210 protein-coding genes, 1 tRNA gene and 1 riboswitch (2 of these 212 running past the window's edge) are annotated in these 224,039 nt (G+C 70.4%); of the genes, 96 read left to right on the top strand and 115 right to left on the bottom strand.

Annotation, left to right across the window (positions count from 1 at the left end):
• Window positions 1–23, top strand: the 3' portion of a protein-coding gene (locus tag RSP_RS18250) for an ABC transporter ATP-binding protein (RefSeq protein ID WP_011339380.1). 1,600 nt of this gene lie to the left of the window's left edge; 23 of the gene's 1,623 nt are visible here — the last part of the coding sequence; the start codon falls outside the window, past its left edge; it ends in the stop codon at window positions 21–23.
• Window positions 24–316: 293 nt separating this feature from the next.
• On the opposite strand, the gene RSP_RS18245 is transcribed toward RSP_RS18250, so the two are convergent.
• From RSP_RS18245 to RSP_RS18225, 5 genes are read right to left on the bottom strand one after another with little or no spacing between them, the layout of a single operon-like run.
• The gene (locus RSP_RS18245) at window positions 317–1,330 is read right to left on the bottom strand and encodes a proline racemase family protein (RefSeq protein WP_011339379.1); all 1,014 of its coding nucleotides are present in this window, start codon (window positions 1,328–1,330) and stop codon (window positions 317–319) included.
• Between the two features lie 43 nt (window positions 1,331–1,373).
• The gene (locus RSP_RS18240; protein WP_002724379.1) at window positions 1,374–2,159 is read right to left on the bottom strand and encodes an ABC transporter permease; all 786 of its coding nucleotides are present in this window, start codon (window positions 2,157–2,159) and stop codon (window positions 1,374–1,376) included.
• A gap of 1 nt (window position 2,160) precedes the next feature.
• A complete protein-coding gene (locus RSP_RS18235; RefSeq protein ID WP_011339378.1) occupies window positions 2,161–3,009 on the bottom strand; it encodes an ABC transporter permease in 849 nt (282 codons plus the stop codon).
• A 4-nt stretch (window positions 3,010–3,013) separates the two neighbouring features.
• Window positions 3,014–4,003, bottom strand: a complete 990-nt coding sequence (locus RSP_RS18230) for an ABC transporter ATP-binding protein (protein WP_011339377.1) — start codon at window positions 4,001–4,003, stop codon at window positions 3,014–3,016.
• Window positions 4,004–4,009: 6 nt separating this feature from the next.
• Window positions 4,010–5,047 carry an ABC transporter substrate-binding protein gene (locus RSP_RS18225; protein ID WP_011339376.1) on the bottom strand — a complete coding sequence of 346 codons (1,038 nt, stop codon included), beginning with the start codon at window positions 5,045–5,047 and terminating at the stop codon, window positions 4,010–4,012.
• 134 nt (window positions 5,048–5,181) lie between these two features.
• Between RSP_RS18225 and RSP_RS18220 the strand changes: the two genes are divergently transcribed.
• Window positions 5,182–6,186, top strand: a complete 1,005-nt coding sequence (locus RSP_RS18220; protein WP_011339375.1) for a GlxA family transcriptional regulator — start codon at window positions 5,182–5,184, stop codon at window positions 6,184–6,186.
• A gap of 93 nt (window positions 6,187–6,279) precedes the next feature.
• Here RSP_RS18220 and RSP_RS18215 read toward each other — a convergent pair whose 3' ends face one another.
• From RSP_RS18215 to RSP_RS18200, 4 genes are all read right to left on the bottom strand, one after another.
• Window positions 6,280–7,260 carry a sensor domain-containing diguanylate cyclase gene (locus tag RSP_RS18215; RefSeq protein ID WP_011339374.1) on the bottom strand — a complete coding sequence of 327 codons (981 nt, stop codon included), beginning with the start codon at window positions 7,258–7,260 and terminating at the stop codon, window positions 6,280–6,282.
• 574 nt (window positions 7,261–7,834) lie between these two features.
• Entirely contained in the window at window positions 7,835–9,178 is a 1,344-nt protein-coding gene (locus RSP_RS18210; RefSeq protein WP_011339373.1) for a sensor histidine kinase, read from the bottom strand.
• Window positions 9,175–9,837 carry a response regulator gene (locus tag RSP_RS18205; protein ID WP_011339372.1) on the bottom strand — a complete coding sequence of 221 codons (663 nt, stop codon included), beginning with the start codon at window positions 9,835–9,837 and terminating at the stop codon, window positions 9,175–9,177. The genes RSP_RS18210 and RSP_RS18205 overlap by 4 nt, the downstream gene beginning before the upstream one ends.
• Window positions 9,837–10,190, bottom strand: coding sequence for a PepSY domain-containing protein (locus tag RSP_RS18200; protein ID WP_011339371.1), 354 nt, complete (start codon window positions 10,188–10,190; stop codon window positions 9,837–9,839). The genes RSP_RS18205 and RSP_RS18200 overlap by 1 nt, the downstream gene beginning before the upstream one ends.
• 133 nt (window positions 10,191–10,323) lie before the next feature.
• Between RSP_RS18200 and RSP_RS18195 the strand changes: the two genes are divergently transcribed.
• Window positions 10,324–10,932 carry a calcium-binding protein gene (locus RSP_RS18195; protein ID WP_002724361.1) on the top strand — a complete coding sequence of 203 codons (609 nt, stop codon included), beginning with the start codon at window positions 10,324–10,326 and terminating at the stop codon, window positions 10,930–10,932.
• A gap of 208 nt (window positions 10,933–11,140) precedes the next feature.
• Here RSP_RS18195 and RSP_RS18190 read toward each other — a convergent pair whose 3' ends face one another.
• The 4 genes from RSP_RS18190 to RSP_RS18175 form a co-directional block, all read right to left on the bottom strand.
• The gene (locus RSP_RS18190) at window positions 11,141–12,463 is read right to left on the bottom strand and encodes an acetamidase/formamidase family protein (RefSeq protein WP_002724359.1); all 1,323 of its coding nucleotides are present in this window, start codon (window positions 12,461–12,463) and stop codon (window positions 11,141–11,143) included.
• Window positions 12,464–12,885: 422 nt separating this feature from the next.
• Window positions 12,886–13,194, bottom strand: coding sequence for an antibiotic biosynthesis monooxygenase (locus tag RSP_RS18185; RefSeq protein ID WP_002724357.1), 309 nt, complete (start codon window positions 13,192–13,194; stop codon window positions 12,886–12,888).
• Between the two features lie 29 nt (window positions 13,195–13,223).
• On the bottom strand, window positions 13,224–14,753 hold the full coding sequence (gene lsrK, locus RSP_RS18180; protein ID WP_011339370.1) for an autoinducer-2 kinase: 1,530 nt from the start codon (window positions 14,751–14,753) through the stop codon (window positions 13,224–13,226).
• Window positions 14,754–14,756: 3 nt separating this feature from the next.
• On the bottom strand, window positions 14,757–15,695 hold the full coding sequence (locus RSP_RS18175) for a sugar-binding transcriptional regulator (RefSeq protein ID WP_011339369.1): 939 nt from the start codon (window positions 15,693–15,695) through the stop codon (window positions 14,757–14,759).
• 216 nt (window positions 15,696–15,911) lie between these two features.
• On the opposite strand from RSP_RS18175, the gene lsrA reads away from it, so the two are divergent.
• The 5 genes from lsrA (at window position 15,912) to RSP_RS18150 (ending at window position 21,726) form a co-directional block, all read left to right on the top strand.
• Window positions 15,912–17,387, top strand: a complete 1,476-nt coding sequence (gene lsrA / locus RSP_RS18170) for an autoinducer 2 ABC transporter ATP-binding protein LsrA (protein WP_011339368.1) — start codon at window positions 15,912–15,914, stop codon at window positions 17,385–17,387.
• Window positions 17,380–18,390 carry an autoinducer 2 ABC transporter permease LsrC gene (locus tag RSP_RS18165; protein ID WP_011339367.1) on the top strand — a complete coding sequence of 337 codons (1,011 nt, stop codon included), beginning with the start codon at window positions 17,380–17,382 and terminating at the stop codon, window positions 18,388–18,390. The genes lsrA and RSP_RS18165 overlap by 8 nt, the downstream gene beginning before the upstream one ends.
• A complete protein-coding gene (locus tag RSP_RS18160; protein ID WP_011339366.1) occupies window positions 18,387–19,370 on the top strand; it encodes an ABC transporter permease subunit in 984 nt (327 codons plus the stop codon). The genes RSP_RS18165 and RSP_RS18160 overlap by 4 nt, the downstream gene beginning before the upstream one ends.
• A 34-nt stretch (window positions 19,371–19,404) precedes the next feature.
• Window positions 19,405–20,421 (top strand): autoinducer 2 ABC transporter substrate-binding protein LsrB, encoded by a 1,017-nt coding sequence (lsrB, locus tag RSP_RS18155; RefSeq protein WP_009564137.1) that lies wholly within the window; start codon window positions 19,405–19,407, stop codon window positions 20,419–20,421.
• A gap of 63 nt (window positions 20,422–20,484) precedes the next feature.
• Window positions 20,485–21,726, top strand: coding sequence for a class II aldolase/adducin family protein (locus RSP_RS18150; protein ID WP_011339365.1), 1,242 nt, complete (start codon window positions 20,485–20,487; stop codon window positions 21,724–21,726).
• 21 nt (window positions 21,727–21,747) lie between these two features.
• Here the strand turns inward: RSP_RS18150 and RSP_RS18145 are convergent, their stop codons facing one another.
• The 4 genes from RSP_RS18145 to RSP_RS18130 are packed head-to-tail and all read right to left on the bottom strand — an operon-like array spanning window position 21,748 to window position 27,612.
• Window positions 21,748–23,916, bottom strand: coding sequence for an antifreeze protein, type I (locus RSP_RS18145; protein WP_011339364.1), 2,169 nt, complete (start codon window positions 23,914–23,916; stop codon window positions 21,748–21,750).
• A 1-nt stretch (window position 23,917) separates the two neighbouring features.
• Window positions 23,918–24,376 (bottom strand): hypothetical protein, encoded by a 459-nt coding sequence (locus tag RSP_RS18140; protein ID WP_011339363.1) that lies wholly within the window; start codon window positions 24,374–24,376, stop codon window positions 23,918–23,920.
• A complete protein-coding gene (locus RSP_RS18135; RefSeq protein ID WP_011339362.1) occupies window positions 24,373–27,288 on the bottom strand; it encodes a caspase family protein in 2,916 nt (971 codons plus the stop codon). Before RSP_RS18135 ends, RSP_RS18140 begins: the two co-directional genes overlap by 4 nt.
• Window positions 27,289–27,297: 9 nt before the next feature.
• A complete protein-coding gene (locus tag RSP_RS18130) occupies window positions 27,298–27,612 on the bottom strand; it encodes a hypothetical protein (RefSeq protein ID WP_017140388.1) in 315 nt (104 codons plus the stop codon).
• A gap of 234 nt (window positions 27,613–27,846) precedes the next feature.
• On the opposite strand from RSP_RS18130, the gene RSP_RS18125 reads away from it, so the two are divergent.
• Genes RSP_RS18125 through RSP_RS18115 form a run of 3 tightly spaced genes read left to right on the top strand, consistent with a single transcriptional unit; the run spans window position 27,847 to window position 30,253 of the window.
• Window positions 27,847–28,920 (top strand): glycosyltransferase, encoded by a 1,074-nt coding sequence (locus tag RSP_RS18125; protein ID WP_017140387.1) that lies wholly within the window; start codon window positions 27,847–27,849, stop codon window positions 28,918–28,920.
• Window positions 28,920–29,330 (top strand): hypothetical protein, encoded by a 411-nt coding sequence (locus tag RSP_RS18120; RefSeq protein WP_011339360.1) that lies wholly within the window; start codon window positions 28,920–28,922, stop codon window positions 29,328–29,330. The genes RSP_RS18125 and RSP_RS18120 overlap by 1 nt, the downstream gene beginning before the upstream one ends.
• Window positions 29,327–30,253, top strand: coding sequence for a hypothetical protein (locus RSP_RS18115; protein WP_011339359.1), 927 nt, complete (start codon window positions 29,327–29,329; stop codon window positions 30,251–30,253). Before RSP_RS18120 ends, RSP_RS18115 begins: the two co-directional genes overlap by 4 nt.
• On the opposite strand, the gene RSP_RS18110 is transcribed toward RSP_RS18115, so the two are convergent.
• Window positions 30,250–31,014, bottom strand: a complete 765-nt coding sequence (locus RSP_RS18110) for an OmpA family protein (protein ID WP_011339358.1) — start codon at window positions 31,012–31,014, stop codon at window positions 30,250–30,252. The two genes, RSP_RS18115 and RSP_RS18110, sit on opposite strands and share 4 nt — an antisense overlap.
• A 142-nt stretch (window positions 31,015–31,156) precedes the next feature.
• Between RSP_RS18110 and RSP_RS18105 the strand changes: the two genes are divergently transcribed.
• The 4 genes from RSP_RS18105 to tssI are packed head-to-tail and all read left to right on the top strand — an operon-like array spanning window position 31,157 to window position 37,483.
• Window positions 31,157–31,903, top strand: a complete 747-nt coding sequence (locus tag RSP_RS18105; protein ID WP_011339357.1) for a PP2C family protein-serine/threonine phosphatase — start codon at window positions 31,157–31,159, stop codon at window positions 31,901–31,903.
• 3 nt (window positions 31,904–31,906) lie between these two features.
• The gene (locus tag RSP_RS18100) at window positions 31,907–32,755 is read left to right on the top strand and encodes a M15 family metallopeptidase (protein ID WP_011339356.1); all 849 of its coding nucleotides are present in this window, start codon (window positions 31,907–31,909) and stop codon (window positions 32,753–32,755) included.
• Window positions 32,755–35,163, top strand: a complete 2,409-nt coding sequence (locus tag RSP_RS18095) for an ImcF-related family protein (protein WP_011339355.1) — start codon at window positions 32,755–32,757, stop codon at window positions 35,161–35,163. The genes RSP_RS18100 and RSP_RS18095 overlap by 1 nt, the downstream gene beginning before the upstream one ends.
• A gap of 16 nt (window positions 35,164–35,179) precedes the next feature.
• Window positions 35,180–37,483: a type VI secretion system Vgr family protein gene (gene tssI / locus RSP_RS18090; RefSeq protein ID WP_011339354.1), complete on the top strand. Its 2,304-nt coding sequence runs from the start codon at window positions 35,180–35,182 to the stop codon at window positions 37,481–37,483.
• A 9-nt stretch (window positions 37,484–37,492) separates the two neighbouring features.
• Here tssI and RSP_RS18085 read toward each other — a convergent pair whose 3' ends face one another.
• The 14 genes from RSP_RS18085 to RSP_RS18020 form a co-directional block, all read right to left on the bottom strand.
• On the bottom strand, window positions 37,493–37,966 hold the full coding sequence (locus RSP_RS18085; protein ID WP_023004209.1) for a TagF domain-containing protein: 474 nt from the start codon (window positions 37,964–37,966) through the stop codon (window positions 37,493–37,495).
• A 7-nt stretch (window positions 37,967–37,973) separates the two neighbouring features.
• Window positions 37,974–41,495: a type VI secretion system membrane subunit TssM gene (gene tssM, locus RSP_RS18080; protein WP_011339352.1), complete on the bottom strand. Its 3,522-nt coding sequence runs from the start codon at window positions 41,493–41,495 to the stop codon at window positions 37,974–37,976.
• On the bottom strand, window positions 41,495–42,856 hold the full coding sequence (gene tssL / locus RSP_RS18075; RefSeq protein WP_017140386.1) for a type VI secretion system protein TssL, long form: 1,362 nt from the start codon (window positions 42,854–42,856) through the stop codon (window positions 41,495–41,497). The genes tssM and tssL overlap by 1 nt, the downstream gene beginning before the upstream one ends.
• Window positions 42,857–42,920: 64 nt before the next feature.
• Window positions 42,921–44,249, bottom strand: a complete 1,329-nt coding sequence (gene tssK / locus RSP_RS18070) for a type VI secretion system baseplate subunit TssK (RefSeq protein WP_011339350.1) — start codon at window positions 44,247–44,249, stop codon at window positions 42,921–42,923.
• Window positions 44,250–44,257: 8 nt separating this feature from the next.
• Entirely contained in the window at window positions 44,258–44,710 is a 453-nt protein-coding gene (gene tssJ, locus RSP_RS18065; protein WP_011339349.1) for a type VI secretion system lipoprotein TssJ, read from the bottom strand.
• Entirely contained in the window at window positions 44,703–45,932 is a 1,230-nt protein-coding gene (gene tagH / locus RSP_RS18060) for a type VI secretion system-associated FHA domain protein TagH (protein ID WP_017140385.1), read from the bottom strand. Before tagH ends, tssJ begins: the two co-directional genes overlap by 8 nt.
• Complete coding sequence (gene tssG / locus RSP_RS18055) at window positions 45,926–46,924, bottom strand: type VI secretion system baseplate subunit TssG (RefSeq protein WP_011339347.1); 999 nt, start codon at window positions 46,922–46,924, stop codon at window positions 45,926–45,928. Before tssG ends, tagH begins: the two co-directional genes overlap by 7 nt.
• On the bottom strand, window positions 46,888–48,753 hold the full coding sequence (gene tssF, locus RSP_RS18050) for a type VI secretion system baseplate subunit TssF (protein ID WP_011339346.1): 1,866 nt from the start codon (window positions 48,751–48,753) through the stop codon (window positions 46,888–46,890). Before tssF ends, tssG begins: the two co-directional genes overlap by 37 nt.
• Window positions 48,753–49,460 carry a type VI secretion system baseplate subunit TssE gene (tssE, locus tag RSP_RS18045; protein WP_011339345.1) on the bottom strand — a complete coding sequence of 236 codons (708 nt, stop codon included), beginning with the start codon at window positions 49,458–49,460 and terminating at the stop codon, window positions 48,753–48,755. The genes tssF and tssE overlap by 1 nt, the downstream gene beginning before the upstream one ends.
• Window positions 49,461–49,492: 32 nt before the next feature.
• Window positions 49,493–49,984, bottom strand: a complete 492-nt coding sequence (locus tag RSP_RS18040; RefSeq protein ID WP_002724313.1) for an Hcp family type VI secretion system effector — start codon at window positions 49,982–49,984, stop codon at window positions 49,493–49,495.
• A gap of 51 nt (window positions 49,985–50,035) precedes the next feature.
• Entirely contained in the window at window positions 50,036–51,547 is a 1,512-nt protein-coding gene (gene tssC / locus RSP_RS18035; RefSeq protein WP_017208403.1) for a type VI secretion system contractile sheath large subunit, read from the bottom strand.
• A gap of 2 nt (window positions 51,548–51,549) precedes the next feature.
• Window positions 51,550–52,080: a type VI secretion system contractile sheath small subunit gene (tssB, locus tag RSP_RS18030; protein WP_002724310.1), complete on the bottom strand. Its 531-nt coding sequence runs from the start codon at window positions 52,078–52,080 to the stop codon at window positions 51,550–51,552.
• A gap of 18 nt (window positions 52,081–52,098) precedes the next feature.
• Complete coding sequence (locus tag RSP_RS18025) at window positions 52,099–53,172, bottom strand: type VI secretion system protein TssA (protein WP_011339343.1); 1,074 nt, start codon at window positions 53,170–53,172, stop codon at window positions 52,099–52,101.
• A gap of 97 nt (window positions 53,173–53,269) precedes the next feature.
• Entirely contained in the window at window positions 53,270–55,276 is a 2,007-nt protein-coding gene (locus RSP_RS18020; protein WP_011339342.1) for a serine/threonine-protein kinase, read from the bottom strand.
• A gap of 113 nt (window positions 55,277–55,389) precedes the next feature.
• Here RSP_RS18020 and tssH point away from each other — a divergent pair, with 113 nt between their 5' ends.
• Together tssH and RSP_RS18010 are read left to right on the top strand one after the other, a co-directional pair.
• Window positions 55,390–58,059, top strand: a complete 2,670-nt coding sequence (tssH, locus tag RSP_RS18015) for a type VI secretion system ATPase TssH (protein WP_011339341.1) — start codon at window positions 55,390–55,392, stop codon at window positions 58,057–58,059.
• Window positions 58,052–58,450 (top strand): hypothetical protein, encoded by a 399-nt coding sequence (locus RSP_RS18010; RefSeq protein WP_011339340.1) that lies wholly within the window; start codon window positions 58,052–58,054, stop codon window positions 58,448–58,450. The genes tssH and RSP_RS18010 overlap by 8 nt, the downstream gene beginning before the upstream one ends.
• Here the strand turns inward: RSP_RS18010 and RSP_RS18005 are convergent.
• The 18 genes from RSP_RS18005 to RSP_RS17920 form a co-directional block, all read right to left on the bottom strand.
• A complete protein-coding gene (locus tag RSP_RS18005) occupies window positions 58,447–59,133 on the bottom strand; it encodes a hypothetical protein (RefSeq protein WP_011339339.1) in 687 nt (228 codons plus the stop codon). The genes RSP_RS18010 and RSP_RS18005 overlap by 4 nt on opposite strands.
• Window positions 59,134–59,155: 22 nt before the next feature.
• Entirely contained in the window at window positions 59,156–59,935 is a 780-nt protein-coding gene (locus tag RSP_RS18000) for a hypothetical protein (protein WP_011339338.1), read from the bottom strand.
• Window positions 59,932–60,933, bottom strand: coding sequence for a DUF4150 domain-containing protein (locus RSP_RS17995; protein WP_009562778.1), 1,002 nt, complete (start codon window positions 60,931–60,933; stop codon window positions 59,932–59,934). Before RSP_RS17995 ends, RSP_RS18000 begins: the two co-directional genes overlap by 4 nt.
• A complete protein-coding gene (locus RSP_RS17990; RefSeq protein WP_011339337.1) occupies window positions 60,930–62,021 on the bottom strand; it encodes a 3-oxoacyl-ACP synthase in 1,092 nt (363 codons plus the stop codon). The genes RSP_RS17995 and RSP_RS17990 overlap by 4 nt, the downstream gene beginning before the upstream one ends.
• On the bottom strand, window positions 62,014–63,036 hold the full coding sequence (locus RSP_RS17985; protein WP_011339336.1) for a DUF2169 family type VI secretion system accessory protein: 1,023 nt from the start codon (window positions 63,034–63,036) through the stop codon (window positions 62,014–62,016). Before RSP_RS17985 ends, RSP_RS17990 begins: the two co-directional genes overlap by 8 nt.
• Before the next feature lies 1 nt (window position 63,037).
• Entirely contained in the window at window positions 63,038–64,327 is a 1,290-nt protein-coding gene (locus RSP_RS17980) for a hypothetical protein (protein WP_011339335.1), read from the bottom strand.
• A 357-nt stretch (window positions 64,328–64,684) separates the two neighbouring features.
• Window positions 64,685–65,293, bottom strand: coding sequence for a flavin reductase family protein (locus RSP_RS17975; protein ID WP_011339334.1), 609 nt, complete (start codon window positions 65,291–65,293; stop codon window positions 64,685–64,687).
• Window positions 65,290–66,219, bottom strand: coding sequence for a LysR family transcriptional regulator (locus tag RSP_RS17970; protein WP_002724288.1), 930 nt, complete (start codon window positions 66,217–66,219; stop codon window positions 65,290–65,292). The genes RSP_RS17975 and RSP_RS17970 overlap by 4 nt, the downstream gene beginning before the upstream one ends.
• Entirely contained in the window at window positions 66,216–66,857 is a 642-nt protein-coding gene (locus RSP_RS17965; RefSeq protein ID WP_011339333.1) for an aspartate/glutamate racemase family protein, read from the bottom strand. Before RSP_RS17965 ends, RSP_RS17970 begins: the two co-directional genes overlap by 4 nt.
• Entirely contained in the window at window positions 66,854–68,311 is a 1,458-nt protein-coding gene (gene hydA, locus RSP_RS17960) for a dihydropyrimidinase (RefSeq protein WP_011339332.1), read from the bottom strand. Before hydA ends, RSP_RS17965 begins: the two co-directional genes overlap by 4 nt.
• 12 nt (window positions 68,312–68,323) lie before the next feature.
• Window positions 68,324–69,250 carry an N-carbamoyl-D-amino-acid hydrolase gene (locus tag RSP_RS17955; protein ID WP_002724282.1) on the bottom strand — a complete coding sequence of 309 codons (927 nt, stop codon included), beginning with the start codon at window positions 69,248–69,250 and terminating at the stop codon, window positions 68,324–68,326.
• Between the two features lie 37 nt (window positions 69,251–69,287).
• Entirely contained in the window at window positions 69,288–69,953 is a 666-nt protein-coding gene (locus RSP_RS17950; RefSeq protein WP_011339331.1) for an amino acid ABC transporter permease, read from the bottom strand.
• A 3-nt stretch (window positions 69,954–69,956) separates the two neighbouring features.
• Window positions 69,957–70,637, bottom strand: a complete 681-nt coding sequence (locus RSP_RS17945) for an amino acid ABC transporter permease (protein WP_011339330.1) — start codon at window positions 70,635–70,637, stop codon at window positions 69,957–69,959.
• 4 nt (window positions 70,638–70,641) lie between these two features.
• Window positions 70,642–71,382, bottom strand: coding sequence for an amino acid ABC transporter ATP-binding protein (locus tag RSP_RS17940; protein ID WP_011339329.1), 741 nt, complete (start codon window positions 71,380–71,382; stop codon window positions 70,642–70,644).
• A 69-nt stretch (window positions 71,383–71,451) separates the two neighbouring features.
• Window positions 71,452–72,315 carry a transporter substrate-binding domain-containing protein gene (locus RSP_RS17935; protein ID WP_011339328.1) on the bottom strand — a complete coding sequence of 288 codons (864 nt, stop codon included), beginning with the start codon at window positions 72,313–72,315 and terminating at the stop codon, window positions 71,452–71,454.
• Window positions 72,316–72,823: 508 nt separating this feature from the next.
• Window positions 72,824–73,750 (bottom strand): dihydrodipicolinate synthase family protein, encoded by a 927-nt coding sequence (locus RSP_RS17930; RefSeq protein WP_011339327.1) that lies wholly within the window; start codon window positions 73,748–73,750, stop codon window positions 72,824–72,826.
• A gap of 11 nt (window positions 73,751–73,761) precedes the next feature.
• Window positions 73,762–74,619 (bottom strand): D-amino-acid transaminase, encoded by an 858-nt coding sequence (locus tag RSP_RS17925; protein WP_011339326.1) that lies wholly within the window; start codon window positions 74,617–74,619, stop codon window positions 73,762–73,764.
• An 11-nt stretch (window positions 74,620–74,630) separates the two neighbouring features.
• On the bottom strand, window positions 74,631–75,401 hold the full coding sequence (locus RSP_RS17920; RefSeq protein ID WP_011339325.1) for a LamB/YcsF family protein: 771 nt from the start codon (window positions 75,399–75,401) through the stop codon (window positions 74,631–74,633).
• 174 nt (window positions 75,402–75,575) lie between these two features.
• Here RSP_RS17920 and RSP_RS17915 point away from each other — a divergent pair, with 174 nt between their 5' ends.
• The 11 genes from RSP_RS17915 (at window position 75,576) to RSP_RS17865 (ending at window position 86,079) form a co-directional block, all read left to right on the top strand.
• The gene (locus RSP_RS17915; RefSeq protein ID WP_002724273.1) at window positions 75,576–76,559 is read left to right on the top strand and encodes a TRAP transporter substrate-binding protein; all 984 of its coding nucleotides are present in this window, start codon (window positions 75,576–75,578) and stop codon (window positions 76,557–76,559) included.
• Window positions 76,560–76,698: 139 nt separating this feature from the next.
• On the top strand, window positions 76,699–77,190 hold the full coding sequence (locus RSP_RS17910) for a TRAP transporter small permease subunit (RefSeq protein WP_043764337.1): 492 nt from the start codon (window positions 76,699–76,701) through the stop codon (window positions 77,188–77,190).
• A gap of 9 nt (window positions 77,191–77,199) precedes the next feature.
• Window positions 77,200–78,501 carry a TRAP transporter large permease gene (locus RSP_RS17905; RefSeq protein ID WP_011339323.1) on the top strand — a complete coding sequence of 434 codons (1,302 nt, stop codon included), beginning with the start codon at window positions 77,200–77,202 and terminating at the stop codon, window positions 78,499–78,501.
• 59 nt (window positions 78,502–78,560) lie between these two features.
• Window positions 78,561–79,292, top strand: coding sequence for a 5-oxoprolinase subunit PxpB (gene pxpB, locus RSP_RS17900; RefSeq protein ID WP_017140384.1), 732 nt, complete (start codon window positions 78,561–78,563; stop codon window positions 79,290–79,292).
• On the top strand, window positions 79,289–80,353 hold the full coding sequence (locus tag RSP_RS17895) for a 5-oxoprolinase subunit C family protein (protein ID WP_011339321.1): 1,065 nt from the start codon (window positions 79,289–79,291) through the stop codon (window positions 80,351–80,353). The genes pxpB and RSP_RS17895 overlap by 4 nt, the downstream gene beginning before the upstream one ends.
• Window positions 80,350–81,012 carry a GntR family transcriptional regulator gene (locus RSP_RS17890; protein WP_002724267.1) on the top strand — a complete coding sequence of 221 codons (663 nt, stop codon included), beginning with the start codon at window positions 80,350–80,352 and terminating at the stop codon, window positions 81,010–81,012. The genes RSP_RS17895 and RSP_RS17890 overlap by 4 nt, the downstream gene beginning before the upstream one ends.
• The gene (locus RSP_RS17885) at window positions 81,009–82,004 is read left to right on the top strand and encodes an NAD(P)-dependent oxidoreductase (RefSeq protein ID WP_011339319.1); all 996 of its coding nucleotides are present in this window, start codon (window positions 81,009–81,011) and stop codon (window positions 82,002–82,004) included. The genes RSP_RS17890 and RSP_RS17885 overlap by 4 nt, the downstream gene beginning before the upstream one ends.
• A complete protein-coding gene (locus tag RSP_RS17880) occupies window positions 82,001–83,281 on the top strand; it encodes a Zn-dependent hydrolase (protein WP_011339318.1) in 1,281 nt (426 codons plus the stop codon). The genes RSP_RS17885 and RSP_RS17880 overlap by 4 nt, the downstream gene beginning before the upstream one ends.
• Window positions 83,278–83,913: a GntR family transcriptional regulator gene (locus RSP_RS17875; RefSeq protein WP_002724261.1), complete on the top strand. Its 636-nt coding sequence runs from the start codon at window positions 83,278–83,280 to the stop codon at window positions 83,911–83,913. The genes RSP_RS17880 and RSP_RS17875 overlap by 4 nt, the downstream gene beginning before the upstream one ends.
• 4 nt (window positions 83,914–83,917) lie before the next feature.
• On the top strand, window positions 83,918–85,102 hold the full coding sequence (locus RSP_RS17870) for a M24 family metallopeptidase (RefSeq protein ID WP_011339317.1): 1,185 nt from the start codon (window positions 83,918–83,920) through the stop codon (window positions 85,100–85,102).
• A gap of 11 nt (window positions 85,103–85,113) precedes the next feature.
• Window positions 85,114–86,079 (top strand): acetamidase/formamidase family protein, encoded by a 966-nt coding sequence (locus RSP_RS17865; protein WP_011339316.1) that lies wholly within the window; start codon window positions 85,114–85,116, stop codon window positions 86,077–86,079.
• 227 nt (window positions 86,080–86,306) lie between these two features.
• Here the strand turns inward: RSP_RS17865 and RSP_RS17860 are convergent, their stop codons facing one another.
• The 6 genes from RSP_RS17860 to RSP_RS17835 all read right to left on the bottom strand — a co-directional run bounded on the left by RSP_RS17860 (window position 86,307) and on the right by RSP_RS17835 (window position 91,832).
• Complete coding sequence (locus RSP_RS17860; RefSeq protein WP_011339315.1) at window positions 86,307–87,248, bottom strand: 2-hydroxyacid dehydrogenase; 942 nt, start codon at window positions 87,246–87,248, stop codon at window positions 86,307–86,309.
• A gap of 94 nt (window positions 87,249–87,342) precedes the next feature.
• Window positions 87,343–88,065 (bottom strand): ribonuclease activity regulator RraA, encoded by a 723-nt coding sequence (locus RSP_RS17855; protein ID WP_011339314.1) that lies wholly within the window; start codon window positions 88,063–88,065, stop codon window positions 87,343–87,345.
• 16 nt (window positions 88,066–88,081) lie between these two features.
• Window positions 88,082–88,867, bottom strand: coding sequence for an SDR family oxidoreductase (locus RSP_RS17850; RefSeq protein ID WP_011339313.1), 786 nt, complete (start codon window positions 88,865–88,867; stop codon window positions 88,082–88,084).
• Between the two features lie 65 nt (window positions 88,868–88,932).
• The gene (locus tag RSP_RS17845) at window positions 88,933–90,141 is read right to left on the bottom strand and encodes a pyridoxal phosphate-dependent aminotransferase (protein WP_009562744.1); all 1,209 of its coding nucleotides are present in this window, start codon (window positions 90,139–90,141) and stop codon (window positions 88,933–88,935) included.
• 48 nt (window positions 90,142–90,189) lie between these two features.
• Window positions 90,190–90,615, bottom strand: a complete 426-nt coding sequence (locus RSP_RS17840) for a RidA family protein (protein WP_011339312.1) — start codon at window positions 90,613–90,615, stop codon at window positions 90,190–90,192.
• Window positions 90,612–91,832, bottom strand: coding sequence for a pyridoxal phosphate-dependent aminotransferase (locus RSP_RS17835; RefSeq protein WP_011339311.1), 1,221 nt, complete (start codon window positions 91,830–91,832; stop codon window positions 90,612–90,614). The genes RSP_RS17840 and RSP_RS17835 overlap by 4 nt, the downstream gene beginning before the upstream one ends.
• Window positions 91,833–91,951: 119 nt before the next feature.
• Here RSP_RS17835 and RSP_RS17830 point away from each other — a divergent pair, with 119 nt between their 5' ends.
• A complete protein-coding gene (locus tag RSP_RS17830) occupies window positions 91,952–92,833 on the top strand; it encodes a LysR family transcriptional regulator (RefSeq protein WP_009562743.1) in 882 nt (293 codons plus the stop codon).
• Between the two features lie 86 nt (window positions 92,834–92,919).
• Here RSP_RS17830 and RSP_RS17825 read toward each other — a convergent pair whose 3' ends face one another.
• Window positions 92,920–93,252: a DUF3140 domain-containing protein gene (locus tag RSP_RS17825; RefSeq protein WP_011339310.1), complete on the bottom strand. Its 333-nt coding sequence runs from the start codon at window positions 93,250–93,252 to the stop codon at window positions 92,920–92,922.
• Window positions 93,253–93,520: 268 nt separating this feature from the next.
• Here RSP_RS17825 and RSP_RS17820 point away from each other — a divergent pair, with 268 nt between their 5' ends.
• Window positions 93,521–93,721 (top strand): hypothetical protein, encoded by a 201-nt coding sequence (locus tag RSP_RS17820; RefSeq protein ID WP_009562741.1) that lies wholly within the window; start codon window positions 93,521–93,523, stop codon window positions 93,719–93,721.
• A gap of 291 nt (window positions 93,722–94,012) precedes the next feature.
• Here the strand turns inward: RSP_RS17820 and nikR are convergent, their stop codons facing one another.
• From nikR to RSP_RS17785, 7 genes are all read right to left on the bottom strand, one after another.
• Entirely contained in the window at window positions 94,013–94,486 is a 474-nt protein-coding gene (gene nikR / locus RSP_RS17815; RefSeq protein WP_011339308.1) for a nickel-responsive transcriptional regulator NikR, read from the bottom strand.
• Between the two features lie 64 nt (window positions 94,487–94,550).
• On the bottom strand, window positions 94,551–96,110 hold the full coding sequence (locus RSP_RS17810) for a methyl-accepting chemotaxis protein (RefSeq protein ID WP_011339307.1): 1,560 nt from the start codon (window positions 96,108–96,110) through the stop codon (window positions 94,551–94,553).
• A 177-nt stretch (window positions 96,111–96,287) separates the two neighbouring features.
• Window positions 96,288–97,640 (bottom strand): sensor histidine kinase, encoded by a 1,353-nt coding sequence (locus RSP_RS17805; RefSeq protein ID WP_011339306.1) that lies wholly within the window; start codon window positions 97,638–97,640, stop codon window positions 96,288–96,290.
• Window positions 97,637–98,299, bottom strand: coding sequence for a response regulator (locus tag RSP_RS17800; RefSeq protein WP_017140383.1), 663 nt, complete (start codon window positions 98,297–98,299; stop codon window positions 97,637–97,639). The genes RSP_RS17805 and RSP_RS17800 overlap by 4 nt, the downstream gene beginning before the upstream one ends.
• An 87-nt stretch (window positions 98,300–98,386) precedes the next feature.
• On the bottom strand, window positions 98,387–100,252 hold the full coding sequence (locus tag RSP_RS17795) for a caspase family protein (RefSeq protein WP_017140382.1): 1,866 nt from the start codon (window positions 100,250–100,252) through the stop codon (window positions 98,387–98,389).
• Complete coding sequence (locus RSP_RS17790) at window positions 100,188–102,146, bottom strand: C1 family peptidase (RefSeq protein ID WP_011339303.1); 1,959 nt, start codon at window positions 102,144–102,146, stop codon at window positions 100,188–100,190. Before RSP_RS17790 ends, RSP_RS17795 begins: the two co-directional genes overlap by 65 nt.
• A 50-nt stretch (window positions 102,147–102,196) precedes the next feature.
• Window positions 102,197–103,921: a peroxidase family protein gene (locus tag RSP_RS17785; protein WP_011339302.1), complete on the bottom strand. Its 1,725-nt coding sequence runs from the start codon at window positions 103,919–103,921 to the stop codon at window positions 102,197–102,199.
• A 453-nt stretch (window positions 103,922–104,374) separates the two neighbouring features.
• On the opposite strand from RSP_RS17785, the gene RSP_RS17780 reads away from it, so the two are divergent.
• Window positions 104,375–105,577: a glutathionylspermidine synthase family protein gene (locus RSP_RS17780; RefSeq protein ID WP_011339301.1), complete on the top strand. Its 1,203-nt coding sequence runs from the start codon at window positions 104,375–104,377 to the stop codon at window positions 105,575–105,577.
• A complete protein-coding gene (locus RSP_RS17775) occupies window positions 105,574–106,152 on the top strand; it encodes a DUF1190 domain-containing protein (RefSeq protein ID WP_011339300.1) in 579 nt (192 codons plus the stop codon). The genes RSP_RS17780 and RSP_RS17775 overlap by 4 nt, the downstream gene beginning before the upstream one ends.
• 319 nt (window positions 106,153–106,471) lie before the next feature.
• Here RSP_RS17775 and RSP_RS17770 read toward each other — a convergent pair whose 3' ends face one another.
• Window positions 106,472–107,125, bottom strand: coding sequence for an SDR family oxidoreductase (locus tag RSP_RS17770; protein ID WP_017140381.1), 654 nt, complete (start codon window positions 107,123–107,125; stop codon window positions 106,472–106,474).
• A gap of 182 nt (window positions 107,126–107,307) precedes the next feature.
• Between RSP_RS17770 and xth the strand changes: the two genes are divergently transcribed.
• On the top strand, window positions 107,308–108,075 hold the full coding sequence (gene xth, locus RSP_RS17765) for an exodeoxyribonuclease III (RefSeq protein ID WP_011339298.1): 768 nt from the start codon (window positions 107,308–107,310) through the stop codon (window positions 108,073–108,075).
• A gap of 190 nt (window positions 108,076–108,265) precedes the next feature.
• Here xth and RSP_RS17760 read toward each other — a convergent pair whose 3' ends face one another.
• The 4 genes from RSP_RS17760 to RSP_RS17745 form a co-directional block, all read right to left on the bottom strand.
• Complete coding sequence (locus RSP_RS17760) at window positions 108,266–108,559, bottom strand: hypothetical protein (protein ID WP_017140380.1); 294 nt, start codon at window positions 108,557–108,559, stop codon at window positions 108,266–108,268.
• A 284-nt stretch (window positions 108,560–108,843) separates the two neighbouring features.
• Window positions 108,844–109,419 carry a hypothetical protein gene (locus tag RSP_RS22465; RefSeq protein WP_011339296.1) on the bottom strand — a complete coding sequence of 192 codons (576 nt, stop codon included), beginning with the start codon at window positions 109,417–109,419 and terminating at the stop codon, window positions 108,844–108,846.
• A complete protein-coding gene (locus RSP_RS17750) occupies window positions 109,416–110,990 on the bottom strand; it encodes a methyl-accepting chemotaxis protein (protein ID WP_011339295.1) in 1,575 nt (524 codons plus the stop codon). The genes RSP_RS22465 and RSP_RS17750 overlap by 4 nt, the downstream gene beginning before the upstream one ends.
• Window positions 110,991–111,210: 220 nt before the next feature.
• The gene (locus RSP_RS17745; protein WP_011339294.1) at window positions 111,211–111,789 is read right to left on the bottom strand and encodes a peroxidase-related enzyme; all 579 of its coding nucleotides are present in this window, start codon (window positions 111,787–111,789) and stop codon (window positions 111,211–111,213) included.
• A 1,433-nt stretch (window positions 111,790–113,222) separates the two neighbouring features.
• Here RSP_RS17745 and RSP_RS22685 point away from each other — a divergent pair.
• Window positions 113,223–113,507 (top strand): helix-turn-helix domain-containing protein, encoded by a 285-nt coding sequence (locus RSP_RS22685; protein ID WP_235896928.1) that lies wholly within the window; start codon window positions 113,223–113,225, stop codon window positions 113,505–113,507.
• A gap of 111 nt (window positions 113,508–113,618) precedes the next feature.
• Here RSP_RS22685 and RSP_RS17735 read toward each other — a convergent pair whose 3' ends face one another.
• Window positions 113,619–115,766 (bottom strand): TonB-dependent siderophore receptor, encoded by a 2,148-nt coding sequence (locus RSP_RS17735; RefSeq protein WP_011339292.1) that lies wholly within the window; start codon window positions 115,764–115,766, stop codon window positions 113,619–113,621.
• Window positions 115,767–116,093: 327 nt separating this feature from the next.
• Here RSP_RS17735 and RSP_RS17730 point away from each other — a divergent pair, with 327 nt between their 5' ends.
• Genes RSP_RS17730 through RSP_RS17715 form a run of 4 tightly spaced genes read left to right on the top strand, consistent with a single transcriptional unit; the run spans window position 116,094 to window position 120,077 of the window.
• Complete coding sequence (locus RSP_RS17730; protein ID WP_011339291.1) at window positions 116,094–117,071, top strand: iron-siderophore ABC transporter substrate-binding protein; 978 nt, start codon at window positions 116,094–116,096, stop codon at window positions 117,069–117,071.
• A complete protein-coding gene (locus RSP_RS17725; RefSeq protein WP_017140378.1) occupies window positions 117,068–118,243 on the top strand; it encodes a FecCD family ABC transporter permease in 1,176 nt (391 codons plus the stop codon). The genes RSP_RS17730 and RSP_RS17725 overlap by 4 nt, the downstream gene beginning before the upstream one ends.
• Window positions 118,240–119,280, top strand: a complete 1,041-nt coding sequence (locus RSP_RS17720) for a FecCD family ABC transporter permease (RefSeq protein ID WP_011339289.1) — start codon at window positions 118,240–118,242, stop codon at window positions 119,278–119,280. Before RSP_RS17725 ends, RSP_RS17720 begins: the two co-directional genes overlap by 4 nt.
• On the top strand, window positions 119,277–120,077 hold the full coding sequence (locus RSP_RS17715) for an ABC transporter ATP-binding protein (RefSeq protein WP_011339288.1): 801 nt from the start codon (window positions 119,277–119,279) through the stop codon (window positions 120,075–120,077). Before RSP_RS17720 ends, RSP_RS17715 begins: the two co-directional genes overlap by 4 nt.
• 47 nt (window positions 120,078–120,124) lie before the next feature.
• On the opposite strand, the gene RSP_RS17710 is transcribed toward RSP_RS17715, so the two are convergent.
• Complete coding sequence (locus RSP_RS17710; RefSeq protein WP_017140377.1) at window positions 120,125–121,246, bottom strand: iron-containing alcohol dehydrogenase; 1,122 nt, start codon at window positions 121,244–121,246, stop codon at window positions 120,125–120,127.
• Window positions 121,247–121,530: 284 nt separating this feature from the next.
• Here RSP_RS17710 and RSP_RS17705 point away from each other — a divergent pair, with 284 nt between their 5' ends.
• From RSP_RS17705 to pdxA, 6 genes are read left to right on the top strand one after another with little or no spacing between them, the layout of a single operon-like run.
• Window positions 121,531–121,971, top strand: a complete 441-nt coding sequence (locus RSP_RS17705; protein ID WP_011339286.1) for a tripartite tricarboxylate transporter TctB family protein — start codon at window positions 121,531–121,533, stop codon at window positions 121,969–121,971.
• A 35-nt stretch (window positions 121,972–122,006) separates the two neighbouring features.
• Window positions 122,007–122,960 (top strand): Bug family tripartite tricarboxylate transporter substrate binding protein, encoded by a 954-nt coding sequence (locus RSP_RS17700; protein WP_011339285.1) that lies wholly within the window; start codon window positions 122,007–122,009, stop codon window positions 122,958–122,960.
• A 60-nt stretch (window positions 122,961–123,020) separates the two neighbouring features.
• Window positions 123,021–124,517: a tripartite tricarboxylate transporter permease gene (locus tag RSP_RS17695; RefSeq protein WP_002724194.1), complete on the top strand. Its 1,497-nt coding sequence runs from the start codon at window positions 123,021–123,023 to the stop codon at window positions 124,515–124,517.
• A gap of 3 nt (window positions 124,518–124,520) precedes the next feature.
• On the top strand, window positions 124,521–125,405 hold the full coding sequence (locus RSP_RS17690; RefSeq protein WP_011339284.1) for a dihydrodipicolinate synthase family protein: 885 nt from the start codon (window positions 124,521–124,523) through the stop codon (window positions 125,403–125,405).
• Window positions 125,402–126,352, top strand: a complete 951-nt coding sequence (locus tag RSP_RS17685; protein WP_011339283.1) for a phosphoglycerate dehydrogenase — start codon at window positions 125,402–125,404, stop codon at window positions 126,350–126,352. Before RSP_RS17690 ends, RSP_RS17685 begins: the two co-directional genes overlap by 4 nt.
• A gap of 25 nt (window positions 126,353–126,377) precedes the next feature.
• The gene (gene pdxA, locus RSP_RS17680; RefSeq protein WP_011339282.1) at window positions 126,378–127,364 is read left to right on the top strand and encodes a 4-hydroxythreonine-4-phosphate dehydrogenase PdxA; all 987 of its coding nucleotides are present in this window, start codon (window positions 126,378–126,380) and stop codon (window positions 127,362–127,364) included.
• A gap of 46 nt (window positions 127,365–127,410) precedes the next feature.
• Here the strand turns inward: pdxA and RSP_RS17675 are convergent, their stop codons facing one another.
• Together RSP_RS17675 and RSP_RS17670 are read right to left on the bottom strand one after the other, a co-directional pair.
• A complete protein-coding gene (locus tag RSP_RS17675; RefSeq protein WP_009562709.1) occupies window positions 127,411–128,130 on the bottom strand; it encodes a FadR/GntR family transcriptional regulator in 720 nt (239 codons plus the stop codon).
• Between the two features lie 32 nt (window positions 128,131–128,162).
• On the bottom strand, window positions 128,163–129,260 hold the full coding sequence (locus tag RSP_RS17670; protein WP_011339281.1) for a four-carbon acid sugar kinase family protein: 1,098 nt from the start codon (window positions 129,258–129,260) through the stop codon (window positions 128,163–128,165).
• A gap of 289 nt (window positions 129,261–129,549) precedes the next feature.
• Between RSP_RS17670 and RSP_RS17665 the strand changes: the two genes are divergently transcribed.
• Entirely contained in the window at window positions 129,550–130,353 is an 804-nt protein-coding gene (locus RSP_RS17665) for a YdcF family protein (RefSeq protein ID WP_002724181.1), read from the top strand.
• 6 nt (window positions 130,354–130,359) lie between these two features.
• Here the strand turns inward: RSP_RS17665 and RSP_RS17660 are convergent, their stop codons facing one another.
• Together RSP_RS17660 and RSP_RS17655 are read right to left on the bottom strand one after the other, a co-directional pair.
• Window positions 130,360–132,996, bottom strand: a complete 2,637-nt coding sequence (locus tag RSP_RS17660) for a sensor domain-containing phosphodiesterase (protein ID WP_017140375.1) — start codon at window positions 132,994–132,996, stop codon at window positions 130,360–130,362.
• Window positions 132,997–133,011: 15 nt separating this feature from the next.
• Window positions 133,012–134,682 (bottom strand): histidine kinase N-terminal 7TM domain-containing diguanylate cyclase, encoded by a 1,671-nt coding sequence (locus RSP_RS17655; protein WP_227590668.1) that lies wholly within the window; start codon window positions 134,680–134,682, stop codon window positions 133,012–133,014.
• Between the two features lie 241 nt (window positions 134,683–134,923).
• On the opposite strand from RSP_RS17655, the gene RSP_RS17650 reads away from it, so the two are divergent.
• The 10 genes from RSP_RS17650 (at window position 134,924) to RSP_RS17605 (ending at window position 144,568) form a co-directional block, all read left to right on the top strand.
• A complete protein-coding gene (locus tag RSP_RS17650) occupies window positions 134,924–135,814 on the top strand; it encodes a LysR family transcriptional regulator (RefSeq protein ID WP_011339276.1) in 891 nt (296 codons plus the stop codon).
• 89 nt (window positions 135,815–135,903) lie between these two features.
• Complete coding sequence (locus RSP_RS17645; protein WP_011339275.1) at window positions 135,904–136,707, top strand: carbon-nitrogen hydrolase family protein; 804 nt, start codon at window positions 135,904–135,906, stop codon at window positions 136,705–136,707.
• A gap of 9 nt (window positions 136,708–136,716) precedes the next feature.
• A complete protein-coding gene (locus RSP_RS17640; protein ID WP_009562698.1) occupies window positions 136,717–137,370 on the top strand; it encodes an RraA family protein in 654 nt (217 codons plus the stop codon).
• A 73-nt stretch (window positions 137,371–137,443) separates the two neighbouring features.
• Window positions 137,444–138,487, top strand: a complete 1,044-nt coding sequence (locus RSP_RS17635; RefSeq protein ID WP_011339274.1) for an ABC transporter substrate-binding protein — start codon at window positions 137,444–137,446, stop codon at window positions 138,485–138,487.
• A 1-nt stretch (window position 138,488) separates the two neighbouring features.
• Window positions 138,489–139,607 carry an ABC transporter ATP-binding protein gene (locus RSP_RS17630; protein WP_011339273.1) on the top strand — a complete coding sequence of 373 codons (1,119 nt, stop codon included), beginning with the start codon at window positions 138,489–138,491 and terminating at the stop codon, window positions 139,605–139,607.
• Window positions 139,604–140,476, top strand: coding sequence for an ABC transporter permease (locus RSP_RS17625; protein ID WP_011339272.1), 873 nt, complete (start codon window positions 139,604–139,606; stop codon window positions 140,474–140,476). Before RSP_RS17630 ends, RSP_RS17625 begins: the two co-directional genes overlap by 4 nt.
• 10 nt (window positions 140,477–140,486) lie before the next feature.
• Window positions 140,487–141,281 (top strand): ABC transporter permease, encoded by a 795-nt coding sequence (locus RSP_RS17620; RefSeq protein ID WP_002724163.1) that lies wholly within the window; start codon window positions 140,487–140,489, stop codon window positions 141,279–141,281.
• Window positions 141,282–141,381: 100 nt separating this feature from the next.
• A riboswitch (cobalamin riboswitch) is annotated at window positions 141,382–141,581 on the top strand.
• A 172-nt stretch (window positions 141,582–141,753) separates the two neighbouring features.
• Entirely contained in the window at window positions 141,754–142,758 is a 1,005-nt protein-coding gene (locus tag RSP_RS17615; protein ID WP_011339271.1) for an ABC transporter substrate-binding protein, read from the top strand.
• On the top strand, window positions 142,755–143,789 hold the full coding sequence (locus RSP_RS17610) for a FecCD family ABC transporter permease (RefSeq protein WP_011339270.1): 1,035 nt from the start codon (window positions 142,755–142,757) through the stop codon (window positions 143,787–143,789). The genes RSP_RS17615 and RSP_RS17610 overlap by 4 nt, the downstream gene beginning before the upstream one ends.
• Window positions 143,786–144,568 (top strand): ABC transporter ATP-binding protein, encoded by a 783-nt coding sequence (locus RSP_RS17605; RefSeq protein ID WP_011339269.1) that lies wholly within the window; start codon window positions 143,786–143,788, stop codon window positions 144,566–144,568. Before RSP_RS17610 ends, RSP_RS17605 begins: the two co-directional genes overlap by 4 nt.
• A gap of 173 nt (window positions 144,569–144,741) precedes the next feature.
• On the opposite strand, the gene RSP_RS17600 is transcribed toward RSP_RS17605, so the two are convergent.
• Genes RSP_RS17600 through RSP_RS17585 form a run of 4 tightly spaced genes read right to left on the bottom strand, consistent with a single transcriptional unit; the run spans window position 144,742 to window position 149,865 of the window.
• On the bottom strand, window positions 144,742–145,815 hold the full coding sequence (locus tag RSP_RS17600; protein WP_011339268.1) for a tartrate dehydrogenase: 1,074 nt from the start codon (window positions 145,813–145,815) through the stop codon (window positions 144,742–144,744).
• A gap of 10 nt (window positions 145,816–145,825) precedes the next feature.
• Window positions 145,826–146,908, bottom strand: coding sequence for a tartrate dehydrogenase (locus RSP_RS17595; RefSeq protein ID WP_011339267.1), 1,083 nt, complete (start codon window positions 146,906–146,908; stop codon window positions 145,826–145,828).
• 14 nt (window positions 146,909–146,922) lie between these two features.
• Entirely contained in the window at window positions 146,923–148,899 is a 1,977-nt protein-coding gene (locus tag RSP_RS17590) for a tripartite tricarboxylate transporter permease (RefSeq protein ID WP_011339266.1), read from the bottom strand.
• A 9-nt stretch (window positions 148,900–148,908) separates the two neighbouring features.
• A complete protein-coding gene (locus RSP_RS17585) occupies window positions 148,909–149,865 on the bottom strand; it encodes a tripartite tricarboxylate transporter substrate binding protein (RefSeq protein WP_011339265.1) in 957 nt (318 codons plus the stop codon).
• Between the two features lie 260 nt (window positions 149,866–150,125).
• Between RSP_RS17585 and RSP_RS17580 the strand changes: the two genes are divergently transcribed.
• The 5 genes from RSP_RS17580 to RSP_RS17560 all read left to right on the top strand — a co-directional run bounded on the left by RSP_RS17580 (window position 150,126) and on the right by RSP_RS17560 (window position 154,728).
• Complete coding sequence (locus tag RSP_RS17580) at window positions 150,126–151,073, top strand: LysR substrate-binding domain-containing protein (RefSeq protein ID WP_009562685.1); 948 nt, start codon at window positions 150,126–150,128, stop codon at window positions 151,071–151,073.
• A gap of 80 nt (window positions 151,074–151,153) precedes the next feature.
• On the top strand, window positions 151,154–152,317 hold the full coding sequence (locus tag RSP_RS17575) for a mandelate racemase/muconate lactonizing enzyme family protein (RefSeq protein WP_011339264.1): 1,164 nt from the start codon (window positions 151,154–151,156) through the stop codon (window positions 152,315–152,317).
• A gap of 170 nt (window positions 152,318–152,487) precedes the next feature.
• Entirely contained in the window at window positions 152,488–153,306 is an 819-nt protein-coding gene (locus RSP_RS17570) for a cyclase family protein (protein WP_011339263.1), read from the top strand.
• Window positions 153,307–153,349: 43 nt separating this feature from the next.
• Window positions 153,350–153,757, top strand: a complete 408-nt coding sequence (locus tag RSP_RS17565; protein ID WP_011339262.1) for a carboxymuconolactone decarboxylase family protein — start codon at window positions 153,350–153,352, stop codon at window positions 153,755–153,757.
• Complete coding sequence (locus RSP_RS17560; protein WP_011339261.1) at window positions 153,754–154,728, top strand: quinone oxidoreductase family protein; 975 nt, start codon at window positions 153,754–153,756, stop codon at window positions 154,726–154,728. The genes RSP_RS17565 and RSP_RS17560 overlap by 4 nt, the downstream gene beginning before the upstream one ends.
• An 83-nt stretch (window positions 154,729–154,811) precedes the next feature.
• On the opposite strand, the gene RSP_RS17555 is transcribed toward RSP_RS17560, so the two are convergent.
• The 4 genes from RSP_RS17555 to RSP_RS17540 form a co-directional block, all read right to left on the bottom strand.
• Entirely contained in the window at window positions 154,812–155,477 is a 666-nt protein-coding gene (locus RSP_RS17555; protein ID WP_011339260.1) for a DUF1236 domain-containing protein, read from the bottom strand.
• 235 nt (window positions 155,478–155,712) lie between these two features.
• A complete protein-coding gene (locus tag RSP_RS17550; protein ID WP_011339259.1) occupies window positions 155,713–156,363 on the bottom strand; it encodes an RES family NAD+ phosphorylase in 651 nt (216 codons plus the stop codon).
• On the bottom strand, window positions 156,363–156,974 hold the full coding sequence (locus RSP_RS17545) for a hypothetical protein (protein WP_011339258.1): 612 nt from the start codon (window positions 156,972–156,974) through the stop codon (window positions 156,363–156,365). The genes RSP_RS17550 and RSP_RS17545 overlap by 1 nt, the downstream gene beginning before the upstream one ends.
• A gap of 63 nt (window positions 156,975–157,037) precedes the next feature.
• Complete coding sequence (locus RSP_RS17540; protein WP_011339257.1) at window positions 157,038–157,922, bottom strand: glutathione S-transferase family protein; 885 nt, start codon at window positions 157,920–157,922, stop codon at window positions 157,038–157,040.
• A gap of 179 nt (window positions 157,923–158,101) precedes the next feature.
• On the opposite strand from RSP_RS17540, the gene aroQ reads away from it, so the two are divergent.
• The 10 genes from aroQ to RSP_RS17495 all read left to right on the top strand — a co-directional run bounded on the left by aroQ (window position 158,102) and on the right by RSP_RS17495 (window position 168,286).
• Window positions 158,102–158,545 carry a type II 3-dehydroquinate dehydratase gene (gene aroQ / locus RSP_RS17535; RefSeq protein WP_011339256.1) on the top strand — a complete coding sequence of 148 codons (444 nt, stop codon included), beginning with the start codon at window positions 158,102–158,104 and terminating at the stop codon, window positions 158,543–158,545.
• Between the two features lie 87 nt (window positions 158,546–158,632).
• The gene (locus RSP_RS17530) at window positions 158,633–159,889 is read left to right on the top strand and encodes an efflux RND transporter periplasmic adaptor subunit (RefSeq protein ID WP_017140372.1); all 1,257 of its coding nucleotides are present in this window, start codon (window positions 158,633–158,635) and stop codon (window positions 159,887–159,889) included.
• The gene (locus RSP_RS17525) at window positions 159,886–160,587 is read left to right on the top strand and encodes an ABC transporter ATP-binding protein (RefSeq protein WP_017140371.1); all 702 of its coding nucleotides are present in this window, start codon (window positions 159,886–159,888) and stop codon (window positions 160,585–160,587) included. The genes RSP_RS17530 and RSP_RS17525 overlap by 4 nt, the downstream gene beginning before the upstream one ends.
• Window position 160,588: 1 nt before the next feature.
• Window positions 160,589–161,794: an ABC transporter permease gene (locus RSP_RS17520; protein WP_011339253.1), complete on the top strand. Its 1,206-nt coding sequence runs from the start codon at window positions 160,589–160,591 to the stop codon at window positions 161,792–161,794.
• A gap of 177 nt (window positions 161,795–161,971) precedes the next feature.
• Window positions 161,972–163,111 (top strand): TRAP transporter substrate-binding protein, encoded by a 1,140-nt coding sequence (locus RSP_RS17515; RefSeq protein WP_011339252.1) that lies wholly within the window; start codon window positions 161,972–161,974, stop codon window positions 163,109–163,111.
• Window positions 163,112–163,162: 51 nt separating this feature from the next.
• Window positions 163,163–163,735, top strand: a complete 573-nt coding sequence (locus RSP_RS17510; protein ID WP_011339251.1) for a TRAP transporter small permease subunit — start codon at window positions 163,163–163,165, stop codon at window positions 163,733–163,735.
• Between the two features lie 181 nt (window positions 163,736–163,916).
• Window positions 163,917–165,338, top strand: coding sequence for a TRAP transporter large permease (locus tag RSP_RS17505; RefSeq protein ID WP_011339250.1), 1,422 nt, complete (start codon window positions 163,917–163,919; stop codon window positions 165,336–165,338).
• Complete coding sequence (locus RSP_RS17500) at window positions 165,325–166,683, top strand: amidase (RefSeq protein WP_011339249.1); 1,359 nt, start codon at window positions 165,325–165,327, stop codon at window positions 166,681–166,683. Before RSP_RS17505 ends, RSP_RS17500 begins: the two co-directional genes overlap by 14 nt.
• Window positions 166,680–166,835 carry a hypothetical protein gene (locus RSP_RS22285; RefSeq protein WP_002724127.1) on the top strand — a complete coding sequence of 52 codons (156 nt, stop codon included), beginning with the start codon at window positions 166,680–166,682 and terminating at the stop codon, window positions 166,833–166,835. Before RSP_RS17500 ends, RSP_RS22285 begins: the two co-directional genes overlap by 4 nt.
• A gap of 131 nt (window positions 166,836–166,966) precedes the next feature.
• Window positions 166,967–168,286: a GGDEF domain-containing protein gene (locus RSP_RS17495; RefSeq protein WP_011339248.1), complete on the top strand. Its 1,320-nt coding sequence runs from the start codon at window positions 166,967–166,969 to the stop codon at window positions 168,284–168,286.
• 166 nt (window positions 168,287–168,452) lie between these two features.
• On the opposite strand, the gene RSP_RS17490 is transcribed toward RSP_RS17495, so the two are convergent.
• The 6 genes from RSP_RS17490 to RSP_RS17465 form a co-directional block, all read right to left on the bottom strand.
• Window positions 168,453–168,528 (bottom strand) — tRNA-Ala (locus tag RSP_RS17490).
• 58 nt (window positions 168,529–168,586) lie between these two features.
• Window positions 168,587–169,252 carry a sulfotransferase family 2 domain-containing protein gene (locus tag RSP_RS17485; RefSeq protein ID WP_011339247.1) on the bottom strand — a complete coding sequence of 222 codons (666 nt, stop codon included), beginning with the start codon at window positions 169,250–169,252 and terminating at the stop codon, window positions 168,587–168,589.
• 208 nt (window positions 169,253–169,460) lie between these two features.
• Complete coding sequence (locus RSP_RS17480; RefSeq protein WP_011339246.1) at window positions 169,461–170,408, bottom strand: 2-hydroxyacid dehydrogenase; 948 nt, start codon at window positions 170,406–170,408, stop codon at window positions 169,461–169,463.
• Window positions 170,405–170,737 (bottom strand): tRNA-binding protein, encoded by a 333-nt coding sequence (locus RSP_RS17475; protein WP_002724123.1) that lies wholly within the window; start codon window positions 170,735–170,737, stop codon window positions 170,405–170,407. Before RSP_RS17475 ends, RSP_RS17480 begins: the two co-directional genes overlap by 4 nt.
• Entirely contained in the window at window positions 170,734–171,555 is an 822-nt protein-coding gene (proC, locus tag RSP_RS17470) for a pyrroline-5-carboxylate reductase (protein WP_017140370.1), read from the bottom strand. The genes RSP_RS17475 and proC overlap by 4 nt, the downstream gene beginning before the upstream one ends.
• Window positions 171,556–171,582: 27 nt before the next feature.
• Window positions 171,583–172,086, bottom strand: coding sequence for a type III secretion system chaperone family protein (locus RSP_RS17465; RefSeq protein ID WP_017140369.1), 504 nt, complete (start codon window positions 172,084–172,086; stop codon window positions 171,583–171,585).
• Between the two features lie 432 nt (window positions 172,087–172,518).
• On the opposite strand from RSP_RS17465, the gene RSP_RS17460 reads away from it, so the two are divergent.
• Window positions 172,519–173,514 carry a DUF2971 domain-containing protein gene (locus tag RSP_RS17460; protein WP_160384142.1) on the top strand — a complete coding sequence of 332 codons (996 nt, stop codon included), beginning with the start codon at window positions 172,519–172,521 and terminating at the stop codon, window positions 173,512–173,514.
• Window positions 173,515–173,681: 167 nt separating this feature from the next.
• Here the strand turns inward: RSP_RS17460 and RSP_RS17455 are convergent, their stop codons facing one another.
• From RSP_RS17455 to RSP_RS17390, 14 genes are all read right to left on the bottom strand, one after another.
• A complete protein-coding gene (locus RSP_RS17455) occupies window positions 173,682–174,740 on the bottom strand; it encodes a type I restriction endonuclease (RefSeq protein WP_017140367.1) in 1,059 nt (352 codons plus the stop codon).
• A gap of 337 nt (window positions 174,741–175,077) precedes the next feature.
• Complete coding sequence (locus RSP_RS17450) at window positions 175,078–175,905, bottom strand: DNA adenine methylase (RefSeq protein WP_017140366.1); 828 nt, start codon at window positions 175,903–175,905, stop codon at window positions 175,078–175,080.
• Window positions 175,906–176,048: 143 nt separating this feature from the next.
• Window positions 176,049–177,023, bottom strand: coding sequence for a phage late control D family protein (locus tag RSP_RS17445; RefSeq protein ID WP_011339240.1), 975 nt, complete (start codon window positions 177,021–177,023; stop codon window positions 176,049–176,051).
• Window positions 177,020–177,232, bottom strand: coding sequence for a tail protein X (locus tag RSP_RS17440; RefSeq protein ID WP_011339239.1), 213 nt, complete (start codon window positions 177,230–177,232; stop codon window positions 177,020–177,022). Before RSP_RS17440 ends, RSP_RS17445 begins: the two co-directional genes overlap by 4 nt.
• On the bottom strand, window positions 177,229–177,639 hold the full coding sequence (locus tag RSP_RS17435) for a phage tail protein (protein ID WP_017140365.1): 411 nt from the start codon (window positions 177,637–177,639) through the stop codon (window positions 177,229–177,231). Before RSP_RS17435 ends, RSP_RS17440 begins: the two co-directional genes overlap by 4 nt.
• Window positions 177,632–179,959 carry a tape measure protein gene (locus RSP_RS17430; protein WP_011339237.1) on the bottom strand — a complete coding sequence of 776 codons (2,328 nt, stop codon included), beginning with the start codon at window positions 179,957–179,959 and terminating at the stop codon, window positions 177,632–177,634. Before RSP_RS17430 ends, RSP_RS17435 begins: the two co-directional genes overlap by 8 nt.
• Before the next feature lie 9 nt (window positions 179,960–179,968).
• On the bottom strand, window positions 179,969–180,097 hold the full coding sequence (locus tag RSP_RS17425) for a GpE family phage tail protein (RefSeq protein ID WP_017140364.1): 129 nt from the start codon (window positions 180,095–180,097) through the stop codon (window positions 179,969–179,971).
• A gap of 26 nt (window positions 180,098–180,123) precedes the next feature.
• Window positions 180,124–180,420: a phage tail assembly protein gene (locus RSP_RS17420; RefSeq protein ID WP_011339236.1), complete on the bottom strand. Its 297-nt coding sequence runs from the start codon at window positions 180,418–180,420 to the stop codon at window positions 180,124–180,126.
• Between the two features lie 14 nt (window positions 180,421–180,434).
• Window positions 180,435–180,932 carry a phage major tail tube protein gene (locus tag RSP_RS17415; protein WP_011339235.1) on the bottom strand — a complete coding sequence of 166 codons (498 nt, stop codon included), beginning with the start codon at window positions 180,930–180,932 and terminating at the stop codon, window positions 180,435–180,437.
• Between the two features lie 11 nt (window positions 180,933–180,943).
• Entirely contained in the window at window positions 180,944–181,075 is a 132-nt protein-coding gene (locus RSP_RS22680) for a hypothetical protein (protein ID WP_011339234.1), read from the bottom strand.
• Between the two features lie 137 nt (window positions 181,076–181,212).
• A complete protein-coding gene (locus RSP_RS17405; protein ID WP_011339233.1) occupies window positions 181,213–181,407 on the bottom strand; it encodes a hypothetical protein in 195 nt (64 codons plus the stop codon).
• 419 nt (window positions 181,408–181,826) lie between these two features.
• On the bottom strand, window positions 181,827–182,060 hold the full coding sequence (locus tag RSP_RS17400) for a hypothetical protein (protein ID WP_002724021.1): 234 nt from the start codon (window positions 182,058–182,060) through the stop codon (window positions 181,827–181,829).
• Window positions 182,061–182,412: 352 nt separating this feature from the next.
• On the bottom strand, window positions 182,413–183,456 hold the full coding sequence (locus RSP_RS17395; protein WP_017140362.1) for a lipocalin: 1,044 nt from the start codon (window positions 183,454–183,456) through the stop codon (window positions 182,413–182,415).
• Complete coding sequence (locus tag RSP_RS17390) at window positions 183,453–184,331, bottom strand: hypothetical protein (RefSeq protein ID WP_011339231.1); 879 nt, start codon at window positions 184,329–184,331, stop codon at window positions 183,453–183,455. The genes RSP_RS17395 and RSP_RS17390 overlap by 4 nt, the downstream gene beginning before the upstream one ends.
• A gap of 329 nt (window positions 184,332–184,660) precedes the next feature.
• Here RSP_RS17390 and RSP_RS17385 point away from each other — a divergent pair, with 329 nt between their 5' ends.
• Both RSP_RS17385 and metH read left to right on the top strand, forming a co-directional pair.
• On the top strand, window positions 184,661–185,686 hold the full coding sequence (locus RSP_RS17385; RefSeq protein ID WP_160384144.1) for a homocysteine S-methyltransferase family protein: 1,026 nt from the start codon (window positions 184,661–184,663) through the stop codon (window positions 185,684–185,686).
• Window positions 185,683–188,409 (top strand): methionine synthase, encoded by a 2,727-nt coding sequence (metH, locus tag RSP_RS17380; protein WP_011339229.1) that lies wholly within the window; start codon window positions 185,683–185,685, stop codon window positions 188,407–188,409. Before RSP_RS17385 ends, metH begins: the two co-directional genes overlap by 4 nt.
• A 9-nt stretch (window positions 188,410–188,418) precedes the next feature.
• Here the strand turns inward: metH and RSP_RS17375 are convergent, their stop codons facing one another.
• Entirely contained in the window at window positions 188,419–189,582 is a 1,164-nt protein-coding gene (locus RSP_RS17375) for an AI-2E family transporter (protein WP_023004202.1), read from the bottom strand.
• 397 nt (window positions 189,583–189,979) lie between these two features.
• On the opposite strand from RSP_RS17375, the gene RSP_RS17370 reads away from it, so the two are divergent.
• The gene (locus RSP_RS17370) at window positions 189,980–191,452 is read left to right on the top strand and encodes a GGDEF domain-containing protein (protein ID WP_011339227.1); all 1,473 of its coding nucleotides are present in this window, start codon (window positions 189,980–189,982) and stop codon (window positions 191,450–191,452) included.
• Between the two features lie 6 nt (window positions 191,453–191,458).
• Here the strand turns inward: RSP_RS17370 and RSP_RS17365 are convergent, their stop codons facing one another.
• Window positions 191,459–192,565 (bottom strand): glycosyltransferase family 4 protein, encoded by a 1,107-nt coding sequence (locus tag RSP_RS17365; protein WP_011339226.1) that lies wholly within the window; start codon window positions 192,563–192,565, stop codon window positions 191,459–191,461.
• Window positions 192,566–193,244: 679 nt separating this feature from the next.
• On the bottom strand, window positions 193,245–193,742 hold the full coding sequence (gene bfr / locus RSP_RS17360) for a bacterioferritin (protein WP_009561543.1): 498 nt from the start codon (window positions 193,740–193,742) through the stop codon (window positions 193,245–193,247).
• Between the two features lie 494 nt (window positions 193,743–194,236).
• On the opposite strand from bfr, the gene rarD reads away from it, so the two are divergent.
• Entirely contained in the window at window positions 194,237–195,136 is a 900-nt protein-coding gene (gene rarD, locus RSP_RS17355; RefSeq protein ID WP_011339225.1) for an EamA family transporter RarD, read from the top strand.
• Here rarD and RSP_RS17350 read toward each other — a convergent pair.
• On the bottom strand, window positions 195,133–195,570 hold the full coding sequence (locus RSP_RS17350) for an RrF2 family transcriptional regulator (protein WP_011339224.1): 438 nt from the start codon (window positions 195,568–195,570) through the stop codon (window positions 195,133–195,135). The genes rarD and RSP_RS17350 overlap by 4 nt on opposite strands.
• Window positions 195,571–195,717: 147 nt before the next feature.
• Window positions 195,718–196,431, bottom strand: a complete 714-nt coding sequence (locus tag RSP_RS17345; RefSeq protein WP_011339223.1) for a GntR family transcriptional regulator — start codon at window positions 196,429–196,431, stop codon at window positions 195,718–195,720.
• A 211-nt stretch (window positions 196,432–196,642) separates the two neighbouring features.
• Here RSP_RS17345 and RSP_RS17340 point away from each other — a divergent pair, with 211 nt between their 5' ends.
• The 8 genes from RSP_RS17340 (at window position 196,643) to RSP_RS17305 (ending at window position 203,196) form a co-directional block, all read left to right on the top strand.
• Window positions 196,643–197,620: an ABC transporter ATP-binding protein gene (locus RSP_RS17340; RefSeq protein WP_011339222.1), complete on the top strand. Its 978-nt coding sequence runs from the start codon at window positions 196,643–196,645 to the stop codon at window positions 197,618–197,620.
• Between the two features lie 25 nt (window positions 197,621–197,645).
• Window positions 197,646–198,911 (top strand): ABC transporter substrate-binding protein, encoded by a 1,266-nt coding sequence (locus RSP_RS17335; protein WP_011339221.1) that lies wholly within the window; start codon window positions 197,646–197,648, stop codon window positions 198,909–198,911.
• A 232-nt stretch (window positions 198,912–199,143) separates the two neighbouring features.
• Complete coding sequence (locus RSP_RS17330) at window positions 199,144–200,007, top strand: ABC transporter permease (protein ID WP_009561538.1); 864 nt, start codon at window positions 199,144–199,146, stop codon at window positions 200,005–200,007.
• A gap of 1 nt (window position 200,008) precedes the next feature.
• A complete protein-coding gene (locus RSP_RS17325) occupies window positions 200,009–200,845 on the top strand; it encodes an ABC transporter permease (RefSeq protein WP_011339220.1) in 837 nt (278 codons plus the stop codon).
• Window positions 200,846–201,502, top strand: coding sequence for an aspartate/glutamate racemase family protein (locus RSP_RS17320; RefSeq protein ID WP_017140360.1), 657 nt, complete (start codon window positions 200,846–200,848; stop codon window positions 201,500–201,502). It begins immediately after the preceding gene.
• A 108-nt stretch (window positions 201,503–201,610) separates the two neighbouring features.
• The gene (locus tag RSP_RS17315) at window positions 201,611–201,964 is read left to right on the top strand and encodes a CidA/LrgA family protein (protein WP_011339218.1); all 354 of its coding nucleotides are present in this window, start codon (window positions 201,611–201,613) and stop codon (window positions 201,962–201,964) included.
• Window positions 201,957–202,673 (top strand): LrgB family protein, encoded by a 717-nt coding sequence (locus RSP_RS17310; RefSeq protein ID WP_011339217.1) that lies wholly within the window; start codon window positions 201,957–201,959, stop codon window positions 202,671–202,673. Before RSP_RS17315 ends, RSP_RS17310 begins: the two co-directional genes overlap by 8 nt.
• A gap of 58 nt (window positions 202,674–202,731) precedes the next feature.
• Complete coding sequence (locus RSP_RS17305) at window positions 202,732–203,196, top strand: cupin domain-containing protein (protein ID WP_011339216.1); 465 nt, start codon at window positions 202,732–202,734, stop codon at window positions 203,194–203,196.
• A gap of 133 nt (window positions 203,197–203,329) precedes the next feature.
• Here RSP_RS17305 and RSP_RS17300 read toward each other — a convergent pair whose 3' ends face one another.
• Window positions 203,330–205,108: an SLC13 family permease gene (locus RSP_RS17300; protein ID WP_011339215.1), complete on the bottom strand. Its 1,779-nt coding sequence runs from the start codon at window positions 205,106–205,108 to the stop codon at window positions 203,330–203,332.
• A 507-nt stretch (window positions 205,109–205,615) separates the two neighbouring features.
• Window positions 205,616–206,344, bottom strand: coding sequence for a DUF2306 domain-containing protein (locus RSP_RS17295; protein WP_011339214.1), 729 nt, complete (start codon window positions 206,342–206,344; stop codon window positions 205,616–205,618).
• Between the two features lie 485 nt (window positions 206,345–206,829).
• Here RSP_RS17295 and RSP_RS17290 point away from each other — a divergent pair, with 485 nt between their 5' ends.
• The 4 genes from RSP_RS17290 (at window position 206,830) to RSP_RS17275 (ending at window position 209,579) form a co-directional block, all read left to right on the top strand.
• Window positions 206,830–207,003, top strand: coding sequence for a YdcH family protein (locus RSP_RS17290; protein ID WP_002723983.1), 174 nt, complete (start codon window positions 206,830–206,832; stop codon window positions 207,001–207,003).
• Window positions 207,004–207,243: 240 nt separating this feature from the next.
• The gene (locus RSP_RS17285; protein WP_011339213.1) at window positions 207,244–208,155 is read left to right on the top strand and encodes a porin; all 912 of its coding nucleotides are present in this window, start codon (window positions 207,244–207,246) and stop codon (window positions 208,153–208,155) included.
• Window positions 208,156–208,302: 147 nt separating this feature from the next.
• Window positions 208,303–208,962, top strand: a complete 660-nt coding sequence (locus tag RSP_RS17280) for a rhomboid family intramembrane serine protease (protein ID WP_011339212.1) — start codon at window positions 208,303–208,305, stop codon at window positions 208,960–208,962.
• 143 nt (window positions 208,963–209,105) lie between these two features.
• Window positions 209,106–209,579, top strand: coding sequence for a low molecular weight protein-tyrosine-phosphatase (locus RSP_RS17275; protein WP_011339211.1), 474 nt, complete (start codon window positions 209,106–209,108; stop codon window positions 209,577–209,579).
• A gap of 13 nt (window positions 209,580–209,592) precedes the next feature.
• Here the strand turns inward: RSP_RS17275 and RSP_RS17270 are convergent, their stop codons facing one another.
• The 3 genes from RSP_RS17270 to RSP_RS17260 form a co-directional block, all read right to left on the bottom strand.
• The gene (locus RSP_RS17270) at window positions 209,593–211,098 is read right to left on the bottom strand and encodes a lipopolysaccharide biosynthesis protein (RefSeq protein ID WP_011339210.1); all 1,506 of its coding nucleotides are present in this window, start codon (window positions 211,096–211,098) and stop codon (window positions 209,593–209,595) included.
• A gap of 182 nt (window positions 211,099–211,280) precedes the next feature.
• On the bottom strand, window positions 211,281–212,108 hold the full coding sequence (locus tag RSP_RS17265; protein WP_002723978.1) for a helix-turn-helix transcriptional regulator: 828 nt from the start codon (window positions 212,106–212,108) through the stop codon (window positions 211,281–211,283).
• A 524-nt stretch (window positions 212,109–212,632) separates the two neighbouring features.
• Window positions 212,633–214,435: an NAD(P)/FAD-dependent oxidoreductase gene (locus RSP_RS17260; RefSeq protein WP_011339208.1), complete on the bottom strand. Its 1,803-nt coding sequence runs from the start codon at window positions 214,433–214,435 to the stop codon at window positions 212,633–212,635.
• A gap of 235 nt (window positions 214,436–214,670) precedes the next feature.
• Here RSP_RS17260 and RSP_RS17255 point away from each other — a divergent pair, with 235 nt between their 5' ends.
• The 4 genes from RSP_RS17255 to RSP_RS17240 all read left to right on the top strand — a co-directional run bounded on the left by RSP_RS17255 (window position 214,671) and on the right by RSP_RS17240 (window position 221,571).
• Window positions 214,671–216,506, top strand: a complete 1,836-nt coding sequence (locus tag RSP_RS17255; protein WP_011339207.1) for a sigma-54-dependent Fis family transcriptional regulator — start codon at window positions 214,671–214,673, stop codon at window positions 216,504–216,506.
• A gap of 96 nt (window positions 216,507–216,602) precedes the next feature.
• Window positions 216,603–217,766 carry an efflux RND transporter periplasmic adaptor subunit gene (locus RSP_RS17250; protein ID WP_011339206.1) on the top strand — a complete coding sequence of 388 codons (1,164 nt, stop codon included), beginning with the start codon at window positions 216,603–216,605 and terminating at the stop codon, window positions 217,764–217,766.
• Between the two features lie 16 nt (window positions 217,767–217,782).
• Complete coding sequence (locus RSP_RS17245) at window positions 217,783–220,902, top strand: efflux RND transporter permease subunit (RefSeq protein WP_011339205.1); 3,120 nt, start codon at window positions 217,783–217,785, stop codon at window positions 220,900–220,902.
• Window positions 220,903–220,926: 24 nt separating this feature from the next.
• Window positions 220,927–221,571, top strand: coding sequence for a TetR/AcrR family transcriptional regulator (locus RSP_RS17240; RefSeq protein WP_002723970.1), 645 nt, complete (start codon window positions 220,927–220,929; stop codon window positions 221,569–221,571).
• A 321-nt stretch (window positions 221,572–221,892) separates the two neighbouring features.
• Here the strand turns inward: RSP_RS17240 and RSP_RS17235 are convergent, their stop codons facing one another.
• Together RSP_RS17235 and RSP_RS17230 are read right to left on the bottom strand one after the other, a co-directional pair.
• A complete protein-coding gene (locus RSP_RS17235) occupies window positions 221,893–222,399 on the bottom strand; it encodes an MT-A70 family methyltransferase (protein WP_011339204.1) in 507 nt (168 codons plus the stop codon).
• A complete protein-coding gene (locus RSP_RS17230) occupies window positions 222,396–222,833 on the bottom strand; it encodes a hypothetical protein (protein ID WP_017140357.1) in 438 nt (145 codons plus the stop codon). The genes RSP_RS17235 and RSP_RS17230 overlap by 4 nt, the downstream gene beginning before the upstream one ends.
• 94 nt (window positions 222,834–222,927) lie before the next feature.
• On the opposite strand from RSP_RS17230, the gene RSP_RS17225 reads away from it, so the two are divergent.
• The 5 genes from RSP_RS17225 to RSP_RS17205 all read left to right on the top strand — a co-directional run.
• Window positions 222,928–223,155: a hypothetical protein gene (locus RSP_RS17225; RefSeq protein ID WP_017140356.1), complete on the top strand. Its 228-nt coding sequence runs from the start codon at window positions 222,928–222,930 to the stop codon at window positions 223,153–223,155.
• Window positions 223,152–223,421, top strand: coding sequence for a hypothetical protein (locus RSP_RS17220; protein ID WP_017140355.1), 270 nt, complete (start codon window positions 223,152–223,154; stop codon window positions 223,419–223,421). Before RSP_RS17225 ends, RSP_RS17220 begins: the two co-directional genes overlap by 4 nt.
• 165 nt (window positions 223,422–223,586) lie before the next feature.
• Window positions 223,587–223,787 (top strand): DUF4031 domain-containing protein, encoded by a 201-nt coding sequence (locus tag RSP_RS17215; protein WP_227590667.1) that lies wholly within the window; start codon window positions 223,587–223,589, stop codon window positions 223,785–223,787.
• Window positions 223,784–223,999: a hypothetical protein gene (locus RSP_RS17210; RefSeq protein ID WP_017140353.1), complete on the top strand. Its 216-nt coding sequence runs from the start codon at window positions 223,784–223,786 to the stop codon at window positions 223,997–223,999. Before RSP_RS17215 ends, RSP_RS17210 begins: the two co-directional genes overlap by 4 nt.
• Window positions 223,996–224,039, top strand: partial view of a hypothetical protein gene (locus RSP_RS17205; protein WP_011339203.1) — the start only. The gene runs 658 nt beyond the window's last position; only the first 44 of its 702 coding nucleotides appear in the window; the start codon lies at window positions 223,996–223,998; its stop codon lies off the right edge, out of view. Before RSP_RS17210 ends, RSP_RS17205 begins: the two co-directional genes overlap by 4 nt.

The following is a 224,039-nucleotide window of genomic DNA, read 5'->3' as shown; positions in this document are numbered from 1 at the left end:
TCATCGCGGCGCGCGTCGCCTGAGCGGGCGTCCGCGCCCGGCAAGGCTCGGGCCAAGCTGCCCGTGAGCCGGGCGAGGCCGCCTTGCCCGACAGGCCAGACCACCCTTGCCCGACATGGCCGGGCGCCTGGGTAAGCTCTGCGCCTTCATCCGCCACGTCGCATGTTTCATCGACGAGAACCTGTGCAGGCGGAGCAGGCCACCCGTCCCGGCCTCCGCCGACCTGAATCTGTCCCGCCCCGAGGGAAGAATGCCGGGCCTGCCGCGTCGGCAGCCCGGCGGGGAGCGGCCGGCCCATCGGGCCGACCGAAGCGGGTCAGAGGACGAGGAAGCCCGCGTCCACCGGATCCTCGCGGTTGATCGTCCAGCTGGCCGTTCCGAGCATCCCGGCCGTGCCCTTCACCGTGGGGCGCACCGCGCGCACCGTGCCGAGCGTCGTCTCGCCGATCAGGCAGCCCTCGAAGGTGCCCGAGCCCAGAAGCCCCTCCGAGGTGATCGGCTGGTTCAGCCCGATCACGCCCCGGGCCTCGAAATAGGCCATCATGGCCGAGGTCCCGGTGCCGCCCGGCGAGCGGTCGAGCTGGCCTGCCGAGAAGACATGGACGTTCTTGTAGAGGCAGCCCTCGATGGTGGGCTCGTGCCAGAAGGTCACGAAGTTCAGATTGTTGATATGCGCCTCGGTCGGGTGCTGGACTTTCACCTTCTTGCGGATCTCCTCGCGGGCGATCAGACCCATGCGCGAAAGCTCGGAGCCGTTCTCGGGCGCGATCCGGAGGCTCGTGCCGCGCAGGTCGATGATGCCGAAATAGTTGCCGCCCCAGACGAGATCCGCCTTCAGCGGCCCGTAGCCCGGCAGTTCGAAGGCGATGTCCTGCGCCGCCACATAGGCCGGCACGTTCTCGAACCGGGTCCAGAGCACGCGGTCGCCCTCGTGCGCCACCTCGGCCACGACGAGGCCCGCCGTCGTCTCGAAGCGGATGCGGGTCAGCCCCGAGGGATCGCGGGCCACAAGCCCGTTGGCCACCATCGCCATCGCCACGGCGATCGTGCCATGGCCGCACATGTGGGAATATTCCTTGCCGTCGATGTAGATCAGGCCCGCATCGTAGTCGCGCGACGAGGGCGGGGTCAGGAAGACGCCGAACATGTCGGCATGGCCCCGCGGCTCGCGCATCAGCGCCTTGCGCAGCCAGTCGTAGTTCTCTTCGAGGAAGGCGCGCTTCTCGAGGATGGTCGAGCCCGCGGGGTAGGGGACACCGCTGTAGATGATGCAGAGCGGCTCGCCCTCCGTATGGGTATAGATCACGTTATACACGTCCTGAACGCGCATGTCTGTCTCCTGTGGGATGATGGCTGGGGCGGAGGGGCCGGGATCACTTGTCGGGCAAGAGATCCAGACCGATGAGAAGGTCGATCAGCACGATGCCCACGGCGGCGGCGAGGATCGTGAGCGCCGAGACCGCGGCGATCGAGGGATCGACGGAATACTGGACGTAGTTGAAGAGCTGCACCGGGATCGTGTTCAGCGCCGCCGTCGTGTTGAAGATCGACAGCTCGACATTGATGAACGAGGTGATGAAGGCGAAGATCGCGCCCGACACGAGCCCCGGCCGGATCAGCGGCAGGGTGACGAGGCGGAAGGTGGTCCATCCCGAAGCGCCCAGATCGCGCGAGGCCTCTTCGAGCGCGCGCTGGCCCGGCGAGAAATGCGGCAAGAGCGTGCGCAGCACGAAGGGCGTCACGATCACCACATGCCCCACGAGGAGCGCCGGGAAATTCCGCACGAGGCCGATGGCCGAACCGTATTGCAGCAGCGCCGCGCCGATCACGATATGGGGCAGCACGAGCGGCGACAGCAGGAGGGCGCTCAGGAGCCCCTTGCCGCGGAAGCTGTGCCGGGCGATGGCGATGGCCGCGGGCAGCCCGATCACCAGCGCGAAGAGCGTGGCGGCGAGCGCCAGCACCGCGCTCGTGAGGAAGGAGCGCACATAGGTCGGATCGTGCAGCACCACCCGATACCAGTCGAGCGTCAGGCCCTGCGGCGGGAAGCTCAGGAACTTGGTCTCGGTCAGCGAGCCGCCGATCACCACGACGAGCGGCAGCGCCAGATAGGCGAGGGTAAGGAGGGCAAGCGCCCGGACGGCGAGACGCGCGGCCATGTCAGTGTCCTCCCGCGCCGGGCGTCCTGCCGCGCGTCATCCGCGAGGCCAGTCCGATCAGCGCCAGCGTCAGCACGAGGAGCGTGATCGAGAGCGCCCCGCCATAGTGGAAATCGAAGACCGTCGAATATTGCTGGAAGGCCAGCATCGCGAGCACCGTGACCTTGCCCCCCGAGAGCAGCGCGGGCGTCACATAGGCGCTGATCGCCATCGAGAAGACGATGATCGCGCCGGCCATCACCCCGTGCAGGGTCAGGGGAAAGGTCACGGTCCAGAAGGCGCGGGCGGGCGTGGCGCCCAGATCGCGCGCGGCCTGCTCGAGCCCGCGGTCGACGCGGGCCAGCGCCGTGCCGATGGTCAGCACCGTGAAGGGCAGCAGGATATAGACCATGCCGATCAGGATGCCGGTCTCGGTGCCCAGAAAGCGCACCGGCCGGTCGATCAGGCCCAGCGACAGAAGCGCGTCGTTCACGAGCCCGCTGCGGCCCAGAAGCACCATCCAGCCGAAGGAGCGGACGATGTTCGAGGTGAAGAGCGGCAGGACGAGGAGGATGACGCAGGCGCGCCGCCAGCTCCGCACCTGCACGATCCGCACCAGATACCAGGCCAGCGGATAGCCGAGGGCCACGCAGATCAGCGTCGAGAAGATCGCGATGCGGAAGGTCGTGGCGATCACCTGCCAGTGGTAGGCGTCGAGCAGGATCCGCGCATAATGGGCAAGGGTGAGCCCGGCCTCGGGATCGGTGAAGGACGAGACGAGCACCACGCCGAGCGGGATCAGGAAGAAGCCGGTGAAGACCAGCACCGGCAGCGCCAGCAGCCAGAAGAGGGTGAGGCGGGCGGACGCCATGGGTTCAGGCTCCCAGCGGATGCAGGTTGGCCGGATCGAAGCCCGCCTGCACCGTCCGTCCGGCCGAGATCCCCGCGGGCGGCAGACCGTAGCTGCGCGCCAGAAGCTCGCGCGGACCGTCGGCCAGATAGATGTTGCTGGTGCCGCCCACATAGGTCACGCCCGTGACCCGCGCGGGCAGGCCGCGCCAGCCCGGCGGCAGCGCCTCGCCCTCGGCAAGGACCCTGAGGTCCTCGGGGCGCAGCACGCCCTCCGGTCCCGTGCCGTCGAGCGGCAGGAAGTTGGCCTCGCCGATGAACTCGGCCACGAAGCGCGTCCGAGGACGGCGATAGATCGCCTCGGGCGCGTCGCATTGCTCGAGCCGGCCGGCCGACATGACCGCGATGCGGTCGGACATGGCCATGGCCTCGTCCTGATCGTGGGTCACGAAGATGAAGGTGATGCCGAGCTGCACCTGAAGCTGCTTCAGCTCGATCTGCATGCGCTTGCGCAGCTGAAGATCGAGCGCCGACAGCGGCTCGTCGAGCAGGAGGAGCTTCGGCCGGTTCACGATGGCGCGCGCCAGCGCCACGCGCTGCTGCTGGCCGCCCGACATGGCGGCGGGATTGCGGCGGGACATGGCGGCCAGACCCACCATCTCGAGCGCCTCCTCGGCCCGCCGGTCCGCTTCGGCGCGCGAAAGACCCGCCCGCCGCGGCCCGTAAGCCACGTTCTCCAGAACCGTCATGTGCGGGAACAGCGCATAGTTCTGGAAGACCGTGTTGAGCGGCCGCCGCTCGGGCGGCAGCCGCGAGACATCCTCGCCATCGATCAGGATCCGGCCCTTGTCCGCGGTCATGAAGCCCGCGACCGTGCGCAGGAGAGTGGTCTTGCCGCAGCCCGAAGGCCCGAGCAGCGAGATGAACTCACCCTGCCGGATGTCGAGCGTGACATGATCGAGCGCCTTGTGGCCCGCGAAGCTCTTGGTGATGTCGGAGATGGCGAGGAGGGTCATCGGATCTCAGTTCGCGATCTCGCGGTTCCAGCGTTCGACGATGGCGGCGCGGCGCGCGTTCACCTCGGTCCAGTCCGACAGATGCAGCTTCTCGACCGATCCGCCCTCGCCCCAGGGCAGCTTGCGCTCGACATCGGGCGCGAGCGTGACGCCGGTGACGGGCGGGCCGAGATAGAGCCGTTCGGCCAGGCAGGCCGCCGCCTCGGGCGAGGCCGCCATGTCGAGATACTGCGCCGCGCCCTCGGGGTTCTTCGTGCCCTTCACCACATGCATCCGCGCATCGGTGGCCCAGACGCCCTCCTTCGGCACGCTGAAGCCGATGGGCAGGCCGCCGTCGGTCAGATCCCAGGCGCCGACGTTGAAATGGGCGCCGATGATGACCTCGCTGCTCTGGAAGGCGTTCGAGGCTGCGCCCGAGCTGTCGAAGAGAAGCCCCGTGTCCAGCTCCTTCAGCTTGGCGAAGGTCGGATCGAGGGATTCCGAGGTGTCGCCCAGCACCGAGCGGGCGAGGAACAGGACGAAGGGCACGCCCGAGGAGTTGCTGGGCGAGGGCAGGGCCACGGCGCCCGCATAGCTCTCGTCCCAGAGCGAAAGCCAGGTGTCCGGCGTCTCGGTCACTTCCGACGTGTTGTAGATGAGGCCGAGCGAGTAATAGCCCGCGCTGACCGCGAAGACCTCGTCGCCCGCCTTGTAGACGGCCTGCGGCAGGTAGCTGGCCGCGTTCGGGATCGCGGCGAGATCGATGGGGGCCAGCACGCCCGCCTCTTGGGCGAGCTCGCTGATCCCGCCGTCCATATAGGCCACGTCGATCACCGCATCGCCCGACTGCTGCTGCAGCTTGGCGAGCGTGGTGGTCGAGTTGCCGATCTCGGCCACCACCCGGATGCCCGTCTTCTCGGTGAAGGGCTGCGCCACGCAGGCGTCGAAGGCCTCGCCCCAGTTGCCGCCGTAGTAGGCGACGGTCAGCGTCGAGCCGTCCGCGTAGGCGGCGCCGGAACCCGCGAGCAGCGCCGCGAGCGACAGCCTGCAAACCCGATCCATCATGTTTTGAACTCCCTGTCTGTGGATGCGCAGTCTTCTTGATTGGGAGGAAGCCTAGCAGCGATGTGACATATCCCATTGAATGCATCGGCCACATGATTGAACATTATCGACATGCCCGACCGGAGCCTCTCGCGATGAAACCCGCTGCCGCACGGCGTCATGAGCTTTCCATCGCCCTGATATTGCAGGATAAGTTCACGATTGCCGCTTTCTCCGGCTTCATCGATGCGCTGCGGCTGGCAGCCGACGATGCTGCAAAAAGCCGACAGATCCGCGTCGCCTGGAAGGTCTTCGCCCAGCACCGCAGCCCGGTCATGGCCAGCTGCGGGCTGCGCGTGGCCACCGAGGACGGGCTGCCCGTTCCCGAGGACTATGACTATATCGCCATCTGCGGCGGCAATTCCTTCGCCGACGCCGCGCCCGCGCCGCAGCTGGCCCAGCTCATCCAGCGCGCCCACCGCGCGCGGGTGGGGCTCCTCGGCATCTGCACCGGCAGTTTCGCCATCGCCCGTGCGGGGCTGATCGGCGACCGGCGCTTCTGCATCCACTGGAACGTGGCCGAGCCCTTCAAGGCGCTCTTCCCGCGCGCCCAGATCTCGGTGGACCGGATCTTCATCGACGAGGGCGACGTCATCACCTGCGCGGGCTCGACCGCGGCCATCGACCTCGCGCTCTATCTCGTCATGCGCCACTGCGGACAGGACCGGGCGCAGCAGGTGATGCGGCACATGATGCTCTCGCAGATGCGCCCCGCCACCATGCCGCAGGCCCATTTCTATCAGCTCCCTCCGGGCGACAGCCACCCGCGCCTGCGCCGCGCGCTGCATTTCATGGAGCAGCAGCTCGACCATCCGCCCTCGGTCGGCGCCATCGCGCGCTATTGCGGCGTCTCGGTCCGCCAGCTCGAGCGGATCTTCCTTCAGGCGCTGGGGCAGACGCCGAACGCGGCCTTCCGCCAGATGCGGCTGAATTACGGGCGCTACCTGCTCTCGGCCGGCACGCTGCCCGTCACCGAGATCGCCCATATCGCAGGCTTCTCCGATGCGGCCCATTTCTCGCGCGAGTTCCGCCGTGCCTTTCACGAGACGCCGAGCGCCCACCGCCGCGCGCGCAGCCACGGTCCCGACGCGGGCTCATGACTGTCCTCACGCTCGCGAGGGCCGCGGGCAACCGGTCCGAGGGGCCTTTGCCACCCCTTCGCCGTGGTCCGCAGAAGGCGCGGCCGCGGCCGGTCAGCCGCCGTGGCAGCGGTTGCGGCCGGCCGCCTTCGCCTCGTAGAGCCGCCGGTCCGCGGCAGCCAGCCAGCTTCCGGCGTTGCCCGTGTCGCCATCGAGGCCCTGCACCCCGAAGCTGGCGGTGACCCGGAGCGCCTGGCCCGCCACCTCGATCGGCGCGTCGGAGAAGCTGCGGCGCAGGCGCTCTGCCAGTTCCATCGCCTCGGGCAGGCCCGCGTCCGGCACCAGCACCGCGAACTCCTCTCCCCCGATCCGTCCCAGTGCATCGGCCGGGCCCAGATGCAGCAGGCAGCGCCGCGTCAGGGCCTGCAGCACGGCATCGCCCACCGCATGTCCATGGGTGTCGTTGATCGCCTTGAAGTGATCGACGTCGAAGAGGACGATGGCCGCCTGCGTCCCCTGACGCGCGCCGCGCGCCATCTCCTTCTCGACCGCGGCAAGCCAGCCGCGGCGCGTCATGGCGCCGGTCAGCGCGTCGCTGAGCGCGATCTGCCGGAGTTCCAGCTCGTCGAGAACCAGCGAGGCGAAGCTCTTCATGATCTCGATCTGGGAGGTGCTGAAGGTCCGGGGGGCGGTATCGACGGCGCAGAGCGCCCCGAGATTGTAGCCGTCCGGTGTTTCGAGCGGAACGCCGAGGTAGCTGCGGATGCCGGCCGCCCCCGTGACCAGCGGACTGTCCCGGAACCTCGGATCGAGCGTGGCGTCGGGGACGATCATCGGGTCGCGCGTCTTGATCGTGTGGGTGCAGAAGGACTCGTGGCGCGGGCCCTCGGACCCGCTCAGACCGACAAGAGACTTGAACCACTGGCGGTCCGCGTCGATGAGGGTCACCGCCGCATACGGCACCTCGAGCACGTTGCAGACCAGCCGAGTGAGCTTGTCGAACGGCTCTTCCGGCGCCGTATCGAGCACGGCATAGCGCCGGACGGCGGCCAGCCGTCCGGGCTCGTCGAGAAGTTTCTCGCAGTCCTGCATCATGGCCTCGACGCACGGAGGGCGGCGGGCGCCCCGCCGGGGCGGACAATCGCCCCGCGCCGATTTTGTTCGGCCATCGGGATCGCCGAAGGGACCGGGCCCCGAGCCGCATTCCCCTGCCCGATCCCGCTACGGGCCTTCGGATCCGTCAGCGGCGCACGGGCCACCTGCACGACCTCCTGCGGAGAGCGGCTGCTCACGGATGTCATCTCCTGCGGCCTCCTTCGGCATTGTGGGGGAGCACGGCTGCCGCATCCGCCTCCTCCGTTGGGGGGTCGACGGGCTCCGGCCCACGGACCGGGCGCTCCAGCGCTTCCGGTTTGACAGGATTTTCGCGCGGCACGCAACCCGGAGCTGTGAAAGCCGCGCGTCCGGCACATCCGGGGCGGGGACTGCCCCGACCTGCGCAGCTTGCCCGGCTGACGCGGGTGACGAAGCGGCGAGACGACAGTGTGGGCCGGGGAGGTCGGGGTCCTGCGAGGTCGCTCCTCGTCCTGCAGGATGCGGCAGGCGATCTCCCGGCCTCCGGCCTCCGCCGGATCGTTGCCCTCCCTGCCGAAGCGCGCCGACCGGCGGGTCAGGCGGCGGCCGGCAGGATCAGGGTCGCCTCGAACCCCGGCGAAAGGTTGCGCAGGCGAAGCTCGCCGCCCGCCGTCTCGACGATGTCGCCCGCAATGGCGAGCCCGAGGCCGTGGCCGCCGCTGCGGGTGTCGAAGCGCACGCCGCGCCCGCGGATCGCCTCGATGTCCGGCGTTCCGGGGCCGTCGTCGGAGACATGGATCGCGACCGACGTGCCCGCGGCGGCGATCCGCACGCGCACCGCCTCTGCGGCATGGGTGGCGGCATTCTCCATCAGCGGCCCCAGCGCCTCGGTCAGATCCGCGCTCTCGAGCCGGACGAGGAGCCGTTCCTCGGCCTCGAGCTGCCAGGTGAGGGCCGACCCCCGCTCCGTCCGGCGCAGGACGCGGATCAGCCTCTGGGCGGCTTCCGCCGGATCGGACGCGGTTCCGGCGCGGTCGCGCATGATCCGCGCGCGCATGAGCTCGCGGTCGACATGGCGCTGGATGCCGGAGGCCACCTCCTCGATGCCGCGCGCCGCCGCCTCTTCGCCCCGCGCGCGCAGCCGCATCGCCTCGCCGAGAAGCGCCTGAAGCGGCGTCTTCAGCCCATGCGCGAGGTCTCCCGCGCGGCTCCGCGCCCGTTCCAGCTCCTGCTCGCGGGCCTCGAGGAGGGTGTCGATCTCGCGCGCGAGCGGCAGGACCTCCGTCGGCAGGTCGGTCCCGATCCGCCGCTCCCGGCCCGCGGCGAGCGCGCCGACCCGCTGGCCGATGGCCGCGAGCGGCCGGAGCCCCAGCGTCACCTGCACCGCCCCGGCCGCGACCAGCGCCAGCGCCAGCATCGCAAGGAACGGGGCCAGTTCGCGCAGGAAGGACTGCTGCGCGCGGGAAAGTTCGGCGCGATCCTGCGCCACGGAGATCCGCACCCGGGCCGCGTCCGCGCCCGGTCCGATCTGCACCGTCCGGTCAAGGACCAGCAACGCCTCGCCCTGCGGCCCCGGCAGGGTGAGCGGTCGCCCCGTGCGCGCGGGCGAGGGCGCGTCCTCGGGCAGGGGAAGGACGTAATCCCACAGCGACCGCGAGCGCAGCAGCCTGCCGTCGAACGAGACCTGCCAGTAATGACCCGAGAGCGGCTGCTGGTAGGCCGGGTCGCCCGAAGGCGCGAGAAACCGCAGGGTGCCGCCGGGATCGCGCTCGAGCGCGCTTGTCAGGGCATCGGCGCGGGCCGCAAGGGCCGACAGGGCCACGCGCTCGGCGTGGCGGTCGAACAGCAGGGCCAGCCCCCAGGCGGCCGCCGCAAGTGCAAGGGCAAGCGCCAGAGCATTGACGACGACGAGCCGGAGCCGGATCGACCGGAGCTTCACGGGCCCGCTTCGAGCTGGTAGCCGAAGCCGCGCCGCGTGCCTATGACGCCGCGCCCGACCTTGCGGCGCAGTCGCGCCACCACCGCTTCGAGGGCATTCGCCTCGCGGGCATCGTTGTCGCCGTAAAGATGTTCGAGAAGCTCGGTCGGCGGCACGACCCTGTCTCGGTGCAGCATCAGATAGGCCAGCAGGCGGAACTCCAGCGGTGCGAGGCCGAGCGGCAGGCCGTCGAGGGTCGCGGTCATGCGGTTCATGTCGAGCGCGAGCCGCCCCACGCTCTGCAGGGGCGCGGCCCGGCCGGTCGAGCGGCGCACGAGCGCCCGGGCGCGGGCGACCAGTTCCTCGATCCGGAAGGGCTTGGGCAGATAGTCGTCGGCCCCCGCATCGATGCCTTCCACGCGCTCGGTCCAGGTGCCCCGCGCCGTCAGCACCAGCACCGGGATCTCCACGCCTTCCGCCCGCCATCGCTTCAGCACGGCGAGGCCATCGAGCTTCGGCAGGCCGAGGTCGAGCACGATCAGATCGTAGCCCTCTGTCCCGCCCAGAAACCACGCGGTCTCGCCGTCTGCGGCCGTCTCGACCCTGAAGCCGGCCGAGCCGAGCGCGACGCTCAGATCCTGCGCGATCCGCGCATCATCCTCGACCACCAGCGCGCGCATCACTCCATCCCGTCGTCATCATCGTCATCGTCATCATCGTCGTCATCCTCCTCGTCTTCCACTTCGACGACAAGACCCGTGACGACATCGACATCCACCTCGATCAGCCGGCCGTCCGAGCGCAGGATCTCGAACTCGTAGACCATCCGGCCGTCGTCCGCCTCTTCCAGCTCCACTTCGAGCACGCGGCCGAACTCGCGTTCGATGCGTGGCATCAGGCTGCCGAGCGGCACCATCTCGCCCCGCTCCACGCCGCGGCGCGCGGCCTCGTGGTCGGGAAGCGGCGCGAGAGCCCTGTCCTGGCTGCCGGCGGCGGAGGGAAGAAGGAGAAAGGGGAGGAGAAGCAGGCGCATGTCCGCCGGTCTAGCGGAGCGAACCTGACATCGCGCTGACGGCAGGGATCAGAGTGCCGTCAGCCACGTTGTGCGACGACGGGGTCGAGGTCCTCGACCGGACCCTTCAGGCAACAGCAAGAGGAGACGCCGCATGGCGCGCATCAAGGGAACCGCCCGGAACGACATTCTGCAGGGCACGGATGCCTGGGACATCATCTATGGCGGCAGCGGAAATGACCGGATCTACGGCGGGGCCGGCAATGACGAGCTGAAGGGCGGCTTCGGCAACGACCGTCTGTGGGGCGGGACCGGACGGGACGATCTCGAAGGCGGCAGCGGGGACGACATCCTGTCGGGCGGCGCCGGCGACGATGAGCTGGAGGGCGATGCCGGCAACGACCGGCTCTGGGGCGGCGCGGGCAACGACGAGCTTGAGGGCGGCTCCGGCGCGGACCGGCTCCATGGCGGCTCGGGTAACGACCGGCTCGACGGAGGGACGGGCAACGACGTGCTGACGGGCGGGGCGGGCCGCGATGTGTTCGAATTCGAGCGCGGCGATGGCCGGGACCGCATCACCGACTTCACCAATGGCCAGGACCGGCTGGAGCTCGACGATTTCACCCGGATGCAGGTTCAGGCCGTGATCGACGACGCGCGTCAGGTCGGCGGCAACGTGGTCCTCACCCTGTCGGCGGACACGCAGGTCGTGCTCGAGAACATGAAGCTCGCGCAGCTGGACATGTCCGACTTCCTGTTCTGACGGTGGCAGGGAGGCGCGCGGAAGGCACACGCCTGTGTGCCGCCCGTGCGCTTTCTCTGGCCGCAGCCCGGGGCGGTTGCCGGTGCAGCCGTCATCGGATCTCGCTTCCCGGTATCCGGCAGGCCGTCTCCCCGGCCTGCCGGATCCGTGCAGGATCTCTGCAGAGGCGCCGCGAGAGGCCAGCCCCACACGGCCTGACGCACGGCCCCTAGAGCCCGTATTGCTCCCGCGCATAGTCGCCGAGCCCCACCGCATCGAGCCGCGACATCGGCGCGAGCAGGGTCACCGTGATCACGCCCGGTGCGCGGCCGATCTCGATCGCGCCGGTGATGGTGGCGCGGTTGCGCACCTCGGGAACCGTCATGCCGAGGAGCGTCGCCGCCCGGCTCAGCCCGTTCTCGATGGCGGCGTTCATCGTGGCCGCAGTGCCGATGACCGAGACCGGCGCCGACGGCTCGAGCTCGCTCACGCCCCAGTGCGCCGCCAGCCGCTCGGCCTTGGCACGCTCGGCCGCCGAGAAGGGCCGCGCGAGCGGCGGCAGGTCTTCGGCCAGCGGAAAGAGCACCGGCCCATCGATGGGCCAGTCCTTCAGCACCTCGACCTGAAGCGTCACGCTGCCCGCCACGTCCATCGTATGCCCGGCGATCTCGCCATCGCCCTGAGCCGCGTGCATGTCGCCCATGTAGACGCCCGCGCCGCGCACCTTGACCGGTGCCACAAGGATCGCCCCCGGTCGCACCGCGTCGATGTCCATGTGGCCGTCGGTCTTGTGCTCGGCCAGTTCCTCGGCGGTGATCGCATAGGCGTGCGGCGCGCCGACGAGGAAGGCCCCGAAGTCGCCGGCATTGTGGCTGTCGGGCATGGCCTTCGAGGGGCAGGTGCCGAGCTGGCCGAGGAAGGGCCGCATCCGCACCATCACGCCGGCCATGTCCGAGGGGGCAAAGGTCAGGATCGAATGCTGCGCCGATTGGTCCGGCAGGGCGGCATAATGCGAGGCATCGCGGGCGATGGTCTCGGCTGCGGCCGGGGGCAGGGTCACGCCCACCGCCCGCGTCTCGTCGAAGACGACCGTGTAGCCGTGGACGATCTGGAACGGCGTCACTGCATGGCCGCAGACGTCGCATTTCACCGCCTCCGGGCCGATCCCCTCGACATGGGTCTCCGGCCAGACCGTGTCGCAGACCGGACAGCGCGCGGCGACGTAGGGGTCGCCGAGGCAGAAGCCCTCGGGCGAGCTGTCGTGGCCGCTCGCGGTCGCCACCGAGGTCACGGTGATGTCGCGGATGCGGATGACCACCGCATCGCCGGGCTCCGCGCCCTCGACATGGACCGGCTGCGTGACCTCGTGCCCGCCGCGCAGCCGCGGGGTGATCATCGGGCCCCAGCAGCCGGGCGCAGTGTTGGCGATGATGGTGCCGCCGTTCTCCAGCGGCCCGAGCATCGGGGCCGCCGGGTCGAGGACGCTGTTGGTGAAGCCCTGCACCACGAGGCTGCGGCGGGCGGTGGCGGTGTCGATCTTGCCTTCCGGCATGTGAGCGCTCCTTGTTCTTTCTCACGGCGAGCCTAACGCAGCCCGACCCCGGGGCATAGCGCAGAGCGCTCGCGCTCGGCCGATCCTTCCGGCGCGCGACGCCTCCGGCCCTTCTTGCATCTCGGGCGCAGATCCGCCTGCCTGCTGGTATCCGCGAAGAGGCGCGTCCGTCGCGGGTTCACGCCGTCAGAGCTCTTGCGTCACCGGTCGGGCCCGGGCCCTTGGCGCTCCGCCGGCAAGTCCCCCGACCGTCAGCGCTTTTTCATCCGGGTCGTCCCGACCGATCCGCCGGGAAGGTCTTGCCTCGCCATCCCCTCGGCCACGGGAGGATGCCGGGTGCAAGAAGACCGGCTGCGGAGGATCCTCCGCAGCCGGGACCGGTCGGGCAGCGCGCAGACGGCGGAGCGGCCGCCTGCCCGGCGTCAGGCCGACGCCCGCTCCTGGACCAGGACGGGAGTGAAATAGGTCTTGCTGCGCCCGCCCAGCGTGATCGGATCGATCATCTTCACGCAGGTTTGGTAATGGTCGGTCTGCCGGTGCGCATCGAGGGCCGCCTCGCTCTCGAAGATCTCGTAGACGAAGAAATTGTTCTCGTCCGCCGGGTCGTGCAGCAGATCGAAGCGGATGTTGCCCGGCTCCTTCCGGGTGCCGTCGCAGTTCAGCCGGAAGGCTTCGAGGAAGGTCTCGCGGGTGCCGTCCTGCACCTTGATGTTCACGAGTTGGATCAGCATGGCCTAGTCCTTTCTGGAAGGGAGAATCGTCAGGTGCCGGGGGCGCGCCACATGGCGGTGGCGGTGCCGTCCTGCACGAGGCCGCGCTGCGCGGCATAGGCGCGGGCCCAGCGGTCGCCGGCCTCGTCGTAGAGCGGGCGGAGCGCGGGATCCGGCGTGAAGGTGCGGTCGATCCGCATCCAGGCACCGCCCGCCTCGGCGAGCGAGGCGAAATGGCCCGCACCGGTGGCCGCGGCCGAGGCGCAGCCCTGCGCGGTGGCCTCCTTGACCTCCGGCGTGACGACGGTGAGCCCGGTGACGTCGGCCAGGATCTGCGACCAGTGCGCCGATTTTGCGGCGCCGCCCGCGAAGACCAGCCGCTCGGGCCGGTGGCCGGTGAGGGCGAAGACGCTCTCGAGGTTGCGCCGCGCGACGATGGCCGCATTCTCCTGCAGGGCGCGGAAGATCGCGGCAGGCCCCGAGGCCGCCGGATCGAGCGAGAGGTTCAGCAGCGACGGCGCGGCGTGGAACCAGTCGCCGTAGCGCATCACGTCGGAGAAGATCGGAATGATCCCGTGCGCCCCCGGAGGGACCTGCATCGAATCCGCCTCGAGGGCGGTATAGTCGCGGCCCTGTCCGAAGCTGTCGCGGAACCAGCGCATCACGGCGCCCACGAAGAAGCTGATGGCCTCGGCCTGATTCAGGCCCGCCACCATGTGCGGGTTGATCCGCAGGTTCATGGTCGGATCGGTGAGCGTCAGCGGAACATTGACCACCTGCTGCCAGAAGGTGCCGCCGAGCACGGCGCAGTCGCCCTCGCGCACGATGCCCAAGCCAAGCGCGCCCGTCTGGCAATCGCCGCCGCCCGCCACGACCAGCGTGCCGGGGGCGAGGCCGGTCTCGGCGGCGGCCGCCGTCTGCACCTCGCCCACCACCTCGCCGGTGGTGACGCCACGCGGGAAGAGGTCTGTGGGCAGCCCCACGGTGGCCAGCGCGTCGGTCAGGGGCGCGCGGGTGCGCAGATCGAGAAGGCCGGTGGTGCCGCCGTTCGACGGCTCCAGCGTCAGCTCGCCCGAGAGCCGGTAGAGGATCCAGTCGGACAGCATGGTGAGGCTGCGCGCCCGCGCCAGCGTCTCGGGTGCGTGGCGGCGGAGCCAGGCCAGCCGCGGCAGCGCGCCGAGCGCGTAGGTCTGGCCCGAGCGCGCATAGATCTGAGCCTCAAGCCCCGGATGGTCTTCCTTCAGCTCGCGCACCTCGGCGCCCGCGCGGGCATCGACATTGGCGCAGGCCCAGATCTCGCGGCCTGTCGCGTCATGCAGCACGAAGGCCTCGCGCATGGCGGTCGCGCTGACCGCGCGGATCTCTGCGGGATCGACGCCGCTCCGCGCGATCACCTCGCGACAGCAGCGGGCGAGAATGGCCCAGTTGCCTTCGGTGTCGAAATCCATAGAGCCGGGGTAGCGCGGGTCGGCCACATGCCACCATTCCTGACCCGAGGCCGCGATCTCGGCGCCGGTCTCGTCGAAGAGGACGGCGCGGCCGCTGCCGGTTCCGGCGTCGATGGCGAGGAAATAGGGCATGGGTCAGGCCTCCGCCGCGTCGAGAAGGGCGAGCGCCGTGGGCTCGTCGGTGATGAGAATGTCGAGGATCTCGCCGCGCAGGGCCGAGAGGATGGGGCCGGTCTTGGCCGGCCCGCCCGCGGCGCCGATCACGCGCTCGGAGCGGCGGAGCTGGTCGAGATCGACCCCCACCACACGCTCGTGCAGCGGCACGCCGATGTCCTGCCCGCGGCGGTCGTAGAAGCGGCAGAGGATGTCGCCGCGCGCCCCGCCGCGTCGCAGCGGGTCGATCTCGCCCGCCGAGATATAGCCCTGCGTGACCACGGTGGCGCTTTCGCCGAGGCCGCCGATCCCCACCAGCTTGTAGTCGGCCTCGAGCGCGCGGGCCATGAGCGCCGCGATCGCGGGCTCCTGCATCAGCGCGCGGGCAAGCTCGGGGGTCGAGACCACGAGCGGGGCGGGGATGATGTTCACATTGCGATGCCAGTTGGCCTCGCGCATCCCTTCGACATAGGTCTGCACGCCGCCGGTGAGGGAATAGAGCCCGATGCTGCGCTCCTGCGCGGTGTGGCCCAGCATCCGGATCGAGTGGGTCACCGTCTCGCCCCAGCCGACCGAGATCGTCTCGCCGAAGGCGAGCTTCTGCATGAGATACTGCGCGGCCGCCTGACCCACGCGCAGGTTCACATCCTCCACCGGGCTCTCGGGAATCACCCGGCAGTCGGTTAGCCCGAATTCCCGCTTCATCCGGGTCTCGAGCTCGAGACAGCCCTGCTGACGCGAGTTGATCCGCACCTGGATCAGGCCCGAGCTGCGCCCCTGATCGAGCAGCCGCGAGACCTTGATGCGCGAGATGTTGAGGATCTCGCCCACCTCGTTCTGGGTCAGCCCGTCGTTGTAATAGAGCCAGGCCACGCGTGCCATGAGCGCTTCGTCGAAGTCGCTCCGGGTCTGTTCCGCCATGGATGCCGTCCCTTTCCGCCGCGCTTGGGCTACGATCATATTAGTTGTCAAATAAACATATGAACAAGTCAATCACCGAGTTTATCTGCGGTGCAGCATGAAAATCTGGCAAAATGAGATTGACAGATCGTGATGGTCTTGCACAAAATGTAACGGCAAAGGACAAATGAACGGGCAACCGTCTGTCCTGCCGGGGCCACGACGTGAGGAGGCGTTATGGACAAGCTGCTCGCCGAACTGCGGTCCGTCTCGAAGAGCTACGCGGCCGTCCGCGTGCTCAAGGGCGTCCATTTCTCGGTCCGCGCGGGCGAGATCCATGCGCTGCTGGGCGGCAATGGCGCGGGCAAGTCGACCCTGATGAAGATCCTCGCGGGGCTGGTCGCACCGTCGGGCGGCGAGGTGCGGCTGGGCGGTGCGCCGCTGGTGCCCGCCACGCCCGCACAGGCGCAGGCCATGGGCCTCTATCTCGTGCCGCAGGAAGCGCACATCTTTCCGAACCAGACCGTGCTGCAGAACATCGCCGTGGGGATGCCGAAGCCCGCAGGCGCCTACCGCGCGCGGGTCGAGGCGCTGATCGCGCAGCTCGGCGTGTCGCTCTCGCCCGACGCCAAGGCCGCCACGCTCGAGATCGCCGACCGGCAGATCGTCGAGATCCTGCGCGGGCTCCTGCGCGAGGCGAAGGTGCTGATCCTCGACGAGCCCACCTCGGCGCTGACGCCGCACGAGGTCAGGACCCTCTTCGGCCACATGCGCGCGCTGCGCGCCGAGGGCCACGGCCTCGTCTTCATCTCGCACAAGCTGCACGAACTGCGCGCCGTGGCCGACCGGATCACGGTGCTCCGCGACGGCCATGTGGTCTTCGCCGAGGCGATGGAGACGAGCCCCGATGCCGAGATCCTCGCGGCCATGAGCCCGGGCGTCACCGCGCTCGATGCGCGCGAGCGGATGCGCGAGATTGCGGGGGCGCCGGTGCTGACGCTCGACCGGCTGAGCGGCGAGGGCTTCGTCGAGATCTCGCTCTCGCTCCGGCCGGGCGAGATCCTCGGGCTGACCGGCGTCGTGGGCGCCGGTCGGACCGAGCTTGCCGAGACGCTGGTGGGCCTGCGCGCGCCCGCGGGCGGGAGCGTCACGCTGGGCGGCCGTGATTTCCGCGCGCGCGGACCGGCCGATGCCATGCGGGCGGGGCTCGTGCATCTCTCCGAGGATCGCCAGCAATACGGCCTCTTTCTCGAGGCGCCGCTCTACTGGAACGTCTCGTCGCTGGTGCATGGCACGCTGCCCTTCTTCCTGCGCCCCGGGCGCGAGAGGCGCCGGTTCGAGCAGTATCGCGCGCAGCTCGGCATCCGCTGCGAGGAGGCCGATCAGCCGGTGGGCCGCCTCTCGGGCGGCAACCAGCAGAAGGTGCTCCTGGCCAAGTGCCTCGCCGCCGCGCCCAAGGTGCTGATCCTCGACGAGCCCACGCGCGGCGTCGATGTGGGCGCGCGCAACGACATCTACCGCATCATCGAGGATCTGGCCGAGCAGGGCACCGCGGTCCTGCTCATCTCGTCCGACTTCGACGAGGTGCGGCGGCTGGCCGACCGGATCGCCGTCATGGCCGGCGGGCATCTGGCGGGAGAGCTCCCGGCGGGCGCCTCGACCGACGAGATCGCCCAACTCGCCTTCGAGGCCGGGGAGGCCGCCCATGCTTGACCGCATCGCCCGCGACCGGGTCGCGACGCTCTTCATCGTGACCGTCCTCGTCCTTCTGGCCGTGGGCGCGGCCGCACCGGGGTTCCTCTCGGTCCGCACCGCCGGCATCATCTGGTCGAACGGCCTCGTCCTCATGCTGGTGGCGCTGGGGATCTTCCCCGTCATCCTCACGCGCAACATCGACGTCTCGGGGGGATCGGTGCTGGGCCTCTCGGCCGTCACGCTGGGCCTCACGCTGAACCAGGGCCTGCCGCTGCCGCTGGCCTCCGCCGCGGCGGTGGGGACGGGCATCCTTGCCGGGGCGCTGAGCGGGCTTCTCGTCGCCGTGCTGCGCGTGCCCTCGATCGTGGCGACGCTCGGCACGCTCGGTCTCTTCCGCGGCGTGATGCTGATCGCCACGGGCGGCGAATGGATCGAGGATCTGCCCGAGGATCTGAAGGCGCTCGGCGCCAAGTCCTTCGCGGGCCTCTCGGTGATGGGCATGGTGACGGCCGCGGCCATTGTCGCCGTCTGGCTGTTCCTCCGCTCGCGCCGGGGCGGCTGGGTCTTCGTCACCGGCGACAACCGCGCGGCCGCGCACCATCTGGGCCTGCCGGTGAAGTGGATCGAGTTTCTGGTCTTCGTCTGGGGTGGCGCGATGTATGCGCTGGCGGGCATCGCCTTCGCGGCACAGATCGGCTTCGTGCCGAACCAGGCCGGCAGCGGGATCGAGCTGCGCGCCATCGCGGCGCTGGTGCTGGGCGGGGTCAGCCTTCTGGGCGGCGTGGGCACCGTGGCGGGCGTGGTGATCGGCGTGATCTTCTTCACCTCGATCGACACCTCGCTCGTCTTCCTGCGCATCCCCGCCTACTGGAACGACCTGATCGGCGGCGCCATGCTGCTTGCCGTTCTCCTGATCGACGGGCGGCTGCGCATCGCGCTCGAGGCCCGAGACCGCGCAGCGCGCTACCGCCGCTCGAGCCACAGGATCTCGCCCGCCCGCGATCTGGAGGATGCCGCATGAACCGCCATCTGATGCGCTGGGAGGTGCTGCTCCTCCTGATCCTGCTGGCCGAGCTTGCCATCTTCGGCATGATCAACCCGCGCTTCCTCAGACCCTCGTCGCTTCTCTTCGGCACCTCGGATTTCGTGCAGGTGGGGATCGTGGCGGTGCCGCTGACGCTCGTCATCATCGCAGGCGGCATCGACGTGAGCTTCGCCTCGACCGTGGGCCTCGCGGCCATCGCCTTCGGCATCGCCAACTTCTTCGGCCTTCCGCTGCCCCTGTCGCTGGCCGTGGGTCTGGCCACCGGCGCCGCGGCGGGGCTGCTCAATGCGACGATCATCCGGCTCACCCGGCTGCAGCCGCTCGTGGTGACGCTGGGCTCGCTCTACATGTTCTCGGGCGCGGCGACGGTCCTGTCGGGCGTCGTGGGCGCCAGCGGCTACGAGGGGATCGGCGGCTTTCCCGAGACCTTCACCGCGCTCGGCTATGCCCAAGTGCTGGGCCTGCCGATGCCGCTCGTCGTCTTCCTCGTCTTCGCGGCGGTACTTCTCGTGCTCCTGCACCTGACCCGGTTCGGTCGGCTCGTGTTCCAGATCGGCCAGAACGCCGAGGCCGCGCGCCATTCCGGGATGCCCGTCTTCCGCGTGCAGCTCGTGACCTATGTCCTGACCGGCCTTGCCGCCGCCCTCGCGGGGCTGATGCTCTCGGCCTATTTCGGCTCGGCCCGCGTCGATCTCGGCAGCGCCACGCTGCTGCCCGCGATCACCGCGGCCGTCCTTGGCGGTGCCTCGATCTACGGCGGGCAGGGCTCCGTCCTCGGCACGATCATCGCCACCTTCATCATCGGCTACCTCCAGCAGGGCCTGCAGATGAGCGGCGTGCCGAGCCAGATTTCCAGCGCGCTGTCCGGGGCGCTGCTGGTCCTCGTCGTCGCCCTGCGCCACGGCGCCGAGCTGCTGCGGGACTTCATACCGGTGCGGCTGCGGCGGGCCGACTGACCGCGGCCAGACGATCAACGGAGGAGGAGAACAGATGCGTAAGACGGTGAGGCTGCTCGGCACGGTTGCCGCAGGACTGATGGCGGCCAATGTGGCGGCCGCGCAGGAGATCGCCTTCATCCCGAAGCTGGTCGGGGTGGGCTTCTTCACCTCGGGCGGCAACGGCGCGATGAAGATGGGCGAGGAGCTGGGCGTCAAGGTGACCTACGACGGCCCGACCGAGCCCAGCGTCTCGGGGCAGGTCCAGTTCGTGAACAACTTCGTCAATCAGGGCTACGGGGCCATCGTGCTCTCGTCGGTCTCGCCGGACGGGCTCTGCCCCGCGCTGAAGCAGGCCATGGCCCGCGACGTGCTGGTGATGACCTGGGACAGCGACGTGAACCCCGACTGCCGCTCCTACTACATCAACCAGGGCACGCCCGAGCAGCTCGGCGGCCTTTTGGTCGACATGGCCAATGACGGGCTCGAGGGCAAGGAAAAGGCCAAGGTGGCCTTCTTCTATTCCTCGCCGACCGTCACCGACCAGAACGCCTGGGCCGAGGCCGCCAAGGCCAGGATCGCGGCCGACCATCCGGGCTGGGAGATCGTGACCACCCAGTATGGCTACAACGACGCGCAGAAGTCGCTGCAGACGGCCGAGAGCATCCTGAGCGCCTATCCCGATCTCGATGCGATCATCGCGCCCGACGCGAACGCGCTGCCGGCCTCGGCGCAGGCGGCCGAGAACCTCGGCCGGGCGGGCGAGGTGACGATCGTGGGCTTCTCGACGCCGAACGTGATGCGCCCCTATGTCAAGCGCGGCACCGTCGAGCGGTTCGGCCTCTGGGACGTGACGCAGCAGGGGGCCATCTCGGTCGCTGTGGCCGCGCATGTGCTGAAGGACGGCCCGCTCAATGTGGGCGATAGCCTCGAAGTGCCGGGCATCGGCTCGGTCGAGGTTTCGCCCAACTCGGTGCAGGGCTACGACTACGAGGCCGAGGGCAACGGCATCATCCTGCTGCCCGAGCGCACTGTCTTCACCGCCGAGAACATCGACAATTTCGACTTCTGAGGCCCAGGGCCTCGGATCGCGGGGGCGCCTCAGGCGCCCCCGCCCCATGACAGGGAGAATGCCATGCAGAGCCGCTGGAACGACACCGAGGCGGAGACCTTCGCCGCCGAAGCCCGGGCGCGGGGCGAGCCTGCGGAACTGGGCCTCCGGGTCTACAGCTCGCGCCTGATCGGGCAGGATCCCGATCTCGTCCTCCACGGTGGCGGCAACACTTCGGTCAAGATCCCCTCGCCCGAGGGGATGCTCATCCATGTGAAGGGCTCGGGCTGGGATCTGGGCGACATCGAGGCGCCGGGCCTGCCCGCCATGCATCTCGCGCCGCTCCTCGAGACCCGCGACGTGCCGCAGATGTCCGACGAGGAGATGGTGGCCCTCCTGCGCGCCCATCTGCTCGATCCCGCGGCGCCCACCCCGTCGGTCGAGGCGCTGCTTCATGCCTACATGCCGCAGGCCTTCGTCGACCATACCCATGCGACCGCGATCCTCGCGCTAGCCGATCAGGCCGACATGGAACCGGTGGTGGCCGAGCTCTTCGGCGGGCGCGTGGGCTGGGTGCCCTATGTGATGCCTGGCTATGCGCTCAGCCACGCCTGCCGGGAGGCCTTCGCGCGCGACCCCTCGGTGGAGGGGCTCTGGCTGGAACAGCACGGGCTCTTCACCTTCGCCGAGACGGCCCGCGAAAGCTACGAGCGCATGATCGGCTTCGTGACGATGGCCGAGGAGCATCTTGCCGCCCGAGGCGTGCCGCTGCCCGGGCCCGAGGCCAACGACGGGACCGCGCCCGAGCGGCTGGCCGCGGACCTGCGCGCGGCGCTGGCGGCGCGCGGTGCGCTCGGGGCCGATCCGTCGCTCGACTTCCGCTCCTCGCCCTCGATCCGCAGCTATCTCGGTCGCGCGGACCTGCCCGAGCTTGCCCGGCGCGGCACGGCCACGCCCGACCATGTGATCCGGCTGAAGCCCTTTCCCATGCTGCTCGAACCCACGGCCGGACCGGCCGAGATCGAGGCGGCGCTCGATGCGTTCGAGGCCGAGTACCGCGCCTATTTCGACCGCAATGCGCCGAACGCCTCCGAGGCGAAGATCATGCTCGATCCGCTGCCGCGCGTGGTCCTCGTGCCGGGGCTCGGCGGCTGGGGCGTGGGCGCCAATGGCAAGGCCGCGCGCATCGCGGGCGATCTCCTCGAACAGACGAGCCGCGTGGTGAATGCGGCCGAAACCTACCGCCGCTTCACGCCGATCTCCGAGGGCGACCTCTTCGACATGGAATACTGGTCGCTCGAGCAGGCGAAGCTGCGCAAGGCCTGATCTTCGCCCGCCGGCCCGCGCCTAGCGCCCGCGCGCGATGGCAGTGCCGCAGAGGGCGGCGATCGCCTCCGCGGCCTCGACCGCCCCGTTGCGGGCCGCGAGCGCCTCGGCCGTGGACGCGCCCGCGGCGCGCAACGCCGCACGTTCGGCCGGATCGAGGATCCGGTCGAGCGCCGTGCCAAGCCGCATCTCCTCGCCCAGACGCAGCGTGAGGCCCAGTCCCTGCCGCTCGGCCCAGCGGGCCCTGACGATCTGCCGATCCTGCTCGGCATGTTCGTTCGGCGTCCAGAGGGTCGGAAGCGCGCGCTCCAGATGTTCGACGAAGCTGTTGTAGCCCGCCGCCGCCAGAGCGAAATCGAAGGCGGCCAGATGGCGGGCGAAGGGAAAGCCGGTCAGCGCCACCACTCCGGCCGGCAGCTCCGGGGCCTCGTGCGAGATCATCCAGCGGGCCACCGCGATGCCGATCCCGCGCCGCCCGGCGAGGGCCGCGACAGCCCGCGCGGCAAGCCCGCCGGTCGCGAAATTGTTGCCCGAGCCCGGCGCGATCAGCACGTTCACCGCCGCGCGGTCGAGCCCGAGCGCCGCGCAGGCCTCGGCGCGGCCCGGGATCTCGGCGCCATCGAGCAGCCGGACGGGCGCCACCCCGCGCGTCTCGCCCCTGCGCACAGCGGTCGGTCCCTCGTCGAGCGCCGCGGCCGGCTCGCCCGGTTCGAGGATGAGGTCGAAGGCCGCGCCGCGCTCCAGCGCCTCGGGATCGCGCCCCGCGCCCCAGAGGCCGCGGCGGATCCAGATCCGCGCGAGGTCGGGCGCCTCCTCCAGCGCGGCCATCAGCCCGGCGAAGGGCACGTTGCCGTCGAAGACCAGCCCGGCCGGTTGCCAGAAGGCGATGGCCGCGCCGAGCGTCTCCGCAAGGCCCGCGTTCCAGTGCGCTCGCGCCTCGCCCGAGGCCGCGTGATAGGGCAGATGCTCGGCCGGAAAGCCGAAGCTGCGGGCCACGTCGACGGCCTGCGAATGGCTGAGAAACACGGGCTCGAGCCGGCCCGGCAGGCGCCGCGCCACCGCGAGCTGCCGGGTGAGATGCCCCATGCCGACGCCGTTCGTCGACAGGAACAGCACCCGCGCCGGCGGGCGCGCCAGTACGGCGGGCGCGAAGGGCGCGGGCCGCGGCGGGCCAAGAAGGGGCGCGAGCCGGGCAAGGAAGGCCTCGGGCGAGAACCGCCCCGCCAGCGCCTCCGCCCCGGCCGCGCGCAGGTTACGCGCCAGCCCCTCCTCTGCCTGCAGGTCGAGCGCGCGTCGCGCCACGTCCCCGGGTGCGCCGTAGAGGGCGGCCGCACCGAAGGTACTCCGGCAGCCGTCGGGCAGATAGGGCACGGTCCCGGCGCGCAGCGCGAGCAGCGCCTCCACCGGGCAGGGATCGTCGGCGGCCTCGTCGGCATTGGCGAGCAGATCGACGAGCGGCAGGAAGTCCGCCAGCGAAATCCGGTCGTCGGGCCAGATCTCGACCGGCGCGGCGGGCGGCCAGGACGGGCGCTCGCCGTCCGGCGACAGGCGAAGGCGCCAGAGGGGCAGGGGGACAGCGCCCCGCGGCAGCGCCGCCCCGGGCCGGACCCGCGCGATCCGCGCCGCGCCGATGGCCGGTCGTCCGCGATGCGTGGCCCGCGGCCCTGCCTCTGCCAGCGGCGGCGCCACGGGCAGCCAGTCCTCGGGCGTAAGCGGCCAGTCGGGCACGGCGAAGGTCAGGGCCTCGCGGGCGACGGCGGTAGTGGGCGCCCAGACCGGCGGGCCGCCGAGCGCGAGGCGCGCGGCCTCGGCCAGCCGCTCGAGATCGGCATAGGGCAGGGATGCCAGCGCGGCCGCGCGCTCGACGGTCACGAGCCGCCGCGCCGCGCCGATCCGCAGGCCGGGCAGGGGGCCCGCCGCGAACAGGCGGGCGTCGAAGGCCAACACCAGCGTGCAGTCGACCGCATCGCCGGGTGCCAGCCGGCAGGCCCGGCCGCTGGCGAAGAGCCGGGAGAAGCCCTCGTCCAGTCGGAAGGGATCGGCCGCGATGGAGCCGGGCGCCACCGGCAGAACCCCCACCCGGTAGCCCGCAGCCGCGACCGCTTCCGCCGCCGCCGCATGGCAGGGCGCCGCGACATCTCCTGCCCGGATGTCGGCCAGAAGGCAGAGATCGAGGCGGACGCCCTCCACCTCAGGTCGGACGGCAGGTCATTCCCGAGCGGAAGCTGCCGCTCTCGCCCGGCCCGAAGGCGATGGATTCGGTGGTGGTGCGGCCCCGGAGGCGGGTGGCGATGGTGACGACATAGAGGCCGTCGCGTTCGCGGGCCGAGAGCATCCCGTCCGGCCCCGGCGTCAGCATCAGATAGGCGTCGAGCTCCAGCCGCTGCCGCGCGCCGTCGCCGCGGACCCTTTGTGCCGGCGGGGTGTGGAAGGTCGCGCCCGTGCCCGAGCGGCAGGCGACCGCCGCCGTCACCGGCCCCGCATAGCGCAGGACCTGCGTCCCCTCCGCGGTGGTGCCCTGCGCCCTGAAGCCCAGGGCCGAGAGCCGGGCGACCTCGGCGCCGATCGGCACCGGGGCAGGCCCGGTGGTCTCGGCGCAGGCCGCGAGCACGAGGAAGGCGGCAAGAAGCGCAGGCGTGCGGCGGGTCATGGCAGTCTCTCCTCATCCATCGCCGAAAGCTCGGCCAGCAGGTCGAAGTCGATGCGGGTGCCGGGCGCGGCCCGCCCCTGCGCGGCAAAGACGCGGGCGAGCGCGTCCCGCGTCGCGGGGCCGATCCGGCCGTCGGGCGCGCCCACCTCGGCGCCGAGGCGACCAAGCAGCAGCTGCGCTGCCCGGATCGTCTCCTCGGCCGAATAGCCGGCGGCGGCGCGGCGGGCGGCGTCGGCCGCCCTGGCATCGCCTCCGGGACGCGCGGCCGCGGCATAGAGGACCAGCGCCTCGGTCCGGTCCTGCGGCACACCGCGGCCGGTCTCGTAGAGCCGCCCGAGATCGAGAGCCGCCCACGGAACCCCGCCCTCGGCCGCGGCCCGATACCAGCGGGCCGCCTGCGCCGGATCGGCGGGCGCGCCCTCATCCGAGGCGAAGGCGCGCCCGGCGTCGCGCGCGGCCCAGGGGTTCGCGCCCGCCTCCTGCACATAGAGCGCGCGGGCGCGGGCCAGATCCTTCGTCACGCCGCGCCCCGTCTCGTAGAGACGCCCGAGCTCGCGCGCGGCGCCCGGCACCTGCGCCGCGAGCGCCTTCTCCAGCAGCGGCAGGGCGCGCTCGGGCCGGTCGAACAGCGGCGCGTCCGAGGCTTCGAGCCGGCCCAGCCGCAGCCAGGCCTCGGCGTCGCCCTCGGCAGCCGCCCGGCCGTAAAGACGCGCCGCTGCCTCGAGATCCCGGTCCACCCCCTGACCCTGCTCATACATGAGGCCGAGACGGGTCAGCGCATTCGGCACGCCCCGGCCCGCGGCGGTCTCGAACCAGAAGCGGGCCTGCGCCTCATCCACCGCAATGCCGTCGCCGGTCTGATACATCCGCGCGAGCCGCGTCTGGGCGGTCAGCTCGCCGCTCTTGGCCGCGGCCGTATACCAGCGCACCGCTTCGGCCGGATCCCGGGCGACGCTCAGGCCCTTCTGGTAGAACTCGCCGATGTTGGTCATCGCCCAGTCGTTGCCGCGCGCCGCCCCCTGCCGGTAGAAGTCGAGCGCCCGGGCCGGATCCTCCGGCACACCCACCCCCGCCCGGTGGATCCAGGCCAGCGCCGTCAGCGCCGCCGTCTCGCCGCGGGCATCGGCCGCCTCGAACAGCTCCCGCGCACGGTCGAAGTCCTGCGGCACGGCCTGGCCGTCGAGGAACATCTGCCCGAGATAGACCATCGCCGAGGCATAGCCCGCGTCGACCGCCTTCTGCTGCCAGTGGAGCGCCTCCTCGTAGCGGCCCGCGGCGCGGTAGCTGCGCGCGAGTTCGGCCCAGAACCGGACCACCTCCGGATGGCGCGCGACGGCGATCTCGCAGACCGCGATGGCGGCGTCGTGGTTGCGGTCGAGGATGAACTGGCGCGTGCCGGCAGTGACGCGCTGGCTGTCGTAGGGGTTGCCCGCGAGCATGTCGCAGGCGTCGACATAGGTTTCGACCGCAGCCTCAAGGGGTTCGGTCGTGCCGCCCTCGCGCAGGGCTTCGGCCCGGAGACTGTCGAGCCCGCCGTTCGAGCCGATGCCGGGGAGGTAGTCGAGCGGCTGGTCCGCCTCCATCCAGCGCACCGAGCCCGCCTCGAGGCGGGTGCCGCCGGCCGAGACCGCGCCGAGACGCGGGGCTGCGGCCACATGAACCCAGCCCGCCCTGCCGGCTGCGGCGCCGATGCGGGCCGCCCCCGTTCCGATGGGCACCGATGCGGGCGCCCGGTCGAGCGTCGCCGCGAGATCGGCCTGCGCCGCAGGATCGGCCAACACGAAGCCGCGCGGCCGCTCCGGCAGCGACAGGTCCGAGACCGGGATCGCCTCGGGATCGCCGCCGAGGCTGCGGATCTTCTCCTTCGCCTCGGCGACGAAGGCGCCGTCCGGCATGGTGCGGACATAGGCGGTGAAGGCGTCGAGCCGGTCCGTGTCGCGGATTGCGCGCCAGAAGGTGCGGTCCACCACCCGCCGTGGCGGCAGCGCGCCGAGCGTGTCCGACCCGGTGCTCATGCCGGTGGTGGCAGAGCGCAGATCGTCGGCTGGCGGCTTGAAATAGAAGCGGCTCTCGAGCGTGCTCGCCGTCCAGGCGATCTGCTGCCCGCCGGTCGCCTCGCGCACCGCGCCCCGCACCCGGCGGAAGAGGTCGACGAGTTCGAGCCCCGGCTCGTCGATGCTGCCGGCGAGCGCGCTGGTATAGGGGCTGTGCCGTCCGCGCCCGTCGAAGGCGACCTGTCCGGGCGCGGTGGCAAAGCTGATGAGCGCCTCGCCGCGACCGGCCGACATCTCGGCCAGACCGCCCCGGCTGGCCGCCGCCAGATCGCGGAGCCCCCGCTCCACCGCCGCACGCGAGGCGCCGATCGAGAGGGCGCGGGTGGCGATGGCCTCGGCGCCGTCGGAGGGAATGTCGAGGAACGGATTGTTGCGGCAGGCGTCGAGCAGCACGAGCGTCAGCCGCGCGCCCGACTGCGCCATCACATCGAGAAAGAGCTGCGCATCGATGGCCTGCGCCTTCAGGTCCTCGACCGAGGAAGGGGCGACCGAGACCGGCAGCAGGTAGTTCCGCCCGCCGATCTGCACCCCGTGGCCCGCGTAGAAGAAGAGCGCCTCGCTGCCCTCGCGCAGGCGGCTGCGGAAGGTCGCGAGATCGGCGAGCATGGTCTCGCGGTCGGCGTCCACCGTCTCGATGACCTCGAAGCCCGATTCCCACAGCTTCTCCGCCACGAGTTCCGCGTCGCCCGCGGGATTGGGCAGGGCCGGCACGTTCTGATAGGCGGAATTGCCGACCACCATCGCTACCCGCGGCGGCGGGCCGGAGGGTGTCTCCTGCCCCCGCGCCAGCCCGGCCGCAGCGATCAGCACGAGCAGGAGAGCCGCCCGCGCCGGCCATCGCTGCTCTGCCCCGGGCATGACCGCCTCCTAATACATCGCGTTGGAGCTGTCGCGCCCGCCGCCCGTCCGCGCGGGGCTCTGCGGCGCGGCCGGGGCACGGGCGAAGCCCGCGATGATCTCCGCGCGGCTGAGGCCCGGATGGGCGCGCATGAGGCGGAACTCCACCAGCGCGAGGAAGGCGGCCTTGGCCATCGGTCCGGCCGGGTTCTGTCGCAGGTAGGCGCGCGCGGCGGCCTCGGTGGCGAAGGCCCGGCTGTCGGGTGTCTGGGCGGCCGCCCCGCCGATCGTGACGCCGAGCAACCCGACCAGCGTCAGGGCCCGGCCCAGCATCCACTTGGGCATAATGACTCACCTCAAATCGCGCGGACAGAGGCTCGCGCCCTGAAAAGTAGACGTCAGATGCGCATTTCCGTCAAGCGCCGCGCGCGTCGCCTGGGCAGCACGGCGCCCGATGTCCGAGGGACGGAGCGGCCGCCTGCGGGTCGGAGCCGCAGCCGCTGGCCGAGGGCTTCGGCTGGCGGCGTATGGGCGGAGAAATCTCTCGCCTGCGGGCGCGGGACGTGGGACGCTCGATCCATGTTCGAGCCGCCGCCCGCCCGTCCCGTGCCGCTCTGCTGGTTCCCGGACTACCGGGACACCAATCCCTATCAGACGCTGCTCTACGAGGGGCTGGGCCCGACGCTCGCGCCCGAGCCCGCGCCCCTTGCCGAGGCGCTCGACCGGCAGGCGAAGGTGGCGGGCGGGCGGATGATCTTCCATCTGCACTGGGAACATGCGGTGGTGGCCGCAGGCCCGGTCGAGCGGTTCCTCGACGATCTCGAGCGGTTCCGGGGCCGCGGCGGACGGGTGGTCTGGACGCTCCACAATCTCGAACCGCGCGATCCCCGGATGGCCGGGGCCGTCGCGGACCTGCGCCGCGGGCTTCTGCGGCTGGCAGACGTGATCCACCTGCATTCGCTGCCGGCGGTGGCGGCCGCGCGCGCGGCCCTGCCGCTGCCGCCCGAGCGGCTGCGGATCGTTCCACATGCGGGCTATGAGGGCGCCTATCCGGTGTTGCACAGGTCCGCGGCGCGGGCGGCGCTGGGGCTCGCCGGGGCGCGCATGGTCCTGCTGCTGCCCGGCCGTCTCGCGGCCTACAAGCGCCCCGCGGCACTGGTGGAGGCCTTCTGCCGTGTTGCTGCCCCCGAGGACCGGCTGATCCTTGCGGGGCAGGCGCTGCCCGGCGTCCTGCCGCCGGGGGCGCCCGATCCGCGGCTCCTCCTCCTGCCCGACTTCGCCACGCCCGAGCGGCTGGCCGAGTGCCATGCCGCCGCCGATCTCGTGGTGCTGCCCTATGTGCAATCGCTTACCTCCGGCTCGGCGGTGCTGGCGCAGACGCTGGGAAGGGGCGTCCTCGGGCCCGACCTTCCGGGCCTCCGCGACGTGGTCGAGACCGGGCGGACCGGCTGGCTCCACGATCCCGCCCGCCCGCTCGATGAGGTGCTGGCCACGGCGCTGGCGGAGGGCCCGCAGGTCTGGGCCGAGCGGGGCGCCGCTGCGGGCGCGCTCGCCGCGGCGCGCGACCGCCGCCTCGTCGGCGCCATTTGGCGCGACCTCTTCACGGCGCTCCTCGCCCAAGCGCCGCCCGGCCGCGTGGGGCCGCTCGTCTGATGCCGGCGCCTCCGGCAGAGCCGCCGCTCGATCCGGACGCGGCCGCCTGGCCCTTCACCGCGGACAGCCCGGTGATCGCCGGGGTCGCCCGGCAGGACCGACCCCTCGCCATCATGCTCGTCGATCTGACTGGCCTCGACTGGCCCGAGATCGAGCCTCTCCTGCCGGTCGCGCGCGAGGTGGCGCGTGAACAGGAGATGGTGCCGGTGCTGGTCGTGGATCTCGTGGATTTCCGCGGCCTGCGGGGGGCGGGCCTTGCCTATGACACGCTGCCCAACGCTGCCGCCAACGCGCCGCTCGGGTCGGGCGACTGGCCCGCCTATCTCGCGCGCCGCCGCGCCGTGCTCCTGTCGAAATGGCAGCCGGCGGCGATCGTCCATCTCGGCACCCGTGCGGAGTGGGAGAGATGATCGATCTGGCCGCCTGCGACGTGGTGTTCCTGAGCTTCGACGAGCCGAACGCCGAGGCGCATTTCGCCCATCTCGCCGCCGCGGTGCCGCGGACGCGCCGGGTCCATGGCGTGCGCGGCTTCGATGCCGCCCACCGGCGGGCGGGAGAGATCGCAACCTCGGCCCATGTCTTCACCGTGGATGCGGACAATCTGGTGACGGATCCCGGCTTCTTCGCGGGGCGCCTCGACCTGTCTCCGCGCGATCTGGGCTCGGTCCTGTCCTTCAGCGCCCGGAACGCGATCAACGGGCTCGAATATGGCAATGGCGGCGTCAAGCTCTGGCCCCGCGCCACGCTCCTCGGGCTGCGCACGCACGAACATGCCGGACGGCCCGAGGCGGCGGTCGACTTCTGCTGGACGGTGCCCTACTTCCAGATCAACCGGGTGCTCTCCGAGGTGCATGTCACCGGGACGCCGGCGCAGGCCTTCCGCGCCGGGTTCCGCGAAGGGGTGAAGCTGAACCTCGGCGGCGGGCGGCTCGCCTATGACGTCCATCCGGACCTGCCGCGGGGCGAGGCGCTCCTGCGCCATGTCGGGGCCGCGAACCACGAGCGGTTGCGCATCTGGTGCTCGGTCGGCATCGATGTCGCGCATGGCGACTGGGCCCTTCTCGGTGCCCGTCTCGGCTGCGCGATGGTGGCGCTCGACGGGTTCGATCCGGCGCGCGTCGCCGATTACGGCTGGTTCGCCCGCTTCTGGCAGGAGGAGATCCTGCCTGCCCATGACACCGAGGCCGGCCGGAGGGCGGCCATCGCCCGCCTCGGCCGCAGGCTGCGCGCGGAGCTGGGGCTTGCCCTTGCCGATCTCGATGCGGAGGCCTCTGCCTTCGTCCGCTCGATCTACCGCGGCCGCCGCGCGAGCGGGCCGATGCCGGTGGTCTAGCTCAGCGCCTGAAACTCGACCCGCCGGTTCTCGCCGCTGCGGGGGTCCTTCTTGTCGGCCAGGAACCGCTCGCCCATCCCCACGGCGCGCAGCCGTTCCGGCGCGATGCCGCAGGGGCCGGTCAGGTAGCGGCGCACCTCCTCGGCCCGCAGGAGCGAGAGCTGCTGGTTGTAGGCCTCGCTGCCCGCCGCATCGGTGTGGCCCACGATCTGAAACAGGCGGATGTCGCTCGCCTTCATCACCGTGCAGAGCTGCGCGAGAAGCGGCGTCTGATCCGCGGCCAGCACCGCCGAGTCGAAGGCGAAATGGATGCGCACATTGACCTGCAGCGCCGGATCGAGAAGGCCGAAGCTCTCAGGAGAGACTTCCGCCGTCTCACGCCCCTCGGGCGGCGGATCCGCGGCGGCCAGCCGGTCGGCCCCCTGCGGCAGGCCGAGGACCGGCCGCCCGGTCTCGCCCGGCGCGCTGTCGGTCGAGGCCGTCGGCCGAAGGCCGGGATCCTCCCCCGCGGGCGCCCCGAGGCTGTCCGGCACATCGGCCATGGCGGGCGCCGGCCCGATCCGGTCCACCGTCACGAGCTTCAGCCCGCGCGCCTGACCATTGCCGCTCCGGGCCGCCGCGAAGGCGTCGCGCTGCCGGTGGAAAAGCCCGAGAAGCTCCGCATCGGTCAGGCCCTCTGCGCCGGCCCCGGTCGGGGCAGCGGCGAGGCTCGCCAGAAGAAGCGCGCAGATCCGGCGCGTCAGGGTCGCTCGGCGGGCCATCGCGGTCCTCCCGCAAAAAGGACAAGCTGAAATCACTGAGTCAGGCTATCATGAACGCGCATTGGTTTCACCCATTTGGACCAGCCGCCATGACCCTGCCGGAAGTGCGACGGCCGCGCGTCCCGCCCCGAGGGCCCGCGCGATGAAGGCGCCGACGACGGTCGTGCCCCGTGCCGGGCTGCGGGTCGAGGGCTGGGGCATCACCCACCGCGGCCACCGGCGCGCGCGGAACGAGGATGCGATCCTGACCGACCCCGCGGGCCAGCTCTGGGCCGTGGCGGACGGGATGGGCGGCCACGGGCAGGGCGATGTGGCGGCCGATATCGTGATCGACCATCTCGAGACGATCCCCGAGGGCGGCGAGCCCCGGCGGATGCTGGTGGCGGGGCTCGAGGCTGCCAATGCCGCCATCCGCGCGCACGCGCGGAAGGCAGAGGTCGGGCAGATGGGGGCTACGGTCGTGGCCCTGCTCATCGCCCGCACCACGGCCCATGTCGCCTGGGTGGGCGACAGCCGGGCCTATCTGTTGCGCGCGGGCCGCCTGAGCGCGCTCACCCGCGATCACAGCGTCGTGCAGGCGCTTGTGGACGCAGGCCACCTCGATCCGGCCGCTGCCGCCCTCCATCCCGAGGCGAACCTCGTCACCCGAGCGGTGGGGGCCTCCGATACGGTCGAGGTCGAGACGGTCGCGCTGGAGATCGCAGCCGGCGACCGGCTTCTGCTCTGCTCGGACGGGCTCACCCATTGCGTGGCCGATCCCGTCCTTGAGGGGCATTTGGCGTCGGCGGTGGGGCCTTACGAGTCCTGCCTCGCGCTCGTCCGCGCGGCGCTCGATGCGGGCGGGCCCGACAATGTCTCGGTGGTGGTGGTTGACGTGGCGGAGGGCTGAGCCATGCAGCGCGGCAGCCTCGCCGGGCCCCTGATCGTCGCCATCGGCCTCGTGGTGGCGGCGATGGCCTTCGCGGTGGTGACGAGCCTTCTGCGCACGGCCGATGGCGCGACCGAACTGCGCCTGAAGCGGCTCGAGGCGGCCCTGACGGAGGCGGATGCGGCGCGGGGGGCGCTCGACGGGCGGATCGCCGCCCTGACCGCCGAGGTGGCGCAGCTGCGCGACAGCCTGAGCCTCGTCGCGAACCGGAGCGAGCCCGTCGTGGCCGCCGATCCCTTCGCCGGCGAGGCCTTCGATGAGCCGCCCTCCGAGGCGCTGACGGAAGAGGTCAAGCTGGCCCGCGCGCGCTTCAACAAGGGCGTCACCCAGCCGAAGAACCGCGTGATGCTCGAACTGCTCGGCCCCCCGCGCGAGAGCTATAGCACCGCCTGCCAGCCGGTCACCGCGCCGCGTCTGAAGGCGCTTCTCGAGACACGCACCGTCGGGCCGATCACGGTCAGCATGATCCGCCCCGCGCTCGACAGTCTGGCCCGGGTGCTCGAGCGGCTCAGGCAGTCCGATCCCGACATCCATGCCAAGGTCGGCACCGCCGGCGCCCTCTGTGCGCGGTTCGTCCGGGGATCCACGAGCTCGATCTCGAACCATTCCTGGGGCACGGCCATCGACCTGACGCTCGAAGGCGTGCTCGATCCGTTCGCCGATGGCGGCACGCAGGCGGGGCTTCTCTACCTCGCCGAATATTTCAACGATGAGGGCTGGTATTGGGGCGCGGCCTATAACCGCGAGGACTCGATGCATTTCGAGGTCGGCGAAGAGACGCTGCGCCGCTGGCGTGCGGAGGGGCGGATCTGATGCCGCAGGATCTCGCCCGAGGCCCCGCCTCCGATCCGTTCGCCCGCGCCGCGGCCCCCGCGCTGGCCTTCGCCGAGGAGCTGGGCCGGAGGCGTGATCCTCCCGCAGCGCTGGCGGCCGAGGCCCGGGCGCATCTCGACCGGTTCGGGCGCGCGCTTGCAGGTGAGGTTCCCGCGGCCGCGGTGCCGCCCGCGCGCTATGCGCTGGCGCTGGTGATCGACCGGCAGGCGCGCGCGAACCCGAGCCTCGACCTGCGTCTGTGGGAAGCGGCCGCGCGGGCGCAGCTCTTCGACGGTCGCGCTCTGGGCGAGCCGGACCTGCGCCGCTTCCTCCGCAGCGCCGCCGAGGCCGGGCCCGCCTTCGCGCCGGTGCAGCCGTTCCTGCAGGCCTGCCTTGACCGGCTGGAGGCCCGGCGGACACGCCTCCAGCCGACCGCCGTGGAAAGCTGGCGCGGGATCGCGGCGGTTCTGGCCGCCTCCTTCGGGTTCGCGGTGGCGGGCTGGGCGCTGCATGTCGAATGGAGCTTCCATCACAGGCTGGCCGAGGCCTTCGAGGCCCGTGCTGCGGAGGCGGCGGCCCTGCCGCTCCGCGCGCGGCTCGACACGCTCGCGGATGCGGCGTCCGGTGTCGCGACCGAGGTGCAGCAGGCGCCGGTCGCGCTGGCCGCGGGGCCTCTCGGCTTCGACGCGGCGGCCGGTGCCGAGGCAGCCTACCGCGCGGAAGTGCAAGCCGCGCTGCCGGCGGTTCTGGTGCAGGCCGTCGAGGAGGCCATCGCCTCGGAGGCCGATCCGGCGGCGAGCTATGACACGGTGCGGGCCTGGGCGATCCTGAGCGGCGCGGCTGACTGGTCGCCTGCCTGGCTGGCAGGCTGGCTCGACCGTCGCGCGGCTCCGGCGGAGATGCGGGGCCTCGCGCGGCATGTGCGGCAGCTGGCGCCGCCCGAGGGACCCCTGCCGCAGCCGGATGCCGATCTTCTGGCGCAGGCCCGCGCCTTTGCCGCCGAAGCGTCCGAGGCCGACCGCGCCTGGCTCGAACTCCTGCGCTCGGAAGGCGCGGCGGCGCTTCCGCCGTGGCAAGCGGAGGCGGCGGTGCCGGGGCTCGCAGCCGTGGTGATCCGTCGGTCGGGGGCCGCGCTCGACGCGCCGGTCCCCGGCCTCTTCACGGCGGCGGGCTGGACCTACGCCCGCGACCGCGGCGCCGGGCTGGCGGTGCAGGCGGCGCGGCGCGAGGCGCGGCTGCTCGACCGGCCGACCGCCGAGAGCAACGCCAGCGCCGACCGCGTACTGGAGCTTCTGCAGGCCGAGACGCTCGCCCGGTGGCAGGCCCTGCTCGCCGATCTGCGCGTGGTGCCCTTCCGGACCGCCGACACGGCCGTGCGGGTCTCGGGCGCGCTGGCGCGACCCGAGTCGCCGCTCACGCAGCTTCTGCGCGAGGTCTGGCATCAGGTGGGCGGCGAGGATCCGCTGAGGCCCCATGCGCTGCAGCTGAAGATCGCGGCCGTCTTCGGGCCGACGCGTCAGTTCGTGGATCAGGGCGGCATGACACGGATCGCCGCGCTCTTTGCGGCGCTGAATGCGGCTCTGGGGGGCCTCGACCGCGACAGTCCGACGGGTCTCCAGCGGCTGATGCAGGCCGAGGACCGGGCGCGCAGCATCGCCACGCTGCGGCAGGCGCCCGCGCTGGTGGTCGAGATCATCGAGGATCTGCTGGCGCAGGCGGGCTCGGCGCAGGCCGCGGGTCTCACGAACCCGCTGACGGCGGCGTGGCAGGCCGAAGTGCTGCCGCTCTGTCGCGCGACGCTCGACGGGCGCTATCCGTTCGCCGAGGGGGCCGACGCCGACCCCGCCGGGGTGGAGCGGCTTCTGGGCCGGAACGGGGCGCTCGCGGCCTTCGTGGCGGCGCGCGCCGCGCCCTATCTCGACCGGAGCGCCAGCCCCTGGCGCTGGAAGCCCGAGGCGCGCTTCGCCGGGCTTTCGCCCGACAGCGCGGCCTTCCTCGAACGGGCGAGCGCCGCAGGTCCCGGCCTGACCGGGCCGAGGACGCTCACGCTCACCGCTCTGGCCGAGCGGGGCACGGCCGCGGTGATGCTGGGCGGGCAGGGTGGCCCCGTCACCACCACGAGCGACAGCCTGCGGCTCGACTGGCCCGGCCTGCAGCCCGACCGCGGCGCCGAGATCGCTTTCCGCACGCCCGAGGGCGCGGCGCGGCTGGCGGCGCCGGGGCCCTGGGGCCTCCTCCGGCTCCTCGAGCCCTTCCGGTTGCGGCCCCGCGAGGGCGGGTTGCGGTTCCTCATCGACCTGCGCTCCGGCGGTGCGCGGCTCTTTCTCGAAGCCGCCTTCGACGCGGCGCCGAACCCGCTCTCGGTGCGACGACTCGTGCGCGGGCTCGCCTGTCCGCAGGTCCTGTGAAACGAAGGGAAAGCCCATGTCCGAGGCCCGCGAAATCACCCTGTCCCTTCCCGCCGCGACCGAGGATCTGTGGTTCTCGGCGCTCGAGGGCGAGGACGGGCTGGGGCGCCCGTTCCGCTACGAGCTGCTCCTCGCCAGCAAGTCGCTCGATCTCGGCGCGGCCGACATCCTCGGCACGCCGGTGCTGGTGACGGTGCGGGGCGAGGTGCCGCGCCATTTCCACGGCATTGCCACCGCCTTCGGGCTGGACGAGATCCGCGACGACCATGCCCATTACCGGCTGACGATGGAGCCCTCCATGGCGCTCCTCGGCCTGCGGCGCGACAACCGGATCTTCCAGGACCGCTCGGTGCCCGAGATCCTCGAGGCCGTCCTGGGGGAGATCCCCGGCCTCGACTGGGATTTCAGGCTGCAGGCCAGCTATCCGCCGCGCGACTACTGCGTGCAGTATGGCGAAACCGATCTCGATTTCGTGCAGCGGCTGATGGAGCATGAGGGGATCGGCTATTTCTTCGAGCATGAGGCAGAGGGCCACAGGCTCGTCCTCTTCGACACGAATGCCCGGCTCGCGCCCGCGCCGGGGGCCGAGATCCTGCCCTACGAGCCCGACAGCCGGGTGAGCTTCCGCGACGGCGACTTCATCACCGCCTGGCTGCCCCGGGCGCATATCCGGCCGGGAAAGGTCTCGCAGGGCGACTACGATTTCGAGAAGCCCTCGTCGGACCTGACGAGCCGCGCCGAAAATCCGCTCGGCCATGCGGCCGACGGTGCCGAGCACTATCGCTGGCCCGGGGATTACCGCACCCTCCCCGCGGGCGACCGGCTGTCCCGGCTCCGGCTGGAGGAGGCGCAGGCGCCGCAGGTGCGCATCGAGGCCCGCGGCACCGCGCGGCCGCTCTGGCCGGGCCGGATCTTCCGGCTCGATCTCTTCCCGCGCGAGGCGGAGAACGACGACTATCTCGTCACCGCCTGCCGCTACCGGCTCTGGGACGATCAGTTCCGCTCGGGTCAGTCGCGCGCCGAGGTGGGCTACGAGGTGGATCTGTCGCTCGTCCCCGCCCGCGTCCCCTACCGGCCCGAGCGGCGCACCCCGCGCCCGGTGATGAAGGGGCCGCAGACCGCCCTCGTGGTCGGGCCCGCGGGCGCGGAGATCTTCACCGACAGATATGCGCGGGTGAAGGTGCATTTCTTCTGGGACCGGCTCGACGCCCGCAACGAGGCCTCCTCCTGCTTCGTCCGCGTGAGCCAGACCTGGGCCGGGGCCGGCTGGGGGTTTATCCAGATCCCCCGGATCGGGCAGGAGGTCATCGTCGATTTCATCGAGGGCGATCCCGACCGCCCCATCGTCACGGGCCGGGTCTACAATGCCGAGCAGATGCCGCCCTACGGCCTGCCGGGCCAGGCCACCCAGTCGGGCTGGAAGTCGCACTCCTCGCCCGGAGGCGGCGGCTGGAACGAGCTGCGCTTCGAGGACAAGGCGGGTGCGGAGGAGGTCTATTTCCAGGCGCAGAAGGACCATACCGAGCTCATCAAGAACGACGAGAGCCGCACCATCGGCCATGATTTCGCCGAGGATGTGGGCCATGACGCCGTGCAGTCCGTGGCGCACGACCGCAGGGAGAGCGTGGGCAACGACAAGGACACGAGCGTGGGCCGGAACCGCACCGTCTCGATCGGCGTCGACGACAGCGAGAGCGTGGGCGCGAACCGCGCGCTGCGGGTCGGCGCGGACGAGACGATCGCGGTGGCGCGGAATGCGACCGAGACCATCGGCATGAACCACACCCAGACGGTCGGCATCGCCCAGACGGTGACGGTCGGGGCGGCGCGCACCGACAGTGTCGGCGGGGCCGAGACACGCTCGGTCGGCGCGGTCCAGACCAACACCATCGCCGCAAGCCGCAGCGTCTCGGTAGGCGCGGGTCAGACCCATTCGGTGGGCGCCGACGACGGCTGGACCGTGGGCGGGTCGCAGACCGTCTCGGTCGGCGCGGACCAGTCGGTGACGGTGGGGGCGAAACAGACGGTCAGCACCGGCTCGGATCAGGTGACCACCGTCGGCGGCTCCCGCGCCACGCAGGTGGCCAAGGACGACCTGCAGAAGGCCGACGGCGCCATGGGCATCGGCGTGGGCAAGAGCTACACGCTCGACGTCAAGGACGAGATCACCCTGAAATGCGGCTCGGCCGAGATCACGCTGAAGAAGGACGGCACCATCGTCCTCAAGGGCAAGGACATCACGCTGGACGCCTCGGGCAAGATCAACCTCAAGGCCGGCGGCGAGATCACCGGCAAGGGCTCGAAGATCAACCTGAACTGACGGTGCCGGTCAGCCGGTTCCGAGGAGCCTCCCGAGGGCCTCCGCCGGGTCGCGGGGATCGCAGGCGGCGCTGGCCTTACCCGTCCAGAGAAGGAGCGGCGCGGCCGCTGCGGCGTCGCCTTCCGGGACAGGAATATCGCTCAGCGCCTGCCAGAGCGCGTCCGGCTCCGGGTGGACGGCGGCCGCCGCCCGGGCCGCCTCGCACCACGGATCGAGGCCGTCCGGTCCGGGCAGCCCGTCCGCCACCAGAAGGAGCGAGAGCGGGAAGCTCCGGCCGATCCGGTCGCGGCCGGGCAGCACCACGCCCCCCGCGACCCGCCCGCCGGAGCGGAGCCGCACCCGCAGCCCGCCCTCGGGACCCGCGCCGAGCCGGCCCGCGACATGGCGCGTGATCCAGCCGTCCCAGGCCGCGCGGAAGGCGGGCGAGAGGCCGCGCGTCACGAAATCGCCGGTGGACGGCAGCTTGCCGAAGAACCCGGCCATGGCGCGCTCAGAAGCCATCCGGGCAGCGGAACCCGCCGAAGAGCCTGAGGTCGAGCGGGTTCTCCACCGAATTCGCCCGGAGATCGAAGCGCGCGGCATAGGCTCCGGCGGCAAGGCGCAGCCGGAACAGGTCGGGCTGCGCGGTGGGCGCGAGGCTGCCCTTGCCGATCAGCCGGAGCCAGGCCCAGGCGCCGGATTCCGAGGTCACCGCCTCGGCCGACCCGTCGAGCGGCGTGAAGGAGAGCACGATGAGGTTCGTTCCGTTCTGGCCGGGCCAGGTCATGCCCACGGGGGGCGTGGCCGCATTCATGTAGACAAGCTGCTGGCCGTCGAGGCTCAGCGTCACCCGGGCGGCATTGGGCGACAGGTCCGTCGCCTGAAGCAGGAAGCCCATCACCGGGCCGATGCCTCCGGCGAAGAGACCGTCGCGCATCCGCCGGGCGGCCTCGAAGGGCGCGAGGCTCCGGGCATCGAGCCCCAGATCGGCGCGCCAGGCCCAAGGGTGCCGCGTCGTATCGATCCAGGGCCCGAGCGCGTCGCCCGTGAAGCCGTCGAAGAGGCCGCCGGGCCCGAAGAGGCGCTGGAAATCGGCTGTGTTCACATCGATGGCCGAGCCCGGCTCGAACGGATAACGGCCCGCGGTGGCGGCGCGGCAGAAGGGCAGGATGTCGGCCCGGTAGCGCGCGTTCAGCCGAGCGATCGCCGCCTCGCGCGTCACGCTGGCCGTGTCCGTGGCCAGCCCCTCGAGCCAGGCGCCGATGGGGGGCGGCAGGCGGGCGGCGACCTCGGTCAGCCCGCCGGTCAGCGTGGCAAGCCCCCCCTGCGCGGTCAGCGCCGCCTGCGGATCGGGATTGGCCGCCGCGGTCTGAAGCGCATTGGCCAGCGCGCCGAGCGCGAGTTCGGCATCCCCGATCCGCGGCGGCACCCCCTCCACCTCGGCGATCATCCCCTTCAGCGGCTCGAAATGGCGCGCCACCGCCTGCCCCGGCGGCTCCGTGGGCGGAGCGGAGCCCGCCGACAGCGCCGCGGCCCCCTTCACGAGCTTGCCCACCTTCCCGAGCTTCTTGCCGGCGGCCTTGAGGAGACCCTCGGGCGGCGCCGCATCTGGGGCGGGAACGCGCGTGAGGTCGGTCTCGGCCACGACCGCAGCGAGCAGCCGCTTCAGCGCACTGTCGGGGCTCGCCAGATCCTTCATCGCCGCAGTGGCGGTGGCGAAGTCCGTCAGCGGCGCCAGCCGGATGTCGCGCAGAAGCCCATCCCAGCGCGCGATGAAATCGTCGGAATAGAGCTTCAGGATGTCCGCCTCGAGCGTGGCGGCCGAGGCCCCGGCGCTGCCGCCGCAGCCGCCCGCAAAGAGGGTCCGGTCGAGCGTGGCCTGCGCGGCCACCTCGGGCACGAGCGGCAGGATCGTCTCGTGAAAGCCCGCAAAGGTGAAGGCGCCGGGCAGCCCCACCCGCAGCGTCTTGCCAGAGAGGCGGGTGAAGATCCTCGCGCCGTTCGGCCCGGCGCGGTCGCCCGGGATCCAGTCGGGCAGGCCCGTGACCGCGGGATCCTGCATCAGCGCGCCATAGGCGCGGGCCGCGAGGGGGATGGTGCAGATGCTGGCCAGCGCCGCCGCCACCAGCTCCTCGTCGGGCGGGATGGGGTCGCCCTGCGTGCCGAAAAGGGAAAGCGCGGCCAGCTGGTGCCAGCGGGCCGCCTCGGTCGGGAACGGGTCGAGCACCGCCTGCTGCGGCAGCTGCTCCTGCCGCCAGCCGGTCAGGAAGTCGCGGTCGTAGGGCGCGAGGCCGGTGAGCATGAAATAGGCCTTGAGCGCGCCCAGCATGTCGTCGGGATCGCGCACCTGCCGCCACATCGAGGCCTCGAGCAGCGCCACCATCCGCGGCGCAAGCACATTGGCCAGCGTGCGCTCGTAGGCGATGGTGCCCGCCCGCTCGATCTCGGCCGCAGCCGAGGGGCCGATGAGGGCGAAGGGGCCCGAGGGCGGCTCCGTGCGCGCGGCGTCCGCGGCAGTCGCGGCTTCCAGCGCGAGGGGAAGGTCCAGCGGCTCGGTCGGCGCCTGCCGCGCGGCCACATTGGCCAGCCGGGCGGAGAGATCCGCGGTCAGCCGCGCCTGATCCTCGATGGCGCCCGACCAGCCGAGGAACGAGAGAAGGAACCCCAGCCCCGCCACCGCCGTGGCGAGCGCCGCGCCCGCCACCGAGCCGCGCCAGAGCCAGCGGCGCCGCTCCTCCGCCGCCCGGTCGAGGCGACCGAGCCCGGCTTCCGGGAAGATCACCTTCGCCAGAAGATCGTGCAGGAAATAGGAGCGTGTCTCGCCCCGCGCCCGGCGGGGAGGCGCGGGCGCGCTGAGGCCGAAGGCGCCCGCCAGATCCCCGAGCATCCGGTCGATGGGCGAGCCCTCCTGCGTGGCCGAGGTGAAGTAGAAGCCGCGGAGCCAGGGGCTGTCCTCGTAGCGGCTCTCGCCGAAGAGGGTGGCGATCAGCACCCGCAGCGGCGCCTCGACTTCGGCCATCCGCGCGGGGAAGCGGAAGATCTCGGCCCGGTCGGCCAGCGTGGCCTCCTCGGCCAGCCGCGGCCCGACGCGGGCCTCGAGTTCCTGCCAGAGCGCCCGGGCCTCGCGGTCGACCGCCCCGCCCTCGGGACGTTCGTCGGGCGCGAGCGTCGCCCCCCAGACCTGCTCGCGCCCGCGCGCGGGCAGGGGCGCGAAGAAGGTCTCGAAGCCCGGCACGAGGTCGGCCTTCGTCACCATCAGATAGACCGGCAGGCGGATCTGGAGCCTCTGGCCGAGCTCGCTCAGCCGCTTGCGGATCTCGCGGCCATGAGCGCGCAGCGCAGGCTCGGGCCCAAGGAGCTCGGTCATCGACAGGGCCACGATCACGCCGTTCAGCGCCCGCCGCCCGCGGTGGCGCTTCAGAAGGTCCAGAAAACCCGACCATTCCGCCGCATCGGCCTCGGGATCGCTCTGCTGCTGGACGTAGCGCCCGGCGGTGTCCACCAGCACGGCCTGTTCGGTGAAGAACCAGTCGCAGTTCCGCGTGCCGCCCACGCCTTGCAGGTCGTCGCCGGGATCGATCGGGAAATGCAGCCCCGACTGGCGCAGGGCCGTGGTCTTGCCGGTGCCGGGCGGGCCGATCAGCAGATACCACGGCATGTCGCGCAGAAAGCGCCGCCCGCCCACGCGCGAGCGTTTCATCTCGGCCATCACCTGCCGGAACCGCGCCCCGACCTCGGCCACGGCCGCCGCGCCGGGATCGGGGGCGGCGGGCGCGGGCGCCGCAAGCTCGGTCACGAAGAGCTGGTTCCTGCGCGCCGCCCGCAGCTGGGCTGCCAGCAGCGACAGAAGCCAGCCCACCGCGATGCAGCCCACGACCAGCCCGCGCGCGAGGTCGGAGGCGAGCGGCACCGTCTCGCCCACCGAGACCAGCGCGCCGAACTGCCAGACCAGCCCGCAGAGGAGCGCGAGCCCGAGGAAGGTCCAGAGCGTCCGCGAGGTCAGGGCGGCGAGGAGGAGGCGGAGCGCGCGCATTAGAGCCTCTTCTCGATGCGGATCTCGACGCGGCGGTTCTGCGCCCGGCCCGCGCGCGTGGCATTGTCGGCGACGGGCTCGCTGTCGGCATGGCCCTCGGCGGTGACGATCCCCGCGGGCACGCCGCCCTCGACGAGGAGGGCCGCGAGGGTGGCGGCGCGGGCCTCGGACAGGCCCTGGTTCGAGGCGAAGGGATTGCTGCGCTGGACCGGCACATTGTCCGTGTGGCCGATCACACGGACCGCCCCCACCAGCTCGCGGTTCTCCGCGAGGACGGCCGCGACCGAGGCCACCAGCGGCGCATAATCCGCGTTCACCTCGGCGCGGGCCGAGCGGAACAGCTCGGGGTCGGTGCCCTGAAGCGTCAGGATGGTGAGCTGCGCATCCTCGCGGCCCTGAAGGGCGGCCGCGGTGGCGGCGGGGGCGCAGGCGCGGAAGGCGGGCAGGAGCTCGATCACCACCGGCTCTACCCGGATTTCGGGGGGCGGCGCGACCGTTTCGCGCGGGGGGCGGAACAGGGCCGCGCGCTCGGCCGGCGGCACGAGGGCCGCCAGATCGAAGAGCTTCTCGGCCCGCGCCGACAGTTGCAGCGAGAGGCCCGTGTAAAGGGCGGCCATCAGCGCAAGCGCCGCAAGGCCCACCGTCCAGACCGGCACCGCGAAGCGGCGCGGCGCGTCGGGAGCGGCGACCCCCTCCCAGTGCGGCGAGAGCGGCGCGGCCGCAGCCTCCGGATTGCGCAGAAGGCGCGCTACGCCGGTGCGGAGCGCGAAGAGCGCGCTCTCGCCGCCCTCCCGCCCCGTCCGGTGCTTGCCGCGAAAGCCGAGCGACAGGCAGAGCCAGGCCAGCTCCAGCAGCTGCGGGTCGAGCGTCGGATGGCGCGCGAGCTCTTCGAGCCGGTCGAAGAAGCGGGTGCCCGCATCGACCTCGCCCGACAGCTCGGTCACGAGCGGCTGGCGCGGCCATCCGCTGGCCGCACCCCAGGGCGTGTTCAGGGCCAGATCGTCGAGGAGCGCCGCCACGAACCAGGCGGCGCGGTCGGCGCGCGCCAGCGGCACGCCCTGCGCCACGCTCCGGTCGCGGGCTTCGGTCAGGCCGTCGCGGAGCCGCGCACGCAGCATCCCCGGCTCCTGCGGCGGGGCGGTGCCTTCCAGCGCGGGCGCGAGTTCGAGGAGGAGAGCGAAGCTCGCGACAAGCGGATTGGCATGGGTCCTTCCGTGGGCCGGGCGGACCGGGGCCACAGCGCCCACCTCGGCCGGAGCAGGCCCGGCCGCGGCCCGGCGCGCCCGTTCGGCGGGAGAAGGCCTGATCCGGGTGCGGGCGGCATCGGTCGCCAGACCGAACGGATCGTCCTCCCGCGTCATGGTCCCGTCCCCCGGCGCCCCGCGCCCAACGGCGGACATGCCCAGCCGGAGGCGCCTGCGCGGGTCATCGGCTCACCGCATAGCAATCGATCTGCGGCTCGCGCTCGAGCACGCCCGAAACCCCCACCACGAAGCCCGGCGCCTCGAGGAGTTGCGACCAGTGCTCGGATTTCTGGTCGAGCTCGAGGCAGAGCCGCTCGCCGTCGTAGGGGATCTCGCGCGGCTGGGAATGGAGCGGCTTCAGCGGGATGCCCGGCAGGCGCGAGGTCCAGAGCCGCTCGAAGGCATCGGCCGCGCCCACCGTCGCCTGATCGGCGAAGAGCCGGCGCAGGCTCTCGTCCGACATCTCCGAGCCCACGCGCAGCACGATGCGCGAGGAGCGCAGGATCTCGGGATTGTCGATGCGGACCTTCCAGATGTTCTGCGCGTGGCGCGCCACCGGCAGCGCCCGCGACTTCGGCTCGACATGGCGCAGCGACAGAAGAAGCGAACGCAGCGTGTCGGCCAGCGCCGCGAAGGCCGGCTGTGGCTCGAGATGGTCGTAGGGCGCAAGCGCGCTCAGCCGGCGCGAGGAGGAGCCGTAGGTCGCCATCCGCCCGGCGAGCGCGGCCAGCTCGGCATAGAGCGCCGATGGATGTTCCTGCGCCTGCTGGAGCAGGTGGGCAAGGCGCGGGCGCGCGGTGTTGGCCAGTTCGAGGATCAGCAGGTTCTCGATCGAGCGCCCGGCGCCGCCCAGCACGAGCCCGCCATGGGCATCGGCCACCCGGTCGAGCCCCGTCACCAGCTCCTGAAGCAGCGCGCCATACCAGGGCACGGCGCCGATGGTGAGGGCAGGGGGCAGCCATCCCTCCTGCAGGGCCACGGATCCGTCCGCGCGCAGCCCCTCGACGCGCGCCACGGGCAGCGTCACGCAGCCGTCCGCGGGCTCTCCCGGCGCGATCAGCCGCGGGGCGAGCCGCGCGAGCTCCACCTCCTCGGGCTCGGCGCCGCCGCGGATCGCATCGCGCAGCACCTCGATCCGGCCCCGGTAGCGCGCACCCGAGGGTGCGGCATGGGCGGGATCGACACTCGCCGCCCCCTCCTGCTCGAGCGGCAGCGCCAGCTGGACGAGGCCCGGCGGCCCGTCGCGGCGGAGCGCCGCGGCCGGCGGCGGCTCGGCCTCGGTCAGGCGGAAGGCCGTGCCGTCCGGCATCAGCGCCTCCGCCTCGGCGAGCGCCACGCGGCCTGCGTCGAGCGCCGCCGCATCGAGCGCGAGCCGGGTGAAGCCGAAGGGCTGCCAGGGCGCGGCAAGGAGCGCCGCGCGCAGCAGCGCCTCCGCGTGCCGGTCCTGCTGCTGGAAGTGCTGGGTCCTGAGGAAGAGCCCTTCCGACCAGACCACCCTGTTGCCGCTCATGGCGCGCCTCAGCCCTGCACCACGACGAGGCCCCCCTGGCCCACGTCGATCTTCAGCGCCACCTCGGCGGTGGGCGCGACGCTGAAGCTGTAGCGGTAGCTGCGTCCGCCCGCGCTGCGGAAGCCCGCGACCACGCCGATGGCCGCCACCGACGGGTCGAGCGGGATCGCCCGCACGACCGGCGCGCCCGGCATCAGCGTCACGAGATCCGCCTTGAGCAGGTCCGCGCCGAGGCTTGCCGCCGGCGACTGGAGCGCGAAGGCGTCGGCCGCGTCGAAGGCCGCGGTGCCGCGCAGCTGCAGGATCTGGACCGTCAGCGGCCGGTCGCTCCCGTCGGGGCCGGGGTTCATGCCCGCCGTGCCCGTGGCGCTGACGGTGAGCGTGCCGGCCTTGGGCCCCCCGCAGCCCGCCACGAGCAAAAGCGCCCCCGCGCCCGCAAGGAACATGCGTCTGTCAGCCATTCTCTCTCCTCTCCGGGCCCTCGTAGGCCTCCCTGAAATCGGCCCCGACCTCGCCGAGGAACCGGTCCTCGGCCGCGCGGGCGAGCTCTTCGTAACGGTCGAGATACAGCTGCCAGAGCCGCGCGCTGCGGCCTCCGGCGAGGAGCTGCGCCATCCGGCCCTCGCGCTCGCTCTCGGCCTCGAAGCGCGCGGGATCGAACCGGTCGATCATCCGGCGCAGCGCGGCCTGCACCGCGATCCAGTTGCGCAGCTGATGGTCGGTGAGGTCGCGGAAGGCGCCCTCGATGGAAGCCTCGGGGCCGAGATATCCCGGCCCCCGCGGCGTCACCAGCGCGGCCACTGCCTCGTCGAGCGTGACGAGGAATTTCAGCGGGTTCACCTCCGAAGCCCCGATCACGCTCTGCGGAACGCGGGCGGCGCCCTTCTCGCGGGAGCGGGCGCGCAGCAGCAGGACGAGCCCCTCGGCCAGCAGCCGGAAGCGGCGGCCCATCGCCTCCATCGCCGCCGTGTCGAGGGCTTCGGACGGAAGGCCCAGGCCGTGGAAGAAGGCCTCGGACAGGGCGTCCTCCGACAAGGCGAGCTCCCTTGGCGCGGACCTCGCCTGAGGTGGGGCCGGGGATGCTTCCAGGGAAGGGTTCTCCGTCGCGGTGCCCGGCCTGAAGAACGGGTCCTGTCCCTCCGTTTTGCGCGCCTCGGCGGGGGGCGGGCGAACTTGCGCGGGCAGGGCCCAGCCGAAGCCGAAGTCATCCTGCGGCGGCGGGGCGGGCGCCCGCTCCACCGCCTCGAACGGTCCCGGCAGATCCTTCGGCCGCGGCGGAGGCTCGGGCGTCACCGCGCGGGGCGCCGCGAAGAAATCGTCGACCGCCAGCGCCGCCTCGCGCGGCGCGAGCGGCGCGCGCAGGGGCTCGCGCCCCTCGATCTCGGCGCGCAGCACGACATCGCCCAGCCGGAGCCGGGTGCCCTGCGCCAGCACCGCGGAATTTCCCGCGCCGAGCGGGCTCTCGGACCCGTCGAGGAACAGCCCGCCCCGGCTTGCGTCGATCACCAGCCAGCCGCCCTCGCCGCCAGAGACGATGCAGTGCCTGCGCGAGACGAACATGTCCGGGTCGTCGATCTGCCAGTCGCAGTCGGCACCGCGCCCGATCGAGAGTTCGCCCGCTTCGAGCCGCATCTCGCCCACGCGCTGCGGGCAGGGCGCATGTTCGATGACGAGCCTCAGCATCCGGCCTCTCCCTCTGCGGGAAGAAGGCTTGGCCGCCGCCAGTCCTCGGCGTCGCGGTGGCGGCCGCCCGCCAGCCAGAGCGTCCGGCCGAGCCGCACCGAGCCGAGGCGCGGGGCGGGGATCGCCGCGCGCCGCAGGAGGGGCCGCAGCCCCACCGTCACCTCGCGCGGGGCGGCCACGCCCACCAGATGGCGCAGGTCGGCGGCGAGCGCCGGATCCTCGATCAGGCGCAGGTAGAGCGGCAGATCCACCGGCCCCACGCGCAGCTCGGCCCGGGTCTGGCGCTGGAAGCTGCGCGCCCCGGCCACCGCGCCGCGGCCGAGGCGGGCGTGCTGGTGGCCGAGCCGGCTCTGCAGCGGCAGCGGGATCGGCATCCAGTGCGGCAGAAATTCACGAAGCGTGCTTGGCGCGCCGAGATGGCAGGCCACCAGATCCGTCAGCCGCGCGGGGCTCTGGATCCCGGAGGCGAGCGAGGTCGCGTGCCGCCGCTTCACGCCGTCGAGCCGGGCAGGCCGCGGCCCGGGCAGGCCCAGACCGGCGAGGGCGTCGATCATGGCCCCGAGCCGCCCCGTGCCGAAGGCTGCCTGCACCTCGGGCCTCTGGTCGGCCCAGGCGCGCCAGTAGAGCGCGAGCAGCCGATGCTGGATCATGTTGAGGAAATCGAGCGCCGTCGTATCGGCGGTGCCGCCGTCGGTGCCCTCGAACCAGCGGTCGGACAGGCGCTGCATCAGCCAGCGCGTGAGATGCAGGGGCATCGGCCCCTCGGGGCCGAGAAGGCCCAGCACCTCGACCTCGACGAAGGGCGGCGCGCCGGGGCGCAGCGCCGCCACGTCGCGCGCCGCCATCGACAGCCGCACGCGCTGGCCGAGCCGCGCGGGCTCGGGGCCGGTGCGGCCGAAGCGGAGTTCCGGCGCCTCCAGCCGGCGCAGCAGCTCGAAGAAGCCCGTGGCGGGGCTCAGATCGGGGGGCGGATGCCGGGGATCGTCGGCCATGTCACCTCCTCCTGTGCCTGAACCAGCCGCGTGCGCAGCCGGACGACCGCGTTGATCGCCGCCTGCCGCGCGAAGAGCTGCGCGAGCAGCGCGGACAGAAGAAGCGTGCTCGCCCCGCTCAGCACCGTCTCGTCGACTTCGAGCGTCACCTCCTGTCCGCGGCCGAAGCAGAGCGGGCCGGGCAGATCCAGCCGCTCGGTCACGGCGCGCGCCCGCACCCGGGCGATGGACCGCGCATGGCGGGCCACGGCCGGGTCGCCGCGGTCGGCATAGAGCGCGAGCAGCGCGCGCAGCGGTTCGGCGTCGTCGGTCGTCTCGGCGAGCGACAGATGATCGAGCGAGAGCTGCGCGGCGAGGCGCCAGATGACCTCGTCCTGCTGCGCCTCCGCTTCGCGGGTCATGCGCGGCAGCCCGGCGGCCAGCGCGGGACGGGGGCGGCGGAGCGCCGACAGAAGCTCGACCCGCGCCACCGGATCGCCGCTTTCGAGCGTGAGGCGCGGGCTGTCGTCGAGGATCGGCAGGTCGCGGTTGGTGCAGAGCGCGCGGATGTCGAGCCGCCGGACGGCAGGCGCCGTCGCGCCCGGACGCCGCACGAGCGAGATGTAAAGATCGTCGCCCGCGTGGCTCGTCCGGGTCTGCCCCCGGCGCAGCTCGTCCTCGCCGGGGCGGCGGGGGCGGCGCTCGGTGGTATAGAAAAGACCCAAGCCCCCCTGGGCCGCGGGCGCATGCAGGGGCTCGATCACCGCCTCGGGGCCGGAGCTGTCGGCATCCTCGACCCGCAGCAGGCGCAGGATCTCGAAGTCGCGCGGCCTTGTGCGGTCCGGGTGCACGACATGCGCGGCCGAGCGGGGATCGACCTCGACCGCATTGCATTCCTTCTCGAAGAGATTGACCACGGGCGTCACGAACAGCCGGAAGTCCGACGCCGCGACGTCCGCCAGCGCCGGCCGCGGACGGTCGAGGAGCAACAGGATCTCGACCCGTCCCGTCGCCGCGCGGATGGCTGTCTGCAGCCCGTCGAGGCGCAGGTAGTGGAACCGATCCGGCATCAGGAAATATTCGCGGATCAGCCGGTAGCCCTCGAAGGAGGGGCGCAGGCGCGGCAGCAGTCCCTCCGCCCCGTCGATGCCGACGAGGGCGGGGGCCGGCACCCGCTCGAAATCCGCCGCGCCGCGGGCCGCCGCCCGCCGACAGGTGCCGTGGATCGCGTCGAACAGCGCGGGCGCGCGCGGACTGCCCGCGAAACAGAGGTCGAGCCGGTCGAGCGACAGCTCGGAGAGCGTGCCCGGCCCTGCGCGCGCGAGGGCGAGGCGGATGGCCGCCTCGGCGCCCCCCGCCATCGCCTCGGAGAGCCCCGCGGCCTTCAAGGCGCCGCGGTCGGGCAGGTATCCCGCCGCCTCGAGGGTCACCGGCCAGAGGGTCACGTCCTGCGCGGTCGTGTAGGTGGCGCGCGTGGCCAGCCCCTCGCGGAAGGCCGCGACGAGGCGGGTGCCGCGCCTCACCGTGTGGCCGTCCGCCATCCCCAGCACCTGCGGCCCCGGGTGAAGGGTGGCGAGCGCCATGGCCGGCGCAGGCCCGGCGAGATCGGGCCAGAGCCAGTCGAGCAGGTTGCGCACGCTGCGCTGCGCCTCGGCGTCGAGCTTGAGCCGGGTCCTTGCCGCGAGCCAGGCCACCCCTTCGAGCAGCCGTTCCACATAGGGGTCCGGGCAGGGCACCGTATCGAGCGAGAGGTTGCGCCCCACCGTCGGATGCAGGGTGCCGAACGCGGCCGCCGCCTCGCGCAGCTCGGCGAGCTCTGCCTCGTAATAGGCGAGGAAGGCGCGGTCCATCACGCCTCCTCGAGCGCGGTCGAGGCGCTGCCGGTATCGAGGTCGAGCATGGTTGACAGCCGCAACCGCTCGGGTACGGGGGCGAGCATCAGCACCCCCTCGATGGAGATGCGCAGGCCGCTGCGGTCGTGGGTGTCCACGCGGATCCTGAGCGTGTCGCGCCGCAGCCGCGGCTCGAACAAAGCCACCACCTCGCGCAGATCGCGCGCCAGCCGCTCGGGATCGAAGTCGCGCGCGCGCCGGCCCGAAAAGGCGGGAACGCCGAAGTTCAGCACGCTGCGCCGGACATGGGGGAAGTCTTCGAGAGTATCGGCGGGGTCTTCCGCCGCCCCGCGCTCGGCTGCGCCGAGCAGAAGATGGGCCTGCAGCCGCTCGGTGTTGAAGAGCGCCTCGACATCGCGCCGGACGGCCTCGCGCAGCGCCTCGGGGGTCACGAGAAGACCGTGCTCCTCGAGAAACGCGCGCCGGTCGAGCAGCGCCATCAGCCGCAGGACGGCGCGCCGCTGCCCTTCGTCGAGACCGGTCAGCCCAGCCCGCCCCCGGGCGAGCAGCTCGTCCAGCCGCTCCTCGCCCAGTTCGCGCGCGAGGGCCGCCCGGGCCCGCCCGCTTTCGGCGATGAGGCCGGGCAGATCCTCGCGCAGCCGGTCCCAGAGGCTCGGCTGCACCGCCTCGCGGCGGGCATGAGGGGGTATCACCGTCTCGGGCATCGGGTCCCTCCGCGCCAGCGGGGCCGCCGCGCTCAGCGGGCGGCGACGACGTTATATTCGACCTCGTGCTCGTCGCCGGCCGAATGGTCGTCGGCCTGAACGACATATTTGTAGGTGATGGTCTCGAACGAGATCGCCACATCCTCGGCGATCATGTCATGGCCCGACTCCTCGGGCGCATCCTGCGCGAGCGCATAGCTCGAGACGATGCAGTTCTTCAGCGTCACCTGCAGATAATCGAGATGCGCCTCGCCGGAGTCCTTGCGGGCCATGAAGATCATCTCGGGGAAGGACTTGCCCTGCATGCAGGCCAGCGCGAGATAGGGTGAAGAGGCGTCCATCCATTTGCGCAGCCGGAAGTCGCCCACCCTGGCGCGGCCGCGCGTCCGGCCGCTGCCGGTCGAGGCCGAGCTCGTCTGCTCGACGAGCCAGCTCACGCCGAAGGCGTCGATCTCGTCCTCGTGGTCGGCGCGCCGCGACTCGCCCTTGATGTCGTCGATCTTGAGGTAGCCTGTGAATGCCATGTCCTGAACCTCCGATGGCCATGCAGACGTCCTGAAAGCGGGGAGAAGCGATCAGCCTCCCTTGACGGAGGGCAGCTCCGAGACGAGCCGCAGGCTCGCGTTGATGCCCTCGAGCTGGTAGTGCGGCCGCAGGTAGAAGCGCGCGGCATAGTAGCCGGGGCGGCCCTCGACGCTGTCGACCTGCACCTCGGCGGCGGCGAGCGGGCGGCGCGCCTTCTGCTTGTCGTCGGCCATGGCGGTGTTGGCGAGGACATAGCGGTTGATCCACTCGGACAGCCAGACCTGCATGTCGGCCCGTTCCTTGAAGCTGCCGATCTTGTCGCGCGCGATGGCCTTGAGGTAATGGGCGAAGCGGCAGACGGGGAAGAGGTAGGGCAGGTTCGCGCTCAGCCGCTCGTTCGACTGCGCGTCGGGATCGACCAGCCGCCCGGCGCGGGCCTCGTCGTCCTGCAGGCTGTGAGCGCCGATGAAGGCCGCGATGTCGGTGTTCTTGCGGTGCAGGATCGGCATCATCCCGAGTCTGGCGAGTTCCGCCTCGCGCCGGTCGTCGATGGCGATCTCGGTGGGGCATTTCATCGCCACCGAACCGTCGTCGGTCGGGAAGGTGTGGACGGGCAGGTTGATGACCGAGCCGCCGGTCTCGACGCCGCGGATCTGAGTGCCCCAGCTGTAGAGCTTGTGGCTGCGGTTGATGTTGACGCCCATCGGGAAGGCCGCGTTCATCCAGACGTAATGGTCGTGCTTGCCGTCGATCTCCTCCTCGAAGGCGAAGCCCTTTACCGGGATCGTGGCCGCGCCATAGGGCAGGCGGGCCAGCACCCGCGGAAGCGTGAGGCCGATGTAGCGGCTGTCCTCGCTCTCGCGCAGCGACTGCCAGCTGGCGTAATCGGGCGAGGAGACGATCTGCTGAAGATCCTGCGGATTGGGCAGTTCCTGCCAGCTCTCCATGCGGAAGAGCTGCGGGGCGGCCGCGGCGATGAACGGCGCATGGGCCGAGGCGCAGATGCCCGAGATGTTGCGCAGGAGGCTTACGTCGCGCGGATGGTGGCTGAATTCATAGGCCCCGATGACCGCCCCGAAGGGCGCGCCGCCGAACATCGAATATTCCTCGGTGTAGAGCTTCTTGAAGGTGGGCGACTGGTCCCACATCTGGCCCTCGAAATCCTCGAGCTGGTCGGCCAGTTCGTCCTTGGTGATGTTCATCACCCGGATCTTCAGCTTCTGGTCGGTCTCGGTGTTGTTCACGAGATAATGGAGCCCGCGCCATGTCCCCTCGATCTGGCGCACCTCGGGCGCGTGGAGGATCTCGTTCATCTGCGCCGAAAGAAGCGCGTCGATGCCCGCGATCAGCGACTTGATCGACTTGACGGCATTGCCCGAGATGGTGGCGGTGCCCGACCGCTCGGTGGCTGCGAGGGCGAGGTTGCGCACCAGATCCTTCAGCTTGTCGCTGTCGTCCTCGCGGACGCGGAAGTCCTTTTCCAGAAGCGCACTGAACTCGCCCAGATCCAGCGCCTCCGTCTCGGCGGTGGCGGGGCCAGTGTCCTGCTTGGCTTCGGCCATGGTCATTCCTCCGGCTGACGCGACTTCACGGCCTCGCCCGCGACCTGCGCGAGCAGCGGCTCGTTCGTCAGAAGCTGGGCGATGCGCTTCTCGGCACTGACCTTGCCGTCCATGTAGCCGAGAAGCTCTTCGAGCTGGCGCCGCATCCGCAGGAGCTCGGCCAGCGCCGGCACCTGCTCGGCCATGCGGTCGGGGGCGAAATCGCCCATGCTGCGGAAGCTGAGATCGACGAACATCTCCTCCTCGCCGCCCTCCGCCCCGCCGGGCAGCCGGTTCGGGACCCGTGCCTTCACCCGCGGGCTCAGCGCCTCCATGAACTTGCCGAACCGGCCGGCATCCACCTCGACGAAGGCCCGCTCGGCCGCGGGTTTCTGCGCCTCGCGCGTCTCGGACTTGCCGGCGAGGTCGGCCATGACCCCCATCACGAAGGGCAGCTCGATGGTCGTCGGGCTGCCGTAATGCTCCACGTCATAGGCGATCTGCACCCGCGGAGCGCGGTTGCGTTCGATCACCTTCGCCTTGCTCTCGCTCATGGTCGCGGCCTCTCCCTGTCATTTCGTCCGTTCGTCCGCGACGCCGGCCACGGCGCGGAATTCCTTCATGCCCGAGGGGGCGACCTCCTCCATGAGCTGGAGGAAGTTCATCGGCACCATCCGCCGCATCCGCCGCGCCAGATGCGGGATCGGCGACGAGGGTTCGGTGCGCTCGTAGAACTCGATGATGAGGTCGAGGCAGCGCTCGACATCGCGGCGCGAGGCGATCCCCAGGGCCGGGGCCTCGGGGAGGGCGGCGGGGGCCTCTGCGGCGAGAGGTGCGGGCTCTGCCGTGGCGGTGCCGAGGGTCGCGGCCATGCGCTGAAGCTGGGTCGAGAGGGCCGTGAAGCGTAGCCCCGCGCCGTTGGTGCCGAGCTCTTTCGCCAGCGCCGCCTCGAGCCGGCCGAGGGCCGCCTGTGCATGGGCGAGCCCTGCGGCGAGGCCCTCGAACTCCGCCGGCCGCTCCGCCTTCAGTCCGCGGCAGGCGGCAGCCACACGGGCGGCCCGCGCCTCGTGCGCGGCGGCGATCTCCGAGGTCTCGCGCGCGCCGAGCCCGCGCGGGGCCTCGGCCAGCACCTGCGCCGCGCGCAAGCCGCCCGCCGCAAGGTCGCCGCCCGTGACGGCGCCCAGAGCCCGCATCTCGAACATCGGCTGGAACTCGAGATCGCCGAGAAGGCCCGCATCCGCATTCTCGATCTGGCGCAGCGCATTGACCCGGCGCATGGCCGCCTCCTGCGGCGGCCCCTCGCGCAGCGCGGGGTGGAGCGTGTCCCAGTAGCTCTCCACCGTCCGGGCCAGCAGGTCGAGCCCCGAGGCGAGCCCCGCCAGCCCCTCCTCGGCGGTGAGCGCGCGCAGGAGGATCACCAGAAGCCGGAGGTCGCGCCCCGAGGCCGCAAGCGCGCGCGCTTCGGCCACGATGGCGCTCCAGTCGAGCTGCACTTGAGAGCCCGTCTCGGCGGCCGCCTGCCGGGCCGCGCGTCGGGCCGGTTCGATGAGACGCTCGATGGCGTGAAAGCGCGGATCGTTCCGCAGGTCCGCACCCGACGGAGCGTCGCCTTCGATCGGATCGAGAAATTCCCGTAGCTCCGACATGGCCGTGCGGCCTTTCGACAAAGGGCTTTTGAACGCGGGGCCGAAAATGCGGCCCAGGAAAATGGTGCCCGAATCGCGCCCCTTTTTCAACCGGGGATTATCTGGAGGGGCGGGACTCGAGCAGCCGCCGGGTCACCGCCACCAGCCGGTCGGGGTCGTCCCGGCGCAGGGCGCTCAGGGCTTCGGTGAAGGAGGCGACGGATTCGTCCTTGGGCCTGCGCAGCGCGAAGAGGTCGCCGCGCGACACCACCGCCACCAGCTCGCTCCTGCCGAAGTCGCGCGCCTCCACCTGCAGCGCGAAGAGCTGCGTGCCGCCCGCGACCTGAAACTCGAGCGGCATCACCCGGATGGTGCGGACGCCGTTCGCCACCGTGCCCAGCCGGTCGATCCGGCTTTCGTCGGAATAGACGTTGGGCAGCAGGTTCAGCACGCTGCCCGTCACATCGACCAGACCGACCCAGAGCGCGAGCCCGCTCATCCCGGCCGGAAGCCTGATCTCGACCAGCGGATAGTCGCCCGGCCCGTAGATTCCGGCGAGGTTCGGCGCCCCTGTCGCGGCCTCGCCGAGCCAGATCGACAGGCCCTGCGCCGGCCGGTCGGGAAGCGCCTGCCGCACCGCGCAGATCGCCGGATTGAGCACGGTGATCGCCAGATGCAGCGGCCGGTCGCCCCGCAGATCGGCGAGCGCGCGCTCGAGGGCGGCGGCCGTCTCTGCCGTGGCGACGGCACCTGTTATGACCCCTTCGGTCCCGCCCTCGGAGAGCGGACCGCAGTCGGCATGCCGCTGAAGCAGCGCCGAGACCGCCTGAGGATCGAGCGGCGGCGGCACGACCTCGATCTGCAACCGGGGCTCGAAACCCCGGCGCGAGGCCCAGTCGCGGAAACGGGTTTCCACCATCGCCGCGCTCCGGGCATCGGGTGCGCGTCCCGAGAGCGCGGCCTCCGCGCCGTTCAGCGCGAGCCGCCAGTCGTCGAGCGTCGCGGCCAGCGCCAGCACCTCGGCGGCCGCATCCGCCCAGCCCTCCGGCGCGCCGCGGGCGATCCGCAGCCCGTGGGACTCGTGCCCCGCCGCGCGGGCATAGGCCGCAGCGATCCGAGCCGCCGCCGCCCGATCCGGCGCCTCGCCTGCCAGATCCGCGGCGCTCGCCGTCAGCCGGTAGGGCTCGGCCAGCGGCGGCCGCAGCGCGATCCATCCTCCGACCGCGAGAACCGCCAGGAGGAGGAGGGCCGCGAGGGCCGGCCAGACCCGTCGCCGCCGGTCCGGCTCCGCCTGCGGCCGGAGCAGCCGGTCGAGCTCCTCCACCACCGCCGCGGCACTGGCGGGCCGGCGCTCTGCCTCGGGCGCGGCGAGGCGATCGATCAGGCCGCGCAGGGGCTCGGGCACCCCCTCCGTGTCGAGCGGACGCCCCTTGCGCCGGACGATCTCGCCCGGCGTCGCTCCGGCGAACGGCGCCTCGCCCCGAAAGGCCGCGAGCAGCGTGGCGCCGAGCGCATAGAGATCCGAGCGCGGCTCGGCACGCCCGTCGATCTGCTCGGGCGCCGCATATTCGTATTTCCCGGCGAAGTCGTTGCCGACGATGGTCTGCGCCCCGGCCGAGAGATCCTTGGCGATGCCGAAGTCGATGATCGTCGCCCGCTCGGGGGCTCCGCCGCGCAGGATGATATTGTCGGGCGACAGGTCGCGGTGGACGATCCCGTGCCGGTGCGCGGCCCGCAGGCCCTCGGCCACCCGGTGCGCCACGATCAGAAGGTCGCGCGCCTCGATCCGCCCGGCCTCCATCGCCTGCGCGAGCGACGGGCCCTCGATATGGTCCATCACGAGGAAGACATGCCCGCCGTCGCTGCGCGAACATTCGGTGTAGCGCACGACGGCATCGTCGATCACGTCGCGTAGCTGCTCCTCGCGGCGCATGAGGCCGATGTAATCGTCGTTGCCCGAAAAGCGCCGGTTCAGCGCCTTGACCGCGACGATCCGCCCCGAGATCAGGTTGCGCGCGCGGTAGATCTCGCCGGTGCCGCCGCGGCCCAGCACGCCCTCGATCTCGTAGGTGTGGTTCAGGATCTCGCCCCGGCGGAAGATGTCGCCGGGCTGTTCCCCGATCATGCCCGGCCTCCGCCCCGATGCAAAGGTGTCGCCAAGGTGCCTGATTCCAGCATAGGCTAAGCCAAGACCTTTGCGCCCGACTATTTTCAGGACGACATCGTGAGGGGCCGGCCATGCCGCGGGGCTCGCAGGAAACCGTCAAGCGGAAGGAACTGGTGGCGAAGCTGAACCCGACCTGTCTCGCGGCCTTCTCGGCGGCGGCTCAGGCGGCGAAGGCACGCGGCAACCCCTATGTCGAGCTGGTCCATCTGATCGAGGCGCTGCTCGCCGCGGATCGGTCCGACATGGCGCTGCTGATGCGCGCGGCAGGCTGCGATGCCGGCCGGCTCTCGGCCGATGTGGCCCGCGCGGTGGATGCGCTGCCGCGCGGGGCGAGCGCGGTGGAAGAATTTTCCGACCATCTCTTCCACGCCATCCGCGAGGGCTGGACCTTCGGCAGCCTGCGGTTCGGCGACGACCGCGTGCGCTCGGGATACCTCCTGCTCGGCGCGCTGCGGGTGCCCGTGCTCGAGGCGCTGCTCATGCGGATCAGCGGCGCCTTCGGGCAGGTGGATGCGGAGTCTCTTTCCGAGACGTTCCGCGATCTGACGCAGGGCTCGGCCGAGGGCGATGCCGCGCCGCCCCCCGCGCGGCCGGGCGCGGCCGACGGCTCCGCGCTCGCCCGCTATGCGACCGATCTGACGGCGCGGGCGCGGGAGGGGCGGCTCGATCCGGTCGTGGGGCGCGATCCCGAGATCCGGCAGATCATCGACATCCTGATGCGGCGGAGGCAGAACAATCCGATCCTCACCGGCGAGGCCGGGGTGGGCAAGACCGCCGTCGTCGAGGGCCTTGCGCTGCGGCTTGCCCGAGGGGACGTGCCGCCGCCGCTGCGCCCGGTGACCCTGTGGATGCTCGATCTCGGGCTGATGCAGGCGGGTGCCAGCATGAAGGGCGAGTTCGAGAAGCGGCTGAAGAGCGTGATCGACGAGGTTCACGCCTCGGACGCCCCGGTGATCCTCTTCATCGACGAGGCCCATACGCTGATCGGCGCGGGCGGCGCGGCGGGGACGGGGGACGCGGCCAATCTTCTCAAACCGGCACTGGCACGGGGAGAGCTGCGCACCATCGCCGCCACCACCTGGGCCGAATACAAGCAGCATATCGAGCCCGACCCGGCGCTGACCCGCCGCTTTCAGGTTGTGCGGATCGAGGAGCCCTCGGAAGAGGCCGCGATCCGCATGTGCCGCGGCGTGGCCGCCGTGCTGGAGCGCCATCACCGGGTCGAGATCCTCGACGAGGCGGTGGGGGCGGCGGTGCGGTTGTCGCAGCGCTACCTGCCGGCCAGGCAATTGCCGGACAAGGCGATTTCCCTGCTCGACACCGCCTGCGCGCGCGTCGCCGTCTCTCAGCATGCGACGCCGGCGGAGGTCGAGGACATCGACCGCCGCGCGCAGGCGCTCGCGCTCGAGGCGGGCATCCTCGAGCGCGAGGAGGCCGTGGGCATGGATGTGACGGCGCGCCGCGGCGAGGTCGAGGCGGCGCGGACCGCCGTCGCGGCCGACCGTGCCGCGGCGGAGGCGCGGTGGGAGGCCGAGAAGGCGCTGGTGGCCGAAATTCTTGAACTGCGCGCCCGGCTGCGGGCAGAGGGCGATGCGCTGGACGGCACCGCGGCGCAGGCCGCCGAGGAGGCCGAGCCGCCCAAGGACGACCGTGCGGCGCTTCTCGACCGGCTGCGGCGTTGCAGCCGGGATCTCGCCGAGGCGCAGGGGGAGCGGCCGCTGATCCTGCCGACGGTCGACCGACAGGCGGTCGCCTCGGTGGTGCAGGACTGGACCGGCATCCCGATGGGGCGGATGCTGGCCAGCCGCAACGAACGCGCGCTCGGCCTTGCGGACCTGCTGGCCCGGCGCGTCGTGGGACAGGATCATGCGATGGAGGCCATCGCGAGCCGGATCCAGACCGCGCAGGCGGGGCTCGGCCCGCCGGAGAAGCCGCTCGGCGTGTTTCTGCTCTGCGGGCCCTCGGGCGTGGGCAAGACCGAGACGGCGCTGGCCTTGGCCGAACAGCTGCACGGTGGCGAGCAGGCTCTCATCACGATCAACATGAGCGAATTTCAGGAGGCGCATACGGTCTCGACGCTGAAGGGATCGCCCCCGGGCTATGTGGGCTATGGCAAGGGCGGCATCCTGACCGAGGCGGTGCGGCGAAAACCCTATTCGGTGATCCTGCTCGACGAGGTCGAGAAGGCGCATCCCGATGTCCATGAAATATTCTTTCAGGTGTTCGACAAGGGAAGGATGGACGACAGCGAAGGGCGGCAGATCGATTTCCGCAATACGGTGATCCTGCTGACCTCGAACGTCGGCACCGACGAGATCGTGGAGGCGGCGGGGCAGGATCTGGCCCGGGTCTCGGCCACGCTCCGCGCGCCGCTTCTGCAGGTCTTTCCGGCCGCGCTGCTGGGGCGGATGATCGTGCTGCCGTTCCTGCCGCTCTCGGACCGGATGATCGCGGCCATCGCGGGGCAGAAGCTCGAGGCCATTGCCCGGCGGCTGAAGGCGGGGCACGGCGCCGAGCTGGTTCTGGGCGAGGGCGTGCTCGAGACGATCCGCGCCCGCTGCACCGAGGTCGAGTCGGGGGGGCGGATGATCGACGCGATCCTGAGCGGCACCCTGCTGCCGGAGCTGAGCCGCAAGCTTCTCGAGCGCCAGCTCGCGGGGGCGGCCTTCAGCCGGGTGACCCTCACCGGCGGCCCCGCAGGCTTTTCCTATGCGTTCGAGACGGAGGCGGATCATGCATGACGGTGGCTTTGCCGCGGCGGGCTCGCGCCTGCTGCGGGGCCGGATCCTCGGGATCGATCCCTGCGGGCTCCTGCGGGTGGAGATCGGCGGGGCGGAAGCGCTGGCCGAAACCGTCGTGGCGGTCTCCGCCGCCGATATGGGAGCGGAGGCGGTGGTGGCCGAGGTCGGAGCCTCTCCGGTGGTGCTGGGCCTGATCCGCCGGGCGGTGCCGGAGGCCGAACTCGACGGAACGCGCCTCGTTCTGGAGGGGCGGCGCGAGGTGGTGCTGCGCTGCGGGCGCGCCTCGATCACGCTGGCGCCGGACGGGCGGGTCACGATCCGCGGCACCGAGATCCTGAGTCGGGCCAGCGGTGCGAACAGGCTCCAGGGGGCGAGCGTGCAACTGAACTAGGCGGTATCGGGGGGCAAGAGCCAGGGGTTGCCGGCGAGGGTCGCGAGATGGCGGGCGAGGCAGGCCGCGGCGCTCTCGGGGGTGCCGGGATCGCGCGGCAGGAAGGTGCAGGGCCCGACCGGCGGGCCGCGGTCGAAGCTCTCGGCGAAGAGGCCGCTCCGGTGCTCGGGCACCGGCCAGTGGCGCGCGAGGCGCGAGGTGGCGACGGCGACCCAGGCTTCGAACTCGGGTCGAAGGCGCGGCGGCAGGACGTGGCGCGCGAGCTGCAGGATCCAGACGCAGCGGGCGGGGAAGTCGCCATCGTCGCGCGCCTCGTGGAGCGTGTCGTTGACGACGAGCATGGCGGCCCGGAGGGCGCCACGCACCGGCCCCGGCCAGTCCTCGGCGGGCAGGAGGGCGTAGTCGCAGGCGCCCTCGCGCAGCATCGTGGCCCAGGCGGCATCGAGATAGGACCGCGCCTCCTCCGTGCCGCGGTGCGCATGGAACCGTGCGGTGATGGCCTCGGCCACGGCGATGACGAGGCCACGGCAGGCCAGATCGGAGAGGTTCTCGAAGGGGGCGGCCGAGGTATCCTCCTCGAAAAGGAAGTAGTCGGTGTAACGCCACTGGTCCCAGGCGAAGGACAGATCGCGCGAGTCTTCGTCGGCTGTCCGGCTGCGGACATGGTCGTAGACGGCGCTCACGAGACCCGCTCCTGCCTTCTGCTCATGGCACCTCGCCGTCCTGCCGCGGGCGTAGCGTGCCGGGGGGGTGGCGGAGGAAGGGGTTGCGGTTCCAGTCGAGCCGGGCCAGCAGGTCGCGCCACTCTTCGGGCCAGCGGGACGGGTCCGGATCGCGCGAGAGGTCGAGGACCGACGGCGGCAGCGGCCGGCCCATCACTTTCGCCGCCCAGGCGCGCCGCTCGGGCGTGTCGCCCACCTCGAGCTCGGGCGTCTCGCCATGCTCGGGAAATTCCGCGACAAGATCCATCCGCGCGATCACGGCCTCGACCCAGGCATCGAAGGCAGGAACCGCGTCCGCAGGCAGGTTGAACCGCGTCAGCACCAGCATGTCCGCCGTGACCGAGAAGATCGGTTCGGAGGGCCAGTGCCCGGAGGTGTAGATGTGGTCCTGATGGATCAGGTCGAGCATCATCAGGACGCTGCCCTGCGGCCTCGGCGCCTCGTCGATCGTGTCGATGTCGGCGATTGCGGGCGTCCGGCCGAACCAGTGCCAGTCCTGCTGCCAGGCATAGAGGGCCTCGGCCATGTCGAGGAGCGGCGAGACGTCCGTCTGCTCGCGGAGCCGTTCGGCCTGCCAGACCATCGCGGCCGAGACGAGGGAATAGAGAGCGGCGTTGGTCTTGAAGAGTAGCGCCTCCTTCAGCGGCGTCATCCGCTCGGGGCTGATATGCGCCGAGGCGCTGCGCCACTTGCCGGTGAAGGCGCCCCGGCCGAGGTCCGCCGGGATCGGCAGCATCCGCGCGATTTCTTCCGCTGGTCTCATCCGCCGCCCTTTCCGAAGCCCTGTTCCTTGCACCAGTCTACCGGCCCGTCATCCATGCACAGGAAGATCTTCACGCCGCATTCGCAGGCCTTCTTCAGCAGACGGCGGCAGCTCTGGCAGGGGCGATCCCTGGCCTTCTGATCCACGATCTTGCGGGTGCGGCCCAGCTTGTCCTTCTTGAAGGTGATGGCCGGATAGTCGATGGCGAAGGTGATCTTGGAGGGGCCGGGTTCCCAACTCATCGTGTCGACCGACTGCGCCTCGCAATGCTTGGCGCTGCCGCCGCTCGGATGGTGATGCTTGCGCCCGCCGCAGACCTTCGAGGGGCGGCCCTTGCCATCGACATGGCGGGCGGGCTTGGGATCGATGTAGCCGTTCGGATTGCCCGACAGCTTGTCGCGCATGAGCTGGCCGCTCGCCGAGAACTGCCGGCCGCCGTTCGAGGGTTTGGCGATGGCGATGGTGCCCTTCGTCGCCCGCTTGTCGGCCGTGGCCCCCGACAGCGTCTCGCGTTCCTTGGCAAGGTCGGCGCGCATCTGCTTGCATTCGGCCTCGCTCGGCGGCTTGGGCGGACGCGGACGCGCCACGCTGGTGCTGGCGCCGCCGCCCGGGTTCATATGGTTCGTCGTGGTGAGGTCCATGAACCGTTCGGCGCCTTCGCCCTCGAACAGCACGTCGAAGGAATAGGCCGCGAATTTCAGCGTGCCGGTGATCGTGTGCGAAACGACGCTGCCGCCGAAGCTGCGGGTGGCGGGCTCGTCGCCCTTGATCGAAGAATATTTTGAGGCGTTCTTCTTGCCCGCTTCCTTGCCCTTCACAAAGACGCTGGTGCAGCCGTCCGACGTGTCCGAGGCGGTGCCGAAGTTCGGATAGGGGATCGGCACCGGCCCCGCGGGCGGCGGGGGCGGCGAGAGGCAGACATCGGGCAGCGCGCTGATCGTCTTGTTGGGCGTGGCCTTGCCCGAGACTTCGCGGCCGTTGGCATAGACATCGGTCACCGGACAGGTCCTCCTGCCGCAGCGGCGACGATCGCCACCCGTGCGCCATCGTCCTCGCCGGCGAAGGCCAGCGCCCGGCCCTGCGGCAGCCGGCCGCTCCGCGACGCCTCGAAGGCCCAGCCGAGCTGCGCGGGCATCAGCGCCGCGCCGATCTCTCCCAGCCCCTCGATCGCGTTCCAATGTTCCGGATGACCCCGCGGCCGCCGGGAGACATTCTCGGGCGGCAGACGGTCGAGGCGCATCGTGGCGATCATCGCCTCCTTGAACTTGAAATGCTCGCCGTTCAGGTCGCCGAGAAAGATCGGAATGTCGAAGAGCGGGATCTCGGCCGCCGCCAGCGCCGCGCGGATCGCATCGGTGAGGCCCTCGCCCGTCACCGGCGCATCGCGGCTGCCGCCTGCACCCGAAGGCTCGCGGCCCGCGCCGAGGCCCTTCAGCGCCAGACCGGGCGCCATGCCCCGGGGCGCCACGATCAGCGCGGCCGCGGCCTCGCCCGGCACGAAGCCCGAGCTGTTCTCCTCGGACAAAAGCCGGTGACGGTCGGCATAGTGATCGACGATCTCCTGCAGAAGGAAGCTCTCGACCCCGATCAGGATCTGCACCGGGTGACGGCCCGCCTGTCGGGCGGCCCGCGCGATCAGATGCGGCAGACCCACCCGTCCGGCGCCCACGACCGCGCTGCCTTCGGGCAGCGGCCCCAGCCGGGCCTCGAGCTCCGCCAGCAGCCGCGCCTCGAGATCGTCCGGGCGTGCGGGACGCCCGCACGGGGCCACGGCGATCAGCACCGGCACCTCCGAGGCCGGTCGCCGGAGCGGCGCGGGCAGTGCGGCCAGCTGCTCGGCGCATTCCCCGAGGACGGGCAGAAGCATCTCGGACAGGAAGCTCGGCCCCGCCCACCAATGCTGGGCCGCGAGCCGGAAGCAGGGGAGGGCCGCGCCGGTCAGGGGCTCGCGCAGGTCGCCCGACTGCGAGACGATCAGCCGGGCGTCGAGGCCCGCGACCGTCGTGGGGCCGTCCGGCCCGAGCGCCGTCCACATGCCGTAGCCCACCACCGACAGGCCGGGGGCGAGGCCCCGCAGCTCAGCCATCGGTCGCCTCCTGCCGGGCCGAGACGAGAACCCGCGCGAATTCGAAGATGTCGCGCTCGGCCGTGATCCTCGTGCGGAAGGTCAGGGTGACCACCTCCTCCTCCGGCAGGAACAGCACCGTGTCGAGATTGGCGATCCGCTGGGTCAGCCGGCCGGAGCGCCGCTCGAAGGTGGCGAGGATCTGCAGGCGCGGCAGCCAGGTGGCGATGCGGCCCCGCGGCGAGAGGTTCACGAGCTCGACGGGCTCTCCGCCCTTGGGATAAGGGATCTGCTGATCCTCGGCGGCGGCCTGAAAATAGCGGGGGTCGAAATCGAGCGGCAGGAAGGGCGTCCGGCTCTCGAAATAGGCGGCGTCGTAGGTGCCCGCGTGCCGCCTGCGGGGCAGCCAAGTGCGCCCGACCGGCCCGAGGGCCATCGGTCGGAGCCCGCCGCGGGGATCGGTCGCATCCGCGCCGGCTTCGGCCGTATGGGGCAGGGGCGCACTCTCCCTGTCCGGCCGGAGCGGGTAGAAGCCGAGGCCCGCGGGGTTCTCCTCGAAGACGGCCGCGCGGCCGCCGCCCCCCGGATCGGGGTCGGTGCCGCCGTAGGCATGGTCATAGCCGATGGGCTGGCTCGTGAAGGGTCGTGGGTCGGAGACCCGCCAGCCCGCCGCGGCCCTCAACCAGATGCGGGCGCCGCGGACCGTGAGCCGCTTGGACCAGCCCCCGAGCCGCAGACCCACCGGCAGTTCGGTGACGGGCCGGCCCTCGGGCGCGTGGGCGCGGCCATGGAGGAGCACGTCGCAGAAGGGCTTGTGCGGGGCGAAGTCATATTCCTGCACCGGCGCATCGGCCGCGGGATCGGCCCCGAACAGGTCGCTCTCGATCAGCGGCAGCGGCTCGGTCGGCTGGCAGGGACCGGTGCCCCGGGGCAGGGCGAAGCTCGCCTTCGTGACCAGCACCACCTGCTCGTGCCCGGCCGCGTCGAAGGCCATGGTGAAGGTCGCGGGCCAGGGGGTGGCATTGTCGATCCGCATCCTAGCCCCTCCCGAACCCGTCGGGGCCGAGCCGCACCGGCGCGCGCCAGTCGGGCAGCGGGGCCGAGGGGGAGCGGCAGGCGATCTCGAGCGACAGGGCCCGCAGCTGGAGCTGCGTGCGATGTCCCGGTTCGGGCGGCGCGGCATGGGTCCAGGCCGCGGCCCCGAGGAGGTGCCGCTCGCCCGCGCCAAGGCCCGCCCTGCGCTTCGCGAGCCAGGCCCCGCACTTCTCCGGATCGGGCCAGTAGGCGTGGCTCTCGATGCTGCGTTCGAGGCGGCAGGCATCGGCCACCGGATCCTCGGGGTCCTCGGGAAAAGTCGCGCGTTCGAGATTGTCGGGCCCGAGCCGGGCCCCGGTGATCTGCCCGAAGGCGAGCCCGGCCGAGCGCGCCAGAAGCGGGTCCTCCATCTGTGCGATCAGCCAGTCGAGCGTCTCGGGCAGACCGAGCGCCCCGGCGGCCACCACCGCCCAGCGGCGCGTGGCGGGATGGCCGAGAAGGCGGGCGATCTCGGCACTTGCCGCGGCGGGCGGGACCGCGAGCGGCAGCAGCTCCGCGGCCTCGCGCCAGCGTCCGGGGGGCGCGCCGGGATCCCGGGGCAGGAGATGCGGCGGAGCGTGGTGGCGCTCGCCCAGCAGCACCGCCGCGCGGGGTGCCTCGGGACAGGAGCCGAGCCGGTCGAGGATCGGTGCGCCGAGGTCCGCGCGGCCGAGCTCTCCGGCCAGCCGCACGGCCCGCGCCGCCACCGGGGCGGCACCGTGGCGCAGGAGCGGTGCGAGACGCGGTCCCGGGTCCGCGCGAAGCCGGCCGCAGGCCCCGAGCGCGGCGAGGACGGACAGAGGATCGTCCCCGTCCAGCCAGGCCCTGAGCCGCGGGCCGATCCGCGGCGGATCGAGCAGCGCCAGCGCCGCGCCGATCGCGGGGGCGGCTGCGGGCACGAGGAGCCGGCCCGGCAGGTGAACGCAGAGATCGTCCTCCGGACGGTGACCCAGCGACAGCGTCGCCGCCACAAGGATTTCGCCCGGTCCGGGCTCTGCGTCGAGGGCCATCAGGGCGGCCTCGAGGCCCGCCGCACCCGCCCGTCGCAGCGCCGCCAGATGGCCTCCGAGCCGGGCTTCGAGGTCGAAGAGATCGAGGGCGCGCTCGTTCGGGCCGTCGCGGGCCATGGCAATCCGGTCGGCGAGGAAGGCCGCGTTCTCGGCATGCAGGCGCAGGATGCGCGGCTCGAGGAGCGGCCGGTTCCAGATCGCGGGCTGCCGCGCGGCAGCAAAGGCCCCGCCCGCAGCCGGCAAGGTCAGGGATCCCCGCAGTTCGCGTCCCGGCGTGCCGAGCCCGCATCCGCCTTCCGAAGTCCGATGAACCGCAGTTCCATCCTTCCTCCCGGTGGCTCGCCCCGATGGGTGGAAGGTTAACCGGAATCGGCGGCTTTTCCAAATTCGTTCGTGTCAGGCCGCGCGCCCTCCCGGCCGCAGGGGTGTGCCCCGGCCCCGGAGGAACGTCCCCCACAGGGGAGGCGCTGGTCTCCGACGGGACGGTCGCGAGCCGCGGGCCACCGGATGCGCCTATGCCCGAAAGGGACAAGGCGACACGATCCCCGGATTCTCCCGCCGGATCAACTGCCTTGCGCCTATGCAGGGCCGAGGGAGGAGCTAGATCGCGGGAGGGATCGCATGGCGGTCGATCTCGACCAGACGGGCGTAGCGGTCGGCGAAGAGGCGGGCCACCGGGTAGTCGCCCTGCCAGTCCACATACCATTTCTCGGGGTCGATCAGGCCCTCGCGGGCGGCCAGTCCCGTGGCCTCGCCCACGAGGATCTCGCGCTCGGCGCTGAAGGAGAGCCCGACCGTGCGGCGGCACTCGATGGCGGCGGGGGCGGCGGCCAGCCGCGGCGGGGCCACGGTCAGCGACGGGGCGAGCGCGAGCCCCAGCGCCTCGGGCTCGCTCGTGCCGGGGCCCACCGGGGCGGCGCTTGCCACCATGGGGGCCACCAGATCCTCGGTCACGATGTTCACCACGAACTCGCCCGTCTCGCGGATGTTGCGCGTCGTGTCCTTCATCGAGCCGTCCGCGCGATGTTCGAGCCCCAGCACGACGAGGGCCGGGTTCTGGCCGAAGAGGTTGAAGAAGGAGAAGGGCGCCGCATTGACCACGCCCTCGGGGCTCTGCGTCGTGACCCAGGCCACCGGGCGCGGCAGGACGATGGCGGTCAGCAGCTTGTAGCGGGTGGCGGGCGGCAGCGACCCCAGGTCGAGCATCATGCGTGAATTCTCCGGAGCGGTTCGGCGAAAATCGGTTTCAGCGTCGCGGCGAAGGCATGGGCGAGCTGGCTGCGCGGCACGCCGCGGCGGGTGAGCAGCACGACGCGGGTCATGCAGGCCGGCACGAAGGGCCGGATCGCGATGCCGGGCCGGGCATGATAATGGGCGGTGAAGGGATCGACCACCGCATTGCCGAGCCCGTGGTTCACAAGCTCGGCCGCGGTCGAGACATAGCGGACCTCGATCTGGGGCAGGTAGCCCAGTCCGCTCTGCAGGAAGGCCGAGCGGACGAGGCCGCCGAGCTTCGAGTCGCCCTCGATCCCCACGAAGGGATGCGCGGCAAGGTCTTCGGCCGTGACCTGTGTCTGCGCGGCAAGCGGCCCCGCCGCATCCACGAGCGCCACCATATGCGTCTCGTGCAGCACCTCGGAATTGAGCGCCGTATAGCGGTCCATGCTGAGGGCGAGGCCCAGATCGGCACTGCCGCTCTGCACCGCGTCGATCACATGTTCGAGGCGGCGCACGTCGAAGGCCACCGAGACGCCGGGACGCTCGCGCAGGAACTCGACCAGCGCACGGGGGGCGAGGGTGTGGCCGATGGGCGGGGTGCTGATGATCCGCAGCCGCCCGCTCAACCCCTCGCGGATGTCGCGGGCGGTCTGGGTGAAGCTGCGCAGCATCGAGAACATGGGCCGGATCTCGGCGAACAGCTCGCGCGCCTCGGCCGTGGGCATCATGCGGCGCGAGGCGCGCTCGAAGAGCACGATGCCGAGCTGGGTCTCGAGCTGCTTGAGGCCGGCCGAGACGGCGGGCTGCGACACGCCCAGCATCTCGGCCGCCTCGACCGTGGTGCCCGCGCGCATCATGGCCGCGAAGATCTCGAGGAGCCGCAGCGAGATCTCGGGCGCCGTCCGCCCGCCGATCACGCCAGCACCGCGCCCATGGCCATGCCTGCGGCGGCCAGCACCGGATCGACGACCGCGATGCCGAGATCGCGCTCGAGCTGGGCGCGGCGGGGCGCAAAGCCCGCGCAGCCGGGCACAAGCGCGCCCGCTCCCATCCGCACGAGCTCCTGCCCCACGGCCAGCGTGCAGGCATAGACCGCATCCGAGCGGCCCGCATCCTCGGCGCTGACCCCGCCCAGATCGAGCTCGCCCGCGAGCCGGCCCAGAACGCCCATGGCGCGCATCCGGCGCATGTGGCGCGCGACGGACGCCGGCCCCAGCGCCACGATGGCGAAGCGGTCGGCGCGGGCCATCGCGGTGAGGATCCCCGCCTCCTGACAGCCGAAGACGGGTTTCGCGGTGATCGAGCGGGCGAGATCGAGCCCCGGATCCGAGAAGCAGGCGATGATATAGCCATCTGCCCCGGGGTTCTGGCGGATGCGCTCGGCGACGCCCAGGCCTGCGCGCGCCACATCCTCTTCGGTGAAGATCGTGGCCGGGCTCTCGGCGATCTCGATGCAGTCGAAACGGACGGACCCCTCGAAGGGGGCGAGCGCCTCGCGCAGCCCTTCGGTGACGGCGGTCGAGGAGTTGGGGTTGATGACGAGGATGCGCTTCACGGCCGGATCTCCGCGCCGAAGTTAAGCGCGGGGGTGAGCTCGGGCTCGACCGGCGCGTTGGGATCGGGGCGGTAGGGGGCACGCGCGACGAAGCGGCCGCGCCCGCGGGCGGCCTTCAGCTCGCCCGCCTCGACCACCGTCTCGCCGCGGCTCAGCACATGCTCGGGCCAACCGGTGAGGCGCATCCCCTCGAAGGGTGTGTAGTCCATGGCATCGTGCTGATCGGCGAGCGAGACCTCGCGCGTTTCCTCGGGGTTCCAGATCGCGATGTCGGCGTCATAGCCCGGCAGCAGCGCGCCCTTGCGCTCCATCCCGAAGAGGCGGGCGGCGTTCGAGGAAGAGAGGGCCGCGAACTGCTGGAGGCTGATCCGCCCGGCCGCGACTCCTTCGGAGAAGAGATAGGGCAGGCGCATGGCGATGCCCGGAAGGCCGTTCGCGATGGCGGGATAGGCGGGCTCTGCGCCGTTCGCGAACTTGCCGCTCGCGTCGAACCGGTAGGGGGCATGGTCCGAGGACACGCTCTCGAAGGTGCCGCGCCGGGCATGGTTCCAGAGCGCGGCCTGCGTCGCCGCATCGCGCAGGGGGGGCGAGCAGATGTATTTGGCCCCCTCCATCCCCGGCCGGTCGAGGTCGTCGCGGGTGAAGGCCAGATACTGCGGGCAGGTCTCCGCATGGATCGGCAGACCCGAGGCCTGCGCGCGGGCCACGAGATCCGCCCCCTCGGGCGTCGAGACATGGACGATGAAGAGCCCCGCCCCCACGAGCCGCGCGAGCGAGATCGCGCGGTTGATCGCCTCGGCCTCGGCCAGCGCCGGGCGCGAGATCGCGTGATATTTCGGCGCCGTGAGCCCTGCCGCGGCAAGGCGCGCGTTCATCCATTTCACCATGTCGTTGTTCTCGGCATGGACCATGGTGAGGGCGCCGTGACGGCGGGCGACGGTCAGGATGTCGAGCATCCCGCGGTCGCCGAGGTTCATCAGGTCGTAGGTCATGAAGACCTTGAACGAGGTGATGCCGCGGGCGAAGGCGCGCGGCAGCTCTTCGGTCAGGACGGTCTCGGTCGGGTCCGAGATGATGAGATGGTAGGAATAGTCGAGCACCGAGTTCGGCGCCGCCCGGCTGTCGTAGGTCTCGATCACCGCATCCACCGACTGCCCGCGGTGCTGGGCCGCGAAGGGGATGAAGCTCGAGTTGCCGCCGAAGGCCGCCGAGACCGAGCCCGTGTAATAGTCGTCCGCGCTCATCAGCCCCGAGGAGCTTTCCTGCGCGATATGGGCGTGCGCCTCGATGCCGCCGGGCAGGACGAGCCGCCCGGTGGCGTCGATCCGGCGCGCGCCGCCGGGCAGCCGCTCGGCCAGACCCGCGATCCGGCCCCCCACGAGGCCCAGATCGCCCTGCCAGCTTTCGGTCGGCGTGACGATGGTGCCGCCGTGGATGACCGTATCGAACTCCATGCTGCCCTCTCCTCAGACCGGGACGATCACGCCGGTCTGCCGGCCGATGCGCTGATAATGCTCGATCCGCCGGTGGCGGGCGAAGTCGAAGACGGTGGCCTTGCCGAAGGTGCAGCGGTCGAAGTCGCATTCGGCGAAGATCAGCTCGTCGCCCTCGGTCTCGGCGCGGGCGATCACCTCGCCGTCGGGATCGACGATGATCGAGCCGCCCATCAGGTGATGGCCGTCCTCGGTGCCGGCCTTGGCCACGCCCACGACGTAGGTCGAGTTCTGGTAGGCCCCGGCCTGCATCGACAGATCCGAGTGGAACAGCCGCTGGCGCAGCCCCTCGGCGCCCTTCTGGCTGTTCACGGACGGGGTGTTGTAGCCGATGGTGACGAGTTCCACGCCCTGCAACCCCAGCTCGCGGTAGGTTTCCGGCCAGCGGCGATCGTTGCAGATCGCCATGCCCATGACCACGCCTTCGTTGCGCCAGACGTTGAAGCCGAGATCGCCCGGCTCGAAATAGCGTTTCTCGAGATGCTGGTGGGTGCGCTCGGGGTCGAACTCCACATGGCCGGGCAGGTGGACCTTGCGGTAGGTGCCCACGATGTTGGCCTGCGCATCCGTCAGGATCGAGGTGTTGAAATGGTGCCCATCGGGCGTCAACTCGGCAAAGCCGAAGGTGAAGGCCATGCCCATCTCGCGCGCCAGATCGAACAGAGGCTGCGTGGCCCCGTTCGGCATCTCGCTCTCGAACCAGCGGTCCATCTCGGCGCGGTCCTCGGCATACCAGCGTGGGAAGAAGGTGGTGAGGGCGAGCTCGGGGTAGACGAGCATCTTCACGCCCTCGGCATGGGCCTTGCGCATCAGCTCCATCATCCGGGCCACCACCGTCTCGCGGCTGTCGGCCTGCTGGATCGGCCCCATCTGGGCCCCGCCAACGATCATCTTGCGCATCTGTCTCTTCCCTGAAGGTAAGTGGTGAAAGGGGTGCTCAGGCCGCGAGGCGGCGCTGGTAGCGGCTGACGAGCCGCACCAGCGGCCAGAGCAGCACGAGATAGACCAGCGCCGCGAGCACGAGCGGCGAGGCATTGTAGGTGAGCGACCGGGCCATGTTGGCCGAGTAGAGAAGTTCGGCCAGCGACACGACCGAGGCGAGCGAGGTGAGCTTGACCACCTCGACCGTGTTCGACAGCAGATCCGGCAGCACGTTGCGCACCGCCTGCGGCAGCACCACATGGGCGAGCGTCTGGCCGGTGGTCAGCCCGCAGGCGCGCGCGGCCTCGGTCTGGCCTGCGGGCACCGACTGGATGCCGGCGCGGTAGATCTCGGCGTAATAGGCCGAGTTGTTGAGGAAGAAGGCCACCGCCACCGCCGCGAAGGGCGAGATGGCGAGCCCCGCGAAGGGCAGGCCCGAATAGATGAAGATCAGGAGCACCAAGGGCGGCAGCGCGCGCAGGAAATCGATCACCGCGAAGGCGGGCCAGCGCAGCCAGCGCCGGTGCGAGAGGGCGCCGAGCGCGAGGAAGAGCCCGCCCACAAGGCCGAGGGCGATGACGGCGGCACAGAGCCTGACCGTCATCCAGAGCCCCTGCATCAGCAGCGGCAGCGTCTGGGCCATGACCTCGAGATTGAAGAACAGGCGGATGAAGTCCTGCATGGCTCAGACCTTCCAGGCGAAGCGCCGCTCGAGGAGGCGCGTCAGCACCACGAGCGGGAGGAACACGATCACATAGGCGATGGCGCCCATGGTCAGCGGCGCGGCCGAGCCGGTGAAGCTCTGGGCGGTCGAGGCGACGGACAGGATCTCGGAGACGCCGATCACCGAGCCGAGCGCGGTCATCTTCGAGATGGCGAGCACGCGGTTGACCAGCGGCGGCAGAGCGAGCCGCGCGGCCTGCGGCAGGGCGATCTGGACCAGCGTCTGGGTGAAGCCGAGGCCCGTGGCGCGCCCTGCCTCCCACTGGCCCTTGGGCACCGAGGTCAGGCCCGCCCAGAAGATCTCTTCGGCGAAGGCCGCAAGCACCGTGCCCAGAACGAGGATTAGCACGAGCGGCCCCGGCATCCGCAGCCCGAGGCCCGGCAGCCCGAAATACATGATGAGGATCAGCACGAGCGGCGGCAGCGCCCGGCCCATGTCGGCAAAGCAGATGATGAAGAAGTTCGCGATGCGCCAGCCGTAGGCGCGCAGGCAGGCCAGCGCGAGGCCGAGGCTCAGCCCGAGAGCGATCACCGCGCCGGCGAGCCAGATCGTCGTCCAGACGCCCGCCAGCATGTCGGGCAGGTAGCGGGCGAAGATGCGCGCGTTGAAGAAGGTGGCAAGGAACCGGTCGAGCCCGTCCATGGCGTCAGGCCCGCACGCGCGAGAGGAAGGCCTGCGTCCGCTCGGCCTTCGGATTGGCGAAGATTTCCTCGGGCGGGCCTTCCTCGACCACGAGGCCGCCGTCCATGAACACGACCCGGTCGGCCGCCTCGCGGGCGAAGCCCATCTCGTGGCTCACGACCAGCATGGTCATGCCGCTGTCCTTGAGATCCTTCATCACGGCAAGCACCGAGCCCACGAGCTCGGGGTCGAGCGCCGAGGTGGGCTCGTCGAACAGCATGACCTTGGGATCGAGCGCGAGGGCACGGGCGATGGCCACGCGCTGCTGCTGGCCGCCCGAGAGCTGGGTGGGCATGGTCTCGGCCCGGTGACGCAGTCCCACGCGGTCGAGCATGGCCAGTGCGCGCTCGCGCGCCTCGTCCTTCGACCGTTTCAGCGCCTTGATCTGGGCGAGCATCACATTCGCCACCACCGTCATGTGCGGATAGAGGTGGAAGCCCTGAAACACCATGCCCACCTCGAGCCGCATCCGGTTCAGCGCCGAGGAAGAGCAGCCGACGATGTCCTTGCCGTCGATCAGGATCGCGCCCGAGGTGGGCTCCTCCAGCCGGTTGCAGCAGCGCAGCATGGTGGACTTGCCCGATCCCGAAGGGCCGATGACGAAGACCATCTCGCCGGTGGCGACCCGCAGGTTGATGTCGCGCAGGACCTTGAGCTCTCCGAAGGTTTTCTCGAGCGCGACGATTTCGAGCATGGGTCGGGACATGCGGGCTCCGATGGGATGGGGTGGGGCGCCGCCCCGTCCGCCGGGGACGGGGCGGCGGGCAGGCAGCGATCAGGAGAAGTCGCAGGAGGGTTGGTGGGCATCTTCCTGATAGCCCGGGAAGCCCGGCACGCCGAAGCCCGGCGTCGGCGTCACGATGGTACTGCCGGCCGCGGGCGTCACGCCGAACCATTTCTCGGAAAGGGCCGCGAGCGAGCCGTCGGTCTTCAGGCATTCGAGCACGAGATCGACGCGGTTGCGCGTCGCCGCATCGTCCAGCCGGAAGGCCAGCCCCCAGACGAGCCCGGTCTGGATCTCGTAGGACAGATCGACCGCCGGGTTCTGGAGCGCGGCCCAGGCCGCCACGGTCGCGCCGGAGAGGTTCGCGTCCGCGCGTCCGGTGGCCACCGCCTCGACCGCATCGGTGTTGGTGCCGAAGGGCACGACGGTCCAGCCGTATTCGGCGGCATGGTCGTCGAGATAGGTGTGGTAGGCCGAACCCCGGTTGACCGAGATCGTCATCCCCTTGAAGGCCTCGATCCCGTCCCGCTTCTCCGAGCCCGCCGGCACGACGAAGGCGAAGTTCGTGTCCATGAAGCCTTCGGTGAAGAGCAGGTTCTCGGACCGCTCCTGATTCACCGTGACCGGGGCCACGAGAAAGTCGTAGGTGCCCGCCTGCAGCGCCGGGATGAGGCCGGAGAATTGCGCCGCATCGACCGTCATCTCGGACCCCAGACGCTCGCCGATGAGCTGGGCCAGATCGACGTTGAACCCTTCGACACCGCCCGAGAGTTTCGGCATGGCATGGGGAGCGAAGGTGCCGTCGAGCGCCACGCGATAGCTGTCGCGGATCTCGGCCACCTGGGACTGGGCGGGCAGCGTGGTCGCGGCCATGAAGGCAAGCGCCACAAGCCCCCCGAAGCGGGGGTTGGTCATGGGATCTCCTGTTGATGGGGCGGAATGTTCGTCGGTTCTGTCGCCGCAGATCATCCTGACCACAGGCACCCCCGGCGCATCAATATAAATGAGGGCTCTTTTGATTGTTGTAATATAACCTGTGTTTATAGTGCCGGATTTTTCGGCAGTCTCCGCGTCGGCATGTGGCCGATGCCGCACGGACCGGCAGCTTCTGCCTCGGGATGGGGCGTAGGTTCCATTCGGATCCCCCGCGGATGCGCAGGCATGGCGCGGCCTTACTCCGTCCGCACCGCGCTTCATGGCGCGTCCTGCTCCGGCACGTCGCGCGAGCCCGCGGAAGCCGGCTTCCCGTGCGGGGGCGGCCTCGGACGAAGCCCGGCTCCTCCGGCGTCCCGCCCGGACGAGGTCCTTCGGCGCGGGCCCCCGAAACGAAATCACCCCCGGCGCGTCCGCCGAGGGTGACCGTGCACGAGGCGGGGAGCGCGCCCCGTGAAACCGCGGTGGGAGGAGCCGCGGCTTTCCGAGATCAGCCTTTCAGCCGCGCCTCGAGACGGGCCATCAGACGGTCGGTCTCGGCGGCGTCGACGGCCGACATCTTCGGTCCCGGCGCGCGGGTGGCGGCCGAGGCGATCGCGCCGCGCTTCATCAGCACATATTTGCGCACCGCAAGGCCGAAGCCCGGCTGTTGTTCATGACGCAGGATCGGGATGTAGCGGTCGAAGAGATCCTCGGCCTCGTCCACGCGGCCCGCGTGATGCAGCGCGACCGTCTGGACCAGCGCCTCGGGATAGGCGAAGCCGGTCATGGCGCCGTCGGCGCCTCGCTGCAGCTCCTGCGGCAGGTAGAGCCCGCCGTTGCCGCAGAGGATCGAGAGCCGGGCGACGCCGGCCGCCTCCTCCTGCTTGCGCAGCTGGGTGATCTTGGTGAGCCCCGGCCAGTCCTCGTGCTTGAGCATGACGATCTGGTCGCGCTCCTGCGAGAGGCGACGGATGAGGGCGGGCGAGACCGGCAGGCCCGTGGCCAGCGGGAAGTCCTGGAAGCAGACCGGCACCTCAGGCCCGAGCGCCTCGCAGACGGCATGGAAATAGCCCTCGATCCGGTCCTCGCGGGCCGGGCCGGCCGAAGGGGCCACCATGACCCCGGCCGCGCCCTTGTCCATCGCGTAGGAGGCCAGATCGGTGAGGTTGGCGAGGCCCGCGTCCGAGACGCCCACCACCACCGGCAGGTCGCCCGAGCGCGAAAGGACCGTGTCGATCACCGCGCGGCGTTCGTCGCCGGTCATCTTGTTCGCCTCGCCCATCATGCCGAGGATGGTGAGGCCCGTCACGCCGTGGCCGATGTAGAAATCGACGAGGCTGAGGAGGCTGTCGTGGTCGATCTCGCCCCGATCCGTGAAGGGGGTCGCGGCGATGATATAGACGCCGCGCGTGTCGCGGTTGATCCGTTCGGCCATGGTCTCTCTCCTCAGATTGCCGACGCGCGGCGGGTCTCGATGTAGAAGCGCCGCAGGTCGCGGGTCAGCGCGCCGGGCTTGCCGTCGCCCACGGTCGCGCCGTCGATGGCCACCACGGGAACCACGAAGTTGGTGGCCGAGGTGATGAAGGCCTCGCGCGCGGCGCGCGCCTCGTCCGGGGTGAAGGCGCGTTCCTCGACCCGCACGCCATGCGCCGCGGCCAGCTCCAGCACCGAGGCGCGGGTGATGCCGGGCAGGAGCGCATGCGAGAGGTCTCGGGTGACGAGCACGCCCTCGGCGGTCACGATATGCGAGGTGGCGGCGCTGCCCTCGGTCACGAAACCGTCTTCGACGAGCCAGGCATCGTCGGCGCCGCGGGCCTTGGCCTCCATCTTCGCCATGCAGGGATAGAGGAGCTGCACCGTCTTGATGTCGCGCCGTCCCCAGCGCAGGTCGGGCAGCAGCGCGACCCGGATGCCTGCCTCGGCCGCGGCATTCTCGAGCACGTTCTTGGCCTGTGTGAACATCACGAGCGTCGGCGGCGTGCCGGCGGGCGGATAGACGAAGTCGCGCTCGGCCACGCCGCGGGTGAGCTGGAGGTAGATCAGCCCCTGATCGAGCGCGTTGCGGGCCACGATCTCGCGATGGACCTCGAGCAGTTCCGCTTCGGTGAGCGGCAGGGCCATGCCCAGCTCCTGCGCCGACCGCTGCAGCCGCGCGGCATGGCCCGCATAATCGACGAGCTTGCCGTCGAGCACGCAGGTCACCTCGTAGATGCCGTCCGCCATGAGGAAGCCGCGGTCGAAGACCGAAACCTTGGCCTCCGATTCGGGCAACCAGGCGCCGTTGAGATAGAGGGTGCGGGTCATGGTCGGATCCTTCAGGCTTGGGCGAACGGCGCGATGGCGATGCCGTTCTCTTCGAGGGCGCTGCGCAGGCGGCGGGCAATGGCGACCGCGCCCGCGGTATCGCCGTGGATGCAGAGCGTGTCGGGGCTGACCGGCAGCCGCTTGCCGCCCGTCGTGGGAATGTGGCCGTTCACCACCATCTCGAGCACCTGCGCGAGGCTCTGCTCGGGGTCGTGGATCACCGCGCCGGGCTGGCTGCGCGGGGTAAGCTCGCCCGCATCCGTATAGCTGCGGTCGGCATAGATCTCGCAGGCGACCCGGAGGCCCGCGGCCTCGGCGGCGCGGAAGGTCTCGGAATAGGGCAGCGTCACGAAGACGAGGCCCGGATCGACCGCCCGGATCGCCCGGACGCAGAGCGCGGCGAGGTCGGGATCGACCGCCGCCATGTTGCCGAGCGCGCCATGGGTCTTCACATGGGTCATCGGATGGCCCTCGAGCGCGGCCATGCCCTGCATCGCGACGATCTGGAAGATGAGCTGCGTCTCGAGATCCTCGGGCCGCTCGCCCGAGATCCGCCGCCGGCCGAACCCGTAGAGATCGGCGAAGGAGGGATGCGCCCCCACCGACACGCCCTTTTCCCTGGCCATGCGGATCGTCCGACGCATCACCACCGGGTCGCCTGCATGGAATCCGCAGGCGATATTGGCCGAGGTCACCAGCTCCAGCATGCCTGCGTCGTCGCCCATCACATAGGCGCCGAAGCTCTCGCCCATGTCGCAGTTGAGATCGATCCTTTTCACCATTCCCAGCCCTGTCCTGCGAAGTTTTTCAGCATTTTCCGAGATTTCGGATGTTTCTTTCGGCGGTCCGGCCCGGAGGATTGACAGATCGCGCCGGGCCGCTTCATAAATGGGATACAGTTGGTATACTGAAATCTCAAGAACAATCCAGCCAACCAAATCCTGGGAAGGGAAAACATGAAACAGGGAAGTATCGCTGCCACTGCCGCTTTTGCCGTCTCGGTCGCCGCCACGTCGGCCTGGGCCGAAACCAAATGGGACATGTCGATCGTCTGGCCGGAAGGCAACTTCCACACCCAGAACGCCATGGCGTTCGCGGATGCGGTGAAGGAAGCGACTGACGGCGAAGTGGTCATCACGGTCCATTCCGGCGGCGCGCTCGGGATCAAGGGCCCGGAAGGTATGGCCGCGGTGCGCGACGGGCTGGTGCCGATCGCAGAGATCCTGCTCAACCAGCAGGTGGGCGAGGCTCCGGTACTCGGGATCGAGACGCTGCCCTTCCTCGCGCCGACGATGGCCGACCTCGCGCTCCTGCACAAGTTCTACCGTCCGAAGCTCGACGAGGTCGCGGCCGGCATGAACCAGAAGATCCTCTACATGGTGCCGTGGCCGGGGCAGGCCGTCTTCGCGCCGAACCCGATCAACACGGTCGAGGACCTCAAGGGCCTCACGATCCGCGTGGTCGATTCGAACGGCAACGACTTCTTCGGCGCGCTCGGCGCCACGCCGATCCAGATGCCCTGGGGCGAGGTGGTGCCCTCGCTCGCGGCTGGCACCATCAAGGGCGTGACGACCTCCTCCTCGTCGGGCGTGGACGGCGCCTTCTGGGAATTCACCAAATACATGAGCACCTTCAATTGGCAGGCTTCGTCGAACATCATGTCGGTGAACCTCGATGCCTGGAACGAGCTGCCGCTCGAGACCCGGCAGAAGATCGAGGAAACCGCCGCCGGCCTCGAAGGTCAGTTCTGGCTGAACAGCCGCGCCGAGGATGCCAAGAAGATCGCCACCCTGAAGGAGAACGGTGTCGAGGTCTCGGCTCCGTCGCCCGAACTGTCGGCCGCGCTGCTCGAGAAGGCGCTGCCGCTCTGGGATGCCTACAAGACCCGGGTGCCGGAGGCGGCGCCGATCATCGACGCCTATCTGACCCTGCGCAACTGACGGGACAGGGATGCGGCGGGGCGAAGGCCCCGCCCGCATTCCCCCTCTCCGGCTCCGCGACGCGGCGCCTCCTTCCCCTCGTCGACCGTTGAGCTCCATGACCTCACTTGCCCCAACCCGCTTCCGCAGGACGCTCGCCGTGATCGACGGCGTAACCGATCTGGGCGGCTATCTCGCGGCCCTGTGCCTCCTCGGTATCCTCGTCCTCGTGGCGGCCGAGATCTTCTCGCGCAACCTTCTCGCCTATTCGATCCACTTCTCCTGGGATCTGGCGGGCTACTTCATGGGAACCTGCTTCCTTCTGGCCAGCGGCAGCGCACTCAAGGGCGGCAGCCATGTCCGCGTCACGGCCCTGCTCGAATCGATGCCCCGCGCGGTGGGCCGCACGCTCGAGTTCGCGGCCTGCCTCGTGGGCCTCGCGATCTGCGCCTATCTGAGCTGGGCCCTGATCGAGATGGCCTGGCTCTCGGCGCAGCGCGGCTCGACCGCCGCCACCTCGTTCCGCGTCCCGCTCGTCTACCCGCAGGCGGCGCTTGCGACGGGCGCCACGATCCTCACCCTGCAGTGCCTCGCCCAGATCCTGCGCCTCTTGCGCGGCGAGGAACTCTCCGTCGGCCCCGGTCTGGAATAGGAGCCGTCCATGGGAAAGATCATTGCCACCCTGCTCGGCCTTCTCACGCTGCTTCTGGGCAGCGGCCTCTGGATCGGCCTCGGGCTCATCGGCACCGGCGTGGGGCTGCTTACGCTCTTCCGGCCGAACATGCCGGGGCTCAAGCTTCTCGCGCAGCAGACCTACAACGTCGTCGTCTCGCCCGAGCTGCTCGCGCTGCCGCTCTTCATCCTGATGGCCGAGATCCTCTTCCGCACGAAGATCTCCGAGGCGCTGTTCACCGGCCTCTCGCCCTGGCTGCGCCGGGTGCCGGGGCGGCTGTCGCACCTGACCGTGCTCGGCTGCACCATGTTCGCCTCGGTCTGCGGCTCGTCGGCGGCGACCACGGCCACCGTGGGGCGCATCACCGCCAAGGAACTGATCGACCGCGGCTACAACCGCGACCTCGTGACGGGCAGCCTTGCCGGGGCGGGGACGCTCGGCTTCCTGATCCCGCCCTCGACCATCATGATCATCTACGGGGTGATGGCCGAGGAATCGATCCTGCGGCTCTTCATCGCCGGCATCGTGCCGGGGCTGATGCTCGCGGCCTCCTACATGGGGTATCTCGCGATCCGCTCGTGGCTCAACCCCGCGCTCGTGGGCGCGACTCCCCCGCGCACCAGCTTCCGCGAGAAGATGGTGGCGTTGAAGGATCTGGGGCCGCTTCTTCTCCTCATCGCGGGCGTCATCGGCTCGATGTACGGCGGGATCGCCTCGCCGACCGAGGCCGCCACCGTGGGCGTGGTCGTCTCGATGATCATCGGCTTCGCGCAGCGCACGCTGACGCTGGGGGGCCTTCTGAGCGCCGCGCGTCAGGCGGCCGAAAGCTGCGCCATGATCGGCCTCATCATGATCGGGGCGATGTTCCTGTCGACGATGATCGGCTATCTCGGCGTGCCGCGCTACATCGCGACCGAGATCCAGAGCTGGGGCATGTCGCCCCTGATGCTCGTGGTGGTGCTGCTGATCTTCTACGTCCTGCTCGGCACGGTGATGGAGGGGCTCGGCATCATCGTGATGACGCTGCCGATCACGCTGCCGCTGGCGGTGGCCGCGGGCTACGACAAGGTCTGGTTCGGCATCTTCCTCGTGATCGTGGTCGAGATGGCCCAGATCACGCCGCCGGTGGGCTTCAACCTCACGGTGATCCAGCGGCTGACGGGGGACAGCATGGGGCGCATCACGCGCGCCACCATGCCCTTCTTCCTCATCATGGCGGCCTTCGTGCTGCTCATCGCGGTCTTCCCGGGCATCATCGGCTTCCTGCCGGACCTGATACGCGGCAACTGACAGAGGTCCGCAGCCCTGACGGCTGCGGATCATCCCGAAATGAGTATGATCCCGTGACGATGACCCCCAGCCTTCTTCCCTGCGGCGACAGCGCCCTCACCGTCCAGATCGGCGAAAGCATCGATGCCGAGGCCAATGCCCGCATCATCGCGCTTGCGGAGGCTGTCGAGGAGGCCGCGCGGTCCGGCGACCTCGCGGGCGTCCTCGACATCGTGCCGACCTACCGCTCGCTTCTCGTGCGCTACGACCCCGAACGCATCCGCGCGAAGGACCTCGGCCCCCGGCTTCTCGAGATCGCGGCCCGGCCGCTCGCGGCGGCGGCGGGCCGGCTCTGGCGGATCCCCTGCCTCTACGGCGGCGAGGTGGGGCAGGATCTTCAGGAGATGGCCCGCATGAAGGGCCTCTCGCCCGAAGAGCTGATCGCACTCCATTCCGGGACCGACTACCGCGTCTTCATGATCGGCTTCGCGCCGGGCTTCGCCTATCTCGGCGGCCAGCCCGAGATCCTGCACACGCCCCGCCTGCCGAAGCCGCGCCAGAACATCCCGCGCGGCGCGGTCGGCATCGGCGGCCAGCAGGGCAACATCAATTCCGTCGCCGGGCCCTCGGGCTGGCGCTTCCTCGGCTGGACGCCGGTGCGCAGCTTCGATCCCGCCCGCGCCGAGCCCTTCCTGTTCCGCGCAGGCGACCATATCCGCTTCCATCCTGTCGGACCCGAGGAGGCGCGCGCGCTCGAGGCGCGCAGTGCCGCAGGCGAGATGATCGTGACCCCCGAAGAGATCCGCGCATGAGCCTCGAGATCCTGACCGCAGGTCCCATGCTGACCGTGCAGGACGCGGGCCGCTTCGGCCTGCGCCACATGGGCGTCTCGCCCGCGGGCCCCATCGACCGGGCCGCCATGGCGCTCGCCAATGCGCTCGTGGGCAATGCGCCCGGCGCCGCGGCGCTGGAATTCGCAGGCCCTGCGGGCAGCTTCCGCTGCGACCGGCCGGTGCGCTTTGCGGTGGCCGGGGCCGACTGCCCGATCCGCATCGACAAGCGCGTGGTGCTGGCGGGCGAGAGCCACCGGCTGAACCCCGGTGAAACCCTCACCGTGGGCGTGCCCGAAGGCACGGTCTGGGCCTATCTGGCCTTCTCCGGCGCCATCGCCACGCCCGAGGTGCTGGGCTCGCGCGCGACGCATCTCCGCTCGGGCCTCGGCGGCCCCGAGGGGCGGGCGCTGGCGGCGGGCGACCGGCTGCCGCTCGGCCCCGACGAGGCCGACGCGCCCTGCCTGCGCCCCGACAGCCGTCTGGACGGCGCGGCGCCCTTCCGCGAGACGGGACCGATCCGGCTGATCCTCGGCCCGCAGGACGGCCATTTCGCCCCCGAGATCGTGGCGCGCCTCACCGGGTGCGACTTCACCGTGACCCCGCAGCGCGACCGGATGGCCATGGTGCTGGGCGGCACCGACCTGCCCGCCGCGCGCGGGCACGACATCGTCTCCGACGGCACGGTGCCGGGCTCGGTGCAGGTGCCGGGCTCGGGGATGCCGCTCGTGCTTCTGGCCGAGAGCCAGACCACCGGCGGCTATCCCAAGATCGGGACCGTGGCCTCGGTCGATCTCGCGCGGCTCGCGCAGATGCCGGTGGGCGCGCAGGTCCGCTTCGCGCCGATCTCGGCCGAGGAGGGCGAGGATCTCTGGATCGCGCGGCAGGTGCGGCTAAGGCGGCTTCTCGAGGCGCTGGTGGCCAAGCCCGAGGGCGTCCTGCGGTCGGATTACCTCTTGTCCTGCGATCTCGTCGGCGGCTTCTACGAGCCGGGCGAGATTGTGCGTCCCGTCACGATTCGGGGCCCGGAGGAATGTTCATGAGTGCCCCCAGACCGCTCGCCCACGAGGCCTATCAGCGCATCATCTCGATGATCTTCGAAGGCGCGCTGAAATCGGGCGACCTGTTGCAGGAGGCCGCCCTGGGCGAGGTCTTCGGCATGTCGCGCACCCCCGTGCGCGAGGCGATCAAGCGGCTGGAGAGCGAGGGCCTCGCCGTCGTCGAGGGCCGCTTCACCTGCGTGCGCAGCGTGACGGCCGCCGATGTCGAGGAGGTCTTCTTCCTCCGGCTGGAGCTCGAGCCGCTCGCGGCACGCTCGGCGGTGCGGCTGCCGCCGGCTCAGGTCGATGCGATGGAGGAGCGCGTGCGCCTCCTGATGGCGTCGGACCCTGCGGTCAACGATCTCCAGCGCCAGACCGACTACGAGTTCCACCACCTGCTCGGGCGCGAGTTCGGCAATCAGGCCGTGGCCCAGACGGTGGCCACGCTGCATCGGCGCACCTGCATCTTCGACCACACTCAGGTGCCCGAACGGTTCCTGCGCGGCTGCGAGGAACATCTGGAGATCCTCGAAGCCGTGCGCAGCGGCAATGCCGACGCGGTCGAGGCTGGGCTGCGGGCCCATCTCGAACATGCGCGCGACGCCGTGCTCCTCCGTCTGCGCCGCGCTGCCGCGGCGACCGCTTCCGCGAGTGCCTCATGAACTGTCTGATCGTCCAACCCATCCACGAAGCGGGTCTCGCCGCCCTGCGCGCGGCCGGGATCGCGCCCATCCTCTGCCCGGCGCCCGACATGGCGACGGTGGCGCGCCACATGGCCGGCATCGACGCCGTCATCACCCGCGACGCGGGCCTCGATGCCGCGGCCTTCGCCGCGGGCGACCGGCTCCGGGCGGTGGTGGTCCATGGCGCGGGCCACGATCCGGTGGACAAGGAGGCCGCGGCGCGCAGGGGCGTGGTCGTGGCCAACACCCCGGGCGCCAACGCGCGCTCGGTGGCCGAACTGGCCGTGGGCCTCGCGCTTGCGGTGGCCCGCCGCATCCCCGCCGCCGACCGCGCCCTGCGGGAGGGGAAGACGGGCTTTCGCGAATCCGCCCGCTTCTCGGAACTGCGGGGGCGCACCGCGCTGGTCGTGGGCTGGGGGGCCAGCGGCCGCGAGACCGGGCGGATGCTGGCGCAGGCCTTCGACATGCGCCTCCTCGTCCATTCGCCGCGCGTGCCGCGGATCGAGGGGGGCGAGCGGGTGGCGAGCCTTGCCGAAGGGCTGGCCGCGGCCGACCTCGTGTCGCTCCACACGCCGCTCCGCCCCGAGACCCACCACATGATGGATGCGCGCGCCTTTGCCGCCATGCGGCCGGGCGCCATCCTTATCAACATGGCCCGCGCGGGCCTCGTGGACGAGGCGGCGCTGCTCGAAGCGGTGGCCTCTGGCCATCTCGGCGGCGCGGGGCTCGACGTCTGCTCGCCCGGCGCGCCCTCGGGCCCGCTGGCCGCGCACGGCAACGTGGTCTTCACGCCCCATCTCGGTGGCACGACCGAGGAGGCGCTCCGCCGCGTGGCCCTCGAGGCCGTGCGCCATGTCATCACCGCGCTCGAGGGCCGTCTGCCCGAGACCGCGATCAACCCCGACGTCTGGCGCGTGGAATCCCGCAGCCCCGCGTCCGCCGCAACCGAGGTCGGAGGGACCCAAGCATGACCGATCTGCCCCTGGCTGAGGACGCCCCCGCCCGCGCCATCCGCAGCACCATCGACCGGGTGCTGGCCGAGGTGAACGCGCTTTCCGAGGGCGGCCCCGGCTGGACCCGCCCCTCCTATTCCGATCTGGAAAGCCATGCCCATGCGCTGATCGAGGCCGAGGCCCGCGCGCTCGGCATGAGCGTCAGCCGCGATCATGCCGGCAACCTCTTCGCCCGGATGGAGGGGCGCGACCCGAGCCTTCCGGCGCTCCATTGCGGCTCGCACCTCGACACGGTGGCCGAGGGCGGCGCCTTCGACGGGCAGGCGGGCGTGGCCGCGGCGCTGGCCCTCGTCGCGGCCATGCGCGAGGCGGGCGTCACGCCCGAGGCCGATTTCGTCCTGACCGTGACGCGGGCCGAGGAGAGCGTCTGGTTCCCCGTCTCCTATATCGGCTCGCGCGCGGCGCTCGGCCGGCTCCTGCCCGAAGAGCTCGAGGCGCTCCGCGTCGACACCGGCCGGACGCTGGCCGAGCACATGCGCGAGCAGGGCTTCGACCCCGACGCGCTGATGCGGGCCGAACCGCCGAAGCCCGCGCGCTTCCTCGAGTTCCATATCGAGCAGGGCCCCGTCCTCGACCGGGCGGGCGAGCCCTACGGCATCGTCTCGGCCATCCGCGGCGGGCTGCGTTACCGCGCCGCCGAGGTGCATGGCACCTGGGCCCATTCCGGCGGTGCGCCGCGTGAGGGCCGCGCCGACGCGGTGGTGGCCTTCGCCGATCTGGTCATGGCGATGGACCGCGCCTGGGAGACGTTCCTTTCGCGCGGCGCGGACCTCACCGTGACCTTCGGCAAGGTCGATGCGGCCTCGCCCGCCCATGCCATGGCCAAGGTGCCGGGCGAGCTCGCCTTCTGCCTCGACCTGCGCTCCGAGGATGTGACGGTGCTGGAGGCGGCCGACCGGGTGCTGCGCGAGGAGATCCGCCGCATCGAGACCGAGCGGCCCGGCATCCGCTTCGATCTGGGCACCCAGAGCCGCAGCCAGCCTGCGCGCCTGTCGCCTGCGATGATCGACTGGGTGGCGGGCGGCGCCGCGCGCCGGGGCGATCAGCCGCGCCGGATGCTCTCGGGCGGTGGCCACGATGCGGCGGCCTTCGCCAGCGCCGGCTGGGACAGCGTCATGGTCTTCATCCGCAACTGGAACGGCAGCCACTGCCCCGACGAGGGGATGGATCCGGCCGACCTCGCCCGCGCGGTAGAAGCCGTCTTCGCCGCGCTGTCGGGGAACGGCTCCCCATGAGTTCCGAGACGCTCTCGCACAGCGCCTACCGCCGCCTCCGCGAGGATATTCTCGAGGGGCGGATCGCGCCCAACACCATCCTGACCGAGCGCGAGCTGGCCGAGCGGCTGGGCATCTCGCGCACGCCGCTGCGCTCGGCTTTGTCGGTGCTCGAGCGCGAGCAGGTGATCGAGCGGATGGTGAACGGCACGCTGCTGGTGCGTCTCGTCTCGGTCGAGCAGCTGCTCGACATCATCCAGCTCCGGCTGATCCTCGAACGCGCCGCTGCGCGCAGGGCTGCGGGCTTCGGCCTCACGCCCGAGCTCGAGGCCGCGCGCGAGGCGCAGCTGCGCTATCTCGGCGCGGGGGCGATGGATTTCGAGAGCTTCTGGCAGGATGACGGCATCTTCCACCGGGCGGTGGCGCTGGCGGCGGGGCTCACGCTCCTGCCGGGGCTTCTCGCCGAGCAGCGCGCCATCGTGCGGCGCAGCACCATCATCCGCACCCACACCAACTTTGCCGATCAGGCGCGGGAACATATCGCGGTGATCGACGCGATCGCCGGCCGCGACGCCGAGGCCGCCGCGGCCGCCATGGCGCTTCATTTCGACCGCATGCGCGCCCGCACGCTGGGCTGGCTCAACAAGGACTAATCCGATGTCGACACTCCCGGCAGACACCGCGGCCGACCCGCTCCGCGGCCGTGATGCGGTTTTCCCGGCCGCCGAATTCGAAGGCCGCATCGCGCGGCTGCAGGCGGCCACGGCGGATCTCGGCGCCGATGCGCTGGTGCTGCTCGGACCGGAGAACATCTTCTGGGCCACGGGGCGGCAGACGGCGGGCTATTTCGCCTTTCAGGCCCTCGTGGTGCCGGTCGAGGGGGCACCCGTGCTCCTCGTGCGCCAGCTCGAGACGACGGGCGCGCGGGCCTCGACCTGGCTCGCCGACATCCGCGCCTGGCAGGACGGCGAGGACCCGGCCGCGGCGCTCGGCAGCCTTGTGCGGGATCTGGGCCTCGGGCGCATCGCCATGGAGCGCGGCGCCTGGTTCATCGGTCAGGACCTGTCCGAGCGCATCGCCCAGGCCCTTGCCGGCGTGGCGCTGATCGACGGGTCGGGTGTGGCGGAGCGGCTGCGCGCGGTGAAATCGCCGGCCGAGCAGTCCGCGATCCGCAAGGCCGCGGGCTATGCCGAGGCCGCCATTGCCGCTTCGATCGAGGCCTGCCGCGCGGGCGTCAGCGAGAACGAGGTGGCCGCCGCCATGATGGGGGCCGCGATCCGCGCGGGCTCCGAAGCCATGGCGATGGAGCCGCTCGTCTCCTCGGGGCCGCGCTCGGGCGTGCCCCATGCGACCTGGCGGCGGCGGCTGCTCGAACCCGGCGACGGGGTCTTCCTCGAACTCGCCGCGAGTCACGACCGCTATCACGCGGCGCTCATGCGCAGCGTCTGGATCGGCCCGCCGCCCGCCGAGGCCGCGCGCATGATGGACACGGCCGAGCGCGCGCTCGATGCGGCGCTGGCGGCCCTGCGCCCCGGCGCGCCCTGCGCGGCGCCGCACGAGGCCGCGCAGGCGGTGATCGATGCCGCGGGCTATACGGCCGCCTTCCGCAAACGCATCGGCTATTCGATGGGCGCGGCCTTCGCGCCCGACTGGGGCGAGGGGGCGATCCTGTCGCTCTTCACCGGCGTGGATCGCCTGCTGGAGCCAGGCATGGTTTTCCACCTGCCCGCGACGCTGCGCAGCTACGGCGACTATACGGTCGGCGCTTCCGAGACGGTGATCCTCACCGAAACCGGCATCGAGGTCTTGTCGACCCTGCCCAGACAGATGAGGGTGCGCTGACCCTTCCGCCGATGGAGCGCCCTCTGGACCACCACCTTCCCGCCTCGCCCGCGACCGTCTCGTGGGGCCATCTCGATCCCGCCGCCGCCCCCGTGCTGCAGCTCGCGCCGGGCGAGCGGGCGGTGATCGAGACCCTCTCGGGCGGCCCGCGCAATCTGCCGCCCGAGGGCCACCCCTGCCGGGTGCTGGCCAGCCACCGCGCGGTGATGGAGGCGCAGGTGCCCCATCTCGGGCCCCACATGCTGACGGGGCCGGTCCATATCGCGGGGGCCGAGCCCGGCGACCGGCTGGTGGTCGAGATCGAGGAGATTACGCTCGCGCAGGACTGGGGCTGGAGCGCCATCGAGCCCGGCTTCGGGATCTTCCCCGACCTCGCGCCCGCCTACGAGAGCCTCGTCGTCCCCATCGACCGGGCGCGCCGCAGCGCGCGCCTGCCCTGGGGCCCCGAGGTGGCGCTGGCGCCCTTCTTCGGCATCCTCGCCGTGGCGCCGCCGCCCGAGGGCGGCCGGGTCAGCTCGGTTCCGCCCGGACCCTTCGGCGGCAATGTGGACAACCGCTTCTTCCGGCAGGGCGCGCGGATCTCCTTCCCGGTCTTCTGCGCGGGCGCGCTGTTCTTTGCGGGCGACGGTCATGCGCTGCAGGGCGACGGCGAGGTCTGCGACACCGCGCTCGAAACGGCACTGACCGGCCGCTTCCGCTTCACGCTCGAAAAGGGCACGGCGCCCGCCGCCCCCGAGATCGAGCTGGGCGATCTGATCGTGACCATGGGCTTTCACGAGACGCTCGACGGGGCCGCACGCGATGCGACCGCCCGGATGCTCGACTGGATCTGCGCGCAGACGGGCCTCACCCGCACCGAGGCCTGGCGGCACGCGAGCCTCTGCGCCGACCTGCGGATCACGCAGGCGGTGAACGGGCAGAAGGGCGTCCATTGCGTGCTCGATCGCCGCAGCCTGATCGGCGCCCGCCCCGCCTGAGCGGGAAGGGCGTGAGGCAGAGCGGGTGGATTGCCGGACGGGCGTCTTGGAACGCAAGCCACCCCCGGAAACCGCTCCGGGTCCGGCGCGATTCGGCGGCTTGTCCCGGTGGAAAGCCGGGGCCTCATCCCGGGGGGCGCCTTTGCCGGAAAGCTCTCGAAACACCCGCCTGCTGCTGAACCGGAGCCTGCGCCCCGGGCTCGCCGGGGCGGGGCGCGGGCCGCCTTTCAGTAGCCGCGGGTGAGATCGACCGAGGGCGGGATACGGCCGGTCGCGCGGTAGTCGGCCACATGCGCGCCCACGATGGCCGAGGCGGTCTCGGGGTCGGTGGCGGCTGAGATATGCGGCAGCACGGTCACCTTCGGATGGCCCCAGAAGGGCGAGGCCTCGGGCAGGGGCTCGACCTCGAACACGTCGAGCACCGCATGGCCGATCCGGCCGCTGTCGAGTGCTTCGATCAGCGCCGCGCTGTCGAGGATCGGGCCGCGGGCGAAGTTGACGATCTGCGCTCCCTCGGGCAGGCACGCCAGCCGGCGCGCATCGAGAAGCCCCCGCGTTTCGCCCGTGAGCGGCAGGAGGCAGACGAGGATCTCGACCTGCCCCAGCATCCGCTCGAGCGTTTCTTCGCCGGCATGGCAGGTCACACCCGCGATCTCCTTGGGCGACCGGCTCCAGCCATGGACGTCGAAGCCCGCGTCGCGGAGCCGGAGGGCCGCCGCCGCCCCGAGTTCGCCCAAGCCCAGCACGCCCACTGTCGTGCGCTCGGGGCGTTTGTAGGGCAGCCCCTTCCAGACGCGGGCGCGCTGCTGGGCGGCATAGGCCGGCATGTCGCGGAAGAGATAATAGGTCCAGGCCAAAGCCGCCTCGGCCATGGTGCGGGCGAGCTCGGGGTCGACGAGCCGCACGATGGGGCGCGCGAGATGGCCCAGTTCGGCCACCAGCCGCTCGACCCCGGCCCAGAGGCTGTGGATCCAGACGAGGTTCGGAAGCTCGGCCAGATCGGCCGGGTCGGGATTGGCCACGATGGCGATGTCCACCTCGGCCCGCTCGGCGGGGCTCAGCTCGCGGAAGCCGTCGATCCGCTCGCCGGGCAGGGCGCGGGCGAGATGGCCCGCCCAATGGGCCTCGGCCTCGGGCGACAGACGGGTGACAAGCGCGATCCGCGACATGGGGAGAGCCTTTCACAAAAGGCCCCGGGCAGGGACGAGCCCTTGCCCGGGGAGTGGGGAGACGGAAGGCGGGCCCTCGCGGCCCCGCCGAAGATCACTGGCCCGACTGCGCCTTCCAGGCCTCGTACCTGGCCTTGTTCTCGGCATTGGCGGGATAGAGGCCCGGCAGCGGCACGCCCGCCTCGACCTGAGTCATGATCCAGCCCTCGAGACGCTCCTGCTCGACCGATTCCTCGGTCACGGCCTCGACCAGATCGGCCGGGATCAGCACGGCGCCATCGTCGTCGATCACCACCATGTCGCCCGGGAAGACGGCCACGCCGCCGCAGCCCACCGGCTGCTCCCAGGCCACGAAGGTCAGGCCCGCGACCGAGGGCGGAGCGGCCACGCCCGCGCACCAGACCGGCAGGCCCGTGCCGCGCACGCCCGCCACGTCGCGCACGACCCCGTCGGTCACGAGGGCCGCCACGCCGCGCTTCTTCATCCGCGCGCAGAGGATGTCGCCGAAGATCCCCGCATCGGTGATGCCCATCGCATCGACGACGCAGATGCAGCCTTCGGGCATCGCCTCGATGGCGGCGCGGGTCGAGATCGGCGAGGACCAGCTGGCCGGGGTGGCGAGGTCTTCGCGGGCGGGCACGAAGCGCAGGGTGAAGGCGCGGCCCACGATGCGCGGCTGGCCGGGCTCGAGCGGCATGGCGCCGCGCATCCAGACGTTGCGCAGGCCCTTCTTCAGAAGGACGGTGGTGAGCGTCGCGGTGGTCACGCCGCGCAGCGCCTCGATCAGGGCCTGTTCCTTGGCGGTGTCGGTGGTCATTCTGTTTCCTTTGGGGTCAGACGCTGGCGATCAGGCCGCCGTCGATGCGGATGGTGCTGCCGGTGATGTAGGAGGCGCGGGCCGAGGCGAGGAAGGCCACGGCATCGCCATATTCCTCGGGCTGACCATAGCGGCCGAGCGGGATCGAGGCCACGCTCTCGGCGGCCACTTCGGCCACGGCCCGGCCTTCGCGCGCGGCCTTCTGCTCGTCGAGGAAGGTGATGCGCTTGGTGGCGACGCGGCCGGGCAGCACGACGTTGGCCGTGATGCCGTCGCGGCCCACCTCGCGCGCGAGCGTCTTCGACCAGCCCACGAGCGAGATGCGCAGCGCGTTCGACAGGCCGAGGTTCGGGATCGGCGCCACCACGCCCGACGAGGTCGAGGTGATGATGCGGCCCCATTTGCGGGCCTTCATGCCCGGCAGCACGCGGTCGGTGATGGAGATGACCGAGAGCACCATGGACTCGAAGCTCGCGCGCCAGAGCGCGGCCTCCTGCCCGGCGATCGGCGAGGGCTTCGGCCCGCCCGTGTTGTTCACGAGGATGTCGACCGGGCCCAGCTCGGCCTCGATCAGGCTCACGTTCGTCTCGATGGCGCCGAGGTCGGCCAGATCCCAGGCGAGCGGCAGCGCCGTGCCGCCCTCGGCCCGGATCGCCTCGGCGGTGGCTTCGGCCGCGGCGAGGTCGATGTCGCCGAGCGCCACCCGCGCGCCCTCGCGGGCGAGCGAGCGGGCGATGGCGCCGCCGAGGCCCCCGCCCGCGCCCAGAACCAGCGCCGTCTTGCCTCTGATGCCCAGATCCATGTCGGTCTCCGTCTTGTCGTGGTTGGGGCCCGCCGCTGCCGGCAGGGCCGCTGTGGGGCCCGGCCTCAGGTCAGCCGGGCCGAGGCCGCGCGGATCCGCTCGCAGGCGGTGCGCAGCCGCTCGGTGTCGGTGGCAAAGGAGATGCGGAAGTAGGGCGCGAGGCCGAAGGCGCTGCCCGGCACCGCGGCCACGCCCGCCTCCTCGACGAGATACATCACGAAATCCGTGTCGGTCTCGATCTTGCGCCCGTCGGGACGGGTGCGGCCGATCATGCCCGCGCAGGAGGGGAAGAGGTAGAAGGCGCCGTTCGGGCGCACGCAGCTCAGCCCCTCGATCTGGTTCAGCGCCGAGAGGCACAGGTCGCGCCGCTGGCGGAAGATCTCGTTGCGCTCGGCCAGGAACTCCATCGGCCCCGTCAGGGCCGCGAGCGCCGCGGCCTGGCTCACCGAGGAGGGGTTCGAGGTCGATTGCGACTGGAGCGTGGCCATCGCCTTGATGATGTCGGCCGGACCCCCGGCATAGCCGATGCGCCAGCCGGTCATCGAGAAGGCCTTCGACACGCCGTTGCAGGTCAGCACCCGGTCCATGAGCTTCGGCTCGACCTGCGCGATGGTGGCGAATTCCCAGCCGTCGTAGCGCAGATGCTCGTACATGTCGTCGGTCATCACCAGCACATGCGGGAACTCGAGCAGCACGTCGGCCAGCGCGCGCAGATGGGCGGCCGAATAGCCCATGCCGGTCGGGTTCGAGGGTGAGTTCAGGATCACCCATTTGGTGCGCGGCGTGATCGCGGCCCGCAGCGCGGGCGCGGTCAGCAGGAAATCGTCCTCCTCGGGGCAGGAAACGGTGACCGGCACCCCGCCCGCGAGCCGCACCATGTCGGGGTAGGAGACCCAGTAGGGCGCGGGCACGATCACCTCGTCGCCCTCGTCGAGCGTGGCCAGCAGCGCGTTGTAGAGCACCTGCTTGCCGCCGGTGCCGACGCTGATCTGGTTCGTCTCGTAGGAGAGCCCGTTCTCGCGGCGGAATTTCTCGACGATGGCGGCCTTCAGCTCGGGCGTGCCGTCCACGTCGGTGTAGCGGGTCTGGCCTGCCTCGATGGCGGCGGCCGCGGCCTGCCGGATATGGACGGGCGTGTCGAAATCGGGCTCGCCCTGCGACAGGCCGATGATGTCCTTGCCCTCGCGGCGGAGCTGGGCTGCAAGGCGCGTCATGGCGATGGTGGGCGAGGGCTGCACGGCCTGAAGGCGGGAGGAGAGGCGGGAGCTGGTCATCTGGGGAGCGTTCCGAGGGGCTGGAGGGCCGGACCGGCCCGGGTTCTGTCAGACGGAGGCGATGAGCTGGATCTCGACGGGGGCATTGCCGGGGAGGGTCGCCACGCCGACCGCGGCGCGGGCGCCGATGCCCGCGGGCCCCAGCTCCTCGCGCAGCCGCGCCGAGGCGAAATCGGCGAGCTTCGAATGCGCCTCGAAGCCGGGCTCGGCCGCGACATAGACGGTGAGCGAGAGGATCAGCGAAAGGCTCTCGCCCTCGGCCAGAAGGCCGCGCGCGGCCGCCAGCGCATTCTCGCAGGCAAGCCGGACGGCCTCGCGCTGCTCTTCGAGCGGCTGGTCGCGGCGCACGGGGCCGGTGAACTGGAGCACCCCCTCGCGGCGGGGCGTCATGCCCGAGGTGAAGATCAGCGCCCCTGCCCGGCGGGCCGGAATGTAGTCGCCCTGCGGGATCGGCTGGGACAGGGCGGCCGTCATGCGCGATACCGCTCGACCAGCGTCACGATCCGCCGGGCGGCGGCGACGGCGGCCTCGTGATCCTGGCTGAAGTTCAGCCGCACGCTGTCGGCCGTGTGCGGGCTGAACTCGGTGCCCGGCGTCACCACCACGCCTGCCTGCAGCCGCAGGATCTTGACGAACTCGGCCGGCGCCACGGCGAGCTTCGGCAGCCGCGGGAAGAGGTAGCTGCCGGCCTGAGGCGTGCGGGCGAAGACGCCCTCGCAGCCGCGCAGCACGTGCAGAAGCTCGTCGCGGATCGCCTGATGCCGGGCGATGCGGTCCTCCATCCAGCCCGGCGCCTCGTCGAACCAGCCGCGCAGCACCGCCTGGCTGTAGCCCGCGGCGCGCAGGCTCACGATGGCCTGCAGCTTCTCCATCCGCGCGATGATGGCGCGGGAGCCGAAGGCCACGCCCAGCCGGTAGCCCGAGAGCGATTCTGTCTTCGACGGGCCCATGATGGTGACGACATTTTCGGCATCCACCGCAGCTTCGGCGCGCAGGTGGGTGTAGCTCGCCCCCGCATAGCGCAGCCGGGAATAGAGCTGGTCGGCAATCACGGTCGCGCCGTAGCGCGCGGCCAGCGCCGCGATCTGGCCGATCTCCTCGGCCGAATAGACCACACCCGCGGGGTTGTTCGGGTTCGAGAAGAGGAAGACCCGGGCGCCGGCCTTGAAGGCTTCCTCGAGCCCCGTCAGATCGAGGCCCGCCCGCGTCTCGTCGGCCGAGACGTAATCGAGCTGCACCGGCACCATCTCGCCTTCGAAGAATTCGACGAGCTTGCGGTTGGCGAAATAGTCGGGCTGGACGATGGCCACCTTGTCGCCGCGCGCGACCGTGGCCGCCACCGCGAGGAAGAGCGCCCCCTGTGTGCCGGGCGTGATGATGAGCCCGTCGCGGGCATCGACGGGCGCGCCCGTGAAGGCCGCGAGCCGCGGGGCCAACAGGTCGCGGATGCCCAGATCGCCGCGATATTCCGTATAGGCCTGCACGCCCCCCGACTGCACGCCCGCCGAGAAGAGGTCGAAGGCGCCCGGCGTCGGCTCGTGCGCATCCACGTCGCCATGCGAGAAATCGACCGGCCGGCCCTCGATCGGGGCCCCGCGTATCAGCGCCTCGAGACCTGCCGCCGACTGGCGCACCTCCTGCCCGGGGGCGTTGTCGGTGCCGAGTTTCTTGAATTTCGCCTCGATCGACATGTCTGGCTCCTCTCGCGCAGGCCCTCGCTTCGGGCATGGTCTACGCCGGGTGAGGCGAAAGAAAAAATGGCTTTTTGTTATTTGAGAAGATAGGAAAGCCGTGGGTCACGGAGGGCGCCATGGACATCCGCTTTCTCGAGAGCTTCGTGGCGGTCGCCGATTGCGGCTCCATCGCCGAGGCCGCGCGGCGGCTGAACCTGACGCCTGCGGCCCTGTCGCAGCGGCTGCGCACGCTCGAGCAGGATCTGGGCCATTCCCTCGTGATGCGCGCGGGGCGGCGGGTGCGGCCCACGGCCTCGGGGCTGGCCGTGCTCGACCATGCCCGCGCGCTGATCGAGGGCGCGCGCGATCTCCGCGCCATCGCGGCGCAGGACGAGCCCGCGGGTCAGCTGCGCCTCGGCGCCATCGCCACCTCGCTGACCGGGCTTCTGCCCGGCATCGTCGCCCGGCTGCGCGCGCGCCATCCGCGGATCGAATATCACATCCGGCCGGATTCCTCGGTGAACCTCTATCACGGGGTGATTGCGGGCGATCTCGATGCGGCGGTGATCGTGCGCCCGCAGTTTCCGGTGCCGAAATCGACCGGCTGGCTCACGCTGCGCGAGGAACCGCTGGTGCTTCTGGTGCCCGAGGAGGCGCCGGGCACCGATCCGCTCGCCATCCTCCAGAGCCATCCGTTCATCCGCTACGACCGCAACCAGTGGGGCGGGCAGATCGTCGACCGCTACCTGCGCCAGAACACGCTGAAGGTCCGCGAGTGGCTGGAGCTCGATGCGCTCGATGCCATCGCGGGCCTCGTGAGCCGGGGCCTCGGCGTGGCCATCGTGCCGGATTGGGCGCCGCCCTGGCCCGAGGGGCTGAGGCTGCGCAAGATCGCCCTGCCGGATGCGGGCGGGCGGCAGACGGGGGTGCTGTGGAACCTCTCGGGCGCGCGCATCGCGGCCATGCAGGCCTTCGTCGAGGCCTGCCGCGCGCGCGGCGCGCCGGCGCCGGGGCCTTAAGGCCGGGCAGGGCCGGCGAACTGGCAGCCCGTTCTCCGGCAGTGAAGACGGCTTCCGCCGCCTCGCGATGCCCCCCGGAGACGGTGTCACTTCAGCGGATCGTGGCCCCAGTTCATCAGCGAATAGCGCCAGCGCGAATGTTCCTTGTCCGAGGACGGCCCGCCCTGCGCCAGATGGCGGCGGATGTAGCCCACCACGCGGCCCATGTGGTCCCAGTCTTGCTCGGCCAGATCCGCCTTCCGTTTGCGCCGGATCTCCACGATCCGCCGCCCCGACCGGTGCCCGGTGCTCTCGCCGCCGTCCGAGCTGTCGCCGACGCTCCGGCTCTCCTCGGTCTCGAGCCAGCGGTCGAGATCGGCGGGCGCCATGTTCACGAGCGACTGCCAGTCGTCCCAGATCTCGTCGTGCGATTTGGTCATGTGGATCTCCTTCGTCGGGGCAGAACCGGTTCGGACGGAGCCCGGTTCCGTGGAGGGCGGCCCTGCGCGCGGGCACGGGTCCGCCTGCGGGAAGGGGGAGATGCCGCAGCGTCAGGCGCAGGACACCGGCGCCCGCCGAGGCAGCCGACGGCGACCCTGCGCCGCAGGGGGGCACGGTTGCTCCTGCCGCCCGGGCGGCCGAGAAAGGCACAGGCCCGCGGGCGGGCGCAGGGCATCCGGGCCCGCGAGACACAGGAAGGAGGGGACGATGCTGATCCTGCTGGAAACGATGATGGCGCTGGCGACCGCCGCCGTGCTGTTCCTCGGGCTGATGGCGGCCACGGCGGCGCCGCCGGTGATCCTCGCGCTTCTCGCAGGCCTTGGGGCTGCGCTCTACCTCGCGCGCCGGTCCGAGGAGAGGGCCATCGCCCGCACCGCCGCATCCCGCACCGCTCAGCCCGCCGAATAGGGCGGCGCGAAGACGCGCCCCGCCTCGGAGCGGGAAGGCCCCGCACCGGCTCGGGCGACGGGACGTCCCGGCTTACGCCCTGCCGGAAGCCTCGGGGAAGATCGGGTCGACCTCGGCATCGGTGTCTGAGCAGGGCCGGATCCCCAGCGCTGGCGGGGCCGGGGAGAGCGCACCTCGGCCATTACCGGTCCTTCCGGGCGGTGAGGTCGCCCCTTCCGAAGGGCAGGGTGCAGGTCACCCGGGCGAGGCGACCCGTAAACCTGCCGACGGACGGGCGGGACCCGCCGGGGATCAGAAGTTCTGCTGCACCCGCAGGTGGCTGTGGCTGTGCGGCTCCTCGTCGTCATGCGCGTGGATCTGGACCTCCTCCTCGATCGGGATCAGCCCGACCGTGGCATGGCGCACCCCGCGCTCGAGCGAGAGCCGGGCCGCAAGATCCTCGATCCGCGAGACGCTGGCCTGCAGGACGATGAGGTCGATCGTCTCGCGGTGATTGAGGGGCACGCTGGTGACGAAGCGGATCTCGTCGTGCCGGGCCAGACGCGCCTCCCGCACCCGGCGCGAAAGCTCGGGCAGGGTCTGCTCCATCGCGCAGGAGATCACGCCGATGCAGAGCGTGTCGGCAGGTTTCGCGGGCCCGGCCGCCAGCCCGCGGCGCACCAGATCGCGGATCGCCTCCGAGCGGTTCGGCACCGCCGAGCGCGCCACATGGGCGTCGATCTCGGCGGCGAGTTCCTCGTCGAGGGTGATGGTCGTGCGGATCATGCGGCGCTCTCCTGAGACTTGCCGCAAGCCTAGCCGCGCCCGCCCCCCACGACAACGGCGCGGGTCAGGCCACGGCGCGCCAGTCCTCGGGGGCCGCGGCCTCTTCTGCCTCACCGCCTTCGGTCGCGGGTCCGGTGCGGAAGTAGGTCGCGCTGGTCAGAAGCCGCCGGGCCCGCGCCGCCAGATCCTCCGCATCCTCGTCGAGCAGCTTCGAGGCCGCATCGGTCTGCTGCGTCACCCGGTCGAGCGCATCGATGGCGAGCGAGACCTGCCGCGCGCCCTCGGACAGCTCGCGCGAGGCGACCGAGATGTCGGTGACGAGCTCCGACGTGCGCTCGATCTCGGGCACCAGCCGGTCGATCATCTCGCCGGCCCCGGCCGCGGCCCGCGCCGTCCCGGCGGAGAGGGTCGAGATCTCGGCCGCGGCCTCGGCGCTGCGTTCGGCGAGCCGCCGCACCTCGGCCGCGACGACGGCAAAGCCGCGTCCCTGCTCACCCGCCCGCGCGGCCTCGACGGCCGCATTCAGCGCCAGAAGGTCGGTCTGCCGGGCGATCTCGCGGACCACGCCGATCCGCTCGGCGATCTCCTGCATCGACCGCACGGCCTCGGCCACCGCCACGCCGCAGCGCCGCGCATCGTCCGCCGAGGAGCCCGCGATCTGCGCGGTGACGCCGGCATTGCTCTCGGACTGGGTGATGTTGCCCACCATCTGCTCGACCGCGGCCGAGGCCTCGACTGTGGCCGAGGCCTGCTCTTCCGTGCCGGACTTGAGCTGCCCGGCGGCCGTGGCCATCCGGCCGCTCGCCGCCGCCACATCGCGGGCGGTGCCCGACACTTCGTCCATCACCTCGCGCAGCTTCTCGAGCATCCGGTTGCTGGCACCGAGCAGATCGGCGATCTCGTCGCGTCCCTTGACCTCTTCGCCCTCCGTGAGGTCGCCGGCCGCGACCCGCCGCGTGAGTGCGAGGGCCCGGCGAAGCCCGCGGCCGATCGAGAGCGTGATCCAGATCGCCGCTGCCGAGCCCACGACTGCGGACAGGGCCCCGATCAGCATCACGAGCGCCAGCACGGAGCGCCCTTCGGCATTCGCCTCGGCCTTCTCACGCTCGAGAAGCTCGAGCTTGTGGGTTACCAGATCTTCGGACAGGCCCTCGAGCGACCGTTCGAGGCCGGCCGCGCCCGCCTCGCGGAGGAAGGCGGCCGCGCCCTGCGGGTTGCCCCCGAGCGACAGGATCATGGCGCGGTTGTTCACCCGCTGGATCTGCTTCCTGAGATCGTTGTAGCGGATCAGGAGATCGGCTGTCGCCGCATCCTGCGGTCTGTCGCGCAGGGCACGCAGGGCGCGGCGCTGGATCATCCGGCCCTCCTGCACGCTCGTCTCGATCTGGATCGCGGAGTCCGAGTCCCGGTCGAGCAGATGCGCGCGGATGCTGGCCATCACGCGATACTGCCCGATGCTGAGCCGCTGGGCGAGCACCACCTCCTGCACATGCTCGTCGATGACCTCGGTCATGCGCTGGTCGACACGCCCCAGTTGGACCAGGGCGAGCGCCACCGCCAACCCCGCCATGACGAAAACCACGGTGAATGCCGCGGCCAGTTTGGTTCTGATCGTCACCCTCATACATCCATCCCTTTCGCGCATGGTTGCTGCGCCGGAAGCCACTGCGGAACCCATAGACCTTGGCGCCGGTGGCGGGCATCATCCATCGGACGGATTTACAGGATCTTTCGGATGGAGGGCCTGTCCGGCCGACCGGGAAACGGCCGAAGCGGTGCGGCAGCAGGGCGCACTCTCGGCTCAGGCGAGATCGGAAGCGGGAAAGAGCAGGGTCGCCACCTCGCCGCGCGGGCTCTGCGGGCGGAGCGCGAACTGCGCCCCGAGCCGCCGGGCCGCCGCCTCGACGATGGCCAGTCCGAGGCCGCTGCCCTCGCCGCCGGTGGGGCCGCGGTAGAAGCGTTCGGTGATCCGTCCCCGGATGTCCTGAGGAATGCCGGGGCCCTCGTCGCGGATCTCGGCCCGCCAGCCCGCCCCGTCGGGCCGGAAGGCCAGCTCCACCCGCCCGCCCTCGGCGCTGGCATGGACCGCATTCTCGACGAGGTTGCGCAGGGCCACCACCAGAAGGGCAGGATCGCGCTGCGGCCGGTCGGCGAGGGCCGGCGCGCAGTCGAGCGTCAGCCGCACGTCGCGCGCCCGGGCGGCGGGCAGGGTCAGCTCCAGCACCTCGGCGCCGATCCGGCCGAGCGGGCGGGGCGGGCTCTCGGCCGCGCCCTGATCCACCGCCGCCATGTCGAGGAGCTGGTGCACCAGCCGGTCCGACCGGTCGACCGCGCGCCGGATCTGGGCCAGCGCATGGTCGCGCGTTGCGGCATCCGGCGCCCGCCTCGCCACCTCGGCCTGCATCTTCAGGCCCGCGAGCGGGGTCTTCAACTCGTGCGCGGCATAGGCCGTGAAATCCTGCTCATGCTGGCGCGCCGCCTGCACCCGGCGGAAGAGCCCGTTCAGCGCCTCGACCACCGGCGCCACCTCGCCCGGCGCGGGCGCATGGAGGGGCGAAAGATCGTCGGCCCCGCGATGCGCGAGTTCGCGGGTGATGCGCCGGAGCGGCGCAAGGCCGCTGCGCAGGCTGAGCCAGATCGCGCCGGCGAGAAGCGGCAGCACCACGAGCGCAGGCCACATGAGCCCCAGCACCATGTCGTGCAGCAGCCGCTCGCGCATGCGCAGGCTGTCGCCCACCATCACGCGGATGCCGCGCGCTTCGTCCAAATGGGTGTAGACTCGCCAGACGATGCCCTCGGCCGCGTGCTCGCTGAAGCCCTGCGGGACGGTCGAGAGCGCCTCGGCCGGGGCCTGCGACGAGGCGGCGATCCGCGTGCCGTCCAGTCCCCAGACCTGACAGGAGAGCTGGTGGGCGTAGCCGTGGGCCGTGTCGCCGGGCAGGGCGGGGGCCGCCATCTGCATCGCCGTGTCGAGCGGCAGCCCGTCGCCGTCGACGAGGCTGCCCACCATGCGCGCGGCCTCGGCCAGCCGGTTGTCCAGCATCCGGTTCAGCTCGGTCCGCGTCGAGGAATGGACCCAGAGCGCGGCCGAGAGCCAGATCGCTCCGGTGGCGGCGAGAAGGACGAGAAACAGGCGGCGCTGGATCGAACTCACGAGGCCTCCGCCAGCCGATAGCCCACGCCGCGCACCGTCTCGATGAAGCCGTGCCCGAGCTTGGCACGCAGCTTGTGGACATGGACCTCGATCGCGTTGCTCTCGATCTCCTCCTGCCAGCCGTAGAGCTGCTCCTCGATCTGGGCCTTGCTCAGGATCGCGCGGGGGTGGGCCATGAGGGCGCGGAGGACCGCGAACTCCCGCGGCGAGAGCGCCACGGGCCGGCCATCGCGCGAGGCCTCCATCGCCGCGAGGTCGAGGGCCACGCCGTTCCATTCGGGCCGGGTGGTGGCCAGCGCCGCGGGGCGGCGGCCGAGGGCGCGCAGGCGGGCCGCCAGCTCCTCTAGCTCGAAGGGCTTGCCAAGATAGTCGTCCGCGCCGAGATCCAGCCCCCGCACCCGGTCGTCGAGCCGGTCGCGCGCCGTCAGCACCAGCACCGGCACCGCCTCGCGCGCGGCCCGAAGCTCGGCGAGAAGCTCGAGCCCCGAGCCGTCGGGCAGCATCAGGTCGAGCACCATCGCCTCGAACCGGCCGGCATCCAGCGCCGCGCGCGCATCCTCCAGCGTGCCCACCGCTTCGGGCACGAAGCCCGCCAGCCGGAGGCCCACCTGCAGCCCGTCCGCCAGCACCGGATCATCCTCGACGATCAGAATCCGCATCACCGCCCCTTCCGTTGCCCCGGAGCTAGCACGCGCCGCGCGCGGGGCGAATGGCGATCTGCGCCGCGGGGGGACGGAGGGGCGGCTTCAGACGGAGAAGACGGTCTGCGCCTCGAAGACCGGATCGGGCCGCCCCACGCGCCAGAACTTCGGCGTCTGCTCGGGCGGCATCCGCGCCGCAATCCGGTCGGTGAAGCCGCTGTAGCCCAGCCGGCCGCTGCCCTCGGCCAGAGTGGCCATCAGCCGCTCGGTGAAGAGCCCGTTGCCGAAGGCCTCCTCGGCGGTCTGGTTCGACTGGCAGGCCGAGATCTGGAGGATGGAGGCGCTGACGGGATAGGTGAGCTCCTTGGTCAGGACCGCGCTGTCGGAGGGCAGGATCGAGGAGGGCAACCCGTCGTAGAAGGCGCGGTTCGCGCGGTAGATCTGGACGCTCGCCCCAAGCGAGATGGTGCGCACGCGGCCCGTGCGGCCGGCACGGTCGGTGCGGCGATTGGCGCTCGCCCGGAGGATGCTGCCCGAATGGCAGGAATCGAAGACCGCCACCACCCGCACGCCTTCGCGGAAGGCGGCCCACAGCTGGTAGAGCTCGTCATCGACGAGCATGGCGTCGTGCAGGCAGAGCGTCTCGTCCAGCCGGTCCCGGTCCGGGCCGTCGCCCTCGTCGCCGTTGAAGTCGCCGATCTGGGCACCGTGCCCGGCATAGCTCATCAGGAAGATCCCGCCCGGTTCCAGTTGCTGCGCCGCATCGGTCATCGCCCCGCGCAGCGCCTCGCGCGTGGCCTGAGCGTCCGTCAGCAAGCGGGTCTCGTAGCCGCGCTGGACCGCCAGATCCCGCATCGCCTCGGCATCGTTCACGCAGAATTCGAGATCCTGCACGAAGTTGCGGTAATGCGCCTGATCGACCCTGTTCACCCCCACATGAAGCGAGAGGGCCATCGGGCGCGGCTGGACGAGGGCGGGCGCGGCCTCCGGCGCCGGGCCGCCTGCCGCCGCGCCGCGCGGGACCCCGCGCGGGCGGCGCGTCAGAGCGTCGATCCGTTCGGCAAAGACGGCGGCGACCGCGGCATAGCCGCTGTCGTCGGGATGGAGCTCGTCGTTCCAGTGATCGCGCTCCACGCGGCCGCGCAGGTCGAGGTGATGCACCCGCGGATGCCGGCGGGCGAGGCGGGCCAGCTCGGCATTCAGCCGGTCGACCATGACCACGGCGATGGAGGCCTGCAGGGCCGGATCCGCAATGCCGCGCGCCTGCATGGGCTGGCCCAGCCACTTTCCGCGGATGCGGGGCAGGGTGTAGTCGTAACCGTGGCAGATCACATCGACCTTCGGAAAGCGGCGCGCCACATCGGCGAAGATGCGGTCGTAGAGCGCCATCGACCGGGCGATCAGCTGGTCGAAGCTGCCGAGCAGATAGTCGGCGGGGCGGAGGTTCGGATCGAAGGGGCGCAGATGGTCGGCCAGCTGCCCGTCGGCCACAAGGTCGTTGCCGCCCCCTGACAGGAGCAGGATGCTGGCCTGCGTCTCTTCCAGCGCCTTCCGATACTGCGCCCCTGTCGCCATGTTTTCCAGCGTGTCGCCGCCGGCGCTCAGCGAGAAGATGGCATAGCGGTCCATCAGCACGTCGATCACGTCGCGCAGCAGGAGCGGATACTGGAACCAGCTGTCGCCCTCCTCGACGATGATCGGGCCGGTGTAGTTGCCTTCCGACAGGCGGCGGTGAAAGCGCGTCTGCCGCTTCATCCGCTCGATCCAGTTGGCGCTGTTGAGCACGAGCGCCGAGCGGCTGGCCGCCTCGGCCGTGTCGGGCACCATGACCCGCGTCTCGTCGATCTCGATCTGCGGATCGAACGGCGAGGCCGCATCTCGCGTGCGGAAATAGGGGGCGAGATCCTCAGGACGCGTTCCGGGATCGGCCGCCATCTCCTGCAGCTGCTCGAGCGTGATTTTCTCCGTCATCCGTTCCTCCCTGTCGCTGGGCCTCAATGGCCCGGATCCTGTCGAGTGTCCGCCGGTGGCAGTCGGCACTCAGGCTGACGTCGGCCTGCGTGAAGCGGGGCCGGGACGCGTCGGGCTGCGCGATCCGGCAGACGGCCAGCTTGGCAAGCCGCGGCGTCAGCCGGCCGGGCAGCCCCGTCACATGCTGCGGCATGCCCACGAAGCTCCGCGTGGGCGCGTCCGTGCCATCCTCCTCGCCGCGTTCGAACCCGTGGCAGATCAGATGCAGGATCGAGCGCGCGTACGCGCCGACATGCAGCTTCGCATCGAGGCCCCGCGACGGCACCCAGAGCGTCGCGCGGCCCTCGGGCAGATGGTCGATAAGCGGCCCGAAGGCCTCGTCGAAGGCCGCGAGCGTGAGGGGCGGCGTGACGAGGGTGAGCGAGGCCGTGGCGGCGAAGAACCTCTCGCGCAGCCTCTGCCTGCGGGCGGCCTCATCGGGCGGAAGAGCGCCCTCTTCCAGCGAGCGCAGATACCGGCCGAGGAGGATCGCCCCGGCGCCGTCGGTCAGGAGATGCAGCGGCGCGCCCGTCGCGGCCAGCCGGTCGAAGAGATGGGCGGCATCGCCCTCGCGGCCGTCGCGGCGGTGGCTGCCCGCGCGCCATGCCGCGGCCTTGACGTCCCGCCAGAAGGCGCGGCCGATCGGGGCGGTATCGCGCTCGATCGTGTCATCGAGGGTCGGGTCGAAGGGGCCGACCTTCTGGACCGCCTTCTCGAAGAGGTGATCGAGCACGAGGCTCGTGCTGTCGAAGGCGTCGTTGCACCAGAAGACTGTGTAGGGATAGAGACCGACGGCCTCGACGGTCGGGCGGCGCCGGATCTCGTGCGCGATGCCGGCCTGAAGGCCGAAGAGCGAGCCTGCCACCGACAGGAGCACGGGGCGCGGCCGCGCCTCGAGGCAGCGGGCCGTCTCCTCCACCGAGGCGCGGGACGAGGCGTAGCTGCCGCTGTCGACATGCCGGCCGTCGTCGAGATGGGCGAAATGGCCCAGCAGCCGGTGGCAGGCGGCCTGCGACGCGCCGAGGGGGCCTGTGTCGAAGCCGAGGCCATGGAGCCCGCGCGCCTGCGCGAAGGCGGCAGGCGCGGGCACCCCCAGCCTCAGCACCCAGGCGTCCATGACCGTCTCGGCCCAGTCCTCGTAGGGCCAGAGCGCGATCCCGGGCCGCCCGTCGTAACCGCCCCAGGCAGCTCCCCAGGAGTTCAGGACCAGAAAGCCCGCCTCGGTATAGCCCACCACAAGGAAGGCGTGGCCGGTGCCGCCGCTGCGCACGGGCACTATGAGGCCCTGCCGGTCGCGGGGCTTTTGCGGATCGAAGGGGCAGTCCCAGCCCTCGTGGATCTCGGCCGAAACCAGGAGCGCGCCGACATCGGTCAGCGCCGCATGCCAGTCGTTCAGGCCGGGCAGCACGCGATAGTAGGCGCCGAGCGTCACGCCGCGCGCGGCCTTCGCCCGTTCGGCGGTCAGCGCATCCGAACCGCTCCCGTCGGGCCAGAGGCTCTCGGGGCAGACGCCGTAATGGTAGAAGCCCTTCAGCACGGAGCGGAGCGAGGCCACCCCGCCGCCCGCGCTTCCGTCCTGCACCAGCGCCATCCGGTAGAGCATCCGCGCGGACACGCGCGCCGTGGCCGCGCCCGCGCTCTGGTGCTGCAGATCGATCAGCGCCGCGAGGGCCTGACCGGCGCAGCTCTCGGCCTCCTGCTGATCGCGGGGCAGGAGGGTGCCGCCTGAAAGGCAGGACGGCAGCTCCGTCCGGGGCGCGAGCGGCCTCAGCGAGGGCAGATAGACCTGATCGCGCAGGTCGGAGGGGTCGCGCCGGATCGGAGCGGCGCCGGGGGACGCTGGGACGGGGGCCATGGCGGTGCGGCGGCAGGGGCCGTGGCGCCTTCCGGCGCCACGGCCGGGCCTCAGAACGTGGCGGCCGGCTGGGGCGCCGCCGGCGCCGCAGGCACGGGCGCGAGCAGGCCGCAGGCCACGAGCATGGCGGCAAAGCTCGTGATCGGCTCGCCCTTCGGCTGCGCCGCCTCGTCCGGTGTCCAGCTGCCGAAGGCTCCCTGCTGGAGGTAGCTCGACGGATCGGTCACGAGGAGGCCGATCAGCGTCTCGGCCACCAGACGGCTGCCGAGCGGGCCGAGATGGTTGCCCTCGGCCCTCACCTCCGCCTCTTTCAGGACGTAGAACCACAGAGGCGTCGAGCTGTCGAAGCCGCCGTCGCGGATCGCGGCACCGGTCGCGCCCGAGGCGATCTCATCCGCCGTGAGCGGTTCGATCCGCGTGCCCTGATAGGCCAGTTCGGAAAGGATGGCCTGCGCGTCGGGAAGATTGAACACATAGCCCCGGCGCAGGTTGCGCGCCGCCAGATGGCGCATGATCCCGCTGACGCCCGGGGCGGGGTTGCGCATCTCCTTCAAGGGCAGCGCGAGCCGGCTGTCGATCTTGCGGGCCGTCCGTCCGGGCGGGCCATCGGCGCGGATGAACCGATCCCACTCGATGATCCAGTTGTCGGGCAGCGAGGTCAGCCCGAAGCCCGACATGTTGCCCCCGCCGGTGAAGGCGAAGAGCTGCTCGAAGCTGGCGCGGGTCTGCGGCGTGCCGTCGGCCGCCACGCCGAAGCTGCGGTTGTAGTCGTAGTCGCCCCGCACCATCGAATGGCCGTAGCGGAAGGCCGCCACGCTGAACTCGAGCGGCATCGGCAGGGCTCCCTCGGGCACCGAGGCCTTGTGCGCCTCGAAGAAGCCCCGGTAGAGCGGGGCGCGCTTCTCGAGCACATCCTCCACGACGGAGGGGTCGCAGACCGCCTTCAGGAAGAGGTTCACCACCATCCACTGGTAGATCCAGGTCGTGTGCTGCCGCGCCAGAGCGAAGAGCGCGTCGTCGCCCGCGGCCGCGCCGTCGGCCCGGAGCTTGTCCACCAGCGCATTGTGCAGCCGCAGGAAGCTGTGGTGCAGCTGGGCCACGATCAGGTTCTCGTCGTTGCGCCCGTCGCCGATCAGCGCGGAGAGGCGCAGCTTGGCGTCGTCGGCCTCGCCGATCAGTTCGCGGGCCTCCTCCAGTGTCAGGCTGCCGTCGTCGATGGCGGCGCCGATCCGGGGGATGTCGGCCAGGTTGTCCGTGGGCAGATCCGGCCGGATGAAGCCCGGCGATCCGTTGCTGACCGGCTGCACCGGCCCGAGGCGCATCTTGGCGGGATCGGCGGGGTCGCGCATCGCCGCTTCCATCTTCGCCGCCGCGGGCGACTGGCCGGGGCCGTCCCCGTAGAGGCTGTCGAGGTTCAGCCGGCCGTTGCGCAGGTTCAGCTTCTCCTTTTCCACCAGATCGCGCGGCTGCGGGTCGATGCCGGCCCGGTCGATGTCGAAGCCGGGCTCGTCGCGGTCGGTATTGGCCGTGATGTCGTGGTCGATGAACTGGCCGAAGTAGGTGAAGACCGCCGGAATGCTGGACTCTCCTTCGGGATCGGCCTGGGTCAGGCTCGCCTCGGCCATGGCGTCGGCCAGCGCGAGGATCCTGCCCTCGATCTCGGGATCGGCCGCCACCTCGGGGGCATTGCGGAAGTAGAAGCGGAATACCTCGCGCGGCTCGAGCCCAGGAGAGGGTTGCGGGTCGGGGTTGGGAAGCGGATAGGCGGGCCTCATGCCGTGCGGGTCCGCCTCGTCCGAGGCTTCCGCGCAGACCGTGTCGATGGGGACGCTGTCGGTGGCGGTGTCACCCGCCCCCCCGGAGGCTTCTGCTGCGCGGATAGATACGAATGTTCTGGCCGTGGCCCAGCTTGAACAGCATCGGCAATACTCCAAATGAAAATGACCATGCGATGGGGCGGCAGGGGCCGCCCATTGGCTTCGTGTCAGCGTAGCGTTCGCAAGAGGGGTCTTTGGCCGGATGAATAAGGCGGCCATCTGCTCGAATGAGGCGATGGTAACACAACTTGAAAGCGTGCAAACCGATTCCCTCTACCGCGCCTCGGGCGATGCGCGCCATGCCGCCGGCCTCCCTCCACGCGGGGCGGCCGATCCGGCACCTCTCGTCGCGGCCGGGAATGCCACCGCAGCCACTGGCGCCGGGGCGCGCGAACGCATAGGTGAGGGGTCATGGAGAGGATCGACCTGCCCGAGCGCCCCGGCTGGCGCGACCGCGCCGAGGAACTCGGCTTCACCTTCGCCGACATGCACGGCGAGCCCTATTGGGATGAGACGTCGGCCTACGGCTTCGGCCTGGCCGAGGTCGAGGAGATGATCGAGGATCCCGCGACGGCGCTCCACGCGATGTGCCGCGAGGCGGCGGGCCACATCATCGGCAGCGAGGAGCTGCTCGACCGGCTGGCCATTCCGGCGGAGCATCGCGACCTGATCGCGGAAAGCTGGCAGCGCGGCGATCCCGAGATCTATGGCCGGTTCGATCTGGCCCATGACGGGCAGGGGCCGTCGAAGCTCCTCGAATACAACGCCGACACGCCGACCTCGCTCTATGAAAGCGCCTCGTTCCAGTGGAGCTGGCTGCAGGACCAGATCGAGGCGGGCGTGCTCCCCGCGCGATCGGACCAGTTCAACGGCATCCACGAAGCCCTGGTCGAGCGCTTCCGCAGCCTCTTCCCGCCCGACACCGATCTGCATTTCACCGCCGTGGGCGGCAATCCCGAGGATTATGCCACGGTCGAATGCATGGGCTGGGCCGCCCGCGCCGCCGGCCTCGGCGCGCATTATTCCGATCTCGAGAAAATCGGGCTCAGTCGGGAGGGCCAGTTCCTCGATGCCGACAACCGGGTGATCGGGACGCTGTTCAAGCTCTACCCCTGGGAAGACCTGCTGCGCGACGATTATGCGCGCCACATCCGCAGCTCGAACTGCCTGATGCTGGAGCCCGCCTGGAAGGCGGTCCTGTCGAACAAGGGCCTGCTGCCGGTGCTCTGGCAGATGTTCGAAGGCCATCCGAACCTGCTGCCGGCCTTCTTCGAGGCCGAGGTCGCGGCGGGCGGACCGGCGGTCGACCGCGCGGCAGAGACGCTGCGGCGGGGCCATGTCCTCAAGCCGCTCTTCTCGCGCGAGGGCGCCTCGATTTCGATCCTCGAGGAGGGGCAGGTCACCGAGGCCTCGCCCCGCGACGATTATGCCGGGCATCCGCGGATCGTTCAGGCCTATCATCCCCTGCCGGTCTTCGGCGGCTTCCGCCCCGTCGTCGGCGCCTGGATCGTGGGCGAGACCTGCGTGGGCATGGGGCTGCGCGAGGATCGCTCGCGCATCACGCAGGATCTGTCGCGGTTCAAGCCGCATTTCGTCCGGGAGGAGAAAGCATGAGACGCCGCTCGCGCACCGTTGCCCTCGTCATCCTCGGCGCCGCCTCCTTCGCGCTGGCCGGCTGCCGCGAGGAGGAGGTCGAGGCCCAGGCCTTCCCCGATGTCGAGAGCTGCCGCGCCGCGGCGAGCAACGGCGGGCTCTTCAGCGTCGAGGAATGCGACAAATCCTTTGCCGAGGCGCAGCAGCTCCATGTCGAATCCGCGCCCCGCTACGACAGCGTCGCCGCCTGCGAGGCGGAACATGGCGCGGGCGGCTGCGGCAGCGAGAGCGAGGTGACGGGCGGCAGCGGGATGGGCGGCATCTTCATGCCGCTGCTCACCGGCTATCTGATCGGCAGCATGCTCAGCGGCCGGGGCGTGGCTTCCGCGCAGCCCCTCTACCGCACCGCGGACGGCAAGTTCACAAATGCCGCCCGCACGAGCACCTATTCCAGCAACACGGGCTCGGCGCGCCTCGGCACCAGCACCTTTGCCCGGCCGCCCTCCACCATCGGCAAGCCGCCGATGTCTGTCGCGAGCCCCGCCTCGCGCGGCGGCTTCGGCAGCACCGGCGCCTCGCGCGGCTTTGGCGGCTAGGGCCGGGTCGAAGAGACCGCCCGGCTGCCCGAGCGCAGGGACAGGGGGCGGGCAGGCTCAGGTCCTGTCGGCCTCCGCCGGACGGGATGCGCAGCCCGTGGGGTCACGGATAACTGCTTGAACAGCGGTTGCCGGGTCCCGGCCGCCCGCGGAGACGGTGAGGCGCCCCGCGCGGGCCCGTCGACAGGAAGCCGCCGGAGCAGTGGCGGACCGGGAAGGTCGGCACGGGCGAGCGGCAGGCAGACGGCTCATCAATCCGGCGCTCACATCGGGCGCTGCCCCGCAAGAGCCGCGGCCCTTCTGGAACCTGAACAGACGGCTACCATGGGATCCGTGCTCCGGTGGCGTCAAAGAAGCCGCCAGACTCCTCCGGCCCGAGCGCGTCGAGCGTCGAGAGCAGGTTGAGCGCCGCGCGCTGGGGCGTCACGACAGGATGGGTCGCGCTGTAGCGCGCCGTCAGGCCGGTTTCGACCGTGCCCGGATGAAGCGCCACCACCACCGCCTGCGGATGGCTGCGCGCGATCTCGATCGCGGCGGTATGGACGATCTGGTTCAGCGCCGCCTTGGCCGCGCGATAGGCGAACCAGCCGCCCAGCCGGTTGTCGCCGATGGAGCCCACCCGCGCCGAGAGTGCCGCGAACCGCACAGGCCGATCGCGCGGCAGCAGGCGCAGGGCGTGCTTCAGCACCAGCGCCGGGCCGATCGCATTGAGGGCGAAGTGCCGCGCAAGATTTGCCGGGTCGAGCGCGCGCAGGGTCTTTTCAGGAGCCACGCCGCCGATCTCCAGCGCACCCGTGGCCACGATCACCCGGTCAAAGGGCGAATCGAGGGCGGCGAGCAGCCGTTCGACCGCGGCTTCGTCCGCCACATCGAGGCCGTGGTCCCGCCGCGACAGGCCCACCGCCCCCTCGCCGCAGGCGGCAAGCAGCGCGGCTCCGATCCCGCCGGAGGCCCCGACGATGAGGCTGCGCATTCCACCCTCCCTGCCTGCCGCGGCCCGCACTTCGCCGACCGACGCCCATCCTGACCCATCCGCCCCGGCAGGATCAACCGGCCGCGCACAGCCCGCCCCGCCACATCCTGCCGCGATGCGGATGCCCGGACTGGAGCGCATTTTCCTGCGGACTCCCGTCCGGCGGAAGCTACATCCGGAACATGAGGATCGCGACCTTCAACGTGAACGGGGTGAACGGCCGGCTTCCGGTGCTGCTGCGCTGGCTCGAGGAGGCGCGCCCCGACGTCGTCTGCCTGCAGGAGTTGAAGGCGGCCTCCGCGCGCTTTCCGGCCGCCGCGCTGGAAGCTGCGGGTTACGGAGCGGTGTGGCACGGGCAGAAGAGCTGGAACGGCGTGGCGATCCTCGCGCGCGGCGCCGAGCCGGTGCAGACGCGGCAGGATCTGCCGGGCGTGCAGGACGGTGAAAGCCGCTATATCGAGGCGGCGGTGGAGGGCGTTCTCGTGGGCTGCCTCTATCTGCCGAACGGCAATCCGGCCCCGGGCCCGAAGTTTGCCGCCAAGCTCGCGTGGTTCGACCATCTTCTCAATCATGCCGAGGAGGTTCTGCGCCACGACGTGCCGGTCGTTCTCGCCGGAGACTTCAACGTGATGCCGACCGATCTCGACGTCCATCGTCCCGAGCGCTGGCGCGAGGACGCGCTGTGCCGCCCTGAGGTGCGGGCAGCCTTTGCCCGGCTTCTCGCGCAGGGTTGGACAGATAGCATCCGGCATCTGTATCCCGAGGATCGGATCTATACGTTCTGGGACTATCTCCGAAATGCGTGGGAGCGGGACGCCGGTCTGCGGCTCGACCATCTGCTGCTGAGCCCGTCCCTTCTGACCCGTCTGAAGGGGGCGGGGGTCGACCGGCATGTCCGCGGCTGGGAGAAGGCGAGCGATCACGCTCCGGTCTGGATCGCGATTGACTGACGGCCCTCTCTCGCGGGCGCTGGCTCTGTCCCGGTCGCTTGGAGCGGCAGGCGGGAGCGGCAAGCGCTGCGCTGATGCGCAGGACCTTGATCCCCGGACGGCAAGGCTTTCCGCTGACGGCACGATTGCCCTGACGTCTGCCTGGCGCTTTTCGCACATGATGATGTCAAGCCTGCCCCCTTGGCACGCGTCATGGGGCGACATCGGGCCGCTCGCAGGCCTTGCGCGCGAAGACGATCCAGTCCCCGACATCCATGATCTGACCGATGAGGCCGAGATCGCGCGTGAGCTGAGGCCCGTCGGCATCCGCAAGATCTCGCAGGCTCCGGACGCCGGCCCTGTTCAGCATCCAGACAAGACCGACGCCCGCGCCCGGAAGCGCGAAGAGATCGCTGTCCGCCGCGGTCGGGCCGGCTCCGGCGGTGCATGCGGCCTTGAGGGGCGATGGGGAGCCGGTGGCCGCAGATTTCGGGGAGGAGGTCACGGTGTCCTCTTGAACGTCAGGCCCTCCCGGGAGAGGGGCGTGCCCCGCACCCGCCCGAGCATGCCGAGCCCCGGACGTTCCCGCCTCTTCGGGAGGAAGATCGGGCAGGGGGCCGTTCTGGGGTGCGGACGAGCCGGCTGCTTCGCCTGAACCGCCTGTGGAGGCGGCCTCCGTGCGCCGCGCAAGCCTCTTGCGCCTGATTTCTGCCAGCTGCGCGCGGGCATTCGCCCGGACGCTGCTGCTGCGGTGCCTGAAGTGGTTCGGCTCGTCCATGGAAGTCCTCTTCAAGATGGAGCGTGCGGCCGGCAGGCGGGACAGGCCTGCCAATCGTCGAGAGCCTCCCCGGCCAGACCGAGGAAGATCCGCCGTCGGTCGCGGAAGCGCGCAAGTTCGATGATCGCCTCCGCCAGATCCGACGCGCAGGCCTTCGGGCCGGGTGGATGGCCGGCGGGCGCGGTCGAGAGCGTCCGGCAATAGGCCTCGATCACGGACATGGCTTCCTCGAGGTCTCCTGCGCCCGTTGCCGTCTTTCCCGTCCCGCATCCGCCGAGCAGGCTGTGGGCGATCACGAAGCCGCCCCTCTTGCGCAGCCAGAGGTCGATGAAAAGATCGGGCTGTCCGGGAACGGGAGCGCTGCGCCTGCTGACCGGTCGGCACGAGGCGCGGAGCGGCGCCGCACCCTCGCGCGGGAAGGACTGCTGGCCGAACTCCAGGGGCCCGGACCGGCAGGCAGAGGCGGCGGTCGCGCCTGGGGCCTCGGCAGTGGTGTGTGCTGACGCTGGATCCATTCCCTTGCCATCGTTTCCGTGTTCGCTGCTGCGGATAGGCCTCCGGACGCCGGGGCGCCGGACGGTCTTCATGCTGCCGCGGCCTGCAGCCCCTCCTCGGGCTCGTCCGAAGGCCCGCTCCTGTCCGATGCGTCGAAGTAGCGGATCGCGTTTGCGAGGATCTCCGCCTGGCCTGAGAGCTCGGCAGAGCCGTTCCAGAGTTCGTCCGATACGGAGGAATTCTGCTTGCTGAGCGTGTCGAGCGTGTCGATCGAACCGGTCACCGAGCGGATCTCGCCGCTCAGATCCCGTGCCACGGATGCAATCTCGGTCGCGAGCGTGGAGGTGAGTTCGATATCCGGGATGAGGCGCCCGATGATATCGCCCGCCGCCACGGCCGCCTGCGACGTCGAGTGGGAGAGGGTCGAGACTTCCTTGGCCGCGTCCTGGCTGCGCTCGGCGAGCTTTCTGACCTCGCTGGCCACGACTGCAAAGCCCAGGCCCCGCTCGCCCGCGCGGGCGGCCTCCACCGCCGCATTCAGGGCGAGAAGATCGGTCTGCCGCGCGATTTCCTGCATGACGAGAATATGTTCCGCGATCTTCTTCATGGAGCGGAGCGCCTCTCCAACGACCTTCTCCGAGGCGCGCGCATCCTGCGCGGCGCGCGCCGCCACGCTTTCGCAGGCGGCGGCGCGCTCGACCGACTGCTCGAGGCTGCTCTGGATGCCCGTGACCGCGGAAGCGGCCTCGCCCGTGGCCGAGATCTGCTCCATGGCATTCACCGACATCTGCTCGGACGTGGCCGCAACCCGGGCGCTCAGGCCCGTGAGGGCGCCAGACGAGGCGGTCACGGCCTCGACGACGGTGCGCAGCTGAAGCACCACCTCGTTGTTCGACTGCAGGAGGTGGGCCATTCCGTCCCGTCCGGTGATGGGGACGGTGGCGCTGAGATCGCCCTCGGCCAGACGGCTCGACAGCGCCAGCGCGCTGGACAAGCCCCGCCCGATCGAGAGCACGATCCAGACCGCGAGTGTGCCGGCGGTGGCGCAGGCGCTGACGACGACGGTCAGCATGATCCATCCTCGGCGCGTGGCCAGATCCACTGTCCGGGCGGCGGTTCGGCCCACGGTGTCCCACTGCCTGCGGGTGATGTCGGCAAGCGCCTGCTCCCCCGCGGCGCGGGCCATGAGGAGGGACGGGTCGGCCAGCGCCGCCTGAGCCCCCGCCGGATCGCCGGCCGTCGCTCGGCGGAGGCTCTTCGTCGACGCGGCTTCCACCAGCGAGCCGTAGCTCTGAAGGACCGCGATACTTGCGACGTCTTCCTGCAACGTCACATGCGCCTGCAGGTCTGCCACGGCCTGCCGCTGGCTGTGGAGCGCTTTCGCCAGATCCTCTTCCAGCCGTCGCAAGTGACGGTCGACACCGGAGAGCTCGCCACCCCGGGAGAGCGCCAGCCCGTATCTGGCCACCAGCGTCTCGGCGCGGCTTTGCGACAGGGCGAACTCATGCGCAGCCTCGAGCGCCAGAAGCTCCAGCCGGGTCAACCGCGTGAGATTTCCCGCCACCTGGTTGAGACTGCCGATGGCAAGCGCCACGGTGATTGCAACCCCCGTCAATACGAGGCCGAAAGTGAGGGCCGTCTTGGCCTTGAGGGAGAGCATCATGGTCCGAACCAAACGAGTGAACTGAGCAGCAGACGTGCGCGGGCAGAAACGGACCCCTGCACCTCCGGCGGCCGGCAGCGTCAGGGTCCGGCCGCAATCTTGCGTGCGGAACTTGAACGAACGGTAAACGGATCTCTGTCTGACAGAACGGCAACCGCCGCCGCACCTCCAGGCGCTCAGCGTGCGGCGGGCCGCCTCGGCTCGTGGTCCAAGGCCCTCCTCAGCGCCCCATCGCGTAGAATTCGGCGTTCGGACGCATGCTGGTGACATTGGCCAGCCGGTTCGACATGCCGAAAAAGGCCGAGATCGCGGCGATGTCCCAGATATCCTCCTCCTCGAATCCCTGCTGCTTCAGGGCATCGAAATCGGTCTCTCCCACCTCGTGCGCCCGGGTCGAGACCTTCATGGCGAAATCGAGCATGGCCTTCTGGCGCGGGGTGATGTCGGCCTTGCGGTAGTTGATCGCCACCTGATCGGCCACGAGCGGGTTCTTGGCCCGGATGCGCAGGATCGCCCCGTGGGCGATCACGCAGTACTGGCACTGGTTCGCGGTCGACGTGGCCACGACGATCATCTCGCGTTCGGCCTTGCTCAGGCCGCCGGGCCTGTCCATCAGCGCATCGTGGTAGGCGAAGAAGGCGCGGAACTCGTCGGGGCGGTGGGCGAGCGTGAGGAAGACGTTGGGAACGAAGCCCGACTTCTCCTGGACGGCCTCGATGCGGCTGCGGATGTCGTCGGGCAGATCCGAAAGGCGCGGAACGGGAAAGCGGCTGACGGGCAGCTCGGCCGTGTCGGTCATGGGGTCTCCTCCGGGTGGGGCCGGACACGGGCCGGCGGTATCTGACGGGTTCCAGGCGCGGGATCGCGGCCCGCGCCGGGAGGCAGAGCCATCTGCCGTTGCCCCAACCAGAGACGCCTCCGCCGCCGGGCGCAAGCCTTTCCCGCACCTCGGACCGTCGCAAGGGCAGTCATGGCGCATCGGAAGCTCCGCGGGCTTTCGGCGTGCCGAGAGGGCACGGACGCTTCCCAAGCGGGGTGAGCGTCGGGCAGGCACGGCCTCCCAGTGGCTGCTGGATGCGCGCTGTCGATTCGCTCCAACATGCGGCGCTGACAGGGCTGCGGCGGCTCCGGGTGCTGCCGCAACCCCGGGGTGAAGGTCTTTTTCAACCAGGAGGACGGATGCGGGCGCCTTGAGGGAAAGGGACGCGCGGCCACCATCGGACCTCTGCAAGGCCGATTGCATGATGATCTTTTTATGGAGACGGGAATGTGGTTTAGCTTTCCGAAGGGAGGATCTGCGGCTTCGGTGATTTGCGGCCGGAGCGGCAGCTCCGGGGTCTCCGTATGGCCGCGGGGACCCCGCCCCTTGCGGGCGGCCCCCGAAGCGGAAGGCACCCCATCGGGCGGCTTCAGGCGGGCGCGCCGCCCTCGGATGGCCTTCGGGCAGCTTGACCTCACCTCTCCTCTTGCGGCAGGTGTTTCCTGCGGGGCGGCCTTGGCCCGGCCCGCAGGGGCCTCGCGCCCGCGCAGCCATCCGGACACTCTCGTCCTGCCAGCCAGCATCCTCATGTCACCTCGACCGGGAGCCCGGAGCTGGATGAGCTTTCACAGCGACTTCATCGGACAGACGGACGGGATCGATCGCACCGCGCCGGTGCGGTGGCGCCGGATGGAGGGCGCGACCAGCGTCTTCTGGCAGGCCCGCGGCGTCCGGGGCGGACGGGGCTACTATCTCTCGCAGCATCCGCGGATCATGGTCTTTCTCGACGAGGTCTCCTCGATCCGGCTGTCGAACGACTCCGGCGGCCGGGCGCATCTGGGCCGGGCGCTGCCGCGCGTGCTCTATGTGCCTGCCGGGCTGCCGATGTGGACCCATTTCACCTGCGACCACAGCTTTGCCCATCTCGACCTGCATCTGCACCGCGACCGGCTGTTGAAGATGCTGACCCCGGCCCTCGGCCGGTCCGCCGCGCTCGATGTCCTCGCCCGTCCGGTCGAGAGCGAGGCGACGCGGTCCCTTCTGACACTGGCGGAGCTTCTGGTGGAGGAAACGGTCGCGCCTGCGCATCATCGGATCCATGCCGAGACGCTGGCCGCGGGCCTTGTCACCGGGCTTCTGGATCTCGCGTCGGGAGAGGAGGCCATGAGCCGCACGCGGCTGACGCAGGGCCAGATCCGCAAGCTCGAGCGCGCCTTCCGGGCGGGGGCGGGCGCGGCCAGTCGGTGGCCGAGATGGCGCAGGTGGTGGGCCTGTCCGAGAGCTGGTTCACCCGGCTCTTCCGGGACACGACCGGGGTCACGCCGCTGCAATGGCAGCTACGCCAGAGGGTCGAGCTGGCGCAGACCCTTCTCGAGGAGAACCTCAGCGTGGCCGAGATCGCCGACCGCTTGGGCTTCAGCGATCAGGCGCATCTGACGCGCGTCTTCCGTCAGGTGACAGGCCAGCCGCCGGGCGCCTGGCGCCGCGCCCGGCTCTGCGCGGCGCCGCCCGAAAGCGGGGCGGCGCGCCGGGCCTGAGGCGGGAGCGCCGCCCCGGGTCCGAGGCCGTCCGCGCAGCAGCCACCAAGGCGGCGGCCCGGTCTGATGCGGGACCGTCGCCACAGGTCCGAGGAGGGCCCGCGCGGCGGCTCACCAGGTGCGGCGCAGCGTGGCCGTAACGGTGCGGCCCGGGTTGTAATAGTCGGCCGTGCCGCGACCCACGACATGCTGCTCGTCGAAGAGGTTGCTCACATTGACGGACAGGCCGGTGTTCTCGGCGATGTCGTAGCTGAAGGCCGCGTCGAAGAGCGTCGTGGCGTCGCTCTCGCCGGTCGCGTTCGTTTCCGCGAACTGATAGCTGCCGATGTAGCGGGCGCCGAGGCCGAAGGTCATATCGCCGCCGCGCGCCCGTCCCGGCAGGGTGTAGTTCACCCAGAGCGAGGCCATGGTCTTCGGCACGTTGGCGAACTGGTTGCCCGACACGTCGGTGCCGCGCACCACCGCCCGCGTGAGCTCGGCATCCTGATAGGAATAGGCCGCGATCACGTCCCAGTTCTCGGCGATCTCGGCCTTGCCCTCGATCTCGAAGCCGCGCACGCGCGTCTCGCCCACCACCTCGCGCACGATGGTGCCGTCGCCGAGAACGACCGGGATCGTCATGTCCTGCCGGGTCAGGTCGAAGATCGCCGCCGACAGGAGCGCCCGGCTGCCTGCGGGCTGGTATTTCACGCCGATCTCATATTGCTCGCCGCGCTCGGGCTCGACCCCGATGGAGGGCGGCGCCACCGATTCCACATAGCTCGCATAGGCCGAGACCTCGTCGGTGACCTTGTAGGTCAGCGCACCGCGGACTGAGGTCTCCGAGAAATCGTCGCTGTCGTCGAAGGCCGTGCCCGAAGCTGTGCCGCGGGACCTAAGGTCGAGCCAGTCGTGCCGCAGGCCCACGGTCGCCACCAGCCGGTCGGCGAAGGACAGGTTCTGCTGCAGGAACACCGACTTCGTCGTGTAGTCGCTCTTGCGTGTCTCGTAGGGCGCGAGGTTCGAGGGCACGCCGGTCGCGATCCCCGTCGCGATGTCGATGGTGCCCGCCCCACCGTAGAACGACGCCGAGGAGAGCGCCGCGTCGCGATACTCGATCCCGACCAGCGTGCTGCTGTCGGTGCTGCCGAAGCTCGTGTCATATTGCAGGATGGCGTTGCCGATCAGCTCTTCGGCCGTGCTGTCGGTGCCGAAATAGAAGCGCGAGAGCTCGGTGCCCACGCGAGAGGCCGAATCCGACAGGTAGATATAGCCGAAATCGTCGGCGAGGTCGCTGTAGCGCAGGTTCGCGGTCAGGCTCAGCCCGCCGCCGAAATCGTGGCGCAGCATGGCCGTCAGCGTGTCGCGCGCGACATCATGATCGTTGAAGTCGGCCTCGCCGAAGAAGTCGCCGCGATCGTATTCGCGGTCGAGCGGATAGCCGCCGCTGTTCGGCGTGCCGTCGCGCTTCAGATGGTCGTAGACCAGCGTCAACGTGGTGGCCTCGGTCGGCGCCCAGGTGAGACCGCCCATCAGGAAAGCGTCGTCGTCGCGCGACGTGTCATAGTCGAGCGCGCTGTCCTTCACCTTGCCGGTGAAGCGGTAGGCGAGCGTCCCCTGCTCGTTCAGCACGTCGCCCAGATCGAAGCCCAGTTCCCTGTGGTCGTTGGTGCCGATCTGGCCGTAGACCTCGCCGAAGCGGGTGAACTGCGGCACCTTGGTCACGAAATTCACCGAGCCGCCCGGATCGGAGACGCCGAACAGGGTCGAGTTCGCGCCCTTCAGCACCTCGATCCGCTCGTAGGCATAGGGCTCCTCGCGCACGCCGCGCATCGAGCCCAGCGTCAGCCCGTCGCGGTAGGTCGAGGCCTGAAAGCCGCGGACGAGGAAATAGTCGTTGCGGTCGTCGCTGCCGTAATAGTCGGTGACGATGCCCGCGGAGTATTGCAGCACCTCCTCGGTGGTGGTGGCGGCGCGCGCCCGGATCTCGGCCTGGGTCACGACCGACACCGAGGCGGGCGTGTCGAGCAGGCTGGTCGCGACCTTGCCGCCGACCCAGAGCTCCTGCGCCACGACCGAACGGGCATCGTCGTCGGCCGCGGCGGCCGCATCCACGATGATGGGCGAGAGGCGGAAGGCGCCCGCGGCCGCGTCGTCCGCCGCATCCTGGGCGCGGAGGACCGTGGGCAAGGCCACCAGTGCCGACCCTCCGAGCAGGAGCGCCCTGAGGCAGGGATGACGGAGGAGGAGGCGCGATCTGTCCGCGTGTCGGGGGGTCATGGGCGTTCCACTGGTTGAGGGTCTCTGCGCGCTGGCCCGACGGGCTGCCCCATCCGCTGGCTGATCTCCCGGCACCGCCGGGGGCCGCCGCGCCCGGCACGGGCGCGAGGGACCGCTCCGGCCTCACGAGGCCGGTGCGATCGGCGGCAGCCCTAGCGGAGCGGAGAGGCCGCTGTATTGTAGATTCCGACTGTTCTTGTCGGATTCTCTGGAAACTTCGCCCTCATGGCGATTTCGTGCCTGAAAACAGGCCCTCTGCGCCTTGACGGAGGCGGGTCGGGATGGAAAGGCCGGCCCAACGCAGCTCCGTCCCGAGGGAGGTCCGACATGTCATCCATCCTCTTGCGCCCGCTCATCCTGGCGCTTCTGGCCCTCGCGCCCGCCGCAGCGGCACAGGACTTTCCGCTGGCCATCGACCATGCCTTCGGCCGCACCGTGATCCCCGAGCGCCCCGTCCGGGTGGCCACGGTCGCCTGGGCCAACCACGAGGTGCCGCTCGCCCTCGGCGTGGTGCCGGTGGGCTTCGCCCGCGCCAACTTCGGCGACGACGACGGGGACGGGCTGCTGCCCTGGGTCGCCGAGCGGCTGGAGGAGCTGGCCGCCGAGGCGCCGCCGCTCTTCGACGAGGGCGACGGGATCGACTTCGAGGCGGTGGCGGCGAGCGCCCCCGACGTGATCCTCGCCGCCTATTCCGGCCTCAGCCGCGCCGATTACGAGACGCTGAGCGAGATCGCGCCGGTGGTGCCCTATCGCGAGGCGCCCTGGGCCACCGACTGGCGCGAGATGATCCGGCTGAACGGCGCGGCGATGGGGATGGCCGCCGAGGGCGAGGCGCTCATCGGGCGCATCGAGGGCGAGATCGCCGAGACGGTCGCGCGCCATCCCGAGATCCGCGGCAGGACGGCGATGTTCGCCACCCATCTCGACATCCGCGATCTGAGCGTGATCCGCTTCTATTCCGCGACCGACACGCGGGTGAAGTTCTTCGAGGATCTGGGCCTGGTGACGCCCGAGAGTGTGCGCGAAGCCTCGTCCGGCGGAACCTATGCCGCCGAGGCCAGCGCCGAGCGGATCGACCGGTTCGACGATGTCGACATTCTCGTGACCTACGGCGGAGAGCCGCTGCGCGAGCGCGTGTCTGAGAACCCGCTCACCTCGCGGATGAAGGCGGTGTCGCAAGGGGCGCTCGTGCTGCTCGGCAACGATCCGGTGGGCACGGCCGCCAATCCGACGCCGCTCTCGATCTCCTGGGTGCTCGAGGATTATGTCGGGCGGCTGGCCGAAGCCGCGCGCCGGGTGCCATGAACCGGCCCTTCCCCAGCCCTGACGCTCCAGCGGGCGGAGCTTCGGCCCGTGCCCCGCGCGCAGCCCTGGCACATGCGGCCGGGGATCCGCCTTCCGGCCCGGGCCGGGTCGGTGCGGACGCACCGCTGTCTCGCGCATCGACATGGGGCAGGGCGGGTGCGCCGCCCGTGCTCCGGCGGCCGGCGCGTCTCCGCTGGGCGGGGCTCGCCCTGCTCCTCGGGGCTCTGGCGGTGGCGGCGGCGCTTTCGGTGGGCGTGGGGACGCGCGAAGTCGGCTGGGCGGACATCGCGGGCGGGCTCGCCGGGCGCACGGCCACCATCGGCGAGGCGGTGGTGGCGGTGCGGGTGCCGCGCACGATCCTCGCCGCGCTGGCGGGCGCGGCGCTGGGGCTTTCCGGCGCCGTCATGCAGGGCGTGACGCGGAGCCCGCTCGCCGATCCGGGCATCCTCGGCGTCAATGCAGGTGCTGCCATGGCAGTGGTCGTGGGCATGGCCTGGTTCGGGATCGAGACCCTTTCGGCCTATCTCGGCACGGCGATCCTCGGCGCGAGCGGCGCGGCGGCGCTCGTCTACACGATGGGGTCGCTCGGGCGCGGCGGGGCCACGCCGCTCAAGCTCGCGCTGGCCGGGGCTGCCACCTCGATCGCGGTTTCCTCGCTGACTATGGCGATCCTGCTGCCGCGCAACGACATCGCGGGCAGCGTGCAGGCCTGGCAGGTGGGGGGCGTGGGCGGGGCCACGCCCGACGCGATCCTCGCTCTCCTGCCCGTCCTCCTCGCGGGGCTGGCGCTGAGCCTCCTCTCCGCGCGCACCCTGAACATCCTCGCCCTCGGCGACGATGCAGCGGCGGGCCTCGGCCTCTCCGTCGCGCGGAGCCGCCTCGTCGCGGCGGCGGGGGCGGTTCTCCTCTGCGGCGCCGTCACGGCGATCTGCGGCCCCATCGGCTTCGTGGGCCTCGCCGTGCCGCATCTCTGCCGCCTCCTCTGCGGCGTCGATCACCGCTGGCTCTTGCCCTTCGCGGCGCTGGGAGGCGCGCTTCTGCTGATGCTCGCCGACGTGCTGGGCCGGATCCTCGCCCGTCCGGGAGAGCTCGACGTGGGCATCGTCACGGCCTTCGTGGGTGCACCGGTCTTCATCTGGATCGTGCGGCAACGAAGGATCCGCGAGCTGTGACCCCCGCACCTTCCCTTGCCGCCGAGGTCGCGGCCCACCGTCGCCGTCGCCTGCGCCGGGGCGCAGCCCTCGTGCTCGGCCTCGTCCTCCTGATCCTCGCATCCGTGGCGGTGACGCTCTCGGTCGGCTCGACGCCCGTGGCGCCGTTCGACGTGCTCCGCGTGCTGGCCGGGCAGGAGGTGCCGGGGGCCTCCTTCACCGTCGAGCGGCTGCGGCTGCCGCGCGCGGTGCTGTCCCTTCTGGCCGGCCTCTGCTTCGGCTTGGGCGGCGCCGCCTGCCAGACCCTGCTCCGCAGCCCGCTGGCCAGCCCCGACATCATCGGCATCTCGGCAGGCAGCGGGGCCGCCGCCGTCTTCGCTATTGTGGTCCTGGGCTGGAGCGGGCCTGCCGTCTCGGGCGCAGCCATCCTCTGCGGGCTCGCCACCGCGCTTGCGATCTATCTCCTGGCCTGGCGGGACGGGGTGGCGGGCGCGCGGCTGATCCTCGTGGGGATCGGGATCTCGGCCATGCTGCAGAGCGTGACCGCCTATCTCCTCCTGCGCGCCCCGGACTGGAGCCTGCAGGAGGCGCTGCGCTGGATGACAGGCAGCGTGAACGGCGCCCGGCTGTCGGACGCACCGCCCCTCCTGCTGGCGCTCGCCCTGTTCGGAACCCTCCTCCTGTGCCGGAGCCGCGAGCTCGAGGCCCTGCGGCTCGGCGACGACAAGGCGGCGGCGCTCGGCGTGCGGATCGCGCGGACGCGGCTTCTGATCCTCGTGGGCGTGGTCGGGCTGATCGCGGTGGCGACCGCCGTCGCGGGCCCCATCGCCTTCGTGGCCTTCCTCGCAGGCCCCATCGCCGCGCGTCTGGGCATGCCGGGTCGGCCGATCCTGCTGCCGGCCGCGCTGATCGGCGCGCTTCTCGTTCTTCTGGCCGATTTCGCAGGGCAGGTGCTTCTGCCCGGCCGCTATCCGGTCGGAATCGTCACTGGCGCCCTCGGCGCGCCTTACCTCATCTATCTCATCGTCCGGGTGAACCGGGCCGGAGGCACCATATGACCGACAATGCGCTGGTGGTCAGCGAGCTTGCCGCTGGCTACGGCGACCGGCAAGTGCTGCGCGGGCTCGATCTCGCGGTGGCGCCCGGCCGGATCACCGCCATCGTCGGCGCGAATGCCTGCGGCAAGTCCACACTACTGCGGACGCTGTCGCGGCTCCTTTCGCCCGCCGAGGGGCAGGTGCTGCTCGACGGCCGCTCGGTCCATCGCATCCCCCCGCGCGAGCTTGCCCGCCGGATGGGGCTCCTGCCGCAGTCGCCGCTGGCGCCCGACGGCATCACCGTGCTCGATCTGGTGAGCCGCGGCCGCCACCCGCATCAGGGGCTCTTCTCGCGCTGGAGCGCCGCCGACGATGCGGCGGTGGCCGCCGCGCTCGAGGCGACGGGCACCATGGATCTGGCCGAGCGCGCGGTGGACGAGTTGTCGGGCGGGCAGCGCCAGCGGGTCTGGATCGCCGTCGCGCTGGCGCAGGAGACGGGGATCCTGCTCCTCGACGAGCCCACCACCTTTCTCGACATCGCCCATCAGGTCGAGGTGCTGGACCTGCTCACCGATCTGAACCGCGCGCAGGGGACCACCATCGTCATGGTGCTGCACGACCTGAACCTCGCCGCCCGCTATGCCGACGCGCTGGTGGCGATGGCCGGGGGCCGCATCCATGCCAGCGGTCCGCCCGAGACGGTCCTGACCGAAGAGATGGTGCAGGCGGTCTTCGGGCTGCCCTGCCGGACGCTCCCCGATCCGGTGAGCGGCCGGCCCATGATGCTGCCGATCGGCCGCCACCGCGCCGGCGGCTGAGCGGAGCGGCGCATCCGCCCGTCGCAGGGCACCGGAGGGGTCTCCGATCAGTAGGCGCGGCGGTAGATCGCCTCGATCTCGGCCACGCTCAGATCGCGCGGGTTCCAGTCGAGCAGGCGGCGGATGCCATGCGCCTCCGTTGCCATGACCGGCAGATCCTCGGACGGCACGCCATGTGCCCGCAGCCGCATGTCGAGCCCGAGCCCGGCGCAGAAGGCGAGCGCACCGGCCCGCACCGTCTCCTCGGCGCCCGCGGCAAAGCCCAGAGCCTCGCAGATCCGGGCCGTCTTCTCCGGCGCGGCCGAGGCGTTGGCCGCCAGCACATGCGGGAAGATCAGCGCATTCGCGATCCCGTGCGGCAGCTTGTGGCGCGTGCCGAGCGGATAGGAGAGCGCATGGCCCGCCGTCGTGTTCACGGGGCCGAGGCAGATGCCGCCGTAGAAGGCCGCGAGCGACAGGCCTGCCCGGGCTTCGACATCCTGCCCGTCCTCGACCGCGCGACGCAGGAAGCGGCCGACGAGCGCGATCCCCTCCAGCGCATAGGCATCGACCAGCGGATGCGCCCGTTTCGAGGTCAGGGCCTCGGCGCAATGGGCCATGGCGTCGACCCCGGTTGCGGCCGTGACCGCGGGCGGCACGCTGAGCGTGAGCGCAGGGTCCACGATCGCCATGTCGGCAAGCATCTCGGCGCTTTCGGTCGCGATCTTGGCAAGGCTCGCGGGATCCGTCACGAGGGCGCGCGTGCCCACTTCCGAGCCGGTCCCGGCGGTGGTCGGCACCTGCACGAGGCCCACGCGCCGGGCCGGCGCCCGGCCGGGACCGGAGATGTCCGAAAGCGCGAGGCCGGTTCCCACGAGCACCGCCACGAGCTTGGCCAGGTCCATGGCCGAGCCGCCGCCGAATCCCACGATCAGGTCGGCCCCTTCGGCCGCGGCGACGGCGGCCTGCAGATTGGCGGTGTCGGGCTCGGGCACGACGGTCCCGAAGCAGCCGACCGATCCGAGCCCCAGCCGGTCCAGCCGCTGCGCATTCACCGCATCGGCGATGACGAAGGGCGCGCGGAAGCCGCGCGCGGCCACCCACTCTGGCAGGCGGGCAAGGCTGCCTTCGCCGAAATGCACGGCGGCAGGCCGAAGAAGGGTAATCGGTCGGGTGAGGTCGTCCGCCATCGCAGCACTCCGCGTCTGTTCGTTTCGGTCGGGGAGCAGGCCCCGGATCGGGGGCATTCAAGGGAGGGATCGTCAACTTGTCAACCTGTATAGTTCCGGCCTGTGGGCAGGGCGGTCTGGCGCTGCAGAGTGATTATCATTCCAAAACAATGCGAAAACAGATTATCCGGGGCCTCGCTCAGCAAGTGAAACCGATTGGTATATAACAAGTTTACAAAATGCTTGACTCCCCGTGGCTCCCGGGCGAGGGTTCGGCGGGGATGGAGACTTCGAGGGAGGCGTCCATGGGTGCGAGCAGAAGTGACATCTGGGCCGGTATCGGATTGCTGGCCTTCTGCGGCTTCGTTGCCTGGCGCACCCTTCTGGTGCGCACCGTGGCCTCGGGCACCATCGCCGGGCCCGTCTTCGTGCCGTGGCTGATGATCGGCGGCCTGTCGCTTCTGGCGATTGCCCTGATCCTGCGCTCGATCCTGCGCGGCTCATCCGCGGTGGAGCTGCCGACGCGGCGGACGCTGGTGCGGATGGGGCTGATGGCACTTCTGCTCGTGGCCTATGCCGCGGCCTTCGAGCCGCTGGGATACCTCGTCTCGACGCTCGTGACATTCGTTCTGGGCCTGCTGCTCTTCAACGAGCGCCGGCCGCTGGTGCTGATCCTCGTTCCGCTGGCCCTGACGGGCGGCGTCTACCTCGGCTTCACGCGCCTCTTGCAGGTCTGGCTTCCCTGACCGCCTGCGCACGACCTGACCATACGGAGGAGACTATGCAGAAAACCATGATCCTGGGCGCGCTCGCGGCCCTCGCGGCGACCCCTGCGCTGGCGGATTATCCGCAGCGCCCGATCCAGATCGTCGTGCCCTATTCGGCGGGCGGCAGCACCGACCTGTCGGCGCGGCTGATGGCCGAGAGCCTTGCCCGCCATCTCGAGGGCGCGACGGTCGTCGTGCGTAACCAGCCCGGCGGCGGCGGCACGATCGGCACCTCCTCGGTCGCCAATGCGCGTCCCGACGGCTACACGCTCGGCATCGGCGCGCAGGGGCCGCTCTCGATCGCGCCGCACATGGGCGGGGCCGACTATGCGCTGACGGATGTCGAGTTCGTGGGTCTCTTCGGGCGCTCGCTGCAGGTCTTCGTGGCCTGTGCCGGCGCACCTTTCGCCGATTACGACGCCTTCGCGGCCTATGCGAGGGACAAGCCCGTCCAGGTGGGCAATTCCGGTGCGGGCGGGGCCAACCACATCTCGGCCGAGGCCTTCGGCAAGGCTGCGGGCCTCAAGATCGAGAGCGTGCCCTATCCGGGCTCGTCGGACGCGCGGACCGCCTGCGTGGGCGGCCATATCCAGGCCATGGTCGCCTCGCCGGCCGAGGCGCTCGCCGCCTCCGAGGCCGGGCAGATGACGCCGCTCTTCGTGATGGAGGACGAGCGCATCGATCTCTTCCCCGACACGCCCACGGCGAAGGAAAAGGGGGTCGATTTCACCTGGTCCTCATGGAAGGGCGTGATCGCGCCGAAGGGCATCCCCGAAGAGGTGATGGCGCCGCTCAAGGCCGCGGTGAAGGCCGCGTCCGAGGATCCGGACTTCCGCGAGAAGATGACCGCAATGGGCGAGTTCGTCACCTACGAGGACGGCGCGGCCTTCACCGCACGGGCCGAGAAGGACGCCGAGGTCGCGCTCAAGACGCTCGACGAGCTCGGCATGACCGGCATGAACAACTGACAGGCCAACGCCGGGCTCCGGTGACAGGACCGGAGCCCGGCCTCGGATCGGGACGCGCCCATGGAAACCCTCAGCTATCTTCTGCCGCTCTTCGAGCCCGCGACCCTCGGCGCCATCGCGCTCGGCACGCTGGGCGGGCTGATCATCGGCGCTCTCCCCGGGCTGACCGCGACGATGGGGGTGGCGCTGCTCATCCCGCTCACCTTCGGCATGAGCCCCGTCATGGGCCTCAACATGCTGATCGGCATCTATATCGGCGGCATCTACGGCGGCTGCGTCAGCGCGATCCTGCTGCGCACGCCCGGCACGCCCTCGTCGGCGGCGACGGTTCTCGACGGCTATCCGATGGCCCTGCGCGGCGAGGCGGGCAAGGCGCTCGGCCTCGCCACCATCGCCTCGACGCTGGGCGGGCTCTTTGCGGCCGTGGTGCTGGCCACCCTGGCCCCGCAGCTCGCGGGCATCGCTCTGAAGTTCGGCGCCGCGGAATATTTCGCTCTGGCCTTCTTCGGCCTCACCATCATCGCCTCGCTCTCGGGCGACATCCTGAAGGGCGTGATCGCGGGGATGCTCGGCATCCTGATCTCCTGTGTGGGGGCCGATCCGATCACCGGGATGCTGCGCTACACTTTCGGCGTCTCGGGCTTCGCCTCGGGCTTCGCCTTCACCCCGGCCCTCATCGGCCTCTTCGCCCTCTCGGAGGTCTTCACCCAGCTCGAGCGCCTCGGCGCGGGCGACGGGGCGCAGGTGCAGAAGGTGGGCGGGCGTTGGCCGGCCTGGGCCGACCTGCGCGAGAGCCGCGGCGCGCTGGTGCGCGGCTCGATCATCGGGACGCTGATCGGGATCGTTCCCGGCACCGGATCGGGCACGGCCTCGTGGATCGCCTATAACGAGGCGCGCCGCGCCTCGAAGACGCCCGAGAAATTCGGCACCGGCCATGCGCCTGGCATCTGCGCCACCGAGAGCGCCAACAATGCGGTCTGTGCCGCGGCGCTCATCCCGCTTCTGGCCCTCGGCGTGCCGGGCGACGTGGTGACGGCGGTGCTCATGGGCGGGCTGATGATCCAGGGTCTCGCGCCCGGGCCCATGCTCTTCCAGACCAACCCCGACGTCGTGGTCGGCATCTTCGGCGGCACCTTCCTCGCCACGATCTTCATGTTCCTCTTCGGCATGGCGCTGATCCCGGTCTTCTCGCGGATCCTGATGATCCCGCGCCACATCCTCGCCGTCGCCATCATCGTCTTCTGCTTCATCGGCGCCTATGCGATCAACCTGAACCCCGTCGATCTCTACACGATGGTGGGCTTCGGCGTGCTCGGCTGGGGGATGCACAAGTTCGGCTTCAGCCAGGCCGCGCTCTGCATCGCGCTGATCCTCGGGCCGATGCTGGAATCGAACCTGCGCCGCGGCCTGCTGCAGGCGGGCGACGATCTCGTGACCTTCCTGTCGGGGCCGATCACCCTGCTTTTCCTCGGGCTGTCGCTCCTGTCGCTTCTCTGGCCGTGGATCGCCGCGCGCCGTGCGGCGGGCAAGCCCTCCTCCCCCCACCAGAACGGATAGAAGATGACGCGCAACGCCCATGTCGCCCTCGTGACCTGCTTTCACGAGGACGAGACCGTCAACTATGCAGCCACCCGCGCCCAGGTGCGCCGCCAGCTGGCCGCCGGCAACGATCTCATGGTCTGCGGCACGAACGGCGATTTCTCGGCTCTGACCCATGACGAGAAGATCCGTCTGGTGGGAGAGGTGATGGAGGAAGTGGCGGGCCGCGCGAAGGTCATCGCCAACGTCGGCTGCCCCGCCACCTTCGAGACGCTCCAGCTCGCCCGCGCGGTGGATGGGATGGGCCTGCACGGCATCGCGGTCATTGCGCCCTACTTCATCTCCTGCACGCAGGACGGGCTGATCCGGCACTTCTCGACCGTCGCCGATGCCGTGACGACGCCGGTCTATCTCTACGACATCCCGGCCCGCACCCAGAACCATATCGAGCCTGCCACGGTGGGCACGCTCGCCCGTCATGGCAACATCGCGGGGATCAAGGATTCCGGCGGCTCGACCGACACGGTGCGCGCCTATCTCGACGTGGCGCGCGATGTGGAGGGGTTCGAAGTCTACTGCGCGCCCGACCATCTGGTGCTCTGGGGCCTCGAGGAAGGCTGCGCGGGCGTCGTCTCGGGGCTCGGCAACGTGGCTCCGGGCCTGCTGGCGCAGATCATCGCGGGCTTCAACGCGGGCGACATGGAGGCCGCGCGCGCGGCGCAGGAAAACTTTGCGGGCCTGCGGAAGGACCTCTATGCCCTGGGCTTCCCGCCGGCGCTCGTCAAGCGCGCGCTCTATCTGAACGATCCTTCGGTCGGCCTCTCCCGGCAGCCCGCGCTGCTGCCAGACGCCGCGCAGGACGCGCAGATCCTCGCCATCCTCACCGCGCGGGGCCTGAAGGAATGACCGTCGTCCTGACCACCTCGCCGGGCTTCGGCCGCCACGGACGGGTGCCCGCCCGGATCGAGGCCGAGGGCTGGACCTTCCTGCGTGCCGCCGACGCGGCCGAGATGGAGGCGCATCTGCCCGAGGCGGATTACCTCGTGGTGGGCCTCGTGCCGGTGACGGCCGAGGTGCTGGCGAAGGGGCCGCGTCTGAAGGGCGTGCTGAAGCACGGCGTGGGCGTCGACAATATCGACATTCCGGCCTGCACCGCTGCGGGCCTGCCGGTCACGAACACGCCCGCCGCCAATGCCGATGCCGTGGCGGAACTCGCCATGGGCCTGATGTTCGCCATGGCGCGCTTCATCCCGCAGGGCCATGCCTCCGTGACCTCGGGCGGCTGGGACCGCCGGATCGGCACCCAGCTCGGCGGCAAGGTGCTGGGGATCGTGGGCCTCGGCAACATCGGCAAGCGCCTCGCCCGCCTCGCGCGCGGCCTCGGCATGGAGGTGCTGGCCACCGACCGGGTCGAGGATCCGGCCTTCGCGCGCGACTGCGGCGTGACCTACCTGCCGCTCGAGGAGCTTCTGGCCCGCGCCGACTATGTCTCGCTCCATGTCTTCGGCGGGGCGGGGAATGCAGCGCTGATCGACGACCGGGCGCTGGCGCGGCTGAAGCCCGGCGCGCGGCTCGTCAATCTGGCGCGCGGCGAGGTCGTCGACCTCGACGCGGTGGCCCGGGCGCTCGAGAGCGGGCAGCTCGGCGGCGTGGCCATCGACGCCTATGTCACCGAGCCGCCGGACGTGTCGCATCCCGTCTTCGCCCATCCCAACGCCGTCTTCACGCCGCATTCCGGCGCCGACACGCTCGAGGCGCTCGAGAATGTCGGGCTGATGGTGATCGAGGACATCCGCACCCTCATCGCCGGCGGACGCCCGGCGCGCTGCCTGAACGCGGCGGAGCTGGGCTGAGCCCGGCCGAACAGGAGAAAGACCCATGTCCAGTTCCCCCCAACCCATCGTCATCACGATGGGCGATCCGTCCGGGGTCGGCGCCGAAGTGACGGTGAAGGCGCTCGCCGACCTCACCCCCGCAAGGCGCCGCGCCTATGCGGTGATCGGCGACCGTGAGACGCTTCTGCGCGCGCGCGCCGCCTGTGGCCTCGATCTGGCGCTGCACGAGTTCGGCGACGGGGCCCCCGAGGGCTCGGTCGCCGTGATCCACGAGGAGGTGGCCGGCCTGCCGGGCCGCTTCGGGGTGCTCTCGCCCGCCTGCGGCGAGGCCTCGTTCCGCTACATCGACCGCGCCGTCACCATGACGCGCGGCGGCGAGGCCGCCTGCATCGTCACGGCACCGATCAACAAGGAGGCGCTGAACGCGGCCGGCCACCATTACGACGGCCACACCGGGATGCTCGCCCACCTCACGGGCTGCGCCGCCTCGTGGATGCTGCTCGCCTCGCCCACGCTGAACGTGATCCATGTCTCGACCCACATCTCGCTGAAGGAGGCCATCGGCCGGGCCACGCCCGAGCGGGTGCTCGAAACCATCCGCACCGGGCACCGGCACCTGCAGCGCATGGGGATCGCGCAGCCGCGGATCGCGGTGGCGGGGATCAACCCGCACTGCGGCGAGAACGGGCTCTTCGGACGCGAGGACGATCTGCAGGTGCAGCCGGCGGTCGAGGCCGCGCGGGCCGAGGGCATCGACGTGGTGGGTCCGATCCCGGCCGATACGGTCTATTACCGCGCCCATTCCGGTGCCTTCGACCTCGTGGTGGCGCAGTATCACGATCAGGGCCACATCCCGATCAAGCTCATCGCTTTCGACACGGCGGTCAACTGCTCGCTGGGGTTGCCCATCGACCGCTGCTCGGTCGATCACGGCACCGCCTTCGACATCGCAGGCACCGGGCGGGCCAATCACGTCAACATGCTGGCGGCGCTGGCCTACGCGGACAAGCTGGTCGCGGGCCGCGGCTGACGGGGGGGCGGCTCCGGGGGACGCGCCCCCCGGAGCGCTGCCGCGCTCAGCGCATCCGGAGATCGAGGAGGCTCCCGCCGAACAGGCGGTCGCGGGAATGTTCGAGATGGGCGCGCATCTGGTCGCGCGCCTCGTCGGCCCGGCCGTCCCGCACGGCCTCGAAGATGCCCGCATGTTCGCGCAGCACCCCTTCGAGACCCTTCTGGCCGTCGGTCATCAGCGCGTCGCCGTGCAGCTTCATCCCCACATTGATGTGGTTGCGCAGCGCGCGCAGCGTGGCCTCGTAATACTGGTTGTTCGCCCCTCGTGCGATGCCCACATGGAAGGCGAAATCGGCATCCTCGCGGTGCTGCATCGACCCGGTCGCCGCCCGCAGCTGTTCGAGCGCGGCCTCGATCTCGGCGAGGATGGCCGGGTTGCGGCGCTGCGCTGCGAGCCATGTGGCGTCGGTCTCGATGGTGATGCGGAACTCGTAGCAGCGCTGGATGTCGGCCAAGGTCTCGACCCGCGCAAAGCCCAGCGGCGCGATCTGGATCGGGCGGACGTAGTTGCCCGCGCCCTGCCGGGAATGGACGATCCCCTCGTCGCGCAGCCGTTCCAGCGCCGCCCGCAGCACCGGGCGCGAGACGCCCAGCTCCTCGGCCAGCTGCATCTCGGGCGGCAGTTTCTGGTTCGGTGGATAGTCCCCGTTCGAGATGCGGGTGTAGAGCGTGTGATAGACCTTGTCGGCCAGCGGCATTCGGGTCGACTGTTTGAGATGGGCCATGGCTCGCTTCGTCCGGGGTCGCCCCTCAAGGCTTAGACCCTCTCCAGGAATTTTACAAGTTTTACAACCGTGTCCGGCGGTCCGAAGCCGCCCGACTTGGTGACGATCCTGAGCCTGCGCCCCGCGTGGTGCGCCTCCGAGACGGGGATGCCGGGGAGAAGCTCGCCCAGAAGGTCGAGCTGCCCGATCCCGAGCTCGGCCAGGATCGCATTCGCGCTCTCGCCGCCGCAGGCGAAGAGCGTGGCCACCGGCCGCGCGGTCATGGAAGCCGCGATCCCGCGCGCGAAGGTGTCTCCCGCGACGGCAGCCGGGCAGGCGGGCTCGGCCGGCGTCATCCGCACGAGGAGCGCATCTGCCGCGGGAAGGGCCGGAACCGCGCCGTTCGGCGCTTCGTGGATCGGCAGCGCGTGCGGTGCCGCGATCTGCGCGAGGGTCACCGGATCGCGCGAGCCGATGGCGAAGAGGGCAGGGGTCGACAAAAGATGCGTCCGGGTCGACGGCGCATCGGGCCAGAGCCTGCGGGCCAACGCCGCGGCAAGGCCTGCCGCGCCCACGAAGACCTGCGTGGCGAGGTCGTCGGGCAGCGCCGCCTCGATCTCCGCATCGGTGCGCGCGTCGATCACCCGGGCCGGGCGCCCGAGGGCGGGGGCCACCGCGATGGGCCGGTCCAAGCCGGCCCCCGTCACCGCGCCCGCTTCGCAGAACCGGCCGAGGGCGGGAATCGCCGGCGTGGCGAGGATCGGGCGCGGATCGCCCTCCAGAAGCGCCGCCAGTTCGGCCGCAATCGGACCCTTCAGGCGGCTGTCGATCTTCTTGAAGAGGAGCGGCTGCGCGCCCAGAAGCGCCCGCACCTCGGCCAGCCGTGCCTGCGCCTCGGCAACCCCGAGGTCGCGCGTGCCGGTCGAGAGCGCGATGACCTCGGCGCCACTCGCCAGCGCCTCCGGCAGATCGGCGAGGCTCCGCGCCACGCGCACCCGTGCGCCCCGCATCGCAAAGCCCGCGCCGGCGTCGAGGGCGCCGGTCAGGTCGTCCGCAACGATGACAAGCCGCGTCACGGGCACCCCCGTCCCTGAGGCGCGCCGACCGCCTGCGGACCGGAACCCAGCGTCAGGGGCCTTCTCTGCCGACATGACGCCTTGGCCATCCGTTGCTGCATGTCGTCTCCAAGACGTAAAGTGGTCTGGATACGTCGGTCACCCGAGGGGGTGAAAGCCAATATCCTCGAAAATTGCCTAGCACATTCAAGGCATATTGAGAAGCGATTGCTTCGCCGTGAATTTTACAAATCCGACGCGAAAACCGAGAGGTGCCCTGAACCGTTCGTCCTCCCCGTCCGGGAGACGCCCGGCGGCGGTTGTCATTCCGCGCTGCAGCGGCAGAATGGCCCGGAACCGCTTTCCTCCGACGCAGGCCCCGCCCATGGACACGATCTTCTTCATCGCCTCCAAGCTCGTCTGGATGCTGGTCAGGCCCGAGACGCTGCTCGTCCTTGCCGTGGCGGCGGGTCTCGCAGCCCTCGTCCTGCGCCGTCTCCGTCTGGCGGCGGCGCTGCTTCTGTCGAGCTGTCTGGCCTTCCTCGCGGTGGGTGCGCTTCCGCTGTCGTATCTGGCCCTCTCCTCGCTCGAGCGGGTCTGGCCCGCCGATCCGCCGGTGGGCGAGGTGGCGGGCATCATCCTCCTCGGCGGCAGCGAGGATGCGGCCGCGGCGCGGAAGTGGCGGCGGCCCGCCGTGACCGAGGCGGGCGATCGCTACCTCGCGACCATCGCCCTCGCGCGGCGCTTTCCGGAGGCGCGCGTGCTCTTCACCGGGGGCAGCGGGCGGCTGTTCGGGGCCGAGATCCCCGAGGCCCGCATCGCACGCGAGATCCTCGTCTCGGCCGGTGTCGATCCGGCCCGGCTGATCCTCGAGGGACAATCGCGCAACACGGCCGAGAATGCGCGCTTCGCCAAGGCCCTCGTGGCGAACCAGGGGCAGGGAAGCTGGCTCCTCGTCACCTCGGCCTTCCACATGCCGCGCGCGGTCGAGACCTTTTGCGCGGCGGGCTGGCAGGATCTGGTGCCCTGGCCCACCGACTACCGCACGGCCAGCTTGCGCGACGGGATCGGCTGGGATCTGGCGCGCAATCTCGATCTGCTGAACGTGGCCGTGCGGGAATGGATCGGGATCCTGGCCTACCGGGTCACGGGCCGGGCTGTGACCGCCCGTTGCACGCGGGGCGGCTGACCCGCCTCAGCCCGGAACCGCGGCTGGCGTCACGAAGGCCGCCTCGAAGGCCTCGACGGGCAGGGGGCGACCCAGCAGATAGCCCTGCAGCCGGTCGCAGCCCTCCGCCGAGAGCCAGCTGCGCTGCCGCTCGGTCTCGACGCCTTCGGCGGTCACGGCAAGGCCCAGGGCATGGGCAAGGCTGAGGATCGCCTGGATCAGCGGCTTGCTGTCGCGCCGCTCCGCCGTCTCGAGGCCCGCCACGAAGCCGCGGTCGATCTTGATCTCGGTCGCCTCGATCCGATGCAGATAGGAGAGCGAGGCGTAGCCCGTGCCGAAATCGTCGATGGCGATGCCCACACCGGCGCGCCGCAGGGTGGCGATATTGTGGTCCGCGACCGAGGAGAGCGTGGCGAGGGACGTGTCGGTCAGTTCGACCACGAGCTGCTGCGGGCAGACATCCTCCTCCGCGAGGTGCTGCAGCAGCTCCTCGGCAAAGCCCGCGCGGGCGAAGGTCTGGGCCGAGGCATTGACCGCGAGCCGGTGGCGCCAGCCACGCCGCGCCCAGAGGCCGAGCTGCCGCGCGGCCAGAACCGCCACATGCGCGTCGATGCGCTGGATGAGGCCCGCTTCCTCGGCGATGGGAATGAACTCCGCGGGGCCGATCTCGCCCAGCCGGGGATCAGTCCAGCGCAGGAGCGCCTCGGCCCCGTCGAAGGCGCCGCAGGCCCTGAACTGCGGTTGAAACACGAGGCGCAGGTCGGCCTCGACGTCGGCCGCCAGCGCCTGGGTGATGGCGCTGCGCCGGGCTTCGGCGGCGAATTGCGCCTGCGAGAGCAGGACGCTGCGGTTGCGCCCCGCGCGTTTGGCGGCATGCAGCGCGATGTCCGCGCCTGTCATCAGAAGCGCCATCGAGGTCCCGTGTTCGGGATGGAGCGCGATGCCGGCGGAGGCTGCCAGATGCACCGGCTGGCGGCCGACCTCGATCGGGGCCGAGATGGCGGCCCGCAGCGCCTCGGCCAGACGCGGGGCACTGGCGGCGTCGGTGCCGGGCGCCAGCACCATGAATTCGTCGCCGCCCATCCGCGCCACGAGACAGTCGGCCCCCGCCACGGCCCGCAGCCGGTCGGCCGCGATGCGCAGCACCGCATCCCCGGTGTCGTGGCGCTGCAGGTCGTTCACCGCCTTGAAATTGTCGAGGTCGAGCATCACCAGCGCGAAGGGAGCGGCCTCCGTCAGCCGGGTCTCGACGGCATCGGCGAGCGCGCGCCGGTTCGCGAGCCCGGTCAGCGGGTCCTCCGCCGCCTGCCGCCGCAGCCGCTCGGCCGAGGCCTCGGCATGGGTGATGTCGGTGACGGAGATCACGATCCGCGCGTCGTCGGCGGCCTGTGGCAGGGGGGCTGCATTGATGGACAGGATGCCGAACTGGCCATCGGGGCGGCGGATCGCATAGCGCAGGTCGTGCAGCGGCGCGCCGGTGGCGCGCACGAGGGCCGAGGGCATGTCGGCCTCGGGCAGCGGACGGCCGTCCAGCGTCTCTAGGACCGCCTCCATCCGGAGACCGCCGCGATGGGGCTGCAGCACGAGGAGCCGCCGGGCCTCGTCGTTGGCATAGACGATGCCGCCCTCTGCATTCAGGGCCACGATGGCCGAGACGCTGGTCTGAAGAACGGCGGTCAGAAAGGCGTTGCGGGTGGCCAGCTCGCGCTCGAGCACCTTGCGGTCGGTGATGACCGTCTCGACCGACGCATGACCGGCGTAGCGCCCGTCCGCGTCGGACAGCGGATGGGCGTTGAAGCGGATCCAGTAGGGCTGGCCCGCGGCCGTGTAGTTGATCGTCTCGCCCTCGCAGCTCGAACAGGTGCGGATCGCCTCGGCGACGGCGGCGCAGACGCCGGGATCCGTTCCGGGGCCGCGCACCACCTCGGCAAAGTTCCGGCCCCGGATCGCCTCGAGGCTGTGACCCGTCTGGCGTTCGAAGGCCCGGTTCACCCAGACGATCTGCTGCTCGACGTCGGTCACGATGACGAGGTTCGTCATCAGCTCGGTCACGCGCGCCAGCCGTTCGAGGTTGCGCGCCACATCGCGGGCGGCACTGCGGGCCGCCACGGCGCGGCGCTCGGCATCCCGCCGTGCGAGGGCGGCACCCATCGCCTCGGCGATGGAGTGCAGGAGGGCCATCTCTGCCGGATCGACGGGGCGACGGGCCCTGAAGAGGCTGAGGCCCACCACGCCGGTCAGCGCCGTGCCAGCGGTCAGGGGCATCAGGACAAGCGCCCGGATCCCGTGCCGGGCCATCTGCTGCTTCGCCGGATCGTCCTCGGGCAGGCCGTGCAGATCGGGCACATCGACCGGTTCGCCGCGGCGCAGGATCGGCATCCAGCGATCGAGCGTGCCGAGCGGAATGCGCTGCATCTCCGGCCGGATCTCCGAGATCCCCGACCTGCACCATTCGTGCGTGCAGTCCAGCACCTGCCCGGCCTCGATCCGGTAGACCCGCGTCCGGTCGGCGCCACAGTGCGCGCCGAGTTCCGCGATGGTGCGGGCGATGGCCGCGTCCACCTGGGTGCCGGTCGCCCGCATCAGCGCCCGCATCAGCGGCGTGGCGAGGCGCTGGCCTTCCGACAGGCGATGGGCGAGGACTGCGGGCGGATGCGGGATCATCGGAGCCACCTCGTCTCAGGCCGAGGCCGGCCGCGGCGGCCCGGACAGGACCGCCGCCGCATCGGCCGCGTCGCGCCGCGCTGCGTCCAGATGCAGGATCTGATTGCGGCCCCGACGCTTCGCCTCGTAGAGCCGCGCGTCGGCCCGGGCGGTCAGCTGGCCGAGGCTCCTGCCGTCGCCGGGCCGCATGGCCACGCCGGCCGAGAAGGTCAGGCGCGGCAGGTCTCCGTCGCGCAGCGGCGGGTCCGCCTCCAGCCGGCGTGCGAGCTTTTCGAGAAGGTCCACCACCGCCCCCGTGTCCTGTCCCGGGCAGAGGGTCAGGAATTCTTCGCCGCCGATGCGGAAGGCGCGCGCCCCCTCGGGCAGGACGGCCGACAGCTCGACCGCGAACCGTTGCAGCACCCGGTCGCCCATCGCATGGCCCAGCCGGTCGTTGATCTGCTTGAAATGGTCGATGTCGATCAGGGCGAGGGCGATGGCCCCCTCGCGCTCGGTGGCGGCCTCGAACTGACGGTCGAGGGCGCGCCTGTTGCCGAGCCCGGTCAGCGGATCCGAGCGGGCCGAAGCCTCGGCCGCCTCACGCAGCCGGGTGATCTCGGCCAGCCGGTCGCGGGACTGGGCGAGGGCCGCCTCGAGCCGCGCGGCATTCCGGCGAAGCTCGGTCGTGTCCGTCATCAGGGCCACGGCGCCGAGGAGCGTGCGGCCGGTGCCGAGCGGTCGCCAGATCGGCAGGAACCGGAGGTCGAGCGTCCGGCCGCCGAGCTCGACAGGCTCGCGCGCCGGGCTCGGGCGCTCGCCCTTCTCCATCAGCTCGAGCAGCGAGGCAAAGGGCCCCGCAGGGTCGAGCGCGGTCCCGGGCGCGAGGTCCGGCATCAGGAGACCGGCGGCGGGATTGAGGCCCGCGATCTGGCCGCGGGCGGTCACCACCAGCACCGGATCGGCCACGTTGAAATAGATGAGGTCGCGCGCGACCGTCGTCAGGTCGAAGGTCCGGTTGCCGTAGATGGCCCAGGTGAGGACGAGCAGCACGAAGGCGAAGGCGAAGGGTGTGGGGTCGAAGCCGAAGACGGTGGCCTTGAACAGGACATAGGCGAGGTTCGCCACGATGGGGGCGAGCGTCCCGAAGAGCATCATCAGCAGCATCGGGCGCTGTGCCCGCGCGGCCCGGAAGGCGCCGAAGGCGGCGATGCCCACCGAGGAGAGCAGGAAGACATAGAGAAGCGCCGTCGCGCCATAGAACAGCGGCCCGTGGAGAAAGACCTCCGAAAGCCGCCCGTCGATCACCGCGAGGTGGGTGCCCGGCAGGTAGAAGAGCCCGTGCCAGGGATTGGTCGCGACGATCGCCGTGACCGAGAGGACGATGCCCCCGAGGATCCCTGCCTCGAGACGCCGCCCGCCGATGCGGCCGCCCTGGCAATAGTGGCGCAGGAACAGGAACCAGCTGACCGGCACCAGAGCGATGGCGGGCCAGGCCAGCGAGCCGAAGGCCATCTTGCAGCCGAGGCCGGGGGTCGCCATTTCCAGCCCCGCAAAGGCGAGCCACCAGAGGACGCCGCAGACGGCGCTCAGGAAATATTCTCGTCCGAAGAAATATTCCTGCCGGAGAAGCCAGGCCGTGAGCAGGCTGAATCCCAGAAAGGTCGATGCTGCGACGAAAACAGCGGCATCGATATTCAGGCTGCTCAAGCAATGGGTAGGGTCCATTGACGGTCCGGCCGCAGGGGGTGGAAGCCTCCTTACCACCTTCGGCTGAAGCAGGGAACAAGGCGCCGCAAGAATTATCAGAGTGTTCCGCAAGCCTTCCGCCGCCGCCCGCCGCGGGCCCGCGCCGTCGCAAGATCCTCATCTTGAGCCCGGGGCCTGCGCGTGGGACTTCTGGGCGACATGCGGGGCAGGAGAGCGACATGCAGGGCAGGAGATGGGCACCATGAATCTTCGCTTCATCGAAACCTTCCTCTGGGTGGCGCGTCTGGGCAGCTTCCGCGCCGCGGCCGAGCGGCTGAACACAACGCAGGCCGCCGTCTCGAACCGCATCGCCACGCTCGAGGCGGCGCTGGGGCAGGACCTCTTCGAGCGGATGCCGGGCGGCGTGCGGCTCTCGCCCATCGGGCAGCGCGCCATCGCACCGGCCGAGGATCTGATGCGCAGCGCCATGGAATTCCGCATCTCTGTCGGCCGCCCCGAACAGCTCCGCTCGACGGTGCGGATCGGCACCATCGACAGCATCGTGCAGGCCTGGCTCCCCCGCTTCATCGAGCGGGTGCGCGAGCTCTATCCCGGCCTCACCCTCGATCTGAACGTCGATACATCGCGCGGGATCGCGCGCGAGATCGTCGAGCGCAAGATCGACCTCGCGCTCCTGATGGGGCCGGTGCTCGAGGCGGGCCTGCGCAACGTGGATCTGGGCAGCATGGACTGCGCCTGGGTCGCGGCGCCGGGCTTCGGGCTCGGCGGGCGCAGGATCGGCCTCGCCGATCTCGTCGACCTGCCGATCCTCACCTTCTCGCGCAACAGCGACCCGCATGTCTGGCTGATGCGCCAGTTCGAGGAGCTGCGCCTGCCGCAGCCCGCGATCTCGAACTCGAATTCGCTCTCGGCCATGCTGCGGCTGGCGCTCGAAGGGGTAGGGGTGGCGCTGATGACACGGCCGGTCGTCGAGGCGGCGCTGGCCTCCGGGGCGCTCGACCTTCTCGACGTGGATCCGCCCTTTCCGCCGCTCGCGCTCCATGCGGTCTTCGCCGACCACGGCGACAACCTGCTGCCCGTGGCCCTCTCGGAGGTCGCGGCGCAGGTCGCGCTGGAGGAGCGGGGGCGATAAGTTTTTCTGTTCGGACCCCACAAAAAAGAGTCGTTTGCCACGGAGCGGCCCGACAGGGAGCCTTGAACGGAGAAAAGCAGGAGGCTCGCATGAGAGTTAGCTTGATCCAGATGAATTCCGCCGAGAACAAGGAGCGGAATCTGGACGTGGCGGAGGAGATGATCCGCAAGGCGGTCGGGGTCGAGAAACCCGACCTGGTGGTGCTGCCGGAATATTTCGCCTTCCTCGGCGAGGGGCGGGAGGCGGTCCACGGCAATGGCGAGGCCTTCCCGGAGGGGCCGACCTACCGGCGCTTCTCGGCGCTGGCGTCCGAACTGGGCGTGACGCTGCATCTGGGCTCGATGGTCGAGAAGGCCGGGAACGGCCATTACAACACCACGCTCGTCTTCGGCCCCGACGGCGCCGAGATCGCCCGCTACCGCAAGATGCACCTCTTCGACATCGACGTGCCGGGCGGCATGTCCTACCGCGAGTCCGACACGATCAGCCGCGGCGAGGAGGTCGTGACCTACCGGGTGGGCGAGACCACGGTCGGCTGCGCCATCTGCTACGACATCCGCTTCCCGGAACTCTTCCGCGCGCTGCGCGACAAGGGGGCGGAGGTGATCGTGCTGCCCGCGGCCTTCACGCTGATGACGGGCAAGGATCACTGGGAGGTGCTGGCGCGGGCGCGCGCCATCGAGACCCAGACCTATTTCCTCGCCGTGGGCCAGACCGGCTCGCATGCCGAAGGGCGCAAATGGTGCTGGGGCCATACGATGGCGATCGACCCCTGGGGCCATGTCGTGGCCCAATGTTCCGACGGCGAGGGTCTGACGACCGCCGTCGTCGATCCCGCCCGTATCGAGGCCGTCCGCCGTGACGTGCCCGTGGCCCAGCACCACGTTCTCTGAGGACTGCGCATGTTCACTGTCAACCAGATGCCCCCGCAGATCGCGCCGGCCCTCGTCGCGCGGATGGAGAAGGTGGAGGTGGCCACCGTGGGTCACTTCCTCCATTCCGGTTTCCCCGACCGCGATCTGCGCGCGGTCCTGCCCGAGAAGCGCGTGGCGGGCACCGCCGTCACCGTGCGGCTGCCGCATGCGGATTCGACGATCCTCCACTATCTGACAAAGCTCGTCCGGCCCGGCGATTTCATCATCGTGGACCGCTGCGGCGACACGAAACACGCCTGCTGGGGCGGGGTCGTGACCCATGCGATGAAGCTCGGCGGCATCGTGGGCGCGGCCATCGACGGCCCGGCCACCGACTTCTCCGAGATCCGCCGGGTCGAACTGCCGATGTGGTGCCGGGGGCCCGCGCCGATCACGACGAAGATCCTCGGGCTCGAGGGCGCGATCAACGTGCCGGTGAGCCTCGGCGGGCACACCGTCCATCCGGGCGATGCGGTCATTGCCGACGAGAGCGGCCTCGTGATCCTGCCGCCCGAGCGGGCGGAATGGGCCACCGAAAAGGCGCTCGGGATGCAGGAGGCCGAGCTCGTGCTGCTCGACCGGCTGCGCAAGGGCGAATGGCTGCCCGACATTTCGGGGGCCACGAAGCTCGTCGAGGCCTGAGGGGCCCCCGGCTCCGGCCGTGCCCCGCGCGGCCGGGACCCATTCACGAGAAGCAACAGGGAAAGGCAACGTCATGACGAACAGAAGCCTTGCGGCGAGCGCGGCGGTTCTGGCGCTCACGGCCGGAGCGGCGCAGGCCGAGACGGTGGTGCTGTCGGCCTATTCGGGCATCTTCGAGGAGAATTACCGCGCGGCGGTGGTCGAGCCCTTCATGGAGGCGCATCCCGACATCGACGTGGAATTCTACGGCATGCCCAACTCCGCCCAGATGCTCGGCACCCTGCGGGCGCAGAAGTCCGCGCCCCAGATCGACGTGATGATCCTTGACGTCTCGGTCGCCAAGGCCGCCACCGACGAAGGGCTGTTCGCTCCCCTCGACGAGAGCGTGACCGCCCATGTGGCCGATCTCTATCCGCAGGCCCGCGTCGAGGGCGTGAATGCGGTGGGCGTCACCTTCGACAACCTCGTGATGCTCTACAACACCGACAAGGTGACCGAGGCCCCGACCTCGTGGGAGGCGCTCTGGGATCCGCAGTGGAAGGGGCAGGTCTCGATCCCCGCGGTGCCCGACATCCAGGGCACCACCCTCACCATCATCGCGAACCGCCTCGCGGGCGGCGAGGGCTACATGGACGGAATGGAGCCGGGGATCGGCAAGCTCATGGAGCTCGCGCCGAACGTCCAGACCTGGGAGCCGCGCCCCGACGTCTATCAGCCGATCTCGAGCGGGACCGCCTCGATCGGCATCGGCTGGAACGCGCGGGCGCAGGTCTATGCCGACAAGTCCGACGGCAAGCTCGGCGTCGTGCTGCCCGAAGAGGGAAGCGGCTTCCAGATCAACGTGATCGGCCTCGTGCAGGATGCCCCCGCGGGCGATGCGGCCAGGACCTTCCTCGACTATGCCCTGAGCCCCGAGGTGCAGGCGCGCTTCACCGAGACCATGTTCTACGCGCCCACCAACCAGAAGGCCGCGGCGCTCGTCTCCGAAGCGGCGCTCGAGCGGACGGCGGCGGGCTCCATGGACGAGATGATCCCGATCAACTGGCTCGAGGTTGCCACGATCCGCGATGCCGTCACCGAACAGTGGCGCCGCCGCATCATCCCGCTGAGCCGCTGACATGATGGTCGAGCGCGCGATGACCCCGGAGGCCGCCCTCGGGACCCCGGAGGGTCCCGATCACCTGGTCCTGAGCGAGGTCGGCATGACCTTCGGGACGCTCGACGTCATCCCCTCGCTGTCGCTTTCGGTCAGGCGGGGCGAGATGGTGGCTTTCCTCGGCCCCTCGGGCTGCGGCAAGACCACGACGCTGCGCATGATCGCGGGCTTGCTCGATCCCACGCGCGGCCGGATCTCGGTGGGCGGGCGGGAGATCACCCACCTGCCGGTCCACGACCGCGACATGGGCATGGTGTTCCAGAGCTATGCGCTCTTTCCCCACATGACCGTGTCGCAGAACGTGGCCTTCGGGCTCGAGATGCGGCGCATGGCCAAGGCCGAGATCCGGTCGCGGGTCGAGCGGGCGCTGGCCATGGTGCAGCTCGGCCATCTGGCCGGGCGCAAGCCCAAGGCGCTGTCCGGCGGGCAGCAGCAGCGGGTGGCGCTGGCCCGCGCACTGGTGGTCGAGCCCTCGATCCTGCTGCTCGACGAGCCGCTTTCCAACCTCGATGCGAAGCTGCGCGACGAGATGCGGGTGCAGATCCGCAGCCTCCAGCAGCAGAGCGGGATCACCGCGGTCTTCGTGACCCACGATCAGGTCGAGGCGCTCAGCATGTGCGACCGGATCGTGGTGATGCGCGGCGGCCATGTCGAGCAGTTCGGCACGCCGAACGAGATCTACGAGCGGCCGGCGACGCCCTTCGTGGCCTCCTTCGTGGGCCGCACCAACCGGCTTTCGGGCCGGGTCGATCCGTCGGGGCGGCTGCTGATCGAGGGCCGGCCGGTCGCCGCTGAAGGGCGGCTGCCCGAGGGCGCGGTCGAGGTGCTGGTGCGCCCGCACCGGATGAGCCTGCGCGCCGCCGCGGAGGATCAGCCTGTCGGTCTCAACAGCCTGCCCGGCGTGTTGACCGGGGCCACCTTCGTGGGCGACCTCATTCAGGCCACGGTGCGGATCGGCGGCGACGAGATCACCGTCGAGCAGCTCACGCGCCGCCGCTCGGGCCTGCCCGAGCCGGGCTCGGCCGTGACCGTCGCCTGGGAGGCCGGCGACACGATGGTCTATCCCGAGGGCAGGGCATGACGGCCGTTCCCGCGGTCGCGGCCGGCCGGCGGCCGATGGGCGGGCAGCAGGTGGCGGTGGCGCTCCTCCTGCCCATCGCCCTCATCAATGTGGTGGGCTTCATGCTGCCCATCTTCAACCTCGCCCGCTATTCCTTCAACCGGGCGACGGTGGGCGGGGGGATCGAGAACGTCCTGACGCTCCAGAACTGGACCGGGCTTCTCAGCGACCCGTTCTATCTGCAGCTGATCCTGAACTCGGTCTTCGTCTCGCTCGGGGTCACGCTCTGTGCACTCGTCCTGTCCTATCCGATCGCGCTCTATCTCCACCGCGCCTCGGGCAGCTGGCGGACCTTCCTCACCGTGCTCGTGATCTCGCCGCTCCTGACCTCGGCGGTGGTGCGCACCTACGGCTGGATCGCGATCCTCGCCGAGGAGGGGCCGGTCGTCTCGGCGATCCGGGGCCTGGGCCTCACGCCGCCGCCGCTCATGTTCAACATCAACGGCGTCTTCATCGGCCTGACCGAGATCCTGATGCCCTATATGATCCTCGCCCTTCTCGCGGGGTTCGGGCGGCTCGATCCGCGCGTCGAGGAGGCCGCGCGCACGCTCGGCGCCACCCCCTGGCAGAGCTTCCGGCGCGTGATCCTGCCGCTGACCGCGCCCGGCATCGCGCTGGGGTGCCTCCTGTGCTTCGTGCTGGCGGTCTCGTCCTTCATCACGCCGAAGCTCATGGGGGGCGGGCGCGTCTTCCTGCTCGCGACCGAGATCTACGATCAGGCCATCGTGACCCTGAACTGGCCGCTGGCCTCGACGCTCTCGATCCTCGTCCTCGTGATCTTCGGGGCGGCGCTCGTGGCCTATTCCGCCGTGCTGAAACGTCTGGACTGAGGAGGGCGCCATGCAGATCCACAAGACCTCGAAGCCGATGGGGATCCTCGTCGCGGTGCTCTTCCTCTATCTGCTCGCGCCGGTGATCCTCGTCTTCCCGATCTCCCTCTCGGGCGACAGCGTGCTGCGCTTTCCGCCGACCTCCTGGTCCCTCCGCTGGTACGAGGCCCTGTTCGAGAACCGAGCCATGCTCGGCGCCTTCTGGACGAGCCTGTCGCTCGCGGCCATCGTCACCGTGCTCTCGCTGGTGATCGCGGTGCCGGCGGCCTGGGTGATGGTGCGGATGGAGTTCCGCGGGCGGGATCTCCTGTTCAACCTCTTCACCGCGCCCCTCCTGCTGCCCACCATCGTGCTGGGGCTCGCCATCCTCATCGTCTTCGCCTCCTTCGGGCTTCTGGCGACGATGCAGGGGCTGATCCTCGCCCATCTCGTCATCACGCTGCCCTATGCGCTGCGCATTCTGGCCGTTTCGCTCGCCACGCAGAACATGGCCTGCGAGGAGGCCGCAAAGACCCTCGGCGCGAAGCCCCTCACCGTCTTCTTCCGGGTGACGCTGCCGATGCTCACCCCGGGGATCGTGGCGGCGGCGGCGCTCTGCTTCCTCGTCTCCTTCGACGAGGTGGTGATCACGCTCTTCCTCACCGGGCCGCGCATCAGCACGCTGCCGGTCGAGCTCTACAACTACGTCTACAACACCGCCGATCCGCTGGTGGCCGCGGCCTCCGTGCTGCTGATCCTGCTGACGCTGGGCGTGATCCTCGTGGTCGAGCGCGCGATGGGCCTCGGGCGGGCCTTCGTGAAGTAAACCGCACCCGCGCGACCTTCGGGGCCGGTTGTTCCGGGGGAACGGCCGGCCCCGTTCTCATCGGCGCGCGCCCTCTCCCCTTGTCAACCGCGGCGCGACCGGCTACTCAATCCTCGTCGGTTTCCGTAAGGAATTGAAAGGGAATCCGCCGCCGGACCTGTCCGGCGAACCGGAACTGCCCCCGCAACTGTAGGCGGCGAGGAGCTCGCGATCAAAGCCACTGTGGCCTCAAGCCATGGGAAGGCCGCGCCAGCCCTGTGACCCGCCAGTCAGGAGACCTGCCGGCGTTCGATCTCAACGCGGCCCGGGCGGGGTGTCCGGGGGAGGTATCCATGACGTCTGCCCGAGGGTGCCCAGCGGCTCCCGCTCCAGCCAGCACGCGCGCCTGCCCCGACGGGGCAGCCTGCGGGTCCGCCACGGGCCTCGCCTCTCCCGTCCTGTCTTCGGCTGCCCCCCCAATCGGAGACATCGCATGTTCCCCCGCTTCCTGACCGCTGCGGCCCTTCTCGTGCTGGCCCAGTCCGCCGCGGCCGAAACCGGCTATCCGCTGACGCTCGACAACTGCGGGCGCACCCTCACCTTCGACCGGGCGCCCGACAGCGCGGTCACGGTGGGGCAGGCCGCCACCGAGGTCCTCTATGCCCTCGGGCTCGCCCCGAAGGTCACCGGCACCTCGGTCTGGTTCACGAGCGTCCTGCCTGCCTATGCCGAGGCCAATGCGGCGATCCCGCGGCTGGCCGACAACGACCCGAGCTTCGAATCCGTCGTGGCGCGGAAGCCGGGCCTCGTGGCCGTGCAATATGAATGGCACATCGGCCCGCAGGGCCTCGTCGGCACCCGCGAGCAGTTCGCCGATCTGGGCATCCCCACCTACATCCTGCCCGCCGACTGCTGGCAGAAGGACAACAGCCGGGGCTCGGACGGCACCCGAACGGCCATGTTCGAGATGGAGAGCGTCCTTGCCGGCATCCGCGAGCTGGGCGCGATCTTCGACGTGGGCCCGCGCGCCGAGGAACTCGTGGCCGGGCTTCGGGCGCGCGAGGCGGCCGCCGTCGGGAAGGCGCGGGCGCTCGGCCTGAAGGATGCCTCGGCGGTCTTCTGGTTCTCCTCGTCCGAGATGAACGCCGATCCGTTCGTCGCGGGCCGCAAGGGCCCGCCCGGCTACATGATGGCCGCCCTCGGCCTGCGCAACGTGGTCGAGAGCGACGAGGAATGGCCGACCGTGAGCTGGGAGAGCATCGCGCGCGCCAACCCTTCCGTGATCGTGCTGGCCCGGATGGAGCGGCGGCGCTTTCCGGCGGACGATGTCGAGAAGAAGCTCGACTTCCTCAAGTCCGACCCGGTGACGCGCGAGATGGAGGCCGTCAGGGCCGGTCGCATCGTCGTGCTGGACGCCCATGCCATGGATCCCTCGATCCGCAATGTGGATGCGCTCGAGACGCTGGCCGACGCGCTGCCCGCGCTGGGGCTCGAATGACGGTCGCGGCAACCTTCGGTCCCCGGCCCGCCCTCTGGCTGGGGCTTCTGGGGGCTGCCGCGCTCGGGCTTGCGATCCTGGCCGGCGTGGTGATCGGCGAGACGCCGCTGCCCCTGCCCACGGTGGCCGCGACCTTCGCCAACCGGATCTGGGGCGCGGGGCTCGCCGTCGATCCGATCGAGGCGGGCATCGTCTGGAACTACCGGCTGCCGCGGACGCTGGTCGCGGCGGCCTGCGGGGCGGGACTCGCGCTCTCGGGAGTGGTGCTGCAGTCGCTGGTGCGGAATGCGCTGGCCGATCCCTATCTGCTCGGCGTCTCGGCCGGCGCCTCGACGGGGGCGGTCGCGGTCGCGATCCTCGGCGTCGGGGGCGGGCTCGTCGGGCTTTCGGCCGGCGCCTTCGGCGGAGCCCTCCTCGCCTTCGCGCTGGTGGCGCTTCTGGCGCGCGCGGCGGGCGGGGGATCGGCCACGCTCGTGCTGGCGGGGATCGCGGGCTCGCAGCTCTTCAACGCGCTCACCTCGTTCTTCATCGCCCGCTCGGCCAGTGCCGAACAGGCGCGCGGCATCATGTTCTGGCTGCTGGGAAATCTCTCGGGCGTGCGCTGGCCCGACGTGACGCTCGCCCTGCCGGCCGCGCTGGCGGGGCTTCTCCTCTGCCTCTGGCATATCCGCGCGATGGATGCCTTCTCCTTCGGCACCCAGTCGGCGAAGGCCCTGGGCGTGCCCGTGCGCCGGGTGCAGGCGGTGCTGATCGGCATCACCACGCTGATGACGGCGGTGATGGTGAGCCTCGTCGGCTCCATCGGCTTCGTGGGCCTCGTCGTGCCCCATGCCGTGCGGCTCGTGGCCGGGCCGCGCCACGGCGCGCTCGTGCCTTGGGCGGCGCTGGCGGGCGCCATCTTCCTCATCGCGGCCGATGTGGTCTCGCGGGTGCTGATCGCGGGGCAGGTGGTGCCCATCGGCGTCGTCACGGCCCTCGTGGGCGCCCCGGGCTTCGCCCTCATCCTCATCCGCAACCGGCGGCGGCCATGAGGATCTCGGTCTTTGAGGCAGGCTGGCGGGCCGGCGGGCGCGCCATCGTCGCGGATGTGACGCTCGAGGTGGCGGAGGGCGAGACCTTCGGGCTGATCGGGCCGAACGGCTCGGGCAAGTCCACGCTCCTGCGGCTGATGGCGGGCCTTCTGCCGCGGGCCGAGGGCGAGGTGCGGCTCGACGGCGCGCCGCTGACGAGCCTCGGGCGGCGCGAGACCGCGCGCCGGGTGGCGCTGGTCGAGCAGCAGGCCGAGACGGGCGAGGCGCTCACCGCCCGCGACGCGGTCGAGCTCGGCCGCACGCCCTGGCTGTCGGCGCTTGCCCCTTTCGGTCCGGCCGACCGCGCCATCGTCGACGAGGCGCTGGCGGCGGTGGGCATGGCCCGGATGGCCGGGGCGCGCTGGTCGACGCTCTCGGGCGGCGAGCGCCAGCGGCTCCACATCGCCCGTGCGCTTGCGCAGCGGCCGCGGATCCTGCTGCTCGACGAGCCCACGAACCATCTCGACATCCACCACCAGCTCTCGCTCCTCCGGCTGGTGAGCCGGCTGCCGGTGACGGTGGTGATGGCGCTGCACGATCTCAATCAGGCGATGGCCTGCGACCGGATCGGGGTGATGGCCGGGGGGCGGCTCGCGGCGCTGGGTCCGCCGCACGAGGTTCTCACGCCCGAGCGGCTGGCGCAGATCTTCCGCGTCGGCGCCACGCGCCTGCGGGATCCGGCCGACGCGGCGACGTTCCTGCGCTTCCACTGTCTCGAGGACCTGCCGCACAGCGGCTGACGCCTTTCGCGCGCCTCAGGCCTCCCCGAGGGGCGCCGATGGCACCCCCCGGCCAGCCCCAGCCGCCGGACAGATGCCCGGCGAAAAAAGACTTTCACTTCAGAACCGGCAGGGCGTGACCCGTCCGCGAGCGCGGATCGATCCCGTCCCGAAGACCTGCCGCCCGCACCGCCTCAACCCAGCGCCTCGACGATGGCCTTGCCGCAGGTGACGGTGTCGGCCGCGCCGGCGAGGTCCCGCGTCCGCAACCGCGGATCGGCGAGGACGCGCTCGATGGCCGCCATGATCTCGGCCGCGGCCTCGCCATGGCCGAGGTGGTCAAGCATCATCGCCCCGGCCCAGATCTGCCCCACCGGATTGGCGATGCCCTGTCCCGCGATGTCGGGCGCCGAGCCGTGGACCGGCTCGAACAGCGAGGGAAAGGCGCGCTCGGGGTTGATGTTGCCCGAGGGCGCGATGCCGATGGTGCCGGTGCAGGCGGGCCCGAGGTCGGACAGGATGTCGCCGAAGAGGTTCGAGGCCACGACCACGTCGAACCGGTCCGGGTTCAGCACGAAATGCGCGGCCAGAATGTCGATGTGATACTTGTCCCAGGCGACATCCGGGTAGTCCTGCGCCATCGCCTCCACCCGCTCGTCCCAGTAGGGCATGGTGATCGAGATTCCGTTCGACTTGGTGGCCGAGGTCAGCCTGCGCCGCTCGCGCCGGTTCGCCAGCTCGAAGGCATAGCGCAGCACACGGTCGATGCCGTGACGGCTCATCACCGTCTCCTGCAGCACGATCTCGCGCTCGGTGCCGGGATACATCCTGCCGCCGATCGCGGAATATTCGCCCTCCGTATTCTCGCGCACGATCCACATGTCGATGTCGCCCGGCCCGCGCCCGGCCAGCGGCGAGGGCACGCCCGGCATCAGCCGGGCCGGGCGCAGGTTCACATACTGGTCGAACTGCCGGCGGAACTGGATCAGCGAGCCCCAGAGCGAGACGTGATCGGGCACCGTCGCAGGCCAGCCCACCGCGCCGAAGAACAGGGCGTCGTGCCCTCCGATACGCTCCTGCCAGTCCTCGGGCATCATCTGGCCGTGCCGCGCGTAGTAGTCGCAGGAGGCGAAGTCGAACTCCTCGAAGCGCAGGTCGATCCGGTGGCGCCCGGCCACCGCTTCGAGCACCCGCAGCCCTTCCGGCACCACTTCCTTGCCGATGCCGTCGCCGGCGATGACCGCGATCTTCAGGTGATTGTCTGCCATGTCGTGCTCCTCAGGCGTTGCGGCCGCGCAGGGCCGCGATCAGGGCATCCGTCACCTGCCGCGTGGTGGCCCGACCGCCGAGGTCGGGCGTATGGAGATCCTCGTCCGCCGTCACCCGGCCCACGGCGGTCATCAGCCGCCCCGCGGCCTCGGCCTCCCCCAGATGCTCGAGCATCATGGCGGCGGTCCAGAAGGTGGCCACCGGGTTCGCGATGCCCCGCCCGGTGATGTCGAAGGCCGAGCCGTGGATCGGCTCGAACATCGAGGGCGTGTCGCGCTCGGGGTTGAGGTTGGCGGTGGGCGCCACGCCGATGGAGCCCGCCAGTGCCGCGGCGAGATCCGACAGGATGTCCGCATGAAGGTTCGTGGCGACGATCGTGTCGAGCGATGCGGGCTTCTGCACCATGCGCACCGTCATGGCATCGACCAGCATCTTGTCCCAGCGCACGTCCGGGAACTCGCGCGCGACCTCGCCCGCGATCTGGTCCCAGAGCACCATGCCGTGCCGCTGCGCGTTGGATTTGGTCACCACGGTCAGGAGCTTGCGCGGCCGCGACTGCGCAAGGCGGAAGGCGAAGCGCATGATTCGCTCGACCCCGGCGCGGGTGAAGATCGACACATCCGTGGCCACCTCCAGCGGCAGGCCGGGGTGCGAGCGCCCGCCTTGCCCGGCATATTCGCCCTCGGAATTCTCGCGCACGATCACCCAGTCGAGCTCGCTCTCCCCGACATGGCGGAGCGGGCTGCGGATGCCGGGCAGCATCCGGGTCGGCCGCACATTGGCATATTGGTCGAGCGGCTGGCAGATGGCGAGGCGCAGCCCCCAGAGCGTCAGATGGTCGGCCACGTCGGGCGCGCCCACCGCGCCGAACAGGATCGCGTCGAAGCCGCGCAGCCGGTCGGCCCCGTCCTCGGGCATGAAGGCGCCGGTGCGCCGGTAGCGGTCGGTTCCCCAGTCGAAGCTCTCCACGTCGAAGCGGAAGCCGCCGTCGCGGTCGGCCAGCGCCTCGAGCACCTCGAGCCCCGCCGCGACCACCTCGATCCCGATCCCGTCGCCGGGAATGGCGGCGATCCTGTGGGTGCGTATGTCCATATCAAGTCTCCGGTTCAGAACAGGATGCCGGAAGGCATCCGCAGCAGCAGGACGTGGGCCATGAGCCACCAGAAGCCGAGCACGATGGCCACGCCCGAGAGGATCCAGACCGCCCAGGTCCGGGGGCCGGGCCGGTCGTAGTCGGCCACGATCATGATGGCGAGGAAGGCCGCGAGGCTCGTGACGATGAAGCCCAGGACCGGCAGGAGGCCCACCCACAGCGCCATGACGAGGGCGAGGGCCAGACGGCGGCGGTTGCCGGCGCTCTCCGCCTCGCGGGGCGGCGCCGATGCGGTGCGGCCCCTCAGCCCCAGCCCGATCAGAAGGAGCGAGAAGAGGATCAGGCCCACGGCGATGGTCGTGGGGAAGATCGAGCCCACCGCCGACATGCCGCGCGCGCCGAGAAAGATCAGGATGCCGAGCAGCACGAACCCTGCGGCAAGCCCCATTCCCGCCGTGTCGCGTCCTCTCGCAGCGTCGGGTGCCGCGGCGGCCGCGGCCGGGGTCTTCTTCCGCGTCCGGCGTTCGGCCACGAAGGGATAGAGGAGCGTCAGCAGCGCGGCGAGAATGATGCCGATGCTGATCGGCCGCCCGAAGAACATCTCGAGCGTCCGGTCCGAGGCATTGCCGATCAGATAGGTCTGCACGAAACCCTGTTCGGCGATCTGGCCCAGCACGAGGCCCAGCACGATGGGCGAGGGCGCGAACCCGTAGCGGGCGAGCACCCAGGCGATGAGGCCGAGGCCCACCATCAGCTGCGCATCCTGCACGTTGGAATGGATGGCGAAGGAGCCGATCACCGTGAGAAGCGCCACGGTGGGCGCCAGCATGGCCTTGGGGATCGCCACCACGGTACGGTAGGCATAGCGCCCGATCAGAAGGCCCGCGGGCAGCATGAGGACGGTGGCGATCAGCAGCCCCCAGATGAAGGTATAGACCACGCCCGCCTCGGCGCTGAAGAGCGTGGGGCCGATCTTGATCCCCTGCACGAGCAGGGCGCCGAGGATGATGGCGTCGGGCGGGGTGCCGGGGATGCCCAGCACCAGCGTCGGGATGAAGCCGCCGCCCACGGTGGCATTGTTGGCGGCCTCGGTCGCGATCACCCCATCGGGCTCGCCCTTGCCGAAGGCCTCGGGGGTGCGCGAGGAGCGGCGTGCCTCGGCATAGGAGACGAGGCCCGCGATGGAGCCGCCCGCGCCCGGCAGGATGCCCACCACGGTGCCGATCACCGACGAGCGGATCACGTTCACCTTGCGCGCCCAGGCGATGCGCAGCCCCTCGCCGAGCCGCAGCCCGTGGGTCTCGGCCGGGCGCAGATGCGCGTCCCTTGTGGCCACGAGGTCGAGGATCACCGGGATGCAGTAAAGGCCGATGATGGCCGAGGTGATGTCGATCCCGCCGAGGAACCGCTGCATCCCGAGCGTGTAGCGGACATCGCCGCCCACCACCGCGACTCCCACCATGGACAGAAAGAGGCCGAGGCAGGCACCGATCAGCCCCTTCAGCGTGTTGCCCACCGAAAGGGCCGCGATCAGCGTCATGCCGAAGATGGCGAGCCAGAAATATTCCGTGGGCCCGAAGGCCAGCGCCACCCGCGCGAGCGGCGGGGCAAGGATCAGGAGGGCGATGGCGCCGACGATGCCGCCCGCCACCGACGAGAGCGTGGCGAGCGTGATCGCCAGCCCCCCGTCGCCCCGCCGCGCCATCGGATAGCCGTCGAAGGTGGTGGCGATGGACGAGGGGGTGCCCGGCGTGTTGACGAGGATCGCCGCGAAGGCTCCGCCGTAGATCGCGCCGGTATAGATCGCGCCGAGGGCGATGAGGCCCGCGGCGGGATCCATGGTGAAGGTGAAGGGGACGAGCACGGCCACCGCCATCGTGGCGGAGAGGCCCGGAAGCGCCCCCACGACGGTGCCGAGCACCACGCCCACGAGCGCCAGCATCAGGTTGAACGGCGTCAGGGCGCCGATGAGGTAGCCGAGAACGTCCATCGCCCGCCCTCAGCCGCCGATGCCGAGAGCTTTCGCGCCCTCCTGATATTCGGCGATCTTCTCGGCCATGAAGGCGTCCATCTTCGCATAGGGGATGTCGGTCAGAACGAAACCGCCCTCTTCCATCTTCTTCACGAAGTCGGGCCGCTGGTTGATCTCGGTCACGATGTCCGAAATCCGTGTGCGCAGCTCCTCGGGCGTCGCATCGGGCACGGCCACGCCGCGGTAGGCGCCGCCCACGAGGTCGTAGCCCAGCTCCTTGAAGGTCGGCACGTCCGGGAAGGCGGGCAGACGCTCGTCGGCCGCCACCGCCAGCATCCGGAGCGCATCGCCCTGGTTCACCGCCGAGGTCGCGTAGTTGAACCCTGCCACCGTCTGGCTGCCGAGGACCGCCGTGATGGCCGGGCCGGTGCCCGAGAAGGGGATGTAGGTCGTGGTGATGCCGGCGAGCTGGTCGAACTTCGCCTGCGCGAGATTGTTGGACGAGTTCGACCCGGAGCCCGAGAAGGTCACCGCGCCCGGATTGGCCCTGGCATTCTCGACAAGGTCGGCGAGCGTCTGGAACTCGCTGTCCTTGGGCACGAAGATCGCGTCGGGCGTATAGTGGAAATAGTTGACAGGCGTCAACTCGTCGGTCTTGTAGCCGACGTTGGCTTCGATCGGCTGAAGCACCGTGTGCGGCAGGTTGATGCCCATGATCGTGTAGCCGTCGCCCTCGATCGCATTGAGCTGCGACCAGGCCTGTGCACCGCCGGCTCCCGCCTGATACTGGATGACCACCGGCTGGCCGGTCACGGCCTCCCATTCCGCCTGCTGGTAGCGGGCCGAGATGTCGGATTCGCCGCCGGCGTTGAACGGGATGATGTAGGTCACAGGCTTGGTCGGGAAATCGGCCGCCGACTGCGCGAAGAGCGGCGCGGCGGCGAGGGTGGCACCGAGTGCCACGGCGAGCCTCTTGACGTTCATGGTTCTCCTCCTGGGTCTCGATTGCGAGCGTCGATCGGCCCCCTGAAACCGGGTGCCGGATCCTGAAATCGGAGGAGGGGAAGGCCATCCCGCACGAGGGCCGGGGCCGCTGCGAATGCTCCTCCGGGCCCGGTCCTTGCGGGAAAAAGAGGCCCCGACCGGCTGATGCGCCGCTTGGCACGGCATGTTGAAAGTGTAGACTGTTCCTTGAAAGTTGATAGTCGGCGCTGCTTCAAAACTTTATTGCGTCAGGAGCAAGAATGGCGGAAGGCGACCTCTCCTTCTTCGTGATGCTGGCCCGGCGCGAGAGCTTCTCGGCCACGGCGCAGGATCTGGGCCTGTCGGCCTCGGCGGTGAGCCGGCGCCTCGCCCGGCTCGAGGATCGGCTGGGGGTCCGGCTGCTGAACCGCACGACGCGCAAGGTGAGCCTCACGAGCGAGGGCGAGGCCTATTATGGCGCGGCCCTGCGGCTTCTCGACGAGATCGCGGATCTCGAACACAATCTCTCGCAGGGTCGCGACCGCCCGGCGGGCCTTCTGCGGATCAATGCCACGCTGGGTTTCGGGCGCACCCATCTCGCCCCGGCCATCGCGCGCTTCCGCCGGATCCATCCGGCGGTGGAGGTGCAGCTTCTGTTGACCGATGCGCCGCTCAATCTCGTCGAGGAGGGGATCGATCTCGGGATCCGCTTCGGAGCCCCGCCCTTCGGGCGCATGGTCATGCGGCTTCTGCAGCGCAACCGGAGGTTCCTCTGCGCGGCGCCCTCCTATCTCGAGGCCCGCGGGGTGCCGCAGAGCCTCACCGATCTGCAGCAGCACAGCTGCATCGTGCTCAGGCAGGACCATGACGCCTACGACGTCTGGCGCTTCGACGATATCGGCGAGGCCTCGCCCTCGGCCAAGGTGAGCGGCGAGCTCAGCACCAACGACGGCGAGATCGCGCTGGCCTGGGTGCTCGACGGGCAGGGGATCATGCTGCGCTCGGAGTGGGACATCGCCCAGCATGTCCGTGAGGGTCGGCTGCGCCTCCTGCTGCCCCACTATCGCCAGACCGCCAACATCCACGCCATCTATCCGGAGCGCCACAATCTCTCGGCCAAGGTCCGCGTCTTTGCCGACCATCTGGCGGCGCATGTGCGCGACGCCGACGCCCGGATGCCGCTGCAGCTCGCGGCGGCCGAACTGCGGGCGGCCACCGCCCGTGCCTGATCCCCACGGGCTCGCGGGGCAGACCCGGCGCCGCCCGGCCCGGAGGGGCCTCACCTGACCAGAAGCGAAAGGACGACCTCATGCGCATCCTCGATATCGTCGAATCCACGCAGCCCATCTCGTCGCCGATCCGCAACGCCTACATCGACTTCAGCCGGATGACGGCCAGCCTCGTGGCGGTGGTGACGGATGTGGTGCGCGACGGCCGGCGTGTCGTGGGCTACGGCTTCAACTCGAACGGCCGCTACGGGCAGGGCGGGCTGATCCGCGAGCGCTTCCGCGACCGGATCCTCGAAGCCCCGCCCGAGAGCCTGCTGACGGAAGCGGGCGACAATCTCGATCCGCACCGGATCTGGGCCGCGATGATGAGCAACGAGAAGCCGGGCGGCCATGGCGAACGGTCGGTCGCGGTCGGAACGCTCGACATGGCGGTGTGGGATGCGGTGGCCAAGATCGCGGGCCAGCCGCTCTTCCGCCTGCTGGCCCATGCGAAGGGGCGCGAGGCCGATCCGCGCGTCTTCGTCTATGCGGCGGGCGGCTACTATTATCCCGGCAAGGACGATGCGGCGCTGAGGCGCGAGATGCGCAGCTACCTCGACCGCGGCTATACCGTGGTCAAGATGAAGATCGGCGGGGCCCCGCTCGACGAGGATCGCCGCCGGATCGAGGCGGTGCTTCAGGAGATCGGGCCGCAGGCGCGCCTCGCGGTGGATGCCAACGGGCGCTTCGATCTGGAGACGGCCATCGCCTATGCGAAGATGCTCAGGGACTATCCGCTGTTCTGGTATGAGGAGGCGGGCGATCCCCTCGACTATGCGCTTCAGGCGGCGCTGGCCGAGTTCTATCCGGGGCCGATGGCGACCGGCGAGAACCTCTTCTCGCATCAGGATGCGCGCAACCTCCTGCGTTACGGGGGCATGCGGGCCGACCGCGACTGGCTGCAGTTCGATTGCGCGCTGTCCTACGGGCTGGTCGAGTATCTGCGGACGCTCGAGGTGCTGGAAAGCTGCGGCTGGTCGTCCCGGCGCTGCATCCCGCATGGCGGCCACCAGATGTCGCTGAACATCGCCGCGGGCCTCGGCCTCGGCGGGAACGAGAGCTATCCCGATCTCTTCCAGCCCTATGGCGGCTTTCCCGACACGGTGAAGGTGGTCGACGGCCATATCACCATGCCCGACCTGCCGGGCATCGGCTTCGAGGGCAAGTCCGACCTCATCCGGGTGATGCGGGCGCTGGCCGAGTAGCCGCTCGTCCGGCGCGGGCGCCGGGGCTGCGTTTTCCGGCGCGCCTCGCCCCAGGCCGGAGGGTCTGCGCCTGCCGGATCCGGGGCCGGCGGGCCAGGCCTTCGCCGCGCTTGACAGGATCGGCGCTTCGGGCACCCTGCCGGAAGAAACAGACAGAAGGAGGGAGCCTCATGTGCGATATCTGCGTGACCCAGGCGGTGAAGGAGCGGATGCTGTCGCGCCGCTCCTTCTTCCGCGGGGCGGCGGCGACGGCTGCGGGCGTGGCTGCGGGCAGCGTGTTTCAGGCTCCGGCCGCTCTGGCGCAGGGCCACAGTGCGGTCGAGGACCTGACCCACGAGCTGCACGAGGGCTTCCCCACCTTCTTCGGCGAGCAGCAGTTCTTCTTCGACCAGAAGTTCACCTATGCCAAAGACAAGTTCAATCTGGCGGAGTTTCGGGTGAATGAGCACACCGGCACCCATATCGATGCGCCGCTCCATTTCTCGGCCGACGGGATGAGCGTGGCGGAGATCCCGGTGGGCAATCTGGTGGTGCCGCTCTGCATCGTGGATATCGCGGCCAAGGCCGAGGACAATCCCGATGCGCAGCTGACGCCGGACGATCTGAAGGCCTGGATCGCGACGCATGGCGAGATCCCCGCCAATGCCTGCGTGGCGATGCATTCGGGCTGGGGACGCCATGTGGCGACCGAGCGGTTCCGCAACACCGGCGCCGACGACATGGGCCATTATCCGGGCTTCCATGTCGAGGCGGCGCAGATGCTGCTCGAGACGCAGGCGGGCTCGATCGGGGTCGATACGCTCTCGCTCGACCATGGCATGTCGCCGGATTTCGCCACCCATTACGCCTGGTTGCCCTCGGGGCGGTTCGGGATCGAATGTCTGGCGAACCTCGACAAGCTGCCTCCGGTCGGGGCCACTCTGGTGGTCGGTGCGCCGAAGCACCGCGGCGGAACCGGCGGTCCCGCCCGCGTCATCGCGCTGATCTGAACTGTCGCCCGGCCGTCCGCGGCCGGGCCAACCCGAGGACCCCATGGCCACACACCGACTTCTGAGCGACGAGGAGGCTGCCCGCGATCCGCGCGTGGCCGCAATCTTCGCCGACATCCGCGAGACGCGGAAAACCGACTATATCAACAACTTCTGGCGCGCTCTTGCCAATCAGCCCGAGCTTCTGGAAAGCATATGGAACCGGCTCCGGCAGGTCATGGCGCCGGGCGCGCTCGATCCCCTGACCAAGGAGCTGATCTATATCGCCGTCTCGGTGACGAACGGCTGTTCCTACTGCACCCATTCCCATACGGCGGCCGCCCGCGCCAAGGGGCTCAGCCCGGAGCAGGAGGCCGAGTTCCTCGCGGTGCTGGGCATGGCGGCCCAGACCAACCAGCTCGTGACCGCGCTTCAGGTGCCGGTCGACGCGGCCTTTCAGGTGGAAACATGACCGATCACGCCATCGTTGCGACCCGCCCCGGCGGCCCCGACGTGCTCGAATGGGCCGAGCGCCCCGCCGGGCGGCCCGGACCGGGCGAGGTGCGCCTGCGCCAGACGGCCGTCGGGCTGAACTTCATCGACTGCTACTTCCGCTCGGGCCTCTATCCCTGGCCCGCCGATGAGCTGATCCCCGGCGGCGAGGCCGCAGGCGTGGTCGAGGAGCTGGGCGAAGGCGTGAGCGGCTTCGCGCCCGGCGACAGGGTGGCCTATACGATGCCGAACGGCGCCTGCCGCACGGCTCGGGTCCTGCCCGCCGACCGGCTGGTCCGGCTGCCCGAGGGCGTGACGGACGAGGTGGCGGCCTCGATCATGCTGAAGGGGCTGACGGCGCAGTACCTGATCCATTCGAGTTTCCGGGTGGAGGCGGGGCACCATGTCCTCGTCCATGCCGCAGCGGGCGGCGTGGGACAGCTTCTCGGCCAGTGGCTGAAGGCCAAGGGCGCCATCACCTACGGAACGGTCGGCGGCGCGGCCAAGGCCGAGATGGCGCGCGCCAGCGGCTTCGACCATGTGATCGATTACGAGGCCACCGACTTCGCCGAGGCGGTGCGCGAGCTGACCGGCGGGCGCGGCTGCGATGTCGTCTATGACTCGGTCGGCCGCACCACCTGGCGCGGGTCGCTGAAGAGCCTGCGGCCGCGCGGCAGCTTCGTCTGTTTCGGCCAGTCCTCGGGCCCGCTCGACGAGTTCCGCTTCTCCGACCTCGCGGCGGGCAGCTTCACCGCGAACCGGCCCTCGCTCTTCCATTACATTGCCACGCGCGACGAGCTCGAGGCGCGGGCGGCCGATCTCTTTGCGCTGGTGGCCGAGGGGCGGATCGTGCCGCGGATCGGGCAGACCTTCGCGCTGAAGGACACGGCCGAGGCGCACCGCGCGCTGGAGGGTCGCCGCACCACCGGGGCGACCGTGCTTCTGCCCTGAAAAAGCCGGGCGGAAGGGTCCGCCCGGCGTCACAGGTTGCCTGGTCGCCCCTGCCGCGGATCTCCGGCGGCAAGGGCCTGCGGTCAGCGGACGATCTGCACGATCTGGCGCTGGTTCGGATCGACGATCACCGGCACGCCGTTGACATAGCTGTAGGCATAGGTGCTCTCGGGGATCGGCGTCAGCACGACGGTCTCGGGGATCGCCGCCCCGGTGACGACTTCGCCTTCGAGCCAGACCGGCTCGACCGGGTTCTGCTGGACATAGGTCACGGTGGTGGTGTCCGGCGGATCAAGCGCATCGCCGCCGGCCATGCCGAGCACGCCGCCGATCAGAGCGCCGGCCGGGCCGGCGATGGCCGCGCCCGAGGCCGCTCCGGCTGCGCCGCCGGCCAGCACGCTGCCGCCGTCGCGGTCTTCCTCGTAGGTCACGGACTCATAGGTCACGCGGGGATCGCCCGAGGCCATCGGCACCGCCGTATTCTCGACCGACATGGCGAGGTAATCGCCGGCAGCCCAGCCCGAGGTGCCCTCGTGATTCACGCGGCACCATTTGGCGGCATCGACGCAGCCTTCGACCATCACCAGCGCGTCCGAGGGGATCACGCCCACGATCGTGTAGTTCGAGCCGGGGCCCGAGCGCAGGTTGAGATCGGTCATCGGGCGGGCTTCCTGCACCTGCGCCGAGGCGGCGCCGGCGAGAAGCGTCGCGGCTGCCACGGAGAGCCAGAGCGTGCTGTTGCGGGTCATGTCCAGTCCTTTCGGATGTTTTTTTCAAGTGCCAATCGGCATGCGGCCATCAACGGCGACCGGGTGCGCAGGTTCCTCATGACGCACGGGCACAGGACTTTCGGACAGGCTCGGGAGGAGAGAGGGCGAGGTCATGGCGTTGGAGAGGCCCTCCGCAGCGGGACGGGCCGCGCGCGGCCTCGTCTCAGGCAAACTCCGCGTCAGGGGGCCGGAAGATCCCGAGCCTTCTGCGCCCTCAGGCGACGAGATAGCCGATGACCCCCGCCGCGCGCAGGACGGGCACGCGCAGCGCGGGATCGGCGAGGGCGCGGTGGAAGTCGGGGCTGTCGGGCAGCGCCGGGCGCGCCCGCTCGTAGAGCGCCATGACGGGGGCATTGCCGCCCATGGAGGAGGGGTAGAGCAGCCCGTCGATGGCCGGAAAAGCCTCGTAGAAGGCGCGGCTCCAGCGGCGGGCGCGGGCCTTCGGCCCCGAGGCGATGGCCGCGGAGGCGCCGGCCCGCGTGGGCCAGAGGCCGGTCAGATCGAGGAGCGTCAGGGGCCGGGCCAGCGCGAAGACTGCAAACCACGGCGACCGGCCGGTGAGGTCGATGATCCGCGTCTCCTGAAAGACCTCGGCCGCGCAGACGGCGAGCGCGCCCGGCGCGGCGGACCCGGCCGCATAGAGGATGCCGCGCGCCTGCACCTGCGGGGCGCCCAGCGCGTCGGGCAGGTGGGGATCGAACCGGCCGCTGCCGGGGCCCCAGAAGCGGAAATCGTTCCAGCCCACGGGATGATCGCCGCCGCGAAAGAAGATCCGCGCGAGCGGCGTGCCGGCGGGCAGGGTCGCGATCTCGGGGCCGAGCGCCGCCAGCGTCGCGGCAGGCGGCGGTTCGGGGAACTTCGCCATCAGATCGCGGCGGCCAGCTCGCGCACGGGTTCGGGATCGTGGCCTGCCGCGAGCCAGGCCGCAGGGGTCAGGCCCGCGCCGCGCCCGTCGTCGAGGTCGGATTGCGGCGTGGTGAAAAAGGCCGCCACCTGCACCGGCCGGGCCTCGGGCCGGATCGCCTTCAGCACCCGGCGCAGGCCCGGCAGCTCGCCCGAGGCGGTGAGCTGGAAGCCCGGGATGCGCCAGCCGCGCGCGTCGGGACCGCGGATGCCGAGGATCGTGCGCTCGCGCAGCCGCTGGCGCAGGCGGCTCGGATCGACGCCGAGCCGTGCGGCGACCTCGGCCAGCGGCAGCGCGGTCTCGGCCAGCACCGCATGGCGGGCGGCCAGATCGAGCGCCGGCTGCGGATCGGCCACGCCCCCGGGCTCGACCCCCACCGCGCGCAGAGCGGCGCGCTCGGCCCCGGACAGGGGCTCGGCGCGGGAGGGCGGCAGGATCTCCTGCCCGTGCTCTTCCAGATAGTCGCCCGCCGCGCGTGCGATCCGCCCCTCGAACCCCGCGAGCCGGAATTTGGCGAGCGTCGCGCGCAGCGCGTCGAAATCCTCGTGTCCGCGATCCATGGCGCCCGGCATGACGACCTCCTGTCTGCTCACGACAAGATGGGGTGTGAGGGATCGTGAGTCAAGGACGGGTCCTCACGATCCCTCACGGTGACGCAGCAGTGCCGTGAAGGCGGGCCAGGCCTCGGGGTCGGCCACGGTCTTGTCGCGGCAGAAGGGGTTGCAGAAGCCGAAGATTCGCCCCTCGATCTCGAGCAGGTCGGTCACCGGCGCGCCCGAATAGGGGCAGGCGTCGTTCTCGGCCACGCCGTCCGCCACGGCGCGGGCGGGCAGGGGCGCGGGGCCGGGCCAGGGTCTTGGTGGATAGGGCCGGGCGTAGAACTCCTGATCGGCGCCATCGACCGCCCCCATCGCGCGCCAGCGGCGGAAGGAGGGATGGGCGAGATGGGCCGCCACATAGGCCTGCGCCTCGGGGCTGACGGCGAGCCCGTAGCCTGCGATGCGTGCCGCGACGGGGGCGAAGAACACATCCGCCGCGCTGTAGGATCCGCAGAGCCACGGGCCCTCGGTGCTGCAGCGCGCCCGGGCCTCGGCCCAGATCCTTTCGAGCCGGGCGAGATCGGCCTGCACGGCCTCGGGCGGGTCGCAGCCCTCGTAGCTCACGCGGAGGTTCATGGGGCAGTGGCTGCGGAGCGCCCCGAAGCCCGCATGCATCTCGGCCGCGAGTGCGCGCGCCACCGCCCGATGCTCGGGATCGGCGGGCCAGATCCCCGCCTCGGGATGGCGCGAGGCGAGCTCTTCGGCGATGGCGAGGCTTTCGGCCACCACCGTTCCGGCCGACGTCTTCATCGCGGGCACGGTGCGGGCGGGGGCGAAATCGGCCAGAAGCGCGGGCAGCTCGTCGGTATAGAGCCGGGCGCGCCGCACGCGGACGGGAAGCCCGAAGGCATCGAAGAGGAGCCAGCCGCGCAGGCTCCAGCTGGAATAGGCGCGATCGCCGATGGCAAGCTCGTAGGTCAAGGGACACCTCCTGATGCGGGCAGAGTAGGGGCAGCGGCCGATCCTGCCAAACGTCCTTTCCTGAACGGGATCATCACGGCGCGCGATGGAGGCCCGCACGCAAGCGGCTGGAAACGCGCGCCCGCCCGGGGCATATCAGCGGAAGGCCCGCCCGCGCGGAGGGCCAGAGCGGAGGACGCATGACGACGACGATCTACATCCTGAACGGGCCGAACCTGAACCTGCTGGGCCAGCGCCAGCCCGAGATCTACGGGCACGAGACGCTGGCCGATGTCGAGCGGCGCTGTGCGGCGGTCGCGGCCGAGAAGGGCTTCTCGGTGCGCCTCTTCCAGTCGAACCACGAAGGCGCCATCGTCGACCAGATCCACGAGGCCCGGCAGGCGGCCTGCGGCATCGTCATCAACCCGGCCGCCTATACGCACACCTCGGTGGCGATCCTCGACGCGCTCAATGCCTTCGAGGGGCCGGTGATCGAGTGCCACATCTCGAACGTCCACAAGCGCGAGAGCTTCCGCCATCACTCCTATGTGAGCCTGCGCGCCGACGGGGTGCTGGCGGGCTTCGGCATCGAGGGCTACGAACTGGCGGTGCGGCGGATCTGTTCGCTCTGCGCAGGCGGCTGAGCCGGGTTCGCATGATCTGGCGCAAGTCCTTGGCGGGGCGGCTCGCCTAAGCAGGGCACGACAGGGATGGCCGCCGGAGAAGGACCCATGACCGACAGGAGCGACGATCTCGCCCGCATCCTCGACCGACGCCGCCGCGGGCGGCGCTGGCTCTGGCCCCTGCTGGCGCTGGGGCTGCTTGCGGGCGGGGGCCTCCTCTGGGCCTCGCGGCAGGGGGCGGAGCCCGCGCTTGCCTATGTGACCGAGCCGGTGGAGCGGGGCGGGCTTGTCGTGACGGTGATGGCCACGGGCACGGTGCAGCCCACGACGCAGGTCGAGGTTTCCTCGGAACTGTCGGGCACGCTCGCCGCGGTGGAGGTGGATTACAACGACGAGGTCGCGGTGGGCCAGCCGCTCGCCCGGCTGGACGACACGCGGCTGAAGGCGCAGGTCGCCAATGCCGAGGCCTCGCTCGAGGCGGCGGAGGGGCGGCTCGAACAGGCCCGCGCCACCGCGCTCGAGGCGGCCGAGAACTACCGCTCGCGCTCGGCGCTCGACCAGCGGGGCGTGGCCGCCCATCTCGATCTCGTGGCGACCGAGGCCGCCCACAAGCGCGCGGAATCCGAGGTAAAGATCGCCGAGGCCGACCGCACGCTCGCGGCTGCCAATCTCGAGGTGCAGCGGGTGGATCTGGCCAAGGCCGTGATCCGCTCGCCGATCCGCGGCATCGTGCTCGACCGGGCAGCGGAGGCGGGGCAGATCGTGGCCTCCTCGCTGAACACGCCGGTGCTGTTCACGCTGGCCGAGGATCTGACCCGGATGGAGCTGCGCGTCGACATCGACGAGGCCGACATCGGCCGGGTGCGGGTGGGCAACCGCGCCTCCTTCAAGGTGGACGCCTATCCGGGGCGGAGCTTCAAGGCCGAGATCGTGCAGGTGCGCTACGCGCCCGAGACGACCGACGGCGTGGTGACCTACAAGGCGGTGCTGTCGGTGGACAATGGCGAGCGGCTGCTGCGGCCCGGTATGACCGCGACCGCGACGATCACGGTGGCCGAGGTGGAGGGCGCGCTCCTCGTGCCGAATGCCGCGCTGCGCTTCGCCCCGCCGGCGGTGGCCCAGCCCGGCAGTTCCGGCGGCAACCGCGGGGGCGGGCTGCTCGGGCTCATCATGCCCCGCGCCCCCGGGCCGATGAGCGAGGCGGACGCCACGTCGGGCCCCACGGTCTGGGTCCTGCGCGACGGTGAGCCCGACCGGGTGGCGGTCGAGACCGGCGAGACCGACGGGCGGCGGACCGAGATCCGCGGCGGCGCGCTCGAGGAGGGGGCTCCGGTCATCACCGATCAGCGCGAGGCCGGAGCTTGACCGAGGGGCCGCTCATCGCGCTTCAGGGGATCGGCCGGTCCTATGGCGAGGGCGAGGCCGAGGTGCGCGCGCTCGACGGGGTGGATCTCACCATCCGGCGCGGCGAGTTCGTGGCGATCATGGGCCCGTCGGGGTCGGGCAAGTCGACGGCGATGAACATCATCGGCTGCCTCGACCGGCCCACCTCGGGGCGCTACCTCTTCGAGGGGACCGACGTCTCGGGGCTCGACCGCGACGGGCGGGCGCTGCTGCGGCGGCACTTTCTGGGCTTCGTCTTTCAGGGCTTCAACCTCCTGGCCCGCACCACTGCGCTCGAGAATGTCGAGCTGCCGCTGATCTACAAGGGCCTGCCGCGGGCCGAGCGGATCGAGAAGGCGCAGCGGGCGCTGGCGCGGGTGGGGCTTGCCGGGCGCGAGCATCACGATCCCTCGCAGCTCTCGGGCGGCCAGCAGCAGCGGGTGGCCATCGCCCGCGCGCTGGCGGGCGAACCCGCGGTGATCCTTGCCGACGAGCCCACAGGCAACCTCGACAGCCAGCGGTCGCATGAGATCATGCAGCTGATGCAGGCGCTGAACCGCGAAGGGATCACCATCGTCATGGTCACCCACGAAGAGGATATCGCGGCCTATGCCGGGCGGCTCGTCGTCTTCACCGACGGCCATCTCACGCGGGACGAGCCGGTGAAGGCGAGGGCCTGAGATGCTGTGGGAGACGATCCGCCTCGCCTTCATCGCCATCGTGCGGAACAAGCTGCGCTCGTTCCTGACCGTGCTCGGCGTGGTGATCGGGGTGGCGGCGGTCATCGCCATGGTGACGGTGGGGCAGGGCTCGTCGGCGCAGGTTTCGGCCAATGTGGCGAGCCTCGGGACCAACGTGCTGATCCTGCGGCCGGGCAAGCGGATGATGGGGCCCGGGACGCGCGACACCTCGCCTGCCTTCACGCTGCGCGACGTGGAGGCGCTCGAGGAGCTGCCGGTGATCCGGGCGGTCTCGCCCAACACCTCGGCCTCGCAGACGGTGGTCTATGGCAATGCCAATGCCACAACCTCGATCACCGGCACCACGGCCGCCTATCTCACCGTGGCCAACTGGGTGCTGGCGGGCGGCCGCGTCTTCACGCAGGCCGAGGAGCGGCAGGGGGCGGCAGTCTGCATTCTGGGTGAGACGGTGCGCCAGAAGCTGTTCGGCGCGGCCGACCCGTTGGGCCAGACGGTGCGGATCAAGTCGATCTCGTGTCTGGTGGTGGGGCTGCTCGAGGCCAAGGGCGCGGGCTCGTTCGGGCAGGATCAGGACGATCTGGTGCTGATGCCCATCCGCACCGTGCAGCGGAGGCTGGTGGGCAATCAGGATGTCTCGGGCATGTCGGTGGCGCTTCAGGACGGCGTCTCGGCCACGCGCGGCATCCGCGACATCAGCGCGCTCCTGCGCGAGCGGCGGCGGATCGGGCCTGCCGACGAGGAAAACTTCTCAGTGACGGACATGAAGGAGATCGCCTCGATGCTGAGCTCGATCAACACCGTCCTCGCGGGGCTGCTCTCCTCGGTCGCGGCGGTGAGCCTTCTGGTCGGCGGCATCGGGATCATGAACATCATGCTGGTCTCGGTCACCGAGCGCACGCGCGAGATCGGCATCCGGCTTGCGGTGGGGGCGACGGCGGGGCAGGTGCTGACGCAGTTCCTCGTCGAGGCGGTGGTGCTGTCGGTGCTGGGCGGCATGATCGGCATCGCCCTCGGGCTCGCGCTGGCGCTGGTCGCCTCGCGCTACATGCTCATTCCCTTCACGCCCGATCCGCTGGTGGTGCTGATGGCCTTCGGATTTTCGGCGGTCGTGGGGGTGATCTTCGGCTATTTCCCCGCCCGCCGGGCCGCCCGGCTCGACCCGATCGAGGCGCTGCGCCACCAGTAGGATGGAAGGGAGAGGGGTCGGTTTCACCGGCGGGCGCAGAGGCGGCCCGGCGCCGTTTCCGTAGCGTCACCTCATCCGAAACGACAAGAGGCGCCGGAAAATGTTGAAATGAGGCCGGTTGTTGGCAACACTTTCCAGGCTGCGCTTGGGAGGGCGCGGCCAACTGGGAGGAATGACATGACGGCTTTCGAGAAGAAAGCGGCGTATTCGCGCCGCTCGTTCCTGCGCACCGGTGCCTTGGCCGGGGGTGCGGCGGCGGGGTCTGTCCTGGCGGCTCCGGCCGTTCTGGCCCAAGCGCCGCTGGTGATGAAGATGCAGACATCCTGGCCTGCCTCGGACATCTGGATGGACTTCGCCCGCGAATATGTCACGCGGGTCGAGGAGATGTCGGGCGGCAGGATCAAGGTGGACCTGCTGCCGGCCGGGGCCGTGGTCGGCGCCTTCCAGGTGATGGATGCCGTGCATGACGGTGTGATCGACGCTTCGCATTCGGTGTCGGCCTACTGGTACGGCAAGTCGAAGGCGGCCTCGTTCTTCGGCACGGGCCCGGTCTTCGGCGGTTCGGCCACCACGATGCTCGGCTGGTTCTATCAGGGCGGCGGTCAGGATCTCTACCGCGAGCTGACCCAGGATATTCTCGGAATGAACATCGTGGGCTTCTACGGCTTCCCGATGCCGGCCCAGCCCTTCGGCTGGTTCAAGACCGAGGTGAACGGCGTCGCCGACATCCAGGGCTTCAAATACCGGACCGTGGGGCTGGCGGCCGACCTGCTGCAGGCGATGGGCATGTCGGTGGCGCAGCTGCCCGGCGGCGAGATCGTGCCGGCGATGGAGCGGGGCGTGATCGACGCCTTCGAGTTCAACAACCCCTCGTCGGACATGCGCTTCGGCGCGCAGGACGTGGCGAAGAACTATTATCTCTCCTCCTACCATCAGGCGTCCGAGAGCTTCGAATATACGTTCAACCGCGATTTCTACGAGGATCTGGATCCCGATCTGCAGGCGATCCTGAAATATGCGGTGGAGGCGGCCTCGACCTCGAACACGGCGCTGGCGCTGCGCCAGTATTCGGCCGATCTCGCGACGCTCGCGGCCGAAAACGGGGTCGCGGTGCATCGGACCCCGAAGGATATCCTTTCGGGCCAGCTCGAGGCGTGGGACAAGCTGATCGTGGATCTCGAGGCCGACGAGTTCTTCAAGAAGGTCCTCGACAGCCAGCGCGCCTGGGTGGAGCAGGTAAGCTATTACGAGCTGATGAACGCGGCCGACCTCGGGCTGGCCTACGAACATCACTTCCCCGGCAAGCTCAAGCTCTGACGCGATCCGGCCCCGGGACCTCTCCCGGGGCCTTTTCCATCGGGAGATCCCATGCGCGCCTTCATCCGTTTCGCCGACCGCCTGTCGGCGGCCTTCGGCCATGCCTTCGGCTGGCTGGTGGTCCTCATGACCCTCGGGGTCAGCTACGAAGTTCTCGTGCGCTACGCCTTCAATGCGCCGACGCCCTGGTCGCTCGACGTGTCCTTCATCATGTATGGCACGCTCTTCATGATGGGCGGCGCCTATACGCTGTCGCGCAACGGCCATGTGCGCGGCGATTTCCTCTACCGGATGTGGAAGCCCCGCACGCAGGCGGCGGTGGATCTGGTGCTCTACCTGATCTTCTTCTTTCCCGGCATCACGGCGCTGATCCTTTCGGGCTGGAAATATTCCGCGCGGTCCTGGGGGTATGCCGAAGTCAGCGTGAACAGCCCTGCGGGCATCCCGATCTATCAGTTCAAGTCGGTGATGGTGGCCGCGGGGCTCCTCCTCTTCATTCAGGGGCTGGCGCAGGTCTGCCGCTGCCTCCTCTGCCTGCGCGAGGGCTACTGGCTCTCGGCCGAGCAGGATGTCGAGGAGACCGAGGCCGCGCTCGTGCGCGACCATGGCGGGGAGGCGACATGAGCCGCGCCGCTGCCGCCCCGGCCCGGCGATTACGGGCGCCGCGCGGCTCCGCATCCGTTCCGGCGCGGACCCGCTCCCGGTTGCCGTGCGATGACGCCTCTGCCGCGGCCCGGACCCGCTTCCCGTTGCCGGGCGGGCCCGCCCCCTTCGACTTTCATCCTCGCAGCAAGGAGACGGCCGAGTGACCGACCCTCAAGTGGCCCTGCTGATGCTGGGCATCTTCATCTCGCTCGTCTTCCTCGGCTTCCCCATCGCCTTCACCCTCATGGCCCTCGGCATCGGCTTCGGCTATTACGCCTATTTCGATGCGAGCCGGATGTGGCGGGCCTTCAACCGGCTGGGGGAGGAGGCCGACGGCTGGACCTCGGCCTCGACCTGGGTCGAGGGGTTCTTCAACAACCGGATCTTCGACCTCTTCATCAACCAGACATACACGGTGATGTCGAACGAGGTGCTGACCGCGATCCCGCTCTTTCTCTTCATGGGCTACATCGTCGAGCGGGCGAACATCGTGGACCGGCTCTTTACCACGCTCAACATCGCCTCGAAGAACATCCCCGGCTCGATGGGGGTGGCGGCGCTCGTGACCTGCGCGCTGTTCGCCACGGCCACCGGCATCGTGGGGGCGGTGGTCACGCTGATGGGGCTTCTCGCGCTGCCCGCGATGCTGAAATCCCGCTACGACCATGCCTTCGCCTCGGGGATCATCTGCGCGGGCGGCACGCTCGGCATCCTGATCCCGCCCTCGATCATGCTGATCGTCTATGCGGCCTCCTCGGGCGTCTCGATCGTGCGGCTCTATGCGGCGGCGCTCCTGCCGGGGCTCACGCTCGTGGGCCTCTATCTCGTCTACATCATCGGCCGGGCGATCCTGCAGCCGCATGTGGCGCCACGCCCGGCGCCGGGCGAGGTGCCGGACGTGCCGGGGGGCAAGCTCTTCCTGATGCTGCTCACCTCGTTCTTCCCGCTGGCGGTGCTGATCCTCGCGGTGCTGGGCTCGATCCTCTTCGGGCTGGCCACGCCCACCGAGGCGGCCTCGATCGGGGCGCTCGGGGGCATGGTGCTGGCCGTTCTCTACCGCGCGATGACCTTCGAGAGGCTGCGCGAGAGCGTCTATCTCACCGTGCGCACGACGGCGATGGTCTGCTGGCTCTTCGTCGGCTCATACACCTTCTCGGCGGTCTTCTCCTACCTCGGCGGCGAGCAGGTGATCGCCGACTTCGTGGGGAGCCTCGATCTCACGCCGTTCCAGTTCCTCATCCTTGCGCAGATCATCATCTTCCTGCTCGGCTGGCCGCTCGAATGGTCCGAGATCATCATCATCTTCGTGCCGATCTTCCTGCCGCTCTTGCGGATCTTCGACATCGACCCGCTGTTCTTCGGGGTGCTCGTCGCGCTGAACCTGCAGACCTCGTTCCTGACACCGCCCATGGCCATGTCGGCCTATTACCTGAAGGGGATCGCGCCGGCGCAGGTGCGGCTCACGCAGATCTTCGCGGGCTCCTTGCCCTATGTGGGGATGGTCTTCGTCTGCATGGCGCTGATGTATCTCTTCCCGCAGATCGTCTTCGCACTTCCGGAGTTCGTCTATGGGGCGCGCTGATCGCAACGGAGGGCTGCTCGCGCTGACCGGGGCCGAGCTTGCGGAGCGGCTCGCCTCGGGCGCGGTGCGCGCGGTGGAACTGGTCGAGGCCTGCCTCGCGCAGATCGCCGCGCGCGAGCCGGAGGTGCAGGCCTGGGCCTTCCTCGACGGGGATCATGCGATGGCGCAGGCGCGCGCGCTCGATGCGCGCCGGCAGAGCGGGGCGGCGCTCGGCCCACTGCACGGACTGCCGGTGGGGGTGAAGGACGTGATCGACGTGCGCGGCATGCCGACCGGCCTCGGCCTTGCCGGCGGAGCGGGGCGGGTGGCGCAGGCCGATGCCTTCGTCGCAGCCCGGCTGCGGGCGGCGGGGGCGATCCTGATGGGCAAGACCGCGACGGCCGAGGCGGCCTTCCTCGAGCCGCCCGCCACGCGCAACCCGCACGACCCCGCCCGCACGCCGGGCGGCTCCTCCTCGGGCTCTGCGGCGGCGGTGGCGGCGGGCATGGTGCCGCTGGCTATCGGCACCCAGACCGGCGGATCGGTGATCCGCCCCGCGGCCTTCTGCGGCATCGCGGGCTTCAAGCCGAGCTTCGGCCTCATCCCCCGCTCGGGCGTCCTGACCCAGTCGCCGAGCCTCGACACGATGGGCGTCTTCGGCCGCAGCGTGGCCGACGTGGCGCTCCTGGCCGAGGCGCTCGCCGGCCACGATCCGGCCGATCCGGCGAGCCTGCTGCAGCCCGCGCCGCGCCTGCCCGAGACCGCGGCCAGCGATCCGCCGGTGACGCCGACGCTGGCCTTCGTGCGGCCGCCCGGCTGGGAGGCGGCGCATGAGGAGATGCGGCTCGCCCTGCAGGAACTGGCGGAGCTGCTGGGGCGGGACTGCCTCGCGCTCGAGCTGCCCGCGGTCTTCGGCGCAGCGGCCGACCTGCGCCGCCGGATCAACCTGGCCGAGATGGCGCATCACTATGCGGGTCTTGCAGGCCGGGCGGCCCTGTCGCCCCTCCTGAGCGAGGCGCTGGCCGAGGGGCGGAGGATCCCGGCCGCGGATTATCTCGCGGCGCTCGAGGCGCGGACGGCGCTGCGCGCAGGGCTGGAGCCGATCTTTCATCGCTGCGACGCGATCCTCTGCCCTGCCGCGCCGGGCCCCGCGCCCGACCGCGCCACGACCGGAGACGCGATCTTCAACGGGCTCTGGACCTTCTGCGGCCTGCCCGCCGTCACTCTGCCGCTCTTCGTCTCGTCCGACGGCCTGCCGATGGGGGCGCAGCTCGTGGGCCCGCCGGGCGGCGACGCCCGCCTTCTGCGCACCGCCCGCTGGCTGGTCCAGCGCCTCGCTCAAACCGCACCGGAGACAGCCCCATGACCCGTCGCCTGCTGCCCCTTTTCGCGCTGATCGTGCTCGCGGCCTTCCTCGGCATCCTTGCGATGAAGGTTCCGCGCCTCGATCTGGGCCTCGTCGTGCTGGCGACGCTGCTGCTCGCGGCGTGGGATCTCTGGCGCGGCCCACCCGCCTGACGCAGGGCTGGCGCGTGGCGGCCGCGGGCTGTCGTGACCGCAGCGCTATGTCGGGCCTCGCGGCGGGGGGCTGGCTGGTCCGCGGTGCCGGCAGGTGGTAAGGACATCCGCAGGTTTCCGAAGGATCGCGGATGGACTGGGCACGGCGCATTCTCTATCGGCAATCGCTCCGCGGCTGGATGGCGCTGGCGCTGGTCCTCGCCGTCCTGCCGCTTCTGACCAGCGCCGTGGTGGGCTACGCCGTCTATCACCGCACCATCGTCAGCCCGTTCCGCGACGTGCTGACGGTTCAGCATGCGACGCTCGTCAGCCTCGAACGCATCCACGACGATTACTGGCAGGTGGCCGAAGCGGTGAACGGCTATCTGCTCAGCGGCGATACCGAGCGCGCCGTCCGCTATGCCGCCGTGGCAGCCGAGGTCGAGGCGCAGTTCGAAAGGCTCTCGGAGGCCGTGGCGGCCGATCCGGCGCTGGTCGCGCTCATCGGGGTAGCGCGGGCGGAATGGAGTGCGCTCGCGCGCGATGCTGAGACCGTGCTCGCCCGTCCGCGGGAGGGGCTGGCCGGGGCGGTGCCCGACATCGACCGGGTCGCGGCACTCGAACGCGAGCTGCCGGTGGCGGCGCAGAGGCTCGAGCAGATCGTCGAGCGGCTGCGGAGCGAGAGCGAGGCGCATCACGCGGCGGCGCTGGTGGCGCTCCGGCGGCTGGAGATCGGGGCGGCTGCGGCCCTCATCCTGTCCGTCCTGATGATGGGGCTCGGCGCCTGGGTGGTGAACCGGGCGATCGTCCTCGGGACCGACCGGCTGGTCGAGGGCGCGCGGCGCGTGGCCTCGGGGCAGCGCGAAGAGCCGGTGGCGGTGACGGTGCCCCCGGAGCTCGCTGCCGTGGCCAATGCCTTCAACGACATGACCCGCACCATCGTCGAGCAGGAGGCGCGGCTGCGCGAGTTCGGGCGGAGGGACGCGCTGACCTCGCTTCTCAATCGCCGCGAGTTCGACCACGCGCTGGAGCAGCGCGCGGCGCCCTGGACGGGCGAGCCCTATGCGCTGCTGCTGATCGACATCGACCGGTTCAAGCGGATCAACGACACCCACGGCCATGCGGTGGGCGATGCCGTGCTGCGGGCGGTGGCCCTGCGGCTGGCCGCGTCCGCGCGCCAGGGTTTGCCCCTCTTCCGGTACGGCGGCGAGGAATTCGCCCTGCTCCTCGACCGGGCCGGGGCGGCCGAGGCCCTGTCCGAGGCCGAGGATCTGCGCCGCGCGGTGGCGGAGGAGCCGGTCGGGCTGGAGGACGGCACGCGGATCGCCGTCACGATCAGCGTGGGCATCGCGCTCGGCGCCCGCGGTCAGGCCGGCGCGGAGCTGTTCGCGGCCGCCGACCGCGCACTCTATGCGGCGAAGGACGCGGGGCGCAATTGCAGCCGGATGGATCCCTCTGTTGTGCAGGCCTGAGGGATCGAAGCAGGTCCGTTCGGTCCCCTTGGCCGAGGGGCCGTGAACGTCCATCGCGATCCCGACGTCTCTGACAGGGAAGGGGGAATGCCGATCAGACCTGCACGGTTCGCGCAACGTGCCCGCCGAAAGCAGGGGCCTGCGAAGGGCGGGATCAGGTGGATTTTGGTGGAGCCGAGGGGGATCGAACCCCTGACCTCGTCATTGCGAACGACGCGCTCTCCCAACTGAGCTACGACCCCAACGAGGCGCTATCTCGCCCAAGCGGAGGGGGAAGTCAAGGGCGGTTCTGCGGAAATTTCACCGCCCGGCCGCATCGTCGAAGCGATAGTGGAAACGGCCGATATCCTCGGCGCAGAGACGCGCGAGGAGGGCCGCATCGGCGTCGCTGTAGCTGCTGCGCCAGTCCTGCGGCGGGCCGGAGTCGCCCGTGCGGCGCAGGGGCGCGAGGCGGAAGCCCAGATGCGCCTCGAAGGGCGGCAGATCCTCCTCGAGATGCTCCGCCCGCAGATAGAGGCTCGCGCGCTCCACCCCATGCCGGTCGCGCATGTAGGCGGAGGCGGGCCAGAGCCGGAAGGAGGTCTGGGTCTGCGGATGGTTGAGAAAGCCCGAGAAATCGAGCGATTTGGCAAGGCCCACCGCAGGATGGGCGAAGCTCTGGCCGCGGAGCCAGAGATAGTAGCGCAGCGCGCGGTCCCACGGGTTGCGCACGAGGGTCAGGGTGAAGAAGCTCTCGATCTCGGCGTCGGTGAGCAGGCCCGCGATATCGGCGAGAGTGGAGTGGGTCCAGAGCCGTCCGCGCGCCTTCACCCCGCGCAGTCCGGCGCGGTGGCTGCGGGCCTTGGGCGTGTCGCCGATCAGGATGTCGTCCTTGCGCGCACGGGCCTCGAGCGCGAGCGCCAGGGCGCTGCCGCCGGCCTTCGGGATATGGACGAAGATGAAGCGGCGGGCACGGGAGAGGATCATGCGGCACCTCCGGCTGCGCGGCGATGGCCCGAGCTGCCGGCCCGGGCGTCGGGCCTGCTGCAGAGGCGGGGAGCGGCCTTCGGTGCGGCAGGCTCGGAGACGGCGGGGCCCGGACGGAGGGAGCCGCCGCCGGGGGCATCGAACCCCCGGCGGCGGCTGGGGCGCCCGGTGCGGCCGACAGGACCTGAGCGGCGGCACCGGCGCATCGTCAGACCGCGTTCGGCAGCGGCCGGCCGTCGGCGAAGGCCAGGAGGTTCTCGACCGCCATGAGCCCCATGCCCTCGCGCACCTCGAGGGCCGCGGTCCCCAGATGAGGCAGGAGGGTCACATTCTCCATCGCGCGGAGCGCGGCGGGCACCTCGGGCTCGAACTCGTAGACGTCGAGCCCCGCGCCGGCGAGCCGGCCTTCGGCGAGTGCCGCGATCAGCGCCGTTTCGTCGACGATGTCGCCGCGGGCGATGTTGACGAGGATCGCGCCGGGCCGCATCTGGCTGAGCGCCGCCGCATCGACGAGATGGTGGGTCGCGGGCGTCGCGGGCACGGCCACCACGACGATATCGGCGTCCAGCGCCTCGGCCAATCCCACCTGTCGGGCGGGGACGCCCGGATCGGCGACGGGCGAGCGGTTGAAGAAGGTGATCTCCATCCCGAAGCCGTGGTGGGCGCGGCGCGCGATGGCCTTGCCGATCCGGCCCATGCCGAGGATGCCGAGCCGTTTTCCCGTCATGTGGAGACCGAGCATCTGCGTCGGATGCCAGCCCTCCCACGCGCCGCGGCGCACCAGCCGCTCGCCTTCGCCGGCCCGGCGCGCCGTCATCAGCATTAGCGTGAGCGCGATGTCGGCGGTGGCGTCGGTGACGGCGCCCGGCGTGTTGGTGACGGCGATCCCGGCGGCGGTCGCGGCGGCCACGTCGATATGGTTCGTCCCCACGCCGAAGTTGGCGAGGATCCGGGCGCGCGGCTGCGGCACGTCGGCGAAGACCTCGGCGCGGAAGAGATCGCCCAGCGTCGGCAGCACGGCATCGTGCTCGGCCAGCGCGCGGCGCAGCTCCTCGGGCGAGAGCGGCTTGGTGCTGTTGCGAACCGTGACCTCGAACCGGGCGCGGGCGGCCTCGAGAATCCGGTCGGGCAGGGGGCGGGTGATGAGCAGTCTCAAAAGAGCTTCCCTCCGAGTGGCACGTCCTGGCCGGGTCCGATCAGCACCACCTCGCCCTCGGCATCCGGCACGCCCAGCACCAGCACCTCCGACAGGACCGGGCCGATCTGGCGTGGCGGGAAGTTGACCACCGCCAGCACCTGCCGGCCGACGAGGCTTTCGGGTTCGTAATGCCGGGTGATCTGGGCCGAGGAGCGTTTCTCGCCGATCCCGTCCCCGAAATCGACCCAGAGCTTCAGGGCGGGCTTGCGTGCCTCGGGGAAGGGTTCGGCGCGGGTGATGCGGCCCACGCGGATGTCGACCTTGGCGAAATCCTCGTAGGCGATCATCGGCCGAGCTCCCGTCCGCGGTCGGCCGCAGCCTTCACCGCGCGGCGGAGGAGCGGCGGCAGGCCGCTCTCGGGATCCATCAGCACGCCGAGCGCCGCCGCCGTCGTGCCCCCCGGCGAGGTCACGTTCACGCGCAGCTGGCTCGCGCTTTCCGGCGCGCGATGGGCAAGCTCGCCCGCGCCGGTGACGGTGGCGCGGGCGAGGGTCATGGCGAGATCGGCCGGCAGCCCCTCGGCCTCGCCCGCTGCGGCGAGCGCCTCGATCAGGTGGAAGACATAGGCCGGCCCCGAGCCCGAGACCGCGGTCACCGCATCCATCTGATGCTCGCCCTCGAGCCGGACCACCTGGCCCACCGCCGAGAGGAGATCCTCGGCCAGCGCCATCTGCGCCTCCGAGGCGGCAGCATTGCCCACCAGCGCCGTGATGCCGCGGCCGACCGCCGCGGGTGTGTTCGGCATGGCGCGGATCACCGGCGTGGCCGCGCCCAGCGTGCGTTCGTAATAGGAGATGGGCGTGCCCGCCGCGACCGTCAGGAAAAGCACCCGCCCTTCGCCGAGCGCCGCGAGCCCCGGCAGGGCCTCGGACATCATCTGCGGCTTGACCGCGACCAGCACCACCGCGGGCTCGTCGGGCAGCGCCTCGTTCAGATGCAGCCCGCGCGCCGCGAGCGATTTCAGCCAGTCCGACGGCCTGGGGTCCGTCACCCAGACGGCGGAGAGCGCAAGGCCCCGTCCGAGCCAGCCCTCGAGCATCGCCGAGCCCATCTTCCCGCAGCCGAGCAGCACCAGCCCCCGGCGGCCAAGATCCGCAAGATCCATTGTTTCCCCCGTTTGTGCGGGGAAAGACTAGGCGCGGCCGTAGGCCTCCGCAATGGCGACCTTGATCGCCTCGGCCGGCGGGCTCTCGGCCCAGGCCACCATCTGGAAGGCGGGATAGAAGCGCTCGCTCGCGGTGACGGCCTCGGCGATGAGCTGGCCGATCTGCTCGGCGTTGACGCTCTGTCCGCCCGACAGCAGCAGGCCGTAGCGCCAGGACATCAGCTTCTGCTCGCCCCAGTAGGTGAAGGCCCCGGTCCAGACCAGATCGTTGCAGCGGTTGAGCAGGTCGTGCAGCTCAGGCATCCGGTGGGTGGGCGGCTCCATCTCGAAGGTGCAGAGGAGCCGCAGCATCTCGTCTGCGGGTGACCAGGCGAGGGTCAGCGAGTAGGTGCGCCACTGGCCCTCGACCGCCATCGCGATCTGGTCCTCGGTGATGCGGTCGAACTCCCACGCGTGATGTTCGGCCAGCGTCTCGACGATGTCGATCGGATGGATTTCCTCCGAAGAGAGATAGGTCTCGCTGAGCGACATGTGCCCGGGCCTCATCATTGAACCGCCTGCAGGGGATCACCCACAAGAAGCTGGGTGCGCGGCAAGGGACGGCGCTGCCTGCCTCCGTCCTCACTAGATATGGTGTTCGCAAAGCGGAAGACTGTAAAGGGGCCTGTGCAAACTCTTCTGTGGACAAAACGAATTGTAGCGGTTGTAGCGGGACACGAAGACCTGCAGTGCGGGACACGAGAACCTGCAGCAGAGCAGCTTCGTTCTGCCCCCCGACACTCTGATCTCAACGCGACCTGACGGCGCTGGCATCTTCGCCCATAGCCGCGCTGGCAACCTGCAGTCGTGCCGTAGCTGCAAGTCGTCGTCGCCATATGGTTGACGACCGAAGAATCGGAGTTCCAGCGGGCTCTGAAGTGGCGGTATAGGCTTGGCGGGTGAATGTCGTCTCCGGAGGCAAGAGTGACGCTCAGTGTGACCAATGATGACGAGCAAGATAGGATTGAGCAGATATTCTTTCATCATGCGCGATCTCGCTCCGCCGATCTGCGAGCGAGAGGAGCGCGCTTTGCTCATTATACAAGCGCTTACGCGGCTCTTCAGATAATCGAAAAAGAAGAAGTTTGGATGCGAAACGCGGTCGTGATGAACGACTTCTCCGAGATCCAGCATGGCCAAGATTGTGTAAATCATGCTTTGCAGGATCCGGTCATTGGCGGCGTGGCAGGGGGCAGGCTTCACACCATTCTGGAAGATGTAAAAGCGGGTCTTTCTGCTACCTTGCTTGAAGATTTAATGAATATTGCGGTACATCAGACGATAGGAAGTTATCTTGTTTCGATCAGTGAACACGGCAACGGTTCGACAGAGGAAGACCAGTACGGCCGCCTCTCTATGTGGCGAGCCTACGGCGGGAACACGAACGTTGCCTTCGTGTTTCGCACTACTCCTTTCTTTGCAAGAAGCACGGCGTACACGGCGTTCACCAGTCCCGTCCATTATTGCTGCCCAACTTCGTTCAAAGGAGAATTCGAGAGTTTTGTCTCAAGGCTGGAGCGGGAGCGCGCCTTCTTGTGCTCTTTGGGCGGAGAAGAGGTGCGCATGTACGTCACGAATGCATTGCACTTCGCCATCCTATCTCTAAAGCATCCAGGATTCAGGGAGGAGCGGGAGTGGCGTGTTATCCATTCGCCAAGTCTGATGCCTTCTCCACGAATAAGATACGATATCGAAACGATCAATGGCGTGCCGCAAAGAGTTTACAAGCTTCCCCTGATGAACTTTCCAGAAGAAGGTTTGATAGGGGCGACGCTGCCAGAATTGATCGAGGAAATCATTATCGGCCCAACGGCGACGCCTTGGCCAATATATGAGGCCTTGGCTTCAAAGCTGGAAGCGAAGGGGATGCAAGACGCATGGCGGCGAGTACGGATCTCCAACATCCCCCTGAGGCGCTAGAATTTCAGGCACCGGGTCCGTTGTGGGGACTATAACCGGCCGTTCCATGCCGTCTGTGGCACGTCCGGGAGTTGAAAGACCTTGTCGAGCTGCTGCCGAATGATCTATCGGCAGCAGCCTTGATTGGCCGCAGATCGTGACCCGAGACAAAAAATCTAAACTGAGGCCTAGGTGCTGGACATTTCGACGTATCGAGCGGCAGTCACTCGGAGGCGCTCAGCGTAGGCATAGATGTCATCCGTGGACGTAAGCGGAACGCGTTCCTCTTGCTCACCGTCGAATAGCCCGATGTACTTGACCGAACGATTGAAGTGGAGACGTGCCAGCGGACGGCGGTTGTTGTTGTCAACGAGGATCCCGCAGTAGCTCTTCTGATCACGCATATGTACGCGGCCTGGCTTGATCGTACCTGCGACGATTGCCTTGACCATCATGAAGCCCTCCATCTCCTCCTGCGTCGTGACGACGTCTGGTTCTGAAGGTTCCAATTCAGACGGTTCGGCTACCGGCTCGTTACTGGCGAGAGCCGACGAAAGCCGTTCATGTACTGCCTCGCGGATCATCTCTTTGAACGCAGATTTCAAGAGTCCGCGGAACTGATCAATCACGGCTGCCGTATATCGTCCTTCATGGAGCGGAGCGGTTACCAAGCGAATCAGTTCCTCGGGCGGATCCTCCATGATCCGATGGATGTGAGCCTTAATAGCTGACGTATATTTAAGCCGCTCTGCATTCGCGAGAATCGTGTCGACGTCAAAGCCGATTTTTTCGAACTTCTTCAACTCCGCCAGAACCTGAGCGTGCGGCTCGGCCAGATCGAACGTAAAGAAGGGTCGGCTATCCAGCTTGTTTGGTTCGTCGAGATCCGTGTGGAAGTGGAAGTAGCGGCCGTTCGTCAGGATGGCGAATTTCGCGCTGGTGACCGTGAAGTAGCGGAAGAGCTGTGCGAGGTGCACCTTGTCGAGGTTCGTGCTGATCGGTTTGCACTCGACAAGGATGCGGATTTCGTTCTCGAGCTTGATCGCGTAATCGACCTTCTCGCCTTTCTTTCCTACCGCGTCCGCCGTGAACTCCGGAACAACCTCGAAAGGGTTGAAGACGTCGTATCCGAGGCTCTGAAGAAACGGCAGGACGACTGCTGTCTTGACTGCCTCTTCCGTCATCATGTTCGCGCTGTGCTGCCTGACCCGCTCAGAGAGAACCTTGATCGTTTGCTCGATAGACATTGAACTCATTCCTCCACAGGTATCGGGCAGCGTGTTCGGCGGGATCTATGCCGGGTTGGCGCTTCGTTGCCCTTGGCAGTTTTGCGCCACGCCATCAAAGAAGACAGCATCACCTGGCTTGCTCAAGGAGCAAGGCAGGTGATGCGTCATGGCGCCGCAACCTGCGCGCAGAACACTTGAGGGCTGCCCTCCTCTCGATTGTGACAACCCGCCGCGTACGGTAATCGGTACCTTGCCCCAAGAGCACGAGATCTGGTTTGGGTCGCGGCGTCGGACGCGGGGCCTCATACCCTGCCAAGGTCGCCGCGGGCGGATCGCTCCGCCCACGGCACCTTCCTCAGCCCTCTTCGCCGATGTCCCAGTTCGAGACCAGCAGCTCCGGCCGCGCCGTGCCATTGCCCTTCGCGCTGCCGCTGATCGAATAGGTGGTCGTCACCTCAGTGATCCGGAACCTGCCGAAGATCGCGCGGATCTGGGGCACATCGTTGATCGAGAGGAGGAAGCGGCCCTGCAACTTGGCCAGCCGCTCGGCCATCAGCCCGAAGTCCTCGCGCTGGAACAGGCCGCGGCCGTAGTCGGTCTCGGATCCCCAGTACGGCGGGTCGAGATAGAAGAGCGTCTCGGGCCGGTCGTAGCGGGCGAGGAAGTCGGCCCAGTCCAGGCATTCGACGATCACGCCGGCGAGGCGGCTGTGCAGGTCCTCGAGCATGGGCTCCAGCGTGGTGAGGTTGAACCGCCCAGGCCGATGCGAGGAGACGCCGAAGTTCCGCCCGCTCACCTTGCCGCCGAAGGCGGTGCGCTGGAGGTAGAGGAACCGCGCCGCCCGTTCGAGGTCGGTCAGCGTGTCGGGATCGGTGGCGCCCAGACGCTCGAATTCGGCCCGCGTGGTCAGCTGGAAACGCAGCGTGTCGAGGAACTGCGGATAATGCCGTTGCAGAATGCGGAACAGGTTCGCCACGTCGCGGCCGCGGTCGTTGATGACCTCGGCCCGGGGGCGCGAGCTGCGGCGCAGGAAGATCCCGGCCATGCCGACGAAGGGCTCGGCATAGGTGAGGCAGGGGCTGCGGTCGAGGATGGCGCAGATCCGGCGGGCGAGGTTGCGCTTGCCGCCGATCCAGGGCGCCACAGGCTGCAGCGGGGTGACGGGCGAGAGTGGACTCTTCATCTGGTTCGTGTCTCTTCGGCGTGCCCGCAAGGGTGCGGGAGCGGCCATGATTCTTGTCTGGTCGGTGGGGGATCGATCGCCATCATGCCCCATGTCGGAGGGTGGTTGCACACCCTCTGGCCTCCCGGTTGACGCTCAGCCGGTCATGCCGTGCCCTTCCTGCCGCGGAACGAGGTCACGAGGCCGCCCGGGTCGAGCTGGTGGCTGACGCTTTCCAGATGCCAGTCGCCGTTCAGCTCGGGGCGCAGACCGGTCACGGTGACCGAGGCGCCGCCGAGGAGGCCGGGCTCGAAGCCCGCGAGCCGGGCCTCGAGCGTCATGGCCGCGCGGGCGGCGCCCGACAGCACCGCCTCGGCCGCCCGCAGCGCCTCGGCCTCGGTCGGATAGGCGTGGCGCAGCTTCTTCAGCGGCGTGCCGGAGCCCACCCGGACCCGGTGGGTGATGCCGCTGCCGGTCTCGGTCCATTCCGCCTCGGCCGCGCGATAGACGCTGCGGCCCTCGAAGGACCAGCTCCAGTCCGAGAGGCGCCAGGGCGGCAGGACCGGCGGGGTGAGCGGGTCGCCGGCGGCGGTCCGGCCCTCGCCGCGGCGCTGCACCACCAGCGCGCCGCCGGCGGGCTTGGCGGTGGCGTCGAGCGTTGCCGCGATCCGGGTCAGGAAGTGCAGGTTCGACTCGGCCGTCTGGGCGAGATAGTCCCAGGCCGTGCCCGCCACGCTCTCGCCCACCACCGGCCTGAGGCCGGCCTCGGCCGCGACGGTCGCCACGATGTCGCGCAGGCTCCGGTTGCGCCAGGCCCGGGTGCGGGGGCTGCGGATCTCGCCCTTCAGGTCGGCCGCGGTGGCGGTGATCCGCAGGGACTGCCGCGGCCCGCTGCCCGCCACGCCATCGACGGCGAAGACCCCCATCGCGGCCAGCGGCTGGCCGGCGAACCCCAGTGCCACCTCGATCCGCGCCTCGGTGTCGGGAAAGGCCAGCCGGCCGTCGCGGTCGTCGAGCTCGATCTCCAGCCGGTCGGCCTTCGTGCCGTCCTCGTCGGTGATCACGAGGCTCAGGAGCCGGTCGGCCACGGCACCGGTCGCGTCCTCGCCATCGACGGTCAGCCGGAAGGCCGGGATCATGTCCGGCCCCAGAGCCTGATCTGGCCGGTGGCCACCGGCTCGGCCACCTCGGGCAGGGTGATCAGCACGCCGGCCGGATAGACCGAGCCGAGCGCCGCCAGGTGCGGATTGGCCGCCAGCACCGCCGGTACATGCCGCTCGGACCCGAGCCGGGCCTTGCAGATCGCATCCAGCATGTCGCCGGCGAGGGTGCGGTAGATCCGGCTCATGCGCGGTCGCTGCCGTAGGCGCGGAGGCCGAGGGTGAACTCGATCTTCCGCGGCGCGCCGTCAGTGAGGAACAGGCTCTTCCGCTCCTCGACCGTGGCGATCACCCAGCGCTCCCAGACCCAGCCGAGCCCGTCGACGAGGACCATCGGCTGGCCGGTGCCGGCCACCAGCCGCATCAGCTCGACCTGGCGCAGGCCGCCGCGGAAGTGCGGATAGATCACGCCCTCGAGGGTGATCTCGTCGCTGCCCGGCCCGAGATACTGCAGCGCCGGCGCCCGGCCGAGCCGGTCCTGCGCCTCCCAGCGCCACGATGCCGATCGGCTGAAGCTCTGGTAGCCCGCCCGGTTCACGCCGAAGCGGAAGCTGCCGAGCGCCATCATCACGAGGCTGGCGCCGAGATCAATCATGCTCGCCCCCGTCGTGGAGCGCGAGGCCGCGCTCGCGGGCAACCGCCTGCAGCTCGCGCCGAACCGCACGGGCCACATCGGCCGGGCTCATGCCGGGGGCCGCGTGGATCGTGATGCCGCCGATCTCGAGCCGGGGTGCCCGAGCCGCCGCCGGGGCCGACCCGCCGGCCCGGCCACCGCCCGCCACCACCCGGATCTGCGCCGGCGCCGCAGCCATGGCCTCCAGAGCGCGGAGCTGGCGGTTCGAGATCACCTCGCCATCGGTGCGGGGCACGAAGAGTTCCTGCCCCTGTTCCTGCCAGCGGTAGATCTGGCCCGCCCGCACCGGCCCGCCGAGCGCGCGCTGCCCGGCCGTCATTGCGGCCCAGGGCTTCGGCGCCACCGCCGCCGGACCGGCCACCGCACCCCGCGCCGGGCGGTCGGAACCTTCGCCGCCACCACCTTGGCCACCCTCGCCGCCGCCGATGCCCTTCAGCCAGGCCGGCATCTCGGGGATCAGGCCCGAGAGCTGTTCCTGCACATAGGCGGTCAGCTGGCCCATGACGGACTTGATCCCCTCCCAGAGCGACAGGATCATGTCGACGCCCAACTGGAACAGGTCGATGTCGAAGGCGGCGGTCAGCGCGGCCGTGACGTCGGCGAAGTCCCAGCCGGTGAGATAGCGGAGCAGCCCCTCCGCCGCGTCCATCATCAGCACGAACGGGTTGAACGCGGCCAGCGAGGCCAGCACGCCGTTCAAGAGCCCCTGGTCGAAGGCCGCCCGCACCCGGTCGATCTTGCCCTGGAAGTAGGCGACGACCCCGTCCCAGTTCCGGTAGATCACGTAAGCCGCGCCGGCGATCGCGGCGATCACCAGCAGGATCGGGTTGGCCAGCGCCGCCCGGCCCACCACGAGCAGGGTCCGGCCGACGAGCTGCGAGGCCGTCACGAGGCTCCGGAGCGCGAGCGAGGCCACGCCGATCGCCGCCCGGGCGATGCCGTGCAGCGAGACCAGGAACAGCCGGGCCGCCGCCGTCGCCGTCCAGATCATCGCCCGCCCGGCAAGAAGCAGCGCCCGGCCGAGCCACTGGATGGCGGTGCCGGCCATGATCGCGCCGGCGCGCAGCAGCCGGAAGCCGGCCGCCAGCACTCCCCGCATCAGCAGCCCGAGCCGGGCGAGGATCGCAGCCGCCGCCACCGCATGGCCGGCCATCCCGGCGAGGCCGGATCCCACCAGCAGCAGGCCGCGGCCGAAGGTCAGGAAGCCGCCGATCAGGCTCAGGACGATCCGCCCCATCAGCAGCGAGGCCGCGAACCAGGCCAGCCGGTCCCAGCCGCCGAGCAGGTCTGCCGCCTGGGCGACGACCGGCACCAGAAGGTTCCAGGCCGCGACCGCCTGACCGGCGAAGGCCCACATGGCCTCGAGCGTCCTGAGGATCACCCGGGCGACCTCGTCGGCCCAGAGCTGCAACCGGCCGTCCTCGGCCATGGCGTTCAGCGTGCCGAGGATCTCCTGCAGCCGGCCCTTCAGGAAGTCGAACACCCCGGAGGCCATGACCATCCGCTGGAAGCGGCCCCAATGGTCGAGCACGTTCGACAGGATCCCGTCCCAGGTCTTGGCCATCCCCTCCGAGGCGCCCTTGTTCTTCTCGGCCATGGCCTCGATCAGCAGTTCGATCTCCTTCCGGCCGAGCTGACCCTTCGAGGCCATCTCCTGCAGCTCGGCCGCAGTCTTGCCCATCTTCGCGCCGAGGAGATCCCAGACCGGCACGCCGCGCTCCAGCATCTGCAGCGCCTCCTCGCCCTGCAGTTTGCCCTTGGTCCAGGCCTGCCCCAGCGCCAGCACCAGCCCGTCGAGCTGCTCGGCCCCGCCGCCGGTCGCGGCCATCGTGTCGACGAGCGCCTGCATCGCGCCCTTCGTCGGGTCGAGCCCGAAGGCCTTCAGCCGGGCATAGGCCGCAACCGTGTCATTCAGCTGCAGGGGCGTCCGGGTGGCGAAGTCCTCGATCCAGCGCAGGGCGCGGTCGGCGCCCTCGGCCGAGCCTTCGAGATTGGTCAGCTGCACCCGGAAGCGCTCGAACTCGGCCGCCGGGCGCAGGAAGGCCCCGGCGATCAGCGAGACGGTCCCGGCATAGCCCGCGAGCACCGCGCCCCCTCGGAGCGCCGCCCCGGTGACCGAGCCGAGGCCCTCGCCCATCAGAGCCGCGCCGCGCCCGACCGTCGCCGCCTGGCGCATCATGCCCTCGCCGCCCAGCCGCTCGACGGCCCGCATCGCCGCGCGGGCCGGGGCCGTTGCGCGGTCGACGAGGCGCAGGATGAGCTGGATGTTCAGGTCGGCCATCGCGATCGGTCAGCCTTCGCTCATGTCGGGGGGTGCCGACCGAGCCCGGGCCTTCGCCCACCAGCGGGCGAGCTCCTCCGGGCTCATCGGGTCCATGCTCTGGGGCGGCCAGTGGAAGACGGCGGCAATGTCGGCCATCGCTTCCTCGGGATCGTCCGGCAGCTCTAGTGGCGGAGAAGATCCGCCTCCGCCGTGGCCACCATCTCCGCCGTCGCAAAAAAACCCACGACCGCCGCGGAGAGGCCGAGGAAGTCGGCCGGATCGAGCGCTGCCACCTCGTCGGGCAGAAGCGCGGGCTCGGTGATGCGCGGCAGCAGCCGGCTGAGCGCGGTCACGTCCATCTGCAGGATGTCGGTGAGCTTCAGGCCGCGCAGACTGCCGACGTCAGGCTTGCGCACCGTGACGCTCGCGATGTCGCCCGAGGCTCGCTTCAGCGGCTGGAGAAGAGTGGTTTTGGACATGGTTTTAGGCCCCCTTAAATACCCATGGCGCGGCGCATCTCTGCCAGCTGGTCCTGGCCGCCGATCACCCGCTTCGCGTTCGGCAGGTCGATGTCGAGCAGCAACTCGCCGTCGATCTCCAGCCGGTAGCTCCGCACATCCATCGAGATCTTCAGCTTCGAGGGCGTGCCGGGCTTCAGATCGCCCGGCTCGCTCACCGTGATCAGCCCCGAAAGGGTGGCCACGATCGGCACGGCGCCGAAGTCCGACGGGTTGGCCATCGCCGGGCGGAACACGAAGCGCTCCTGACGGCCGAGCTTCTTGACGATGGCGGGCACCCATTCCGAGAAGGACATCTTGGAAGCGAGCGCCTCCATGCCGACGTCGATGCCGATCGGGCCGTCCATGCCGGCGCCGCGATGCGCCTCGGTCTGGATCTTGACCGCTGGCAGCTTGCCCTCGTCGACGATGCCGAAGTAGCTCACCCCGTCGACGAAGGCGTTGAAGTTCCTGATCGTGCGCGGAAGGGCCATGCCTTGTCTCCTTACCGGTTGCCGGTGACCGAGAGCACGAGCTCTTCGTAATAGTCGCCGTTGCGATGCGCCTGGAGCGTCAGGTGCTCCAGCGGCGCGGGCGGCTCGATGTCGAAGTCGAGAAAGAGCTTCCCGGCCTTCATCGTGGCCTCGGTGTTCAGCTCGGGATCGATCCAGGCCGGGCGGCGGCATCTAGATGAGCCTGCACCGCCCGGGCCACGCCGGCGAGGATCTCCTCGGGGCCGGGATCGGGGTCGGGCGCGGGGGCCTCCGCCCCGTCCTACACGCCGACGGGCAGCGGCTCATAGACCCATCCGGCCCCGGTCCAGCGGGCGCGCGAGCCTGCCGGCGGATCGGGATCCGGCGCCTCGATGCAGCCTGCGGGGATCAGGAAGACGCCGCGCTCGAGCGGGCTCTCGTCGGCCTCCTCGATCCCGACGAAGTGGCCGGTCTCGTTCAGTTGCATGACCTTCATGGCGGACCTCAGAACTTGATGCAGTAAAGCAGGGCGACGTTGCTCGGGCGGACCTCGGTATTGGCATTGGTCCGGAAGCGGATGCAGACGTCATCGCCGTCCGGGCCGCGGCCCGAGGTGCGCGCCGCCAGAGGCGGATTGGCCGCCAGCAGCCGGTCCTGCGCCTGCCGGCGCTGCGCGGTCGATTTCTCGTGCGTCGGTAGACCTTTGGCCGTTACAGCCAGAGGTCTTCCCGCTTGGCGGAGGCTCGGACTTCCGGGTGTCCGGTCAGGGCGGCAGGGGTGCGGGCTTCAGACCCGGGAGTGATGGCCGGGAAGCGATCGCGGCCGTGCGTCTCGCCGGTTTGCTCCGGGGCGGGCTTCCGGGCGCCCGGTCAGCGCGGCTCGGGTGCCTGCGCGGCACCCGGGACCGGCAGCCGCTCAGCCGTCTCGGCCGGGGGCGTCCTTGCCGAGGCGGGCCGCGGCGAGGCGGCGGGACTTGGCCGCGCGCTCCTCGGTATCGGCCTCGATCTGCCTCCGCGCCGCCTCGGTCGTGCGTTCGGCGGCCTGTTCCTTGGGGGAAAGACGGCGCCCGGCTCCGGGAGGGCCCGCACGCTCGACCGGCGCGGTCAGATAGTGGTCGAGCAGGGCCTGCGCCGAAGTGCGTTTCTTCATTCTGGTCTCCTTGATGTCTCCGAAGGACCCGGACCTGCCGGCCGAATCTGCCGGACCGCCGCGCGAGGGCCGGCCCGATGCGGGGGGATGGGCTGCGAGCCATGGCAGGGATGGTCCGCATCCGCCCCTGTCATGCCGCGAAAGGCAGTCCGGCCTGTCATCATGATCAGCGCTGGCGCCTCAGATGCCCGGACATTCCGTCTCCCGCGGCCTCCGCCAAGCGCCTCCGTTCCTGGGCGCCGGCATTGCAGGTTCCAGATAGTCCGGTCCCGGCAGATGACCAGCCCTTTCCTCACTCGGGCCTCGGGATGGCGGTCTCCCGGCCCTCCCGGTCCCCGTGCCAGCCCCGGCCTCAGCGCAGGTCGATCTGCCAGGTGAGATCGAGCCCGATCTGGTCGCTGCGGAAGAGGGCTACGGTGGAGTCCGTGCGCTCGTAGCTCACGGTGACATCGAGCCGGGGCGTGAGCTGGCGGAAGAGCGCGATCCCGGTGGAACGGTCTTCCTGCGCGATCCCGAAGAGCTGCCCGCCCGAGGCTTCCGAATGCCAGACCGCGGCGCCGGTGGCGGCACCGCCCATGCGCCAGCGGGCCTCGGTAAAGGCGCTCACCCGCTCGACGCTGCGGCCCGGCACCGGGCGGCCGAGGGCCAGCCCCACGCGGGTGGCGAGACCCGACCAGACCGAATGCAATTCCAGCCCGGCATAGGGCTGGTCGAACTCGGGCCGCCGCCGCTCGCCCAGTTCGAGGCGGATCTCGTGATAGCTGCCGGGCACCGCGAAGAGCTGCGCGAGCTGGACCGAAGTTTCGCGCTGTTCGAAATCGCTCAGGCTGCGGCTGCTCTTCGCCTCGCGCAGGCAGAGGTCGAGGAAGCTCCAGCCGGCCAGATGGTTGCGGCTGCAGAGGCCGAGCGTCCGGTCGCGCCGCTCGTAGCCGCTCTCGCGGGCGCGCGAGATCGCGCCGTCCGCCTCGACCTCGAGGAAGCGCCCCAGCCCCCAGGCGAGGCGCGCCTCGCCCTCGACGGCGATCCCCACGGTCGGGCCGGATTTCGCGACATAGGCGGGATCGACTTCCAGCCAGCCGCCGGCGAAATCGATCCTCCGCTGGCCCACGCCGCCGTTCAGGTTGGGCGACCAGCCGAGGGTGGGCCGGGCGGTGACCTCGGTCAGGATCCAGTCCGGGGCCGGGCCCTCATGGAAGAAGCCCTGCGCAATCAGGTCCGACTTGAGCGCCAGGGTGCGGCTCCAGGGGCTCGCCTCGGCGGCGAAGGCGCGCCCCTGGGCGAAGATCCTCAGCCGCTCCGAGACCACCAGATCGCCGCTGCGGCCGAGCTCGTAGCTCTGCGCCGCGACCGCGGCCGGCAGGGCGGCTACGAGCGCGGCCAGCGCCGCAGCCCTCATTTGTCGACGTTGGGATGGCTCCCCCAGAAGATGCCCTGCGAGGTCAGGCGCTTGCCGGTGGCGTGATAGACGCCCGAGGTGGTCATCTTCTCGTCGTGCTGCCGCAGGCTCGTCTCGTTGCCGCTGATGCTGCCGCGCAGGAAGCCCTGGGCAGAGAGCGTCTCGCCACCCACCCGCGCCGTCTGGGTGATCGCACCCCCGAACTCGCCGGTCAGGACGTTGAAGGTCAGGTTGTCGGCCTTGATCTGGGTCTCGATCTCGGAGGCGCCCTCCTGCCCGGTCCGCAGGTTGATCGCCGCGGTGCCCCGGTCGAAGTCGATGACGAGGTTCTCGAGGTCGCCGCGCCCGGTCCGCACCGCGCCGCCGTCGACGCTCGCATAGACACGGAAGTCGCCCGTGCCCCGGAAGTAGTATTTGCCGCTGCCGATGGCGTTCCCGCTGCTGTCCACATTGTCGAAGGGCGCCTGATCCGCGGTCAGGCGCAGCACCTTGACGACCTTCTCGCCGCTGCCCGTCAGAGGCGCGACCTCCGCGATGACCTCGACGAAGGTCTTGTCGGGGAAGCTGTTCTCGGCGTCCTTGATGAGACGCGCATAGCCCGCGGGCGACCCGCCGTTGTCGAAGCCCGCCAGCGCGTCGCGGTCGGCCGGGGTCGAGGCCAGATCGATCCGCGCACGGGTGAAGCCGTTGTGATCGGTCGTGTAGGACTTGATGCCCTCGGTCTTGACCTCGCGCCCGGTGAAGCCCGGCTCGACAGGGTCCGATCCGCCGCCGCCGCCCCCGCCGCCGCAGGCGGCGAGGATCAGGCCTGCGGCCAGCAGGGCAGCGGCCTGCGCCTTCGGCTGGAGAGGGAAGGCGGCGCGCGGTGACGGCATCTGACAGATCTCCCGGTGTCCCCGCGTGCAAAAGGGCCGCGGGGAGGACTGCTCGTCTTGGTAAAGTCACCTTCAGGGCGAAGCAAGCCTGCAGCGGCCCCGCGCGCCGGTTCCGCCATGGCAGAGCAGGAGTTGGCGTTCATCCTGCCGGTCCGTGGGGGGCAGGGAGTGCAGGTGCACCTTCTCATGGAAGGCGCAGAGGTCGGGTCGCGATGTGGGCGATGGAAAATCATGAAACACCTTCATGATGATAGTGCGGGATATGAGAGTGATCGATGAAGCCCTTCCCGCTATGGTCTCCGCTTCTCCTCCTGATCCGACCGGACTCCATGCTGACCTTTTCCCTTCCGCCCTCCCGCGCCGTTCCGGCTCTCGAGGCCCTCGTGCGCCAACGCATCCTGATCCTCGACGGGGCGATGGGCACCCAGATCCAGGCGCTCGGGCTGAGCGAGGAGGATTATGCCGGCTGCGGCTGCCGCCACCACGCCGAGCGGCCGCAGAAGGGCAACAACGACCTCCTGATCCTGACCCAGCCGCAGGCCATCGAGGAGATCCATTTCCGCTATGCCATGGCGGGTGCCGACATTGTCGAGACCAACACCTTCTCGGCCACCACCATCGCGCAGGCCGATTACGGGATGGAGAGCGCGGTCGAGGATCTGAACCGCGAGGGGGCGCGGATCGTGCGGCGCGCGCTCGATCGGGCGACGGCGCTCGACGGGCGGCCGCGCTTCGTGGCGGGCGCGGTGGGGCCCACCAACCGCACCGCCTCGATCAGCCCCGACGTCAACGATCCGGGCTACCGCGCTGTGAGCTTCGACGATCTGCGCATGGCCTACGGCACGCAGGTGCGGGCGCTGATCGCGGGCGGCGCGGATCTCATCCTGATCGAGACGATCTTCGACACGCTGAATGCGAAGGCCGCGATCTTCGCCTGTTTCGAGGCCTTCGCCGAGGCCGGCCGCCGGCTGCCGCTGATGATCTCGGGCACGATCACCGACGCGTCGGGCCGCACGCTCTCGGGCCAGACGCCGACCGCCTTCTGGCATTCGGTGCGCCATGCGCGGCCCTTCACGGTGGGGCTGAACTGTGCGCTCGGAGCCGCGGCCATGCGGCCCCATCTGGCCGAGCTTGCGGGTGTGGCCGATGCCGCGATCTGCGCCTATCCGAACGCGGGCCTGCCCAACGCCTTCGGCCAGTATGACGAGGGCCCGGACGAGACGGCGGCGCAGGTCGCCCGCTTCGCCCGCGAAGGGCTCGTCAATGTCGTGGGCGGCTGCTGCGGCACCACGCCCGACCATGTCCGCGCCATCGCCTGCGCGGTGGCCGATCTTCCGCCAAGGACCCTCGTATGACCCGTTACCTTCGTCTCTCGGGCCTCGAGCCCTTCGTCCTCACGCCCGACATCCCCTTCGTCAACGTGGGCGAGCGGACGAACGTCACGGGCTCCGCTCGCTTCCGCAAGCTCATCACCAACCGCGACTATGCGGCGGCGCTCGAGGTCGCGCGCGATCAGGTGCAGAACGGCGCGCAGATCCTCGACGTGAACATGGACGAGGGGCTGATCGACTCGAAGGCCGCCATGGTCGAATTCCTCAACCTGATCGCGTCCGAGCCCGACATCGCGCGGGTGCCGCTGATGATCGACAGCTCGAAATGGGAGGTGATCGAGGCCGGACTGAAATGCGTGCAGGGCAAGCCCGTGGTCAATTCGATCAGCCTGAAGGAGGGCGAGGAGTCGTTCCGGCGGCAGGCGGGCCTCTGCCTCGCCTACGGGGCCGCGGTCGTGGTCATGGCCTTCGACGAGGAGGGGCAGGCCGACAGTTTCGCCCGCAAGACCACGATCTGCGCCCGGGCCTACCGCATCCTCGTCGAGGAGGTGGGCTTCCCGCCCGAGGACATCATCTTCGACCCGAACGTCTTCGCCGTGGCCACGGGCATCGAGGAGCACGACAATTACGGCGTCGACTTCATCGAGGCCGCGCGCTGGATCCGGGCGAACCTGCCCCATGCCCATGTCTCGGGCGGCGTGTCGAACCTCTCCTTCAGCTTCCGCGGCAACGAGCCCGTGCGCGAGGCGATGCATGCGGTCTTCCTCTACCATGCGATCCGGGCCGGGATGGACATGGGGATCGTGAATGCGGGCCAGCTTGCGGTCTACGACCAGATCGATCCCGACCTGCGCGAGGCCTGCGAGGATGTGGTGCTGAACCGCAAGCCGAAGCAGGGCGGCACCGCGACCGAGCGGCTCTTGGCTCTGGCCGAGCGGTTCCGGGGCGGCGCGCGCGAGGAGAAGACGCGCGATCTGGCCTGGCGCGGCTGGCCGGTCGAGAAGCGGCTCGAACATGCGCTGGTCAACGGCATCACCGAATTCATCGAGGCCGACACCGAAGAGGCCCGGCAGGCGGCCGAGCGGCCGCTCCATGTGATCGAGGGCCCGCTGATGGCGGGGATGAACGTGGTGGGCGACCTCTTCGGCGCGGGAAAGATGTTCCTGCCGCAGGTGGTGAAGTCGGCCCGGGTGATGAAGCAGGCCGTGGCCGTGCTCCTGCCCTACATGGAGGAGGAGAAACGTCTCGGCGGCGGCGAGGGCCGCGAGGCGGCGGGCAAGGTGCTGATGGCCACGGTGAAGGGCGATGTGCATGACATCGGCAAGAACATCGTGGGCGTGGTTCTCGCCTGCAACAATTACGAGATCATCGATCTGGGCGTGATGGTGCCGCCGGCGAAGATCCTCGAGGTGGCGCGGGCCGAGAAGGTGGATGCGATCGGCCTCTCGGGCCTCATCACGCCCTCGCTCGACGAGATGGTGACGGTGGCGGCCGAGATGGAACGGGAAGGGTTCGACATCCCGCTGCTGATCGGCGGGGCCACTACCTCGAAGGTGCATACGGCGGTGAAGATCGCCCCCTCCTATTGCAGGGGCCCCGCGGTCTATGTCACCGATGCAAGCCGCGCGGTGGGGGTGGTGGGCCAGCTTCTGAGCGCCGAGCGCAAGGGCGCCTATGTCGAGGGGCTGCGCGCCGACTATGCCGAGGTGGCCGAGCGCCACGCCCGGTCGGAACGCGCCAAGCAGCGCCTGCCGCTGGCGGCGGCGCGGGCCAATGCGCTGAAGCTCGACTGGGCCGCGCACCGGCCGGTGCGGCCGAGCTTCACCGGCAGCCGGACCGTCGACGGCTGGGATCTGGCCGAGATCGCGCGCTACATCGACTGGACGATGTTCTTCCAGACCTGGGAGTTGAAGGGGGTCTATCCGCGCATCCTCGAGGATCCGGCGCAGGGCGAGGCCGCCCGCGCGCTCTTTGCCGATGCGCAGGAGATGCTCGCGCGCATCGTGGCGGAACGCTGGTTCACGCCGCGTGCGGTGGTGGGCTTCTGGCCCGCCAATGCGGTGGGCGACGACATCCGCCTCTATGCCGACGAGACGCGGCAGGCCGAGCTCGCCACCTTCTTCACCCTCCGCCAGCAGGTCACGAAGCGCGAAGGGCGGCCCAATCTCGCCCTGTCGGATTTCGTGGCGCCCGAAGGCGCGGGGCCCGACTGGGTCGGCGGGTTCGTGGTGACGGCCGGCCCCGAGGAGGCCTCCATCGCCGAGCGGTTCGACCGGGCGAACGACAATTACTCCGCCATCATGGTCAAGGCGCTGGCCGACCGCTTCGCCGAGGCCATGGCCGAGAGGCTGCACGAGAGGGTGCGCCGCGAGCTCTGGGGCTACGCCCCTGACGAGTCCTTCACGCCCGATGCGCTTCATGCCGAGCCCTACCGCGGCATCCGGCCCGCGCCGGGCTACCCGGCCCAGCCCGACCATACCGAGAAGGTCACGCTCTTCCGCCTGCTCGACGCGACCGCGGCCACGGGGGTGGAACTGACCGAGAGCATGGCCATGTGGCCGGGCTCGTCGGTCTCTGGCCTCTATATCGGCCATCCCGACGCCTATTACTTCGGCCTCGCGCGGGTCGAGCGCGATCAGGCCGAGGATTATGCCCGTCGCAAGGGCATGGAACTGGCCGAGGTCGAGCGCTGGCTCGCCCCGGTCATGGCGGGCCGGGTCGACACACCCTCTTCGCGGGCCGCCTGAGGGGCGGGCTCACAGGCCCACCCGCCGCGAGGCCACTGTCTCTGTCTCGGGCTCGGCCCGGGGCGGGGCGGCCGGGCGTTCGGGATGCATGGGCGCGGCCAGCCCCTCGCGCGACAGAAGCACCGCGATGGGCCGCAGCGCCTCGGTCTCGGCGCAGACGATCATCAGCCCGACCATGATCGGCACCGAGAGAAACATCCCCGGGATCCCCCAGATCGCGCCCCAGAAGGCGAGGCTGATGATGATCCCGAAGGACGAGAGCTGCAGCGCACGGCCCATCAGCATCGGGTCGAGGATGTTGCCGCAGATGAACTGGATCACGCCCACCAGCGCCAGAACCGACAGCGCCGTGCTCACATCGACCGTCTGGACGAAGGTCACCAGCACGATGAGAAGCGTGGCCACGATCGAGCCGAGGCTCGGGATGAAGTTCAGGATGAAGGTGAGCATCCCCAGCGGCGCTGCAAGATCCAGCCCGAAGGCCATCGCCACGCCCCAGACGAGCAGGCCGGTGATCGCCGAGACCAGCGTCTTGACCAGCAGGTACCGGTTCACCCGGTGCATGATCGAGCTCACGATCTCCTCGACCCGGCGGGCGCGGTCGGGGTTGCCGAACAGGTTCAGAAGCTTGACGGGGAACCAGACCCGCTCGGCGAAGAGGAAGCCCACGAACAGGATGACGAGCACCGTGGCCTGCATCAGCGTGCCCGCCTGAGCGGCGAGGGTGCGCAGATAGCCCGAGATCTCGACGGCCCGGAGCGAGGAGAGCACCGCCTCCTCGGCGTCCTTGCCGAGCCAGGAGAAGATCGCGGCCACGGCGGCCGGGGCCTGCTCGCTGTAGCTGAGCGCCGTCAGGAGCACCGTGTTGACCTGCGAGACGATCACCGCGGCCAGCGACAGAAGCACGATGGCCAGCAGGAGCAGCGCGAGGCTGCTCGCCAGCCAGTTCGGGATCTTGACCGGCCCGAAGCGGACGCGCGCGACGAGCGCGATGGCGTCCGAGGTCAGGCTGAAGAGGATCACCGAGACGGCGAGGGAGATCAGGATGAACTGCGCCTGCACGAGCAGGGCCAGCACCACGGCGAAGGCGATGATGACGAGAGCGCCGGTCTGGACGCGCGCTGCGAAGGAGCGGTCCTTGGACGGGCTGGGCGGGGGATGGGCATCGGGCATGGAAGGTCCGTAAGAGGGAGGCAGGGATACAATGGCGGGCCGGTGCCTGCGCGGCAACCGCCGATGGCGCCGCCGCGGCACTCCCGTGCGGGGCTGTCGCAGCCCGGGACCTGCCAGCTCCTGCCCGGGACGCAAGGCCCGCGGGCTCCTCGCCACTGCGGGCGAGGCTCTGCAACCGGGGGCTCCGGCCATAACCGGGTCGCTTGCGCACCGCGGCCGGCGGCTTCTCCCGGCGCCGAAAAAACCTGCAGATGGTGCAGCAGGCGTTGCTTTCCTCAGGCGACGCCGGCCCCGCGCGCCGTGCCGCGCAGGCAGCGAGGTTCCATTTGCGGGCTCTCCTCGCTCCCGTGTATGAGTCGCGATTGTCGGTTCAAGAATCCCTCAAGAGGCGCATGGCATGACCGCTACGACGAGGCCGATCGAAGAGGCTGCCTTCGATCTCGCCCCGATCTCGATGTGGATCGAGGATTTCAGCGGCGTCCGGGCCCTGTTCGACCAGTGGCGCGCCGAGGGCGTGACCGACATCCGGGCCTTCCTCGAGGCCGACCTGTCGCGTGTCGCCGCCTGTTCGCGGAGCATCAAGGTTCTCAGGGTGAATGCCCGCACGCTCGCCCTCTACGAGGCGCGCGATCTCGCCCATCTGACGGAGAACCTCGAACGGGTCTTTCGCGACGACATGCTCCAGAGCCATGTGAACGAGCTGTCGCAGCTCTGGGCGGGCGAGCAGACCTTCTCCAGCCTCGCGGTCAACTATACACTGGGCGGGCGCCGGCTCGACATCCAGCTGCGCGGGGCGGTGCTGCCCGGATCCGAACAGAGCCTCGATCGGATCCTCCTGACCTGCGAGGATGTGACCGCCCGCGAAGAGGCGCGCAGGCTCGAACGCGCGAGCCGGCGCTACGCCGAGGGCATCTTCGAATATTCGCCGACCTCGCTCTGGGTCGAGGATTTCAGCCAGATCCGCCAGCTTCTCGAAAATCTGCGCGCGCGCGGGATCGTGGATCTGCGGGTCTTCACCGACGTCCACCCCGAGTTCGTCCGGCAATGCATGGGCGAGATCCGGGTGATCGACGTGAACCAGGCCACGCTCGACATGTTCTGCGCCCCCGACAAGCGCACGCTTCTCAGCCATCTGCGCGACATCTTCCGCGACAGCATGGAGCCGCATTTCCGCGAGCAGCTGATCGAGCTCTGGAACCATCACTATTACCACAGCCGCGAGGTGGTGAATTACGCGCTCGACGGCAGCGAACGGGCGGTCATCATGCATTTCGCCGTTCTGCCCGGGCACGAGCACGACTGGTCGCTGGTTCAGGTGGCGCTGACCGACATCACGGCCCGCAAGAAGGCCGAGGCCTACCTCGCCTATCTCGGCAAGCACGATGTGCTGACGGGGGTGAACAACCGGGCCTTCTACATCGACGAGCTGAACCGGCTCGAGCGGCAGGGGGTGCGGCCGGTCTCCATCGTGATGCTGGATCTGAACGGACTGAAGGGCGTGAACGACGCGCTCGGCCATGACGCGGGCGACCAGCTGCTCCGGCGGCTGGGCGAAGTGCTGAAGGAGGCGGCGGCCGAGACGAACCATCCCGCCCGCATCGGGGGCGACGAATTCGCGGTGGTCATGCCGCGGTCGAGCGAGGCGATGGCGCAGGCGATGGTCGACACGATCAAGCGGCTCCTCACGGTGAACAACCGCTTCCATTTCATGGCCCCGCTCTCGGTCTCGATCGGCCATGCGACGAGCCAGCCCAACGAGACGATGGAGGCCACGATCAAGCGGGCCGACCGGCACATGTATGAGGAAAAGCGCAAGTTCTACGCCGAAGCCGACCGGCGCGGAGCGCAGGCCAGCCGGACGGCAAGCTAGGGGGCCTCAGCCGCCCCGGGGCCGCCGGACCCAGTGGCCCGGGCCCTGTGCCTGCGCCGGCGGGCGGCTTACATCCGTCAGAAGCCGCGCGAGATCGGCGGTGTAGCGCTCCATTCCGTAGCGCTCCTCCATCAGATGCCGCGCTGCACGGCCCAGCCGCGCGCGGAGGTCGGCATTTTCGAGCAGACGCAGGATCGCCGAGCGCAGCGCGGCCGGGTCGCCCGGCGGCACGAGCAGGCAGGTCTCGCCGTCGCGGAAGAAATCGGCCGGAGCCCCGGTGCGCGTCACGATCAGGGCCTTGCCCATGGCCATGGCCTCCATCGCCACCGCATAGCCGCTGGCATGAACCACATCCTGCAGCGGCAGCACCACCATGGCGGCGGCGGCATAGAGCGCGCGCAGCGCCGGCATCGAGCCCGCACTGCCCATCGTGCAGGTCTCGGGCACGGCGAGCTTCGTGGCCTCGCCGATCCAGCTCGACCCGGAGGCGATGCGGAAGCGCGCCGGCACGTCCTTCATCACCGCGATGAGCGTGGGATAATCGCGCTGTGCGGCACCCGCGCTCAGGATCATCGGCGGATCGGCCTCGGGCTCGGGCTCGGGCGCGAAGAAGCGGGTGTCGATCGGCACGCAGAGCGTGTGGCAGCGGCTGGCCGGCAGGCCGAACTCGGCGATCAGCCGCGCCCGGATCGGCTCGGACAGCGGCAGGAAGCGGGTGGCCGCATCGTAGCGCGCGGCGAGCGCCCAGAGCCGGAACTTGCGGTTGATGAGGTAGTGTCCGTGCACCCCCACGAGCAGCCGGGTCCGCTTGCCGCGGAGCCGCAGGGCCAGCGCCACCGGCACGCCGATGTCCTCGGCCACGCAGAAGATCGCGTCGAACCGGTCGGCCGCCTCGGCCACCGCTTCGGCCGGGGCGAAGCGGTCGCCCAGCGTGCGGCGGAGGAAGGCCCGGCCCTCGGGCGCCGAATCCCGGGTGAAGATCGTGGCGCCGAGGCTCTGAAGGTGGGTGAAGTCGAGCCGGGGATTATCGCCCCGGTCGATCCGGGTCCGGGTGTCCGGAGGGACGGAGCCGCTGACGACGACGGCAAGGCGGGACAGTTCCGATCTGGTCATGCCTGAAAGAACCCCTGGGTGCAGGGTCATCCGGCGGCACGCGTCAGGGCGGTGGAGGCAGGCACTCCGGATCCGACATTCGGGACGAAACGTCCCGCGGGCCGGTCACGTCGTCAGTCTCCCTCGTGCCGTCCCGCGCTTCCGCGGTCCTGCGATACGCTCGGCGACAGTGCTCCCGCGGCCGCGCTTCGGCAAGCGACGCGAGGAGGCAACGGTCGAAACGGACAGGAGGCCGCGGGTCGGTTCGAAGCCGCTGCCTGCTTTTCGGGCAGCGATGCAAGGGCGCGCCGACCGCCGCGTCAGGCGCGCGGGACGTCGTGGCATTCCATCAGGGGAGAAGGACCGGAGGAACCGGAGCCGCGGCCGAACGGCCGCAAGGAACCCCAGCCTGCGGCCTGATCCGCGCACCGCATTTCCCGGCCGTTCCGCCGCGAGGGCGGGCAGGGCGCCGGAGACGCACGACGTCGTCGGCATGTCGGACAGGGGATTGGGTCTGGACGGATACGCCTCCCGGCCAGAGGGCCGCCAGCGGCCTCTGGACGGCTGTCCCGAGGGCTAGCGGGCCGCGACCGTGGAGCAGAGACCCTGTCCCACGCCTGCGATCTCAGCGCCGCCGCGCCGGACGGTCCGACGGAAGGGGCTCCCGGCCGCCGCGTCGCTCGCGGCGGCCGGCCGTCGGTCAGTGGTCGCCGCTCTCGGCCTTGTCGGCCGACTTCGCGTTGAGCATCCCGTAATTCTGCACGCCGATGCTCTCCATCAGCTCGAGCTGCGTCTCGAGGAAGTCGATATGGCCCTCTTCGTCCGCGATCAGCGACTCGAACAGGTCCTTCGAGACATAGTCGCGCACGCTTTCGCAATGATCCCGCGCCTCGATATAGAGGGTGCGCGCGTCATGTTCGGCGGCGAGGTCGGCTTCGAGCGTCTCCTTGAGGGTCTGGCCGATCCGCAGCGGGTCGAGCGCCTGCAGGTTCGGATGCCCCTCGAGGAAGATGATCCGGGCGATCAGCCGGTCGGCGTGGTGCATCTCCTCGATGCTCTCGGCGCGGGATTTGTCGGCGATCGCGCCGAAGCCCCAGTCCTCCTGCAGGCGGTAGTGCAGCCAATACTGGCTGACGGCTGTCAACTCCGACCGCAGCGCCTTGTTGAGATAGTCGATAACCTTGTCGTCGCCCTTCATGTCCGTCCTTTCCTGTCGCCTTCGAGCCGTTCTGCCCCTGCCCGCAGAAGCAGGCGGCAGGAGCCGGCGCGGCGGGCGGCTGCCCGCCCATGATACGTTCGGCGGAGGCCCGGAGCCCGTCCGCCTGTCCTGTCAGCGGCGGACGGCACCTGCGCCCGTTGCCCGGAACGGCCCGGCCGTCGCCCAGCCCCTGACCCTTCGGCGCCGGCCGAGTCGCAGGCGCCGCGGATCATGATGGGCGGCGGTGCGAGGGAATGCAATATTTTCTATGAAAATCATATGATTGACGTTTTCAGTCGGTTTTGGGGTGCGGCGATGGGCGCTCGGACCCTCCCGTGCCGGGCGCCCGGACGGTCCGCGCAGGCCTTCAGCGCTCCTGCGGCGTGCGGCCGCGCGGCGATCCATCAGCAAACGCGATGGGAGACCGCACGAGAAGGGATTGGCGCCCGGCCGCGGGCTCCTGTAAGGCGGACGGACTCTCCGAGGATGATCCGATGGCCGACGCAACCCTTCCCCGCAACGAAGACAGCCCGCGCGGCATGGCCTTTGCCCTGTCGGCCTATCTCATCTGGGGCTTCCTGCCGGTCTACATGAAGGCGCTGTCGCATATCCCGGCCTACGAGGTGGTGGCGCACCGGGTGATCTGGTCGGTGCCCGTCGCGCTCGCCGTCCTCGTCGCGCTCGGGCGGACGCAGGATCTGCGCGCGGCGCTGCGCTCGCCGCGGATGCTTCTGATGGCGGCGGCGACGGCCGCGCTCATCTCGGTCAACTGGGGGATCTATGTCTGGGCCATCGGCGCGGGACACGCGCTCGACACGGCGCTCGGCTATTACATCAACCCGCTGTTCAGCGTCTTTCTCGGCGCGGTGCTGCTGGGCGAGCGGCTGAACCGGCTGCAGCTGGTGGCCATCGTGCTCGCGGTGGCGGCGGTCGTCGTGCTGACGGTCGAGGCGGGGCGGCTGCCCATCGTGGCCATCTCGCTGATGCTGACCTGGGGCTGCTACGCCTATCTCAAGAAGTCGCTGCCGATCGGGCCGAACCAGGGGTTCCTGCTCGAGGTGCTGCTTCTGCTGCCGCCGGCGCTCGGCGTGCTGATCTGGGTGGAAGGGTCGGGGCAGGGGCATTTCCTGCACGGAAGCCTCCCCGATCAGGCGCTTCTCCTCGGCACGGGCGTCGTCACGGCGGTGCCGCTGATGCTCTACGCAAACGGCGCGAAGCTCCTGAAGCTCTCGACCATCGGCTTCCTGCAATATGTGGCGCCGACCCTGATCTTCCTGACGGCGGTCTTCGTCTTCGGCGAGCCCTTCGGGCGGGCCGAGGCCATTGCCTTCCCGATGATCTGGGTGGCGCTGGTGATCTTCACGGTGGCGCTGGTGCGCGCCACCCGGCGCTAGGCCTCGAGCGGGTCCTCGAGCCCGAACTGGGTCGGCGCCATCATCACGTCGGCGATGGTGAATTCGTCGAGCGTGTCCATGAAGGACGAGACCGCCTTGGCGAGGATCGGCGGCAGGCGGCACGGGCGGCTGATGCAGCAGGCATTGCCCTGCTGGAAACATTCGACCAGCGCGAAATCGGTTTCGGTGGCGCGCAGCACTTCGCCCAACCGGATCTCGCTCGCCGGGCGGGCGAGGCGGAAGCCGCCGGTGCGCCCGCGCGTGCCCTGCAGGAAGCCCGCGTGGATGAGGTTCATCACCACCTTCTTCAGGTGCCCCTGCGAGATGCCGTAGATCGAGGCGGTCTCGCCGATGGTCACAAGCCGGCCGTCCTCGATGCTCGCCGCATAGAGCAGGACGCGCAGGGCATAGTCACTGAACTTGGTCAATCGCATCTTGCACTCCGGGGGAAGACTGGATGCCCCTTTTGGGCAGGCAAGCCGGAAACGTCCTTGATCGCAATCAAAAAACGGAATGAGTGACGGGCCGGGCGCATGTGCCGCAGGGGCGGCACGGGGCGGGCACATGTGCCGCAGGGGCGATCAGATCCGGTCGAGCGCCTCGCGCAGCGACCGGGCGGGCGGCGCGGGATTGCGCAGGTCGAGCGATGAGACGAGATCCAGGAGGTGGCCCTTCATCATCTCCTCGGCGCGGGCCCCGTCGCCGTCGGCCAGCGCCCGCAGGAGCGCATGGTGGGCGTGGCTTTCGCAGAGCGCGGTGCGGCGCTGCCAGTAGAGCGCGATGATGAGCGAGGATCGCGCGACGAGCTGGGCCACGAAGTCGCGGATCGTGTCCTGATCGGCGATGACCGCGACCTCGATGTGGAACTGGCCCGAGAGGCGCAGGGCGCGCCCCGGATCGCCCGCATCGAGCGCGGCATGTTCCTCGTCGATATGACGCTGCAGCCGGGCGATGTCCGCGGCCGTGGCCCGTTCCGCGGCCGAGCGGGCGGTGCGCGGCTCGAGCAGGGCGCGGGCCTCGAACACCTCGCGCGCCTCGCGCACCGAAGGCTGGGCCACGAAGGCGCCGCGGTTGCGCCGCAGCGTCACCAGCCGCTCGTGCGCAAGCTGCTGCAGCGCCGCGCGCACCAGCGTCCGGCTCACCCCGAAGATCTCGCCCAGCTCGTCTTCCGCGAGTTTCGTGCCGGGCTGGATCCGGTGCTCGTGGATCGCAAGCGCGAGACGGCCCGCCACCGTGTCGTTGCCCCCGCCCGCAAGCGCCGCCGCGTCCTCTGTCATGCTGCCTCGCATCTCCATGGCCGATTCCTCGCCTCAGGCCGCGGGAGGAGCAAGGGGAGCCGCTGCTTCGGACAGATATGTATACAATCCTGCATCGGATCATGGTCCCGAGCGGCGGGGAGGGCCTGAATTTCAGGCAGTGGAAGAATCCCGCGGGCCGGCTCCCGCTGCAGGATTGCCGCAGGCGGCCGGGCTGCGTCAGCCTCGGGACAGCAGCGACGGGGATGCCATGCGGACCGGACACGATCTCGAACTCGTGCATGTGACGAAGCGCTACGGCGGCTCGGCCGTAGCGGTCGCGGATGTGAGCCACCTTTTCGTGGGGGGCAGTTACGTCTGCCTCCTCGGGCCCTCGGGCTGCGGCAAATCCTCGACCCTGCGGATGATCGCGGGCCACGAGACGGTGAGCGAGGGCTCGATCCTCCTGTCGGGCAAGGATGTGACGCGGCTGCCGCCCGCGCGCCGCGGCACGGCGATGATGTTTCAGAGCTACGCGCTCTTTCCGCATCTGTCGGTGACGGACAATGTGGCCTTCTCGCTGAAGATGAAGGGGGTGGAGGCCGCCCAGCGCCGGGCGAAGGCGGCCGAGATGCTCGAGCTCGTCGACATGGGCCGCTATGCGGACAGGCTGCCCGCGCAGCTCTCGGGCGGCCAGCAGCAGCGCGTGGCGCTGGCGCGCGCGCTCATCACCGGGCCGCAGGTGCTGCTGCTCGACGAGCCCTTGTCGGCGCTGGATCCGTTCCTCCGCATCCGGATGCGGGCTGAGCTGAAGCGGCTTCAGCGCGAGCTCGGGATCTCCTTCATCCATGTCACCCACGGGCAGGACGAGGCGCTGGCCTTGGCCGACGAGATCGTGGTGATGAACAACGCCAAGATCGAGCAGGCGGGCCCCGCGCGCGACGTCTTCAACGCGCCCCGCACCGAGTTCGTGGCCCGCTTCATGGGCGGGCACAATGTGGTGGCGCTGCCGCAGGGCCGCTTCGCGCTGCGCTGCGACGAGATCCGTCTCGACCCGGCCGGGCAGGAGGCCGTGGTGCAGGCGGTGGAATATCAGGGCGCGCATGTGGCGCTGACCCTGCGGGCCGCCGGAGATCAGGAGCTCGTGGCCCTGATCCCCGAGGCGACCTTCTTCGAGCAACCGAAAAACCCGGGCGAGTCCGTGCACCTCGCCTGGGACGAGGGGCGGATGCACCGCCTTCAGGCCTGATCCAGTCCAACAGAGGGATGATCCCATGAAGAAGAACCATTACAGCCGCCGGACGCTGCTCAAGGGCGCGGCGGCCGCGGGCCTGGCCTCGGCCTTTCCCGCACCGATGATCTGGGCGCAGGACATCAAGGACATCACGCTGCGCCAGTTCGGCACCGGCGTGTCGAACCTCAACGAGGTGGCGCAGAAGGTGAAGGAGGATCTGGGCTTCACCCTCACCATGACCGCGCTCGACAGCGACGCGGTGACCCAGCGCGCGGCGACCCAGCCCGACAGTTTCGACATCGCCGACATCGAATACTGGATCTGCAAGAAGGTCTGGCCGACGGGCAACCTGCAGGCGATGGATACGTCGAAGATCAAGAATTACGACAAGATCGTGGGCATCTTCCGCTCGGGCAAGCTCACGCCCGAGAGCACCATCGCGCAGGGCACCGCGCCGCATACCGTGGGCTTCACCTCCGGTCCCGGCGGCACGGATTTCGTGCAGGAAGAGTCGGGCTGGATGACGCTCATCCCCACGATCTACAATGCCGACACGCTGGGCATCCGCCCCGACCTGATCGGCCGCCCGATCGAAAGCTGGACCGAGCTTCTGAACCCCGAGTTCAAGGGCAAGGCCTCGATCCTCGACATCTCCTCCATCGGCATCATGGATGCGGCCATGGTCTGCGAGGCGATGGGCGAGATCACCTACGGCGACAAGGGCAACATGACCCGCGAAGAGATCGACCGCACCATGGCGATCTTCACCGAGGCCAAGAAGGCGGGCCAGTTCCGCGCCTTCTGGAAGACCTTCGACGAGAGCGTGAACCTGATGGCCTCGGGCGAGGTGGTGATCCAGTCGATGTGGTCGCCCGCCATCACGGCGGTGAAGTCGCGCGGCATTCCCTGCGTCTACCAGCCGCTCAGGGAAGGCTACCGCTCGTGGGGCGGCGGCATCGGCCTGTCGGCGCGGCTCGACGGTCTCGCGCTGGAGGCAGCCTACGAATATATCAACTGGTATCTCTCGGGCTGGGTCGGCGGCTTCCTCATGCGGCAGGGCTATTATTCCGCCGTGCCCGAGACCTCGAAGGAGTTCATGTCCGAGAACGAATGGGGCTACTGGTTCGAGGGCAAGCCCGCCACCGACACGATCACCAACCCGCAGGGTCAGGCCATGGCGCAGGCGGGCGAGGTGCGCGACGGCGGCTCGTTCGAGGAGCGCATGGGCCGCGTCGCCTGCTGGAACTCGGTGATGGACGAGAACCAGTACATGGTCCGCAAGTGGAACGAGTTCATCGCGGCCTGATCCCGGACGGGCTCGGGCGGTGCGCCGCCCGTGCCCGCGTCGATGCGGCTGCCGCTTTTCAGATCTGACGTGAACAAGATACCGTAAGTATCTTGTAAGATTAGAAAATGAGTTGCCTGCCAGCCATTCGGTAACAGCCGCGATCCGACCGGACCTGCCGCGCAGACCTCACTGGCCACCGGCCCCTGGCCTTTCCCGCGAGGGGAAGGGCCGCCCGCCTCCCGGAGGAAAGATGGAGCGCATTCTGAAATCGCCGAACGTGACGGGCTGGCTTCTGGCCGCGCCGCTGACGCTGGTGCTGGCGGCCTTCCTCGTTCTGCCGATCGTGATGATCGTGATCGTGAGCTTCTGGACGGCCACCGAATTCTCGATCGTCCCGGCCTTCTCCTGGGAGAATTACGAGTTCCTGTTCGGCTCGGAGGTCACCTACCGGGTGTTCCTCAATACCTTCAAATATGCCGCGATCACCTGGGCGGTGACGCTGGTGCTGGGCTTCACCGTCGCCTATTTCCTCGCCTTCCATGTCCGCAGCCAGACCTGGCAGACGGCGCTGTTCCTGCTCTGCACCATCCCGTTCTGGACCTCGAACATCATCCGCATGATCTCGTGGATCCCGTTCCTCGGTCGCAACGGCATCGCCAATTCGACGCTGATCTCGTGGGGGGTGATCGACGCGCCGCTGGAGTGGCTGCTCTTCTCGGACTTCTCGGTGATCCTGGCCTTCGTGCATCTCTACACGCTGTTCATGGTGGTGCCGATCTTCAACACCATGATGCGGATCGACCGGAGCCTCCTCGAGGCGGCCAGCGACGCCGGGGCCTCGGGCTTCCAGACGCTCTGGAACGTGATCCTGCCCCTGACCAAGCCCGGCATCATGATCGGCTCGATCTTCGTCATCACCCTCGTCATGGGCGACTTCATCACCGTGCGCTTCATGTCGGGCTCGCAGGCGGCGAATGTGGGCCGGCTGATCTCGAACGACATCGCGCTGCTGCAATATCCCTCGGCTTCGGCCACGGCGGTGGTGCTGCTCGCGACCGTGCTTCTCACCATCGGCATCCTGCTGCGCCTCGTCGATATCCGGAAGGAGCTCTGAGATGGAGCCGCGTCCGCGCTCGTTCTACATCCTCGCCGCCGTCTTCGGCCTGTTCCTCCTGTTCCTCTACGGGCCCACGATCACCATCGCGATCCTCTCCTTCCAGGGCCCGGAGGGCGGGCTCACCTTCCCCATGCGCGGCGTCTCGCTGCACTGGTTCCGCGATCTCTTCCAGGAGCAGGCGGTGGGCGACATCTGGGGCGCCTTCGGCCGGTCGCTCCTGCTGGGCCTTCTCGTCATGGTCACGACCGTCACCGTGTCGGTGATGGGGGGCCTCGCCTTCCGCAAGAGGTTCGCAGGCTCGGCCCTCCTGTTCCAGCTCGTTGTGGCCAGCCTCGTGATCCCCTCGATCCTCGTCTCGCTCGGAGTGGGGCTCATCTTCTCGCAGGCGGGCCTGCCGGTGCACTGGGCGAGTTCGGGCTTCGGCGCGCAGCTCACCTGGACGCTGCCCTTCGGCCTTCTCATCATGTTCGCCGTCTTCAACCGCTTCAATCCCGCCTACGAAGAGGCCGCGCGCGATCAGGGGGCCAGCGCCTGGCAGACGATCCGCCATGTGGTGCTGCCGATCATCGCGCCGTCGCTGATCGGGGTGGCCCTGTTCGGCTTCACGCTCTCCTACGACGAATTCGCCCGGACGCTGCTGACCGCGGGCAGCTACAACACGCTGCCGCTCGAGATCTACGGCATGACCACCAATGTGACGACGCCGGTGATCTTCGCGCTCGGCACGCTGACCACGGTCTTCTCCTTCGCGGTGATCGGGGTGTTCCTCGTCACCGTCTGGGTGCTCGGGCGCAGGCGCGCGCGGGCCGGGTCGGATGCGGGCAAGGGGGTCTGAGTGCGGCTTCTCTACATCAATCCCAATTCCACCGCGACGATGACCGAGGCCGTGGTCGAGGCCGCCCGCGCGGCCGCCCCGGGGCACGAGATCCTGGGCTGGACCAATGCCGACGGTCCGCCGGCGATCCAGGGCCCCGAGGACGGCGCGGCGGCAGTGGCGGGCATCCTGCGGCTTCTGCCCGAGGCCCGCGCCGCGGGGGCCGAGGCCATCGTGCTCGCTTGTTTCGACGACACCGGCCTCGCGGAGGTGCGCGCCGCGGCCTCGTGCCCGGTGCTCGGGATCGGGCAGGCGGCCTTCCATCTGGCAGCGCTTCTGGGCCACCGCTTCTCGGTCGTGACGACCCTGCCCGTGTCGGTGCCGGTGATCGAGGAGAACCTCCGCGGCTACGGGCTGATGGGGCAGTGCGGGCGGGTCCGCGCCTCGGGCCTCGCGGTGCTCGAGGTCGAGGCGGCGGCGCCCCCGACGCTCGCACGGCTCGCGGCCGAGATCGCGGCCGCCGAGGCCGAGGACGGGGTGACGGCGGCGGTGCTGGGCTGCGCGGGCATGGCGCCCCTCGTCCGGCCGCTGGCAGCGCATACCGGCCTCAGGCTCATCGACGGGGTGGCCGCCGCCGCGCATCTCGCCCCGGCCGTGGTCTCCGCGGCCCGCGGCTGACTGCGGCCTCCGGCCGTTCACAGGCGCGCGCGTGGCAGGGATTGGGCGTGACGGCCGCAGGCATTCGCGATATTGGTCCGTTATGTTGACCAATTCCGGGGCCTGCCCATGATCTCTCATCTGACGCTCCTCCTGCTCCTGCAACTCGCAGGCGAGGCTCTGGCCCGAGGCGCGGCACTTCCCGTGCCGGGGCCGATCCTCGGGCTTCTGATGCTGCTCGCGCTCTTTGCGGCGCGTCAGGGGCTGGCCGAGCGGCTTCGTCCCACCAATGCCGCGATCCTGTCGTACATGTCGCTCCTGTTCGTGCCGGCTGGGGTGGGGATCGTGGGCCATCTCGGGCTGCTCGCCGACGAGGCGGTGCCGCTTCTGGTGACGCTGGTCGCGAGCACGGTTCTCGCGCTTCTGGCCGCGGCCGTGGCCTTCGCCGCCGTGGCCCGGCTGACGGGGCCGCGCGATGCGTGACGTCACCGAGATCTGGAGCTATCTGGCCCACGGCCCGCTCCTCTGGCTCGCCCTGACCCTCGCGGCCTTCGTTGCGGGCAGTTTCCTCTTCGAGCGGGCGGGCCGCCGGGCCTGGGCCAATCCGGTGCTGATCGCGGTGGCGCTGGTGGCGGCGGCGCTGGAACTCACCGGCACCAGCTACGCCACCTATTTCGAGGGCGCGCAGTTCGTGCATTTCATGCTGGGGCCGGTGACGGTGGCGCTGGCCACGCCTCTCTGGGACAATCGCGCCGCGGTGCGCCGGTCGCTCCTGCCGATGGCGGCGGCGCTTGCGGCGGGTCTCACCGCGGCGCTCGGCAGCGTCGTGCTGATCGGCCGGGCCATGGGCCTGCCCGCGGGCACCATCCTGTCGATGCTGCCCAAGTCGGCCACCGCGCCGGTGGCCATCGGCGTCTCGGAAGGGATCGGCGGCTCGCCCACCCTGACGGCGGTGCTCGTGATCCTGACCGGCATCGTGGGCGCGGTGCTGGCGCCGCCGCTGCTGGCGCTCCTGCGCATCCGCGACCCGCGGGCCCGCGGCTTCGCTGTGGGCCTTGCCGCCCACGGGATCGGCACGGCGCAGATGATGCTGACGGACGCGCGGGCGGGGGCCTTCGCCGGGATCGGACTCGGCGTCGGAGCGGTGACCACAGCCCTCGTGGCGCCCCTCGTGGCCCACTGGCTGTTCTGATCGGAGCCAGGGCCGCGTCCCGCGCGTTGTCACCCGACACCATCAGAGGGAGACGCCCATGCACCGCGAGACCCTGAAGCTCCTCATGGCGGGGTGGAGCCACCCGACACTGCCGGTGATCCTGCACCGCGGGCTCCTGCCGCCCGACCCCGACGAGGCCGAGGCGCAGGTCGCCCGTCACGGCTGGCGGGCGCTCTGGCGCGACGGCGTATTCGACTACGACCATTTCCACAGCAACGCCTTCGAGGCTCTGGGCGTGCTCTCGGGGCGGGCGCGGCTGCGCCTCGGCGGCCCCGAGGGCCAGCCGGTCGATGTGACGCCGGGCGACCTCCTGATCCTGCCGCCCGGAACGGGGCACGCGCGGATGGAAGCGTCGGAGGATTTCCTCCTGTTCGGGGCCTATCCCGCGGGGCAGGAGGAGTGGGACATCTGCCGCGCCCCGGCCGATCCGGTCACGGCCGAGCGCATCGCCGCCGTGCCGCGCCCTGCGACCGATGCAGCCGGTGCCCCCTGGGAGGAGTGAGCGGATCGGGCGCCGCCGCCGGATGGGTCTGCACGGGTGGCGGACGGGCAGAGGGCGGCAGGCCGCCTCGAGGCGGGCTCGCCGGGCCCTCCGCGGACCCGGACCCATGTGCCGCCGGAGCGGGCAGGGTCCGTCAGAGGCCGTAGACCAGCGGGATCACGATGGCCGCGGCCACGCCCATAAGCACGTTGAGCGGCACGCCGATGCGGAGGAAGTCTCCGAACGTGTAGCCGCCCGGCCCATAGACCAGCAGGTTGCACTGATAACCGATGGGGGTGGCGAAGCCGAACGAGGCGCCCATCATCACGGCCACCAGAATCGGCCGCGGATCGACGCCGAGCCGCTGGGCAAGCTCGATGGCCACGGGTGTCACCACCACCGCCACCGCATTGTTGGACAGAAGCTCGGTCAGCAGCGAGGTGAGCGCGAAGACGCAGAAGATCAGAAGCCACGCCGGCAGATCCGCAAGCCACGGCTCGGCCCAGCCCACGATCAGCTCGACCGCGCCGGAATGATCGAGGCCCGCACCCACCGCGATCATCCCGAACAGCATCGCCATCAGCCGCCCGTCGATCGAGGCGAAGGCCTCCTCGCTGTCGATGCAGCGCGTGACGAGCACCACGGTCACGCCCATGAAGGCGAGGATCTCGATCGGGGCCACGTCGAAGGACGAGAGCAGGATGATCGCCGCCAGCACCGCCACCGCGATGGGCGCGCGGCGCCGCCGGAAGGGACGCTCCTGCGGGTGGGAGAGGTCGGTCAGATCCATCTCCTGCGCGAGGCGGCGGATGTCGTCCATCGCGCCTTCGAGCAGCAGCGTGTCGCCCACCGCCACCACCACATCGTCCATCTGCCGCCCGAGGTTGCGGTTGCGGCGATGGACAGCCAGCGGATAGACGCCGTAGCGCCGCCTGAGCCGGAGATCGCCCAGCGACCGGCCGATCAGCCGGCAGCCGGGGGTGATGAGCACCTCGACCGTCTGGGTCTGGACCGACGCCAGCCGGTTCACGAGCTGGAGGTGGCGATGATCCTGCAGGGTCAGGATCTCTCCCATCGGCGAGCGCAGCACCACCCGGTCGCCCGCGGCCAGCTCTACCGTCGCCAGTGCGCGGCGGAGCGAGCTGTCGCCGCGCAGCACATCGATCACCTGCACGTCGCTGCGCCGGAAGATCTCGACCTGCTCCAGCGTCTTGCCGATCAGGGGCGAGCCCTCGGGCACCGCGACCTCGGTGAAGAACTTCATCCGCCGCTTGCCCGTCAGCATCCCGGCCATCGAGCTGCGCGCGGGAAGGAGCTTCGGCCCGAGGAAGGCCAGATAGAGCATCCCCACGATGGCGAGCGGCAGGCCCACGGGGGTGATCTCGAAGATCCCGAAGGGGTCGAGGCCGTTCGCGCGCGCCACGCCATCGACGACGAGGTTCGTCGAGGTTCCGATCAGCGTGACGGTGCCCCCCATGATCGACAGATAGGAGAGCGGGATGAGGAGCTTCGACGGCGCGATCCGCATCTCGGCGGCCAGCTGGATGAAGACGGGCAGGAAGACCACGACGATGGGCGTGTTGTTGACGACCGCCGACATGGCGACGATGCCCACGCAGAGCACCGCGACCGTGGTTCTGGGGCGCAGGCCCACATGCTGCGTGGCCAGCCGCGTGATCCAGTCGAGCGCGCCTGTCCGCACGAGGGCGCCCACGATCACGAACATGGCGGCGATGGTCCAGGGCGCCGCATTGGACAGGACGTCGAGCACCTCCTCCTGCGGCAGAAGCCCCAGAAGCACCATCGCCGTCGCGCCGACGATGGCCGTGACCTCGACGGGCAGGATCTCGAGCACGAAGAACACGAGCATCGCAAGGATGACGGCGATCGCCGCCCAGGGCGCCTGCACGGGATCGAGAGGGAGTGAGAGCATGAAGGCCTCGGCTAGGGTCGCACGCCTCGTCCCGACCCTTCGGCGCCTCCCGGATCTTGCGGAGCGGAGGCCAGAGGACGGCGTCAGCGCAGAGAAATCTCCCGCCGCGCGGCTTTAGGCAACAGGATTCTTCGCGCTTCGGCTGCGGCCGGGCTAATGTTGCCGCGGACGGGCGGCTCGAGGTGCGCGGGATGGCGGGTGGTGGAACGCCGACCTCTTCCGGAGGTGCCCGTTCCGCCGCCGGCCGGGTGGCAGGAGAGCGTTCGGGGGTGCCGGGAGACCCACCGACAGCTCCTCATCAATCACATGATGATTGCCGAGCAGTGCTTTGATTTCGCAATCAAAGGCGCGAATTGCATCTTGTCGACGGGGTGAGCGTTCATCTGCCGCGTCCTCAGTCTCGACCCGAGAAGGCAGCGGGATCCGTGGCGCCTGCCTCCCCTGCGGGGATGAGGTGCCCTGTGGCGTGGCGATGTGCGTTCGGACCGGCACCCGTCGCGGCCCCCATCACGCGCGCCGGGCGGTGAGCGCGGCCGATCTTCTCCACGGTCGCCAGAGTCGGCGCAGGATCTCGAAGAGCAGGAGATAGGGCAGGTAGAAGGCGAAGACCTGCACGCGGTCGAAGGTGCCGCTGAAATCGTCGGCCGTGGCGAGGCCTCCCGTCGTGGCATGCCAGAGCCCGTAGTGCATCCGGTAGATCCAGGAGCCGAGCGCGAGGATCACGAGCCGGCCGGCCCAGGCGCGGTGCGCGGGGTCGCGGCTGCGGGCGAGGGTGACCGTCCGCGCCGCCGTCAGCATGAGGAGGAGGCCGTAGAGGCCGAAGCCCACGCTCATCCATGGCCCGCCGACCGTGCCCTGCCCGAGGATGTAGAGGAGCCCGCCTGCTCCCGTGGCGAGCGCGAGGCCGGCCACGGCATAGCCCAGTCCCCGGTGGATCGAGGGCCATCTCCGGCGCACGACCCCCAGAAGCTGGAGCGGCGCGAGCAGGGTGAGCAGCCCGCCCAGCACCATGTGGCCGTAGATGGCGAGGGTCGCGACCCGGGCCTCGGGGTGGAAGAGTCGCGAGCTTGCCTGCTCGGCGGCCTCGCCCATCCGGAGGCCGCGGCTCACCGAATGGTCGACGAACCACCAGACGCCCAGCAGGAGGAGGGACACGAAGAGCAGGGAAAGGAGAGACTGCAGGACTCGCACAGGCACCTCGCACGCAGGCCCCGGCACGGGGCTCTGCCCGGACATCTAGGCGCCTGCCGCAAGCCGGCCAGAGGCAAACGGCGCGTCGGCCACCCCGACGGCTGGTCGCGCGTCAGGCTCGCTGCTTCCGACGCTCGGGACCGCACACGGGCCGGCGGCCGCAGGAGGCGCATCGGCCAGCGGGACGAGGGCTGGTCGTGCCGCTGTCGAAGCTCTGGATCGCATGGAAGCTCGCGGCCGGAGAAGGCGCAGGGACCCCTGCCACCGCGCCTGCCGCTGGCCAAGGCAGCGGCCTCTCTCCGGGCCGGGCTCGGGAACACTCGCCATGACCTCGGAACCGCTCTCGCAGAACCTGCCGTCGAGGACCGCCGCCTGCCGGTCCGGCGGCGCCGGGGGCTGTGGGGCGCAGAGCGAGCTCGGCCGAGCCGGCGACCTTCCGCACCTGTGGCAAAAGAAACCGTCGAACCCCCTTGCAGCACGCCGGAAAATGCCCACGTCAGAAAAAAGGCCCGGTTCAAGGAGGAGCCAGAATGACCGTCGAAACACACATCTCCACGCTGCAGCGCCGACATGACGAGCTCGATGCGGCCATCGAGGCTGCCGCGCGCGATCACGGCGTCGACGATCTCGAGATTCAGGCGATGAAGAAAGAGAAGCTGCATCTCAAGGACGAGATCGCGCGTCTGCAGGCGACGGTCGAATAAATTCCCGCTTCGATGCAAAGGGCCCCGGGCGCATCCGTCGCACCGGGGCTTTTTCATGCCGCCGAGAGCCCTTCGGTGCAAGGCGATCGGGGCCCGCGACCGGCTCGCTTGGGCGTTGAACGGGTGCCGCATAGTGTGATTGTCGGGCAACATCAGAGGGATGGAGTGGAGGGGCCGCAATTGCGCCGGTCGGGCGCCCGCCGGTAGGGAGGTCGGACATTCACTGACGGACCTACGACCATGACCCCTCGTTATCTTGTAATTTCGACCATCCTTGCCAGTGCACTGCCTCTGCCGCTCCTCGCGCAGACCTTCGACGGAGCGGTGACTCTGGGCTATGGGGAGACCAACGTCTCGGACACCGACAGCGACGTGACGACGCTGAGCCTCGCCGGCCGCTTCGGCCTCGACCTGGGCAACGGCCTGCGCTTCGGTCTCGACCTCGCGACCGCCTCGCTGGACGATGGCGACGACGATGTGACCCGCAGCTTCGCGGGCGTGACCGGCAGCTACGGCTTCCAGAACGGCGCCTCGCTCGGCCTTTACGGCGAACAGGCCCGCCTCGACCTCGACGGGTTCGGCGACGCCACCATGAAGTCCTACGGCCTCACCGCGGGCTATGAGGCCGAGGGCGCGCTCGTGACCGGCTTCTACGGCGAGAGCGACATCGACGACCTGCCCTCGGGCATCGATCTCACCGACTTCGGCGCGAGCTTCCGCTACAGCGGCTTCGCGAACGGGCTCGTGGGCGTGAACCTCCAGCGCACGACCCTCTCGGCCGACGGGTTCGAGGATGTGGATCTGGATGTGCTGGGCATCGCCGGATCCTACGACCTGCAGGCGGGCTGGACCCTGTTCGGCGGTCTGACCGGCGCTTCGCTCGACGTGATCGACGCGGACCTGACCACTCTCGGGGTGGGCGTCTCCTACGACCTGTCGCAGGCGACCCAGGCCAATGCCGTCGTCTCGCTCGAACTGGCGCGGTCGGAGCTGGACGTGATGGGGCTCGACGGCCACGGGACGACCGTCCGTCTGGGCCTGAGCATCCCGCTCGGGGGCCGCAGCGCCTCGGTGCCGCTCGGCAGCGTGGCCGACACGGTCCTGAACCCGCGCCACAGCGCGCTGAGCTCGACCCTCTTCTCGGCCTTCTGAGGGGTTCCCGCGGCCGCGCTGCCACGCGGCCGTGGACTTTCCGGGGGTCCGTCCGTTCAGGGGCGGGCCCCAGAGGTCGGGGGCCTCAGGCCCCGCGTCTGCCGGACCCCCCTTGGCCGAAGCGCCGCGCCGGCCTATCTCCTCTGCATGTCGCACTCCCAGAATCGCCGCACGGGCCCGCTTTCCTCTTCCACCGCCGGAGCCCCCGGCTACATCTGGGCTCTGGTCGGCAGTCTCGCCCTCATCGAGCTCGTGCTGACGGCTGCCGATGCCGGCTGGGTGGGCGATCCGCGCTGGCGGACGATGGCGCTGCTGCTCGGTGCCTTCTGGCCGCCGCTGCTGGCGCCCGGGGCGGGCGAGCTCTATCCGCTCCAGCGCGAGGCGATGTTCCTCACCCACGCCTTCCTCCATGCGAATTTCCTGCACATGGTGATGAACGGGGTGATCCTTTTGTCGCTCGGCAAGGTGATCGGCGAGAAGGTCGGCGCCCTGCGCACCTACCTGCTGTTCGGTGCCTCGGCCATCGCAGGCGGCGCGGCCTTCGGGCTGATCTCGATGTCGAGCGGGCCGATGATCGGCGCCTCGGGCGCGGCCTTCGGATTCCTCGGCATCTGGAACGCCTGGGATTTCCAGCGGCGGAAGGCGCTGGGGCTGTCGCTGCGGCCGATTCTCAACATGATCCTGGGTCTGGCCATAGCGAACCTCGCGCTCTTCGTCTTCCTGCAGGGCGGCCTCGCCTGGGAGGCGCATCTGGGCGGCTATCTCATGGGGTGGGCCGCGGCCTTCACCTTCGCCCGCCTGCGCTGATGTCGCAGGACGGCCGGCACTGGCCGCCCGAGGCGTTCCGCGCAAGGCTCCGGCGCCATCCGGGCCACGGCGCGCGCGCGGCGCAACCTCTTGAGGCCGTTTCGGGATCCACCTAGGCTCGCCCCGTTCTGTTCGAGGTAACCATGAGTCTTCTTCCCTCCGTCCTCTTCGTCTGCCTCGGCAACATCTGCCGCTCGCCGCTCGCCGAGGCCGCCTTCCGCGCCGCTGCGGACGAGCGCGGCCTCCGCCTCACCGTCGACAGCGCGGGCCTCGGCGGCTGGCATGCGGGCGAGGCGCCCGATCCGCGCGCGCAGGAGGTGGCGCGCGCGAACGGCATCGACATCAGCCATTACCGCGCCCGTCAGGTGGCAAGGAAGGATTTCGGCCTGTTCGATCATGTCGTGGCGCTCGACCTCGACAATCTGGTGGCGCTGCGCGAACTGCGCCCGCAGAGCGCCCGGGCGCGACTGTCGCTCCTGCTCGACCATGTGCCGGGGCGGGAGGGACAGGCCGTGTCGGATCCCTATTACAGCGGTCCCGAAGGGTTCCTCACCACCTGGTCGGATGTCACCGCCGGGGCGGACGGGCTGCTCACGAAGATCCTCGCCCCGGCCTGAGCCGCGGCGCCGCTCAGGCGTCGGCGGGCAGGCGGCGGCGCAGAGGCAGCCGCTCGCCCGCAAGCCGCCAGCCCTCGCGCAGGGTCTGGCGGCCCGAGGCGGTGAGCGAGATCAGGAGGGCGGTGAGCGCATAGGCCAGAAGGCCGCCCTGCACCAGCGCGACGAAGCCCGGGCCCGGGACATAGGGCTTGATGACCCACAGGAGCCCCATCACGAGATGGACGGCCGCCACCAGCGGCCCCACGCCGCGCAGCATGTCGCCGAGGCGGATCGGGCCGCTGCGGCAGGTGAGCGCCCAGATCGCGGGCAGCTTGAGATATTCGGCGATCGCCACGGCCACCACCACGCCGATCAGGCCGAAGGGCAGGCCCGCCAGCACCGCGACGCCCGCGAAGCCCGCATGGATGAGGCCGGAATGGAAGAAGTCGCGCGAGCGTCCCTGGCTGAGGAAGAGCCAGCCCGCGACATTGTTCAGCGGCTGCACCAGCCCCGCGATGCCGAGTGCGGTGAAGATGGCCACGCTGCCGTCCCAGTTCTGGCCGAAGGCCAGCGGGATGACCACGTCGGCGAAGGCCGCGGCGCAGGCCATCATCGGCAGCAGCAGGAACAGCAGAAGCCCCGCCACCCGGATATAGGCGCTGCGGTAGCGGTCGGGTTCGTCCTGAAGCCGCGAGAGGGCGGGCACCATCACCCGCGCCAGAGGATTGAAGATCGAGTTCGAGGGCATCAGCACCAGCTTGAAGGCGCGGTCGTAGTAGCCCAGCGCCTCGCCCCCGAAGGCGCGGCCGATCGCGATCTTGTCCACGTTCATCGAGAAGAAGTTGGCGAAATTGAAGCCCGTGACGCCCGCCCCGAAGTTGAGGAGCGGCCGCCAGCCCTCGATCCGCCGCGGCAGGCCCGGCCGCCAGCGCGAGCCGATCCACATGCCGAGCGTGGGCACCACGGTGCCCACCAGAGCCCCGCCGAAGAGCGCCCAGGGGCTCGGGTGGATCCAGCCCCAGAGAGCTGCGGCGGCAAGCGAGGTCACGGCGCCCGAGACCTGAATGAAACCCAGCCGCACATATTGCATCCGCCGGATCAGAAGGGCCCCGTGCTGCGCGCCGAGGCCGTTCAGGGCGATGGTGACGGAGAGCGCGGCGATCAACGGCCCCACCCGCGGCTCCTGATAGAAGAGCGCGATGAGGGGCGAGGCGGCCAGAAGCAGGATCGTGAGCGAGAAGCTCAGCGCCACGTTGATCCAGAAGAGGAAATTGACCTCTTCCGCCTTCAGCCCCTTCTTCTGGACGGTGGCTGCCAGCAGGCCGAAATCCTGCAGCATCATCAGAAGCGCGATCACCGGCGTGCACATGGCGACGAGGCCGAAATCCTCGGGCGACAGAAGCCGCGAGAGGATCACGACCGATCCGATCTGCGTGAGCATCAGCGCGCCCTGCGAGATCACGGTGGCCACCGCCCCCCGGCTGGCCGTCGCGCGGAGGGCGCCTTCCGGCGGATCGAAGGGGCTCGGATCGGCAGTCACGTCGGGGTCTCCGTCGAGGGGCGCAGGCGTCGGGCGGCGCTCTCAGGAGAGCGCCGCGCGGCCCGGGCGGCAAGTGCTATCAGAGGTGACGGCGGAACGGTTTGCAAGACAGGAACCGGAAGGGGGGTGCACAGCCGTCCGGTGCCGGATGATCGGGCACCGGACGGCCGTGGCTGTCTCGCTCAGAGCTGGCGGGTGCCGGCCTTGGGTTCCGGGTCGCCCGCCTCGTGCAAACGGAAGACGAGCTCGGCCAGAGCCGAGGTGCCGGTCTTGGAGTAGATGCTGCGCAGATGCGAGCGCACGGTGGACCGCGCGAGGCGCAGTTCGGCCGCCACGCCCTCGACCGAGAGGCCGCGGCTGAGCAGCAGGCAGACCCGGAATTCCGCGCGGCTGAGCTGGGCCGGATTGGCTTCGCTCAGGATCGGGCGGCCGGCCGTGAGATTGGCGCGGGTGCGGTGGGTGGAGATGGCGCGGCTCACAATGCCCGCCTGACGCCGTGCCCAGGCCTGAGCCAGCGCGGGCAGCACGGCCTCGACCGCGGCCAGAAGCTCCGCCGACAGCGCGCGCCGGAAATGCAGCTCGACATGGTCGCGCCCCGAGGAGCTTGCCGCCAGCATCAGGACCGCAAATTCGCGCATCCGCCGCGCGCCCTGCCAGTCGGCCAGCGCCCCGTCGCCCGCGGCCGACGAGCCGAGCCAGAGGCTGCCGGGCCGTGCCCGATCCAGAGCCGCCCCGAACTGGCCTGCGGCATAGGCCGACACCAGCGGCCGCACAGGCTCGCCCCGACGTTCGTCATGCACGGCTACACGTTGTTGTGTCCCGTCGGGCCGCGACCGCACGATCATGCCGCATTCCGCCCCCACGCTCCGCACCAGACTGGCCAGAGCCTCGGCCAGCGTCTGGCGTCCCTGCAGCGCCTCGCCGACCTCTGCAATCGCATCCGCAGCGGCCAGATGCACCATCGCCGGACGGCGGTCGGACGGGGTGCTCAGTTCCCAATGTTTCGTCATGAAATAACCCTTCTGAACCATATCGGCGTAAAAATGCCCACCGACCGGAAGACCCATACCAAAGGCTGTACGATTAATCCGAATAGCCTCTTGCCCCACCTGATAGTGAGATTTCATGCCAACATGATGGAGTCAACAATCCGCCACCCCGACCTGTCTAAAAAGACCCGGTTTACACGCGCCGGTTGCGGGCCATCGGGCTGAGCTGCAACCTGCAGTCGGGCCGCGGCCGCAGACGGCGGTGCGGGTGCCGATCAGGGGCTGTCCCGGCCTGCCTTCGAGGTGCAGAAGACGCTTCGCGAGGCGATCGAGTTCCCGATATCAGGGGAGGGGTCCGGCACATGCCGAGGGTCGGGGACGGACCCTGCGCGGCAGGTGGCGGGCATGGATGCGAGGGTCAGCGCCCCGAGCGAGAGCCAAGCGCCTCCGACTGTGCCGGAGCGCCGCCCGCGCGGGCGGGCGCGGGCGGGCCGGGCGGAGGGGGCGGGGCCGAGGGAGCACGGCGCCCGCCCGCAGATCCGCCCTCAGCGCAGGTGGCTGGGAGGCTGGAGGCCCCAGACGGGCGTCTCGATCCCGGCCTGCCGGGCTTTCAGCTGCAGCGCGAGGTAGCGCGAATAGTGGCGCGACTGATGCAGGTTGCCGCCGTGGAACCAGAGCGCCTCCTGCATCGTGGGCTTCCACATGTTGCGCTGTTCGCCCTCCCAGGGGCCGGGATCCTTGGTCGTGTCGGAACCGAGGCCCCAGCATTTGCCCACCTTGTCGGCCACTTCCGGGCTGATGAGATCTGCGGCCCAGCCGTTCATCGAGCCATAGCCCGTGGCATAGACCACCAGATCCGCCGGCAGCTCGGTGCCGTCCTTCAGCACCACCGCCTCTTCGGTGAGGTGGCTCACGTCCGAGCCCGACTTCAGCTTGATCGAGCCGTCGATGACCAGATCGCAGGCGCCCACATCGATGTAGTAGCCCGACCCGCGGCGCAGGTATTTCATGAACAGGCCCGAACCGTCGTCGCCGAAGTCGAGAAGGAAGCCCGCCTTGCGCAGCGCGTCGTAGAAGTCGGCGTCGCGGCGCTGGATCTCCTCATACTGCGGGATGTGGAACTCGTGCATGATCCGGTAGGGCACCGAGGCGAAGATCATGTCGGCCTTTTCGTGGTCGATGCCCTGCGCCACCGCCTGCTCGGAATAGAGCCCCGAGAGGCAGACCTCCATCAGGCTGTCCGACTTCACGATATGGGTCGAGGACCGCTGCACCATCGTGACATCGGCCCCGCCCTCCCACAGAGCCGCGCAGATGTCGTGCGCCGAGTTGTTCGAGCCGATCACCACCACCTTCTTGCCCTTGTAGGCGTCGGGGCCGGGATGCTGGCTCGAATGCTGCTGCTCGCCGCGGAAGATGTCCTGTCCCGGGAAGCTCGGCACGTTGGCCTTGCCCGACATGCCGGTGGCGAGCACGAGCTGCTTCGGGCGCAGCACCACCTCCTCGCCGTTGCGGTCGACGACCACCGTCCACTCGCCCGCGGCCTCTTCGTAGCGGGCGGATCTCGCCGTGCTCGAGGACCAGTAGTTCAGCTCCATCACCTTCGTATACATCTCGAGCCAGTCACCGATCTTGTCCTTCGGCGCGAAGACCGGCCAGTTGTCCGGGAAGGGGATGTAGGGCAGGTGGTCATACCAGACCGGGTCATGCAGGCAGAGCGACTTGTAGCGCCGCCGCCAGCTGTCGCCGGGCCGCTCGTTCTTCTCGAGGATGATCGTGGGCACCCCGAGCTGGCGCAGCCGCGCGCCAAGCGCGATCCCGCCCTGACCGCCGCCCACGATGAGGACATAGGGCTGCTCCTCGTAGCCCAGTCGCCGCGCCTCCTCCTCGCGCTTCTCCTTCCAGGTCTTGCGGTGCGGATCGTGGCCGTGCTCGGCCCCCATCGGCCGGCGCAGGCGGCGCGGCTCCTCGTGCCCCTTCAGCTCATGGAGCGCAGTCAGGAGCGTCCAGACCTTGCCGTCCTTCATGCGGATGTGGCCCATGCCGCGGCCGGTCGCCGTCTCGAAGGTGAGCCAGCCCTCCGTGACCCCGTCCGCCGAACTGACTGTCTCGGCCGGATCGAGCGCGAGCGCCTGAGGGCCGATGGCCCCGAGCTGGGCGCCGGCCATGGCGCGGATCTCGCCCTTGCCCTCGCAGGTCTTGATGTTCCAGGTGAAGGCCGCGAGGTCGCGCCAGAACCCGGTCTCGAGGAAACAGTCCGCGACCGCCTCCGCGTCCTGCGCCACCAGCGCCCGTTCGAGCTCTGCCACCAGCGACGCGAGCGCCAGACTTTCACTTTGATCGAGCATGAATGCCTCCCTTCTTCCTCCGGCATCGAGCCTCGGGCGCAGGGCGCTGCACGCCAAATGGTGAATCTCGTGCGAGCCTTTTCAGGCACTTGGCGACACCCCCTGTTGCAGCGGCTGCAACAGGTGGCGCAACGCCTGCGGCAGGCTCTGGCCTAAAGCCTTATTTCGCCCTCTCCCGTCCTTCCGCTACCATCTGTCCGGACGGGCTTGGGAGGGCCCTGGGGGAGGGACCAGCATGGAGCACGAGCTCAGCCATGTGCGCGAGATCGAGGCTGCGGCCGAAGGGCGGCCGCCCGGGCGCGACCGGGTGGTGGTCGAAAGCTGGCTCCGCTGCCTGAACCAGCATCGGCTCGATCCGACCGCCCGGTCCGAGGCCTTCATCCTGCCCGAGACGGCGCTGCGCGAGCATCGCCAGCGGTCCGAGGCGCTGATCGCCATCGCCCGGTCGGGGATCGAGAGCCTCTACGGGCTGGTCGCGGGGCAGAATTACGTCCTGCTGCTTGCGGACCGGGCCGGGGTGACGGTGGAATATCTGGGCGACGAGGCCCAGAAGCAGGAACTGCGCCGGAGCGGTCTCTATATGGGCGCCGAATGGTCCGAGGCGCGCGCGGGCACCTGCGCGCTCGGCGCCTGCATCGAGACGGGCGAGCCGCTGGTGATCCACCAGAGCGATCATTTCGACGCGACGCACACCGGCCTCTCCTGCACCGCCGCGCCGATCTACGACACGCTCGGCCGGCTCTCGGCGGTGCTCGACATCTCGCTTCTCTCCTCGCCGCGCGCGAAGGCGAGCCAGTCGCTGGCGCTGAAGCTGGTGACGGCGGCGGCGCGGCGGATCGAGATGGCGAACCTGATGGCCGAGAACCGACGCGAATGGGTGCTCCGGCTCTCGGCCTCGCCGGATTTCCTCGATGTGGATCCCGAGGCGGCGCTGTCGCTCGACGGGACGGGGCGGGTGCTGGGGCTGACCCATGGCGCCGCACGGATCCTCGCGCAGGCGGCGGGGCAGGACTGGCGCGCGGCGGGCGGGCTGATCGGGCGGCCGGTCTCGGATTTCCTGAACGTGCGGGTGGACCGGCTCGACGATCTCATGCGCCAGCGCCCCGCAGCCGAGCGGTTCATCGAGACGCGCGACGGCCACCGGCTCTTCGCCCATGCGATCGAACCGCGCCGCGCGCCTGCCCGGACGGTGCCCGCGCCGGTGAGCCTGCCGCCGCCGCTGCGAGGCCTTGCCGGCGACGATCCAACGATGGCCGCGCTCCTGCGGGCGGCCGCGGCCCTTGCGCCGCAGCGGCTGCCGATCCTGATCGAGGGCGAGACCGGCACGGGCAAGCTCACGCTCGCCCGCGCGATCCATGCGGCGGGGCGCGGCGGGCCCTTCACGGTGGTGCGCTGCGCCGAGATCGGCGAGGAGGAGGCGCTGCTCTTCGGCCGCCAGACCGGGCGGCGGCAGGAAGAGGGGCTGATCGCTGCCGCCCATCGCGGCACGCTCGTCCTCGACAAGATCGAGGATCTGCCGCCCCGCACGCAGGCGCGCCTTCTGCGCCTGGTGGCCGAGGGCAGCTACCTGCCGGTGGGCGGCCTGCGCCCGGTGCCGGTCGACGTGCGCATCCTTTCGACCGCGCTGCCGGGCGGGGCCGAGGGGCTGCGGCCCGACCTCCTGCACCGGCTGGGCGGGGCGTGGCTGCGGCTGCCGCCGCTGCGGGCGCGACAGGACCGGCTGTGGCTGGCCGAGCGGCTGCTCGGCTCGGGCGACCGGCCGCTCTCGCTTGCGCCCGAGGCGCTGGCGGTGCTGGCCTCGCATCTCTGGCCCGGCAATCTGCGCGAACTCGAGCATATGGCGCAGACGCTGCGGGCCCTGGTGCCGGGCGCTGAGGTCGGCCTCGCCGATCTGCCGGAGACGATCCGGGCGGGGACCGCGTCCGGCCCAGGCGTCCCGCAGGCGGCAGGGGCGGTGCTGGCTCAGGTGCTGCGCCAGACCGGGGGCAATGTCTCCGAAGCCGCGCGACGGCTGGGCGTCAATCGCTCGACAATTCATCGCCAGATCCGCCGAATGGGCGTGACACGCTGAAAAGGCGGGCGTTCGCGGTCATCCTGCACGCAGGTGCTTGACTTTGGAAACTGGTTGGTTTCCTAAGCAGGCCACCGCTGCCGATGGAGTCTGCCCGTGACCTTCCCCCGCCTTCCGCTCGTTCTTGCGGCCCTCATCCTCGCCGCCCCGGCCGTCCGTGCCGAAGGGCCTGCCGGGGCAGAGCGTCCGCCGTCTCCGGTCACGGTGGTCACCCTGACCGCGAAGGACTATCCGATCATCTCGATCCTTCCGGGCCGCGTGACGGCCTCGGAAGTGGCCGAGGTGCGGCCTCAGGTGAACGGCATCATCCGCGAGCGGCTGTTCGAGGAGGGGACCGAGGTCGAGAAGGACCAGCCGCTCTACAAGATCGAGGACGACATGTATGCGGCCGCGGTCGCGGCGGCTCGCGCGGCCGTCACGCAGGCCGAAGCCACGCTGCGCTCGGCCGAGAAGGACGCCCGCCGTGCCGAAGAGCTGTTCGGCAACAATGCGGGCAGCGAGCAGCGGCTCGACACGGCCGTGGCCACCCGCGACGCGGCGGCGGCGGCGCTGCAGATGGCCCGGGCCGAGCTGAAGACGGCCGAGATCAACCTCAGCCGCACGACGGTGCGCGCGCCCATCGCGGGCACCATCGGCCTGTCGCAGACCACGACGGGGGCGCTGGTGGCCGAAGGGCAGGAGGCGACGCTCACCACGATCCGCAGCCTCGACCGGGTGCATGTGGATGTGACGCAATCGGCGACCGACCTGCTGAAATGGCGCAGCCGGACGGGCAAGAACACCGTCGGACGCGTCGACGAGAATGTGGCGCTGATCCTCGCCGACGGCAGCCGCTATCCGCTGCGCGGCCGCCTCGCCGCGGCCGAGCCGCAGGTGCAGCCCACCACGGGCATGGTCACGCTGCGGATCCATTTCCCCAATCCGCAGAGGATCCTGCTGCCCGGCATGTATGTGCAGGTCGAGCTGCCGGTGGCGCGCGCCGACAAGGCGGTGGCGGTGCCGCATCAGGCCGTCATCCGCGACCGGCTGGGGGTGCCCGCAGTCTGGCTCGTCACCGAGCAGAATGTCATCGAGGCGCGCCCCGTCGAGATCGTGAAGTCCGACGGCGACCGCTGGATCGTGACCAAGGGGCTCGAGACGGGCGACCGCGTGGTGGTTGCGGGCTTCCAGAAGGCGGCCGTGGGCGCGCCGGTGGCGCCCGAGGAACAGGGCGCGCTGCCCGGGCCGGCCGTGAAGGCCGAAGCCGCCACCGCGAACTGAAGGGCAGGGAGCCGCAATGGGACGTTTCTTCATCGACCGCCCGGTCTTCGCCTGGGTGATCGCCATCGTCATCATGGCGCTCGGGGTCCTGTCGATCCTGCGCCTGCCCGTATCGCAATATCCCTCGATCGCGCCGCCCGCGGTGGTGATCGGCGCGACCTATCCCGGCGCCTCGGCCGAGACCGTGACCGACACCGTGACCCAGGTGATCGAGCGCGAGATGACCGGCCTCGACGGGCTGCGCTACATTTCCTCCTCCTCGACCTCGACCGGGGTCGCGCAGATCACGCTGACCTTCGAGCTCGGCACCGATCCCGACATCGCGCAGGTCCAGGTGCAGAACAAGCTGAGCCAGGCGCAGGCGCTCCTGCCGCAGGCGGTGGTGCGGCAGGGCGTGACGGTGCGGAAATCCTCGGCGGGCTTTCTCATGGTCATCGCCATGACCTCCGACAATGGCGCCTATTCCGCCTCGGAGCTGGCGGATTACATGTCCTCGAACATGGTCGAGAGCATCAGCCGCCTGCCGGGCGTGGGCTCGGTGCAGGTCTTCGGCTCGCAGCATGCGATGCGGATCTGGCTCGATCCGAACAAGCTCAACGCCTATGACCTGTCGCCCTCCGACGTGACGGCGGCGGTTTCGGCGCAGAACGCGCAGATCTCGGCGGGCTCGTTCGGCGCGCGTCCCGCGCCCGAGGGCCAGCAGCTTCAGGCCACGATCACCGCCCAGTCGCTCCTGCAGACGCCCGAGGATTTCGAGCAGATCGTGCTCCGGGCCGAGACCGACGGAGGGCTCGCCCTGCTGCGCGACGTGGCGCGGGTCGAACTCGGGGCGCAGAGCTACGAGATCGACGGGCGTTACAACCGCAGCCCCGCCTCGGGCATGGCGATCCAGCTCGCCTCGGGCGCCAATGCGCTCGACACGGCCGATGTGGTGCGCGCGAAGGTCGACGAGCTCGCGGCCTTCTTCCCCGAGGGCATGACCTACGAGGTGCCCTACGACACCACCCCCTTCGTGCGCATTTCTATCGAGGAGGTGGTCAAGACACTGATCGAGGCCATCGTCCTCGTCGTCCTCGTGATGCTGCTGTTCCTCCAGAACATCCGCGCCACGCTCATTCCCACGCTCGCGGTGCCGGTCGTGCTTCTGGGCACCTTCGGCGTGATGGCGGCGCTCGGCTTCTCGATCAACACGCTCACCATGCTCGCCATGGTGCTGGCCATCGGCCTTCTGGTCGATGACGCCATCGTGGTGGTCGAGAACGTCGAGCGGATCATGGAGCAGGAGGGGCTCGATCCGGTGGCGGCCACCCGCAAGAGCATGGACGAGATCTCGGGCGCGCTCGTGGCCATCGCCATGGTGCTCTCGGCGGTGTTCGTGCCGATGGCCTTCTTCGGCGGCTCGACGGGCGAGATCTACAAGCAGTTCTCCATCACCATCGTGTCGGCCATGGCGCTCTCGGTGCTGGTTGCGCTGACGCTGACGCCTGCGCTCTGCGCCACGATCCTCAAGCGGGGTCACCATTCCGCCCGGCGCGGCCCGGTGGGCTGGTTCAACCGCGGCTTCGACGCGACCACCCGCGGCTATGGCGGGCTCGTGGGCCGCGTGGTGCGCCGCCCGGTGCTGATGATGGTGCTGTTCGGCGTGATCGTGGCCGGCATGGTGACCCTCTTCCAGCGCACCCCCACGGCCTTCCTGCCCGACGAGGATCAGGGCGTGCTCATCACCCTGATCCAGACCCCCTCGGGCGCCACGGCCGAGCGCACGCTCGCCGCGATCAAGGAGGTGGAGAATTACTGGCTCGAGAAGGAGGGCGAGAACGTCACCGCCGTCTTCGGCGTGAACGGCTTCTCCTTTGCGGGGCAGGGGCAGAACATGGGCATCGTCTTCGTGCGGCTGAAGCCGTGGGAAGAGCGTCTGCGCCCCGACCAGAGCGTGGCCGCCATGGCCGGGCGGGCCTTCCCGACCTTCATGGGGATGCGCGATGCGATGGTCTTTCCCATCGTGCCGCCGCCGGTGCTGGAGCTCGGCAACTCGAACGGCTTCACGCTCTTCCTGCAGGCGCGTCAGGGCCAGAGCCACGAGGAACTGCTCGACGCGCGCAACATGCTGCTGGGCCTTGCCTCGCAGAGCCCGCTGCTCGCCTCGGTGCGCCCGAACGGGGTCGAGGATGCCTCGCAGTTCCGCCTCGACATCGACTGGCGCAAGGCGGGTGCGGTGGGCGTGACCGCGGCACAGGTGGGCGATTTCCTCAACACCGCCTGGGCCGGGTCCTACGTCAACGACTTCCTCGACCAGGGTCGGGTGAAGCGGGTCTATGTGCAGGGCGAGCCCTGGGCGCGGACCGATCCGGACGATCTCGACCTCTGGCGCATCCCGAACAAGGACGGCGAGTTCGTGGCGCTCTCGACCTTCGCCGACCAGACCTGGTTCTACGGACCCCAGCAGGTGGCGCGCTACAATGCCGTCCGCTCGATGGAGATCCAGGGACAGCCGGTGCCCGGCATCTCCTCGGGCGAGGCCATGGCCGAAATGGAGCGGCTGGCCGCCCAGCTTCCGCCGGGCTTCGCGCTCGAATGGACGGGCCTCTCGCTCGAAGAGCGCGAGGCGGGGGATCAGGCGAGCCTTCTGTTCCTGCTGTCGGTGGGCGCGGTCTTCCTCTGCCTCGCCGCGCTCTACGAGAGCTGGTCGGTGCCGATCGCGGTCTTGCTCGCCATGCCGGTGGGCATCCTCGGCGCGCTGCTCGGCGCCTGGGCGGGCCATCAGGCGAACGGCGTCTATTTCCAGGTGGGGCTTCTCACCGTGGTGGGTCTGACCGGCAAGAACGGGATCATGATCGTCGAATTCGCCCGCAGCCGGCTTGCGCAGGGCGAACCCCTGCTCGAGGCGATCCGGCATGCGGCGGTGCTCCGGTTCCGCCCGATCCTGATGACCTCGCTCGCCTTTTCGCTGGGGGTGGTGCCGCTCGTGCTCTCGACCGGCGCGGGGGCAGGGGCGCGGCGCGCGATCGGCGACGGCATCCTCGGCGGCACGATCACCGGCACGCTTCTGGGGATCGTTTTCGTACCTGTGTTCTTTGTTCTGGTGAACAGCCTCTTCCGTCGCCGCAAGACCGCTCCTGCGGCCGCGACGGCCTGAGGTGCCCGGCAGAGGACACGCAGCATGACCGAGGAGAAACCGAAGATCGGCAGGCCGCCGGTGCTGAGCTGTGCCGAGCGGACCTGCCAGATCCTGCGGGCGGCCGAACAGGTCTTCGTCTGCCACGGCTATTCGGGGACGACGATGGACCGGATCGCCTGCGCGGCCGGCATGTCGAAGCGGACGCTCTACCAGCATTTCCCCGACAAGCTCGCGGTGCTGCAGGGGATCCTGCGCGCCTACGACGCCGGGCCGCTGATGGAGAGCCTCACCGATCCCGATCCGCCGGGCAGCGCGCGCGAGATCCTGCATCGCTCGCTCGTCGAGATCCTCCGGTTTCTCCTGTGCCCGGCGCAGGTGGCGCTGACGCGTCTCGCCGTGTCCGAGGCCACGGCCGCGCCCGAGGTGGCGCGGCTCTTCTATGACAATGCGATGGGCGGGCTCAGCGCGGCCTTCACCCGCCGCATCGCCGGGCTGGCCGCGCAGGGGCGCATCCGCTGCAGCGATGCCGACTGGCTCGGCTCGAGCCTCGTGGGCTGCGCGCTGAACCGCCAGCTCCTGCGCCGCCTGACCCACCCCGAAGCGGGGCCGCCCGACGTGGCCGAGCTCGAACGCCGGGTCTCGGCGCTCCTCGACCTCGTCGGGCCGTCTCTCGGCTTCGCGGACTGAGGGAGCCTGTGGCAGAGAGGGCGCGGACTGCCGGTGCATTCATCTCGGCCAATATCGAGCAGGACCGGTAGAGGCGCGTGAGGATCGATCCGACGAGCGAGCACTATCGCGGTCCCAGGCGTTCCAACATGTGAGACGGCGCGATCAACGGCCTTCCTGCCGGATCAGGGTCATCCTCGAGGCTCTTGGGAAAGACGCATGATCCACCATATGACCCGTTGCGATCACCGACATTTCCGCCGGATCGGGCTTTTCCCGCTACCCCTCGAATATGAACACAATAGCGTGGGAAGTGGCGGAGCGGTGTCCGCCCCTGCGGGTCTACATGGGACGACATGGGACGCCGCATCTCCTTATTTCGCAGGCATTTTCCTTGACGAGTAGTCCCATGCCGTCCCATACAGTGCCACACGAATGTGGGTTCAATTGTGGGGTCGATAGTATGGCGGAGAAGCGGGATTCGAACTTGAGGCGGCCTCTGACGGCGGCGGCGATCCGGGCGGCCAAGCCTGGCGACGTGCTGCACGACGGCATCGCCCGCCAGACCAGCTGCGACCCATAGGCGAAGCCCCAGGCGCGCAGGACGCGGAACGCGCGCTCCGCGAAGGGCACCGTCACCCACATGAGACAGAGGGCGTCAGGGGCGGCGATGGCCTTGACGGGCAGGGCCTCGATCTCGCCCACCTTCATGCAGCGATAGTGCCGGATCGCATTGCGGCCCGGCTTGGCTTCGCTGTTGCTGGCGAAGCGCCACGGCGGATCCGCAAGGATCACGTCGAAGCCGCCAGCCGGGCGCATTTCGATGAGCTCGCGGGCGGCGTCGTTCATTCGCACAGTCCATACTGGCTGGAGCACGACAGGCCTTCGTCGGCCGCGATGCGCTCTAGGAGACTGAACTGGCGCCCGCCGCGGTCGGTCGTCGCCCAGCGGAATAACTCGTCGGCGCGCGGCCAGGGGGCCGCCGCGCTGATTTCGGCCATGCGGGCTTTCATAGCGCGCTTGTACTCGCGGCCGTGGGGGTCGAGCTCGGGATGCGTGCGCGCCACCCACGCGGCGGCCTGCCGCTTGAGGCGCTTCGCCAGCGCCGCGCCTTCGGGGATCGCGTCGGCGGCGAAGAAGGTCGCAGCTCCGCGCTTGCTGGCTTCCTTCACCAGCGCCTCCCATTCGAGCAGCTTGGCAACCGCCTCGGGGAAGCGCCGGCCGATTTCCGTCAGCTCGGACTTGCCGGAATTGATGCAGGGGGCGCAGCCCACGCGGCTCATGCCTTGCAGGGTTCGGCCGTAGCCCCTTGTGGGCGGCGAAGCCGAACACGTTATCGGCCGTCCAGTGGATGATCGGGCGGAAGAACAGCATGTCGTGCTCTGCATCCGCGCGGCGCTCCGCCTCCTTGGGGCGGCGGCCGAGGATGGGGCGAACCTGCCCGACTTCAGCCATGTGCCGGAGCCGGAACGCTCCTTCATCACGGGTAACCAGTGGAGCCCCGAGGACATCGAGAAGATGCGGGCCGCGGCCGTTGCGCCCGCGCAGTTCAACAAGATGCCGGCCGTGATGGCGGCCTATGCCGAGAAGGACGGAGAGCAGTGACCGACGTAATCGAAGCTGCCTGGGCGGAAACCGGGCCGGACGCCGACGGCAATTGCTTTTTCTGGTGCGTTGGCAAGCCGCTCTACGGGGCCGGCGCCGAGCACCGCCCGACCATCACGCGCATCACGGTGCAGGAGGATCTGCCCGGCCTGCACTGCAACATGCGGCGCGTCTGTGTCTGGGTCGGGGAGGCTATGGTCGCGGAAGCGCCCGTCGCTACGATCAAGGCCATCGGATACCCGGTTCCGAAAGGAGCGGCGTCGTGAAGCCGTTTTCCGAGATTCTGGCGGCCATCGTCGGCCGCGCGCCGGCGACGCCCGCCAAGAGCTACGAGGACGGCATCCGCGCCGCCGCCGACTGGCTGGAAGCCCGCGCCGCCAATTGGTCCTGCGGCTGCGATTCCAAGTACTGCCGCTGCTCCCTTGAGCCACATGATGGCGGACAGCACGGCCGAGCTGCTCGATATGGCCGACCGGATCGGGCTCGACCGGCGGCACCTGCAGCACGCCGGCACGGGGCGCGAGCACTTCGACATCTGCCTGAGCCGGCGGGCGCGCGCCGTGGCCGCCGGCGCTGTCGAGATCACGATGAGAGACATGGCGCGGATGCGCCGGGAGAGGAGGCACACATGAGCCTGATCGAAGACCTGAAGAAACAGATCGCCACCGCCGAGGCGCGCATCCGGGAAATCCAGCTCGGCTGCCCGCATCCGGAGGTGGCGATGATCGTGCGCGGGATCGGCTACCAAGACGAGCCGGATAAGGAGTTTCGCCACTGCACCTGCGGTCTGTGTGAGGCACAGTTCACGCGGGGCATGGTCGACAAGAAGGAGGGCGGCCGGTGACCGAGATCGACACGAGCACGAGCGCGGTGGAGCGGCTGGC

It is taken from the genome of Cereibacter sphaeroides 2.4.1 (assembly GCF_000012905.2).
Lineage (GTDB): Bacteria > Pseudomonadota > Alphaproteobacteria > Rhodobacterales > Rhodobacteraceae > Cereibacter_A > Cereibacter_A sphaeroides.
Note: the sequence above shows the minus strand (reverse complement) of the source record. Positions and strands in the feature narration are given on the sequence as shown.

Bases quoted from the DNA above. Each gene is read 5' to 3' on its own strand.
- RSP_RS17945 (WP_011339330.1), bottom strand. From the start codon at position 70,637: ATGGACGGGCTCGACCGGTTCCTTGCCACCTTCTTCAACGCGCGCATC.
- RSP_RS17330 (WP_009561538.1), top strand. From the start codon at position 199,144: ATGGAGCGCATTCTGAAATCGCCGAACGTGACGGGCTGGCTTCTGGCC.
- RSP_RS17365 (WP_011339226.1), bottom strand. From the start codon at position 192,565: ATGACCAGATCGGAACTGTCCCGCCTTGCCGTCGTCGTCAGCGGCTCC.
- tssE (WP_011339345.1), bottom strand. From the start codon at position 49,460: ATGCCCGAGACGGTGATACCCCCTCATGCCCGCCGCGAGGCGGTGCAG.
- RSP_RS17610 (WP_011339270.1), top strand. From the start codon at position 142,755: ATGACGGTCGCGGCAACCTTCGGTCCCCGGCCCGCCCTCTGGCTGGGG.
- RSP_RS17905 (WP_011339323.1), top strand. From the start codon at position 77,200: ATGGGAAAGATCATTGCCACCCTGCTCGGCCTTCTCACGCTGCTTCTG.
- RSP_RS17230 (WP_017140357.1), bottom strand. From the start codon at position 222,833: ATGAGCCGCGTGGGCTGCGCCCCCTGCATCAATTCCGGCAAGTCCGAG.
- RSP_RS17935 (WP_011339328.1), bottom strand. From the start codon at position 72,315: ATGACCAACCCCCGCTTCGGGGGGCTTGTGGCGCTTGCCTTCATGGCC.
- RSP_RS17500 (WP_011339249.1), top strand. From the start codon at position 165,325: ATGGGGCGCGCTGATCGCAACGGAGGGCTGCTCGCGCTGACCGGGGCC.
- RSP_RS17405 (WP_011339233.1), bottom strand. From the start codon at position 181,407: ATGAAGGTCATGCAACTGAACGAGACCGGCCACTTCGTCGGGATCGAG.
- RSP_RS17940 (WP_011339329.1), bottom strand. From the start codon at position 71,382: ATGTCCCGACCCATGCTCGAAATCGTCGCGCTCGAGAAAACCTTCGGA.
- RSP_RS17620 (WP_002724163.1), top strand. From the start codon at position 140,487: ATGCAGATCCACAAGACCTCGAAGCCGATGGGGATCCTCGTCGCGGTG.
- RSP_RS17415 (WP_011339235.1), bottom strand. From the start codon at position 180,932: ATGGCCCTTCCGCGCACGATCAGGAACTTCAACGCCTTCGTCGACGGG.
- RSP_RS17710 (WP_017140377.1), bottom strand. From the start codon at position 121,246: ATGGCGGACGACCTCACCCGACCGATTACCCTTCTTCGGCCTGCCGCC.
- RSP_RS18215 (WP_011339374.1), bottom strand. From the start codon at position 7,260: ATGATGCAGGACTGCGAGAAACTTCTCGACGAGCCCGGACGGCTGGCC.
- RSP_RS18165 (WP_011339367.1), top strand. From the start codon at position 17,380: ATGCTTGACCGCATCGCCCGCGACCGGGTCGCGACGCTCTTCATCGTG.
- hydA (WP_011339332.1), bottom strand. From the start codon at position 68,311: ATGGAGTTCGATACGGTCATCCACGGCGGCACCATCGTCACGCCGACC.
- tssI (WP_011339354.1), top strand. From the start codon at position 35,180: ATGTCCGAGGCCCGCGAAATCACCCTGTCCCTTCCCGCCGCGACCGAG.
- tssH (WP_011339341.1), top strand. From the start codon at position 55,390: ATGCCGCGGGGCTCGCAGGAAACCGTCAAGCGGAAGGAACTGGTGGCG.
- RSP_RS17400 (WP_002724021.1), bottom strand. From the start codon at position 182,060: ATGAAGAAACGCACTTCGGCGCAGGCCCTGCTCGACCACTATCTGACC.
- RSP_RS17845 (WP_009562744.1), bottom strand. From the start codon at position 90,141: ATGACCAGCTCCCGCCTCTCCTCCCGCCTTCAGGCCGTGCAGCCCTCG.
- RSP_RS17585 (WP_011339265.1), bottom strand. From the start codon at position 149,865: ATGAACGTCAAGAGGCTCGCCGTGGCACTCGGTGCCACCCTCGCCGCC.
- RSP_RS17565 (WP_011339262.1), top strand. From the start codon at position 153,350: ATGGCCACACACCGACTTCTGAGCGACGAGGAGGCTGCCCGCGATCCG.
- RSP_RS17830 (WP_009562743.1), top strand. From the start codon at position 91,952: ATGGACATCCGCTTTCTCGAGAGCTTCGTGGCGGTCGCCGATTGCGGC.
- RSP_RS17825 (WP_011339310.1), bottom strand. From the start codon at position 93,252: ATGACCAAATCGCACGACGAGATCTGGGACGACTGGCAGTCGCTCGTG.
- RSP_RS17790 (WP_011339303.1), bottom strand. From the start codon at position 102,146: ATGGCCCCCGTCCCAGCGTCCCCCGGCGCCGCTCCGATCCGGCGCGAC.
- RSP_RS17745 (WP_011339294.1), bottom strand. From the start codon at position 111,789: ATGACCGACACGGCCGAGCTGCCCGTCAGCCGCTTTCCCGTTCCGCGC.
- RSP_RS18025 (WP_011339343.1), bottom strand. From the start codon at position 53,172: ATGTCGGAGCTACGGGAATTTCTCGATCCGATCGAAGGCGACGCTCCG.
- tssC (WP_017208403.1), bottom strand. From the start codon at position 51,547: ATGGCCGAAGCCAAGCAGGACACTGGCCCCGCCACCGCCGAGACGGAG.
- xth (WP_011339298.1), top strand. From the start codon at position 107,308: ATGAGGATCGCGACCTTCAACGTGAACGGGGTGAACGGCCGGCTTCCG.
- RSP_RS17810 (WP_011339307.1), bottom strand. From the start codon at position 96,110: ATGAGGGTGACGATCAGAACCAAACTGGCCGCGGCATTCACCGTGGTT.
- RSP_RS18190 (WP_002724359.1), bottom strand. From the start codon at position 12,463: ATGCCGGAAGGCAAGATCGACACCGCCACCGCCCGCCGCAGCCTCGTG.
- RSP_RS17570 (WP_011339263.1), top strand. From the start codon at position 152,488: ATGTGCGATATCTGCGTGACCCAGGCGGTGAAGGAGCGGATGCTGTCG.
- RSP_RS18125 (WP_017140387.1), top strand. From the start codon at position 27,847: ATGTTCGAGCCGCCGCCCGCCCGTCCCGTGCCGCTCTGCTGGTTCCCG.
- RSP_RS17420 (WP_011339236.1), bottom strand. From the start codon at position 180,420: ATGTCCAAAACCACTCTTCTCCAGCCGCTGAAGCGAGCCTCGGGCGAC.
- RSP_RS18105 (WP_011339357.1), top strand. From the start codon at position 31,157: ATGAAGGCGCCGACGACGGTCGTGCCCCGTGCCGGGCTGCGGGTCGAG.
- pxpB (WP_017140384.1), top strand. From the start codon at position 78,561: ATGACCCCCAGCCTTCTTCCCTGCGGCGACAGCGCCCTCACCGTCCAG.
- RSP_RS18020 (WP_011339342.1), bottom strand. From the start codon at position 55,276: ATGATCGGGGAACAGCCCGGCGACATCTTCCGCCGGGGCGAGATCCTG.
- RSP_RS17895 (WP_011339321.1), top strand. From the start codon at position 79,289: ATGAGCCTCGAGATCCTGACCGCAGGTCCCATGCTGACCGTGCAGGAC.
- aroQ (WP_011339256.1), top strand. From the start codon at position 158,102: ATGACGACGACGATCTACATCCTGAACGGGCCGAACCTGAACCTGCTG.
- RSP_RS17590 (WP_011339266.1), bottom strand. From the start codon at position 148,899: ATGGACGTTCTCGGCTACCTCATCGGCGCCCTGACGCCGTTCAACCTG.
- RSP_RS18185 (WP_002724357.1), bottom strand. From the start codon at position 13,194: ATGCTGATCCAACTCGTGAACATCAAGGTGCAGGACGGCACCCGCGAG.
- RSP_RS17335 (WP_011339221.1), top strand. From the start codon at position 197,646: ATGAAGAAGAACCATTACAGCCGCCGGACGCTGCTCAAGGGCGCGGCG.
- RSP_RS17725 (WP_017140378.1), top strand. From the start codon at position 117,068: ATGAACCGGCCCTTCCCCAGCCCTGACGCTCCAGCGGGCGGAGCTTCG.
- RSP_RS17550 (WP_011339259.1), bottom strand. From the start codon at position 156,363: ATGGCGAAGTTCCCCGAACCGCCGCCTGCCGCGACGCTGGCGGCGCTC.
- RSP_RS17795 (WP_017140382.1), bottom strand. From the start codon at position 100,252: ATGACGGAGAAAATCACGCTCGAGCAGCTGCAGGAGATGGCGGCCGAT.
- RSP_RS18150 (WP_011339365.1), top strand. From the start codon at position 20,485: ATGCAGAGCCGCTGGAACGACACCGAGGCGGAGACCTTCGCCGCCGAA.
- RSP_RS17875 (WP_002724261.1), top strand. From the start codon at position 83,278: ATGAGTTCCGAGACGCTCTCGCACAGCGCCTACCGCCGCCTCCGCGAG.
- tssM (WP_011339352.1), bottom strand. From the start codon at position 41,495: ATGCGCGCGCTCCGCCTCCTCCTCGCCGCCCTGACCTCGCGGACGCTC.
- RSP_RS17395 (WP_017140362.1), bottom strand. From the start codon at position 183,456: ATGAGGGCTGCGGCGCTGGCCGCGCTCGTAGCCGCCCTGCCGGCCGCG.
- RSP_RS17775 (WP_011339300.1), top strand. From the start codon at position 105,574: ATGAGACGCCGCTCGCGCACCGTTGCCCTCGTCATCCTCGGCGCCGCC.
- RSP_RS22685 (WP_235896928.1), top strand. From the start codon at position 113,223: ATGGCGCAGGTGGTGGGCCTGTCCGAGAGCTGGTTCACCCGGCTCTTC.
- RSP_RS17880 (WP_011339318.1), top strand. From the start codon at position 82,001: ATGACCGATCTGCCCCTGGCTGAGGACGCCCCCGCCCGCGCCATCCGC.
- RSP_RS17890 (WP_002724267.1), top strand. From the start codon at position 80,350: ATGAGTGCCCCCAGACCGCTCGCCCACGAGGCCTATCAGCGCATCATC.
- bfr (WP_009561543.1), bottom strand. From the start codon at position 193,742: ATGAAGGGCGACGACAAGGTTATCGACTATCTCAACAAGGCGCTGCGG.
- RSP_RS17685 (WP_011339283.1), top strand. From the start codon at position 125,402: ATGACCGTCGTCCTGACCACCTCGCCGGGCTTCGGCCGCCACGGACGG.
- RSP_RS17445 (WP_011339240.1), bottom strand. From the start codon at position 177,023: ATGATCCCGGCCTTCCGGCTGACCGTCGATGGCGAGGACGCGACCGGT.
- RSP_RS17695 (WP_002724194.1), top strand. From the start codon at position 123,021: ATGGAAACCCTCAGCTATCTTCTGCCGCTCTTCGAGCCCGCGACCCTC.
- tagH (WP_017140385.1), bottom strand. From the start codon at position 45,932: ATGCTGAGGCTCGTCATCGAACATGCGCCCTGCCCGCAGCGCGTGGGC.
- RSP_RS17675 (WP_009562709.1), bottom strand. From the start codon at position 128,130: ATGGCCCATCTCAAACAGTCGACCCGAATGCCGCTGGCCGACAAGGTC.
- RSP_RS17235 (WP_011339204.1), bottom strand. From the start codon at position 222,399: ATGAACGACGCCGCCCGCGAGCTCATCGAAATGCGCCCGGCTGGCGGC.
- RSP_RS17885 (WP_011339319.1), top strand. From the start codon at position 81,009: ATGAACTGTCTGATCGTCCAACCCATCCACGAAGCGGGTCTCGCCGCC.
- pdxA (WP_011339282.1), top strand. From the start codon at position 126,378: ATGTCCAGTTCCCCCCAACCCATCGTCATCACGATGGGCGATCCGTCC.
- RSP_RS17640 (WP_009562698.1), top strand. From the start codon at position 136,717: ATGTTCACTGTCAACCAGATGCCCCCGCAGATCGCGCCGGCCCTCGTC.
- nikR (WP_011339308.1), bottom strand. From the start codon at position 94,486: ATGATCCGCACGACCATCACCCTCGACGAGGAACTCGCCGCCGAGATC.
- RSP_RS17700 (WP_011339285.1), top strand. From the start codon at position 122,007: ATGCAGAAAACCATGATCCTGGGCGCGCTCGCGGCCCTCGCGGCGACC.
- RSP_RS17485 (WP_011339247.1), bottom strand. From the start codon at position 169,252: ATGATCCTCTCCCGTGCCCGCCGCTTCATCTTCGTCCATATCCCGAAG.
- RSP_RS17305 (WP_011339216.1), top strand. From the start codon at position 202,732: ATGCACCGCGAGACCCTGAAGCTCCTCATGGCGGGGTGGAGCCACCCG.
- RSP_RS17340 (WP_011339222.1), top strand. From the start codon at position 196,643: ATGCGGACCGGACACGATCTCGAACTCGTGCATGTGACGAAGCGCTAC.
- RSP_RS17450 (WP_017140366.1), bottom strand. From the start codon at position 175,905: ATGAAGAGTCCACTCTCGCCCGTCACCCCGCTGCAGCCTGTGGCGCCC.
- RSP_RS17780 (WP_011339301.1), top strand. From the start codon at position 104,375: ATGGAGAGGATCGACCTGCCCGAGCGCCCCGGCTGGCGCGACCGCGCC.
- RSP_RS17915 (WP_002724273.1), top strand. From the start codon at position 75,576: ATGAAACAGGGAAGTATCGCTGCCACTGCCGCTTTTGCCGTCTCGGTC.
- RSP_RS17580 (WP_009562685.1), top strand. From the start codon at position 150,126: ATGGCGGAAGGCGACCTCTCCTTCTTCGTGATGCTGGCCCGGCGCGAG.
- RSP_RS17475 (WP_002724123.1), bottom strand. From the start codon at position 170,737: ATGATCGCCTACGAGGATTTCGCCAAGGTCGACATCCGCGTGGGCCGC.
- RSP_RS18205 (WP_011339372.1), bottom strand. From the start codon at position 9,837: ATGCGCGCGCTGGTGGTCGAGGATGATGCGCGGATCGCGCAGGATCTG.
- RSP_RS17555 (WP_011339260.1), bottom strand. From the start codon at position 155,477: ATGACCCGCAACAGCACGCTCTGGCTCTCCGTGGCAGCCGCGACGCTT.
- RSP_RS18130 (WP_017140388.1), bottom strand. From the start codon at position 27,612: ATGCCCAAGTGGATGCTGGGCCGGGCCCTGACGCTGGTCGGGTTGCTC.
- RSP_RS18010 (WP_011339340.1), top strand. From the start codon at position 58,052: ATGCATGACGGTGGCTTTGCCGCGGCGGGCTCGCGCCTGCTGCGGGGC.
- RSP_RS17855 (WP_011339314.1), bottom strand. From the start codon at position 88,065: ATGACCACCGACACCGCCAAGGAACAGGCCCTGATCGAGGCGCTGCGC.
- tssB (WP_002724310.1), bottom strand. From the start codon at position 52,080: ATGAGCGAGAGCAAGGCGAAGGTGATCGAACGCAACCGCGCTCCGCGG.
- RSP_RS17735 (WP_011339292.1), bottom strand. From the start codon at position 115,766: ATGACCCCCCGACACGCGGACAGATCGCGCCTCCTCCTCCGTCATCCC.
- RSP_RS18240 (WP_002724379.1), bottom strand. From the start codon at position 2,159: ATGGCCGCGCGTCTCGCCGTCCGGGCGCTTGCCCTCCTTACCCTCGCC.
- RSP_RS17820 (WP_009562741.1), top strand. From the start codon at position 93,521: ATGCTGATCCTGCTGGAAACGATGATGGCGCTGGCGACCGCCGCCGTG.
- RSP_RS22680 (WP_011339234.1), bottom strand. From the start codon at position 181,075: ATGAAGGCCGGGAAGCTCTTTCTCGACTTCGACATCGAGCCGCCCGCG.
- lsrB (WP_009564137.1), top strand. From the start codon at position 19,405: ATGCGTAAGACGGTGAGGCTGCTCGGCACGGTTGCCGCAGGACTGATG.
- RSP_RS17835 (WP_011339311.1), bottom strand. From the start codon at position 91,832: ATGTCGATCGAGGCGAAATTCAAGAAACTCGGCACCGACAACGCCCCC.
- RSP_RS17930 (WP_011339327.1), bottom strand. From the start codon at position 73,750: ATGGCCGAACGGATCAACCGCGACACGCGCGGCGTCTATATCATCGCC.
- RSP_RS18195 (WP_002724361.1), top strand. From the start codon at position 10,324: ATGGCGCGCATCAAGGGAACCGCCCGGAACGACATTCTGCAGGGCACG.
- RSP_RS17860 (WP_011339315.1), bottom strand. From the start codon at position 87,248: ATGTCGCGGATCGCGCTTGTCACCCGTCTGTCGCCCGAGGCCGAGGCC.
- RSP_RS18225 (WP_011339376.1), bottom strand. From the start codon at position 5,047: ATGATGGATCGGGTTTGCAGGCTGTCGCTCGCGGCGCTGCTCGCGGGT.
- RSP_RS18000 (WP_011339338.1), bottom strand. From the start codon at position 59,935: ATGAGACCAGCGGAAGAAATCGCGCGGATGCTGCCGATCCCGGCGGAC.
- RSP_RS17650 (WP_011339276.1), top strand. From the start codon at position 134,924: ATGAATCTTCGCTTCATCGAAACCTTCCTCTGGGTGGCGCGTCTGGGC.
- RSP_RS22465 (WP_011339296.1), bottom strand. From the start codon at position 109,419: ATGAAGACCGTCCGGCGCCCCGGCGTCCGGAGGCCTATCCGCAGCAGC.
- RSP_RS17955 (WP_002724282.1), bottom strand. From the start codon at position 69,250: ATGCGCAAGATGATCGTTGGCGGGGCCCAGATGGGGCCGATCCAGCAG.
- RSP_RS17435 (WP_017140365.1), bottom strand. From the start codon at position 177,639: ATGATTGATCTCGGCGCCAGCCTCGTGATGATGGCGCTCGGCAGCTTC.
- RSP_RS17920 (WP_011339325.1), bottom strand. From the start codon at position 75,401: ATGGTGAAAAGGATCGATCTCAACTGCGACATGGGCGAGAGCTTCGGC.
- RSP_RS17280 (WP_011339212.1), top strand. From the start codon at position 208,303: ATGTCGCACTCCCAGAATCGCCGCACGGGCCCGCTTTCCTCTTCCACC.
- RSP_RS17665 (WP_002724181.1), top strand. From the start codon at position 129,550: ATGGACACGATCTTCTTCATCGCCTCCAAGCTCGTCTGGATGCTGGTC.
- RSP_RS17635 (WP_011339274.1), top strand. From the start codon at position 137,444: ATGACGAACAGAAGCCTTGCGGCGAGCGCGGCGGTTCTGGCGCTCACG.
- RSP_RS17425 (WP_017140364.1), bottom strand. From the start codon at position 180,097: ATGGCCGACATTGCCGCCGTCTTCCACTGGCCGCCCCAGAGCATGGAC.
- proC (WP_017140370.1), bottom strand. From the start codon at position 171,555: ATGGATCTTGCGGATCTTGGCCGCCGGGGGCTGGTGCTGCTCGGCTGC.
- RSP_RS17750 (WP_011339295.1), bottom strand. From the start codon at position 110,990: ATGATGCTCTCCCTCAAGGCCAAGACGGCCCTCACTTTCGGCCTCGTA.
- RSP_RS17300 (WP_011339215.1), bottom strand. From the start codon at position 205,108: ATGCTCTCACTCCCTCTCGATCCCGTGCAGGCGCCCTGGGCGGCGATC.
- RSP_RS17985 (WP_011339336.1), bottom strand. From the start codon at position 63,036: ATGCGGATCGACAATGCCACCCCCTGGCCCGCGACCTTCACCATGGCC.
- RSP_RS17495 (WP_011339248.1), top strand. From the start codon at position 166,967: ATGGACTGGGCACGGCGCATTCTCTATCGGCAATCGCTCCGCGGCTGG.
- RSP_RS18120 (WP_011339360.1), top strand. From the start codon at position 28,920: ATGCCGGCGCCTCCGGCAGAGCCGCCGCTCGATCCGGACGCGGCCGCC.
- RSP_RS17840 (WP_011339312.1), bottom strand. From the start codon at position 90,615: ATGACGGCCGCCCTGTCCCAGCCGATCCCGCAGGGCGACTACATTCCG.
- RSP_RS17390 (WP_011339231.1), bottom strand. From the start codon at position 184,331: ATGCCGTCACCGCGCGCCGCCTTCCCTCTCCAGCCGAAGGCGCAGGCC.
- tssJ (WP_011339349.1), bottom strand. From the start codon at position 44,710: ATGGCTGACAGACGCATGTTCCTTGCGGGCGCGGGGGCGCTTTTGCTC.
- RSP_RS17990 (WP_011339337.1), bottom strand. From the start codon at position 62,021: ATGGCTGAGCTGCGGGGCCTCGCCCCCGGCCTGTCGGTGGTGGGCTAC.
- RSP_RS17625 (WP_011339272.1), top strand. From the start codon at position 139,604: ATGACGGCCGTTCCCGCGGTCGCGGCCGGCCGGCGGCCGATGGGCGGG.
- RSP_RS17605 (WP_011339269.1), top strand. From the start codon at position 143,786: ATGAGGATCTCGGTCTTTGAGGCAGGCTGGCGGGCCGGCGGGCGCGCC.
- RSP_RS17615 (WP_011339271.1), top strand. From the start codon at position 141,754: ATGTTCCCCCGCTTCCTGACCGCTGCGGCCCTTCTCGTGCTGGCCCAG.
- RSP_RS18235 (WP_011339378.1), bottom strand. From the start codon at position 3,009: ATGGCGTCCGCCCGCCTCACCCTCTTCTGGCTGCTGGCGCTGCCGGTG.
- RSP_RS17245 (WP_011339205.1), top strand. From the start codon at position 217,783: ATGGGACGTTTCTTCATCGACCGCCCGGTCTTCGCCTGGGTGATCGCC.
- RSP_RS17260 (WP_011339208.1), bottom strand. From the start codon at position 214,435: ATGCTCGATCAAAGTGAAAGTCTGGCGCTCGCGTCGCTGGTGGCAGAG.
- RSP_RS17660 (WP_017140375.1), bottom strand. From the start codon at position 132,996: ATGATCCCGCATCCGCCCGCAGTCCTCGCCCATCGCCTGTCGGAAGGC.
- RSP_RS17265 (WP_002723978.1), bottom strand. From the start codon at position 212,108: ATGACGAAACATTGGGAACTGAGCACCCCGTCCGACCGCCGTCCGGCG.
- RSP_RS17865 (WP_011339316.1), top strand. From the start codon at position 85,114: ATGGAGCGCCCTCTGGACCACCACCTTCCCGCCTCGCCCGCGACCGTC.
- tssK (WP_011339350.1), bottom strand. From the start codon at position 44,249: ATGAGCGGCAACAGGGTGGTCTGGTCGGAAGGGCTCTTCCTCAGGACC.
- RSP_RS17595 (WP_011339267.1), bottom strand. From the start codon at position 146,908: ATGGACATACGCACCCACAGGATCGCCGCCATTCCCGGCGACGGGATC.
- RSP_RS18110 (WP_011339358.1), bottom strand. From the start codon at position 31,014: ATGGCCCGCCGAGCGACCCTGACGCGCCGGATCTGCGCGCTTCTTCTG.
- RSP_RS17350 (WP_011339224.1), bottom strand. From the start codon at position 195,570: ATGCGATTGACCAAGTTCAGTGACTATGCCCTGCGCGTCCTGCTCTAT.
- RSP_RS18135 (WP_011339362.1), bottom strand. From the start codon at position 27,288: ATGCCCGGGGCAGAGCAGCGATGGCCGGCGCGGGCGGCTCTCCTGCTC.
- RSP_RS17210 (WP_017140353.1), top strand. From the start codon at position 223,784: ATGAGCCTGATCGAAGACCTGAAGAAACAGATCGCCACCGCCGAGGCG.
- RSP_RS17730 (WP_011339291.1), top strand. From the start codon at position 116,094: ATGTCATCCATCCTCTTGCGCCCGCTCATCCTGGCGCTTCTGGCCCTC.
- RSP_RS17670 (WP_011339281.1), bottom strand. From the start codon at position 129,260: ATGTCGGCAGAGAAGGCCCCTGACGCTGGGTTCCGGTCCGCAGGCGGT.
- RSP_RS17925 (WP_011339326.1), bottom strand. From the start codon at position 74,619: ATGACCCGCACCCTCTATCTCAACGGCGCCTGGTTGCCCGAATCGGAG.
- RSP_RS17545 (WP_011339258.1), bottom strand. From the start codon at position 156,974: ATGCCGGGCGCCATGGATCGCGGACACGAGGATTTCGACGCGCTGCGC.
- RSP_RS17465 (WP_017140369.1), bottom strand. From the start codon at position 172,086: ATGTCGCTCAGCGAGACCTATCTCTCTTCGGAGGAAATCCATCCGATC.
- RSP_RS18115 (WP_011339359.1), top strand. From the start codon at position 29,327: ATGATCGATCTGGCCGCCTGCGACGTGGTGTTCCTGAGCTTCGACGAG.
- RSP_RS17510 (WP_011339251.1), top strand. From the start codon at position 163,163: ATGCGCGCCTTCATCCGTTTCGCCGACCGCCTGTCGGCGGCCTTCGGC.
- RSP_RS17530 (WP_017140372.1), top strand. From the start codon at position 158,633: ATGACCGACAGGAGCGACGATCTCGCCCGCATCCTCGACCGACGCCGC.
- RSP_RS18040 (WP_002724313.1), bottom strand. From the start codon at position 49,984: ATGGCATTCACAGGCTACCTCAAGATCGACGACATCAAGGGCGAGTCG.
- RSP_RS17575 (WP_011339264.1), top strand. From the start codon at position 151,154: ATGCGCATCCTCGATATCGTCGAATCCACGCAGCCCATCTCGTCGCCG.
- tssF (WP_011339346.1), bottom strand. From the start codon at position 48,753: ATGGACCGCGCCTTCCTCGCCTATTACGAGGCAGAGCTCGCCGAGCTG.
- tssL (WP_017140386.1), bottom strand. From the start codon at position 42,856: ATGACGCGGGAGGACGATCCGTTCGGTCTGGCGACCGATGCCGCCCGC.
- RSP_RS22285 (WP_002724127.1), top strand. From the start codon at position 166,680: ATGACCCGTCGCCTGCTGCCCCTTTTCGCGCTGATCGTGCTCGCGGCC.
- RSP_RS18200 (WP_011339371.1), bottom strand. From the start codon at position 10,190: ATGCGCCTGCTTCTCCTCCCCTTTCTCCTTCTTCCCTCCGCCGCCGGC.
- RSP_RS17520 (WP_011339253.1), top strand. From the start codon at position 160,589: ATGCTGTGGGAGACGATCCGCCTCGCCTTCATCGCCATCGTGCGGAAC.
- RSP_RS18085 (WP_023004209.1), bottom strand. From the start codon at position 37,966: ATGGCCGGGTTCTTCGGCAAGCTGCCGTCCACCGGCGATTTCGTGACG.
- RSP_RS17600 (WP_011339268.1), bottom strand. From the start codon at position 145,815: ATGGCAGACAATCACCTGAAGATCGCGGTCATCGCCGGCGACGGCATC.
- RSP_RS17630 (WP_011339273.1), top strand. From the start codon at position 138,489: ATGATGGTCGAGCGCGCGATGACCCCGGAGGCCGCCCTCGGGACCCCG.
- RSP_RS17285 (WP_011339213.1), top strand. From the start codon at position 207,244: ATGACCCCTCGTTATCTTGTAATTTCGACCATCCTTGCCAGTGCACTG.
- RSP_RS17785 (WP_011339302.1), bottom strand. From the start codon at position 103,921: ATGAGGCCCGCCTATCCGCTTCCCAACCCCGACCCGCAACCCTCTCCT.
- RSP_RS17560 (WP_011339261.1), top strand. From the start codon at position 153,754: ATGACCGATCACGCCATCGTTGCGACCCGCCCCGGCGGCCCCGACGTG.
- rarD (WP_011339225.1), top strand. From the start codon at position 194,237: ATGGCCGACGCAACCCTTCCCCGCAACGAAGACAGCCCGCGCGGCATG.
- RSP_RS17240 (WP_002723970.1), top strand. From the start codon at position 220,927: ATGACCGAGGAGAAACCGAAGATCGGCAGGCCGCCGGTGCTGAGCTGT.
- RSP_RS17310 (WP_011339217.1), top strand. From the start codon at position 201,957: ATGCGTGACGTCACCGAGATCTGGAGCTATCTGGCCCACGGCCCGCTC.
- RSP_RS17850 (WP_011339313.1), bottom strand. From the start codon at position 88,867: ATGGATCTGGGCATCAGAGGCAAGACGGCGCTGGTTCTGGGCGCGGGC.
- RSP_RS17295 (WP_011339214.1), bottom strand. From the start codon at position 206,344: ATGTCCGGGCAGAGCCCCGTGCCGGGGCCTGCGTGCGAGGTGCCTGTG.
- RSP_RS17385 (WP_160384144.1), top strand. From the start codon at position 184,661: ATGCTGACCTTTTCCCTTCCGCCCTCCCGCGCCGTTCCGGCTCTCGAG.
- lsrK (WP_011339370.1), bottom strand. From the start codon at position 14,753: ATGCCCTATTTCCTCGCCATCGACGCCGGAACCGGCAGCGGCCGCGCC.
- RSP_RS18220 (WP_011339375.1), top strand. From the start codon at position 5,182: ATGAAACCCGCTGCCGCACGGCGTCATGAGCTTTCCATCGCCCTGATA.
- RSP_RS17255 (WP_011339207.1), top strand. From the start codon at position 214,671: ATGGAGCACGAGCTCAGCCATGTGCGCGAGATCGAGGCTGCGGCCGAA.
- RSP_RS18230 (WP_011339377.1), bottom strand. From the start codon at position 4,003: ATGACCCTCCTCGCCATCTCCGACATCACCAAGAGCTTCGCGGGCCAC.
- RSP_RS17975 (WP_011339334.1), bottom strand. From the start codon at position 65,293: ATGATGCTCGACCTGGGGTCGCTGCCGCCCGCCACCCGCTACAAGCTG.
- RSP_RS18245 (WP_011339379.1), bottom strand. From the start codon at position 1,330: ATGCGCGTTCAGGACGTGTATAACGTGATCTATACCCATACGGAGGGC.
- lsrA (WP_011339368.1), top strand. From the start codon at position 15,912: ATGGACAAGCTGCTCGCCGAACTGCGGTCCGTCTCGAAGAGCTACGCG.
- RSP_RS17455 (WP_017140367.1), bottom strand. From the start codon at position 174,740: ATGTCTATCGAGCAAACGATCAAGGTTCTCTCTGAGCGGGTCAGGCAG.
- RSP_RS17370 (WP_011339227.1), top strand. From the start codon at position 189,980: ATGACCGCTACGACGAGGCCGATCGAAGAGGCTGCCTTCGATCTCGCC.
- RSP_RS17315 (WP_011339218.1), top strand. From the start codon at position 201,611: ATGATCTCTCATCTGACGCTCCTCCTGCTCCTGCAACTCGCAGGCGAG.
- RSP_RS17645 (WP_011339275.1), top strand. From the start codon at position 135,904: ATGAGAGTTAGCTTGATCCAGATGAATTCCGCCGAGAACAAGGAGCGG.
- RSP_RS17275 (WP_011339211.1), top strand. From the start codon at position 209,106: ATGAGTCTTCTTCCCTCCGTCCTCTTCGTCTGCCTCGGCAACATCTGC.
- RSP_RS18175 (WP_011339369.1), bottom strand. From the start codon at position 15,695: ATGGCGGAACAGACCCGGAGCGACTTCGACGAAGCGCTCATGGCACGC.
- RSP_RS17690 (WP_011339284.1), top strand. From the start codon at position 124,521: ATGACGCGCAACGCCCATGTCGCCCTCGTGACCTGCTTTCACGAGGAC.
- RSP_RS18100 (WP_011339356.1), top strand. From the start codon at position 31,907: ATGCAGCGCGGCAGCCTCGCCGGGCCCCTGATCGTCGCCATCGGCCTC.
- RSP_RS17870 (WP_011339317.1), top strand. From the start codon at position 83,918: ATGTCGACACTCCCGGCAGACACCGCGGCCGACCCGCTCCGCGGCCGT.
- RSP_RS17430 (WP_011339237.1), bottom strand. From the start codon at position 179,959: ATGGCCGACCTGAACATCCAGCTCATCCTGCGCCTCGTCGACCGCGCA.
- RSP_RS18140 (WP_011339363.1), bottom strand. From the start codon at position 24,376: ATGACCCGCCGCACGCCTGCGCTTCTTGCCGCCTTCCTCGTGCTCGCG.
- RSP_RS17715 (WP_011339288.1), top strand. From the start codon at position 119,277: ATGACCGACAATGCGCTGGTGGTCAGCGAGCTTGCCGCTGGCTACGGC.
- RSP_RS17950 (WP_011339331.1), bottom strand. From the start codon at position 69,953: ATGCAGGACTTCATCCGCCTGTTCTTCAATCTCGAGGTCATGGCCCAG.
- RSP_RS17325 (WP_011339220.1), top strand. From the start codon at position 200,009: ATGGAGCCGCGTCCGCGCTCGTTCTACATCCTCGCCGCCGTCTTCGGC.
- metH (WP_011339229.1), top strand. From the start codon at position 185,683: ATGACCCGTTACCTTCGTCTCTCGGGCCTCGAGCCCTTCGTCCTCACG.
- RSP_RS17375 (WP_023004202.1), bottom strand. From the start codon at position 189,582: ATGCCCGATGCCCATCCCCCGCCCAGCCCGTCCAAGGACCGCTCCTTC.
- RSP_RS17215 (WP_227590667.1), top strand. From the start codon at position 223,587: ATGATGGCGGACAGCACGGCCGAGCTGCTCGATATGGCCGACCGGATC.
- RSP_RS17770 (WP_017140381.1), bottom strand. From the start codon at position 107,125: ATGCGCAGCCTCATCGTCGGGGCCTCCGGCGGGATCGGAGCCGCGCTG.
- RSP_RS17440 (WP_011339239.1), bottom strand. From the start codon at position 177,232: ATGAGCCGGATCTACCGCACCCTCGCCGGCGACATGCTGGATGCGATC.
- RSP_RS17800 (WP_017140383.1), bottom strand. From the start codon at position 98,299: ATGCGGATTCTGATCGTCGAGGATGATCCGGTGCTGGCGGACGGGCTG.
- RSP_RS17515 (WP_011339252.1), top strand. From the start codon at position 161,972: ATGACGGCTTTCGAGAAGAAAGCGGCGTATTCGCGCCGCTCGTTCCTG.
- RSP_RS17290 (WP_002723983.1), top strand. From the start codon at position 206,830: ATGACCGTCGAAACACACATCTCCACGCTGCAGCGCCGACATGACGAG.
- RSP_RS18160 (WP_011339366.1), top strand. From the start codon at position 18,387: ATGAACCGCCATCTGATGCGCTGGGAGGTGCTGCTCCTCCTGATCCTG.
- tssG (WP_011339347.1), bottom strand. From the start codon at position 46,924: ATGGCCGACGATCCCCGGCATCCGCCCCCCGATCTGAGCCCCGCCACG.
- RSP_RS17705 (WP_011339286.1), top strand. From the start codon at position 121,531: ATGGGTGCGAGCAGAAGTGACATCTGGGCCGGTATCGGATTGCTGGCC.
- RSP_RS18095 (WP_011339355.1), top strand. From the start codon at position 32,755: ATGCCGCAGGATCTCGCCCGAGGCCCCGCCTCCGATCCGTTCGCCCGC.
- RSP_RS17345 (WP_011339223.1), bottom strand. From the start codon at position 196,431: ATGGAGATGCGAGGCAGCATGACAGAGGACGCGGCGGCGCTTGCGGGC.